Source organism: Novosphingobium sp., from assembly GCF_030696665.1.
In the GTDB taxonomy this organism is placed as follows: Bacteria; Pseudomonadota; Alphaproteobacteria; order Sphingomonadales; family Sphingomonadaceae; genus Novosphingobium.
Window position 1 is genome coordinate 1 of record NZ_JAUYRV010000052.1, and the last position, 223970, is coordinate 223970.

A 223970-nucleotide genomic window follows, 5' to 3' on the forward strand; every position below is an offset into this window, starting at 1 on the left:
GCAGCATCTGGCGAACGATCACCTCGATGTGCTTGTCGTTGATCTTCACGCCCTGCAAGCGATAGACTTCCTGAATTTCGGCAACGAGGTATTCGGCCAGAGCCTCAACGCCCATCACTTCCAGAATGTCATGCGGATCAGGCGAACCCGAGATCAGGTTGTCGCCCTTCTTGACATAGTCGCCTTCCTGCACGTCGATCACGCGGCTCTTCGGCACCAGATACTCGACCGGATCACCCTCTTCCGGGATAATCGCAATCTTGCGCTTGGCCTTGTAGTCCCGCACGAATTCGATGCGGCCAGCGATCTTGGCGATGATCGAATTGTCCTTCGGCTTGCGAGCTTCGAACAGTTCGGCAACGCGCGGCAGACCGCCGGTGATGTCACGGGTCTTTGCAGCTTCACGCGAAGCACGGGCAAGAATGTCACCCGCTTCGACCTTTTGGCCGTCCTCGACCGAAAGCGTCGTGCCCGGCGCCATCAGATAACGTGCAGCTTCGCCCGAATCGTCATCCAACAGGGTCAAGCGAGGACGCAGATCCTCCTTCTTGCCCCGGTTGCCCGCGCGGTTTTCGGTCACGACGCGGCTCGACATGCCGGTGGCTTCGTCGGTCGCTTCGGTCAGGGTCTTGCCGTCGACAAGATCCTGATAGCGCACGATACCCGGCTTTTCGGTGATCACTGGCGTGGTGAACGGATCCCATTCAGCCAGACGTTCGCCCTGAGTAACCGTTGCGCCGTTTTCGTTCAGCAGGTGCGTACCATAAGGCACGCGATGGATCGCACGTTCGCGGCCATCGGTGTCCATAAGGACGATTTCACCGTTGCGGGCGAGCGACAGGCGACGGTTGCGCTTGTCCATGATCGTCGGGATGTCGCGATAGATCACCGTACCGTCGCTGATCGCTTCAAGGTGCGACTGTTCGTTGACCTGCGCTGCACCACCGATGTGGAAGGTACGCATGGTCAGCTGCGTGCCCGGTTCACCGATCGACTGCGCAGCGATAACACCAACAGCTTCACCGATGTTGACCGGCGTACCACGGGCAAGATCGCGTCCGTAGCACTTGCCGCAAACACCCATCGTCGCTTCGCAGACCAGCGGCGAGCGGATGCGTGCCGACTGGAAGCCCGCTGCTTCGATCCGGGTGATCGCTGGTTCGTCAAGCAGATCGCCCTTCGAAGCCACGACTTCGCCGCTCTTGGCTTCGACCATGTCTTCGGCCAGCGTGCGGCCAAGGATGCGTTCGCCCAGCGATGCGATGGTAGCGCCGCCCTGAACGATCGAGCGCATTTCCAGCGCGCGTTCGGTGCCGCAATCTTCCTCGATCACGACGCAGTCCTGCGACACGTCGACAAGGCGGCGAGTCAGGTAACCCGAGTTGGCGGTCTTCAACGCGGTGTCCGCGAGGCCCTTACGAGCGCCGTGGGTTGAGTTGAAGTATTCAAGAACGGTCAGACCTTCCTTGAAGTTCGAGATGATCGGCGTTTCGATGATCTCGCCCGAAGGCTTGGCCATCAGACCGCGCATACCCGCCAACTGCTTCATCTGCGCCGGGGAGCCACGTGCGCCGGAGTGCGACATCATGTAAATCGCGTTGATCGGCTTCTGGCGGCCCGTTTCCGGATCGATGGGCGAGGACTTCAGCTCTTCCATCATGGCATTCGCCACCTGATCGCCGCAACGGCTCCAGGCGTCGATCACCTTGTTGTACTTTTCCTGCTGCGTGATCAGGCCGTCCTGATACTGCTGCTCGTAATCGGCCACCAGTTCCTTGGTTTCGGCAACCAGCGCATCCTTGCTGTCGGGGATGATCATGTCATCCTTGCCGAACGAGATGCCGGCCTTGAACGCGTGGCGGAAACCGAGCGACATGATCGCGTCGGCAAACAGCACGGTGTCCTTCTGGCCGGTGTGACGATAGACTTCGTCGATCACGTCACCGACGTCCTTCTTCGTCAGCAGGCGATTGACGACGTCGAACGGCACCTTGTGGTTCTTGGGCAGGCATTCGCCGATGAGCATGCGGCCCGGCGTCGTTTCGAAACGCTTGAGGTACTGCTTGCCGTTCTCGTCGGTCTGCGGAACGCGAGCGATGATCTTCGAGTGGAGCGTTACCGCCTTCACTTCCAGCGCCTGATGCACTTCGGCCATGTCGGCCAGCATCATGCCCTCGCCGGGTTCGTTGGCAAGGTCCATCGACAGATAATAGATGCCCAGGACCATGTCCTGCGAAGGCACGATGATCGGCTTGCCGTTTGCTGGCGACAGGATGTTGTTGGTCGACATCATCAGCACGCGCGCTTCAAGCTGGGCTTCCAGCGAAAGCGGCACGTGGACGGCCATCTGGTCACCGTCGAAGTCGGCATTGAAGGCCGAGCAGACGAGCGGGTGCAGCTGGATCGCCTTGCCTTCGATCAGAACAGGTTCGAACGCCTGAATGCCAAGACGGTGCAGCGTAGGCGCACGGTTCAGCATCACAGGGTGTTCGCGGATCACTTCGTCCAGGATGTCCCAGACTTCCTTGCGTTCCTTTTCGACCCACTTCTTGGCCTGCTTCAGGGTCATCGAAAGACCCTTGGCATCAAGGCGCGCATAGATGAACGGCTTGAACAGTTCGAGCGCCATCTTCTTGGGCAAACCGCACTGGTGCAGCTTCAATTCAGGGCCGGTCACGATGACCGAACGGCCGGAATAGTCGACGCGCTTGCCCAGAAGGTTCTGGCGGAAGCGGCCCTGCTTGCCCTTGAGCATGTCGGACAGCGACTTCAGCGGACGCTTGTTGGCACCGGTGATCACGCGGCCACGGCGGCCGTTGTCGAACAGCGCGTCAACGGCTTCCTGAAGCATGCGCTTTTCGTTGCGGACGATGATGTCCGGCGCACGCAGTTCGATCAGACGCTTCAGGCGGTTGTTACGATTGATCACGCGGCGGTAGAGGTCGTTCAGATCCGACGTGGCGAAGCGGCCACCGTCCAGCGGCACCAGCGGGCGCAGTTCTGGCGGGATGACCGGCACGACATCGAGGATCATCCATTCCGGGCGGTTGCCTGAATCGATGAACGATTCCACGACCTTGAGGCGCTTGATGATCTTCTTGGGCTTGAGTTCGGACTTGGTGGTCCGCAGCTCTTCCATCAGATCGTCACGCTCTTGAACCAGATCGAGGTTCATCAGCATGTGCTTGACCGCCTGCGCGCCGATATCGGCCGAGAAGGCGTCTTCGCCATACTCGTCCTGCGCGTCGAGCAGTTCGTCTTCGGTCAGCGTCTGGTACTTTTCAAGCGGGGTCAGGCCCGGCTCGGTAACCACATAGCTTTCGAAATACAGAATGCGCTCAAGGATCTTGAGCTGCATGTCGAGCAGCAGGCCGATGCGCGATGGCAGCGACTTGAGGAACCAGATGTGCGCAACCGGCGCGGCCAGTTCGATGTGGCCCATGCGCTCACGGCGCACCTTCGTGACGGTGACTTCGACGCCGCACTTTTCGCAGACGACGCCCTTGTACTTCATGCGCTTGTACTTGCCGCACAGGCACTCGTAGTCCTTCACAGGGCCGAAGATGCGCGCGCAGAACAGGCCATCACGCTCAGGCTTGAACGTGCGGTAGTTGATGGTTTCCGGCTTCTTGATTTCGCCGAAGGACCAGCTGCGAATGCGCTCGGGCGAGGCAAGACCGATCTGGATCTGGTCGAATGTCTCGGGCTTGGCGATCTGGTTGGTGAATTTGGTCAGGTCGTTCATTTGGTGCCGTTCCCTTGCCTCAGTGCGAGGCGTTGGACGTGAATTCCGGTGCGAAGGGGTGGGCGGCAGCGCAGCCGCCGCCCATGATCCTTACTCCGCCGCGATCGCGACGCCGTCATCGTCGGTATCGTCAATCGACGACAGTTCGACGTTGAGGCCCAGCGAGCGCATTTCCTTGACGAGCACGTTGAAGCTCTCGGGAATGCCGGCCTCGAAGGTATCGTCACCCTTGACGATCGCTTCGTAAACCTTGGTGCGGCCGACGACATCGTCCGACTTCACCGTGAGCATTTCCTGCAGCGTGTAGGCCGCGCCATAGGCCTGAAGTGCCCAGACCTCCATTTCGCCGAAGCGCTGACCACCGAACTGCGCCTTACCACCCAGCGGCTGCTGCGTGACGAGCGAGTACGGCCCGATGGAACGTGCGTGGATCTTATCGTCGACAAGGTGGTGCAGCTTGAGCACGTACTTCATGCCCACGGTCACCTTGCGGTCAAAGGCATCGCCCGTGCGGCCATCGAACAGCGTCACCTGACCCGATTCATCCAGCCCGGCCAGACGCAGCATGTCGGTCACGTCCTTTTCCACCGCGCCATCGAACACCGGCGAACCCATTGGCACGCCGAGGCGCACCGACTGGGCGAAGTCGATGATCTGATCGTCGCTGCGCGCGGCGATCTCGGCAGTGTAGTTGCTGCCGTAGATCTCCGAAAGCAGCTCACGCACCGCTTCGGGTGGTTGGCCGGCTTCGGGGTTCGGGTTGGCTTCGCGCCATTCGTCGAGCGCTGCACCGATCCGCTTGCCAAGGCCGCGTGCGGCCCAGCCAAGGTGCGTTTCGAAGATCTGCCCGACGTTCATGCGCGAAGGCACGCCCAGCGGGTTGAGCACGAAGTCGACAGGCGTACCGTCTTCGAGGAACGGCATGTCTTCCTGCGGCAGGATGCGGCTGATGATACCCTTGTTGCCATGACGGCCGGCCATCTTGTCGCCCGGCTGCAGCTTGCGCTTCACCGCCACGAAGACCTTGACCATCTTGAGCACGCCCGGTGCCAGTTCGTCACCACGCTCGAGCTTTTCCTTGCGGTCCTCGAACTTCTCGCTGATCGCCTTCACAGCCGTATCGTACTGCGCCTTGACCGCTTCCAGCTGCTGCTGGCGCGCGTCATCGGCGACGGCGAACTTCCACCATTCATAGCGCTCGACGTCAGACAGGGTCTGCTCGTCGATCTCTTCGCCCTTCTTGATGCCCTTGGGGGCTGCGGCCGAAACCTGGCCGATCAGCATGTCCTTGAGGCGGTTGAAGGTCGCGCGGTTGAGAATGGCGCGTTCGTCCTCACGGTCCTTGGCGAGGCGTTCGATTTCCTCGTTCTGGATCGCGCGGGTACGGTCATCGATCTCGATGCCGTGACGGTTGAACACGCGCACATCGACGATCGTGCCGGCAACGCCCGGCGGCAGGCGAAGCGAAGTGTCACGCACGTCGCTGGCCTTTTCACCGAAGATTGCGCGGAGCAGCTTTTCTTCAGGCGTCATCGGCGATTCACCCTTGGGGGTGATCTTGCCGACGAGGATGTCACCGGGGTGAACTTCTGCGCCGATGTAGACGATGCCCGCTACGTCGAGGTTGCGCAGAGCTTCCTCACCGACGTTGGGAATGTCGCGGGTGATGTCTTCTGGCCCAAGCTTGGTGTCGCGGGCCATGACTTCGAACTCCTCGATGTGGATCGAGGTGAAGACGTCTTCCTTCACGATGCGTTCGCTGATCAGGATGGAGTCTTCATAGTTGTAGCCGTTCCAGGGCATGAACGCGACGAGCACGTTGCGGCCCAACGCCAGTTCGCCGAACTCGGTCGAAGGACCGTCGGCGATGATGTCGCCCTTCTCGATCAGATCACCCACCTTCACCAGCGGACGCTGGTTGATGCAGGTCGACTGGTTCGAGCGTTCGAACTTCTGCAGGCGGTAGATATCGACACCCGACTGGCCGGGTTCGATATCGCCCGAAGCGCGGATCACGATGCGGGTGGCGTCAACCTGATCGACGATGCCCGAACGCAGTGCCGAGATGGCAGCGCCCGAATCGCGTGCGACGGTTTCTTCCATGCCGGTGCCGACGAAAGGCGCATCCGCCTTGATCAGCGGCACGGCCTGACGCTGCATGTTCGATCCCATGAGCGCGCGGTTGGCGTCATCGTTTTCCAGGAACGGAATGAGCGATGCTGCAACCGAAACCAGCTGCTTTGGCGAAACGTCCATCAGCGTAACCTGATCGCGCGGGCTCATCACGAATTCGCCGTTCTGGCGGGCCGAGACGAGTTCTTCGACGAACGAGCCATCTGCCGTCAGTTCGGCCGAAGCCTGCGCGACGGTGTGCTTCTGCTCTTCCATCGCAGACAGATAGATCACGTCACCGGTGACCTTATTGTCGATGACCTTGCGGTACGGCGTTTCGATGAAGCCATACTTGTTGACGCGCGCAAAGGTGCTGAGCGAGTTGATCAGACCGATGTTCGGGCCTTCCGGCGTTTCAATCGGGCAGATGCGGCCATAGTGCGTGGGGTGAACGTCGCGCACTTCGAAGCCTGCACGCTCACGCGTGAGACCGCCCGGCCCGAGGGCCGAAACACGACGCTTGTGCGTCACTTCGGACAGCGGGTTGGTCTGGTCCATGAACTGCGACAGCTGCGAGGAGCCGAAGAATTCACGCACCGCAGCCACGGCGGGCTTGGCGTTGATCAGGTCGTTCGGCATGACGGTGGAGACGTCAACCGAGGACATACGCTCCTTCACGGCGCGTTCCATGCGCAGCAGGCCGACGCGGTACTGGTTTTCCAGCAGTTCGCCCACCGAACGCACGCGGCGGTTGCCGAGGTTGTCGATGTCGTCGATTTCGCCCTTGCCGTCCTTCAGGTTCACCAGTTCCTTGACGACCGCGAGGATATCCTCGGTGCGCAGAGTGGTGACCGTGTCTTCGCATTCCAGCGCCAGACGCATATTGAGCTTGACGCGACCCACGGCCGAAAGGTCGTAACGGTCGCCATCAAAGAACAGGCCGTCGAACAGCGCTTCAGCGGTTTCGCGCGTCGGCGGTTCGCCCGGACGCATGACCCGGTAGATGTCGGCCAGCGCGTGGTCACGATCAGGGGCCTTGTCGGCCTTCAGCGTGTTGCGGATCCACGGACCGGTCGAGATGTGGTCGATGTCGAGCAGTTCGAGCGTATCGATCCCGGCCTTGTCGAGCATGTCGAGGTTTTCCGGCGACACTTCGTCACCAGCTTCGATCCAGATGCGGCCGGTCGATTCATCGATCAGGTCACGCGCCGCATAGCGACCGAAAATTTCGTCGGTCGGGATCAGCAGGGCCTCGAGACCATCCTTGGCCGCCTTGTTGGCAGCGCGCGGCGAAATCTTGGTGCCTGCGGGGAAGATCACTTCGCCCGACTTGGCATCGACGATGTCGAACATCGGCTTCGACCCGCGCCATTGTTCGAGCACGAAAGGCACCTTCCAGCCACCTTCGGCGCGCGCCCACGACACCATATCGTAGAAGTGGTGCAGGATCTGTTCGTCAGCCAGACCCAGCGCGTGCAGCAGCGCGGTGACCGGCAGCTTGCGCTTGCGGTCGATGCGCACGTTGACGATGTCTTTGGCGTCGAATTCGAAATCGAGCCACGAACCACGGTAAGGGATCACGCGCGCGGCAAACAGATACTTGCCCGACGAGTGGGTCTTGCCCCGGTCATGATCGAACAGCACGCCCGGCGAACGGTGCATCTGCGACACGATCACGCGCTCGGTACCGTTGATGAAGAAGGTGCCGTTCTCGGTCATGAGCGGGATATCGCCCATGTAAACGTCCTGCTCCTTGATATCGATGAGCGACTTGGTCTCGGTCTCGGCGTCCACTTCGAACGTGGCGAGCTTGAGCGTGACCTTCATCGGCGCAGCATACGTGATGCCGCGCTGACGGCATTCGTTCACGTCATACTTCGGCGCTTCGAGGACGTAGCCGTCACGCTCCTTGATATCGAGGCTGGCGGTGCCGGCAAAATCCTGGATCGGGAAAACCGAACGCAGTGTCTTTTCCAGACCCGAAACATAGCCCGTCGACGGATCGGAGCGGAGGAACTGCTCATACGATTCGCGCTGGACTTCGATCAGGTTCGGCATCTGCACGACTTCGTGAATGTCACCGAAGATCTTGCGGATCCGCTTCTTCACGCCGGGACGGCCGGGAGTCTTGGTAGACGTCGCCAAGGTAGCCATAAAGGTTACGAGCCTCTTCTCAATAAACTGCCGGAAAACCGGCGAAATTCTGCCACGCGCAGCATGTGGCGCCACCAAACGGGAAAAGGCCGCACAGCGCACAACATTCCGTTCAACGGAAGCCGTGGCCCGCAGCCTTTTGCGTCAGATGGTAAAGCCCTTCGCTTCCTTCCGTGGCCATCCCCCGCGCATGGGACAGCCTTGCTCGAAGCAAAGGACAGGGCTGGCATATAGGTGTGGGCCAGCACGAAGTCAAAGCCTTGTTGGATCGGAGCGCGTGCGAAGCGCCAGACACGATTGGGTGTTGGCAAGTATTTGCGCAAACATGCAAGGTCCATGAACAGTTGTTCAGAAAACTTGCTTCTATTTCGTGATTCAATGGTGCGAATTTCAATTCGAAGGCAAGAAACTCTCGCTTCATCGCCAAGATGGAACCCGAATCGCACTTCATCGCGTTTTCGGTGCATGACACATTTCAACTCGACATCGCCCCGCAACACCATGACGATTGCAGCCATGCTGATGCTTTCTTCCGCAATGGTGCAGGCACAAGAAGTTGTTCTGCCCACAACCCCGGCTCCGGTCCTCAGTTCGACCGTCGATCCGGCTGCCCCGGCCCCGGCCCCGGCTCCGATCCCCATGCCGACAATCGTACTGCCGGAGCCTCGCGCCGTTTCCGCTCCGGCCGGGGTCGCGCCTGTGGTCCCCGCACCCGCTGCGGAAGTGCGCACAGCGACTGTAGCTGCACCGCGCAGCGCATCGTCGCGGGCAACTCCTGCCACACAGACCGCCATTACACAGACTGCGCGGCCAACCCCCGTCGCCGCGGCGGCACAACCTGCACCGGCACCTCCCGTTGTTGAGACGGCCACTGAGCCGGTTGAGGCCGCGCCTGCTTTCGCTCCGCCTGAAAGCGTCACTTCCTCCAGCACCGATACCGCGCCCGACTGGGCCTTGCCGGTCGGCCTCGGCGCGAGCATTCTTGTGCTGGGTGGCGTAGCGATGGCACTGCGTCGTCGCCGTCGCCCTTACGAAGATGACGTTGATTTTGTGCCGCCAGTAGTCGTCTCGCCCGCACGACCGGCCATGCAACGCACCGTCGCTGCCCCGCGCCCCACCGTAGCCTACACGCCGACCGTCGCGGCCATGCCTCCGGTGGCGCCTTCTAGTGCAAGCGAACGCGAGGCCCTACTTGATCGCATGGTTGCCGCCAGCCCGGATGCGGCCAATCCGTTCACGTCGCGCAAGGCCCGCCGCCGCCGCGCTCGTTTGATCCTCCAGTCGATGCCCGCCCAATCGACCCCGGCGCAGGCAAGTGTAGCTTCGTCGATGCGAGTAGCGCCAAGAGTACCCATTGCCGCACCCGCCGAGCGATCGCTCGTCGACGCCTGAACCAAAATCACTTCATCGCCGAATGACTTCACCGACCGCCACGTCGTGGTGAAGGGAAGCGATCCAGTCCGGCAACCCCGGACCGGGTCGCTTCTTTTCGTTGTGGTGCCAACGCCACGGCCTGCCGAAGCGGCACTGCTGACAAGCATTGGTTGACTCTCCAACCCTAATCCTTCATTGGCCCGCATCGATCGGCACACAGCAATGCGCGCCGATCATCCGTCCGAGACAGTTGGTGTGCGGGATCTGCCTGCACTTAATTTCCAGCCTAGGCGGGGAAAAGAGTTTCAGGCCCTTCGCTCCTGTTTGGGATCGCAGCGCCAACCGCGCCACTGGACTTCCGTTTCCGGGCGCACCTCCTTCCCTTGTCAATGGACTCGCCGGTGGTCTTCGGGTCACCGACATACGTAGCCGACTGCACGGGGTTTCCCTGCGCAGTCATTTGTGAAGGAGTTAGGCATGGATCGTTCGCAGAAAGCCGAATCGGTCGCATTCCTTAACGAGGTCTTTTCCGGGGCCGGCGCGGTGGTCATCACCCGCAACCTCGGCATGACGGTGGCTCAGTCCTCCGCCTTGCGCAACAAGATCCGTGAAGCGGGTGCTACCTACAAGGTTGCGAAGAACAGTCTTGCCAAGCTTGCCGTCGCGGGCACCGATTACGAAGGTCTGGGTGATCTGCTCACCGGTCCTACCGCAATCGCGGCGTCCGCCGACCCGGTTGCTGCCGCCAAGGCAGTAGTCGAGTTCGCCAAGACCACCGACAAGATTGAAATTGTCGGCGGTGCAATGGGTTCGCACGTTCTCAACGAAGCCGGTGTCCGGGCGCTCGCGTCCATGCCCAGCCTCGACGAACTGCGCGGCACGCTCATCGGCCTCATCCAGGCTCCGGCCACGAAGATCGCCCAGCTCACGACTGCTCCGGCAGCCAAGCTGGCCCGCGTCTTTGGTGCCTACGCCAAGGAAGCCGCATAAGACTGTTCGATTTCTCGCCGGTGGCCCTGCCACCGGACACAAACAAATCAGGAGTGAATTATCATGGCTGACATCGCCAATCTCGTCGCTGAACTGTCGAAGCTGACCGTTCTTGAAGCCGCTGACCTTGCCAAGGCTCTTGAAGAAGCATGGGGCGTTAGCGCCGCTGCTGCTGTTGCAGTTGCCGGCCCTGCCGCTGCTCCTGCCGAAGCAGTCGAAGAAAAGACCGAATTTGACGTGATCCTCACCGGCGACGGTGGCAAGAAGATCCAGGTCATCAAGGAAGTCCGCGCAATCACCTCGCTCGGCCTGACCGAAGCCAAGGCGCTGGTTGAAGCAGCTCCGAAGGCTGTCAAGGAAGGCGTGTCGAAGGCTGAAGCCGAAGACATCAAGAAGAAGATCGAAGAAGCCGGCGGCACCGTCGAAATCAAGTAATCTTCTCTACAAGTTTCGCGGGTGTCTTGAAGCACTCGTGGATGGGAAAGGCGGGGCTTCGGCTCCGCCTTTTTCGTTTGGCGGCTTGGCCCTGCTGCGACATTGTCGCGCTGCACATGCAGGGGGGAATTCATGGCTGCCGATATCGAGCGCTATCGCCGTTTTGCCGAAAGCAGAGTCGAACAGCTTGAGCATGAAGACCGCAGCCTGCGCCGTTGGCTGATCATGGTGCGCGCCGGAAGCTGGCCGCTTCAGATCGTCAGTATCGTCTTCCCCGTCGCAGCCGGATCGTTTTCGCTGGCCGAACTGCCTGCGGACTCGACACTCGTCCCGATGTTCAGCTTCATCGGCGCGGCGGCAGTCGCGCTCAACCGGGGTCTCAACTGCGACGCCTATCTGAGCGCCTACAAGCGCACGACCCAAGCCGTGCGCAGCATCATCGAGGATTACGAGTGCATTTCCGCGCTGGCTGACGAAAGGGTGGCCGATGCGCTCAAGAAGGCCGAGGCACGGCTGCACGAATTGCGCGCAACCAGCAACGATGTACCGCCACGGCGCCGCAAGGCCCTGCAGCAACGCGATGTGGAACACAGCGCTCCGATGGCCTGAAGGCGGACGTAGCCTAACCCAGCTCAGGCGGAATCGGCACCGTCACTGCAACCCGCAGCCCCCCACCTGCCGCACGCGCAAACGCAAGCCCGCCGCCAAAACGCTGCAACAGGCGATGCGCGGTCGGAATGCCAAGGCCAAAGCCTGCCGTGTCGCGCGCCCGTGCTTCATCGATCCGGTAGAACGGCGCAAGAATGCGTTCGAACTGGTCTTCGGGAATGCCGGGACCGGTGTCTTCGACCGCGATGATCCAGCGCCCATCGGCTTCAGGCAAAATCTGCACGTCGGCAAACCCGCCGTAATGAATGGCGTTTTCGACCAAAGCCTTCAGCGCCAGCACCAGCGGCTCCCGGAAAGTCTGGACGGTCGCGTCCGGCGCGGCCTCAAGCTTTGCCTGTCCTGGAAACTGGCCCCCTAGAAGATCTGCGACAGCTTGCCCCAGATCGACCGCTTCAGGTTCCGCCGCGATATGCTGCGCGCGCAAGTATTGCTGGAGCGACATCAGCATGGCTTCCATCTCGTGCGTGCTATCGCGCACCAGTCCGGCGATCTCTGCATCATCGATCAAGTCAGCCGCAATCGTCACGCGCGAAAGGGGCGTGCGCAGATCATGGCTGATCGCCTCGAACGAGCGCGCCTGATCCTCCATCGTTGCAGCGATGCGGGCCTGCATGGTGTTCATCGACCGTGCAAGGCTGCGCAGATCGTCCGGTCCACTTTCCTGCACCGGCACGACCATGCCCTGCCCGATGGCATCAGCCGCATCGGTCAGTTCACGCAAGGGCCGCGTGATAATTCGTAGTGACCACAGCGCGAGCGCAAAGCCGACCACCGCCGTGATCAGCGTCAGGACCGTGGCACGCAGCGCTATCGGCCAGCCCGATGTCACATCGAGCGAGCGGAAATTGAGCCAGTGTCCATCGGGCAACTGCATCGCGCCAACCAGATTGCCATAGCCAAAGCGTGAAGGCTCCAGCCCGAGAATCAGCCGCTTGCCCGCAAGTGTCGGCTCCCAGTGCAGGATATGGCCGTGGATCTCGCCAACCATCTGTTCGCTGCGGCCAGATATGGCGCGGGGAGCGTCAGCCAGTTCGACTTCGAGATGGCTGGTGCTCATGGTGCGCGCCAGTTCATCGGGTGCAAATTCGTAAAGCCGCTGGCTCACCACCAGCAATTCCGCCACGCGCCGCGCATGGTCCTCGCGCAGCGTTTCCTTGTCGATCACATTGTAGAACGCGAGGCTGGCGATCGCCTGCACGGCGGCCAGTAGAAGCAGAAGCGTCGCCGCACGCACGGCAAGCCGCGACAGATTAGGTCCGTGATGCCAGTGATTCTCGATACGTGAAAACAGGCCACCCCACAGGCCTGATGGCCGCGCGGCGGAATCATCCCTTCGTCCGCGCGCCTTTCGCGCTGGATCAGCGACTCTCTCCATAATGGTCAAGCTGTCACCACGAGACAATACGGTCAACAGGCATGACCGCTCGGACGCGATTTGTGACAGGCGGCCAACCTGCCGGACATTCAGCTTTCCTTGCCGCCACACTCACCCTATGCCCCGCTGCCCATGTTCGAGAATCCGCCTAACAGATGGTCCACCGAACTGCGCGCGATGCTCCGCCTCGCCGCGCCGCTGGTTGGTGCCAATCTGCTGCAGATGGCGGTGTTCGCGGTCGACGTTGTCTTCGTCGCGCGGCTCGGGCCAGAAGCGCTGGCCGCCTCGTCGCTTTCGGTTTCGCTGTTCGGCCTGTTGATCTGGTCGATGACCGGGCTGGTCGGCGCGGCATCCCCGCTGATCGCCGCAGAACTTGGCAGTCGCCGCCACGCCGTGCGCGAAGTGCGCCGCACCGTGCGCATGACGGGATGGGCCGGGCTGCTCGCCGCATTGGTGGCGATGGCCGTATGCCTGTTGGGCGGTCCGCTGATGCGCCTGACCGGGCAAGACCCCGGCGTAATCGCGCGCGCCGTTCCGTTTCTTGCGGTGTTGAGCCTTGCCGCAATTCCGGCGGTCATGGCAGCGCTGCTGCGCACCGTGGTCGCAACGCTTGGTCGCCCCGGAATTGGCACCGCGATCACCGGTATGGCGGTCGTGGTCAATTCGATCGGCAACTGGATGTTCGTGTTCGGCAACCTTGGCGCGCCCGAGCTGGGCCTGCAAGGCTCCGCCATTTCCAGCGTGATCACCACCACCGCGATGCTTCTTGCCTTCGTGCTTGTCATCCGTTTTGACCGCCGCCTGCATCGCTATCGCCTGCTTGGCCGCTGGTGGAAGCCTGAATGGAAGCGCTTTGCAGATGTCCTGCGCATCGGCCTGCCGATCTGCGGCACGATCATTGCCGAAGCCGGCATGTTCAACGGTGCAGCGTTCGTGATGGGCCGCATCGGTGAAGTTGAACTGGCCGCGCACACCGTGGCACTGCAGTTCGCCGCCATCGCGTTTCAGGTACCGTTTGGTGTTGGCCAGGCGGCTACGATCCGCGTCGGCCTCGCCTATGGCGCACGTGACAGTGCTGGAATTGCATTGGCCGGGCGCGTCGCGACGCAGCTGGGCATCGGCTTCATGGCAATTTCTGCCGCGATCATGCTGGCGGTCCCGTACCAGCTCCTGCACCTCTACATCGATCCTGCCGCGCCGCAAAACGCGCGGATGGTTGAGCTGGCGTTGCAATACATGGTCGTCGCCGCGGCGTTTCAGCTGTTTGACGGCGCACAAGCCGTGGGCGCGGGCATGTTGCGCGGGCTGCAGGACACGCGTGTACCGATGCTGATTGCGATTTTTGGCTATTGGGTGCCGGGCGTCTGCACCGCACTGTGGCTGGGCCTGTTCACGCCCATTGGTGGTCTTGGCGTGTGGATTGGTTTGCTTGTCGGGCTGATCTTCGTGGCCGGGCTGCTATTGTGGCGCTGGAGCATGCGCGGGCGTATCGGCCTGCTCCCCGCCTGACATCGGCGCTTCGCCGTCGACATCACGCCACATCGTTCATCGGCGTGAAAAGAATCTGCGCCAAACCCATTGACGCCCCACCGGCATAGACCCATATCCCGCCCGCTGGCACTCTCCCCCTGAGAGTGCCAAGGCCCATTTTTTAATATGGAAGAGGGAGCAAACCCATGTCATTCCGTCCGTTGCACGATCGCGTGCTGGTACGCCGCGTCGAAGCCGAGGAAAAGACCGCAGGCGGGATCATCATTCCCGACAGCGCCAAGGAAAAGCCCGCTGAGGGCGAAATCGTTGCCGTTGGCACCGGTGCCCGCGCTGAAAACGGCACCATCACCCCGATGGACGTCAAGGTCGGTGACCGCGTTCTGTTCGGCAAGTGGTCCGGCACCGAAGTCAAGGTTGGCGGCGAAGACCTGCTGATCATGAAGGAATCGGATGTTCTTGGCGTGATCGGCTGATCACCCGAATTTTCCGACCTACCAATCCAGATATCCAAAGGAAATCAACATGGCAGCCAAGGACGTAAAGTTCGGCCGTGACGCCCGCGAACGCATTCTGCGCGGCGTCGACATTCTCGCTGATGCAGTCAAGGTCACGCTCGGCCCCAAGGGTCGCAACGTGGTCATCGACAAGAGCTTCGGCGCACCGCGCATCACCAAGGACGGCGTCACCGTCGCCAAGGAAATCGAACTCAAGGACAAGTTCGAGAACATGGGCGCCCAGATGCTGCGCGAAGTGGCTTCGAAGGCCAATGATGCAGCCGGTGACGGCACCACCACCGCCACCGTGCTGGCACAGGCCATCGTTCGTGAAGGCATGACCTCGGTCGCTGCCGGCATGAACCCGATGGACCTGAAGCGCGGCATCGATATCGCCGTCCTCAAGGTCGTTGAAAACCTCAAGGCACGTTCGACCCCGGTTACGGGTTCGGCTGAAATCGCACAGGTTGGCATCATCTCGGCCAATGGCGACGTGGAAGTGGGCGAAAAGATCGCCCAGGCCATGGAAAAGGTCGGCAAGGAAGGCGTGATCACCGTGGAAGAGGCCAAGGGCCTCGAATTCGAACTCGATGTCGTTGAAGGCATGCAGTTCGACCGCGGCTACCTGTCGCCCTACTTCATCACCAACCCGGAAAAGATGACGGTCGAACTCGAAAACCCGTACATCCTGATCCACGAGAAGAAGCTGTCGTCGCTGCAGGCGATGCTGCCGATCCTCGAAGCGGTTGTGCAGTCGGGCCGTCCGCTGCTGATCATCGCCGAAGACATCGAAGGCGAAGCGCTTGCTACCCTCGTCGTCAACAAGCTGCGCGGTGGCCTGAAGATCGCTGCCGTCAAGGCACCGGGCTTTGGTGATCGTCGCAAGGCGATGCTGGGCGATATCGCCACGCTGACCGCTGGTGAGATGATCTCCGAAGACCTCGGCATCAAGCTTGAAACCGTAACCCTCGGCATGCTCGGTCAGGCCAAGAAGGTCACGATCGACAAGGACAACACCACGATCGTCGATGGTGCTGGTTCGGCTGACGAAATCAAGGGCCGCGTTGAGCAGATCCGTGCGCAGATCGAAGTCACCACTTCGGACTACGACCGTGAAAAGCTGCAAGAGCGTCTTGCCAAGCTTGCTGGCGGCGTTGCCGTGATCAAGGTCGGCGGCGCTACCGAAGTCGAAGTGAAGGAACGCAAGGATCGCGTCGATGACGCGCTTCACGCAACCCGCGCTGCGGTCGAAGAAGGCATCGTCCCCGGTGGCGGTACCGCTCTGCTCTATGCAACCAAGGCTCTCGAAGGCCTCAAGGGTGCAAACGACGACCAGACCAAGGGCATCGACATCGTCCGTCGTGCAATCCAGACCCCGCTGCGCCAGATCGCAACGAACGCTGGCCACGATGGCGCCGTTGTCGCAGGCAACCTGCTGCGCGAAAATGACGAAAATCAGGGCTTCAACGCCTCGACCGACGTCTATGAAAACCTGAAGGCCGCTGGCGTGATCGATCCTACCAAGGTCGTTCGTACTGCGCTGCAGGATGCAGCTTCGGTCTCGGGCCTGCTGATCACCACGGAAGCGGCGATCAGCGACCGTCCGGATGACAAGCCTGCCATGCCCCCGATGGGTGGCGGCATGGGCGGCATGGGCGGCATGGACTTCTAAGTCCACGCAGCTTTTGCTGACAGAAAAACGGGCTGGGCGGAGAAATCTGCCCGGCCCTTTTTCTGTCCGGGAACCACATGCGTCGAGCAGCGTTTGACGTTGGATGAACTCTGCCGTGTCGTTCCGTGAAAGCAAGCAACCCCTGTGACCGACGGGTTCGTGACGACGCGCACGGTAAGCAAGGCGGCGGCCATTGATCGCGAAATCTATCGTATCCTGTTTGAAAACATGGACGACGGGTTCTGTGTGATCGAGTTTGTCGACGGTCCCCACGGCCCCTTGAGCGACTATGTTCACGTCCTTGTAAATCCCGCTTACGAACGTCACACCGGCATTCCCAACGTGACCGGGCGTTATCTTCGCGAGATGGTGCCTGACGAGGCTGACGATTGGATCGCGTTTTACGGCAAGGTACTGCATACCGGCGAAAGGCTGCGCTTTCGCAACGAACTTGTTGCAACTGGTCGCCACCTTGAAGTCTCGTCTTTCCGCATCGGTGCGTTTGAAGACCGGCTCGTGGCAGTGCTTTTCAAAGATGTGACCGAACGGGTAAACGCCGAACGTGCATTGCACCAGATGAACGAAACGCTTGAACAGCGTGTGGCCGATTCACTTGCCCAGCGTGAGCGTGCCGAGAGTGCTCTGCGGCAGGCCCAGAAGATGGAGGCTGTCGGCCAACTGACCGGCGGCCTCGCACATGATTTCAACAACCTGCTTGCCGGGATCACCGGCGCACTCGAAATGGTTGGGAAGCGCGCAGAGCAAGGCCGCACCGAAGACGTGCCGCGCTATATCGATGCCGGGTTGGGCGCGGCACACCGCGCCGCCGCGCTCACCCATCGGCTGCTGGCCTTTTCACGCCGCCAGACACTGTCACCCCGACCAACAGCGGTCAATTGTCTGGTCGAAGACTTCATCGATCTGGTGCGCCGCACGATGGGGCCTGCAGTTACTGTCGAAATGGAGATAGACCCGGCGCTCTGGCCGACGCTGGTGGATGCCAACCAGCTCGAAAATGCGCTGCTGAATTTGTGCATCAACGCCCGCGACGCCATGCCGGATGGCGGGCGGCTGACTATTTCGACGCTCAACGTGTCGCTTGATGAAGTGGAAGGTGGCAAGCGCGGCCTTGATCCGGGTCAGTACGTGACAATCACCGTAAGCGACACAGGCGTCGGCATCGCTGCGGCAGACATTGACCGGGTGTTCGAACCATTCTTTACCACCAAGCCTACGGGCCAAGGCACCGGCCTTGGCTTGTCTATGGTCTATGGCTTCGCCCGGCAGAGCAATGGTCTGGTCCGCATCCGTTCGCAAGCCGACCCGGATTCACAGACTGGTCAGGGCACGCAAGTTCGGATCTATCTGCCGCGCCATCATGGCGAAGTAGAACCGGCAGCACCCATAGACCCCGTGCGCGTAAACCATGCCCTTTCCGGCGCTACGGTGCTGGTCGTGGATGACGAGCCGACCGTGCGGATGATGATGGTTGATGGCCTTGGTCTGATCGGCGTACGGTGCATAGAAGCTGCCGATGGCGCTTCGGCGCTCGCCATGCTTGATACGCTGCCGGACATTGACCTTTTGATTAGCGATGTTGGGCTGCCCGGTGGGCTGAACGGGCGTCAGGTTGCCGATGAGGCACGGCGGCGGAAGCCCGGGCTCGGAGTGCTGTTCGTTACCGGCTATGCCGATACTGTCGTCCTGCAAAAGGAAACAATGGAACCGGGCATTGATGTTCTGACCAAGCCATTCCCGATTGAAGAGTTGCAACGCCGAGCTGCCTTGCTGCTGGGCGCTACTATCTCTCCGGTCTGACCCGCTCGAACAGATCAACCAGGACGCCATCGTCGAGGCGTTGCTCGTCATAGCGCCGGAACCCCAGCTTGTTTGCAAGTTTCACCGACGCCGCGTTGTCCTGCTCGATCATGCAGGCGATCCGCCCAATTCCCTGCGTCCTGTCAAACCATTCAAGCGACGCGTCCATCGCTTCGTGCGCATAGCCTTTGCCCCAGTGTTCGCGCGCAACGATCCAACCTGCCTCAGCCACATCGTCCATCCCCTTGCCGAACCCGCGCATCGAACGGAACATGCCAAGTTGGCCAACGAATGCGCCACTGCTGCGCTCGAACGCAAGGAACAGGCCGTAGCCATAGAGTTGCCATGATCCGGCCGCACGCATCGCGCGGCTGAACATGTCGGTCGTTGGATCCTGCGGTCGCGGTCCCAGAAAGCGGTGGACTTCGGGATCGGCCACAAGATCGCGCAGGAGCAAGTAGTCCTCAGGCCCGGGAAGCCGCAACGCCAGCCTTTCGGTGTTAATCTTCGGCCAATCGAGGGTCACAGGGCAACGTCCAGTGCGTGCAGCAGTAGGCCGACCAACCCACCAACCAATGTACCGTTGATGCGGATGAACTGGAGGTCACGGCCCACTGCCCCCTCTATCCGGTCGGTCACCGTGCGCGCGTCCCAACGCTTCACCGTTTCCGACACGAGCCGCACGATCTGCGCCCCATAGCGCGTAGCCACGCCCACCATCGTGCGGCGAGCAAACCGGTTGACCATACGCTGCAGACGCGCGTCCTGCTGCAAGGCGCGGCCGAGTTCGGAAAGGCTTGCCCCGAACTGCCCCCCCAGCGCGCCCTGCGGATTGCGCACCATCTGCAGCAGCTTAACGCGTCCGCGCTCCCACAAAGCATCAAGCCAGCGCGCGAAGGCCGGATTGGCGAGCACCTCCTGCTTCATATTCTCGACGCGCGCCCGCATTTCAGCGTCGTGGACCAGATCGTGGGCGAGCGCGGCCAGCCCTTCCTCGATCTTCTGCCGGACCGGATGATCAGGCACGACCAGCGTCTCGGCGAGCAGCTTGTACAGTCCATCAAGAATGCCATTGGCCAGCTTCTCGTCCAGCCCGGTCCAGCGCAGGATGGCATTGGCGCGTTCGTGAATCGTCGCCTGAATCAGTGGCTCATTGGCCTCCAACGTCTCGGCGGTCTTGCGGATAAGGCTTTCGATAACCGGCATGTGCCGTCCATCGGCGATCGCTGCGCCAAGCAACTGACCGAGCAATGGCGACAGTTCGAGCTTTTCAAGCTGGCCGCGCAACGCGCCCTTGGCGAGACCGCCAAGTTCATCGGGATCGAGCGATTCGAGCACATCAGCCACCAGCCCGGCCGCGCCATCGCGCAAACGGCTTTGCCCGGTGCGCGGATCGGACAGGAACGCGCCGATCGCCGCCGCCGCATTTACCGCACCCATGCGCCGCGCGACGACCGGCGCGGTAAGGAAGTTGCTCTGCAGGAACGCCGCCATAGTATCGGCGATGCGGTCCTTGTTTTCAGGAATGATCGCGGTGTGCGGGATCGGCAGGCCAAGCGGGTGGCGGAACAGCGCGGTTACGGCAAACCAGTCAGCCAGCCCGCCGACCATCGCTGCCTCGGCAAATGCACGCACGAAGCCGACCGCCGGGTGCAGCCCCTCATACTGCCGCGTCACCGCATAGATCACCGCCATCGCAAGCAGCAGACACGTGGCCACAACGCGCATCCGCCGCGCGCGGTCTACCGGTAGTGCACCAGAATGCATCGGCAGCGCGCGCCTGAAACGGGGGCGGACAAATTCGCGCGGGGCCGGGGCGGATGCCTCGGCAGGCTTTGGGGTTTCAGCGATCACTCCGCCGGAAATGCCTCGTGCTCCGGTTCGTTCCGCCGGGCAGGGACAATCGATGCAGGATTGGCGGCGGGCGAAGGCTCTGGCTCATGGCCAAGAACGTGCCGTGCCAGCCACGGACCGATGCGCTTTTCCAGACCATCGGCAAGGCTGAATCCGGCTGGTACGATCAACAATGTCAGCGCGGTCGACAGCGTGAGGCCGCCGATCACCACAATGCCCATCGGCGCACGCCAGCCACCATCGCCACCCACCGCAACCGCCGTCGGGATCATGCCGGCAACCATCGCGACTGTGGTCATGATAATCGGCTGCGCACGCTTGTGCCCGGCCTCGGTAATTGCCTCCAACTTATCCTTGCCGGTCGCCATTTCTTCCAGCGCAAAGTCGATCAGCAGGATCGAGTTCTTCGCCACGATGCCGAACAGCATCAGAATGCCGATGAACACCGGCAGTGACAGCGGCTGCCCCAGAACCCAGATCATCAGCAATCCGCCCAGCGGCGCAAGAAACAGCGAACCCATGTTGACCAGCGGCGAAATGAACCGGTGGTAAAGCAGGATCAGCACCGAGAACACCAGCAGAATGCCCGACACGACCGCGATGATGAACCCTTCAAGCATCTCGGCCTGGAACTTGTCCTCGCCCGCCGCTGTGTTTGAAACACCTTGCGGCAGATTCTTCATCACCGGCAGCTTCATGATCGCGGCCATCGCATCGCCCTTGACCACGCCAAGCGGCAAATCTGCCCCCACAAAAACGCGGCGGCTCTGGTTGTAGCGCTGGATCTGGGTCGGCCCTGACCCGAACGTGATTTCGGCAACGCGCGACAGCGGCACCGAACCGCCCGACGCCGTTGGCACAGGCAGGCTCTCGATAGTGGAAAGATCGCGGCGCGATTCCACCGGCAGCTTCACCCTGATCGGCACTTGCCGGTCTGACAGGGAGAATTTGGCGCTGTTCTGGTCAATCTCGCCCTGTGTGGCGATACGGATGACCTGGCTCAGCGTCTGCGTGGTCACGCCAAGATCTGCGGCAAGATCAAGCCTTGGCGTGATGATCACTTCAGGACGACGCAAGTCGGCGCTGATGCGCGGCGCCACAACCATTGGCAGAGCGCTCATCTCGTCAACCAGCGTTTGTGCGGTCTTTTGCAACAGTTCGGGGTTCGATCCGGCCAGCATGATGCTGATAGGTCGGCCCGATCCACCACCCGGCCCACCCGGACCCTGCGTCTGGAAGTTGATGCGAACATCAGGAATCTTCTGCAACTGCGGCGTCAGCTCGCGTTCGAAATCGAGGCTCGTACGTTCACGATCCTTGCGCAAGTTGACATAAATGTTCCCCCGCGCTTCACGTACCGAAGCCAGTTGAGATTCAACTTCCTGTTGCTTGCCCAGCAAAGCAACGATCTCGCCAACCTTCCGCTCGGTCTGCTCAAGCGTGGTGCCAGGCACCATCTCGATCGTAACCGTGCTGGAATCACTGTCACTGTCAGGGAAGAATTGCGAAGGAATCGTCACGAACAATACAAGCGTGAGCATCAGGGCAACAAAGCCTATGCCCATCATCCACAGCCGGTGATCGCGCACGCGCGCGCGAAAACGGCGGCGCGGATGTTCGGCACGATAGGCCTTCGCATTTGCGGTATCGAGCGACCAGGACAGCACCTTCATGTACTTGTCCATCCACGGCCCGCCCCCGTGATCGGCCTCGCCATGCGCTTTCAGAAAATAGGCCGCGATCATCGGCGTGATCATGCGCGCCACCAGCAGCGAGAACAGCACCGAGATAACCACGGTCAGGCCGAAGTTCTTGAAGAACTGCCCCGAAACACCGGGCATCAGCGCCACCGGGAAGAACACCGCCACGATCGAGAACGTGGTCGCCACCACCGCAAGACCAATTTCGTCGGCCGCGTCAATCGCCGCCTGATACGCGCTTTTGCCCATGCGCATGTGTCTGACGATATTCTCGATCTCGACGATAGCGTCATCGACAAGAACACCGGCCACCAGGCCTAGTGCCAACAGCGACATCTGGTTGAGCGTGAAGCCCATCAGATCGAGCACCCAGAACGTCGGGATGGATGACAGCGGAATGGCCACGGCCGACACGATCGTCGCCCGCCAATCGCGCAGGAAGAAAAACACCACGATGACCGCAAGGACCGCGCCTTCGACCATCGCATTCATCGAGGACCGGTACTGGTCCTTGGTGTAAGTGACTGAAGTGAACAGCAGCTCGAAGTGGATCTTGCCGCCCTGCTCCTTCACCAGTTGGTCCATCTCCTTCAACGCGCCTTCATAGACAGACACGTCGGATTCGCCGCGCGCGCGCGACATCGAGAAAGTGACAACCTGCTTGCCATTGAACTTCGAGATCGAGGCCAGTTCACTGTAGGCATCGCGCACATCGGCAACGTCGCCCACGCGGATCGTGCGGTTGCCGCCCAGCGTGATCTCGGTTTGCGACAGATCGAAGGCCGAACGCGCATTGCCCAACACACGCACCGACTGGCGCGATCCAGCCACTTCTGTGCGGCCACCGGCCGCGTTGATATTAACCTGACGCAGCGCTGCGTTGACCTGGCTCGCCGTCACGCCCAGTGCGTTCATCCGCGCCGGATCTAGCGTCACCGCAATCTCGCGGCTTACCCCGCCTGATCGGCTGACTTCAGCCATGCCCGGCACGGCCAGCAATCGCTTGGCGATGGTATCGTCAATGTACCACGATAGCTGCTCGATGGTCATGTCGTCAGCGGCGACGGCGAAGTAAGCGATCGGGTTCGACGACGTTTCGACCTTGAACACCTGCGGCTCAAGAATGCCTTCGGGCAGGTCAGACCGGATCTGGTCAACCTGATTCTTCACCTCGTTAACCGCCGCGTTGATGTCCTGCCCGATCTTGAACTGGACCTGCGTCTGGCTGCTGCCTTCCGATGCAGTAGAGGTCAGCGTATCGACGCCCGCAATGGAGCGGACAGCCGATTCAACACGCTGAGTAATCTGGTTCTCGATCTCGGTCGGAGCCGCCCCCGGCTGCGAGATCTGCACGATCACGATGGGAAATTCGATGTCCGGGTTGTCCTGCACCTTCATCTGCATGAAGGACACGAGGCCCGCCAGCGTCAGTCCGATAAAGAGGACGAGCGGGACGACCGGGTTGCGAATGCACCAGGCCGAGATGTTCTGAAAGTTCATGCCCGGTCCTTACTTCGCAAGCACCGGCTGAACCTTGTCACCCGGATTGAGGAACCCGCCTGCGCGCAGCACGATCCGCTCGTTGCCGGAAAGCCCCTCAATCACCGCAATCCCGCGCGCGTTCACTTCACCGGTCTTCACCGGTCGGCGCTGGGCGACGTTGTCCTTGTCGACGACATAGACAAACGAACCCTTTTCATCGCTGAGGATCGCTGATTCAGGCAGCAACGGCGCAGTAATCGTGCCCGAACGCAGCTTGGCGCTGGCAAATCCGCCGGGCCGTAGCGCCTTGTCATAGGTAAGCGCGATGCGGGCAATGCCTTCGCGCGAGGTCTGGTCGATGGTTGGCGAAAGTTGCCACACTTCTCCGGTAAAGGTGCGAGCCGAGCCGACCGGGATGACTTCAGCAATTGCACCAACCGACAGCTTCGCCAGTTCAAATTCCGCCAGCCGTGCCTGCATTTCCATCTGCCCGTCGCGCGCCAACGAAAACAGCACGCCGCTGCCCGAGCTGACGATCTGACCCGGCTCAGCCGCGCGCGTCAGCACGAGGCCCGCAGCCGGTGCCACGATATTGAGCCGATTTGCCCGCTCCCGCAACTCACCCAGCCCGGCGCGCGCCACACCCACCCGGGCCACAGCGGCATCGCGCGTGGCGGTCAGGCGGTCAACGTCGGCCTTGGAGATGAAGCCACGCTCGACCAGCTTGAGTGCACGATCAAGATTGGCCTGCGCCAGCCGGCCGTCCGCCGCAGCCACTTCAACATTGGCGGCTTGGCTGGCAACCTGCTGTCCCTGCACCGAACGGTCAATCACGGCCAGCACCTGCCCGGCCTGAACCCAGTCACCGGCATCGACCAGCACACGCGTGATCTGGCCACCTTCTCCAGCAACGCCGACCGGCATTTCACGACGCGCGGCAATCGTGCCGCTGGCCGAAATCATGCCGGATATGGTGGTTTGCCCGGGCACGACCACAGTCACGACCTGCGATTGTTCGCTGGCGTCACTCTCGGCTCCGGGCGTGGCGCTGCCATGCATGAAGTACCACGCACCGATCAGCACCGCGATAACGACAGCAGCAATGATCCAGATGCGCCGACGGGACCGCCGCGCGCCACCTTCTCCATCAAAATCGTTCAGAGCCAGATCGTTCACAGCCTGCGCGCCCTCGGCATCAATGGTCGTTTCGTAATTCATGCTTTTCCCTGCCATCGTACCGTCCCGGCAATCTACCACATTGGCATACTACCGTACCGCAGCGAGGACTGGCCCCTTGTTGCTCGAGTTGGTGTGTTACATTCATAACGCACTGGCCGCAAGCATTGCGGCAACGCCCGCCATGACAGGTCAGGCACGTGTATTAGACCCCGATCCGACAAGGCGCAATTCCGTCTCGACGAAGGACTTACGCCAAAACGGATGGCGTGTCTTTCTTGCACCTGTAACTTTCTGTAACGCTTCTTCGTGAAATCACGATGCAAACTTGCCGCCAAGCCAACCAGCGCAACAGATGCCCCAAACAACAACAGCCGCCTCCCGAAAGAGACGGCCGTTGCGAAACGAACTGGCTGGGGCGATCAGTACTTGAGCTGGCGCTCGTAAAGGTCGCGGTAGTGCTGGATGCGAGTCACGCGCAGGCCCTGCATCCCCGAACGGTCAACCGCGCGTTGCCACGAGGCGAACTCTTCGAGCGTGAGGCTGTAGCGCTCGCACACCTCATCGATCGTCAGCAGACCGCCGTTGACGGCGGCCACAACTTCGGCCTTGCGACGCACGACCCATCGCGTCGTGGAGGGCGGCGGCAGGCTATCGACCGTCAGCGGTTCGCCGAGCGGCCCGATCACCTGTGCAGGACGGATTTTCTGGTTCTCGATCATGTCAATCTCGTACTTCAGCGCGGCCCGACCAGACCCCGGTTGTTGCATCAACGGTTCTGGCCAAAAGTGCTTTGCCATTCACTGAAGAGTTTGGGTTAACAGGACATTCATAGGTTACCATCTGCGCCGGAACGCCTGAAAATCCGGTCGTAATGAGTCTGGCGGCAACCGCATCGAAGCTGCCGGTCGCGCCAGCGTCGCCCTGCTCAGGTCCACGCATGAAAGCCCGACGCAGATCCTGCATGGCGGTAATCTGGGCGCAAAGCCCGTGCCATGTCAGCGGACGCAACCCGAAAGCCGTATCATCCAGTGCCCAGGCGGCAGAATTTTCGAAGCTCATATCCATCGCCAACCGATTTAGGCGCGAGATGGCTAAGGTCCGGTAAAGGCCGCCATTACCTTTTGTTCAGGTCGTCGCATTTCTGACACGGAATCGGCCCGGGCTATGGGTTTTGCGCTCAAAAGCTTTTGCGCCTATGGCACGCGCGATGATCGTAGACTCCACAGATACAAACCTTTTCGACCTTTCCGGGCCACTTTCGGCACGGCGAATCGTCGTTGCCATGTCTGGCGGCGTCGATAGTTCAGTTGTTGCCGGAATGGCTGCTGCCACGGGTGCAGAAGTCATCGGCGTCACGCTCCAACTCTATGACTATGGCGCTGCCACCGGACGCAAGGGTGCGTGCTGCGCGGGCGACGATATTCGTGATGCTCGCCAAGTGGCCGACCGGCTCGGCATCGCGCACTACGTGTTCGACCACGAATCGAGCTTCCGCGAAGAGGTCGTCGAGCGCTTTGCCGACGATTACCTGAACGGACGCACGCCGATTCCCTGCGTCCGCTGCAATATGGGGCCGAAGTTCACCGATCTGCTGGCGATGGCGCGCGAACTGGGGGCAGACTGCCTTGCCACTGGCCACTACGTCCGCCGCGTGATGGGGCTGAACGGCCCCGAACTCCACCGCGCCGCAGACCCGGCGCGGGACCAGTCTTATTTCCTTTACGGCACGACCGAAGAACAACTCGCCTTCCTGCGCTTCCCCTTGGGGGGCCTGCCGAAGACCGAAACGCGCCGGATGGCCGAGGCAATGGGCCTGGCCATCGCGGCCAAGCCTGACAGTCAGGACATCTGCTTCGTCCCCGATGGCGATTATGCCAAGATCGTCCGCGCCGTCCGCCCCGAAGGTGATGCGCCGGGCGAAATCGTCCACGCGGCCAGCGGCGAAGTGCTGGGCACCCATCGCGGCATCATTCACTATACCGTGGGCCAGCGTCGCGGCCTCGAAATCGGCGGACAGCCTGAACCGCTCTACGTCGTGGGTCTCGATGCGCCCGCGCGCCGTGTTCTGGTCGGCCCGCGCCCGATGCTGGCGGTCGGCAGCGCGGTGATTACCGAAACCAACCGCATCGGCCCCCTTCCGCAAGGTCCGCTCACGGCAAAGGTCCGTTCGATGGCAAAGCCCGTGCCGGTAATGCTCGAAGGACCGTTCGGCGATAATGCCAGCGCCACAATCCGTTTCGCCCAGCCCGAATACGGCGTCGCCCCCGGACAGGCGGCAGTTATCTATGCGGGTGAGCGCGTGGTCGGCGGTGGGTGGATTGATTCGACCGAGCGGTGGGACGTCCGGTAACCTTCTACTTCCAAGGCTCGAGCACGCAGCCCCAGCCTTCCTTGTACGTCGCCGTCTGGCTGAACATCAGCGCGAATCGGGCGGTCACGCTTTTGGCCTGCGCATCCTCGCTCAGGCTCACCAGTTCCATCCCCGGCTCGAAATCCTTGGCGCAGTCTGAAAGCGTGCGCCCTCCGGCATAGCGGCATGAACAGGCTACGCGCGCGCCATAGCTTGTACCGGTCATCGCGTAGCTGCTGATCGTTGACCAGAACACCGCAAGCGCGACCGTCGCAAGCGCCAGCGCGCCCAGCACCAGACGCAGCCACCAGCGCCGTTTTGGTCCAATCGTCAGCGACGGAGCTGTGGGGGAACTATCGTTGCCGGTTGCCATGACTGCCGATTCTGGTGGATGGACAGGCCCGATGGCCCGTCGTTCGCTCTCCCTTATAATGTCGCTCGCGCTGCTGCCAGCCCTCGGCAGTTGTTCGCAGGGGACGAATGCGCCAGCAGGCCCACCGCCCTTGTCTGACAGGGCGCTGAAGGCTGTGGTAAAGGCCCCGGGAGCAGACCGCGAAAAGCTTGCCCGCGCGATTGAAAACCTCTTCGCCGAAGACATGGGTGAAACCCGCGCGGTGCTCGTTATGAAGGGCGGGCGGATAGTCGCCGAACGCTATGCCCAAGGCTATCACGAGAACACCCGCTTCGTCAGCTGGTCGATGGCCAAGTCGGTCACCGGTGTGATGATTGGCATGTTGGTATCGGATGGCCGGTTGCGGCTTGATGAGACAGCGCCGGTCCCCGCATGGCAGCGCCCCGGCGATCCGCGTGGTGAAATCACCTTGCGCCAGCTGCTCCAGATGCGTTCCGGACTGCGCCATTCCGAGGCGATCGACCCGATCTACGAATCCGACGAAGTGCGAATGCTGTTCCTTGATGGGCGCGAGAACATGGCCCGCTATGCCGAGGACCAGCCGCTGGAAGCCGAACCCGGGCGCAAGTTCGAATATTCCAGCGCCACCAGCGTGATCCTCGCCGATCTTGCCGCGCGCGTCCTGACCCCCGCGCCCGATCCCGAAAGCCGCCGCAATGCCGTGGCCGATTATCTGCGCACCCGCCTGTTCGAACCGGCAGGAATGAAATCGATGCTGCCCGAATTCGACCGTTCCGGCACGCTTGTCGGCGGATCGCTGATCCACGGCACCGCGCGCGACTGGGCGAAGTTCGGTGAATTCCTGCGCAACAAGGGTTCGGTAAAGGGCGCGCAGATCATGCCGCGCCAGTGGATCGACTTCATGGTCACACCCTCCCCGCGCGAGGGACAATACGGCGCACAAATCTGGCTGAACCGCCAGGCCACGAACGGCGATTCCTCACTGTTCCCAGATCGCGGGCCGAAAGACCTGTTCGCCTGCATCGGCCATCTTGGCCAATATGTGCTGGTCAGCCCAAGCCTTGGCCTGACCGTCGTCCGCCTCGGCAAAACGCAGGATGATCAGGGCGACAGAGTTGTCGATGGCCTTGCCGATGTGGTGGCGCTGTACCGCTAGGGCAGCCTGAACAGGCCTTCCACGACGGTCACACAATCGCCGCCCAGCAGCACGCGATCACCCTCCAGCCGGCAAGCGAAGTCCGCCCCGCGCGTTGAAGCCTGATGCGCGGCAAAGGCAGTGCGGCCCAGCTTGTGCGCCCACATCGGGGTCAGCGCGGCATGGGCAGAACCCGTCGCAGCGTCCTCATCAATGCCCCCGCCCGGCACAAACACGCGACTCACAATATCGGCGCCCGACGCATGGCCTGCGCCCGGCGCGGTCGCGATGAACTGGGCATCGCCGTACTGCAGCAATGCCTTGAAATCGGGAGCCAGCGCCAGCACGTCGTGCGCTGAAGCATAAACGAACAGGTTATATCCCTCGCACTGCCACACCTCATCCGGCACCGGAGCGCCAAGCATCGGCACCGCCGCATCGAAACTGCCGGGCGCAGTTGGAACCACCGGCAGCGACAGGACATAGCGGTCACCATCGCGCGCCACTTCCAGGATGCCTGCCTTGAGCGTAGCAAAGGTCACACGCCCGCGCATCGGGTCTTGCCCCAGCACGACATGGCCCGAAGCGAGCGTGGCGTGGCCGCACATCGGCACTTCGACTGCAGGGGTGAACCACCGCAGCTCGAAATCGGCCGCGCCGGTGTGGTCGGGCACCAGAAACGCAGTCTCGGCGAACATATTCTCCGCGCCAATTGCCTGCAGTGTGGCGTCGTCGGGCCATGCCTCAAGCATCATGACCGCCGCCTGATTGCCGCTCAGCGCCCGCGCGGTGAAGGCATCGACATGAAAATAGGGGACTTTCGCATCTCTCATGCGCTGGGTGCTCCTTGCGCCAATATCGCCGGACTGGTGCCATCCACGCCCGATTCAAGCAGGTTTTCCGCGCCCATCAGCCCTTCATCCACCAGCCCTTCGGGATCGGGATGAATGAGGATTTCGACGCCCGGAAACGCCACCATCAGCTTCTCCTCGATCTCGTCCATAACCCGGTGCGCCTCAGTCACGGTCATGCGCCCGTCGATCCAGACGTGGAACTGGACGAAATCACGATCGCCGCTGGTGCGCGTGCGCAAATCGTGCAGGCCCTTCAACTCCGGGTGCTGCGAGACCACTTCAAGAAAGCGCTCGCGCTTTTCCAGCGGCCATTCGTGGTCCATCAACTGGTCCACCGCGGCCTGCGACGCGCCCCACGCCCCCCACGCCAGCCACAGCGCAATGCCGAACGCAAACACCGCGTCCGCCCCGCGAATGCCTGCCCAAGCCTCAAGCAGCAGCGCCGCAATCACTGCAAGGTTGAGAAACAGGTCGGACTTGTAATGCACATTGTCGGTGCTGATCGCGAGGCTTTGCGTCTGGCGGATCACATGACGCTGGTAGGCCAGCAGGGCCAGGGTCGCCGCCATCGCGATGGCTGAGACGACCACGCCCGTTTCGGCCTGCGCCACTTGCGCCTGCCCCAGAAACTGGCCGACCGCGCGAAAGGCAATGCCGATGGCTGAAATAGAGATGAGCACGACCTGAAACATCGCCGCCAGCGCCTCGGCCTTGCCGTGGCCAAAGCGGTGGTTGGCGTCGTCTGGCATGGCGGCAACCCACACGCCAATCAGCGTTGCAACGCTGGCCACAAAATCAAGCGCCGTATCGGCAAGGCTCCCAAGCATTGAAGCAGAGCCGGTAGATAGCACCGCCCACAGCTTCATCCCCACCAGCAGGAGCGCCACCACGATGCTGGCAAGGGCGGCCTTGCGGTTCAGATTGGCATGTTCAGCAGTCATACGCGCTGCCTTAGGGGTAAAGCAGGCTGCTGGTCCAGCCGCCAGCGCCATCGGCAACAAAGCGGCGGCGTTCATGCAGGCGATAATCTCGGTCCTGCCAGAACTCGATGGCGGCTGGCGTCACGCGATAGCCTGACCAGTGCGCCGGGCGCGGCACATCACCATCGGAATACTGCGCCCGCAGCGCGTCGACGCGGTCGAGATAGGTTTGCCGATCAGGCAGCGGGCGCGACTGGTCTGACGCTGCCGAGCCAAGCCGCGATTCGGGATGTCGACTGGCGAAATAGGCATCGGCCTCGTCCGCGCTCACTTGAACGATAGGGCCTTCAATGCGGATCTGGCGACGCAGCGATTTCCAGTGGAACAGCAGCGCGACATGGGGATTGGAGGCCAGTTCCCCGCCCTTGCGGCTGTTGAAGTTGGTGTAGAACACAAAACCGTCTGCACCGTGCCCTTTCAGCAACACCATCCGCACCGAGGGCAAGCCATCGGCCGTGGCGGTGGCGAGCGCCATTGCATTCGGGTCGTTCGGCTCGCTCTGCTGCGCCTGCGCGAACCATGCTTCGAAGATCGCGAGGGGATCGGCGTGAGGGATCGCTTCAGAATTCTGTTCAGACTTCACGGCAGTTTCCTGAAAAGGTTTACGGGGTTTACACGGTCCAAGGGAGAAACTGTCAGGGGCGTTTCTGGCGCTGCCTGAGGCCCCCGCCTTCGCGGTGACGCAACATGCAAACTCTGCTCGAAGCGGCGCGTTTCTCAATGACCGGGATCAATTCCATGAAGCGGACCTACTCCCCAAAGCCAATGTAGGAAAGCCAACCTTGCGGGCAGGCCCTGCGCGCCCTAGCTATGCGGCATGGCCGATCCGTATTCTACTCTGGGAGTTCCGCGCAGCGCGAGCGAGAAGGACATCAAGTCCGCCTATCGCAAGCTGGCCAAGGAATTGCACCCCGACAAAAACAAAGACAACCCCAAGGCCACGGAGCGCTTCTCCGAGGTTACCCGCGCCTATGACCTGCTGACCGACAAGGACAAGCGCGCCCGGTTCGACCGTGGCGAGATTGACGCCGATGGCAACCCGGCAGGCCCGTTCGGCGGAGGCTTTGGCGGCGGCGGGTTTGGGGGCGGCTCTCGTGGCAATCAGGGCGGTTTCCGCCATGACGGCGGGTTTGAAGGCGGTGCTGCCGAAGGCATCGACATTGGCGACATCTTCGAAGGGCTGTTCGGCGGGCGCGGCGGCATGGGCGGCGGTCCGGGCGGAGCGCGGCGCGGCCCACCGCCCAAAGGTGCGAACGTCAGCTATCGTCTGAAAGTGTCGTTCGAGGACGCGGCGACGCGCGCCAACCAGCGCATCACGCTGTCCGATGGCAAGACCATCGACCTCAAGCTTCCTGCAGGTGTGGAAAGCGGCCAGCAGATGCGCCTTGGCGGCAAGGGCGAAGCCGGCCCCGGCGGCAGCGGCGATGCCATCGTCACCATCGAGATCGGCACCCACGCATTCTATGAGCGCGATGGCGACAATATCCGGCTCGACCTGCCGGTCAGTCTGGCAGAAGCGGTCTACGGCGCGAAAGTGAAAGTGCCCACGGTTGACGGCGCGGTCATGCTGACGGTCGCACCCGGAAGTTCCAGCGGACGCACATTGCGGCTCAAGGACCGGGGCTTTTCACGCAAGGACGGCACGCGAGGTGACCAGTTGGTCACACTGCAAATCGACCTTCCTGCAGAAGATGCGGACCTTAAAGCCCGTCTCGATGGTTGGCAGGATATGAGAAACCTTCGCAGCAAACTTGGTGTCTAAATGAGCGCCCCCGGCCAGCCACCGCCGGGTGAAGATCCGGGCGCACCCCTCCCGATGCTGTACATGCCGAACCTCTCGCCCGAGGCACGGCGGCGGGATGCCATGCGTTGGCGCGCAGGCCTTGGCGATGCGCACCGACGGCTTGGCCCGAACAGCCAATTGCGGATCAGCCGCGCTTGGGAAGTCATCAAGCGCGTCTGGGTCGGCGTGTTCAACGACGGATCGATCCACGCCGGCAATCTTGCCTACATGATCGTCATTGCGCTGTTTCCGTTCTTCATCGCCAGCGCCGCGATGTTTTCCCTGATCGGCGAGGCAAGCCAGCGTGCCGCTGCGATTGACGCGGTGTTGATCGCCATGCCCCCCGTGGTCGCCGCCACCATCGAACCTGTCGCGCGCAGTGTGATCGAGGCGCGCAGTGGGTGGCTGCTGTGGATCGGCGGTCTGGTGGGTCTGTGGACGGTGGGCAGCCTGGTTGAAACGATTCGGGATATTCTGCGCCGCGCCTATGGCACGCAGTGGGAGCATGCCTTCTGGCGCTACCGGCTGATGTCAACGGGCATCATCATCGCATCGGTGGTGCTCATCCTGCTGGCGATTTTTGCGCAAGTGATCATCGGCACCGCGCAGGAAGTCATTCAGGCATTCCTGCCGCAGTTCGGCAATCTTGTTGCAGGCCTTGCTTTATCGCGATTCATCCCGGCAGCGGTGCTTTACGGCGCGCTTTGGCTGCTGTTTATCTCGCTGACCCCCGGTGCCTATCGCGGGCGCAGCTACCCCAAATGGCCAGGTGCGCTGTTCGTCACGGCGTGGTGGATCGCCGTCACCAGCGCCCTTCCCGGCCTGTTGCGGACCTTTTTCTCCTACGATTTAACCTATGGCAGCCTTGCCGGCATCATGATCGCCCTTTTCTTTTTCTGGCTGGTCGGCTTAGGGATGGTCGTGGGAGCCGAACTCAACGCCGCACTTGCCGAAACGCCGGAAGAACGCGACATGCTGGGACAAGCCGACAATCGCGCCCACATCAATGACGGGCAGCGGGATCGAGACGATAGAAGCGAGAACGAAAACGCATGACCGGACTTATGCAAGGCAAACGCGGATTGATCATGGGCCTGGCCAATGACAAGTCGCTGGCCTGGGGCATCGCCAAGAAACTGCACGAACACGGCGCAGAACTGGCCTTCTCCTATCAGGGTGAAGCGCTGGAAAAGCGTGTGCGCCCGCTGGCGGAAAGCCTCGGCAGCGATTTCCTGATCGAATGCGACGTGGCCGACATGGACGCGCTGGACCAGACGTTTGAAACGCTGAAAGCCCGCTGGCCCACTATCGACTTCATCGTTCACGCCATCGGCTATTCGGACAAGACCCAGTTGCGCGGCAAGTATTACGATACCACGCTCGACAACTTCCTGATGACGATGAACATTTCGGCCTACAGCCTTGTCGCGGTGACCAAGCGCGCGATGGAGATGATGTCGGCAGGCGGATCGATCGTGACGCTGACCTACTACGGTGCGGAAAAGGTTGTGCCGCACTACAACGTGATGGGCGTGGCCAAGGCGGCGCTGGAAGCCAGCGTGAAATATCTTGCCAACGACTGCGGTCCTGCGGGCGTGCGCGTGAACGCGATCTCGGCCGGGCCGATCAAGACGCTGGCCGCCAGCGGCATCGGCGATTTCCGCTACATCCTGAAGTGGAACGAGCTGAACAGCCCGATGCGCCGCAACGTGACCATCGACGATGTGGGTGGCGCAGGGCTTTACCTGCTGTCTGACCTTGCATCAGGCGTGACGGGTGAGACGCACCATGTCGACGCGGGCTACCACACCGTCGGCATGAAGCAGGAAGACGCTCCCGATATTGCGCTGGGGTGATTGGCTGAACGGCTCGCGCCGAAGCCCACCCCCAGCCCCTCCCGCCTGCGGGAGGGGAGAAAGATAGCGCTGGTTTGCCCTCCCGCAGGCGGGAGGGCCGCGAGACTTACTGAACGCAGTGAAGTCAGTCGCAGCGGGGTGGGCTAGTTGCTCGGCGGAGCTGGCGTTGCAGCAGGCACACCATCACGTTCACGCTTGAGCCGGGCCTCATATTCACGCTCGATCTGCTCGACGCGCGCCTGTTCGGCGGCAGCATCGGTATCAATCGTGCTGAGCCGCTTTTCACGCTCTTCCTCGATCAGCTTGCCGAACTGCACATCGGGGCCGTTCTTCTTTTCGGCATAGGCGCGGTCGATCAGCTTGCTGAGGCAGCCGGTCGCGCCGCCACCGCCCACTGCGGAGCAGGAATTGGTGCCGAATGAACCCACCGTTTCATAGGCCTTGACGCGATCCGTCCATGACCGGTTTGCCGGTGATTCAAGATTGTCGCGGAAAGGTTTCGGAATGCGGAAACGCTCTTCCTCTTCCTTGCGCGCGCAGACGGTGATCGTGTTGCCATCGGACTTGGGGCAGGGATCATCGCCATAGACGATCAACTGGTTCACCCGCTCGCCCGAAGAATCGACCATTCCTTGATCGGCCCCTTGAGCAAACGCAGGGATGGCAAGCGCGCTGGACAGCAGCAGGGCGGCAGGAATCAGGCGCTTCATCAAGGATCTCCGGTCAGGCTATGCCCGATATAGGGCGCGTGCGCTGTGAATGGTAGATGAAGAGCCGAATTGCGCAGGTGGTTCCTTGGCGCTCGATCAAATCCGCTTCGAAACCGCGATAGCGGCGCGGCAGCCCATGCGGATAGCATTGAACAGCAAGGGATAAGCCGGAGCCTGTTCCGCACCTGCCGCCAGCGCAGCATCGCGGTGTTCGCGCTCGTCATCGCGGAATTCGCGGATCATTTCGGCGAGTTCAGGGTCGCTGTCGCCCAGCTCCTCAAGCTGCTCGGTGTAGTGCAGGTCAATCTCGGTCTCAATCGCGGCGGTACAGGCCATCGCCGCTTTCGGCCCGATCAGCGCGGTTGCCGCGCCCAGCGCAAATCCTGCAACCGACCAAATCGGCTGCAACACTGTGGGGCGCACGCCGCGTTTTACCAGCAGGGCATCGAAGCGCTTGCGGTGATCGGCTTCCTGTTCGGCCATCGCGGCAATCTCTGCCGAATGCGGTGCGCGGTTGCCCATGACCGCCAGTTGCCCGGCATAGATCTGCGTCGCGCCGAATTCTCCGGCCTGATCCACACGCAACATTTGAGCGGTTTTTGTCATGGCGTCAGGCTCCCTTGCGGCCTTTTCCGAGCAGCGCGAAGACAAGCACCGCACCGCTCAGCGATATCAGGAAATTGAACCCGGCAAGACTGATTCCGAAGAGGGACCAAGGGGCAACGTCACACCGGATCACGGGCGCGTTCATGATCGCATCAAGCGCATTGCCGCCGCTTTCCGCCACGGTGGCGCAGGCGGTCACACCTTCCCACCAACCATACTCGACGCCCGCGTGAAACCCGCCGATCAGCCCTGAAATGCCAGTGGCGGTGGCGGCAAGGATCACCGCCATGTCGCCCGCGCCTTTGCCCCTCACAGTCAAGGCCAACAGCGCCAGCACAATCGCTGCAATATGCGGATAGCGCTGCCACCAGCACATTTCGCACGGGTAAAGCCCGAACACATATTGCGAGATCAACGCACCCGCCATCAGGCCGCCGGGGATGAGCAAGGCGAGCGCGTAGGCGGCGTTTCGGGATTGTGCGGCAGTCATGCCCGGTGCCCTATTACCGCTTCATCTTTGCGGCAAGAGCGCTCCGTGGGGCGGTGCGACCCAGCGTCTGCACCGCATAGTACATCTGGAAATCCTTGATGTTCTTAGCCTTCAGCTCTTCGGCTGTCATCTTGAAGCGCGGATCGTCGACCTTGTCCTTCTCAAGATCCTTGTCCTCAAGCTTGATCTCGTTGATCAAATGCCCGCGCAGGTCGCTTTCGCGATAGGAGCGCGCCTGCCGTTTGCGCAGGTCCGGGTCGGAAATCTGCGGCACCATGATATCGGGATCAATGCCGCCCTCCTGCACCGAACGGCCCGATGGCGTGAAGTAGCGCGCCGTCGTCAGCTTCACCGCCGTATCGCGGGTGAGCGGGATCAGCGTCTGAACGCTGCCCTTGCCGAAGCTGCGCTGGCCCATCACAACGGCGCGATGTTGGTCCTGCAGCGCGCCAGCCACGATTTCCGAGGCGGAGGCCGAGCCTTCATCAATCAGCACGATCATCGGCGTGCCCTTGGCGATGTCGCCCTTGGTATCAATCTCTGCCGGATAGACTTCGGTATCGCGGGCATAGCGGCCACGCTGCGAAACGATGGTGCCGCGTTCAAGGAACAGGTCTGACAGGGCAATCGCTTCGTCCAGCAGGCCTCCGGGGTTGCCGCGCAGGTCCAGCACAAGGCCGGTGACACGTCCGCCTGCTTTGGCTTTCGCGTCGGCCCAGGCCTTCTTTACCGAGGCCCCTACATCGGCGCTGAAGCTGGAGACCGAGATCACCGCGACATTGCCTTGCAGTTCCCACTCCACCGGCTTCAGCTCGATGATCTTGCGGGTGATGGAAACATCGAATGGTTCGTCGCGGCCCGGGCGGAACACGCTCAGCTTGATCTGCGTGCCGGGAACGCCGCGCATCTGGTCGACCGCTTCGTCCAACGATCCGCCGTAGATCAGCTTGCCATCAAGGTGCGTGATATAGTCGCCCGCCTTGACCCCGGCGAGATCGGCGGGGCTGCCCTTGGTCGGCGCGATAACCTTGACTGCGCCGTCATCGAGCGTGACCGAAAGGCCAAGCCCGCCGTACGATCCTTCAGTCTGCGTGCGCAGATTCTCGAAATCGCGCGCATCAAGATAGGCGCTGTGCGGATCGAGCGACGACAGCATCCCGTCAATCGCGCCTTTCAGCAGCTTTTCATCGTCAATCGGCTCGACATAGTTCGACTTGATCCGCTCATAGACCGCCAGCAGCTTGCCGAATTCCGGCCCCGTGCGCGAATCGACAGCCGCCAAGCCGGATGTGGCAGCAGGAATCAGCGCAACGGCGGTAACCAGCGCGGTGGCGCGCAGCAGATCGGCGAACTTCATTGCCCGTGGGGCCTTTCGCGAAGACGTGTGCATTGAGGCGACTGTATAACCGTCGGTGAATTAACGCCAGATGAGGTTTTGGGGCAGGGTTTGGCCTGTTGATCGACCAAGGACAAACCCAGGTCGTTCAACTTCAGGGCTAACCAGCATTCTGATCCAGCGGATTAACCGGCGCGCCATCGCGACGCAATTCCACGGTCAGCACCGGACGCCCCGGCCCGGCAGTGCCAAGCGGCGAACCTTGCACCACCTTGTCCCCAACGCGCGCCGCAATCCGGCCAAGATTGGTAACCAGCGTGGTCCAGCCGCCATCGTGTTCGACAATCACGATAGTGCCATAGCCGCGGTAAGGCCCGGCAAAAGCCACGCGGCCATCGGCGGGCGAAACCACTTGCGCCCCCGCCGCCGGAGCCAGCGCGACGCCGGTGGTGAGACCAGTTGGCGATTCCGCCCCAAAACCCCAGACGAGCCGCCCGCTGACCGGCATGATCCACGGCAGCCGCTCGGCATTGGTGACAAGCAGCGGCGGTGGTGTATCAACCACTTGCAGCACATCACCCGGGCGGCTTGGTGGCAGCACCGGGCCGGGCAGCGCGGCGAGTTGTTTGCGCAGCGAGCCGTCCTCCTCCAGCCGGTCGAGCAGCGAGGACAAATCGCGCGTCTGTTCGGCCAGCGCCATTGCGCGGTCGGATTCGCGGCTGGCCACCCCTTGTGCTTCGCGTGAGGCAAGGCGCTGGCGGCTTTCCAGCGCAGCCAGTTCGGTCCGCCGCGTCAGGAGGGATTTCTCGCCCTCACGCCGCTCATCTGCCGCCATCTGTGCGTCGGCCTGCAGCTTGCGGCTGCGCTCGATCTCGATGCGCAAGCCAGCGGTGCGGCGGCGCACTTCTGGAAGCATGGTTTCCATCACCGCCCGCAGATGCACGGTATCGCGCAGGCTTTCCGCACGAACGAGGCTGAATGCCAGCGGACGGCGCGCCATCAATTGCAGCGCTGCCGTAAGCCGCACGACCGGCTCCTGCCGCTCGGCCATGCGGTTGCGCAGGCGCTCGCGCTGCTGGTCGATCAGCGCGATTCTGGCTTCGGCCACCTGAATTTCCGCCTCGGACTGCTGGATGCGCGCGGCGACGGTGGCCACTTCCCGCGCGGTGCGGTCAGCCTCGGCGGTCACCTTGCGCGCTGACTGTTCAAGCGCATCGGCGCGGGCGCGTGACTGGGCGAGCGCCTGCCCTGCCCGGCGCAACACTTCGCCCGCCTCACCCGCATCGGCGTATGGGCTGGCCTGCTGCGCGGTTGCCTGCCACGCAGCAACACCGGCCAAAGCCAAACAAGTAGAGATAAACGCAAACCGTGACGTCATGCCGCCGCTTATCCCTCGCGATGATAAGGATGGCCAGCAAGAATGCTGGTGGCACGCCAAAGCTGTTCGGCCAGCATCGCGCGCGCCAGCATGTGCGGCCATGTCGCCTTGCCGAACGCGATCAGCAGGTCGGCAGATTCACGCAAGGGATCATCATGCCCGTCCGCCGCGCCGATCAGAAACCGTGCCTCGCGCACGCCATCATCGCGCCACCGGCCAAGGATCGCGGCAAATTCGCTTGAGGTCAGCTGCTTGCCGCGCTCATCGAGCGCGACGGTGCGGAATGGGGTCTGCGTGGGTGGAGGAATGGTCCCGCCCCGGTCGGGCAGTTCGGAAACTTTCAGGCCCCAGGCAATGCGCTTGGCATACCGCTCCACCAGCTCCGCCTCGGGCGAACGACCGATCTTCCCGCGGGCGATGATGTGCAGCAGCATGGGCGCGGTCTAGCGGGGATTGGCGGGGAAATGAATCCCCGATTGTGCGGTGGCAGCCCACTCCCCCGCCCGGCTACCTTACCGGGTAGGCTCTGGGTGGCCGGGCGGGGGAGTGGGCTGGTGCCGCAAGCCCTCGGCGGATGCCGAGGGCGTACCCAACAGATTACGCAGCGCCAGCGTCTCCGAAATTCCACATGCGTTCGAGGTTGTAGAACGTGCGCACTTCCGGGCGGAACAGGTGGATCACCACGTCCCCTGCATCAACCAGCACCCAATCGGCGGCGGGCAGGCCTTCGATGCGGACGTGGCCAAAGCCGCCGTGCTTGATCCGCTCGGCCAGCTTCTGCGCCATCGTGGCGACTTGGCGAGTCGAGCGGCCAGACGCGATCACCATGTAATCGGCGACGGAGCTTTTGCCTTCGAGCGGGATGGAAACCACTTCCTGCGCCTGATCGTCGTCAAGCGAGAGCAGCACGAGATCGTGCAGCGCGGCAGGGGAGTATGGGGTCTTTTGGGCTGTGTCGGCCTTGGCCGACAGCGGTTGAACGCTGGTCATGTCGCGCGAAATGGCCTCCGTGGCTCAAGAGTCAAGCAATAACGGTTGGAACGCGCAAGAGTTTCGGCGCGCCGCCTGATGGCGGCACCACGCAGAAAGGCTTGCGCAGTCAGGGTTTTCCTCCCCAAACCGGGGCGGATTCGATCCTGCGATGCGTCACTGCATCGCGCAGGCCAGCCGTGGAAATGCGGCTTGCCCAGTGCGGATCAGCAGCACGAATCGCGCTGGCAGACCGTGAATCGGGATCGAAGCGAAGGATGGTCAGCGCCGGAGCGCTCCGCATTGCGCCGGAAACGAACTGTCCGCGCCGCTGACGCCAGCGGCGCAGCCAGGCCGAGGCAGGGCTTGCCAAGGCAGCAGCATCATACCCCGGACGCGCGATCACCGCAATCGGCATCTCACGCGCGATCTGCCGCCAGTGCTTCCACTTGTGGAACTGCGCCAGATTGTCTGCGCCCATGATCCACACGAAGCGCCGCTTGGGATAGCGGCGCTTGATCGCGCGCAACGTGTCGATGGTGAAGCGCGTGCCGAGTTCTCGCTCAATCGCAGTGGCGCGGATCGGCGCGTTGCGGGTCATCGCCTGCGCCGAGGCCAGCCGGGCCGAGAGCGGGGCCATGCCTTCCACCGGTTTCAGCACATTGCCGGGTGAAACCAGCCACCACACTTCGGCTAGCCCCAGTGCATCCCGCGCGAACAGGCTTACCCGGCGATGCCCGCGATGCGCAGGGTTGAAACTGCCGCCGAACAGGCCGGTTAGCGGACCACTCAGGGCCAGATACTCAAGGGCGCACCTGCCCGGAGCCGCGCACCAGCCACTTGTAGGTCGTCAGCCCCTCAAGCGCGACCGGGCCGCGTGCATGCAACCGCCCGGTGGCAATGCCGATTTCCGCGCCAAGGCCAAACTCGCCACCATCGGCAAACTGGCTGGAGGCGTTGTGCATCACGATGGCGCTGTCCACTTCGGTCAGGAAGCGGTCGGCCACGGTCTGATCCTGCGTCACGATTGCATCGGTATGGCCCGATGCGTGGGCGGAGACATGCGCCAGCGCCTCGTCCAGCCCATCGACAATCGCTACGGAAAGAATCGCGTCGAGATACTCGGTATCCCAATCGTTCGCCGCCACAGGAACGATGCGCGGATCGATGGCACGGGCGCGGGCATCGCCGCGCAGTTCGCACCCGGCATCCAGCAGTGGCTCCACCAGCCCGTGCGGATCGGGATAAGTCGCGTCGATCAGCAGCGTTTCCATCGCCCCGCAGATGCCCGTGCGGCGCATCTTGGCGTTGAGCACGATAGCCTTGGCCATCGCCGGATCGGCGGCGGCGTGGACGAACGTATGGTTGATCCCGTCAAGGTGAGCCAGCACCGGCACCCGCGCATCGGCCTGCACCCGCGCAACAAGGCTTTTGCCCCCGCGCGGCACGATCATGTCGATCAGGCCCGCCGCCGCCAGCATCGCCCCCACGGCGGCACGGTCCTGCGTCGGCATAAGCTGCACCGCTTCTGCCGGAACGCCGCCTTCGACCAGCCCTGCTACCAGCGCCTTGTGGATTGCCCGGTTGGAATGGACCGCTTCCGATCCGCCGCGCAGGATCGTGGCATTGCCCGACCGCACGCAAAGCGCGGCGGCGTCTGCCGTCACGTTCGGGCGGCTTTCATAGATAATGCCGATCACGCCCACCGGAATGCGCAGGCGTTGCAGCACCATGCCGTTGGGGCGCGCAGCCTCGGAGATCACCTCGCCCACCGGATCGGCCAGCGAGGCGACCTGCGCCACCGCATCGGCCATTCCGGCAAGGCGTTCTGGCGTCAGCTTCAACCGGTCAAGCATCGCGCCGGTCAGCCCGTTGGCCGCGCCATTGGCCATGTCCTGCGCGTTTGCAGCAAGAATCTCTGCTTCTGCCGCGCGCAATGCAGCGGCGGCAAGCTTCAGCGCATGCTCCTTCGCTGGCGCATCCATCCGCGCCAGAACGCGCTGCGCAGTGCGGGCAGCACGCGCAAGATTCTCGACCATATCGGTCACGGATTCGGCGGAAATTTCAGGCTGCGTAGACATGCCCAGCGCCCTATCACCGAGGGTCGCAATTGTCATCACAGCACACGACTCGACTTGGCCGAAAAGGTCCATGCGTGCCCTGAATCACACTGGTGCAATCGATTCATCCGGGGACTCACACGGTTCAGCGCGGATGGGGGGATTCCGATTCGCCAGCCGGGAACCCAATGGGTAGTGCCCGCGGCGACGGGAAACATAACCAACCAAGCACTACCATCGGGGGTCGCCTGCCAGTGTCATCAGTGAAGCCTGCCCGCTTGCGGATCAGGAATACCACGGCTGCTGCCATCGCGCAGGCACGCGCATGGTTTCCAGAGCGTGAGTTTTTCATGCGCTCGCACGGGCAAGTCCGCTTCATCCGCGTGTCCTCGCGCCTGCAGATGATGGTGGCTGGCGGTATCGCTGCTGCCGTGCTGCTGTGGTTGGGTGCGATGGCTGTCACGCTGGTCTCGCAATTCACCGCTGCCCGCGATCACGCCGCACTGCTTGAACGCGAAGCGGCTATCGCCACTGCCGAGACCCGCATGGACAAGTATCGCGGCGGACTGGAAGGCGTGGCCGATGATCTTAACCGCCGGCAGGACTTCATCGAAAAGGCCATCGAAGGCACACTGGGCGAACTGCCGAAAGACCTTCCGCAGGGCACTGTATCGCACAGCAGCGCCGAAGCGGCCAAAACCGTGCGCAAGATCTCGATGGAACTGCCCGAAGCACGCCGCCTTGCCGAAGCCGAAGCGCGCCAGCTGGCCTTTATCGAACGCCTTACCCGCTTTGCCGATGCCCGCGCCGCGCAGGCTGAAACTGCCATCCGCCGCGTCGGCCTCAACCCCGCCATGCTGCGCGCCGCTGCGCAGGAAGGCACCGGCGGCCCGCTGATCCGCCTGTTCACCGGCGCGGATGACAGCGTCGATCCACGCTTTGCCCGCCTCGGTGCCAGCCTTGAACGCATGGCGGCGCTGCAAAAGGGCCTCGCCCGCATACCCAACACCCTGCCCGCCAGCCTTGAATATATCTCAAGCGGCTTTGGCTATCGCAGCGATCCCTTCACCGGCGGCGCGGCCTTCCACGCCGGTCTTGATTTCCGTGGCCCCATCGGCGCGCCGATCTATTCGGCAGCAGCAGGCACGATCAGCTTTGTCGGGGCCAAGCAGGGCTATGGCAACGTGGTCGAAGTCAGCCACGGCAACGGATTGATGACGCGCTATGCCCATATGTCGCGCACCGGCGCGCAACTGGGCCAGAAGGTCGATGCCGGGGCCGTGATCGGCCAGATCGGCAATACCGGTCGCTCAACCGGTCCCCATCTCCATTTTGAAGTGCGGATCAATGACCGTCCGGTCAATCCGCGCCCGTTCCTTGAGGCAAACAGGCATGTTCAGGAAATCCGCGCCGGAACCGCGCACGACAACGATGAAAAGCACGGGGAGTAACACAGGCATGGCTGCAACATTTTCCGTGCTCGGCGTTGATGTGGCCGTAAAGGGCGATCTTTCCGCCACGGCCGATCTGCACATTGATGGCACTGTCGAAGGCGACATCACCTGCGCATCACTGGTCCAGGGTGAAAAGAGCACTGTCACAGGTGCGATCAAGGCGCAAAACGCACGTCTTTCAGGCACCGTCCACGGATCAATCGAAGCGGGCGAACTGATCATCCTCAAAACCGCACGCATCCACGGCGATGTCAGCTACGATGCGCTTACCATCGAGCAGGGGGCGCAAGTGGATGGCCGCTTTGCGCACCGCGTTGTTGCCAGCGACGAGCCTTCGCTCACGCTGGTGAGCTGAACACACCAAACAAAAACTTGCCGATTCGCCATTCCCGGCTTACATCGGCGAGGTTCAAGGCCGCTCCGCAAGGGGCGGCCCTTATTGTATCCGCTTTTCAGGTCGGGTCCGCGCACTGCTGGACCGTCCTTTCGGGAGATTGTCCGTGAGCAACCAGCCCACGTATCCGCTGATGCCGCACGCCACCGCGTCATGGCTTGTCGACAATACCGCGCTGACGTTTGAGCAGATTTCCGAATTCTGCGGGCTGCACATCCTTGAAGTGCAGGCAATGGCCGATGATCTGGCCGGCCAGAAGTACACCGGCCGCGATCCTTTGCACTCAGGTGAACTGAATCAGGCAGAGATCGACAAGGGTCAGGCCACCCCCGAATACAAGCTCAAGATGCAGCGTGCACCGATCTCGGTCAGCCGCACCAAAGGCCCGCGCTACACCCCGGTATCAAAGCGCCAGGACAAGCCCGATGGCATCGCGTGGATCCTGCGCAACCACCCCGAAGTGTCGGACGCGCAGATTGGCAAGCTGATCGGCACCACCCGCACCACCATCGCCGCGATTCGTGATCGCAGCCACTGGAACATCGCCAACATCAACCCCAAAGACCCCGTCACGCTGGGCCTGTGCTCACAGCGCGAACTCGATGCGCTGGTGGCCAAGGCTGCAAAGAAGGCCGGGATCGAAGACGATGGTCTGGCCGAACAGCGCCTCGGCACTGACCGCGACGCCCTGATCGAGGAACTGCGCGCAGAGCGTACCGCCTCGGTCAAGGCCGCATCGGAAGCCGCGCAGGAAGCCGAAGCCGCCGCATGGCTAGCCGCCCGCCGCGCCGAGGGTATCTCGGACAGCTGAGCTTTGGCGAAGCGCTGATTTGAATGGGCCGCCCTTGCAAAGGGGCGGCCTTTTTCGTTGGCTGGGCGCAAATACCCACCCCGCTGCGACTAACTTCACTGCGTTCAGTAAGTCTCGCGGCCCTCCCGCCTGCGGGAGGGCAAACCACCGCTATCTCTCCCCCCCTCCCGCAAGCGGGAGGGGGGCTAACCTTCCCCCTCCCGCAAGCGGGAGGGGCTGGGGGTGGGCATCGTGCGCAGCACGATCAAACAGCCAGCATGATCTTCCCCACATGCGCACCCTGCTCCATCCGCACGTGCGCTGCCGCCGCCTCGGCCAGCGGGAACGTCTGATCCATGATCGGGCGCAATTCGCCCGTCGCCACCAAGGGCCAGACCGTCTCGCGAATCTCCGATGCCAGCGCCGCTTTGAACGCCTTTGAACGTGGCCGCAGCGTCGATCCGGTCAGCGTCAGCCGCCGCCGCATGACTTCGGCCATGTTGATTTCGGCCTTGAGGCCACCCTGCACAGCAATGGTCACATGCCGCCCATCATCGGCAAGGCACTTGATATTGCGCGCTACGTAGTCTCCGGCGACCATGTCGAGCACCATATCGACGCCGCGGCCGTCGGTGATTCGCGCCACTTCGGCCACAAAATCGCTCACCTTGTAATCAATTGCGTGGGCCGCGCCGATTTTCAGCGCCTGCGCACACTTGTCTGGTCCGCCCGCTGTGACAATCACGGTCACGCCAAACAACTTGCCCAGCAGAATCGCCATTGATCCAATGCCGCTGGTGCCGCCGTGGACGAGGATCGTCTCTTCTGGTGCGGTCATTCCGCGTTCAAACACATTGTGCCACACGGTGAACAGCGTTTCGGGAATGGCGGCAGCTTCTGCCATCGAAAGCCCTGTCGGCACCTGCAGGCACTGCGCAGCTTCGGCAATGCAATATTGCGCATAGCCGCCGCCCGCTACCAGCGCGCACACCATCGTACCGGTAAATGGCCAGGTCACGCCCTCGCCCATCGCAACGATCTGCCCGGAAACTTCCAGTCCCGGCAGCGGCGAAGCGTCGGGCGGCGGCGGATAAAAGCCCTGCCGCTGGATCACGTCAGGCCGGTTTACGCCAGCGAACGCCACTTTGATCAGCACCTGTCCTGGTCCCGGCTGCGGCACTGCCACCGTTTCAGGGCGCAGCACTTCCGGCCCACCCGGCGTATCCCATCCGATCGCGGTCATCGTTGCCGGTAAGCCGGTCATTTAGAAGCCCCTGTAGTCCCGAATACCAATTAGCGCTTGGGTTAGCCACGCAGGGCGTTGACAGCAAGGCATTGCAGCGCACAAAGTGGCCCTCAATGGACCTTGATGAGCGCCCTCGCCCGAAAGGGGATCTGGCCAGCCAACTGGCAACCGAAGCGCTCGACCCCTATTCGCATGACGAGCTGAACGAACGTATCGGCCTGCTCGAACTGGAGATCATGCGCACTGTCGCCCATCGCGACAAGGCCAGCGCGCACCGCGCCGCTGCCGAAGCGCTGTTTGGCAAGCCGCCACCTTCAGGCAGCGATAGATGAGATTGGCCGCCCTTCCTTTTGCCGAAGGGCGTTCCCATATCGCAAGATATACCGATGCCTTTGGGGCATCTGGTTTCACCCTCACACGTGGTTTAGCCTCGGTTAATAACGCGTGTGCACTCTTCCTTTCAGGGAACCCATTGGCGCCAGCCAGAAAGTAGCCGCAACATGCCCAGTTTCGCCCAGAGCCTTGAGAAGACGCTGCACACCGCGCTCGCAAATGCGTCAGAGCGCAGCCACGAGTATGCGACTCTTGAGCATCTCCTGCTGGCCCTCATCGATGATGCGGACGCGGCGCAGGTCATGCAGGCCTGTGGCGTGGACCTTGGCGATCTGGGTGATGTGGTGCGCCAGTACCTCGATCAGGAATACCAGTCGCTGAAAACGCAGGAAAAGGCTGATCCCCAGCCCACCGCCGGGTTCCAGAGGGTGATCCAGCGCGCCATCCTTCACGTGCAGTCCTCGGGCAAGGACACCGTGACAGGGGCCAACGTGCTGGTGGCACTGTTCTCAGAACGCGACAGCTATGCGGTCTATTTCCTGCAGCAGCAGGACATGAGCCGTTTGGACGCGGTCAGCTTCATCAGCCACGGCATCGGCAAGGGTGGCCGTCAGGTGGAAGGCCGCAACCCCAAAGGCGCTGAAGAAGAAGCACCCAAGCAGCAGGAAGAAAAGTCCGATTCGAAGAGCCAGAAGAAGGAAACTGCGCTCGACCAGTTCACCGTCAATCTCAATGAGAAGGCGCTGACCGGAAAGATCGATCCGCTGATCGGGCGTGGCCCCGAAGTGGACCGCACCATCCAGATCCTGTGCCGCCGTTCGAAGAACAACCCGCTTTACGTGGGCGACCCCGGCGTGGGCAAGACGGCGATTGCCGAAGGTCTTGCACGCAAGATCGTTGAAGGCGACGTGCCCGAAGTGCTGGCCGAAGCAGTGATCTATTCGCTCGACATGGGCAGCCTGCTGGCCGGAACCCGCTATCGTGGTGACTTTGAAGAGCGCCTCAAGCAGGTCGTCTCCGAGCTGGAAAAGATGCCGCACGCGGTGCTGTTCATCGATGAAATCCACACCGTGATCGGTGCCGGTGCCACCAGCGGCGGCGCGATGGATGCGTCGAACCTGCTGAAGCCTGCGCTTTCGGGCGGGACGATCCGTTGCATCGGATCGACCACCTACAAGGAGTTCCGCAACCACTTCGAAAAGGACCGCGCCCTGCTGCGCCGGTTCCAGAAGATCGATGTGAACGAGCCGACCATCGAGGATACCATCAAGATCCTGCGCGGGCTGCGCACGGCATTCGAAGACCATCACAAGGTCAAGTACACGCCCGATGCGATCAAGACCGCGGTCGAACTGTCGGCTCGCTACATCAATGACCGCAAGTTGCCCGACAAGGCGATCGACGTGATCGACGAAGTGGGCGCGATGCAGATGCTGGTGCCGCCTTCAAAGCGCAAGAAGACCATCACCGCGCGCGAGATCGAGCAGGTCATCGCCACGATGGCGCGCATCCCGCCCAAATCGGTGTCGAGCGACGACAAGAAGGTGCTGGAGCATCTCGACCGCGATCTGAAGCGTCTGGTGTTCGGTCAGGACAAGGCCATCGAGGTGCTGTCCAGCGCCATGAAGCTCAGCCGCGCAGGTCTGCGCGATGCGGACAAGCCCATCGGCTCGTTCCTGTTCAGCGGCCCCACCGGCGTCGGCAAGACCGAAGTGGCCCGCAGCCTTGCCCAGATCATGGGCATCCCGCTGCAGCGCTTCGACATGTCCGAATACATGGAGCGGCATTCGGTTTCGCGCCTGATCGGTGCGCCTCCGGGCTACGTCGGCTTCGATCAGGGCGGTCTGCTTACCGATGCGATCGATCAGCAGCCGCACTGCGTCCTGCTGCTCGACGAGATCGAGAAGGCCCACCCCGATCTGTTCAACATCCTGCTGCAGGTGATGGACAACGGACGCCTGACCGACCACCACGGCAAGACGGTGGACTTCCGCAACGTGGTCCTGATCATGACCACCAATGCGGGCGCATCGGACATGGCGCGTCAGGGCATCGGCTTTGGCGACGTGTCGAAGGCCGACGCGGGCGATGAAGCGGTGAAGAAGATGTTCACCCCCGAATTCCGCAACCGCCTCGATGCAATCGTGCCGTTCAGCTACCTGCCGACCGAAGTTGTCAGCCGCGTGGTCGACAAGTTCATCCTGCAGCTCGAACTCCAACTGGCCGATCAGAACGTCCACATCCAGTTCGATGCCGATGCACGCAGCTGGCTGGCCAAGAAGGGCTATGACAAGCTCTATGGCGCAAGGCCGATGGCCCGCCTGATTCAAGAGAAGGTCAAGAAGCCGCTGGCCGAAGAACTGCTGTTCGGCAAACTGGCCAATGGCGGCGAAGTCCACGTCAGCCTCAAGGAAGACGCGCTCTCCTTTGAGCTGACTCCGGCGGCGCCGAAGCTGGTCAAGAAGAAGGCGAAAAAGGGCAAGGCCGGTTCCACCGCCACGGAAGAGCCAAGCGCCGACGAAGCCGAATAAGCTTCGGCTTGCTGGCAAAGATCAAGGCCTGCCCCTCGGGGCGGGCCTTTTTCTTGCGCCAAAGTTGCGCCGCGAAGGCTTCACGGCACGAAGGGCACTGGAACCCAAAGGCCGGACCGTCCATTTCATGACGATGGCCTCACCCTTCTCCTGGCTCAAACCCGAACCCTTCGGCCTCCACGTCGTCCCCGCCGACGCGTGGATCGACCCGGCGCGCGCGGTGGATACGGCGCTGGTCACCCACGGCCACGCCGATCACGCGCGCGGCGGCCACGGCCTGACCGTCGCCACGCCCGAAACGCTGGCGATCATGGCGTTGCGCTATGGCGTAGTCGAAACCGGTTCGACGCCCGTGGCCTATGGTGAAACGGTGACGCTGAAAGGCGGCGTGAAAGCCACCTACATCCCCGCAGGCCATGTCCTCGGCTCAGCCCAGATTCTGCTCGAACACGCGGGCGAGCGGGTGATCGTGACGGGCGATTACAAGCGCCGCGCCGATCCCACATGCCAACCATTTCAGGTCACCCCCTGCGACGTCTTCGTCACCGAGGCGACGTTCGGCCTTCCCGTCTTCCGCCATCCACCGATTGCCGATGAAATGGCCAAACTCCTCGCCGCGCGCCAGAACGAGCAGGGCCGCTGCGTCCTCGTCGGCGCATACGCCTTGGGCAAGGCACAGCGGGTGATTGCCGAACTGCGCGCGGCGGGCTTTACCGACACGATCTGGCTCCACGGCGCGATGGAGCGCATGTGCCGTCTGTACGAAGACCACGGCGTCGATCTGGGCGACCTGCAACCCGTCGCCGGCGTGCCCAAGGCCGCGCTGGCCAACAGCATCGTCATCTGCCCGCCCTCTGCCTTGAACGACCGCTGGAGCCGCCGCCTGCCCGATCCGGTCACCGCCATGGCGTCGGGCTGGATGCGCGTGCGCCAGCGTGCCCGCCAGCGCGGCGTCGAACTGCCGCTGATCATCTCGGACCACGCCGACTGGGACGAACTGACCCAGACTATCACCCAAGTGAACCCCACTGAGACCTGGGTCACCCACGGCCGCGAGGAAGCGCTGCTGCGCTGGTGCGAACTCACCCAGCGCAAGGCCCGCGCGCTGGCGCTGGTCGGCTATGAGGACGAGGACGACTGATGGAGCGCTTCGCCGCCCTGCTCGACGCGCTCGTCCTCACCCCATCGCGCAATGCCAAACTGGCGCTGCTGGCGGATCACCTGCGCGAGACGCCCGACCCCGACCGGGGCTGGGCGCTCGCCGCGCTTACCGACGGCCTCGACTTCCCTGCCGTGAAGGCCAGCCTGATCCGCAGCCTGATGGCCGAGCGGGTCGATCCGGTGCTGTGGACATTGAGCCGCGATTACGTGGGCGATACGGCCGAGACCGCCAGCCTGCTGTGGCCCGAACCACTCGGACAGCGCTTCCCCGCCCCCACTGTGGCCGAAGTCGTCGCCACCCTCCACGCCACCACCCGCACTACTGCGCCCACCATTCTGGCCGACCTGCTTGACCGTCTTGACGTCAACGGTCGCTATGCTTTGCTGAAGCTTGCGACCGGTGCCATGCGCATCGGCATCTCCGCGAGGCTTGCCAAAGTCGCCTTCGCGCAGGCCTTCAGCGTCAGCGTGGAGGATGTGGAGGAGTACTGGCACGGCCAGTCCCCGCCTTACACCCCCCTGTTCGATTGGGCGGCGAATGGCGCGCCCCCGCCCCGCACCGATCTGCTCCCGCTATTCCGCCCCTTCATGCTCGCCCACCCGCTCGAAGCCGAATCGCTGGACCTCAGCGAATATGCCGCCGAGTGGAAGTGGGACGGCATCCGCGTGCAGATCGTCCATGTCGCAGGAGAAACCCGCGTCTACTCCCGCAGCGGCGATGACATTTCCGCCACTTTCCCCGAAGTCACCGCCGCGCTCACCACCCCTTGCGTTCTGGACGGCGAGTTGCTGGTGCGCGGCGCGCATCAGGGCGGCGAAACCGGCGGCGCGGCCAGCTTCAACGCGCTGCAGCAGCGCCTTGGCCGCAAGACCGTGTCGAAGGCGATGCTGGCCGAATCCCCCGCTTTCGTCCGCCTTTACGACCTGCTGATCGAGGACAAGGAAGACTTGCGCGAATGGGCATGGGAGCAGCGCCGCCCACGATTGGAAGCGCTCGTCCCGCGTCTTGACGCCACCCGTTTCGACATATCGCAGGTCATCCCCGCCAAGGACTTCGACGACCTGGCAGAAATCCGCAGCCGCGCGCGCGATGAGGCCATCGAGGGTGTCATGCTCAAACGCCGCGATTCGCCCTATGTCGCAGGCCGCCGCACTGGTCTTTGGTACAAATGGAAGCGCGATCCGCTGCTGATCGATTGCGTGCTGATGTATGCCCAGCGCGGCAGCGGAAAGCGCTCGTCCTTCTATTCCGATTTCACCTTCGGCTGCTGGAATGGTGATCCCGATGCGGGCGCGGAGCTGCTACCGGTCGGCAAAGCCTATTTCGGCTTCACCGATGAAGAGCTGAAATTCCTCGACCGCCATGTCCGGCAGCACACCGTCGGCAAGTTCGGCCCGGTGCGCGAAACCGACAAGTCGCTGGTGTTCGAAGTCGCATTCGATTCGGTCCATACCAGCAAGCGCCACAAATCGGGCGTCGCCATGCGCTTCCCCCGCATCAGCCGCATTCGCACCGACAAGCCCGCGCACGAGGCCGACCGGCTCGATGCGCTGAAGGCGTTGATTGCGGATTAAAGCGCTGACGCCAACTCACCCCCGCTCATGCTGAGCGGGGGCCGGGTCGGAACCTCGGCTGACAATCCCCGTTGTGCGGTAAACAACGGGGAGAGAACGATAATGCACAGCATCCTGCTTGCCGTGCCTGCTGTGGCCTTGGGAAAACTGGCTTGGGTTTCACTGCGCACCGGCAAAGAATGGACGCGCTATCGCCAATGGGATGCCGTGGCCACCAACCTTGCGCTTGGTGCAGTGTTTGGCGGCATGGCGGCAAGTCTCGCGGCAAAGGCGCTTCCGACCAGCGATTGACGCCGGTCAATGTCGCTTGGCGCAAATCACGGCACAGCCAAGGCTCCCGATTCCCAGCCGGAGCAAACCCTTGGCCACGCAAGCGCAAGCAGCAGCCCCTTATGACCGCATCGGCGGCAGCGACGTGCTGCGCCGCATAACAGACCGCTTCTATGACCTGATGGACAGCGACCCGGCCTACAAGGCCCTGCGCGCGATGCACGCGGCAGACCTTGCCCCTATGCGCGAATCCTTGCCGGGATTCCTTGCCGGTTGGTGCGGCGGCCCGCGCCAGTGGTTTGAGGCGAACCCCGGCAAGTGCATGATGTCGATGCACAAACCCTTCCCGATAACCCGCAAGACCGCTGATCAATGGGCCGATTGCATGGCGTGCGCGATTGCCGATGCGGCACCTGACGATCGCGAAATTGCCGACGCCATGACGGACGTTCTGGCGCGCATGGCCAAAGGCATGGCGCGGGACTGAAACGCGCACTAGGCTGCGTGCATGATCCAGTACGATCGCCCGCGCCGCCTGTTCGCCATCGCACTTGCCGCAATGGCCGGGTTCATCGACGCAGTGGGGTTTCTCTCGGCGGACGGTTATTTCGTCTCGTTCATGTCGGGCAATTCCACGCGGCTCGGCGTCTCTCTCGGCACAGATCCCGCGCGTGCAGCCATGCCCGCCGTTTTGATTGCAGGATTTCTGGGCGGCGTGACCTTAGGCGCGCTGCTGTCGCGCTGGGCAGGCACCTTGCGCAAGCCGGTGGTGCTGGCGTTTGTGGCGCTCATGCTGGTGGCTGCGGCATCGGGACGTGTGCTGGGCCTGCCCGTGCTGATGCTGGGCGGCATGGTGATGGCGATGGGCGCACTCAACAACACCTTTCAGCGCGGCGGGGAGGTCAGCGTCGGCCTCACCTATATGACGGGCGCGCTGGTCAAACTCGGCCAAGGCCTTGCCAACGCCCTCACTGGCCAGCCGAACAGCGGGTGGACTTCCTGGGCGAGCCTGTGGGGCGGATTGCTCGCAGGCGCGGTGTTGGGCGCTTTCCTTCAGGACCGTCTGCCGATGGGCTGCCTGTGGCTGGCCGCCGCCTATTGCGTCGGCATGGTCGCCGTCGCGTTCAGACTTCCGTCTGATGTCAGTCTTGGGGAATCCTGAACAGCTTTTCACGAGAAGTTGCGCCGCGCAACATTTCGACCTTCGAGGGGGCCACCCCGAGCGCCTGCGCCAGCAATGCCAGCACCGCCGCGCTGGCCTTGCCATCTTCGGGCTTGGTGCGGACTTTCACCAGCACCCGGCCATCGACGATCTCCACACCCTCGCTACGCGCGCCCGGTGTTACGCGCACTGCGAGCCGCCCCTCACCATCGGCCAGTGCCAACAGCGCCGCGGCAGCGGGCAGATCAGCCTTCGGTCGTGCCAAGAACCGCCGCCTTGTGCGCCTGCCCATTGTGGACGTAGTGCTGCACCCCGCGCTGCATATCGATCAGCGCCGCGTCGGTAAGGTCGCGCATATAGGCTGCCGGGCGCCCTCCCCACAGTTGCCGCGCGCCGATGCGCTTGCCCCCGGTCAGCATCGCGCCCGCCGCCAGCATCCCGTCGCTCTCGATCACCGCACCGCTCATCACGATGGCACCAAGCCCCACGAAACCGCGATCCTCGATCACACAGCCATGCACCATCGCCAGATGGCCGATCAGCACATCTTCGCCGATGATCGTGGGAAAGCCATCGGGCTTGCCCGGCGCGGGGCTGTCGACATGGATCACGCTGCCATCCTGCACATTGCTGCGCGCGCCGATGCGGATGTGGTTCACATCGCCGCGCAGCACGCAATTGTACCAGATCGAAACTTCCGGCCCGATCTCCACATCACCGATGATCCGGCACCCCGGCGCGATGAAGGCCGATTCGTGAATGCGTGGGGTCTTGCCGTTCAGGGTGATGATCGAAACGTCGGGACGCATGCTCATGCCCCCATCAAACGCGCAGCATGGGCCGCGTGATAGGTCAGCACACCTGAACAGCCCGCGCGTTTGAACGCCAGCAGGGTTTCCAGCACCATCGCGTCACGGTCAGCCGCGCCCACCGCCACCGCCGCCTCGATCATCGCGTATTCGCCGCTTACCTGATAGGCGAAGACGGGCACGCCGAAGGCCTGCTTCACGCGCACTGCAATGTCGAGATAGGGCAGCCCCGGCTTCACCATCACGCTGTCCGCGCCTTCGGTCAGGTCCATCTCCACCTCGCGCAGCGCTTCCTCGGCATTGCCGGGGTCCATCTGGTAGGTCTTCTTGTTGCCCTTCAGCAAGCCGCTGGAGCCCACAGCATCGCGGAACGGGCCATAGAACGCCGAGGCATATTTCGCCGCATAGGACATGATCTGAACATTGGCGTGGCCAGCATCCTCCAGCGCCTCGCGGATCGCGCCGATGCGGCCGTCCATCATGTCGGAGGGGGCGATCACGTCTGCGCCAGCTGCGGCCTGATTCAGGCTCTGACCGACCAGCACTTCAACCGTCGCATCGTTCAGGACATAGCCCGCGTTATCGATCAACCCGTCCTGCCCGTGGCTGGTGTAGGGATCGAGCGCCACATCGGTCAGCACGCCGATATCGTCCCCGCAGGCGTCCTTGATGGCGCGGATGGCGCGGCACATCAGGTTGTCGGGGTTGAGCGCTTCTTCACCGTTTTCGCTGCGGCGGTCGGGCTGGGTGTTGGGGAATAGCGCGAGGCAGGGAATGCCCAGCGCGACCGCTTCCTTTGCGCGCGCCACGATCCCATCCACCGACCAGCGCGATACGCCGGGAAGCGACGCGATCGGATCCTCCACGCCTTGCCCTTCGGTCACGAACAACGGCCAGATCAGATCGGCGGGCGTGACAAGCACTTCGCGGTGCAGGGCGCGGCTCCATGCAGTGGCACGGGTGCGGCGCAGGCGAGTCAGGGGATAGCTGGACATGGGATCAAGGCCTAGCGAACCGGCCTAGCGGCTGCAATCACCGTATCGTGTTCGCCCGGATCGCGGTTACTTGCGCCAGCTTCGCTTTGAACGCGGCCAGTTGCGCAGGGTCCACCGTGGCGCGCTGCGTGATCGATGTCATCGACAGCGGGTTCACCGTGCGGCCATTGCGGTACATCTCGTAATGCAGGTGCGGGCCGGTGGAGAGGCCGGTGGAGCCGACATAGCCGATCACCTGCCCCCGCCGCACGCTCATGCCTGACGACACTGCGATGCGGCTCATGTGCGCATATCCGGTGCCGATACCGCCGCCGTGGTCGAGCCGCACGTAATTGCCGTGCCCGCCGTGCCATCCGGCAATGCTCACCCGGCCATCTGTTGCGGCATAGATCGGCGCGCCAAAGCCTGCGCCAAAATCCACGCCTGCATGCATCCGCACATAACCAAGGATCGGATGGCGGCGCGCGCCGAAGTTTGAAGTGATGCGTCCATTGACCGGGGCGCCAAGGAAGCCCGTGGTTTCCTGCGATCCCTCCGCCATGCCCTGCGGCGAATAGAACGCGTCGTCCTTGCCCCAGCGCAGCAATTGCAGCACCGGCTTGTTCGCGCGGACCACTCCCGCATAGATCAGGTCGCCCGCCTGCTGCTCACCACTGGCGGCGCGGCGGTTGGCGAAGACGAGGTCGAATTCATCGCCCGGTGCGATTTCCTCGAATGCCATGTGTTCGTCGATCGTGCGTAGATAGTCCTGCACCGCAGACGGCGGCGCACCGGCGGCGCGGGCCGAGCGGTAGAGGCTCCCCCCCACGATTCCGCGAATGCGCAGCGGTGCGGTATCCACCGCGATGGCGTTGGTGGCGAGTGCCAACCCACCGCCGCTGCGTTTCACGTGAAGCGCAAGGTCGAAGCGGGGGCGGAAGGTCAGTTCCTCCAGCGGACGCGGCTGCGACGGCGACGAGCGCGCTCCGAGGCGGATGGCGAAGCGGGTGCCGGGCGGGATAGTGCCCGGCTTGATTTGTCCGCCAACCAGATCAAGCACTTGCACGATATCGCTGCTGGCCAGCCCTGCGCGCTGCAGCATGCGCGGAAAACCATCGCCCGCACCCAGCGTGGCGGTAAGATCAATGCTCGGCCGCTCCGGCGCGGCGGCAAGCGGGATCACGGCTTGGGTGGCGGTCATGCGGCGGCCATTGTCTGCGCCGAGGCTCAGAGGGCGGATTCCCTGCACGCGGAATTCATCGATGGACGATTCGTCGAGCGCGGTGAGCGGTGCGGCCTGAAGCGGGGCGAAGTTTGGCCACATCAGGACGGCGGCCGCACCAAGGGCGAGCATGGTGCCAAAGCCGCGAAACCAGCGCGCGCTGCCGATGTCTTCGGCAAGGTCGGGTGCGAGGTCTTTTGCGGCGCACCAGCGTTCAATTGCGGCAGTTATGGTGCGTGTAGGTGCGCCTAGGTGCATCTTGGTGCTGTTCAGGATTGCATCGGTTTGCGGCGCAGGAGGCGGCGCGGTGCGCAGGCCGAAGCCGCTCCCCCCACTCACCCCGGCGCTCGTCCCAGCGAACGCCATCATCTGATCACGCGGTGTAAACACGTCCCGTCCTGTAACCACTTCGTCACCGGACTGCACGTTCAAGGTTAATGTTCGGTGAAATCGCGCTACCTCAAGGGTGTGGCAGGACCATTACGGCGCGGCTATGCTGCACCGAAACAGGGGGCATCAGCTTGAGCGGGACCGAAACACTTGGCGGCATGGCCGAAGCGCTGGCTGCGGCGCGCGCAGTGGAGCCGACGGCGGGGGACCACGTTGCAGGGGGCCACACCCACGAATCGGCCTGCCTCAACTGCGGCACCGCGCTGGTCGGCAGCCACTGCCATGCCTGCGGACAGGCGGCGCATGTCCATCGCACACTGGGCGCATTCTTCCACGATCTGCTGCACGGCGTGTTCCACTTCGAAGGCAAGATCTGGCGGACGCTGCCGTTGCTGGCGCTTCAACCGGGGAAGCTGACGCGCGAATATATCGACGGGCGGCGCGCCAGCTATGTCTCGCCCATCGCATTATTCCTGTTCTGCGTGTTCCTGATGTTCACCACGATCAATTCGCTGGGCAGCAGCTTCATGCCAACAGCTTCGACCACGGTGGATGCCATCGCACAGCAGCAGCGTGAGGATCTGAAAGCGCTTGAGGCGAGGAAGGCCACAGCCAAAGACCCGGGCGAGAAGGCTGAAATCGAAGGCGATATCGCCGACGCCAAGGCCAGCATCGAGGGGCTGGAAAAGCTCGACACGAACGACCTCAACTTCAATCTGGGCGATGACAACACGGATATCGAAGGGCTGAAATCATCGCCGCTGATCTATGAGGCGGTGAAGATCTGGCGCGATAATCCCAGCCTCGCGCTCTACAAGGTGCAGACTTACAGCTATAAATTGAGCTGGGCGCTGATCCCCATTTCGGTGCCGTTCCTGTGGCTGCTGTTCCCGTTCAGCCGCCGCTTCGGGCTTTATGACCACACCGTATTCGTCACGTATTCCTTGTGTTTCATGACCTTGCTGGCAGTGGTCACCATGCTGGCCGCAACGCTTAATGCGCCTTGGCTAGGCGTGTTTGGCCTGTTGCCGCCGCTGCACATGCTGGTGCAATTGCGCGGGACATATGCGCTTTCGTGGTTCGGTGCGTGGTGGCGGACATGGTTTTTGAGCATGTTCGCGTTCACCGCGCTGATGCTGTTTGCGACACTGATATTGGTTGAGGCTGGGGGCTGAGGTTTCGCGCCAAGACTGCCCGCCCCGCTGCGACCAACTTCACTTCGTTCAGTAAGTCTCGCGGCCCTCCCGCCTGCGGGGCGAAACGTGACGGGAACGACAAAGGGCGGAGGTTGCCCCCCGCCCTTCGCTTAACCCAAATGCAGATCAGGCCGGTTGCGGGCTGGCCGTGCCACCAAACTTCTTCCCTGCGCGGGGCACAGCGGACCCTTGCGCCGTGACTGGTCGTGCAGGGCCGCTGGGCGGTTGCGGGCGGTCCAGCTTGCCGTTTTCGAGCAGATCCTTGATCTCGTCGCCGGTCAGCGTCTCGTATTCGAGCAGGGCCTGAGCGAGGAGATGCAGCTTGTCTTCGTTGGTCTTGAGGATGTCCGTTGCGCGGGCGTGAGCGCCATCGACGAGGCCACGGATTTCACTGTCGATCAGCTTGTTGGTCTCGTCCGAAGCGAACAGGCGCGCAGAGCCGCCCATGCCGAGATAGCCTTCCTGCTGGTCTTCATACTGCAGCGGCCCCAGCTTTTCAGACATGCCCCACTTGGTGATCATCGAGCGCGCCAGCGACGTGGCGTACTGGATGTCGGACGACGCGCCTGACGACACCTTGTCATGCCCGAAGATCAGCTCTTCAGCCACACGCCCGCCCATCGAGACCGAGAGGTTCGCGTGCATCTTGTCGCGGTGGTAGGAATAGCTGTCGCGTTCTGGCAGGCGCATGACCATGCCCAGCGCGCGGCCGCGCGGGATGATCGTGGCCTTGTGGATCGGATCGGACGCGGGTTCCTTGACCGAGACGATGGCATGGCCCGCCTCGTGATAGGCGGTCATCTTCTTCTCATCGTCGGTCATGACCATCGAGCGGCGCTCTGCGCCCATCATGACCTTGTCCTTGGCGTCCTCAAACTCCTGCATGGCGACAAGGCGCTTGTTGCGGCGCGCGGCCAGCAGGGCAGCTTCGTTCACGAGGTTCGCAAGGTCAGCGCCCGAAAAGCCCGGCGTGCCGCGTGCAATGGTGCGCGGGTTCACGTCTGGCGCCAAAGGCACTTTCTTCATGTGAACCGAGAGGATCTTTTCACGGCCTTCGATGTCCGGGATCGGCACCACGACCTGACGGTCAAAGCGGCCCGGACGCAGCAGCGCGGGATCGAGCACATCGGGGCGGTTGGTGGCCGCGATGATGATGATGCCTTCGTTGGCTTCGAAGCCATCCATTTCCACCAGAAGCTGGTTCAGCGTCTGTTCGCGCTCATCATTCGAATTGCCGAGGCCGTGGCCGCGATGGCGACCGACAGCGTCGATTTCGTCGATGAAGACGATGCATGGCGCATTCTTCTTGGCCTGTTCGAACATGTCACGCACGCGGCTTGCGCCCACGCCGACGAACATTTCAACGAAGTCCGAACCGGAGATGGTGAAGAACGGCACGCCTGCTTCACCAGCGATGGCGCGGGCCAGCAGCGTCTTGCCGGTGCCAGGCGAACCGACCAGCAGCGCACCCTTGGGAATCTGGCCGCCGAGTTTGGAAAAGCGCGAGGGATCACGCAGGAATTCAACGATTTCTTCCAGCTCTTCGCGTGCTTCATCGATACCGGCGACGTCATCGAACGTGACCTTGCCCGAGCGTTCGGTCAGCAGCTTGGCCTTCGATTTGCCAAAGCCCATTGCGCCCGAACCGCCGCCCTTCTGCACCTGGCGCAGCGCGAAGAACGCTACGCCGAGGATCAGCAGGAAAGGAAGCGAATTGGCGATGATCCACATCAGCATGTTGGGCTGTTCAGCCGCCTTGCCCGCATACTGCACGCTGTTGTCCTGCAACAGGCGCGGCAAATCGGAATCTCCGGGGACGGGGACTGTGGTGAACTGGCCACCGTTCTTGAGCGTGCCGGTAATGCGATCGGGTGCGATCTCTACCGAGCGGACGCTGCCTTCGGCCACCTGGCTGCGGAAAGCGGAATAGGGAATCGTCGTCGTGTTCTGATCGACGCGCGAGCCGAACATCGAGACCACGAGCAGGAGGGCAAGGAAGATGCCACCCCAGACAAGGAGGCTCTTGATCCACGGGTTACCCTGAGGTTGATCGTCGTTCATCGAAGGTCTTTCCGCATTCGCCAAAGCGGCGCTGTCCCGTTCAATGTAGGGCTGACCGGGTAAATCGCAATATAACGCGATTATGGTTTTTCAACGACCTGCCCTGAAGGCGGATCAGGCTTTATTGTTTCGCCTTGGCGCACGGGTGAAACGCCACGGCGCGCGGCGGGCATCCGCCTTGATTCCGCCGAGCGTGGCGACGCCTCCGCTGCGCAGAGTCGCGAGCCAACGGGCGAGGTCTGGTCCGCGCGGGACACCGCTGCCGGAAGCGGCGAGAATGCGTTCAAGCACACGCAATGCGATGACCGGCGGCAGGCTTGGTGCAGGGTTCCACGTGAAACCCTCATCGGCGTCTTTCACGTCAGACCAAAGCTGATCGACCGCCCATTCGAGCGCATGATCTGCTTCGGCCAAATGCGTCGCGCTGGCGGAAAAGCCATTGGGCGCGAAGGCATCAGATGACGTCAAGGCGGCGCGAATCCGCACCCGCTCGAAAGCCGCATCGCGGTTGGATGGGTCATGTGCGGCGGTGAGTCCGGCCGATTCCACCACCGCAGTCAGATCTGCCCGCCGCCAGCCCAGCAGCGGACGGAGTAGTGGCAAGTCGGGAGTTTCCGGGACGGTTGCGCGTGGACGCATTCCAGCAAGACCGCGCAGACCAGCTCCGCGATTGAGGCGCATGATGATGGTTTCGGCCTGATCGTCGGCATGGTGGGCGGTGACCAAGGCGGCAAGGTGGTTGTCCGCACACCATTGCCCCAGCGCGCCATAGCGGGCGATGCGGGCGCGTTCCTGCACGGCGCTGCCTTTGGCCAGCGCAAGCGTGAGCGTATCGTGGGGAATACCGCGCGCCGCACAGAGCGCGGCGACCATCGCGGCCTCAGCTGCGGCTTCGGGGCGCAATCCGTGATCGACCGTGGCGACGGCAAAGTTGCGCGGCGCAACTTCGTGGAACAGCAGCAGCAGGGCGAGACTGTCTGGCCCGCCGGAGACAGCGAGGCCAACTTTGTCGGGCGGAGCGACCGCCGCCCACTGCGCGGCGAAACGCGCAGCAGCAGCGGTCAGCGTATTCCCGAGGCCATTACTTGCACTTCACCGAAGCGCGAGCGGCATCATACTGGGTTTTCAGGCGGCCGATGGTTTCTTCAGGATAGGTGGCGGCCATTTCTGCAAAGGCACCGCAGGCTTTCTCGGTGTCCTTCAGCTTGACCATCGCGTTGCCGAGATAGAGCAGGCTGTCAGGCGCGCGCAGGCCCTTCTTGTCGGCCAGATAGTTCTGCAGGAAGAACTGCGCGGCGGTGCCGGGCTTGCCATCATCAAGCCATGCACGGCCAAGCAGGTTGCGGCCGTGGCTGATCAGCTTGTGCTTGGGATAGCGGTCCACGAAGATCTGCAATTGCTGCTGCGCTTCGGGATAGAACTTCGCTTCCCACAGGCGGAAGCCGTACATGTACTCGTTCTCGCCAGCATCGGCGGTGGTGGGCTTTTCAATCGCCTGTACGGCGGCAACACGCGCAGCCGCCGGTGTGGCGGGCTTGGCCGCAGCAGGCTTGGCAACGACGGGTGTTACAGCGGCGGGCGTTGCGGGCTTGGGCGTGGTGACCGGTGTGGCCGTGACTGGCGCGGCTGTGCCGGTTGGCGCAACTGCAACGTCAGGCGCGGCGGCGGCTTCAAGCTTTGCCAGACGCTCTTCCACCTTGGCCGAGCGGTTCTGCCCTTCTTCGATCTGCGCGGTCAGCCGTGTGATCTGCGCTTCCATCGCATCCATCCGTGCGAGAATGTCGCTGACGGCAGACGCGGCGGGCGTCCCGGTGATGGCGGTTGGCGTCTGCCCCGGCGTGATTTCGGGAACGAAGGTCTTGCCCGCGCCATCGGGGAAAACCTTGCGCTGGAGCGCGCGCAGTTCCGCCTCGATCCGGCGCAAGCGGGCTTCGGCATCGGCCTGCGTTGTGGACGACGATTGCGCAAATACAGGAGCCGCGACCGGAGCCGCTATACCGAGAAGGAGCGCGGTAAGCGGCAGGGTGCCGCGAAGTTTGAAAGTCATCGTCATTCCCGTTTCACCGGCCCGTTGCCAAGGCGCACACGATCCCTGCGCGCGCCCACTGGCCGTATGGCGTTAACCGTACTGTATCAATGCCGCACAGCAGTCGGCAAGTCGAGATGCGCCTAACGCAATCCGGTGGATGCTGGGGGATTTTCGGCGGCCGGCGCTGGCGCGGAGGCGGGCTGAACTTCACCTGCCAATGGTGCCGATGCCGGGGTTACCGTGCGATTGCCGGTAACGGCGCGACGGGGGCGTGGTGCCCGGTTGGCTGTGGCTCCAGTTGCAGCGGGCGTGGTGGCAGGCGCTGCTGACGCAGCAGGTGCGGGTGCCCCGCGCGCGAGCAATGCTGCGGCGCTGACGGCCACGTCCTTCACAATGCCTTCGCGTTCGGCAATCTTCGGCACGGGCTGTCCACCGATGGTGATGGTCAGCGCATCAGGGCGGCCTGTCCACAACTGCGGGTTCTGCGCAGTTTCGGGCACGGTGAAGCTTTCCCCCATCGCGAGCTGTTTTTGCAGGATCTGCTGGCCCTGCCCGTCATAGAACTTGACCCAGATCGCCTCTTCCGTGGCGGTGAACACCACCGGGCCGGAGGGTGCGGCATTGGGCAGCGGGACAACGGCGACCTGACCCGAAGCAGCGGCGGCAGGTTCCTCTTCCGCGCCGACCAGTGAAGGCAGATCAGCCGAGGGCATGTAGTAGCTGCGCCAGAACACCAGCCCTGCGAGCGCGATCAAGATAGCAAGCCCCAGCGCCAGCCACGTGGTCAGGCGGGTTGGCGTTTTGGCGGGATCGCCGACCTCGAACTGGTTGATCACGCGGGGCGGCGGCGGGGGGGCCTGGGTATCGAGTTCGGCGCGGATGGCATCGGTGACGACCGCTTCGTCAAGGCCAACCGCGCGGGCATAGCTCTTGCCAAAGCCGAGCGCATAAGGCCGGCCCGGAAGCGCGGCATAATCGCCGCTTTCCAGCGCCTCAAGATGGCGACTGGTCACGCGGGTGCGCTGCGACAACTGCTTGATATCAAGGCCCGCAGCTTCGCGTGCGGCACGCAAGGTTTGCCCGACGGAGGCGCGCTTTGGCTCGCCTGCGGGGATCGGGGTATCACTCATACTGGTAATGGCCTGCAGACCGCCGGCTTCGGTCAAAACGCGACTCCCGTCATTTTCACTTAGTGTTTGGCAACCGTTTGTGAAGGCTTCGCTGCAACGCCGCGAAAGTCAACGGTGTTAACCGAAAAACGGCGGATTTCGGCGACGAAATGCCCTTTTGCGCGCCTCAATCGCACTCGATGCCGCGTTCACACGCCCATGCGGCGAGCGTGGCACGCATGTCGTGCGGCGGTTCGGCCAGCCACTGATTCATCGCGGCACCGATCTCGGCCATATCAACCTTGCGCACGAGTTCCTTGACCGGGCCAACGGCCGCAGGCGTGATCGACAGGCGGGTGATGCCAAGGCCAAGCAAGGCCAGCGCTTCGAGCCGCCGCCCGCCCATTTCACCGCACACTGTGACGTCGGTTCCAAAAGGCGCGACGGTGGTTACCACACGGCGCAGGAAGCGCAGGATCGCGGGGCTGAGCCAGTCGTAACGCTCGGCCAGCTTGGGATTGGCACGGTCAGCGGCGAACAGGAACTGCGTGAGGTCGTTGGTGCCGATCGACAGGAACGAAAGGCGCGGTGCCAAGACGTCAAGCCATTCGGCCAGCGCGGGCACTTCAAGCATCGCGCCATAGCGGATCGCTTCGGGCAGCACTTTCTTGCGCTGACGCAGGAAGGCGAGCTGGCCTTCGAACACGGCCTTGGCGGCATCGAATTCCCACGGCTCGGTGACCATCGGGAACATCACGTTGAGTGTTTTGCCGCCCGCAGCTTCGAGCAAGGCGCGGGCCTGCACTTTCAGCAGGCCATCGCGTTCAAGCGCGACGCGCAGCGCGCGCCAGCCCATCGCCGGGTTTTCCTCGGCCTCGCCTTCGTTGTGGCGCAGATAGGGCAACACCTTGTCACCGCCGATGTCGACCGTCCGGAACACCACCGGCTTGTCTCCAGCGGTATCGAGCACATCGCGGTAGAGCCGGGTCTGCCGTTCACGGGAAGGGAGTGTGGCCGAAACAAGGAACTGGAATTCGGTGCGGAACAGGCCGATGCCGTCCGCGCCTGTCAGGTTCAGCATCGGCGTATCATCGCGCAGCCCGGCGTTCATCAGCACGGTGATGCGGGTGCCATCGCGGGTGAACGGCTCCACCTCGCGCATGGTGGCGTAGTGGGCCTGCTTTTCGCGGTTCTTGGCAAAGCGCGCTTCGAATGCTTCGATCAGCGTGGGCGCGGCGCGGACATCGACCACGCCTTGGTCGCCATCAAGGAGCAGGTGATCGCCTTCACGCACCTTGCCGCGCAGCGCGCGCATGCGGCCGACCACAGGAATGCCCATCGCGCGGGCAACGATCACGACGTGCGCGGTGAGCGAGCCTTCTTCGAGGATGACGCCTTTCAGCCGCCGCCGATCATATTCCAGCAATTCCGCCGGGCCGAGGTTGCGGGCGATCAGGATGGCATCGCCTTTCAGACCCATCGTCGCCGCCGTGCCGAGCTGACCCGAGACAATGCGCAGCAGGCGGTTCGACAGATCTTCAAGATCGTGCATGCGGTCCGCCAGCAGCGGATCATCGATCTGGCGCATGCGCATGCGGGTGCGCTGCTGGACGCGTTCTATCGCGGCTTCGGCGGTGAGGCCGGAATCGATTGCCTCGTTGATGCGGCGCGACCAGCCTTCGTCGTAGGCGAACATGCGGTAGGTTTCGAGCACCTCTTCGTGCTCTCCGCCCATGCCGAATTCGGCCTGGCTGGCCATGCGGTCAATCTGTTCGCGCATCTTGTCGAACGCCAGGTAGACGCGTTGGCGCTCTGCCTCGGTATCTTCAGCGACGATGTGTTCGATGGTGACGCGGGGCTGGTGGAACACCGCCACGCCGCTGGCGAGGCCCTTTACCAGCGTGAGACCGGTTAGGCGGTCCGGCCCGGTGAGGTGTGCGGGGACGCCCAGCGTTTCTTCGTCATCGATCAGTTCGGCATTGGCGATGAGTTCGGACAGGACCATCGCCACTGTCTGCAGCGCCTCGATCTCGACCTCTTCATAGCGGCGCGGTTCGACATGCTGGACGGCGACGACGCCCACCGCACGTTCACGCCGGACGATGGGCACGCCTGCAAATGAGTGGAACTTTTCCTCGCCCGTTTCGGGCCGGAAGGCGAAGTCCGGGTGGGCGGCGGCTTCGGCAAGGTTCAGCGTTTCGACATTCCCCGCGATGGTGCCGACCAGACCCTCACCCACGGCAAGGCGCGTAACGTGGACGGCCGCCTGATTCAGCCCGCGTGTGGCGAACAGTTCGAGCATGCCTTCGCGCAGGAGGTAGATAGAACAGACCTCGGAATCGAGGTTTTCCCCGATCACTTCGACGATCTGGTTGAGCTTGGCCTGAGCACCAGCGCGTGAGGCCATGACCTCGTGCAACGAGGTGAGGATCTGACGGGCGGCGGTGACGGCGCTGAGCATGGGCATGTGAATAGCCTAGCGCATGCGATTTGGGAATGTTGCGTGAAATCCGATGCGGTGCGGAAAGTTGCGTGGATAGGTATTCCCACTTTTGCTTCGTCATTCCCGCGCATGCGGGAATCCGGCGACAAAAAGCCCGTCGCCCAGCGACGACTCTTTTGATGGACTGGACTCCCGCCTTCGCGGGGGTGACGAAGTGGGGTGAACGGATGACGAAGTTTGGGGTGCAAGAGTTGAAACGCAAAAGAGCCGCCCAACGCGGGCGGCTCCGTGTGTTGCCTTTGGAAGGCGGCGCGATCAGTGGAGGCCGGTAAGCTCTTCCTTGATCTTCAGCTTCTTTCGTTTGAGCTGAGCCACCAGCGTTTCATCAGGGAGGGGCCGGGACATTTCCATATGGATCTGCTTTTCAAGACCGGCGTGCTTGTTCTGGAGAGCGCTGATGTGCGTCGATTCCATGCGTTTTCCTCCTTAAGGGAAAGCCCCCATCAGATACCCGCACAAGGCCATCCCCCGTGCGGGGCGGCGGCGCCTGATTTGCCTTCGTTGCTGATTGTTTCCGACTCAGTCAGGCGGCGCGTTGTCATGGTCCCACAATCACCGTATCTTGCAAGCCAAACCGCGTCGGGCTGTGCTGCATTACGGGTTCGACCGTAGGGCGCAGGCAAGGCCCGATTCAGCGTATGCGGTCTTGAATCTAGGAGTTGGGCGTACAGTGACCGAAGAGGAAATGCGCAAGAGACTGGCCGCGCTGAGCATTGAACATCGCGATCTTGATGCCGCGATCGACGCGCTCACACTGGCAGGAACGCGCGACCAGTTGCAGATCGCCCGCCTGAAAAAGCGCAAATTGCTGCTCAAGGACCAGATCGCAATGATCGAGGACTATCTCATTCCCGATATTATCGCATGATTTCATTTGGATAGATTGAATTTACCCAAGCCCTGACCTGTCCCGTTAAGATACGTTCAGGAAAGGGACAGTTACAGATCGGTTGCAGTCTTGGCGAACCGCCGCGCCGCAGCCTATGCGCAAGTCATGGCCCTACTGCCCAGCCTCAACCCGCGCATCGTCGAAGCGCTCTATGCCGAAGCTCTCGGCCTTGCCGAAACTGTGCGCCTGCGCTTTGAACGCCTGCGTCAGGACACAGCGCGAGGAGCGGGCGGGGACGATGAGGACTTGCGCCGAGTGCAGGTGAGCTGCGAGGCGCTGCGCACCACAACGCGCGTGATGCATTGCCTTGCCTGGCTGCTCAATCACCGCGCGCATTTTGCCGGAGAGCTTTCGCAACTGCAATTGCGACGCCACGGCCGCCTGATCGCCAACTTTCCGGCGAGCGAGGCAGACGTGGTCGATACGCTGCCTATGGACGTTCAGGTGCTGGTCCACGAGAGTGAGCGGCTTTACCAGCGCATCCAGCGGCTTGAGCAATCCTGGCGCACGCAGGGGATCAGCGAAGACAGCGCGGTGCGGCGGCTGCGCGAGCGGCTTTCACGCGCAGTGGGGGAATAAGCGCCTGATCCTGCGCGGTGAGGCTGACGTCATGACGCCGTCGGCAGCATACTTTCCAGCAGCGCCACTTCCTCTGCACTGAACCACAGACCCAGCTTTGAACGCCGCCACAACACGTCCTGCGCGGTCTGCGCCCATTCGCGGGTGACGAGGTGGTCAAGCTCGGCCTCGGTAAAGCCCTGTCCGACGGCGCGGCCCATGTCGCCGCGCACAAAGCCAAGCGCATCGGTGCCATAGGCGCGGGCGAGGCGGTGAATCGTGGCGCGCGACAGGTTCTGTGCCTGGGCGTGGATTTCCTGTTCAAGCGGGGCAAGGTTGTCCGCCTCGTCCAGCCCGTCGGGCTTGAAGTCGCCGCCGGGCAGCGGTGCAGTGGCTGTCCATCCCGCATTGTCCATCAAGCCAAGGCGTTCGAGCGCTGCCTCGGCCAGAGTGCGGTGTGTAGTGATCTTGCCACCCAGCACCGAAAGCAGCGGTGCGCTGTGGTGATCGCTGCCACGATCCAGTTCGAAACGATAGCCGCGCGTGGCGGCTTCGGGCTTGCCGGTGCCGTCATCGGCCAGCAGGCGCACCCCGGCAAAAGTCCAGACCACATCATCGCGTGAAAGCTGGCGGCGGAAGTGGCGGTTGGCGGCGTCGAGCAGGTAGGCGATTTCAGCTTCACTTGCCTGTGGCGGATCAGCGTCGGCCCCCTCCTCGCTATCGGTCGTGCCGATCAGGGTGAAGGCGTGCTGCCACGGGATGGCAAAGCACATGCGGCCATCTGACAATTGCAGGAACAGCGCGCGCGGATCATCGTGCAGGCGCGGGACGACGATGTGCGAGCCGCGCACCTTGCGCAAGGTGGCGGGCTTTGGCGCGCGGGCGATGCCGAGCAGGTCGCCCACTTGCGGGCCTGCGGCGTTGATCGTCATGGCGGCGTGGAAGGTTTCCCCTCCTGCTTCGATACGCCACAGATGCCCTTCGCGGCGCAGCGCGGTGACCGGGCAGCGGGTGCGCACGTCTGCGCCACGATCCGCAGCATCGCGGGCAAGCAGGACGACAAGCCGCGCATCGTCCACCCAGCAATCGGAATATTCATAGCCGCGCCGGATATCGGATTGCAGCCCCATGCGGCCCTGCAACTTTACGCGCTTTGTCGGCGGCAAAATCTTGCGCCCGCCGATCCGATCATAGAGCCAAAGCCCGGTGCGCAGCATCCACCACGGGCGGCCTTCTGGCACGAAGGGCAGGACGAAGCGCATTGGCCAAACGATGTGCGGGGCCTGTGCCCACAGGATCTCGCGTTCGTGCAGCGCTTCGGCAACGAGCGCAAATTCGCGGTGTTCAAGGTAGCGCAAGCCGCCGTGGATCAGCTTGGTCGAGGCGGACGATGTGCCTTGCGCCAGATCGCCGCGTTCAAGCAGCAGGACCGAAAGGCCGCGCCCCACCGCATCGCGGGCGATGGCCGCGCCGTTCACCCCGCCGCCGATCACGGCGAGATCGTATGGCACGTCGATTGCGCTTTCCATCATGCCACCCTGATACGAGCGGTCACATTGTGCAAGGTTGCACGGGGGCAGGACAATGCCCATACCGGATGCATGGCCCAAATGCCCCCGATACCAGACCGCAGCGAGTGGCCCACGGGCCGCTCCGAACAGCTCGAACCGCTGGTGCGCCGCGTTCTGGCACCCAACCCTTCGCCTTATACTTTCACCGGCACGCAGACGTATATCGTTGGCGCGGGGGCGGAAGTTGCGGTGATCGATCCGGGACCGGATGACACGGGTGTTTCCGGGCATGCCGATACCAACGGTGAAGGCCATGTCGAGGCGATCCTTGCGGCGGTGGGCGCTGCGAAGGTCGTGGCCATCGTCTGCACGCATACCCATCGCGATCACAGCCCCGCTTCACGCCCCCTGCAGGCAGCGACGGGTGCGCCGATCATCGGCTGTGCGGCACTGGCGCTGGTCGACGATGGGCCGCGTGCCGATGCAGCTTTTGACGCCGATTACCTGCCCGACCGCGTGCTGGCCGATGGCGAGCGGGTTTCTGGCGATGGATGGACGCTGGAAGCCGTGGCGACGCCGGGGCATACCAGCAACCATCTGTGCTATTCGGTTCTGGAAAGCGGCGCACTGTTTACCGGCGATCATGTGATGGGCTGGTCAACCTCGGTGGTATCGCCCCCGGATGGCGATATGGCCGCCTATATGGCCAGCCTGCAGAAGCTCTATGACCGCGAGGACCGGGTGCTCTATCCGGCACATGGGCCGCAGATCGACAATCCGCGACAACTGGTGCGCGGCATGCTCGGCCACCGGCGGCAACGCGAGCGCCAGATTGTGCGGCTGCTGGAAGATGGCGGGCCGCACGCCATTCCTGAATTCGTGAGCGCGATGTACAAGGGATTGGATACAAGGCTGCATGGCGCGGCGGGGCGTTCGGTACTGGCGCATCTGATCGATCTGGAACGGCAGGGCCGCGTGGCCGTTGAGGGGGAACGATGGATGATGCTCGCCTGAACAACTCGCCCGCCCCTGCAACAAAGCGTGAAGCTTCGCTGGCACGGGTCTCATTGCTGCCTTGGGCGCTGTTTCTGGTGGCGCTTTCGGCGGCGGTATTCTTCGCGTGGAAATGGTGGCAGCCTGAGGACATCGGCGATCCTCTGGCGACCAGCCTTGTGGCGTTTGAGAAGCAGGACAAGCTGACCGTGTTCAGCGCTGAACTTGCGCCCGTGGTTTCCAGCAACGATTCACGCATGTTCGGGTTGGTGAATTCAAAACAGGTTGCGGTGATCCCGGCGCGGGTGGATTACACCATCGATCTTTCCAAGGTTGGGCGCGAACGGTTGAGCTGGAATGCCGAGACGCAGACGCTGGGCGTGAAACTGCCGCCTTTGACCGTGAGCCGCCCGAATCTGGATGAGGCGCGCGCGCAATATCTGCGTGACGGCATCTGGATCACGCGCGAGGCGCAGGACAAGCTGACGCGCGACAACACCCGTCTGGCCGAGGCGCAGGCGGTGCAACAAGCTGCCAATCCGGTGCTGATGAACCTTGCACGGCAGGCGGCGAAGGAAGCGATCAGCCAGAATGTCTCGATCCCGTTGCAGGTGGCGGGTTATGGCAAGGCGAAGGTTGTGGTCACTTTCGAATAACCAACACTATTGCGAGAGCGCGGACTGCCGCTTAAGTCCGCGCTTCAAACCGGCACGGTTTGCCCGGTGGAGGATGCCTGCGATGACTGCCCAGCCGACCAACCTTTCCGGCCTTGACCTGCGTGCCGAGATCGACCGCCTGCGCAAGGAGCGCAACGTGGTGATCCTTGCGCACTATTACCAGCGCCCGGAGATTCAGGATCTGGCGGATTTCGTGGGCGACAGTCTGGAGCTTTCGCGCAAGGCGGCCGCGACCGACGCCGATGTGATCGCGTTCTGCGGCGTGAAGTTCATGGCCGATACCGCCAAGATCCTGTCACCGAACAAGATTGTGGTGCTGCCCGATATGGACGCCGGGTGCAGTCTTGAGGATTCGTGCCCGCCCGACAAGTTCAAGGCTTTCCGCGAGGCGCACCCCGATCATATCGCGCTGACCTACATCAACTGCTCGACCGAGGTGAAGGCGCTGTCGGACGTGATCGTCACGTCATCGAGCGCCGAGACGATCCTTTCGCAGATCCCGCCCGAACAGAAGATAATCTTCGGGCCAGACCGCCACCTTGGCGGATACCTGAACCGCAAGTTCGGGCGCGACATGCTGCTGTGGCCAGGCGTGTGCATTGTGCACGAGGCGTTTTCGGAAACCGAGTTGCTCAAGCTGATGGCGCAGCACCCCGGCGCGCCGGTGGCAGGCCATCCCGAATGCCCGCCGCACATCATCGATCATTGCGATTATGTGGGATCGACCAGCGGCATCCTGCAATTCGCCAAGACCTTTACCGGTGACACGCTGATCGTGGCGACCGAACCGCACATCATTCACCAGATGGAACTGGCGATCCCGGACAAGACCTTCATCGGCGCTCCCGGGGCTGACGGCAACTGCAACTGCAACATCTGCCCCTACATGGCGCTCAACACGATGGAAAAGCTCTACGTCGCGCTGCGCGATCTGCAGCCGCGTATAGAGATGGACGAAGACTTGCGTCTGGCCGCCAAGAAGAGCCTCGACCGGATGCTCGATATGGCCAGCGGCACGGTGGGCATGGGTGATCTGGGGGCGCGGCCGTTCGAGGGTTAACCTCAGGCCGCCTTGCCCTCACCCAATCGCGCCAGCACCAGCGCCGCGCCGACCAGCGCCATGCCGATAGCATCTGGCAGGGCGAGGACTTCGTTGAAGGCAAGCCAGCCAACCAGAACGGAAACGGCAGGTTGGGTGAGCAGGACGAGGCCGATCACCAGTGGCGGGAAGTGGCGGAGCGAGTAGACCAGCAGGCCCTGTCCCACGATCTGGCTGGCGAACATCAGGCCGATGACCGGCCACCAGTTGGTGGGCCAGATTGGCTCACCCAAGGCCAGCGCGGTGACGAGCATGACCGGGACGCCGGCAAGGCTTGACCAGAACAGCAGACTCCACGATCCGAACCGCCCGCGAATGCCCTGCACCAGCAGAATATAGACCACATAGAACAGCCCCGCGAGGATGCAAAACAGGTCTCCGGCGAGCGTGCGCGCGTCAATTTCCATAGACCGTCCGAGCAGCAGGCCTGCCCCGCCAAGTGCCATCGCCACGGCTGCAAACTCCCGCAGGTGCGGGCGGCGGTGCATCGTCACCAGGCCCCACACCATCAGGATCACGCTGCCCGAATTGCCGAACAGCGTGGCATTGCCCAGTTTGGTCATCTCGATCCCGACATGCCAGCTGGCCAGATCAAGCGCGAAAACGACACCCGCCGCCACGATGATCCACCAGTCCTTGCGCGCATAACCCCACATCGGTTCACGCCCGCGCAGGGCAAACGCCGCCAACAATGGGAGTGCGAGAGCCAGACGCCACAGCCCAGCCGAAACCGGGCCGCTATCGGCAATGCGGACGAACCACGGCCCCAACGCCAGCGCAATGTTTCCTGTCAGCAGCGCAAGGAAATGCTTCGGGCCGGGGCGAAATGACAAGGCTGCGTCACTTGAATTCATCATGGGCGCGCCTTAATCCAGTTGCAAAGCGAAACCCAGTGCGTTTCGCTGATATTCAAACGAAAGGCCTCCTAGCATGCATGACCCGCTGTTCCAGCCCGTGCGTCTCGGCGCAATCGAAGCGCCCAACCGCATTATCATGGCTCCGCTTACCCGTGGCCGCGCCACTGGCGACAGTGTGCCCACGCCGATCATGGTGGAATACTACCGCCAGCGCGCCAGCGCCGGGCTGATCATCACCGAAGCCACCGGCATCAGCCGCGAAGGGCTTGGCTGGCCGAGCGCGCCGGGCATCTGGACCGACGAACAGACCGAGGCCTGGAAGCCGATTGTCGACGCGGTGCATGCTGAAGGTGGGCGCATCATACTGCAGCTTTGGCATATGGGCCGCATCGTGCATCCATACTTCCTTGGCGGGGAGCCACCGGTTTCGGCATCGGCAACGACCGCGCCCGGCCATGCGCATACACCCGAAGGCACCAAGGATTTCGCGACCGCGCGTCCGTTGCGCCTTGATGAAATGCCGCGCCTGATCGACGATTACGGCCGCGCTGCGGAAAACGCGAAAAAGGCTGGGTTCGACGGTGTGCAACTTCATGCCGCCAATGGATACCTTATCGACCAGTTCCTGCGCGATGGCACAAACCTGCGCGATGACGATTACGGCGGTAGCCCGCAGAACCGTGTGCGCCTGATGCGCGAAGTGGTGGAACGGCTCATCTCGGTGTGGGGCAAGGAGAACGTATCGATCCGCCTTTCGCCCAACGGCGATTCACAAGGGACTGACGACAGCAATCCCGCTGAAACCTTTGGTGAGGCGGCGCGCGTGCTGCAGGAACTGGGCGTCAGCTTTGTCGAACTCCGCCAGCCAGGACCGCAAGGCACATTTGGCGCAACCGACGTGCCGCAGCAGGACGGCCTGATCCGTTCGATCTATACCGGGCCGCTGGTGCTAAACAGCGACTACACGCCAGAAGAAGCCGCCGCAGACGTGGCGTCGGGCCGCGCGGATGCGATCAGCTTTGGCCGTCCGTTCATCTCCAACCCCGATCTGGTGGACCGCATCCACAAGGGGGCGCATCTCAATCCCAACGTCGATGTGCCGCAGACGTGGTATTTCCCCGGTGAACATGGCTATACCGACTACCCGACGCTTGCGGAGGAAACCGCAACAGCATGATTTAAGGAGAATACCCGCATGCCGCCACGTTCATGGCTCTTCGTCCCCGGTGACAGCGAAAAGAAGCTGGGCAAGGCCATGACAACTGGCGCGCATGCGGTGATTGTGGATCTGGAAGATGCGGTGGCCCCTGCGGCCAAGCCGCAGGCCCGTATACTGGCGCGCGATTGGCTGGCCATCCACCGCCAGCATGTGACCGAAAATCGCCCCGTGGCGCGCTGGGTGCGGATCAATGCGATCGATACCGGCATGTGGCGCGAGGATTTGCAGGGTGTGATGGCCGGCGCGCCCGATGGCGTGATGCTGCCCAAATGCGAAGGGCCGGACCAGGTCCGCATGCTCGCCGCCGAGATCTATGAACTGGAACAGCGCAACCGCATTCCCAACGGCACCACGCGCATACTGCCACTGGTGAGCGAAACGGCAAGGTCGGCATTGACCATTCCAAGCTATGTCGATTCTGCCATGCCCCGGCTTGCCGGGCTGACATGGGGTGCCGAAGATTTGTCCGCCGTGTTGGGCGCAAGCCGCAAGCGCGATGCGAACGGCGCGTGGACCGATGCTTTCCGCTTCATCCGCGCGCAATGCCTGCTGGTGGCCCATGCCACTGGAATCTGGTCCATCGACACGCTGCACGATGATTTCCGCGACGAGGCAGGCACGCAGCGGGCCGCACAGGCCGCGCGGGCCGACGGCTTTACCGGGATGTTGGCGATTCACCCGTCACAAGTGCCGATCATCAACGCTGCCTTTGCGCCGAGCGCCGACGAACTGGCCGAGGCCGAAGCGATCATCGGGCTGTTTGCGCAAAATCCCGCCGCCGGAACATTACAGTACAATGGCCGGATGATCGACCAGCCGCACCTGCGGATGGCCAAGCAGTTACTCGGTATCGGGTGATTCGCCAGCCGGGGTTTGTGCAGGGGCGTCGGCTTCGGCTTCCTCGCTCTCAGCCTCGGCACCGCCATCCGTCGCCGCCTTTTTCGTCGCGCTGGGCTTGACCGGGGCGAGCGGCGGGGCAGCGGTCGATGTGTCGAGATCGATCATGTCGTCCGAAATCGAGCCGGGCAGAACTTCGCCTACAGCCGCAGCAGCCTTGCCCTGTTCGGCCTGCTGATTGCAGGCGGCGAGCAGAAAGCAGAGCGCAAAAGTGGCAGAACGTTCGATCATGCGGCCTCCGGTGGAGTCGTTGGTACAGGACATGGCGTATCAAGCTTCGCCAGAAACCCGTCAAAATGGGCAAGCAGGGCCTCGTCCCACATCTGCGCGCTGACATCGTGACCCAGCGCAGCAAGGCTGGTGACGCCGAACTCCTCAATTCCGCAAGGGACGATTCCGCCAAAGTGCGACAAGTCTGGTGCAAGATTGACCGAGAAGCCGTGCATCGTGACCCAGCGGCGGATGCGCACGCCGATCGCCCCGATCTTCGCCTCGCGTCCATCCGGCCCCAGCGTCCAGATGCCGACGCGACCATCGGCGCGCCATGATTCGACGCCGAAATCGGTCAGCGTATCGATCACCCAACCTTCGAGTGCATGAACGAAGCCGCGCACATCACGCGCGCGCGTCCGCAGATTGAGCAGGACATAGCCGATGCGCTGCCCCGGACCATGATAGGTGTACCGCCCGCCGCGTCCGGCCGCGACGACTTCAAAACGCGGATCAAGCAGTTCATCCGGCGAGGCACTGGTGCCTGCGGTGTAGACCGGGGGATGTTCGAGCAGCCAAATGAGTTCCTGCGCGGTATCATCGGCAATCGCGGCGTTGCGCACGGTCATTTCGTCGAGCGCGATGCGATAAGGCATTTGCGCCAATTCACGGCGAATTTCGATGGTGTGCTGACCCGGCATGGTTCCCGCATGGCGCAGACAGCCCAGATCATCAAGAGGCTGCAAGAAACACCCTTTACGGGGGTTCGACAGAAGCGGGTTTGCACTGCTAGAGGAGCGCGATGACCCTCCGCCTTGATAGCTCACTTGCCTGGAAGACCGCCACGCGCCTTGTCGCCACCAACCGCGATGTGCTGATCGCGATTGCGGGGGTGTTCTTCCTAGTGCCCAGCCTTGCGTTTTCAGTGTTCGTGCCCGAACCGCAAATGGCACCGGGCACGCCGCCGGGCGAGATGATGGAAAAGATTGCCGATATGTGGACGGCCTCGATGCCGCTGCTGATCGTCGTCACGCTGCTGCAGATGGCGGGCACCGTGACCATGCTGATCGTGATGACCGACCGCAACCGCCCGATGGTGGGACAGGCGATTCGCCGAGGCTTTATGGCCCTGGGGCCTTATGTGCTGGCGCAAATCATGGTCGGCGCGGCGCTGGGCATGGGCTTCCTTGTGCTGGTAAGCGCAGCGGCGCTGACCGGTCAGCAGGCGATTGGTGCCGTGGTGATCATCGGCGCTTTCATCGCGATGATCTGGTGCAGCCTGCGCATGGCGCTTGTCGCCCCCGTGCTGGCGATCGAGGCAGAACGCAACCCGGTGCAGGCGCTCAAGCGATCGTGGGCGCTGACCAAGGGCAATTCGGGCCGGTTGCTGGCGTTCTTCATGCTGGCAGGGCTACTGTTTGCGGTGGTCTATGGCCTTGCCATGATGCTGGTGGGCGTGGTGCTGGTGCTGACCACGGGCGGCGGCGTGCAGCAGGTGCTGACCGCCGCGGTTTCCAGCACGCTGACAGCGGGCGCGCTGGTCTATTTCGTGGCGATTCTGGCAGCGGTCTATCGTCAGCTGGCCGGAGACACTGCAGACGAGATCGGCAACATTTTCAGCTGAAGCGAAAGGCCGAAAGCCTATTCCTTCCAGCCCCAGCTGATCACGCAGGGTGGCACGTTGACCGGTTCGAAACCCTTGTCGATGCGGCGGAAGAACTGTCCCATCAGATCGCGCGCGCGCGCCGTATACTGATAGACGAGGAACGCGCCGCCGGGCCGCAGCACGCGATGCGTGGCCCCCATGATCGCCGGTCCCACGCCTTCGGGCAGGTTCGAGAAGGGCAGGCCCGAGAGCACATAATCAGCGTGATCGAAGCCGTTTGCCCGGACGATTTCTTCCACGTCAGACGCCGAACCGTTCACCGCGATGAAGCGGCTGTCACCGATGGTCTTCTGCAGATATTCGATGAAATCGGGGTTGGTATCAATCACGATCAACCGGCCATCACGGCGCAGCTTTTCCAGCACGGGGCGGCAGAACGTGCCCACGCCGGGTCCGTATTCCACGAAAAGACGGCATTCTTCCCAATCGACGACCGACAGAACGCGCTCAATCGTGCGGTTCGATGACGGGACAATCGCGCCGACCATCGCCGGGTGCTTGAGAAAGCCCTTGAAGAAGATTCCGGCTGGGCCGAGCAGGCGTTCCGCCTTGCGCTTTGCCCGCTGGAGAAGGGGCTGGCGCGCAACCTGGGTCGAAGTCATTGCAGGAAGATGTCCTCTGCCGGTCAGAATAGCTGCAGCGAGTCGCAAATTTGTCACGGCATTGCAAGCACGGACCGCCACGGCTACCCCGAAGATGAAGAACCAATCGTGGAAAATGCTGCAGGACCGGACATGAACGAAGGCCCAATACGTCTGCCGAAGGAGCGCATGGCGCTGCTTTTTGCAGTCATGCTGGTAACAGCGGCAGGCAACACGGCGATGCAATCTGTCATGCCTTCTATCGGCACGCGGCTTGGTATTGCAGACGTTTGGGTAAGCCTTGCCTATTCATGGTCGGCACTGCTGTGGATGCTGCTGGCCCCGTTCTGGGCACGGCGATCCGACCGGCGGGGGCGCAAGGCGATGATGGCGCTGGGGGTGATCGGCTTCATCCTCTCGTTCACATTATGCGGGTTAATTCTCCATTTCGGTCTCAATGGCTGGTTCAGCGCAGTGATGACGATGAGCCTGTTTGCCCTGGCAAGATCATTCTACGGGCTGCTTGGTTCGGCAGCGCCACCTGCGGTTCAGGCCTATGTTGCAAGCCGCACAGGACGCGCGGATCGCACAAGGGCGCTGTCGCTCGTCGCCTCCAGCTTTGGCCTTGGTACAGTGCTTGGTCCCGCGCTGGCACCGCTGATGATCCTGCCGGGCTTGGGGCTGGTAGGACCGTTCGCCATCTTTGCAGTGATGGGTGTGATCGTACTGGTGCTGCTACGCACGCGCCTGCCCGATGACGACCCACGCTTTGCCGCGCGGGGCGAAGTTATGGCAGCCCCGTTCAGCGCATCGTCCAATCCGCGCATGCCGGAAAACGAAGAGAACGGACATCCGGATGGCTCCCCCGGCGAACTGCCCGCAGCCGAACCGCAACATACCGGGGCCGACCGCCTGCGCTGGTCGGATCGCCGCCTGCGTCCGTGGCTGATGGCGGGGCTGATCGGTGGGCACTCGCAAGCAATGGTGCTGGGCGTGATCGGCTTTCTGCTGCTGGACCGTCTGGGCCTGCGCGGTGATCCCGATGCGGCGGCTGGGCCGGTCGGGCTGGTGCTGATGGCGGGCGCTGCGGCGACGCTGCTGGCGCAATGGGGGCTGATCCCGATGCTGAGCATGGGGCCGCGCACTTCCACGCTGTGGGGCATGGGGCTGGCCGCGTTCGGCATCCTGCCCATCGCGGTGGGTGAGGATCTGCACACTATCGCGGTTGGGTTCGCCATAGCCTCGCTTGGCTTCGGACTGTTCCGCCCCGGCTTTACATCGGGGGCAAGCCTTGCTGTAAGCCCGCGCGAACAGGGGCAGGCGGCCGGGGTGGTCACGTCGGTCAACGGCGCGGCCTATATTGCGGCCCCGGCCATCGGTGTGTGGCTGTATAACCATTCGCAGTGGTTGGCGTGGGGCGTGATGGAAGCGCTGGCGATTTCGGTGGTAGTGCTTTGTGCGCTGACACTGCGCAAAGACCCGGTGTGATGCTTGCAAACCCCGGGGTTTAGCGCCAAGCGGCGCGCGCGATGGTGCAACAATCCAGCTCCCAGAAGGTCATTGCGCGCGGGGCCGGCTCCAACGCGCTGAGCTTCGTGATCCGCTTCGCGGCGCGTGCCGGGTTCCTCTATGTCGGCGCGCGGCTCTATGGCGCAGCGAATTATGGCGTGTTCACGATGGCGAGCGCGATGGTGGAACTGGCGGTGCCGGTCGCCAGCCTTGGCCTGAAGCGCATGATTTTCCCGTGGCTGGAAGAGGAAACCGCAACGGGCAAACTGGCTACGCACGTCCTGCTCGATGCCCTGCTGCTCGCAATGGTTGCGGGGCTGCTGGTTTCGCTGGTCATGATCGGCGGCGTGTTGCTGGTGCCACAGGGCGCTGTTTCGGACGCGCTGCGGCTTGCCATCGTGCTGCTTGCCCCGTCCGTGCTTGGCCAGATCACTGGTGACATCGCGCTTGCCGCCACGCGCTGGACGCACAAGATGCGTTATGAGGTGATCGGGCGAGGCTTGGTTGAGCCTTATGCGCTGACCGGTGTAGCGCTCGCCGCATGGCACTTCGGCTTGCAGGATACCGGCATGCTGATCGGCTATTGGGCCGGGTCAATTGCGCTGGCGGCGTTTTCGGTTTGGAGCGCGCGGCATTGCCTTGGTTCGCTGCATCTGCGGCGCTGGCGACCAAGCCCTGCGGCGCTGTTGCGGCGGGCACGCGCGCTAATCCCCGCCAGTGGCAGCGATTTCCTGACGACGCTGGCGCAGCGCATCGACCTCTACCTCGTCGGCTTCCTGCTCGGCGATGCGCCGGCGGGCGTTTACGGCGTGTTGCGCCAGTTGCGCACCCCCATCCTGCAAGTGCGGCAGGCCTTTGACGGCATCCTCACCCCACTGACTGCCCGCACCATGCGCAGCGATGGCGATGTGGTGACAGGGGAGGCCACCGCCGCTGCCACCCGCGTCGTGCTGACACTACAACTTGGCGTGGTGCTGCTGATGGCGGCGACCGGCGACCTGCTGCTTGGTCTGTTCGGCGTGCGCCAGCCGGGGGCCTATGCTGCACTGTTGGCGATGGTGCTGGCAGAGACGGTCAACGGCGCATTCGGCGTGTCGGAACTGATTCTCTATTACCGCCGCCCTGCGCTGGCCCTGCAAGTGAACTTCGTCCTGATTGCGATTGCTGCACTTGCCATTCCGCTGCTGACACCCGACTATGGCATCGTCGGCGCGACAATTGCCATGTTGGTTGCGGCCCTGTTTGCGGCGGGCCTGCGCCGTCACTGGCTGGTTGGGCTGGGCGTCAGGCCTCCCCTGCTCCATGCCTCTGTACCGATTGCGGCGGCGAGCATCGCGGTACTGATGGGCCTTCAGGGCGCAACCGTGCTGCCAACAACATGGCCTGCCGCCCTACGCAACGCTGCACCGGCGCTCATCGCGCTCGCACTCTACGCGCTGTTCGTGGCAATGTGGCGCAAGGCGCGGCCCGGCGTGCTTTCGCTAAACCGTTACAGGATCAGCTGAACGCAGCCGATGCTGGCGGCGGCGGACCATCCAGCCGCGATGCCGTGGCCATCGCCGCGCGGTTATGCAGCTGGACCGAGATCGCCAGCAAGACGTTGAGCACGACCGCCTGATAGAAGAAATACCACACCGGACTGCCCGCGATCATCGCCAGCCCCAGCACGATAGCGCGGGGATTGGGGCCGAGCAGCTTGAGGAAGCTGAGCAGCGGTTTTTGTTCACGCGCCACTTCGGCCCGGATTGCCATAAGCCGCGCATCATCGCCCGATGCCATTGCCGCGCTCACTGCCGCGTCGATCTGGCGGGCGTGGGGCGTCATCCCGGCGGCAAGGTGAAGGTAGGCGCGCGCAATCGGTTCAAACACACGGGCAAACACGCCGCCCGAACCAAACAGCCCGGACCCATTGTCCTTGGAATTGTTCAGCCACGGCACGCCATAAGTCCAGTACTGGTAGAACCGGCGCTGCACTTCGACATGGTTGGACTGCACGATGTGCGAAAGCCCCGCTGCCACGGTCCACGCCCAGGCCGGCCCTGCACCGATCTGCCGCGTGAGCACGAAGGCAAGCAGCACATAGAGCACGATGTGGCTGGCGTAGTCGCAAATGCCATCAACCATTTCGCCAATCGGGCTGGACCGCCCGGTAATGCGCGCCAGATCGCCGTCAGCGCCATCGACCACGTGCCAGCTCATGTGCAGCACCAGCCCCAGCATCGCGCCCCACGGCCAGCCCAGCGCCCACGTGCCGCCTGCGGCGTCCATGTTGAAATAGACGACGCCCGCAGCAACCACCAGCAAGCCACCGAACACCGACACCATGTTGGGCGTCAACGGGGTGTGTGCCAGCGCACGCGCAAGCCGCCATGCGAGCGGATGATAGAGGTGGAAATTCAGGCCATCCTGCATTTCGCGCGGGCGTTTCGGACGTTCGATCGCCCCTGCCCGTTTTGCCACGTTCACCCTTGCGATCCCTTTGCGATTGCCGTCTTGGCGCAACCGGTAGCCGTGTCTATAGCCCGTGGGAAGGGCTGGCGACGCACAGTAAAGGGCACAGGCGCTTGATACCTCCGTTTTTCGTCGCAATTCCGGCAAGTTCGTATCTAAGACGCCGGATCGGCGGCCTGACCGGGATCGCGCGCGGCGTGATCCTTGCAGACCTTGTGGGCGCGCAGCACGTGTTCATCATTGCCGATCAGCCTGTTGCAGAGGACTGGCACAAGAGCTTTGCTCTGCGCATACGCCCCCTGCCGCAAGTCACTGTGGTGGCCAAGCCTGCAGAACTCCCGCCCGGTACGGCCCTGCTGCCTGCAGACGCGCTGCCGACCAAGACCGCGCTTGAGGCTCTGGCTGAAGACCCGGCGCTGGTGCTTGTTAGCGGTGACCCGAGCCTGATCCGCGAGGAGAGCGATCACGCCACTGTCATGGCGCTCTTGCGCGCCACGCTGAAACCCACCGAAGGCCCGGTCGGGCGCTGGATCAACCGGCCCATCTCGTTCCGAATGTCCGCACTGGCGCTCAGGCTTGGCATCGGCCCGGATCCGATTACCTGGTTCACGCTGGCGCTGGCGATGGTCATGGCGGTGGTCCTCGGGCAGGGCGGGGTTGAATGGCTCGCGCTTGGCGGATTACTGTTCCAGATCGTTTCGGTCACCGATTGCGTCGATGGCGATATCGCGCGCGTTTCGTGGGCGATGAGCCGGCGCGGCGCGTTGCTCGATACCGCGTGCGACACCGTGGCCAATCTCGGCTTCGTGATCGGGCTTATGACCGGCGTGATGCGGACTTATGGTCTGCAATATGCCTGGATCGCGCTGGCCTGCGTCGTGCTGCTGGTTTGCGGAATCGTGGCGATGAGCATTCTGGTGCGCATCGGCCCAAAGCGCGGAAGCTTTGACGTGCTGCGCGCCGCGCTTACCCAAAGGCTGGACGGGCGGCCCATGCTGCAAACCGTAACGCTGACAATCGAGCGCCTGTTCAAGCGGGATGTCTATGTGCTGGTGGCGTGCGGCTTTTGTCTGTCGGGCCTCGCCTGGGTGCTGCCGGGAATGTTGCTGGTGGGGCTGTGCATCTGGCTTGGCGCAGTGGCATGGTGCGCGCCCCTGATCGTAGCCGATACCGAGGGTCTGCTGCTGCCGCCGCACATGCGCCAGTTGTAAACCATCGCTGTAAGATTGCCGTAACAGCAAGGCATCATGGTTGTTCCCCCCTTGCAGGATGCCAAGGGTTCCCCCAAATTGACGGTGATTTGATCCGCAACCGGGAACCGAGGCAACGAATGATAGGCGTGATCCTGGCTGCGGGCCGTGGAAGCAGGCTCGGCGATGCGACCGAGTCCCTACCAAAGCCGCTGATGGCCGTAGCAGGGCGTACCTGCCTCGATTTTGCGATAGAGGCCCTGCTCGCGGTGGCAGAGCGTGTGGTAGTGGTGACCGGCTATCGCGCCGAACTGATCGAGCACCACATCGCCCGCGAATGGGGACAAGCGCCAGTGCGCACGGTGCGCAACACCCAGCTGGAAGCAGGCAATCTAACCTCGCTCGGCGCTGCGCGCGAACTGATCGGCGTCGAATCGTTCGTGCTGACCAACGCTGATCACCTGTTCCCAAGTGACATGTACACCCGCCACTTCGCCCTTTCGGAACACGGCATCGGCATCGCCTGCGAACGTGAACGGCCGGTCCTGCCCGATGAGATGAAGGTGATCGAGAAGGACGGACTGCTCATCGCAATATCAAAGACCCTGCCGAAGTACGACGGGGCCTACATCGGAACGACTTTCGTTTCTCAAGGCAGCCTTGCCGCATATTGGGAGGCCTTCGAGCGCGTCTACCACAACCATGACATCGCGTCCGCTTCGGTCGAGATGGTGCTCGACGAACTTGCACTCACCGCTGCGCCACAGATTCACTGGCTATCGGGCCTCAAATGGTTCGAGGTGGACACGCCTGAAGACCTTGCCGTGGCGCGCGAAAGCCTGATCGTATGACAATCGAGGCGGACGAGGCAGTCGGCGCAGACGTCAAAGTGCTGGTGTTCGATCTCGACGGCACGCTGGTGCCGACGATGGAAGACTATGCCAACCGCGCAGCACAACTGATGGAAGAGGCCTTCGGCACACCCTTTGCGCAGGCGCGCCACTCGTACTTCGCCACCTCTGGCCTGCCTTTCGAACGCCAGTTGCGCCAGCTCTACCCCGGCCACGAGACAGACCCTGTTGCCGAACGGTTCGAAGCGTGGAAGGACGGCTACCTTGCGGGAATCACAATTTCACCGACCGTTGCAGGCTTGCTTGAAGGCTGGCGTCGTCAGGGCTTGCTTGTGGCGATCTCGTCGAACAATCTTGAAGTCTATGTTGACCGGCTAGCGCAGGACTGGCCGGTCGATTGCGCATTCGGGTATCGCGCCGCCCGCGACGACGACCCCGGCTTTGCCAAGGGCGAGCCGCACTTCGCGGCTCTCGAACAGCGCTTCGGCGTTTCCCGCTCTGCATTCCTGTTCACCGGAGATTCACCGAACGACGCGCAAATCGCCGCAGCGGCCGGGGTGCGGTTTCGCGCACTGCTGACCGATGCGTTCTGTGCGGACGATTTCGAGAAGGTTGTGCCGGGGACCGAAACCCTGACCTCGCTTACCGAGCTTAGCGGACTGGCCGAGCTTGGTGGCGTTTTTGCCACAGTTATGGCAAACGGGTAACAGCATGCGAATGACTTGCGGAAACGCACTATCGCATGCGGCATTTTTCGGTTAAGGGCCGCGTCCCATCGGAAGATGTTGTCTCTTGCGCGCCTGCATGTGAGTGCTGCGCAGGGCACAGGATGCGGATGAGGGGCGCGGAAAACGGGATCGGCAATGCCGGTCTCTCTTGCGTTTCCTCATGACCAACTGAGGAATCGGCTTGCATTCGATGGCATTTCGGTATTTTGAGGCAGTTTGATTACAGCCGCTTTAATGCGCCTGTCTGATAGGGATCGTTATTCATGAAGCCAATCAAGGTCGCCGTGATCGGCGTGGGCAACTGCGCTAGCTCGCTGGTGCAGGGTGTAGCCTACTATCGCAACAACAATTCGTCGCAAGGGCTCATCCACGACCGTATTGGCGGGTATGGCGCCGGTGACGTCGATTTCGTGCTCGGCGTCGATGTCGATGCGCGCAAGGTCGGCAAGGATATTGCCGAAGCCATCTTCGCAGCACCAAACAACACCACGGTGTTTCAGGCCAATGTGCCGATGACTGGTGCCAAGGTCATCATGGGCCGCGTGTCTGACGGTGTTGCCGCGCACATGACCACGGTGGGCGAAAAGGGCTTCATCGTTGCTGACGAAGCCGAAGCGACGCAGGAAAGCATCGTCAAGGCTCTGAAGGAAACGGGCGCCGAAGTGCTGCTCAACTTCCTCCCCGTCGGGTCGCAGGAAGCTACCGAATTCTACATGGAATGTGCGCTTGAAGCCGGCGTTGCCGTCGTCAACTGCATGCCTGTATTCATCGCTTCGACCCCTGAATGGGAAGCGAAGTTCCGCGACAAGCGCATCCCGATCGTCGGTGACGACATCAAGGCCCAGGTTGGCGCGACGATCGTTCACCGCGTCCTGTCCAGCCTGTTTGCGGCACGCGGCGTCAATGTTGAGCGCACGTATCAGCTCAACACCGGCGGCAACACCGATTTCATGAACATGCTCGACCGTCAGCGTCTGGGCAGCAAGAAGGAATCGAAGACCGAAGCCGTGCAGGCGATGCTTGCCACGCGTCTGGCCGACGAAAACATCCACGTTGGCCCTTCGGACTATGTTCCTTGGCAGAAGGACAACAAGCTGTGCTTCATCCGCATGGAAGGCCAGCAGTGGGGCAATGTTCCCATGAACCTCGAACTTCGCCTTTCGGTCGAAGACAGCCCGAACTCGGCAGCTTGCGTGATGGACGCGATCCGTTGCTGCAAGGTTGCGCTTGATCGTGGTGAAGGTGGTGCGCTGATCGGCCCGTCGGCCTACTTCTGCAAGCACCCGCCGCAGCAGTTCAACGATGATGTCGCCGCCCAGATGGTCGAGGAATATGCCTCGGTCGAAAAGCTGGCCGCCGAATAAGCATCGGCGCTTCGCGCAGAAATTGGGGCCGACCGGACAGATGTCTGGTCGGCCCTTTTCATTTGGTGACGAAGTCGTTAGGCGGAGTGCCGTCATGGATGCCCTGATCATCGCCGCAGGTTTCGGCAGCCGTCTGGCTGACCTTTCGCCATCAAAGCCGCTCACGCCGGTCGCGGGGGTGCCGCTGATCGAGATTGGCGTGCGCCAGGCAATGCTGGCGGGAATCACCCGCGTCGTGGTGGTCACTGGCCATCATGCCGACATGCTCGAAACATTCCTTGCCGATTTGTCATTGCGCGCGGGGATTGAAATTGTGCCGGTGCGGCTGACCAACTGGTCCACGCCCAATGGCCATTCTGTGATGGCCGGTGCCACGCGCTGCGACGGCAATTACCTGCTGATGATGGCAGACCACATGTTCGATGCCGATATTCTTGCCCGGCTGATGCTGGAAGGCAGGCCGGATCGCGGCGTCACGCTGGCGGTGGATCGCCGGATCGACAACCCGCTGGTCGATCCCGACGATGCAACATGGGTGAAGATGGACGACGACGGCCGCATCACCGCCATCGGCAAAACCATCGCGCCCTACGATGCGGTCGATTGCGGCGCGTTTCTGGCCACGCCCGAACTTGCGCTGGCTATCCGCGATGCGATTGCGGAAGGGAAATCAGGCAGCCTTTCAGACGGGATGCAGCGTCTGGCCGATGCCGGGCGCGCCGCCACAATGGACATAGAGGACGCATGGTGGATGGACGTGGACGACCCACGCGCCCACGCCCTTGCCGAAGAACTCGCGCCTTGGCAGCTTGCCCGGACATTCGCAGAAATCGGCGTTCCGGCCGGCGGCCAGTAGACCTTACGGATACTTAAGGTGAATGCGGGTCGACAGGCCCGACTTGGCGATGTTCAACCGTACCGACCGGAACGAGGGAATGCTCGCGATTGTCGGCGGGTTGTTTGAAAAGCCGAAGCCTTCCTCGGGAATGCCCAGCACACCGCTGCGCTTGATGTTCGTGCTCGAATCCTCGTCATGGTACACCGCCAGCGCATAAACACCGGGCTTCGGTACATAGAGGCACATGCGCGTTTCCGGCGCACTCGCATCAACCCGGCCCACGTAGAGCGAACCCTTCTTGGCAAGGAACTTGCGCGGCTCATCGGCATAGAGCGTAACCGCCATCAGTCCGTTCCCGTTGCGGACGCCGTCAACGGTTACATTGATCCAGGTGTCGCTTACAGGCCCTGCACATTTCGGTGCTGCAGCATTTGCTGCGCCGCTTATGGCAGTCAGCGGAACGACGGCAGCAGCAAAGGCAATGGCCGTGGCGTACCAACGTCTCGGCATGGTCATGATCAAAAAGCCCCGATTTCGATGTGTCTGTCTGGTCGATGCGCTGCAGGTTTTGCCTTTGATCGCGGCGGTAAACCGCGATTGTTACGCCTTCGTTCCGTCTGTTTTCGCCGGCGTCATACCGGCATATTTCTGGATCGTTAAGTAAGATTCGCGCCGTGAACGCCCCCTGAACCCTGCCGCAACGCAGCGTTCAGCGTCAAACCGCCTCCGTTCCGGGACATTCCGTGTGGATAAGCCTGTGCAAACCGCTTGTTACCCCGATTCGCCAAAGCTAAGCGCAGAACAGTGGGGTGGCCATTTTCGGCGCCGGTGCGTGTTCGAATGACCCTGCCTCCGCATGCAGGATAATGCCGCCCAATGACCCCGCTGATTTCCCCTTCGATACTTTCCGCTGATTTCGCCCGCCTTGGCGAAGAAGTGCGCGCAATTGACGAAGCTGGTGCCGACTGGATTCATGTCGATGTGATGGACGGCCACTTCGTGCCCAACATCACGATCGGCCCGATGGTGGTAAAGGCGCTGCGCCCGCACACGGCAAAGCCTTTCGACGTTCATCTGATGATCTCTCCGGTTGACGGCTATCTGCAGGCCTTTGCCGATGCCGGGGCCGATATCATCACCGTCCACCCCGAATCCGGCCCGCACATCCACCGCACGGTGCAGGCGATCAAGGGCCTGGGCAAGAAGGCGGGCGTCTCGCTCAATCCGGGAACGCCGGCCAAGATGCTGGATTACCTGATCGACGACGTGGACCTGGTGCTGATCATGAGCGTGAACCCCGGCTTTGGCGGGCAAAGCTTCATCACCAGCCAGCTGCGCAAGATCGAGGCAGTGCGCAAGATGATCGACAAGACGGGCCGCCAGATCCATCTCGAAGTCGATGGGGGCGTCGATACCAACACCATCCGCTCCTGCGTGGATGCCGGGGCCGATGTGCTGGTTGCCGGAACCGCCTCGTTCAAGGGCGGGCCATCACACTATGCGGCAAACATCGCCGCGCTGAAGGCTCTGGGCTGATATGGTAGACAGCGGCTTCCCCCTCACCGGAAGCCGCCCTGCGGCCGCCATTGCCCGCCGCGCCATACCACTCGATGCAACGCAGGAGGAACCGCTGGCAGAGCCGTCCGACAGCCCGCTTCCTACCCGCACCGACCATGCGGCTGCTCCGATAGCGTCCGATACGGCTGCGGTTGAACCGGGTGTGGTCGAGCCGGGCCGCGCTCTCGCACTCACCGATTTTGCGCCACCGTCGGTTGGCGCGGGCGACAGGCTGGTGCGCTTTGCCTATAGCCTAGGCCTGCCTGCCAGCGCGATCCACCCTTTCCGCAAGCGGGCAAAGACGCGGTTGACCGCCACGGTCCAGCCGCCACTACCCGGCGATGCCGCTGCCGGAAAGGCCCTGCGCGCCGGACACTTCCTGATCCACGGCTTCAAGTCTGCCATTGCAGACACGGCCTTTTCCGGCCCGCGCCTGCCTCCGCCGTTCGAACGCATGATCCACGGCTTTCGCTGGCTGCGCGATCTGGAATCCGGGGGCACCCGCGCGCAGTGCGCACAAGTGGCCGAACGTGTCCTTACAGCCTGGATCACCGCCAATCCCAAACCCGATCCCACACCCGCGTGGGACATAGGCAATGTCGGCCACCGCCTGCTCAACTGGATGGTCCACGCCCCGCTGGTCCTCTCAGGGCAGGACCGCGCCTTCCGCGCCAAAGTCCTTGGCACCATTGAGGACACCGCGCGCTGGCTCGACCGACGCGTTACCGGGGCTGACAATCGGCTGAGCGAAGTGGCAGGTTGGTGCGGCCTTGTTGCCACGGGCCTGATCATGGCCGATTCCAAGCCGCGCCGCCTCTATGCCGAAGCGGGGCTGGTGAAGGCACTGGGCGAACTTGTCAGCGACGATGGCGGCGTGCTTTCGCGCAGCCCGATCTGCCAGATCGAGGCCATCGAACTGCTGATCGCCCTGCGCGCCTGCTACGAAGCGGTGCGCGAAGATCCGCTGCCCCAGATCCAGACCATGCTGACCCTGCTGGTGCCGCCGCTGCTGGCGTTGCTGCACGGCGATGGTGGCCTCGGCAACTGGCAAGGCTCCGGCGCGATTTCTGCCGATGCCATCGACACACTGATCAAGGCCAGCGGCGTCCGCACTCGCCCGCTGCGCGATGCGCGGCAGTGGGGATACCAGCGCGCCACGGCAGGCAAAACAGTGCTGCAGTTCGATGCCGGGCCGCCGCCAGTCGCCCGCCATGCGCGCGATGGTTGCGCCTCTACGCTGGCGTTCGAATTCAGCCACGGTATGGACCGCCTGATCGTCAACTGTGGCGGCGCTGCCTTCGCAGGGGGCCTGATCCCGCTGCGGCTTGAACAAGGCCTGCGCGCCACTGCCGCGCACTCCACGCTGACAATCGACGATTTCAACTCCACGGCCGTGCTCATCAACGGTCGCATTGGATCGGGTGTGTCCGAGGTGGAGGTGGACCGCCGCACGCTTTCAGCAGACGCCAGCGGCCCCACCGGCGCAGGTGGCGGTGCCACGCGGATCGAGGCCAGCCACAACGGCTATGTCAGCCGCTATGGCCTCATCCACCGGCGCATCCTGATCCTGCGCGATGACGGGACAGAGCTGCGCGGCGAAGACCTGCTCCTGCCATCCGGGCGCAAGGGTAAGCGCGGCACCATCGGTGTTGCCTTGCGCTTCCATCTCGGCCCGCATATCGAACTCGCCGCCAGCACGGATGGGAAAGGCATTTCGCTTGCCCTGCCCGATGGCAGCCTGTGGCAGTTCCGGTCGGGCCGCGATCCCGTCTCGGTTGAGGAAAGCCTCTGGGCAGACGGTCAGGGACGGCCCATCGGCACCCGCCAGCTGGTCGTCACCGCCAAAGTTCCCCGCAGCGGAGAGAGCTTCTCCTGGCTGCTCAAGAAGATGCGATAGAACAGGAATTTCCACGTGAGCGAAGTTACGATCAAGCGGGCGCTGCTTTCGGTGTCCGACAAATCCGGCCTTGTCGATCTGGGCAAGGCCTTGGCCGCGCGCGGCGTTGAACTGCTCTCGACCGGCGGCACCGCCAAGGCACTGCGCGATGCAGGCCTGACGGTGAAGGACGTGTCGGAGCACACCGGCTTTCCCGAAATGATGGATGGCCGCGTTAAGACGCTGCACCCCACGATCCACGGCGGACTGCTGGCCGTGCGCGACAATCCCGAACATGCCGCTGCGATGGCCGAACACAACATCGGCGCAATCGATCTCGTCGTGGTCAATCTTTACCCCTTCGAAGCGACCGTCGCCAAGGGCGCTGCGCGTGACGAAGTGATCGAGAACATCGACATCGGCGGCCCTTCGATGGTGCGCTCTGCTGCCAAGAACCACGATTACGTCACGATCCTCACAGATCCGGCGGACTACGCTGGCCTGCTGGCGGAACTGGAAACCAGCAACGGCGCAACCAGCCTTGCCTTCCGCCGTCTGATGGCCGCGCGGGCATTTGCCGCCACCGCCACGTATGACAGCATGATCAGCCAGTGGTTCGCCTTTGCCGATCAGCAGCAGATGTTCCCCGAAACACTGGCCGTGATCGGCAAGCGCGTCGAGGAGCTGCGCTATGGCGAGAATCCGCACCAGAAGGCTGCGCTCTACGTGCCCCGCGGCCCCTTCGCCACGGGCATCGCCCAGGCAGAACAGGTGCAGGGCAAGGAACTGTCCTACAACAACTACAACGATGCCGACGCTGCTTTTGAACTCGCTGCCGAATTTCGCGGGCAGGAACCAGCCGTGATCATCGTCAAGCACGCCAACCCTTGCGGCGTGGCGCAGGCATCCAACCTGCTCGAAGCGTGGCACGGTGCGCTCGCTTGCGACGATGTTTCGGCTTTCGGGGGCATCGTCGCCACCAACGTGCCGCTGGATGGCCCTACGGCCAACGCGATCTGCGAGATCTTCACCGAAGTGGTGATCGCACCTGCGGCCGACGATGCGGCCAAGGAAGCCTTCGCCCGCAAGAAAAACCTGCGCCTGCTGCTGACGGGCGATCTGCCTGATCCGCGCCGTGGCGGGCTGATGGTCAAGCCTATCACCGGCGGGTTGCTGGTTCAGAGCCGCGACAACGGCGTGGTCTCACTTGATGACCTCAAGGTCGTGACAAAGCGCCAGCCGACCGAGCAGGAACTCAAGGACTGCCTCTTTGCCTGGACCGTGGCGCGCCATGTGAAGTCCAACGCCATCGTCTATGCCAAGGACGGAATCACTGCAGGCATCGGCGCAGGCCAAATGAACCGTCGTGATTCCAGCCGTATTGCCGCGATGAAAGCTGCCGAAGCCGCCGAAAAGTTTGGCTGGCTCCATTCGCGCACGGTCGGGTCGGCTGTCGCCTCGGATGCATTCTTCCCGTTCGCCGATGGCCTTATGGCCGCAGTCGAAGCGGGCGCAACCTGCGTCATCCAGCCCGGCGGATCGATCCGTGACGAAGACGTGATCAAGGCTGCCGATGAAGCGGGGCTTGCAATGGTGTTCACCGGCATGCGCCACTTCCGCCACTGAGGGGACAACCAGCGCAAACGAAAAGGGCCGGCCCCACGCGGGGACCGGCCCTTTTTCATGTCACCGCCGAACGGCGCTCAACGATAGAAGACGTGTCCGTCCACCTTGGCCATGCGGGTCTTGCCCCAACGCGGCGAAACATAAGTGGCGTGGAAGAACATTGCGCCCTCGACCGGGCTTTTCCACAAGCCCTCGTCAGCAATCCGCGCGATGCGCATGGCAGTTTGCCACGCGCGGCTGTCACGGTTGATCGCAGGCATCGAGCCACCCCGAACAAACGAGAACTGCGAGCGCTGGAACACTACGCCGCAGTACGACGCGGGGAAGCGGCCAGAATTGGAACGCGCCACGATCACACGGCCGACAGCAAGCTGCCCGGCCAACGATTCGCTCTTGGCTTCAAAAAACACGGCGCCGGCAAGGCACTCAAGTTCTTTTGAAAGCGTGGCGGGAATATCGGTTTCTGCAACCAGTTCGGCAAGCGAGGAAGCGTTCGCTTCGCTGCGGTCTACCTCGGCGTCCTGCTGCACATCGGCAAGCGGCTGCACCACGGGCTGGGAAATGAAGGTCGCGGCGATGGCGACCGGAGCGTTAAGGCTCTGTGCGGCAGCTTGGGAACCGCCTGTGCTGAGAAGCGTAGTGATAAATGTCGCAGCCAGACTTAGCGTTGCTGCGTATTGGAATTTCTTGCTCATGCTTCATCGTCATTGGGCGGTGAGCTTCCGGTCATGGCGCGATATCGGGCCGGTCAGGCGGAATATTCCGCGTTACGGCGCGACATCGAAGGGCCATGTCGGTTGCCCCCCGTCTGCGTGCCAGCGCGATCGGCCCTCATGCCTCCCGTCACCGCCTGCGCAAAAATCGGTAGCGCGCCTTTAAACGGCGGTTCCCGAGAGTCAACCCGCGTTCAGGCGGCGGTCAGGTTGTCCCGGACGAAGCGTTCGCGATCCGCGACAGTCAGTTCAACTATCCACACATCCGGATCCTGCCCGCTGCGCCGGTCCAGATAGTCGTCAAAATCTGATTTATTGTCAGATACTTGGACCTTTACCTGGCTCCACTTTCGCGTTCCATCAAGCTGCGGCATACGTTCATACAAAACGCCAAGACCCTGATTTTCAACCATAACAATCAGGATGGTGCCACCGTCCCGCTCGCCCTTATGCAATACCATGCCAAAGCCGCCAACAGCCTGCGCGGCGCGGACGAATCCGTTCACTTCAAGGTGCGCGGGCAGCCGTGTGTCCACTCAGACCCTATCCGCGCTAGCAAGTACCGCGCGCAGGCCAGCATTATACCCATCAAGGCTGGAAAGCGGAATGCGCGAACGCTGGAACGTGCCTGTGCCTCGTCCCACTTCCTCACCATCCTCATCAATCAGCCGTGCTTCGGCTACCAGCACGCGGCGGCGGCCTGAAATCCAGCGACCTTCGGCGATCACGCGCCCGCCGTGAATGGGCTTGGTGAACAGCAGGTTGAACGATGTCGTCAGGAGGAAGCGATCAGTCACATGGGTGTTGGCCGCATAGAAAGCCGCATCGTCGAGCATCTTGAAATAGATCGTGCCATGCGCCGCCCCGGCGGCATGGAAGCAGGCCGGGGTCACATCGAAATGGATGCGCGAGAGGCCTTCGCCAATGATTTCAAGGCGGGATTCGAACATGTGGTTGATCGGAGCCGAACCGTAAAGGCCTTCAAGCGCGCGCCAATGGAGACTGGCGCTGTCGCCACCCCCAGCAGCGTCAACTTCAGGCTGCATCGCGATCAATAACGTTGACGAGCAGGCCGTAGAGTGCCTCGGCATCAGGGGCGGCGACCAGTCGTTCGTGCATGCGTTCATCGCGCATGAGGCGCGAGATCGCAGCCAGTGCCTGAAGATGCGACGCACCTGCCTGCGAGGGCGAGAGCAGGCCGAATACACAATCCACCGGCATCCCATCGGCGGATGTAAATTCAACCGGCTGGGCCAAGCGGAAAAACGCCGCGACAGGACGTTCAAGCCCGTCGATCCGGGCGTGGGGAATGGCCACGCCCCGTCCAAAGCCGGTACTGCCCAGCTTTTCACGCTCCTCTATCCCATCGATCACCGTTTCGGCATCAAGCGCATAGACCGACGCAAAGCACGCCGCGAGATCGGCAAGAATCTGCTGCTTGGTGTCCGCTCGCATCACACGCACGGCCTGAGGATCAAGGGTAAAAAGTGCCGTCATAACGGTAAGCATGTATCACAAGAGTGCAAATGCACGGTGAACCGGGCCGCGCAATGCGCCCGAATGTTTGTCAAAGCAAGCGCAAAGCCTTTGGTCACACTTTGAAAAAAGCCGCCGAACCGGGGGTTTGTCCTATCCCCCGGTACGGCAACGACCTTACTTTGGTTCCACCCAACCGATCGACCCATCGCCCCGGCGATAGACCATGTTGTGCAGCCCGGTGCCCGCATTCTTGAACAACAACGCATTGGTGTTGCGCAAATCGAGCATCATCACCGCGTCCGACACCGACGCTGTCGGCACATCGACGCGGGTTTCTGCGATGACCAGCGGTGCATCGTCAGGCGCATCGTCGCTCGCCTCGTCGTGGGCAAACACCGTGTATGCCGCGTCCTGCACTTCAAAGTTTGCTTCATCGGACTTGCGTGCGTGGTCTGCACCCTCATGCCGGTCCTTGATCCGGCGGCGATAGCGGCGCAGTTGCTTCTCGATTTTTTCGGCCGACTGGTCGAGCGCGATATGTGCGTCCTGCGCCACTGCGCTGCCCTTGAGGATCAGACCCTGCGTCACGTGCGTTACGATGTCACAGCGGAAACCGCCGTGCGGTGCCTTCCCCATTGTGACGTGCGAGGAAAGCGCTCGGGAAAAATGCTTGTCGACGATGGCGCCAAGGCGCTCTTCGGCATGAGTCTGCAACGCAGCGCCGGTATCGACCTGATGTCCCGAAACGCGAATATCCATAAGTCACTTCTCCTGTCACTCGGGCGAGCCGCCCCGATAGCCCAGATCAGCCAGCGCCTTTCAGCGCGACCAGATCGGCTCGCTAAATCCCGCCATGAATGCATCATGGCGGGCAAGCTCCTCCGCGCTCGCGGCATGCGGGCGCGGGGAACGGAAAGTGCGGGTAACGCTGCCTGAAACCATCACGGTCTCCTGCATCGCTACAGCCTCGGCCCTCGCAGCGACGTCTGCCGCAAGTTCAAGGCCGATCTGCCTGCCGCCCATCAGCTCAACATAGAGCTGCGCGAGCAGTTCCGCATCCAGTAGCGCCCCGTGCTTTGTCCGGTGGCTGCGGTCTATGCCGTAGCGCGAGCAGAGGGCATCGAGGCTGAGCTTGGCACCGGGATGTTTGCGGCGCGCAATCGCCACCGTATCGATCATCCGGTCCCGGCTGACGGGTTCCAGCCCGCACATTTCCAGCTCGTTGTTCATGAAGCCGAAGTCGAATCCGGCATTGTGCGCGACGAGCGGTGAGTCGCCGATGAAATCAAGGAACTCGCCGGTCTTTTCGGCAAACTTCGGCTTGTCGGAAAGGAACGTGATCGACAGTCCGTGGACCGCCTCAGCCTCAGCCGGCATGTCACGCTCAGGGTTGAAGTAACAATGGAAAACCGAACCCGTGGGCACCCGGTTGACCATTTCGATGCAACCAATCTCCACCAGCCGATCCCCGCTTCTGGGGTCCAGCCCGGTCGTCTCTGTATCGAAAACGATCTCACGCATTGAAGGATATGTGGACCCGCAATGGGGGGCTGGCAAGGGGCGCTAGGGCAACTTGCGGGGGTTTTTTTCCCGGATGGCTGCAACCAGTGCGGCGACTTGTGCCTCAGTCTCGGCCAGTGTCACACCGGTATCGATCACATGGTCCGCCCGCGCGCGTTTTTCGGCATCGGGCACTTGCAATGAAAGGATGTGCGCGAACTTTTCCGCCGTCATCCCGGGCCGCGCCAGCACGCGCTTGCGCTGCACTTCGGCAGGGGCCGACACGACCATGACCGCATCAAGATCCTTGCCATGCCCCTTTTCAAACAACAGCGGAATGTCGAACACGATCAGCGGCTCGCCGATATGCTCGATCATGAACGCCTCGCGCATCCGCGCGACCGCCGGGTGGACGATGGCCTCAAGCCGCTTGAGCGCGGCTGCATCGCCAAAAACCTTAGCGCCCAGTTCCTGCCGCTTCACGCCTTCCGGCCCGGTCGTGCCCGGAAACGCCGCCTCGATCGCCGGCACCAACGCGCCGCGCGGCCCTTGCAGATGATGCACCGCTGCATCGGCATCGAAAACCGGCACGCCAATCTCGCGCAGCATCAGGGCCACCGCTGATTTGCCCATGCCGATGGAACCGGTCAGCCCCATGACGAACGGCCTGCTCATGCCAGCAGCCTTTCACGCAGTTCCACGTCCGCCGCTCCGCGCGGCGGCACTGCACCAAAGAAGCGCCGGAACGCATGATCTGCCTGCCCGATCAGCATGGAAAGCCCATCCACCGTGCGGAACCCCGCCGCCCGCGCAGCTTTCAGAAACTCGGTCTCCAATGGCGAGGTGACGATGTCATAGAACACCGACCCCGGTGGTGCATGGCTCATATCAAAGGCCAAAGGCGGCTGCCCGCTCATCCCCAGCGATGAAGCATTGACCACCAGATCAAAGCACCCCTCGCGGTCGTCAAAAACGAAGTCAGTCGCATCGGCAAAGTGATCGAGCGGTGCCACGTGATGCTCACCCTGCGGGTCCAGCTCATCAAGCAGCCTTCTCGCCTTCTCCACATCACGCCCCGACAGCACGATCACCGCGTGCTCATCGGCCAGCGCCGCCACAATCGCCCGCGCCGCGCCGCCCGTGCCCAGCACGCGGGCCATGCGGAAATAGTGCGTCTGCGCCAGGTCTGCGCGCAATGGCTCCAGAAACCCCGGCGCATCGGTGTTGTACCCGACCAGCGCCCCATCTTCAGGCACGATAGTGTTCACCGCCCCGATCCGCTCGGCCAGCGGATCAAGCCGGCCCAGCAAGGGGATAACCGCCTGCTTGTGCGGCATCGTCACATTGCAGCCGCGCCAAGCGGGATCGCTCCGTCGCGCTGCCAGATAATCCGCCAACCCATCCGCCGTCACATGCGCACGATCATAGCGCCCTTCCAGCCCCAGCTTCTCCAGCCAGAACCCGTGAATGACCGGCGATTTGGATTGCGCAATCGGATCCCCGATCACTTCGGCATAAGGCACATTCAAGACGGCAATTCTCCCTGCGCGCGCAATGCGCCCAGCAGCGCCAATAGCGGCATTCCCAAAACGGTGAAGTGGCTGCCGTCGATCTGTTCGAACAGCTGCACGCCCAACGCCTCGATCCGGAACACCCCGACGCAGCCCGCAACGGCAGGCCATTCCCTGTCGATATAACTCTGGATAAATCCGGGAGAAAGCGTGCGAACCTGCAGTTTTGCGGTCTCGCAGGTTTTCCACACCACCGCGCCATCACGCATCAGCACGGCGGCGGAATGAAGGTGCATTTCCTTGCCCGAGAAGAACTCCAGATGCTCGACCGCATTGTCACGGCTCACCGGCTTGTCGAACTGACGCCCGCACACCTCAACCAGCGAATCCCCGCCCAGCACCAGTCGCCCCGGCGCAGCCAACGAAACCCCCACCGCCTTGGCTTCGGCCAGCACGCCTGCGATCTGGCATCCCGGAACGCCGATAAGCTCGCGCTTGATCGCCCCTTCGTCCACATCCGATCCGCGCGCCTCGAATGGCACGCCTGCATCCTGAAGCATCGCCTTGCGCGACGCGCTCTGGCTCGCAAGGATCAAGGTCATATCGGCTTCACTCCATCGCCACCGCCGCCACCGGCCGCACGTTCATTGTACAGGTTGATCACCGCCGCAGCTGTCTCTTCGATAGAGCGGCGCGAAACATCGATCACGGCCCAGCCGTTATCGGCAAACATGCGCCGTGCATATTGCACTTCGCGCGTGACCTGATCGTTGTCGACATAGGCGGTTTCAGGTGCCTGATTCAGTGACAGCAACCGGTTGCGCCGCACCGCGATCAGCCTTTCCGGGCTGGTCGTCAGCCCCACCACCAAGGGGCGGCGCAGTGAAAACAGCATCGACGGCGGCGGACTTTCCACCACAATCGGGATATTCGCCACCTTGTACCCGCGATTGGCGAGGTAGATCGACGTCGGCGTCTTCGAACTGCGCGAAACGCCCGCCAGCACGATGTCGGCCTCCTCCCAGTTCTCCCAGTTCACGCCGTCATCATGGGCAATCGTGAACTGGATCGCATCGACACGCGCGAAGTAGGCCTCGTCCATCATGTGCTGACGGCCCGGTCTGCCTTTGGCCTGCACACCCAGTTGCTGCTGCAAGGCGTCGGTCACGGTATCAAGCGCCGCCACGCTCGGCAGACCCAGCGCCATGCAGCGCTGCTCCAGCCGCTCGCGGGTTTCGGGATTGACCAGCGTGTAAAGCACCAGCCCGGGATTGGCTGCAATCTCGCCCATGATGCGGTCCAGATGTTGCATTGATCGCACCATCGGCCAGAAGTGGCGGACCACGTCAGCCCCATCGAACTGCGCCAGTGCCGCCTTGGCAATCATTTCCAGCGTTTCGCCGGTGGAATCCGACAGAAGGTGCAGGTGCAGGCGCTGCATGAACGGGCTTTCTGGTGCGGTTTTTCCCGGCTGAGCGATGGGTCGGGATGAACCTGTGGACAGTGGCCTGATAAACCACGGGACAGTTCCGGGGACAAGTTTGACCCGCAGATTCACCCTCCCTTCGAGTCATTCCCACACCCGGTTGTGGACAGGTGGACAGTCTTTTCCCCAGCCTGTGGAGAGCGATGATAACTTCGCCTTGACCTGACTCTGTCCAGAGTCGGAGACAGGGAAAAGTGTGGAAGCGGACTCACAAATCGGGCAGACCGCTGCAATCCCCGGTATCCACAGGGTCAACTAACACCATCAACCTGATTCTAAGAATCTATAGTAAGTAGAATGGACGAAGCACGATGCCGGAAACGACGCTCCAGACCGCGCCAGAAGCAGGCCCTCTTCTACGGACTCTTCGCGGCGAGAATCTGCCCAGCCGTCCGATCTGGCTGATGCGTCAGGCGGGGCGCTATCTGCCCGAATACCGCGAATTGCGCGCCGAAAGGGGCGGCTTCCTTGCGCTGGTCTATGATACCGATGCTGCGGCAGAGGTCACCGTGCAGCCGATCCGCCGCTTCGGCTTCGATGGCGCGATCCTGTTTTCCGACATCCTGATCGTGCCTTACGCGATGGGCCAGAACCTCCAGTTCCTCGCCGGTGAAGGCCCGCACCTCTCGCCACGCCTGCTCGATGCCACGCTGGAAAGCCTCACAGCCGTGCCTGAGCGCCTTGCCCCGATCTATGAGACGGTGGCCAAGGTGAAGGCGCAGATATCGCCTGAGACGACGCTGCTCGGCTTTGCGGGCAGCCCGTGGACCGTCGCCACCTACATGGTCGCAGGCGAAGGCAGCCGCGACCATCACGACACGCGTGCCCTTGCCTATCGTGATCCGTCCGCGTTTCAGGCGATCATCGATGCCATCGCCGATGTGACCATCGAATATCTCTCCGGCCAGGTCGATGCCGGTGCGCAAGGCTTGCAGCTGTTCGATTCATGGGCAGGCAGCCTGTCGCCTGCGCAATTCGAACGCTGGGTCATTGCCCCCAATGCAAAGATCGCCGCCGAAATGCAGCGTCGCTATCCACACGTTCCAGTCATCGGCTTCCCCAAGGGCGCGGGTGAAAAGCTGGCCGCCTATGCCCGCGAAACCGGCGTGAACGCAGTGGGTGTGGACGAAACCATCGACCCGCTCTGGGCTGCGCGCGAACTGCCCGCTGGCATGCCAGTGCAGGGCAATCTCGATCCGCTGCTGCTGCTATCAGGCGGGCCGGATCTGGAAAAGCAGACGATCCGCGTGCTCGAAGCCTTCGCCGACCGCCCGCACGTGTTCAACCTTGGCCACGGCATCGGGCAATTCACGCCTATTGAAAACGTCGAGGCACTGTTGAAGATCGTGCGAGGTTGGTCACACTGATCCTCACCTCACCCCTTACGAACGTCTTGCAATCAAGCGTCTGCGGCCCGAAATAGCCCCCACAGGGGCGCAGACGGCAGGCGAGAGCGCAAAACATGCAGCAGGTATTGGCGATGCTCTATCTCTGGCTGAAAGCCGGCCATGTCATCTTCGTGATCTTCTGGATGGCGGGCCTGTTCATGCTGCCGCGCTTCTTCGTCTATCATCAGGAAGCGCCTGAAGGCTCGCCCGAAAACGCCGTGTGGGTGGACCGTGAGGCCAAGCTGATGAAGATCATCATGTGGCCCGCGCTGGTCATTGTCTGGGGTTTCGGCCTTGTGCTGGCGGTTGAGATCGGGGCATTCCAGCAAGCCTGGTTCCACCTCAAGCTCGCTTTCGTTCTGGTACTCACGGCCTACCATTTCTGGCTGGCGAGCTATGCCCAGGGCCTTGCTGCAGGTGTCCGCAAACTCTCCGGCAAGAAGTTGCGGATGCTCAACGAGATCCCCGGCGTGGCGGCGGCTGTCATCGTGATCGCGGTGATCGTGAAGCCGTTCTGAATTCTGCGGCCTGCGCGCCTTGGGTGCGAAATCCGCATGCCCGGACTCGCCAATTGACTAACGCGTTCCGCGCGCATATTCCGCAGCGGACCGGAAACTGATGCGCTGCGCCTGATGCAGCCGCCCTCTTGCTTTCTCCAAGCCTTTCAGAGGCTTCCGGCCATCGACCTACCTTTTAGAATTCCCATTGGAATCACACGAAAATGCACCTGAAAGAACTCAAGAAAAAAACCCCTGCCGAGCTGGTCCAGATGGCCGAAGAGCTCGAGGTCGAAGGCGCAAGCACGATGCGCCGTCAGGATCTGATGTTCGCGATCCTCAAGGAAATGGCCGAAGACGGCGAGGAAATCCTCGGCATCGGCACGATCGAGGTTCTGCCCGATGGCTTCGGCTTCCTGCGCAGCCCCGAAGCGAACTACCTTGCCGGGCCTGACGACATTTACGTTTCGCCCAACCAGGTCCGCAAATGGGGCCTGCGCACGGGTGATACCGTTGAAGGTGAAGTCCGCGCGCCCAAGGATGGCGAGCGCTATTTTGCCATCACCCGCCTGATCAAGGTCAACTTTGACGAGCCGGACGCCGTCCGCCACCGCGTCAACTTCGACAACCTGACCCCGCTCTATCCGAACGAGCGCCTGAAGCTTGATACGCTTGACCCCACGGTCAAGGACAAGTCGGCGCGCGTGATCGATCTGGTCAGCCCGCAGGGCAAGGGCCAGCGCGCCCTGATCGTTGCCCCGCCACGCACCGGCAAGACCGTGCTGCTGCAGAACATGGCCAAGGCCATCACCGACAATCATCCCGAAGTGTTCCTGATTGTCCTTCTGGTCGATGAACGCCCCGAAGAAGTCACCGACATGCAGCGCAGCGTTAAGGGTGAGGTCATCTCCTCCACCTTCGACGAGCCGGCCACCCGCCACGTGCAAGTGGCCGAAATGGTCATCGAAAAGGCCAAGCGCCTGGTCGAACACAAGCGCGATGTCGTGATCCTGCTCGATTCGATCACGCGCCTTGGCCGCGCGTACAACACCGTCGTGCCTTCGTCGGGCAAGGTGCTGACCGGCGGTGTCGATGCCAACGCCCTGCAGCGCCCCAAGCGCTTCTTCGGTGCAGCCCGCAACATTGAGGAAGGCGGCTCGCTTTCCATCATTGCCACTGCGCTGATCGATACCGGCAGCCGCATGGACGAAGTGATCTTTGAAGAGTTCAAGGGCACCGGCAACTCGGAAATCGTGCTGGACCGCAAGGTTGCCGACAAGCGCATCTTCCCCGCACTCGACGTGGGCAAGAGCGGCACCCGCAAGGAAGAACTGCTCGTGCCGAAGGATCAGCTTTCGAAGATGTGGGTGCTGCGCCGTATCCTCATGCAGATGGGCACGATCGACGCGATGGAATTCCTGCTCGACAAGATCAAGGATTCCAAGACCAACGAAGATTTCTTCGCGACCATGAATCAATAAAATTCTGCGACAAGATGACTATTGAGGGCGGGGATAAATTCCCCGCCCTTTCTTGTTTCTGCAAGGCTTGCCCGCCACATTGCCCTGCATGGCCAATCGCACGCCTGCACAACCGCGCAAGTCGAGCCATACAGGCGTGGTCAAGGCCGTGCTTGGCCCCACCAACACCGGCAAGACTCACCTCGCCATAGAACGCCTTTGCGCGCACTCTTCCGGCGCCATCGGCTTCCCGCTGCGCCTGCTTGCCCGCGAGGTCTATGACCGCGTCTGCGCGATCAAGGGCGCGGAAAACGTGGCGCTCATCACCGGCGAAGAGCGCATCGAACCCAAAGGCGCGCGCTGGCACCTCTGCACGGTCGAGGCCATGCCTTCCCGCCCCGATCTTGCGTTCGTGGCGCTGGATGAAGCGCAACTCTCCGCCGATCCCGAACGCGGCCACGTGTTTACCGACCGCCTGCTCCACACTCGCGGGCGCGAGGAGACCATGCTGCTCGGTTCCTCCACGCTCGAACCGATGGTCAAGGCGCTGGTCCCCGAAGCCGAGATCGTCACTCGCCCCCGCTTCTCCACGCTGACGCACGTCGGCGCCAAGAAACTCTCACGCATCCCCCCACGCAGCGCCATCGTCGCCTTCAGTGCCGAGCAGGTCTATGTCATGGCCGAAATGCTCCGCCGCTTCCGTGGCGGTGCGGCGGTGGTCATGGGCGCGCTCAGCCCGCAGACGCGCAACGCCCAGGTGGCGATGTATCAAGCGGGCGAGGTCGACTATCTCGTCGCCACCGACGCGGTCGGCATGGGTCTCAATCTCGATGTCCACCATGTCGCCTTTGCAGGCCTGTCAAAGTACGACGGCCACCGCCAGCGCCGCCTGACCACTGCCGAAATGGCCCAGATCGCTGGCCGCGCCGGCCGCCACCAGCGCGATGGCACGTTTGGCACGCTGGCCGGAACCGGCGGCAATGACCCCGCCTTTACCGACGATGAAGTCTACGCAATCGAGGAGCACCGTTTCGCCCCTCTTACCCGCCTGTTCTGGCGCGAGGCCGATCCCCGGTTCGACGCTATTGCCACCCTGATCGACGATCTCGAAAGCCTGCCCCCTCTTCCCCAACTGGTCACCCCGCCACAGGCGATAGATCTCGCCGTGCTCAAGTTTCTGGCCGAAGACCCCGAAGTTGCTTCCAGCGTGCGCGGCAAGGCGTCGGTCCAACGCTTCTGGAATGTCTGCCGCCTCCCCGATTTCCGCCAGCAGGGCTATGAAACCCACGGTCGCTTCGTTGCCCGCCTGTGGCAGGACTTGCGCCACGGCTATCTCGGCGCAGATTTCGTCGCACAGGCCATCGCCCAACTCGACAATCCGGCGGGCGACATCGACACGCTGCAAGCCCGCATCGCCGCGATCCGCTCATGGTCCTACATTGCCCAGCGCCCCGATTGGGTGCTGGCCAAGGAAGAGATGTCCGCCCGCGCCCGCGCGGTTGAGGCGCGCCTTTCCGATGCGCTTCACGCGCGCCTGACCGAACGCTTCGTCAACCGCCGCACCACCGTGCTGATGCGCAAAGCCGGGGCCGACGCGGGCCTGCTCCCCGTCCGCCTCTCAGCTGAAGGCGCGCTGCTGGTCGACGATGAACCCATCGGCCACATCGAAGGCTTCCGCTTCGTCGTCGATCCCCTCGCCCGCGCCGAAGACCGCAAGCTCCTCCTCGCCGCCGCCGAACGCCACCTTCCCGGCCTGCTCGCCGCCCGCGCCGATGCACTGGTTCAGGCCGCCGCGGAACCGCAAGGTCTTGAATTCGAAGATACGGCTATCGTCTGGGACGGCCATGTCGTCGCACGGCTCGAACGCGGCCGCCGCCTGCTCGATCCGCGCCTGCGCCCCGATCCTGCGCTGGATCGCCTCTCCGCGCTCGACAAAGCCCGCGTGATCACCGCGCTCGAATGTTGGCTCGAAGCACACCACGCCCGCACCCTGGCCCCGCTCATCGCACTCGATCAGGCCAGCCGTGATCCTGCCTCCGGCCCGGAACTGCGCGCAGTGCTGCTCCACCTTGTCGAATCTGGCGGAGTGCTGCCGCGTGAGCAATCCGGCCTTGACCGGCTCGACCCTGCACAGCGCAACCGTCTGAAAAAGCTCGGCGTTCGTATCGGCTCTATGGACTTGTTTCAGCCGGCTGCGCTTCGTCCCGCTGCGATCCAGTCATGGCACCGCCTTGCCCGCCTTTGCGCAAAGCCCGCTCCACTTCCGCCCGAAGCCATGCAACCGGTGGTCCACACGCGCATTGCTCCTGCCGGATACCGCCGCCTTGGCAATGAGGCATTGCGCGTCGATCTGGCGGAAAAGCTGCTTCATTCCGCCCACGCCACGCGCACCGCCGCCAAGGCCCGCCGCGTATTCCTTGATCCTGCGGTCGCCCGTTCGATGAACCTGTCCACCGCCGCCTATGCTGCTTTACTGCGTGCAAGTGGTTTCCGTGTCCACATGGGCCGGCCCCTGCCCGAAAAGGCATACGGGCCGCCGCAGCCGCCGTTGTGGGACTGGCGACCATCGCGGCCTGCACCTGCACCTGAAGCTGTTCCACCCCGCTCCGTCAGCGGTGCGTTTGCGGCGCTGGCCGAACTGGTCGCAAGATAAGAGGGGAGAGGCCGCACTTGCGGATCGACAAGTTCCTGTGGTTCACCCGTTTTGCCGGCAGCCGCAGCCTCGCGCAGGATTGGGTCATGGCGGGGCACATGCGCCTCAATGGCCGCCGTATTGAACGCTGTAGCGTGGGGGTGAAAACAGGCGATGTGCTTGTCTTGCCAATGCGCAACCGGGTTGCTGTAATCGAGGTTCTTGCACTGCCCTTGCGGCGTGGTCCTGCCGCCGAAGCAGCAGCATGTTATCACCAGCTTGCAGATGCGCTTGACGCACCGGGTAAAACGCCTCTAGCACGGCCTCAAACAGACACCTGAGGGATCACTTTCGCCATGACCTATGTCGTCACCGACGCCTGCATCCGCTGCAAATTCATGGACTGCGTCGAGGTCTGCCCCGTGGATTGTTTCTACGAGGGTGAGAACATGCTGGTGATCAATCCCAGCGAATGCATCGACTGCGGCGTGTGTGAGCCTGAATGCCCGGCCGAAGCGATTCTGCCCGATACCGAATCCGGCCTTGAACAGTGGCTTGAACTCAACACCAAGTTTTCGGCGGAATGGCCGAACATCACCGCCAAGAAGGATGCTCCGGCTGACGCTGATGAGCATAAGGGCGAAGACGGAAAGTTCGACAAGTACTTCTCGGCTGAACCTGGCGAAGGCGACTGATTTTCGTCGTTTCTCGCGCACTTCCACCAGTGTGCGGCGTGCGGTCCTGCCCAGTCTGAAACGTCTGTTGTCTCCGTTGTGGAGGCAGCAAACGATTTCCGCTGCACTGCCGCACGTTCAGGGGTGGTAATTTTGTTGCTGAACTGCTATATCATTGGCCAAGCGCCGGTGGGCTTCTGCCCGTCCGGCGTCTTTTCACCACGAAAACGGCAGGACAATACAGGCAATCGGATCGCAAGCCCTGCATGACCGTCCACGTGGCGATCCATGCTTTTTCGCTTATTTGGCCTTTTCCCCCAAAGGCTTGCTTGCATCCTTTTCGTCCGCCCTGCCCGCGTCGAAAGGAATACCAATGGCAGTCAAGGCTCTCGCCTTCGATGTTGGGGACTACGTCGTTTATCCAAAGCATGGTGTCGGCCGGGTGGTCGAACTTCAGGACGAAGAAATTGCCGGCATGAAGCTGCAGCTCTATGTGCTGCGCTTCGAAAAGGAACGCATGACGCTGCGCGTTCCGGTCAACAAGGTCGAAGCCATCGGCATGCGCAAGCTGTCTTCGGACAAGACGCTGCGTGAAGCGCTTGATACGCTCAAGGGCAAGCCCAAGGTAAAGCGCACCATGTGGTCGCGCCGCGCTCAGGAATACGAAGCAAAGATCAACTCGGGCGATCTGGTGTCCATCGCCGAAGTCACGCGCGATCTGTTCCGCGCCGACGATCAGCCTGAGCAGTCCTATTCCGAACGTCAGATTTTCGAAGCTGCCTCTTCGCGCCTCGCGCGCGAACTCGCAGCGATGGAAAAGACGGATGAGCCTGCTGCGCTCAAGAAGATCCTCGAGATCCTCAACGAACACGCGCCCAAGTACTACGAAACGGCCTGATCCGTTTTCGCTTTACTGGCGTTCGCAAAAAGGCCTCCGGGAAACCGGGGGCCTTTTTCGTAACCCGACCAACGTCATGGCGAAATCCACCAACGACGTGGCCGAAGCCGCTTCACCGTGTTATACCGGCAATACAGTTGGGAGAGACCGGATCATGCTGCAAAACTTCGTTCGTGCCATCGCTGGCGTTGCCGCGTTTGGCCTCGCCACCGCGCTTGGCGGTTGCAACGCGTCGGGCATTTCGTTCAACGGCGAAAAGGGCGTGCCGCTGGCCGATCTTGATACGAGCGGCCCCGTCCCCACCGCAATTGCCTTGCTCGGACCTGACAATGTCCGCGTGACGCGCGGCGACAAGCTGGCGATTACCGTCGATGGCGATGATGCCGGAAAGTTGCGTTTTGCCCTGTCCGAAGGCCAACTGGGCATTGCGCGCGAAGGTTGGAAGCTTGGCCAGTCAACCAAATCGGCCACGGTCAACGTCACCCTGCCGATGCTCAGCGATGTTGTTCTGGCAGGATCGGGCAACTTGACCACCGACCAGTTGGGTGGTGCCGAAGCGAAGATCGTGATTGCCGGAAGCGGCATGGTCGATGCCCGCGCCATCGATGCGCAGAGCCTGAAAGTTGACGTCGTCGGTTCGGGCAAGTTGCGCGCGGCGGGCAAGGCCAAGGACATGAAGATGACCGTGGCGGGCAGCGGCGATGCCGAAATGGACGGGTTGAACGTCGATACCGCCAAAGTCGATGTCGCAGGCTCGGGCAATGCGCGCTTCGCGTCCAACGGCCAGGTCAGTGCAAACATCATGGGATCGGGCGAAGTCCGCATTTTCGGCCGCGCTACATGCAAGGTCAGCGCAATGGGTTCGGGCAAGCTCGTCTGCGAAAACGGCGTAACCCCGCAAAGCGACGACACCGAAGCCGCAGCTGGGCAATAACGCCGCCCTTACTCCCCTCCCGCAGGCGGGAGGGGTCGGGGGAGGGCATGTTTATCCTCCTGCCCCTGCTCCTTTCCCCCGAACCGGCGCATCTCCCGCTTGCCAAGTCTCTTGCACAATGGGACTTTCAGGCTTGATGGAGAATCCCATGCGTCTCGCTGCCATTCTGCTCCCAGCCGCCGCACTCATGTTGCCCGGCTGTGTGGCAAAGTCTGCCTTCGATCTGGTCACCATGCCGGTCCGCGCCGGGGCGCAGGCGGTCAACACCACCGCCGGGGTCTATGATCGCGTCACCGTCAGCCAGTCAGAACGTGACCAGAAGCTCGGCCGCCAGATTCGCCAACGCGAAGAGCGCTACGGCCGCCTCGCGCGGGATTATGACCGCGCCCGTGCCGATTGCCGCGATGGCGAGGATGACGCCTGCGACGATGCCCGCCGCATCTATGGCGAGATGAACGCACTGCGCGCGTCCGTCCCTTACCAACCGGAGTAACGCCTCAGGCTGCTGCCCGCCGCAGCCTGTCGTTGATCGCGGCCCCAATGCCCTCATCGGGCACCGGGGCCACCGCAATCAGCGTCTCGGGCGCGTCGGCCCCAAGATGCAGGCAGGCATAAAGCCGCGCCGCCGCTTCGGCCAGATCGCCTGACGCAGACAGCGAGACTTGTCCGCTAACGGCTCCGAATCCGATGAGGAACTCCCCTGCCCGCGCTGCCTCAGCATTCAGCCGCACCGGTTTGCCCGGCGCGTAGTGGCTGGCGAGCTGCCCCGGTGCTTCGATCTGCTTCGAATGGACTGCCGTGCTCCCCGCGCCCAGCACCGCCGCAATTTCGGCTTCGGCAATCGGTCCCGGCCGCAGCAAGGCCCAAGTGCCGTCTTCGCGCAGCCCGACGATGGTCGATTCAATCCCGCGCTGGGTCTCGCCGCCGTCAAGAATCACGTCCACCCGGTCACCCAGTGAAGCCGCAACATGCGCCGCACTTGTCGGACTCACGCCGCCACTGCGATTCGCCGATGGTGCGGCCAGTGGTAATCCACAGGTTTTCAGCAGGGCCTGCATCACCGGATGGGCGGGGCACCGCAGTGCCACCGTCGGCAGGCCTGCACTCACCGCTGCTGCCAGATTCGCGTCGCTCCGGCGCGGCAAAACCATCGTGAGCGCGCCGGGCCAGAACGCCTTTGCCAGCGCCAACGCCCGGTGGTCGAACACGGCATAGGCCTGCGCTGCCGTAACGTCGGGCACATGCACGATCAGCGGGTTGAAGTCCGGACGCCCCTTGGCGCGATAGATACCCGCAACCGCGTCGTCCTGATCCGCCCGTGCGGCAAGGCCATACACGGTTTCGGTCGGCACGGCCACGGTCCCACCCTGCGCGATAACTTGCGCCGCATACTGAAGTCCCCGATTGTCGGGCAAGTGCACCTTGGAAGGCTTTGTCGGCGTCATAAGCCTTCGCTATAGGGGGCCGCCAGCCCTGCGCCAAGCGCTGCGCGATACAGGAGAGGACTATGACCTTCACCCCGCCCACTGCCGACCAGATCCTTGCGATCAGGGTCAGCGCCGGTATCGACGAGCTGGCCAAACACGAACGCTTTTCTGACGTTACGCCCGATCTGGTCGAGGCCGTGGTCGAAGGTGTCGGCGCGTTTGCGGCGGGCGAATGGGCACCGCTGAACCGCGCGGGCGACCAGATTGGCGCAAAGTGTGCAGACGGCGTCGTCACCCTGCCGCCGGGCTACGTTGACGCCTACAAGGCCTTCGTCGAGCAAGGCTGGAACTCCATCGCCGGGTCTGCGAACTTTGGCGGACAGGGCCTGCCCTTCACGCTTGCCACCGTCGCGCTGGAGACGCTGGGCGCGGCCAACATGGGTTTCACCCTCCTCCCCATGCTCACCGTCGGCGCAATCGAAGCGATCGAACATCACGGCAGCGATGAGCAGAAGGCGCTCTACCTGCCACGTCTGATCTCCGGTGAATGGTCGGGCACGATGAACCTGACCGAATCGCAGGCCGGGTCCGACGTCGGCGCGCTGCGCACCACCGCCGTGCCGATCAGCGATGGTCCCCACGCCGGCAAGTACCGCATCAACGGCACCAAGATCTTCATCACCTTTGGCGAGCATGACGCTGCGGCCAACGTGGTCCACCTCGTCCTTGCCCGCACCCCCGGCGCGCCCGAAGGCTCGCGCGGGATTTCGCTGTTCATCGTGCCCAAGTTCCACGTGGAACACGACGGCACCCTTGGCGCCCGCAACGACGTTCGCTGCGTGTCGATCGAGCACAAGCTCGGCATCCACGCCTCGCCCACTTGCGTCATGTCCTATGGCGACAACGGTGAATGCATCGGCGAGATGGTCGGCCACGAAAACGGCGGGTTGCGCGCCATGTTCACGATGATGAACTCGGCGCGTATCAATGTCGGCAGCCAAGGCGTCCAGATCGCCGAACGCGCCTTGCAACAGGCCGCCGCCTATGCCCGCGACCGCGTCCAGTCCGCCCGCGCCGGATCGCCCGACAAGACCCCCGTCGCCATCATCGAACACCCCGACGTCCGCCGCATGCTGATGCGGATGCGTGCGCTGACCGAGGGCAGCCGCGCCCTGCTCTACTACACCGCCGGGCAAGTTGATCGCGGCAGCCTTGGCGATGACGCCGCGCAGAAGCGTGCCGAACTGCTCGTACCCATGCTCAAGGCCTGGGGCACTGACATCGGCTGCGAAGTCGCCAGTCTGGGCGTGCAGGTCCACGGCGGCATGGGCTTCATCGAAGAAACCGGCGCGGCCCAACACCTGCGTGACGCCCGCATCGCTCCGATTTACGAGGGCACCAATGGCATTCAGGCCGCCGACCTCGTCACCCGCAAGCTCGGCTACGAAAACGGCGGCGTCCTCCAGTCGCTGATGGCCGAAATCGCGTCCGAGATGGAAGACGTCCCCGAAGTCGCCGCCTTGGCCAAGGACGCCGCTGCCATCGGCCAGTGGATGAGCACCACCGCCAGTCTCGATGACAAGCTGGCAGGCTCGGCCCCCTTCACCACGATGTGCGCCGTCGCAGTCGCCGGATGGCAGCTCGCCCGCCAGTCCCGCGCGTCCGGCCTCCACGCCAAGATTGCGGTGACCAAGTTCTTCAACCGCGTCGTCGTCCCCGAAGCGCGCGGCCTCGGCTCGTCGGCAATGGCCGGTGCCGCCCTGCTCTACGATCTGGATAGCGAGACCCTTGCCGGATGAGCGAAGCCCTCCTCACCCGCATCGCGCAGGCGCTCGAACGCCTCGCCCCGGCCCAGCTTGAAAGCGCGGACTGGCACGCCTTCCCCGCCTATGTCTGGGATGGCAAAGCCGCGCGCGGGATCACCCCGCTCGATGCTCCCGCGCTCGGCCTCATGCAGGGCATCGACAAGCAGAAGGCCGCCGTCGTCGAAAACGTCTCGCGCCTCTCACGCGGGGCGGCCGCGCACGACATGCTGCTCTGGGGGGCGCGCGGCATGGGCAAATCCGCCCTGCTCCGCGCCGCCACCCTTGCCGCCCAGCAGGCCAGCCCCGGTTCCATCGCGCTGGTTCAGGCCAGTCCCGACGCAGGGCTTGCCGATCTTTTCAGCACATTGCGCAAGGTCGACCGCCGCTTCCTCGTGTTCCTCGACGATCTGGGCTTTGACGCAGGCGATTCCGATGGCGCGCGCAAGCTGCGCTCATGGCTCGAAGGTGGCGTCGAAGCCCGGCCTGCCAACGTCCGCCTCGCAGTCACGTCCAACCGACGCGCGATTGTTGAGCGGCACCTGTCCGAACAGGACGACCCGATCAACCCGCGCGATGTGATTGATGATCGCCTCGCGCTGGCCGACCGTTTCGGCCTCAGCCTCGGCTTCCACAACTGCACGCAGGACGATTACCTCGCGATCATCGCAGGCTACGCTGAAAGCTTCGGCCTCACCTACGATGAGTCCGACGCGCTCGAATGGTCAAAGCGCCGTGGCGGCCGCTCGGGCCGCGTTGCGTGGCAGTATGTGAACGAACTGGCAGGGCGGGTTGGACGGGCCATCTGACAGCCCGTCCTCACTGGCTTACTGCTCCGGCTTCATCAGATCCGAATCTGCATTGGGCTTCATGATGAACCTGCCCGTGCCCTTGCCCTGTGGCGGAGCAACCCGCTTGGGCAGCGCTGCAATCGCAGGCGCAGGCGCAGCGCCGGGAGCCACGACGCGCCAGATCACTCCGCCGGTATCATCGCTCACCAGCAGCGCGCCATCCTTGGCAAAGGCCACCCACGTTGGCCGTCCGCGCGCAGCCTCGTCGTCGTTGAGGAACCCGGTCAGCACTGGCACCGGCGGCTGTGGCAGGGCATTGCCGCGGTCATCAAACTTCACGAAAACCACGTCATAGCCCGCCAGCGGACGGCGGTTCCAAGACCCATGCCGCGCCACAAATGCGCCCGCTTTGAACGCCTCGCCCATCAGGTTACCACCCTTGGCAAAGGCCAGTCCCAGCGGTGCGACGTGCGATCCCAGCGCGTATTCCGGCTTGCGCACGTAATCCAGCATATACTCCGGCATCGGGGCCTTCACGCGCCAGTCCAGATTCTGCTTCCAGTACACCCACGGCCAACCATAGTTCGATCCGAACGGCACGTTGGTCAGGTAATCGGGCACCAGATCGGGGCCGAGCATGTCGCGCTCGTTGACGGTGGTCCACAGTTCCTCGCTATGCGGGTTGAAATCCAGACCGTTGGGATTGCGCAGACCTCCGGCATATTCGACCGACTTCTTCGTTGTGAAGTTGTATTCGTGGATCGCCGCGCGGCCCGCCTCTGCTTCGATCCCGCCCTCGGCAATGTTCGAAGCCGAACCGACCGTTACGTAAAGCTTTGCCCCATCGGGCGAAACCAGCAGGTTGCGCACCCAGTGATTGCCGCCGCCAGGCAGGTCCATCAGCTTGTCGGGCGTGCCGGAAAGCGTCGTCTGGCCCAATTCGTAGGGGAATGACAGCACTGCATTGTGGTTGGCAATCAGCAGCCGCCCTTCGCGGAACGCCATGCCCGCAGGCGAAGCGAGCGCCGCATTCTCCATCACAAAGCGCTGTTCAGCCGTGCCGTTGCCGTCGGCATCACGCAGCAGCACGATCTTGTTGGGTGAAGGTCCACCTGCACCCACCTTCTTGAACAGGAAGCCCATCACCATGCCGGTGATCCCGCCCGCCTCGCGCGGCGGGGAATTGGTTTCGGCCACCAGCACGTCGCCGTTGGGCATGGTGAACATGGTGCGGGGATGATCAAGCTTGTCGGCAAAGCGCGTCACCGTCAGGCCCTTTGCCGCAACCGGCATTTCGCCGTCCTTCCAGCCCACCGGATCGGCGGTCTTGATCGAAGGGACGGTCTGTTCGTCCGGCTCGGCCAGCTTGGGCCTTGGGCCGGTCGTTTCGCTCAGCGCAAATTCTGCGGCAGGCCCACGGATCGACCAGGCAACCCATGCCCCGACGATGGCGATGATGACGACCAGCATCGTCAGAATAGATTTGATAAAGTTCATGGGTCAAATCTAGGACGCGCAAGGCCATAGGGCAATGCTTGGTATGCACCCCGCGACAAGGCGCTTACGCTGCGCTAAACCACCAGCATGTTTACATTCGCCCCCACCGAAGGCCAATCGAAGGCCGAACTTCACACAGACCTGCTCGAAGCGGCGCGTGCGCTTATCCAGGATGAGCCTGATGCCGTTGCCAACATGGCCAATCTCGCCGCCTTGCTGTGGCAGTTTCTGCCCGATCTGAACTGGGCAGGGTTCTATCGGATGATCGATGGCGAACTGGTGCTCGGCCCTTTCATCGGCAAACCCGCCTGCATCCGCATTCCGCTGGGCAGAGGCGTGTGCGGAACGGCGGCCTCCACCGGAGCGACCCAGCTCGTTCCCGATGTCCACGCCTTCCCCGGTCACATCGCCTGCGACGCTGCAAGCCGGTCTGAACTTGTCGTGCCGGTGATTCGCAATGGCGCAGTGATTGCGGTGATCGATCTCGACAGCCCCTCCCCGGCATGTTTCGATGCCGAAGATGCGCATGGGGTCGAGGCACTGGCGGCGGCAATCGCGTCCCGAATCTAATACGTTTGAAGCAATTTGAGCGGGAACTGGCCCGATTCGGGACAGGCGGGACTCTGCCTGCGCGGAACCCTTGGTTTCCTGCGGGCCATGATGGTAAGTTTGCGGTTAACGCCATTCCCAATAGGGGGGAACCCGCATGCTTGCCCGTCTCACCATCGCCGCGCTCGCGCTCAGCGCTGCCGCCGCACCTGCCCTTGCCGGTGAACATCGCCAGCCCAATGGTGCGGGCGTTTCGTACGGTTCCGGCCCGGTTGGCGGTCCCGTCTATTACCCGCCGATGGCTGGCCCGCCTTACCCCACCGTGGTGATGGCGCAGCCGGTAAACGGCCCCATGCCGCAACATGCCTATCCGCAGCAGGCCTATCCGCAAAACTGGCAGGGCTATCCGCCAGTTGCGCAGCAAGGCTATCCCGCTCCCGATCCGCGCTGGGCCGAAATGAATGATCGCTGCGCCAAGGTCTATGGCGATCGCCATGTCGGCGGCACCGCATTGGGTGGTGTTGTGGGCGGCGTGGCCGGCAATCGCATCGCTGGACGAGGCAATCGCGTGCTGGGCACCGTTGTTGGTGGTGTCGTTGGCGCAATCGCGGGCAACATGATCGACAAGGGTGAAGACAAGAACCTGCGCCGCGAATGCGACGATTACTTCGCCTCGCTCCCGCCACAGGGCGCCGCCAACAATGGTTATCCGGGTGCTTATCCCGGGGCCTATCCCGGCTACCCGGCAGCGCCTTATGGTTACATGTGGGTTCCGGTCGTGGCCGGTCCCCAGCAGCCTTGCGTTGAAACCACGGTCGTCACCGAAAAGTGGGTCAGCGCCCCTGCGCGCCACCGCGTGATCCACAAGCGTCCAAAAGTGATCCGCGAAAAGCGCGTAAAGGAAAAGCGCGTCTACACCGGCTGATCCGCCCCGCCTTGGACCAAAGCAAAAGCGGCCCGCTCTCCAAACGGAAGGCGGGCCGTTTCAGTTTTTTCACCCCTCCCGCAGGCGGGAGGGGTCGGGGGTGGGCTTCTTCACCCTCCCAACGAAAAGGCCCGCCGTTTCCAGCGGGCCTTCCTGAAATCAGCCTGCGGCCAGCTGCTTTTCCAGCTCACCCAGCACCCGGTAGCAATCGAGCACCTTGGCGACCGAGCTGTTCGGCTCACGCCCTTCGCGGATCGCGGCGATGAATTCGCGGTCCTGCAGTTCGATGCCGTTCATGCTGACATCAACCTTCGAAACGTCGATCGGCTCTTCCTTGCCGTTCACCAGATCGTCGTAACGCGCGATATAGGTTGCGGTATCGCCGATATAGCGGAAGAACGTGCCCAGCGGCCCATCGTTGTTGAACGACAGCGACAGCGTGCAGATCGCGCCGCTCTCGCTCTTCAGCTGGATCGACATATCCATCGCAATGCCGAGTTCGGGGTGGATCGGACCTTCAACCGCATTGGCCTTGACGATCTTGCCCGCCTGATAGGCGAACAGGTCCACCGTGTGCGCGGCGTGGTGCCACAGCAGGTGATCGGTCCATGACCGGGCTTCACCCTTGGCGTTCATGTTCTTGCGGCGGAAGAAGTAGGTCTGGACATCCATCTGCTGGATGTTAAATTCTCCCGCAGTGATCTTGTTATGAACATATTGGTGCGAAGGATTGAAGCGGCGGGTGTGGCCGACCATGCAGACCTTGCCGGTCTCTTCCGCCACGCGCTGCACTTCCAGCGAATCCGCCCAGCTATCGGCCAGCGGGATTTCCACCTGCACATGCTTGCCCGCTTTCATGCAGGCGATCGCCTGCTGCGCATGCATCTGCGTGGGGGTGCACAGGATCACCGCGTCCACATCGTCACGCGCCAACGCGTCTTCGAGTTCGGTGGAGGAGTGCTTCGCGCCATACTTTTCGGCCACGGCAGCCGCCTGATCGGCGCGGCGGCTGATGATCGAGGTGATTTCCACGCCATCGATGTTCTTTAGGCCATCGAGGTGCTTTTCGCCGAAGGCTCCGGCGCCTGCCAGTGCGATACGCATGTCTTGTCCCTTTCTGGAAAAAGGACCGGGCGGCTGGTGAGCCGCCCGGCAAGGGTGGATGGGGTTGAAACTCAGTCTACCGGTTCGAGCACAATGTGCCCGATCGCGGTGTTGCTGCACGGAATGTGGTAGTGGCGGTTCAAGGTCTTCACCTTCTTGCCCAGCGCGCCGCGCATGATCAGCCACATGACCATCTCGATGCCTTCAGAGCCGGTCTCGCGCAGATATTCGATGTGCGGGATGTGGCGCGCGGCGTCGCCTTCGGACTCCAGCAGATCAAGGAACTTGTTGTCCCATTCGCGGTTCAGCAGACCGGCGCGCGGTCCCTGAAGCTGGTGGCTCATGCCGCCGGTGCCCCAGATCTGCACGTTGAGGTCTTCGGGGAAGCTTTCCACCGCGCGGGCAATCGCCTCGCCCAGCGCCCAGCAGCGGTTGCCGGAGGGGACAGGGTAGGTGACCACGTTCACCGCCAGCGGCACGACCTTGCAGGGCCACTTTTCAGGCTGGCCGAACATCATCGACAGCGGCACAGTGAGACCGTGGTCCACGTCCATCTCGTTGATGATGGTCATGTCGAAATCGTCGAGGATCAGGCTCTGCGCGATGTGCCATGCAAGATCTGCGTGGCCTTCCACGTCGGGCACAGGGCGCGGGCCCCAGCCTTCGTCGGCAGACTTGTAATGCTCGCCGCAGCCGATAGCGAAGGTCGGGATGATGTTCGCGTCAAACGCCGATGCGTGGTCATTATAGACGAGAATGACGACGTCAGGCTTTTCGGCTTTCTCCCATTCGCGGGTCCAGTCATAGCCTGCGAAGATCGGGCCAAAGTAATCGTCGCGGCTTTTGCCCTGATCGACAGCAACACCCAGCAGCGGAACGTGGCTGGAGCCAACGCCAGCGGTAATCTTGGCCATCTCAGTAGCCTCCCTTAATGGAGCGGTTGCCCTGAGGCGCGCGGCCACCATCGAGCATCATCTGGCGGTATTCAGGCCAGGTCATGTCGGTCATCGTGCTGACCGCTTCGGCAAACGGAATGCCGTCGGACGAGAACAGCTTCGACAGGAAATAGACGTTGCCGCCCAGATCAAGCAGTGTGTTGTAATCGCGCGCCATCAAGGCAACCTTGGCCTCCTCCGAGATGCTCCACTCATCCAGATAGGCGCGCTCGTCAGCCTTGAAACGGGCGCGATTGTCGGCCTTCATCAGGCTCATGGCGAACTGGTTGATCCAGTAGCCCTTGCGCGCGCGGGCAGCGGTGTAGATGCGCGTGCCGGGGATGTCGTCCAGCTCGGCAAGGTATTCGTGGATGTTCTGGCGGGCTTCAGTCACAGGCCCCTCTCCTTCAGCTTGGCATCGAGGCGCGGGAACACGCGGCGTGCGTTGCCCTCGAAGATCGCGTGGCGTTCAGCATCGCTGATGTCGAGCGCATCGACATAGCGCTTGGTGTCGTCGAAATAAAAGCCGGTGGTGGGATCGATCCCGCGCACCGCGCCGACCATTTCGCTGCCGAACAGGATGTTCTTGTTCTCGATCACATCCGCCAGAAGATCGACGCCGGGCTGGTGATAGACGCAGGTATCGAAATAGACGTTGTTCATCAGATGGCCGGAAAGATCGGGCTTCTTCAGCATATCTGCCAGACCGCGATAGCGCCCCCAGTGATACGGCACCGCGCCGCCACCATGCGGAATGATGAAACGCAGCGTCGGGAACCTGCTGAACAGATCGCCTTCGAGCAATTGCATGAAAGCGATGGTGTCTGCCGCGATATAATACCCGCCCGTGGCATGCATCGCCGGGTTGCACGATCCCGAAACGTGGATCATCGCCGGAACGTCCAGCTCGCACATCTTCTCGTAGAACGGGAACCAGTATGCGTCGGTCAGCGGCGGATGGGTGAAGTGCCCGCCGCCCGGATCGGGATTGAGATTGCAGCCGATAAAGCCGAGGTCGTTCACGCAGCGCTCCAGCTCGGCAATCGAGCTGGTCATGTCCGCTTCGGGCGACTGCGGCAGCATGCACACGCCTGCAAAAATGTCAGGGTAAAGCCCGACGACGCGCGCGATCAGATCGTTGCAGACTTGCGCCCACTTCACCGCCACTGATTGATCCCCCACGTGCGGGGCCATCGCGCTGGCGCGCGGCGAAAAGATCGTCATGTCCGCGCCGCGCTCTTTCAGCAGGCGCAGCTGGTTCGATTCAATTGTTTCGCGGATGTCGTCGTCCGAGATGTCTGGATAGGCGGGGCACTCGGTCCCGGCCTTGAATGCGGCCTTCTGCTTCTCGCGCCACTCGTCGTGCGCTTTTGGCAGCACGGTGTAGTGGCCGTGGCAGTCGATGATCATGGTCATGCGACTTCGGTCCTCTCTGGGGTGAATTGTATGGTTTTTCCGGCCTGCTCGCGCTGGCGGCGAACTGTAGCGTTTGTCATCAGAGGCTCCACGCCCAGCGCTTCCAGCGTCTTGGCAGACTCTTCCATCTCGGCCGCGCGACGCAGCCCGTGTGTCGTCATACGCTCGACATTGTATTCGGCGCGCTCGAACCAGCTCTGTGTCTTCTCGCTGGCGTCGAGCGAGGACAGCACCTCGTCAACCACGCCGGCCTTGGTCGCGGCCAGCATCATCTCGGCGGTCAGCGCTTCGATGCCCTTGACCATGACCGATCGGATCATCTTGATCGCGCTGGCGCGGCCGATTTCATCACCCACGACGCGGGTCTTGGCAAAACCAGCAGCTTGGAGCAGCGCTTCAGCCTCAACCGCGTGCGCGCCCGAAATCAGCAGCGGCACGTTCATCCGCGCCGGGTTCACCGGGGCCAGCACCGCCACGTCGACATAACGTCCGCCTTCAGCCTCAATCGCCTTGGCAGCTGCACGCTTGGTATCGGGCGCTACCGAATTCATGTCACACCAGATTGCGCCCGGCTTCAGCAACGCGGCATAATCCTGCGCGGCAGGCAGCGCCGAATCCGCAGTGACCAGCGAGAACACCACGTCCGCGTCTGACAGCGCGCATTCTGCCGTAGCGCAGGCCACCACGCCCGCCTCTTCCATCACCGCGCGCCGCGCCGGGTTGATGTCAAAGGCCAGCGCCGCAGACTCCCAGCCTGCCGCCTTGGCAAAAGTGGACCCGGCCTCACCGAAGCCGATCAGGGCAATTGTGCTCTCCATGCCGCCGGTCCTGCGCGGGTGCGCGCAAAGGGACAAATGCAAACATCGCAGGCGGTATAAATTTATGCAAAGCCTTCTGCCGCCACTTCACGCAACAGCGTCACAAAAGCACTCTGCGGCGCGGTTGGCCGCCAACCTGCGCGGGTGGTAATGCCAATGGTGCGTAGCACCGGCACTGGCGGTGGCAATGTGGCCAGCACGCCCGCCTGCAATTCCACCGCCAGTTGCGCCGGAGAAAGCAGCGTCAGCGCATCAGACCCCAACAGCAATTGCCGCACAGTCAGCACCGATCCGCACTCGATCCCCACATGCGGCGGCTCAGCCCCAGCAGAGCGCATCATGCCTTCCCAATAGTGCCGCAGCGGCGTGTCACTGGCTGGGAGAATCCACGGAAACTGCGCCAACGCTGCACCATCGACGGGCGACGACAACAGCGGATGGCCCGCCCGCATTACCAGCGCGGGCTGGTCCTCGAACACCGCTTCCTGCCGCAGATCATCAAGCAAGACCCCGTCGCGCAGCGCCCCCAGCATCAGGTCAACTTCGCCATCGCGCAAAGGCCCGGAAAGCTCTGCATGGCTTCCTTCGACCACCGCCACATCCACCCCCGGATGGCGCACGGCAAACCGCAAAATCGTCTCGGGCAACCACCGCGCACGGCTGAGCGGCATAGCCCCCACCACGATCCGTCCCGCCGCCTTCCCCTGCCACGCCGCCACTTCGGCAAGGCCGGAGCGCAGTTCCGCCATCGCCAGACCAAACCCGCGCGCGCGCCGTTCCCCCGCAGGCGTCAGCATCACCGACCGCCCGCGCCGGTCCACCAAACGTTGTCCCAACGCCACCGAAAGGTCCGCCACCGCGCGATGCAGGGAGGCGGACGACAGCCCGGTCGCGTCTGCTGCCACGGCATAGCTGCCTGCCCGCGCCAGCGCGAGAAACGCCCGCACTTGCGTCCCCGTCACGCGCGGAGAGCCGACATGCGCAATCGCCGCCTCGGCACGCGGGGCCAGCAGCAACGCAGGCTCCGTCGGCGTCATCCCCGCAGGCCCGCGCTCGAACAGCGCGCATCCCAGATCAGCCTCCAGCCGCGCAATGGCTTGCGTCAAGGCAGGCTGCGTCAGGTTCACCGCCCGCGCCGCCCGCGTCACGCTGCCATGTCGCACCGTGGCGGCGAAGGCAGCGATGTGCCGGATGTTGATTGCGTGCAAAGCCATGCCCACTCGCTTAGCATTTCCTTATAGGCTGGAGCAAACAATGCATTGGTTCACATCGCCCCGCAGTCGCATGGAACGCGCGAAGAGTTTCATTGGGAGCCGGAAATGTCGGGTATCGTCGTCCAGAACATCGAGCGTGCCGATCCAGCCGTGATCGATGGCCTTGCCGCTTGCGGCGTTGCCACCGTCCACGAGGCGCAAGGCCGCACCGGCCTGCTCGCCAGCTACATGCGCCCGATCTATCGCGGCGCGCGCATCGCCGGGTCCGCCCTCACGATCAGCGCCGCGCCGGGCGATAACTGGATGGTGCACGTGGCTATCGAACAGCTTCAGGCCGGAGACATCCTGCTGCTCGCCCCCACTTCCCCGTGCGAAGACGGCTACTTCGGCGATCTCCTTGCCACCAGCGCGCAGGCGCGCGGTTGCCGCGGTCTGGTGATCGACGCTGGCGTCCGCGATGTGCGCGATCTGACCGAAATGAACTTCCCCGTCTGGTCCAAGGCGATCTACGCGCAGGGCACGGTCAAGAACACGCTCGGCAGCGTCAACGTCCCCGTCGTCTGCGCCAACGCGCTGGTGAACCCCGGCGATGTGATCGTGGCGGATGATGACGGCGTCTGCGTCGTCCCCCGCGAAAAGGCCGCCGAAGTGCTCGCCGCCGCACAGGCCCGCGAAGCCAACGAAGGCGAAAAGCGCGAGAAGCTGGCCGCCGGCGTCCTCGGCCTCGACATGTACAAGATGCGCGAACGGCTTGAGAAGGAAGGTTTGAAGTATGTGTAAATCCTCCCCGATCCGGGGAGGGGGACCGCGTAGCGGTGGAGGGGGCTATCCATTGCCCGCCGCCTCTCGCCGTGGCGCTGATGCGATAGCCCCCTCCACCACGCTTCGCGCGGTCCCCCTCCCCGTGCCGGGGAGGATTGCGTGACGTCAGCCCCCTGCATGTGGATGCGCGGCGGGACGTCCAAGGGCGGATACTTCCTCAAGGACGATCTGCCTGCCGACACAGCCAGCCGCGACGCCTTCCTCCTTGCCATGATGGGCAGCCCCGATCCCGTGCAGATCGATGGCATGGGCGGCGCCGATCCTCTGACCAGCAAAGTCGCGGTCGTCAGCAAATCGACCCGTGAAGGCATCGACGTGGACTACCTGTTCCTGCAGGTCTTCGTCGATCAGGCCATCGTCACCGACGCGCAGAACTGCGGCAATATCCTTGCAGGCGTCGGCCCCTTCGCCATCGAGCGCGGTCTTGTTTCGGCAACCGGCGACGAAACCCGCGTTGCGATCTACATGGAAAACACCGGGCAGGTCGCCGTTGCCACGATCAACACGCCGGGCGGAATGGTCACTTACACGGGCGAGGCCAAGATCGATGGCGTCCCCGGCTCCCACGCGCCGGTTCCGCTTGAATTCCGCGACACTGCCGGGTCTTCATGCGGCGCCCTCTTGCCCACCGGCAACGCGGTCGATGTGGTCAACGGCGTTGCCGTCACGCTGATCGACAACGGCATGCCCTGCGTGGTGATGAAAGCGCAAGACCTTGGCATCACCGGCTATGAAGACCGCGACTGGCTCGACAATGCGACCGACCTGAAAGCGAAGATCGAAGCCATCCGCCTCGCCGTCGGCGAACGCATGAACCTTGGCGACGTGAAGGAAAAGTCCGTCCCCAAGATGATGCTCGTCGCCCCGCCAAAGCATGGCGGCGCGGTGACAGTGCGCAGCTTCATCCCCCACCGGGCGCATGCCACCATCGGCGTGCTGGGCGCGGTCAGCGTGGCCACCGCCTGCCTCATCCCCGGCTCGCCTGCCGCAGACGTGGCACAGATCCCCGAAGGCCCGCGCAAGCTGCTCTCGGTCGAACACCCCACCGGCGAAATGAGCTGCGTGCTGGAAGTGGACGACGCGGGCGACGTCCGCACCGCAGCCCTGCTGCGCACCGCGCGAAAGCTGATGGACGGGGTAGTGTTTGGTTAAAAACTTGCAGCGCCAGCCCCCACCTTCGTCATTCCCGCGCAGGCGGGAATCCAGAAGCGGCAAAGCGCAGCGCATGAACCACTGGATCCCCGCCTGCGCGGGGATGACGATGATCAGGAAGGCAAAAGAATGAGCGACCGCATCATCAGCTGGCACGCCAACCCCAGCAAGCCGCGCTACACCCCTCCGCCGGGCGCAGTGGACGCGCATTGCCACGTCTTCGGCCCGATGGCGCAGTTCCCGTTCAGCGCCAAGGCCAAGTACCTGCCGCAAGACGCTGGCCCGGACATGCTCTTCGCGCTGCGCGATCATCTCGGTTTCGACAAGAACGTGATCGTACAGGCTAGCTGCCACGGCACTGACAACGCCGCCACGCTGGACGCCATCGCCAAATCGAACGGCAAGGCGCGCGGCGTCGCCGTCGTCGATCCGGCGATCTCTGAAGCCGAACTCCACGCGCTGCACGATGGCGGTATCCGCGGCATCCGCTTCAATTTCCTCAAGCGGCTGGTCGACAATGCGCCCAAGGACAAATTCCTCGAAGTTGCCCAGCGCCTGCCAAAAGGGTGGCACGTGGTGATCTATTTCGAGGCCGACATCCTTGAAGAACTGCGCCCCTTCATGGACGCCATCCCCGTCCCGCTGGTGATCGACCACATGGGCCGCCCCGATGTGCGCCAGGGACCGGACGGTGCCGACATGAGGGCCTTCCGCGCTTTCCTGAACAGCCGCGACGACATCTGGTTCAAGGCCACTTGCCCCGACCGCTTGGACGCGATCAAGGAAGGCGGCGCAGGCGATCCGTGGAATGCCTTTGCCGATGCGGTAGCGCCGCTCGTCGCCGATTATCAGGACCGCGTGCTGTGGGGCACCGATTGGCCGCACCCCAACATGGACACTGAAATCCCGGATGACGGCCACCTCGTCGATATGATTCCCCGCATCGCGCCAACCGAAGATCTGCAACGCAAGCTGCTGATCGACAACCCGATGCGCCTCTATTGGGCAGACTGATCGGCTGCGAAGGTGCGCCCCCGCGAAGGCGGGGGCCTCAGGCCGTTTACGCGAACATTCCGGCGGAACACCGAGACCCCCACCTACACAGAGGTGCCGCAGCGCGTTAACCACACAACGCCGCGCTTTTCCGCGCCCTGATCCGGCCAGCCCACGCCGCCATCGCAATACAGCTGAGCGAAATCCTTACCCACCTCTGCGCAGCACTACGGGGCCGCGCCCTTACCGAAACTTGCCCTTCTCCGCGTAGCACCGGTCCCCATGCCGAGTGCCTTTGCGGGGACCAAGATGCTCAAGTTCAATATTACTGCCAAATTCATCGCTGCCTTTGCGCTGCTGCTGGCGGCCACTGCTGCGATGGGGCTGTTCGCCGTTGCAAAGCTTGGCGAAGTCAACGCCATCGCCGCCGAACAGCGCACAGTCTGGCTTCCCGGCGCGGAAACGCTGGGCGATATCCACGCCTACACCTCGCAGTACCGCCTCAAGCAGGACGAAATGTTCAGTGCGCCATCGCCTGACGCGATTGCACGCAGCCAGAAACTCTTGCGTAACGCTCGCAATGCAATCGACGGCGGTCTTGCTGATTACGCAAAGCTAGTCGTCTCGCCTGAGCAGAAAAGCGCCGTAGCCGCGATGAAGCAAGCATGGGCCGCCCTCCTAACGCAGGACGAGACGCTCCAGTCGATGGCACTCGCCGGGAACGGAGCAGGCGCACAGGCAATTCACGACAGTGAAGGCCTCGACACCTTCTACGCGCTTGAAGACGCGATCCTCACGGCGATCGATGCCAACAAGAAGGCAGCCGACGCGGTCGCCACCCATGCGGAGGAAATCCAGGCCTCGGCCCGCACCTTCAGTTTCGCTGCGATGGGACTCACCCTGCTTGCCGCGCTGATCATGCTTGCCCTCCTGATCCGCAGCATCGCCCGCCCCGTCGTGAAGATGTCCGAAGCCTTATCACGGCTTGTTGCAGGCGATCACGCCGTCACCATACCCGGCCTTACCCGTGGTGATGAACTCGGCCAGCTCGCACGCGCGCTTGACCAGTTTCGCGATGTCTTCGCCTCCGATCACGCCCGCGCCGAATCCGAAAAGGCTCAGGCCCGCGAAACGCAGGTCACTATCGATGCGATTGGCGATGGCCTCACCGCCCTTGCCGAAGGTAACCTGACCTTCCGCGTCAAGGAAAACGGCACGGGCGCGCTGGCCAAGCTCCACTCCGACTATAACGCCGCTGTCGCCTCGCTCGAAGGCGTGCTGGCAAAGATCGTCGATGGCTGCAACACCATCAAACTTGGCACTGACGAGATCGCCAGCGCATCGAACGATCTTGCCATGCGCACCGAACAACAGGCCACCTCGCTTGCTGAAACTTCGCGCACGCTCAACGAATTTACCACATCGGTAAAAACGACCGCTGAAAACGCCAAGCAGACCAGCTCACGCCTCATCACCGCACGCTCGACCGCGGCTGGCGTAGGCGACACCGCCACCCGCGCCATTGCAGCCATGCGCAGCATCGAGTCCAGTTCCAAGGAAATGGCCGAAATCGTCGGCGTGATTGATGGCATAGCCTTCCAGACCAACCTTCTCGCGCTCAACGCCGGGGTCGAAGCGGCCCGCGCAGGCGATGCCGGAAAGGGCTTCGCCGTTGTCGCCACCGAAGTGCGCGCGCTCGCCCAGCGGTCCGCAGATGCGGCAAAATCGATCCGCGATCTGATTGGCAAAAGCACCGAAGAGGTCAGCGGCGGCGTCGCTCTGGTGGAATCGAGCGGTGAAGCCCTGCGTCAGATCGTCAGCGAAGTCAGCGCAGTGTCCAGCCTTGTCGATGCCATTGCCGAGGCTGCGGGCCAGCAGGCGGCAGGCATTGCCGACATCTCGGGCATGGTCGGATCGATGGATTCGTTCACGCAGCAGAACGCCGCAATGGTTGAGGAAAGCTCGGCGGGCACCCGCAACCTTGCCACAGAAACACTTGCCCTGGTCGACCAGCTCGCACGCTTCCGTCTCGGCAACAACGGCGGGGCAAGCCTGGCGGCTGCGGCATCTGTTCGGGCACCGGACGCATGGGCCGCCCCTGCCACGTTGCCCACACCCCGCATGGCTCCTGCATCCCGCCCCGCCCCGACCATCGGCAACACCGCGCTCAAGCCCCGCGAAGACGACTGGTCAGAGTTCTAAGCCTCAAGCTCCTCACACACCTCCACCTCAGCGCAAGGATAAACACATGAAAATGATCGAAAAGTTCGCCTTCGGCCTTTTTGCCTTGGCGCTTACCGCAACCCCAACTTTCGCCCAATCGGCCGATTGGCAGAAGCAAGTAGCCCGCATCATCGGGTCGAAGCAGACTTATCCCCGCACGGCGCAGATGCGGGGCGAGGAAGGTACAGCCCGCGTGAAGGTGTACGTCGGCGCGGGCGGCAAAATCGAGCGCGCCGAACTGGTTGCGCCATCAGGATCATCGACGCTCGACAAGGAAGCCATTGCCATGCCGACCCGTGCAGGAGCAGTCCCACCACCCCCCGGCGGGCCGACGGCTATCGTCGTCCCGGTAACGTGGAAACTCCTCTGATCAAAGCCTTCGCCTTGGCATCGGCCCCGCTTCCCCCCTGCTGCGGCCGGCTGATGCCCTGACCTGCCGGATACCCCTCCCGGCACATGCATGGGGGCGGTCCCACCCGGACCGCCCCCTTTTTGCGTCGCTGCGCAACTGGCGACGCAGAATGGCCGAAAGCTCAGCTTACGACAAAGCTAAGCGCCCCGTCGCCCTCATCGATCGTCACCGTGCTGCCATCGGGCACTTCACCGCCCAGTAGCTTCTCCGCCAGGGGATCCTGCAGATAACGCTGCACAGCGCGCTTCAGCGGCCTTGCGCCATAGACCGGATCATACCCGACGCGCCCGAGCCAGCGCTTGGCCGCATCGCTCAGCTCCAGCACGATCTTGCGATCTTTCAACAGCTTGGCCACCCGCGCCACCTGGATCTCCACGATCGGTGCCATGTGCTCATGCCCCAGCCGGTGGAACAGGATGATCTCGTCCAGCCGGTTGAGGAATTCAGGCCGGAAGTGTCCACGTACCACGTCCATCACCTGCGGCTCCACCGCGCTCACGTCCTGCCCCTCTTCCAGATTGGCGAGGTACTGGCTGCCAAGGTTGCTGGTCAGGATGATCAGCGTGTTGGTAAAGTCTACCACGCGGCCCTGCCCATCGGTCAGACGACCATCGTCCAGAACCTGCAACAGCACGTTGAACACGTCGCCGTGCGCCTTCTCCACCTCGTCGAACAGCACGACCTGATAGGGTCGCCTGCGAACCGCTTCGGTAAGAACGCCACCCTCATCGTAACCAACATAGCCCGGAGGCGCACCGATCAACCGGCTCACGGAATGCTTTTCCATGAACTCGCTCATATCGATACGAACCATTGCGGTGTCATCATCGAACAGAAATCCGGCCAGCGCCTTGGTCAGCTCGGTCTTGCCCACGCCCGTCGGGCCGAGGAACAGGAAGCTGCCCAGCGGACGGTTCGGGTCCTGCAATCCGGCGCGCGCACGGCGCACCGCCTTGGAAACGGCGATCACCGCGTCCTTCTGCCCGATCACGCGCTTGCCGATGACTTCTTCCATCTTGAGCAGCTTCTCGCGCTCGCCCTGCAACATCCGGTCCACAGGCACGCCGGTCCACTTGCTGACGACGGCGGCGATGTCGTCGGCGGTCACTTCCTCACGCAGCATTGCGTTGACGCTCACGCCCTCTGCTTCCGCCAGCTGCCTCTCCAGTTCGGGAATGCGACCATAGGCAAGCTCGCCTGCCTTCGCCAGATCGCCATTGCGCTGCGCCACGTCCAGTTCACTGCGCGCAGCGTCCAGCGCTTCCTTGATCTTGCCCTCGGCGGCAATCTTGTCGCGTTCGTTCTGCCAGCGCGTGGTCAGTTCGGCTGACTGCTGCTCATGGTTCGCCAGTTCCTCACGTAAGGTAGCCAGCCGATCCTTGCTCGCCTGATCGGTCTCCTTCGATAGCGCCATCTCCTCGATCTTCATCTGGATGATGCGCCGGTCGAGCTTCTCGATCTCCTCGGGCTTGCTCTCCACTTCCATGCGGATGCGGCTCGCCGCCTCGTCCATCAGGTCGATGGCCTTGTCGGGCAGGAAGCGGTCGGAAATGTAGCGGTTGGACAGCGTAGCCGCCGCCACAATCGCATTGTCGGCAATGCGCACACCGTGGTGCAGTTCGTACTTGTCCTTGATCCCGCGCAGGATGGATATGGTGTCCTCCACGGTCGGTTCACCCACGAACACCGGCTGGAACCGCCGCTGCAAGGCGGGATCCTTCTCCACGTACTTCTGGTATTCATCCAGCGTGGTCGCGCCGATGCAGTGCAACTCACCGCGTGCCAGTGCAGGCTTGAGCAGGTTGGAAGCGTCCATCGCCCCCTCGCCCTTGCCCGCACCGATCAGTGTGTGCATCTCGTCGATGAACAGGATGATCTCGCCCTCGGCGCCTTTCACTTCGTCGAGCACGGCTTTCAACCGCTCCTCGAACTCGCCGCGATACTTCGCGCCCGCAATCAGGCTGCCCATGTCGAGCGACATCAGGCGGCGGTCCTTGAGGCTGTCGGGCACGTCGCCATTGGCAATGCGCAGCGCCAACCCTTCGGCAATCGCGGTCTTGCCCACGCCCGGTTCGCCGATCAGCGCCGGGTTGTTCTTGGTGCGCCGGGCAAGAATCTGCACGGTGCGGCGGATTTCCTCGTCGCGCCCGATCACCGGATCGAGCTTCCCTTCGCGCGCTGCCTGCGTCAGATCGCGGGCGTAGCGCTTCATCGCGTCATAGGCGTTCTCTGCGCTCGCGCTGTCGGCATTGCGCCCGCCGCGCAGCGCGGTAATCGCCGCTTCCACCGCCTGCGCGGTAACATTCGCCGCCTTCAACGCCTGCCCGGCCGATGTCGCCGCCGCCAGCGTCAACGCCACCAGCATCCGCTCCACGGTTACGAAACTGTCGCCAGACTTCGCCGCAATCTGCTCGGCAGAGTCCAGAACGCGCACGGCATCGTTGTCCAGCCCCGGCGTCTGCTGCGCGCCAGATCCTGAAACGGCGGCGATCTTCCCCAGTGCCTTGTCCACTTCGGCCTGCGCCAGCGCCGCATTGCCGCCCGCGCGCTGGATAAGCCCGCTGGCCATGCCCTCGCTGTCTTCCAGCAGAGCCTTCAGAATATGATCCGGCGTGATCCGCTGATGATTCATGCGGATCGCCACGGTCTGCGCGGCTTGCAGAAAGCCCTTGGCGCGGTCGGTGAATTTTTCGAGGTTCATGGTGTTGAACTTCCTCCTGTTGCGCTGAACATGGTGTGGCTTTTGCGCAACACAAGGGCCGCGCCGACGAAAATGCTACGCGGTTCGACCAGGGTGGTCGTTGATGAAGCGCAAGTTGGAATGCCCACCCCCAACCCCTTCCGCCTGCGGGAGGGGAGTCGAGCGCGCGGTTTCGCCCTCCGGCAAGCGGGAGGGCCGCGAGACTTACTGAGCCAAAGGCGAAGTTAGTCGCCGCAGGGTGGGCACCTCCTCCACGTCACTTCCCCGGATCAGCCGCCTTCGCCGCCCCCGGCGCAAATTCCTTGCCGAAGAAGCTGCCCGCATACCACTTCGGCCGCTCGGCCCCGTTCGCCAGGCCCAGCACCGTGTAATAGTTCACCTTGGCAAACAGCGCGCCTGCCTCCCAGTCGAACGGCAGCTTCATGTCGTCGCTCGGCTTGTGATAGTGGTCCTTCAGGAAATCGCGGAACGCCTTTTCGCCCGGCCCGGCAAAGCCCGTCATCATGAACACCGCAGGCACGCCCTGCTGCACGAAGCGGTAGTGGTCCGACCGCGTGAACAGGCCCTCTTCCGGCATCGGATCGGGCGAGAGTGTGACTCCCGCCTTCCTGGCAGCCTCGGCCACCACCGGCCCCATCGTCGAATTCTCCGCACCGAAGGCCACGACATCGGTGAACTTGTAGGTCAGCACCGGCATGTCGAAGTTGACGAGGCCCACGACCTCGCCCTTCACAACAGGATTGCGCGCCAGATAGTCGGACCCGATCAGCCCGCCCTCCTCGCCAGTCAGCGCGGCGAACATTACCGAACGGCGGGGCCTATCCTGCGCTACGGCGCGGGCGACCTCGAGCATCGTCGCCACGCCCGAGGCATTGTCCATCGCGCCGTTAAACAGCTTGTCCTCGCCCTTCCCATGATCGCCGATGTGATCAAGATGCGCGGTCATGCCCACGAACTCGCCCGCCACTTTCGGATCGCTCCCCGGCAGCATGGCTACGACGTTTTCGCTCACCACGTCTTTCCACGTGTTGGCGAAAGTCAGGCTGGCCTTGGCTTTCAGGTCAAAGCCTTTGGGTCGCCCACCCTTGCGCTCCGCCTCGGCGAAGATCTTCGCCAGCGGCTTGCCTGCTGCTGCAAACAGCGGCGCGGCGGCATCGGGGTTGAGCGTCGCCGAACCCCTGATCGCGCTTGTGCGGCTGAAAGCCTTGCCATCGATGCCGACCCAGCCCTTGGCCGGACCATCGGAAATCTCCACCCGGCGCTCCCACGGGCGGCGTGCGGTGTCCTCGATGGTCGGGACCGAGATGACCGCCACCGCCCCGCGCTTCATCGCCATCACGGCCTTTTCGGAATTGAGATGCGCGCCAAGCTCACTCGGCGTGCCCTTGGGAAAGCCGGTGAGCACGACCACGATCTTGCCCTTGACGTTCAGGCCCCTGTAGTCGTCAAAGCCCAGATCGGGCCGATCGAACCCGAAACCTGCAAACACCAGCGGCGCGTCTGTCGCCACCGCCTTGTCGGTCAGGCTTGGCCGCACAAGCACTTGCGCGGTATCGGACAGCACGGTCTCCTTGCCGCCAAAGGTCAGCGCCAGCTTGGGTGCGCCATCGAGCCGCGCTTCGCGCACGGTCAGTTTCTGGAAGAACGAACCGTCCGGCCCGGCAGGTTTCAGCCCCATCGCGATGAACTGCGACGCGACGTAGTTGGCGGCAATGTCGTAGCCCTTTGACCCGGTATCACGCCCCTCCAGCAGATCATCCGCCAGAAAAGTCACATGCGCACGCACGGCTTCGGGATTGAACACCGGCTCTTCCGCAAGTGCCGGAAAGGCAACGGAAACCAGCAGGGCGGTGGAAAGCAGCAGCTTGACGTTCATCGGTTTCTCTTTGTCATTCGTCGAAAGGGACTGCGCGGCGCATAGCCAAAGCAAACGCAGCACTTGCGCGCGCGATCATGGGCATTAGAAAGTTACCAATCAAACCAAATCTGGAGCAATCGCATTCCGGCTTCGTTCAGCCCGGACTTGCTTCTGGACCAACAGCACATCGGCAGCCACGCTGCCCCAACGACAACATCGGGAAACCCATGCAGCGCAAACTCACCACCAGCTTTTTTGCTATCGCAGCCGCAACCGCGCTGTCTGCCCCCGCCGCCGCGCAGGACGCCAAGGCAGCGCCGCTGGCCGACCTCGTATCGAAGGTCCAGATCCCTTACGAAAGCTTCAAGCTGGACAACGGCCTGACCGTGTTGGTCCATACCGACCGCAAGGCCCCGGTGGTCGCGGTTTCAATCTGGTACGGCGTGGGTTCGAAGAACGAGCCGAAGGGCAAGACCGGCTTTGCCCACCTGTTCGAACACCTGATGTTCAACGGCACCGAAAACGTGCCCGGCGATTTCTTCGCGCCATTGCAGCAGGTCGGCGCGACCGATCTTAACGGCACGACGTGGTTTGACCGCACGAACTATTTCCAGACCGTGCCCACCGCCGCGCTCGACATGGTGCTGATGATGGAATCGGACCGCATGGGCCACCTGCTCGGCGCGGTGACGCAAAAGGTGCTCGATAACCAGCGCGCCGTGGTGCAGAACGAAAAGCGGCAGGGGGACAACAATCCTTACGGCATGGTTGAATACGAGCAGCTTGAGAACCTCTACCCGACCGGCCACCCCTATCACCACTCCACCATCGGTTCGATGGCAGACCTTGATTCGGCCAGTCTTGACGATGTGAAGGGCTGGTTCCGCGACAACTACGGCCCCAACAACTCGATCCTCGTGCTGGCGGGCGATATCGACGCTGCATCTGCCAAAACCAAGGTGGCCAAGTGGTTTGGCGATATCAAGCCCGGCCCAGCGGTAAAGCCCGTCAGCGCGCCGGTGCCCACCCTGCCCGCCCCGCTGGCCAAGACGATCAAGGATCAGGTCGCCACCACGCGCATTTATCGCATGTGGGCCGTGCCCGGGTTGGACAACCCGGACTACCTGCCGCTCGATCTTGGTGCCTCGGTGCTGGGCGGGCTTGCCTCGTCACGGCTGGACGATGCGCTGGTGCGTCAGCAAAAGCTGGCCGTTTCGGTTTCGGCTGAGGCTGAAATCTTTGCGCAGGCCTCGCAGTTTGTGGTCAAGGCTGACGTCACACCGGGCCAAGACCCGGCCAAGGTTGCCGCCGCGCTCGATGCCGAAATTGCGAAGTTCATCAAGGAAGGCCCCAGCGCCGACGAACTGCAGCGCGCCGCTACAACGGCCACAGCCAACGAGATTCGCGGGCTGGAACGCACTGGCGGCTTCAACGGCAAAGCGCCGACGCTGGCCGAAGGCCTGCTCTATAACGGCGACCCGGCGCACTACCGCACAGAGCTGGAACGCATCGCGGCGATGAAGCCCGCCGATGTGCAGGCTGCGATGGCCAAGTGGCTGAAGCGCCCGGCCTTCTCGCTCACCGTCGAACCGGGCGAACGCGTTGAGGGCGGCGAAGGGCGCGGCGGGTTCTACACCGACAGTGCCACCGGCATGCGCCCGGCGTTCTATGCCGATCCCGCGCTGCCGATGAAGGGCGCGCCTGCGTCCACCGTTGGTGCGGCGGACCGTTCGAAGCTGCCCGCCGTGGGTGAACTGGCCCCGCTCGATTTCCCCACGATCCAGCGCGCCACGTTGAAGAACGGGATCCCGGTCTATTTTGCCAAGCGCAGCGAAGTGCCAACCGTCTCGGTCCGCGTCAGCTTCGATGCGGGCTATGCCGCTGATCCGAAGTCCGCGCTGGGCACGCAATCGCTGCTGCTCAGCCTGATGAATGAGGGCACAGAGAAGCTCGACAGTTCGGCCCTGGCACGTGAGCGTGAACGCCTGGGTGCGCAGATCTCGCTTTCAGCAACGAGCGATCTCACCTCGTTCCAGGTCGATGCACTTTCGCTCAACCTTGCCCCGTCGCTCGGCCTGCTGGCCGATGTCGTGCGTCGCCCGGCGCTCAGCCCCACAGAGCTTGAGCGTGTGCGCACCCAGCAGCTTACCGCCATTTCAGCCGAGATGAAGAACCCGCAGGCGCTGGCCGCCCGCGTGCTTGTGCCCACGCTCTATGGCAGCCACCCCTATGCCTTCCCATCGAGCGGGCTGGGTGATCCGGTGGCGGTAAAGGCCATGAGCCGCGACGACCTGAAGGCCTTCCACACGCGCTGGTTCCGCCCCGATACCGCGAAGATCTTCGTGGTGGGTGATACCTCGCTGGATGCGGTGGTGAAGATGCTGGACGATAGCTTCGGCAACTGGCCATCCAACCGCATGGCGCGCCCGGTGAAGGACTTTTCCGCCGCCGTTCCGGCGCAGAAAAGCCGCGTGATCCTCGTCAACCGTCCGGGATCGCCACAATCGTTCATCATGGCGGGCAAGGTGATCGACGCCAAGGGCACCGACGACAATCTTGCTCTTGGCACGGCCAACGACATCCTTGGCGGCAACTTCCTTGGCCGCATCAACATGAACCTGCGCGAGGCCAAGGGCTGGACCTATGGCGCCTACAACGGCGTGACCGAGCCGCTCGACAAGGTGCGTTTTCAGGTGATAGCCCCGGTCCAGACCGACAAGACTGGCGATGCAATTGCCGAGATCAAGCGCGAGATCGACGAATTCGACACGACCAAGGGCGTCACGCCTGAAGAACTGGACTGGTCGACCAAGGGCAGCGCACGCGAACTGCCGGGTGCTTTTGAAAGCGGCGCAGCGGTGCTGGAAGGCATGGCCAAGATCGTCAATTACCAACGCCCGGACGATTTCTACGAAACGCTGTCGGCCCGATACGGCAAGATGACTGCCGCCGAGGCGGACAAGGCTTTCCGGTCAAAGATCAACACCGACGGTATGGTCTGGGTGGTAATCGGCGATGCCGCCAAGGTGAAGCCGCAACTCGACAAGCTGGGTCTGCCGGTGGAAGAGATGGCTGCGCCGGAGTGAGCTTCCTCCCCCTCCTTTTAATGGGAGGGGGCCATTCTTTCCTTCGTCATTCCCGCGCAGGCGGGAATCCCGCGCGCAACCGTTGAAGCTGGATTCCCGCCTGCGCGGGAATGACGAAGGTTAGGTGTCGCCTGTCTTGCTATTGACACTTTTGTAGGTAAACTGACCCACAGAACACCATAATGGGAGAGCATCCATGTCCGTAGCCGGCAGCTACAATTGCGTGACCCACACCCCGATGGGCGATCAGACCAGCACTTTCACCGTCAATGTCGATGGCGACAGCTTCACCGGCACCAACAGCGGCCAGATGGGTTCGATGGAGGTCGAGAACGGCAAGGTCGATGGCAACACGTTGACTTGGCAGATGAAAATGACGGTGCCGATGCCGATGACGCTGGATTGCACTGCCACCGTGGAAGGTGACACGCTGGACGGCAAGGTTACTGCCGGGATGTTCGGCACTTTCCCGATGGAAGGCACGCGGGCCTGACCGGAAAACCAAGGGCGCAACGGAAAACCGCTGCGCCCCTTATTCGTATCAGGACAACTTCTTCTTCAGCAGTTCATTGACCATGCCGGGGTTGGCCTTGCCCTGCATGGCCTTCATCGTCTGACCGACGAAGAAGCCAAACAGCGCTTCCTTGCCGCCCTTGTACTGCTCGACCTTGTCGGCATTGGCGGCAAGGATGGCGTCGATCGCGGCTTCGATGGCGCCGGTGTCGGAGGTCTGCTTGAGGCCTTCGCGCTCAACGATCACGCCCGCACCGTCACCGGTTTCGAGCATCTTTTCCAGCACCTGCTTGGCGATGGAGCCGGAGATCGTGCCATCGGCGATCAGCGCCAACAGTTCCGCGCCTGCCGCCGGGGAGACCGGCGAGGTTTCAAGAGCAGCGCCCAGCTTGTTCAACGCGCCGAACAGTTCCGAGATCAGCCAGTTGGCGGCCTGCTTGGCCACATCGGCTTCGGGCTTCTTGGCCCGCGCCGCTGTCTCGGCCAGCAACACTTCGAACCAGCGCGCGGTTTCGACGTCTGCGGTCAGCACGCTGGCGTTGTAGGCCGACAGGCCGAGCGCGGTTTCATAGCGTTCACGCTTGGCATCGGGCAGTTCGGGCAAGGACGCACGGCATTCCTCAAGGAACGCATCGTCCAGTTCAATCGGCAGCAGATCGGGGTCGGGGAAGTAGCGGTAATCGTGCGCGTCTTCCTTTGACCGCATCGAGCGCGTCTCGTTGCGATCAGGATCGTAAAGGCGCGTTTCCTGCACCACGGTGCCGCCGTCTTCGATCAGCGCGACCTGACGCCTGGCTTCCTGTTCGACCACGGCCATCACGAAGCGGACCGAGTTGACGTTCTTGGTTTCGGTGCGCGTGCCCAGTTCATCCCCCGGCTTGCGGACCGAGACGTTGACGTCGGCGCGCATCGAGCCCTGATCCATGTTGCCATCGCAACTGCCGACAAAGCGCAGGATCGTGCGCAGCTTCGACAGATACGCCCCGGCCTCTGCCGGAGAGCCCATGTCCGGGCGGCTGACAATTTCCATCAGCGCCACGCCCGAACGGTTGAGGTCGACGTAGGACATCGTCGGGTGCTGATCGTGCATCAGCTTGCCCGCGTCCTGCTCCACATGGATACGTTCGACCCCGATGGTCTTCTTGGTATCGGGGTTCTTGTCATCCAGCTGAATCTCGATCGCGCCTTCGCCCACGATGGGGTGATAGAGCTGGCTGATCTGATAGCCCTGCGGCAAATCGGCGTAGAAGTAGTTCTTGCGGTCAAACCGCGACCACTTGTTGATCTGCGCATTGATGGCCATGCCGGTGCGCACGGCCTGCCGGATGCATTCGAAGTTGGGCACGGGCAGCATGCCCGGCATCGCCGCATCCACCAGGCTGACCTGCGTGTTCGGCTCCGCGCCAAAGGCCGTCGCCGCGCCGGAGAACAGCTTGGCGTTGGTGGTAATCTGCGCATGAACTTCGAGGCCGATCACGACCTCCCATTCACCGGTGTCGCCCTGAATACGATAATCGCTCATCTTACCACCACTTTGCCGGACGGGCTGTAAACTGCGCGCGCTGTTCAAGCGCGAGGCTGGCGTTGAGGACGCCTTGCTCGTCAAACGCCTTGCCGATGACCTGCAGGCCGAGCGGCAAGCCGCTGCGGTCCAGCCCGGCCGGGACGGACATGGCGGGCAGACCGGCGAGGCTGGCGGGCACCGAGAACACGTCGTTCAGGTACATCTCCAGCGGATCGGCGCTCTTTTCACCCAGCGCAAAGGCCGATGACGGCGCAGTGGGGACGAGGATTACGTCCACCTGCTGAAAGGCTTCGGTAAAGTCCCGCGCAATCAGCGTGCGGACCTTCTGCGCCTGCGTGTAGTAGGCATCATAGAAGCCTGCCGACAGCACATAAGTGCCGATCATGATGCGGCGCTTGACCTCAGGGCCGAACCCGGCAGCGCGGGTGGCGGCGTACATGTCCTGAAGCCCTGCACCGTCCGGCAGATCACGCAGACCATAGCGCACGCCATCGTAGCGGGCGAGGTTCGACGAGGCTTCAGCAGGGGCGATGATGTAGTACGTGGGCAGCGCGTACTTGGTGTGCGGCAGGCTGATCTCGACGATCTCAGCGCCCGCATCCTTTAGCCACGCGATGCCATCATCCCATGACTTGGCGACATCGGGGTCCATGCCATCGAGCCGGTATTCGCGCGGGATGCCGACCTTCTTGCCCTTCATGTCGGCGTTCAGGCCAGCGGTCCATTCGGGCACCGGCAGGTTGAGGCTGGTCGAATCCTTCGGATCGAACCCGGCCATCGCTTCAAGCATGATCGCGCAATCGGTCACATCACGCGCCATCGCGCCTGCCTGATCGAGCGACGAGGCGAATGCAACCACACCCCAGCGCGAGCAGCGGCCGTAGGTCGGCTTGATGCCCGAAATGCCAGTGAAAGCGGCGGGCTGGCGGATCGAGCCGCCGGTGTCGGTGCCGGTAGCGGCGGGCGCGATGCGCGCGGCCACGGCGGAGGACGAACCGCCCGATGAACCGCCGGGAGCCAGCGGCGCGGTGTCGCTCGGCCTGCGCCACGGCGAGATCACATTGCCGAAGGCGCTGGTTTCGTTCGACGAACCCATCGCGAACTGATCGAGGTTCAGCTTGCCCAGCATCCCCGCGCCCGCATCCCACAGTTTCTGCGAAACAGTGGACTCGTACTGCGGGGTGAAGCCTTCGAGGATCTTCGAGGCGGCGGTGGTCTGCGTGCCCTTGGTGGCGAACAAGTCCTTCATGCCGATGGGGACGCCCGCCATCGTGCCGAGTGCCTTGCCCGCAGCGCGATCGGCATCGACCTTGGCTGCGGATTCCAGCGCCTTATCAGGCGTAGTGACGATGAAGGCGTTCAGCGCGGGCTGCGCCGCTTCCACCGCTGCGTTGAAGGCGGTGGCGACTTCGGTGGCGGTGAAATCACCCTTGGCCACGCCATCGCGGAGGGCGGCAATGCCGAGATTGGTAAGGTCGGTCATTTCAGGACTTCCAGCTGCGTCCCCGCGAAGGCGGGGACCTCAGGCAGTATAACGAGACGGTCAGCCATGCGGCCTGAGGCCCCCGCCTTCGCGGGGGCGCGGAGGGGGTGAACCATCATTCAATCACCTTGGGCACGCCAAAGAAGCCATGTTCGGGCGCGGGCGCATTGGCCAGCACCGCGTCGCGCATGTCGCCGCCGGTCAGCGGATCGGCGTTCACCACGTCATCGCGCAGGCGCTGCGTGTTGGGGATCACGGCGGTCATCGGCTCTACGCCGGTCACATCAACTTCGCCGAGTTGTTCAACCCAGGCGAGGATGCCGTTCAGTTCGGGGACCATCGCGCCGATTTCGGCCTCGGTCACCTTGATGCGGGCCAGCGAGGCGATCTTGGCCACGGTGGCGGTATCTACGGACATGGCGGATACTCTTGACGGGAGAAAAAGGAACGCCGCGCGCTACCAGAGCGCACGGCGTGCTTCAAGCCGAGGCCGCCCCGTAAGGGCGCCCGGCGCAGATCAAGGTTGTGGAGCGCCTGCAGGACCACCGGGCATCGGCGGCATCGGCATGCCGCCCGGCGCACCACCGGGAGCGCCAGCCCCACCGGCACCGCCCTGCATCTGCTGCATCTGTTCGAGCATCATGCGCTGCTGTTCCAGTTCAGCCGCGCTCTTGTAATCGATCAGTTCGATTTCGAAGACGAGGTCTGAATTGGCGGGGATCACCACTTCGCCAGTCTGCGGGTTGCGCTTTTCTTCTGCGCCGTAACCCTTCTCAGCCGGGATTTCGAGGACGTACTTGCCGCCCTTCTGCATCTTGCCAAGGCCTTCGGAAAAGCCGGGAATCACGGTTTCGAGCGGAAGCACCGCGCGTTCACCCCGGTCAAATTCCTTGCCGCTGGCAAGACGACCGACATAGTTGATCAGCGCAACGTCAGACTTGGTGGGCGAAGCACCGGCACCGGCCTTGATCGTTTCGATCTCGATGCCCTGATAGCGGGTGGCATAGGCCACGCCCGAACCAAGCACGACCGCAGCCGCTACGCCGAGCCAGATCTTTGTCAGCGAGCCTTTGGCGACAGGCTGGAGCGGAACACGGGTGATTTCCGACATGCTTTTCCCCTCAAACGCGATTCGCCCGAATCGCGCCGGATGATTCGAATGGCCATTCCCGACACACGAAAAAGGGCGCCGGAGTTCGGCGCCCTCTTGGCCCATGCAGGCTCAAACGGCAAGTAGCCAGATAGGGCGTTTCCGCCCCACCTTACTTACTTTCCGCCGTCGCGTTCCATGCGCTTACGCTCAAGCTTGCGAGCGCGGCGGACAGCAGCAGCCTTTTCACGGGCGCGCTTTTCCGACGGCTTCTCGAAGTGGCGACGAAGCTTCATTTCGCGATAGACGCCTTCACGCTGCAGCTTCTTCTTCAATGCGCGAAGAGCTTGGTCAACGTTGTTATCGCGAACGAGAATCTGCATAAACGCCTACACCTCAAACTGTCAGCAAGAGCCCGCGAAACCGGCGGGAGTTGCCCTGATTCTGGAAATACCAAACGTGCCGAATCCGTACAGGACCGGCCCGAACGGGAGCGCCACTAGCCAAATCGGGCAGCAAAGGCAAGCAAAGTCGTGCAATTCCCGGCCCAAGCGTTTAAGGGGCGGCAGATGAACTCACCCAATACCCTGACGGCAACCGCCATCGTCGCCCTGGGCGGCGGCATTGGCGCAATGCTGCGTTATCATGCCGGGCGCGCGGTTACGACCGTTGCTGGCCCCAACATGGTGTTCCCCTGGGGCACTTTCCTTATCAATGTGTCCGGCAGTCTGCTGATGGGCATACTGGCCGGATGGCTGGCACGCGAAGGCGGCAGCGAATCGCTGCGACTGTTGCTCGGCGTCGGCGTGCTGGGCGGCTTTACCACCTTCTCCGCGTTCAGCCTTGAAACCGCCCTGCTGATGCAGCGCGGGCTTTATGGCATGGCCGGGACGTATGTGCTGGGATCAATTCTCGCGGGTATCGCCGGACTGTTTCTTGGCCTCTCGTTGATGCGAGGTGCAGCATGAGCGCCGCAAAGAAGGGCCAAGGCGCCCTTTCAGACGTCAACGTCCGCCAGTTCACCATCGGCAAGGACGATGAAGGCGCGCGGCTCGACCGCTGGTTCAAGCGGCACCTGCCGCAAGTGGGCTTTGCCACCGTATCGCGCTGGGCGCGCACCGGGCAGATCCGGCTGGATGGCAAGCGCGCCGATGTGGACACGCGAATCGAGGCGGGGCAGATCCTGCGCGTGCCGCCGGGCAACGCCACGCCGGTCGGCACCCCCGGAAAGGGTGAGCGTCCACGCGCGCCGTTGACCGACGCGCAGATCGAACTGGCCGAATCGATGGTGCTGGAAAAGGACCGCGCCGCGATTGTGCTGAACAAGCCGCCGGGCCTTGCCACGCAAGGCGGCAGCGGGACGTATGAGCATGTCGACGGACTGCTGGATGCCTATGCCGCCGAAGGCGCACCGCGACCGCGTCTGGTCCACCGGTTGGACAAGGACACATCGGGCGTCCTGCTGATCGCGCGCACGCCGGGCAGCGCGGCGTTCTTTTCCAAACGCTTTTCGGGCCGCACCGCGCGCAAGATCTATTGGGCGCTGGTCGTGGGCGTGCCCGATGTGAAGGACGGGCTGATCGAACTGCCCATCGCCAAGCAGCCGGGCACCGGCGGTGAAAAGATGATGGTGGACGAAAGCGGCCAGGGCCAGTCTGCGCGCAGCCGCTATCGCGTGATCAGCCGCGCGGGCAATGCCGCCGCGTGGGTGGAACTGCAGCCGCTGACGGGGCGCACGCACCAGTTGCGCGTTCACATGGCAGCCATCGGCCATCCCATCGTGGGTGATGGCAAGTACGGCGGGCAAACCGCGTTCCTGACCGGCACGATCAGCCGCAAGATGCACCTGCACGCACGCCGGTTGCGCATAGAACATCCCGAAGGCGATCTGCTCGACGTGACCGCGCCCCTGCCCTCGCACTTCGAAGCGAGCATGGCGCAACTGGGCTTCCATGAGGAAGACGGCGATCTGGCCATCGATCCGATCAAGCCGATCCCCGAAAAGACCATGCAGAAGCGCGCGGCCAAGGCCCATGCCAAGGAATACCGCAAGGAACGCCGGGGCGAACGCCGCAAGCGCGCCGATGACGAAAAGGGCGCTGGCAGCGCCGGCCGCACGCCCACGGGCAAGCGCGCCGGAGCCAAGCCTGTTGGCAAAGCCGGTGCCAAGGCCGGGCCGAAGACTGCCGGCCCCAAGGTTGCCGGGGCAAAATCTGCGGGCCGTGGCGATGCGAAGGCGGCGGCAAGACCCGCTGCCAAGCCTGCCGGGGTGAAGTTCGGCGCGGCACGAGCATCGGTGGCAAAGGCCGCCGATGCCAAGGCGGCCGGCACGCGGCCAGCTTCGCGCAAGCCTGCGGGCGGAGCACCTAGGGGCAAGGCGCGCTGATCGAGGGGACAGGCTGTGAAACTGGCGATCTTCGATTGTGATGGCACACTGGTGGACAGCCAGGCCGACATCTGCGCGGCAATGGATGCGGCCTTCACCGCCGCCGGATTGATCCCGCCCGAGCGCCATGCCACGCGGCGCGTGGTGGGGCTGTCGTTGCACGAGGCGATGCGGCAGTTGCATCCTGAGGGCGAACATCACGATCACGCCAGCCTGACCGAACTCTACAAGGACGCCTTCCGCGCGCGCCGTGCGGCAGGCGCGGTGGGTGAGCCGTTGTATGAAGGCATCGCCAGCTTGATCGTGGAACTGGCCGGGCAAGGCTGGCAACTGGCTGTGGCGACGGGAAAGTCGGACAAGGGGCTGGCCCATTGCCTCGCCGCGCACGGACTGACGGGGCACTTCGTTTCTTTGCAGACGGCGGACCGGCACCCATCCAAGCCTGATCCTTCGATGATCGAACAATGCATTGCCGATGCAGGCGCGGACCGGCTGCGCACGGCGATGATCGGCGATACCGTCTATGACATCCACATGGCGGTCAACGCGGGCGTCAAGGGCATCGGCGTGGACTGGGGCTATCACGAGACCGAGGAACTGATCGAAGCCGGGGCGCAGGCCGTGGCGACGAGCGTGGACCATCTGCGTGACCTGCTGAGGGCTATCGCATGAGCGATCCTGCAATGGGCAAGTATTTCGCACTGCAGGCCGTGCGGCTTTCGGGCGCGGTCATGGTGCTGCTGGGCGTGATGATCGGGACGGGGCGCGCGCCTTCGTTCCTGGCCGGCCTGCCGCAAGAGGTGGGCTATGTGCTGGCCGTGCTGGGCATGGCCGAATTCTTCTGGATACCACGCCTGATCGCGCGAAAGTGGAAGACACCGGACGGACAATGAAGCGGTTTTACAAGGATGTAACGGTCGAGGCGGCAAAAGGCGGCTTCGGGGTGCGGCTCGATGGGCGGGCGATCAAATCGGTGGGCGGCAGGCCGCAGGTCGTGCCGACGCGTGCGCTGGCAGAGGCGCTGGCGGCGGAATGGGCCGGACAGGGCGAGGAGATCGATCCGGCACGCTTCCTCTACCGCGATATGACCGACTATGCGCTGGATGTGGTGACCGGTGACCCGGCAGCGGTTGCATCTGAAATCCTGCCTTATGCCGAGACCGACACGCTGTGCTATCGCGCCGAGCCGGACGAAGCCTTTGCCGCACGGCAAAGGTTGATGTGGGAGCCGCTGCTGCTGGATGCTGAAACGCGGCTGGGCATCACGTTCGTGCGGGTTTCAGGCATCATCCACAAGCCGCAGCCAGTGGAAACTCTGGCGCGGCTGCAGGCGGAGTTGGATCGGCTGAACCCGTTCGAACTGGCCGCCTTGCGCAACACCGCAAGCCTTGCCGCCTCGCTGGTGATCGGGCTGACAGCGCTCATGCCGGGAGTAGACCTCGACGCGCTGTGGGATGCGGCCGATCTGGAAGAGGACTGGCAGGCCGAGCTTTGGGGCAAGGACGAAGAGGCGCTGGAACGGCGTGAACGGCGCTCTGCGGCGTTCGCGGCGGCGGCACGGTTCGCGGGGATGGCGCGTTAGAGGCAGCCCTCGACGTAGCGGATCGATTCCCCGCCGCCTGCCATGAACTTCACCCTGCCCGCTTCTACGTGGAACACCAACCCGCGATCCTTCGATTGCCAGACGAAAAAGTCCTGCCCGGCGTAGGGATTTTCTTCGGCGGCAAGCTGGTTGCCGTAGGCCTCCTGCAAAGCTGCAAGGCTGGAACCGATACCGATGCCGTCGGCGGTGCGAATGCCGCCCTCACGCACCTCAATTCGCGTGATCGTGCCATCCTCGACCATTGCGGAAAGCTTGCCGTCCAAGCGGTCATAGACGTCACACGTGCCGCCCACTTCTGCGTAGGCGCCCTTGATCTCGAAAGCGGCAGCTACGTCTTTCCACGACGACCCAACTGGCGCGCCTGTCACGCCTTGTGCGCTCAGCACATCTGCAGCGTCTGGTTGCGCGGCGTCCGGAGCCGCTGTTGCCACTTCGGACGGCTGCGGGGCAATCGCTGCATCGGCGGCCGCAGCAGTGTGCGCCTCATCCCCAACTCCGGCCTGCTCACAACCTTCAAGCAACAGCGCGATGGCGAGGATGACGACCGCGAGCTTCAACCGACCCAGTCCGCCACCTGCTTTGCCACCGCATTGGCCGCTTCATTCAACGCAGGGCCGACGTATGGCGCTTCTGCCTCAGCCACCGGGACCGTGCTTTCAAAGCGCTTTGTCTCGATCCTGCCGCCGGACTCCTTCACCGCATCGAAGCGCACCACCGCCATGCGGCTGCGCGCGTCATAGCCCATGTCGAGCAGGCGGCCCGAAAGGTGCTGGCTGCTCGCGCCCGGCTCTCCTTCGATCACCAGACGGCTGCCGCGCGCGCGGATCGTTTCGGCGAGCAGGCGCTGGAACAAGCGTGAGGGGCGTTCCACCCACATCGTCTTCTTCAGATAGGCGACATTTGCATCGTCGATCTGCACCGGCACGCGCGTGACAGCAAGGCGCGCTTCGGCTTCAGGTTCTATCACCACCAGCGCATTGCCTATGGTCCCGCTGGTCCCGCTGCCCACCGCCGCCGTGGCCGTGGGCGTGAGGGCGAGCAGCGTTTCGGGTGCCTTGGGGCCGAGGCTGACGCAACCGGAAAGGCTGGCGAAACAGGCGGCGGCGAGCAGAGTGTTGCGGATGATCATGTTCGCCTCCTCAATCCTTGTAGTCGGGCAGCTTGGGACCGCCGACGAAGCCGCCGATACCCTTGTCGTTCAGCTTGTCGGTCACTTCGCGCAAGGATCGCGTCGTCGCCTGAAGATCGCGGATGGCGGCTTCGGCAGCGGGCAGCGTGCGCTCGTTCAATTGCTTGGCAGCGGGGCGTGCATCGCTGAGCGTGCCTTGCAGTTCGTCCGCTGCGCCTTGTGCCGATTTCAGCGTCTGGCGCAATTGCTTGGCAAGGCCATTGCCTTCATCATTCAGCATCGAATCGGCCGAATTGGTCAGCTTTTCAAAGCTTGCCAGCGTGTAGTTGGCCTGCCGCAGGGTTGCCTGCAGTTCTGCCATCGTCCGCTTCACATCGGGCGTAACATCGGCAAGATTGCCGCTGAGGCGGTCGGTGTTGGCCAGAATGTTCTCGAACGACTTCTGGTTCTTGTCGGAAAGCACCATCGTCAACCGTTCGGTCAGCGTGGCCAGCCGTTCGAGCAGGAGCGGCGCATTCGACAGGATTTCGCCAAGACCCGAACGCCGGGTGGGGATTACGGGTACGCCTTCCGGGCAAGTCAGGCGCTTGTTTTCCTTGGGGCATTTGATCGCAGGCGCGCCTTTGTGGGCGCCGGTCAACTGGATCGTGGAAACGCCGGTGAAGCTGCCCTGCACGCTGGCAGTAGTGCCTTCAAGGATGGGCACTTTCTTGTCGACCGTGATGCGCACGCGCACGAATTCGGGATCGCGCTCCCACAATTCAATGTCCTTGACCTGACCTGACGGAACACCCGAAAACGATACCTCCGAACCCTTGGCCAGACCATCGACCGACTGTTTGAAGAAAATATCGTACTGCGAGGATTCGCTCCGGCTGATCCCGGCGATCCACATGGTGAGCACGGCCGTGCCCAGCAGCAGCAGCAGGGTGACAATGCCGACCCAGATGTGGTTTGCGCGCGTTTCCATAGGCTTGTCCTTATGCCTCACCCTGTCCGGCCCGCGAAGGCGCATCATGTGAAATCTTTGCCTCTTTCGCATCGTGGCGCACTTGCGCATCTTGCGCCGCACGCCCGCGAGGGCCGTTGAAATATTCCTGGATCCACGGATGATCGAGCGCCAGCAGTTCAGGGATCGATCCCACGGCAATGACCTTACGGTCAGCAATCACCGCCACCCGATCGCAAATCTCATACAGCGTATCGAGATCATGGGTGATCAGGAACACGGTAAGCCCAAGCGTCTGCTGCAGCTTGAGAATCAGCTGGTCGAACGCAGCCGCACCGATCGGATCAAGGCCAGCGGTAGGTTCATCAAGGAACAGCAGTTCTGGATCAAGCGCCAGGGCGCGCGCCAGACCTGCGCGCTTGCGCATCCCGCCGGAAAGTTCGGCCGGGTACTTGCTCGTCGCTTCAGCTGGCAAGCCCGAGAGCAGCACCTTGTAGCGCGCAATTTCATGGCGCAATTCATCGGTGATTTCGGGGTAGAATTCGCGCAACGGAACTTCGACGTTTTCCGCCACGGTCAGCGTGGAGAACAGCGCGCCGCCCTGAAACAGCACGCCCCAGCGGCTGCGGATATCGATGTCGGCATCGTCCTGCGCATCGGTGATGGTATCGCCCAGCACGTCAACTTCGCCCGCATCAGGTATCTGCAACCCGATGATCGTGCGCATCAGCACCGATTTTCCAGTGCCTGAGCCGCCCACCACGCCCAGAATCTCGCCCTTGCGGACATCGAGATCGAGGCCTTCATGAATGACATGGTCACCGAACACATTGCGCAGGCCGCGCACGCGGATGGGGAACTGCTCCTGTTCCATCAGCCCCACCCGATGTTGGTGAAGAACACCGCGAAGAACGCATCGAGCACGATCACCGTGAAAATCGCCATGACAACCGCAGCCGTCGTGCGCGCGCCCACTTCCTCGGCGTTATTCTTGACCTGCATGCCCTGATAACAGCCTGCAAGCGCCACGATCAGGCCGAACATCGGGGCTTTGACGATCCCCACCCACACATCGTGCAGCGGCACAACTTCCTGAATGCGCGTCAGGAAGGTGAAAAACGGAATGCCCAGCGTGATGCTCGACAGGAACGCACCGCCGACAATGCCGACGACGGCAGAATAAAAGCCGAGCAGCGGCATCATGATCATCGTGGCCAGAATGCGCGGCAGGACCAGCGCTTCCATCGGCGAGACGCCGATGGTGCGCATCGCATCAACCTCTTCGGTCAGCTTCATCGTGCCAATCTGCGCGGCAAAGGCCGAACCGGAGCGGCCCGCGACCATGATCGCGGTCATCAGCACACCCAGTTCGCGCAGAGTGAGGCGACCGACGAGGTTGACCGTGTAGATTTCGGCCCCAAACTGGCGCAGCTGCACCGCCCCCTGTTGTGCAATAACGATGCCGACAAGGAAGCTCATCAAGCCGATGATGGCGAGCGAATTGACGCCCACCAGTTCCATCTGGTGGACCAGCGCTTTCATGCGCATGCGGCCGGGATGGCGGATCAGCGACCCTGCGCTCAGCATGATCTGGCCAAGGAAGCCGACGACCTGCAGCATGCCCCGGCCCAGCCCGATGATCACTTCGCCGACGTGCGCAGGCACGCGGGTGAGCAGCGGCATGCGGTGTGCGCGCACATTTTCCGCATTGGAATCAGCCTTGCTGATCGCATCGACCAGCTTCTGCGCCTCGTCACTGCAGCCAGTAATCTTCGCATCGTGATCGCGTGACAGCCGCCAGACGGTCCACGCCCCGACTGTGTCGATGCGGGTGACGGCGGAAATGTCAATTGTGGCGAAGGATTCGCCCAAGGATCGCAGCCGCGTGTCTGCCTGGCCGAGCGAGGACACGGTCATCGGCCCGCTGAAAGCGAGCGTTGCGGCACCCTGCTGATCGGCGGGCACAAGCTTGAAATCGGTCAGTTCCCGCATCTTGCCCGCTTCATGGGGGATTTAGTCCAAGGCGACAAGTGCAACACATGAGCCGTAACGAAGGAACAGGGTTTGCGGTTCCCCTGCAATGCTTGCAGGCGAGCGTTCGGGATGGCAAGGCGCTGCCCCATGAACGATCAAACGCGCGACACGACTTCAGCTGAACTGGCCAAGACTTTCGAACCCGCCGGGATCGAGGCCAAGTGGTATGGCCATTGGGAATCGAACGGCCTGTTCCGGCCCGAACGGCCCGACGCCCAGCCCTATACCATCGTGAATCCGCCGCCGAACGTAACCGGCAGCCTCCACATCGGCCATGCGCTCGACAACACGCTGCAGGACGTGGTGATCCGCTATGAACGCCTGCGCGGCAAGGATGCGCTGTGGGTGGTGGGCACCGACCATGCCGGCATTGCCACGCAGATGGTGGTCGAACGCCAGATGGAGGCGAAACAGGACAAGCGCACCAACTACACGCGCGAACAGTTCGTGGACAAGGTGTGGGAGTGGAAGCACGAAAGCGGCGGCACGATCACCGGCCAACTGCGCCGGTTGGGTTGCTCGATGGACTGGTCCAGAGAGCAGTTCACGATGGACCCGCACTTCACCCGCGCTGTCGTGAAGGTCTTCGTCGATCTCCATAAACAAGGCCTGATCTACCGCGACAAGCGGCTGGTAAACTGGGATCCGAAGCTGAAGACCGCGATTTCCGACCTTGAGGTGGAAACGCGCGAGACGCAGGGCGGCTTCTGGCACTTCAAGTATCCGCTGGCCGACGGTGTGACCCGCGACGACGGGCTGGACTACATCGAGGTCGCCACCACGCGCCCCGAAACGATGCTGGCCGATATGTGCGTGGCGGTGCATCCTGACGATACTCGCTACGCCAGCGTGATCGGCAAGGAGATCCTGCAACCGCTGACCGGTCGCCGGTTCAAGGTGGTGGCCGATGAACACGCCGATCCCGAACTGGGTTCGGGCGCGGTGAAGATCACGCCGGGGCACGATTTCAACGACTTCGAAGTGGGCAAGCGCGCCGGAATCAAGGCGGGCGACATGCTCAACATGTTCGATGCCGAGGCAAAGGTCGTGCAGACAGCGGACGGTCTGGTGCCTGCCGAATTCATCGGCATGGACCGCTTCGATGCGCGCAAGCTGGTGGTCGAGCGGATGAAGGAAGCTGGCTTCCTGATTCCGCACATGACGAAGGACAAGGAAGGCAACGAAGTCGCTGCCGACTTTGAGCCGCGCACGATCCAGACGCCGTTCGGTGATCGTGGCGGCGTGGTGATCGAACCTTGGCTGACCGACCAGTGGTACGTCGATGCCGAAACTTTGGCCCAGCCTGCGATTGCGGCGGTGAAGTCTGGCGACATCGAGATCGTGCCCAAGACATGGGAGAAGACATTCTTCAACTGGATGGAAAACATCCAGCCTTGGTGTGTGAGCCGCCAACTGTGGTGGGGGCACCGGATTCCGGCTTGGTATGGCTCTGACGGGCTGTGCTACGTGGCCGAGACTGAAGAAGAAGCGCAGGCAAAGGCCGGGGCCAGCGTCACTCTGTCCCGCGACGAAGACGTCCTCGACACATGGTTCTCCTCCGCGCTGTGGCCCTTCGCCACGCTCGGCTGGCCCGAAGACCATCCTCCCCAGCATGGGGAGGGGGACCATGCGCAGCATGGTGGAGGGGCCTCTCCGCACGCACAGCCTTTGGAGGATAGCCCCCTCCACCGCCCTGCGGGCGGTCCCCCTCCCCGTTCCGGGGAGGATCGCTCCCTCCTCGCCAAGCATTACCCCAACGATCTGCTCGTTTCGGGCTTCGACATCCTGTTCTTCTGGGATGCGCGCATGGCGATGCAGGGGCTGCACTTCATGAAAGAAGTGCCGTGGAAGAAGCTTTACCTCCACGGCCTCGTCCGCGCCGCCGATGGCGCGAAGATGAGCAAGTCGAAGGGCAACGTGGTCGATCCGCTGCTGCTGATCGACAAGTACGGTGCCGATGCGCTGCGCTTCTTTATGTGCGCGATGGAGAGCCAGGGCCGCGACGTGAAGATGGATGAGCGCCGCGTCGAAGGCTATCGCAACTTCGCTACGAAGCTGTGGAACGCCGCGCGCTTCTGCCAGAGCAACGGCATCACCGGAAGCACGTCAGTGGCGGCTCCGGCGGCAACATCGGCGGTCAACAAGTGGATCATCGGTGAAGTGGTGGAAACCGTCGCCGCGCTCGATCAGGCGATGGCAGACCTGCGCTTCGATGCGGCGGCGAACACCGTCTATCACTTCGTGTGGGACCAGTTCTGCGACTGGTACATCGAACTGGTGAAGGGCAACTTCGACGCCGAAACCCGCGCTGTGGCAGGTTGGGTGCTCGACCAGATTCTAGTGATGCTCCATCCGTTCATGCCGTTTGTGACCGAAGAACTGTGGCATTCGCTTGGGAAGCGTGACGGCGAACTGATCGTGGCCGCTTGGCCCGATCCGCAGGCGTCGGTCGATCCGGCGGCCAAGCGTGAGGTCGAATGGCTGATCGCGCTCGTTTCAAACCTGCGCACCGCCAAGAACGAACTCGGCATCGCGCCGGGGGCGAAGCTGGACGCCTATCTGCCCGGTCCTTCGGCACAGACGCGCGGCATCATCGAAGCCAACCCGGCCGTGATCGAACGCCTCGCCCGCCTCAACGGAATCCGCTTTGAAGCAGCGCCTGCGGGCGCGGCGATGCAGGTGGGGGCCGGGGACGCAAACATCGTCGTGCCGCTGGAAGGCGTGATCGATATTGCCGCCGAAAAGGCCCGTCTGGAAAAGGCGCTGGCGGTTTCGCAGAAGGAAGCCAAGTCGCTCGAAGGGCGGCTGGGCAATCCCTCGTTCGTCGAGAAAGCCAAGCCCGAAGCAGTCGAAAAGGCCCGCGCCGATCATGCGATGCATGCCGCCGAGGCCGAGCGGTTGGCGGCGGCGCTGGCGCGGTTGGGGTGAGCAAGCGCAACGCCCATCCTCCCCGTAGCGGGGAGGACAGCATGCTAACCCTCGCCACCGTAAACCCCGGCGAGCCGGAGGTGTTTTCCTCGCTGCAAGGCGAAGGCCCTTCGATGGGCAGGCCTTCCGTGTTCATGCGCCTGAGCCGCTGCAATCTGGCCTGCCGCTGGTGCGATACGGCCTATACCTGGCGCTTTTCCGGCGACAATCGCCCGCACCGCGATGAAGTGGCGTTCGAGCGCGTCGATAACCAACTGACCATGACCGAGGACGACGCGACCGCGCTGATCCTTGCGCACCCGGAAGACCGGCTGGTCATCACCGGCGGCGAACCTCTGCTGCAAGGAGCAGCGCTGGCGCGGATGGTGGGGCTGCTGAAGGCGGCACGCCCTGCCCTTCACGTGGAGATCGAGACCAACGGGACAGTAGCGGTGCATTCAGCGCTTGATCCAATGGTGGACCAGTTCAACGTCAGCCCCAAGCTGGCGCATTCGGGCAATGACGCAAGTCTGGCGCTGCTGCCGGAGCGGTTGGCGCAGTGGGCGCGTGACCCGCGCGCATGGTTCAAGTTCGTGGTGGCAACGCCTGCCGACCTGTCCGAGATTTCAGCGCTGCAAGATCGGTTCGGGATTGCGGCGGATCACTTGTTCGTGATGCCGGAAGGCACAGCCAGCTCCGTGCTGCGCGAGCGGTCGCGCTGGCTGGCAGAGGAAGCGCTGGAGCGTGGCTGGCGGTTTACCGACCGGCTGCATATTCATCTGTATGGAGATACGCGGGGGACTTGAACGCCCGCATCGTGCCAACCGAAAACACTTGTGCTCCCCCGCGAAGGCGGGGGCCTCAGGCGTTTTACGCAAGCCTTCCGTAACAACACCGAGGCCCCCGCCTTCCGGCTTCGCCGGAAGTTTAGCCCGAGCTTGTCGAGGGGCGGGGGCGCAGTGCTTTTGGATGGCTCTAGAACGGGATGTCATCATCCAGATCGTCGCCGTAGCCGCCGCTGCTGCTGCCCCCGGCGCTACCGCCGCCCTGGTTCCAGCCGCCGCCTGCGGCTGCGCCACCACCGCGCGAACCGCCGCCTGACGAGCCACCTTCATTCCAGCCGCCACCGGACGAGCGACCGCCTCCGCCACCGCCCATGCCGCCGCCACCAGCACCGGGTGCGCCGTCAAGCATGGTCAGCACGCCGCCCATGCCACCGACCGACACTTCCGTGCTGTAGCGGTCATTGCCTGACTGGTCCTGCCACTTGCGGGTGCGCAGCTGCCCTTCGATATAGACCTTGCTGCCCTTTTTCAGGTAGCGTTCGGCCACGCCGACGAGGCCATCGGAATTGAGCACGACTGTGTGCCATTCCGTGCGCTCCTTCTTCTCGCCGGTCGCCTTGTCCTTCCAGTTTTCGGACGTGGCGATGCGCAAGTTGGCAATGCGCCCGCCGTTCTGGAAGCTCTTCACCTCGGGGTCTGCCCCCAGATTGCCGACGAGGATGACCTTGTTGACGCTGCCTGCCATCGAATCGTGTTCCTTCTGATCTGGCGAAGTGCCTAGCGCATGACCGCTTTGATTTGGGAGTCAGCACGGCGCTTTTCCCACAGCGTAGCGCTACAGGCCCGCCCCGCTGCGACTAACTTCACTGCGTTCAGCAAGTCTCGCGGTCCTCCCGCCTGCGGGAGGGCAAAAATCAGCGCTCGCACTCCCCTCCCGCAAGCGGGAGGGGTCGGGGGTCGGTAGGCCTCAGCCCAGCCCCGCCGCCGTAGCGGTCCAGAAGGTAATGCCCGCCGCCGCGTACGCCAGCGCAAACAGGTAGGCGAGCATGAACGCCGGCCATTTCCAGCCGTTGGTCTCGCGCCGGGCGACTGCGATGGTGGCAAGGCACTGCGGCGCAAAGACGAACCATGCGAGGAACGACAGCGCCATCGGCAGGGTCCAGTTGGCCTTGAGTCGGTCGCCCAGTTCCATCGCCGCCTCGTCCTCGTCGCTGGCGCTGACGGCATACGTGGTGGCAAGCGAGCTGACGGCGACTTCGCGCGCGGCCATTGCCGGGATCACCGCAAGGCTCATGTCGCGGTTGAAACCGATGGGGTTCAGCACCACGGCCAGCCCATTGGCCATGTGCCCGGCGATCGAGGCATCGACCTGATCCTCACCCGGCGCGGCACGCGGGAAGCTGAGCAGGATCCACAGCACCACGGTGACCGTAAAGATCATCGTGCCGGCGCGGCGCAGGAAAATCCACGCGCGCTGCCACAGGCCGATGGCAAGATCCTTGATCGTGGGCAGCTGGTACTTGGGCAGTTCCATGATGAAGCCCGAAGCCGCGCCCTTGGTCACCGAGCGGCGCAGCACCAGCGCCACCACCATCGCGCCGATGATGCCAGCCACGTAGAGGCAGAACAGCACGAGGCCCTGCAATCCAATGCCGGGGCCGACCGCCCGGTTGGGGATGAACGCTGCGATGATCACCGCATAGACCGGCAGGCGGGCCGAGCAGGTCATCATCGGGGCAATCAGGATCGTGGTCAGCCGGTCCTTGGGATCGGTGATGCTGCGCGTGGCCATGATGCCAGGAATCGCGCAGGCAAAGCTGGAGAGCAGCGGGATGAAGCTGCGGCCCGAAAGGCCAACGCCTGCCATCAGCCGGTCCATCAGGAAAGCGGCACGGGCCATATAGCCGGTCGCCTCCATGATCAGGATGAAGAAGAACAGGATCACGATCTGCGGCAGGAACACGATGACCGAGCCGACGCCCGCAATCACGCCTTCGGTGAGGAGATCGCGCAACAGGCTTTCGGGCAGGACCGCCTTGGCGAAATCACCCAGCGCGCCGACCACGGCTTCGATGCCATCCGCAAAGGGCGTGGCCCACGAAAACACCGCCTGGAACACCACGAACAGCAGCGCAAACAGGATCGGTGGACCGGCCCACGGATGCAGCAGAACCTTGTCCAGCCGCGCGTGGATGCGGTGCTTGGCGGTTTCCGAGAGGATCGTTGCGGTTGCCATCTGGTGCGCCAGCATGCGCCGTTCGGGCAGGGTGACATGCGGGCGCGGCGCAGCTTCATTGGCCTGCGAACGGTCCCGCGCCTCGGCAATGGCTGCGGCAAGTTCGGTAAGACCACGGCGGCGCACGGCAACGGTGGGGACCACCGGCACGCCCAGCGCCGATTGCAGCGCGGCGGGATCAAGCGTCAGGCCATCACGCTCTGCCAGATCGACCATGTTGAGCGCGACCACGGTGGGGCGGCCCAATTCAATCACTTCCTGTGCAAAAACAAGGTGCTGTTCGAGGTTGGAGCTGTCCAGCACGAGCACGATGACGTCGGGCTTGGCCTGCCCTTCCTGCTCGCCCATGATGACCTTGCGGGTCACTTCCTCGTCAGGGCTGGTGGCGTCCAGAGCATAGGAGCCGGGCAGATCGACCAGTTCCACCGGCTCGCCCGATGGCAGCAGCAGGCGGCCTGCCTTGCGCTCCACAGTGACGCCCGGATAGTTGGCGATCTTCTGCCTCGCCCCGGTAAGCGCGTTGAACAGCGCGCTCTTGCCCGCGTTCGGATTGCCGACCAGCGCGGCAACTGTAGGCATTTTGCTCATTACAGGGCTTCGACCGTCATCGCGCGCGCATGAACGCGGCGCAGGGCGATGGTCATGCGGCCGATTTCCACCGCCAGCGGATCACGCCCGGCGAACACGCCGCGATAAGCGAGGCTGACGCGCGCGCCTTCATCAAGCCCCAGCGCTTGCAGGCGCTGCGCCTCTTCCGCGACCAGCGCAGACCAATCGACTGCAGCGATTCGCGCAGGCGTGTTCAAGGGGAGTTGATCGAGCGTCACCAGTTCCCGCTGCCATAGCGCGAGCGCGTTTGCAAGTCATTCGCAATAGAATTGCGCTGGATCAAGAAAAGGGCAGAAAATGCCTTAAGTCGCCGGATACCGCAGCCGCCCCAGCATCCGCATCAGCGAGAAGTTTTCATCGCGCGGCTTGAGCAGCTTGGCCTTGGCCTTTTCGAACTGCATCACGTTCTCGATCCGGCGATCAAGGAATGCGCGCGTATCGTCATGCCCATCGCTGGTGTCCTGCGCAAAATAGGCGAGCGTTGCTGCATAGATCGAACCGAGCGTCATGCGCTTGGTATAGTGGTTGTAATCGGTTGCCGTATCGCCCGCGAGCCGCCACATCGCGTCTGCGCTCGACCAGCCCAGCCGGGTGGCAGCGGGCACATTCTGCGGCATGGCCATGATGGCCAGCGCACGGCGCAGCGCTTCTTCCTTGCCCACCAGCGCATCAAGCCGGAATTGCACAAGGCGGCGGATGCGTTCGCGGATGGGCAGATTGCCGATCTGGCTGGCGGGCAGCGCCTCTGCCATATCGGCATCGATGCGCGCAATCCATGCGGAGATCATCTGCATCGCCCCGCCTTCAAACGCAAAGGCAGCCAGCGCCGGATCGACGCCTTCCATTTCGGCGGCGGCGGCAACGGCTTCAGCCTTCCAGCCATCGAAGGCGGCCGCCTCGGCAATGGCCGGGGCAAGACGGAGGCGCAGGGCTTCGAGCGAGGTGTCATCGGTCATGTTGCTACAATGCCCGGCTTAGAACGAAGGTCCATAGGTCTTCTTGGGCGCAGTGCCCTTTGCCTCTTTCGAGGACCGTTCGATTTCGCCCAGCACGGCGCTGCTCTTGCCTTCAAGCGTGGCATAATCGCGGGCAGAGCGGCCCGAATTGTCCGGCCGGTCCACATTTGCGCCAGCCTTGATCAGCAGGCGCACCAGCGCCAGATCCTTGCGGTGCACGGCGCTGATCAGCGGGGTTTCGCCGGTGTTGTTCGCTTCATCGATGCGCGCGCCGGACTGGATCAGTTCGTCCGCACCTTCGATAAAGCCCATTTCCGTGGCCAGAACCAGCGGGGTGACGCCGCGATTGTCACGCGCATTCACATTCGCACCCTTGGCGATCAGGAACTGCACCCATGTAAGGTCGCGCCGCGCGGTGACGATGTGCAGCCCGGTCTGCCCGGTGGAGTAATCCTTGGTGTTCACGATCTGGGTGCCCGGCTCGTTCAGAGCCTCGGTCACCTTGTCGCCTTCCTTCTTGCGGATGGCTTCGAGGAACTTGTAGCCTTCGGAAAACTGGGCCTGCGCGGGCATGGCAATGGCGGCGGCCAGCAGGATCGCCAATGCGGCGAGAGGCCTGCGGAAAATCGAAAACATCACTTCCTCCTGTTGCGCACCCACCCGGACATTCTGCCCCTATGGACTCGCCTCTTGCAAGGGCACGGTTAGCAGAGCATGAACCGCCGCGCCATGACCCACGTTTTCAGATCCTTGCTCGCCGCTCTTGCCGCAACCTGCACTTTCGCGCTCTCCTCGTGCGGAGGCGCGGTGGCTGAAAGCCCGCCGCTTGAAGGCGCGACCATCGGCGGCGATTTCACGCTGACCGGCAAGGACGGGAAGCCCGTGCGGTGGAGCGACTTCGCTGGAAAGTACCCAATTGTCTATTTCGGCTACACATTCTGCCCGGATGTTTGCCCGGTAGACATGCAGAACATCGGCCTGGGTGTGCGCCAGTTCGAACAAGAGCACCGCGATCTTGCGGGCAAGGTGGTGCCGCTGTTCATCACCATAGATCCGCAGCGTGATACGCCGGAAGTCGTGGGCGCTTTTGCGGCGAATTTCGGACCGAACGTCGTTGGACTTACCGGCACGCCAAAGCGGATTGCCGATGCGGCGAAGAAGTGGGCGGTGTACTACTCCAAGCGTGAAGGCGGCACACCCGACGCCTACCTGATGGACCACAGCCGGGGTGTATTCCTGATGGGTCCGAAGGGTGAGCCGATTGCCCTGCTACCTGCCGACAAGGACGCCAAGTCGGTAGCCGCTGAACTTGCAAAGTGGGTGCATTGAGTTCCGACCGCTTCTGGGAAAAGCCGGTAGAGGCTCTCAACCGCGAACAGTGGGAAGCGCTGTGCGACGGCTGCGGCAAATGCTGCCTGCACAAGCTGGAAGATGATGCCACGGGCGATGTCTACCACACCAACGTCGCGTGCAAACTGCTCGACCTGAAGACCGGGCGCTGCAGCGATTACAAGCACCGCCGCGCCTATGTGCCCGATTGCCTGCGCTTGACGCCCAAGCTGGCGCGCGATCTGCCGTGGCTGCCCGATACCTGCGCCTATCGCCTGCGCGCCGACGGCGATCCCCTGCCCGATTGGCACTACCTGATTTCGGGTGACCGCGATGCGGTGCATCGTGCGGGCCAATCGATCATCGGCAAGGCGGTCAGCGAGACATTGGCGGGACCGCTGGAAGAGCATATCGTGCCATCGGACTACTTCGATGGGTGAAAGGCGAGGCATGCTCGATTGGCTCAGGCGGGCTGATCCCAAGGCGAAAGAAGCGCCTTCCCCCCGTGCAATAGCGCGCCGCACAATCGTGGTGGCCGATCGCGAACTGCCGCTGGTGATCCGCAAGCTGGGCCATGCGCGGCGAATGACTCTGCGCCTCGCACCAGATGGTAGCGAAGCGCGCGTGTCGATCCCCGCTTGGGGCCGTGTGGGCGATGCAGAGGCCTTTGCGCGCGACCGGGCCGATTGGCTCGCGGGGCAACTCGCACGCGTGCCCGAAGCAGCGGCGATTGCCCCCGATGCCACCGTGTGCTTCCGGGGTGAGACCTTACGCATAGACTGGCAGCCCAGCGCACGGCGCAAACCCATGTTTGCCGAGGGGCGTGTTGTGGTGGGAGGCCCTGCGGAGGGCCTTGCCACACGGTTGCAGCGCTGGCTTGAGGCCGAAGCACTTGCGCTCTGCACCGAGGATCTGGCGCACTATTGTGCCCGCGCCGGAGAACCCGTGCCGCGCCTCTCGCTCTCGCGCGCGCAACGGCGCTGGGGCAGCTGTGCATCGGACGGGACGATCCGCATGAACTGGCGGCTGATCATGGCGCCCGATTTCGTGCGCCGCTCGGTCGTGGCGCACGAGGTCGCGCATATCCGGCACTTCGATCACAGCCCGGCCTTCCACGCCCATCTTGATGGCCTGTTCGAAGGCGAGATCGACGCCGCCAACCGCTGGCTCAAGCGGTTCGGACGCACGCTTTATGCGCCGTTCGGCTGATGGCTGGTAGAATGTCCAACAAGCGCCTATCTATGCGCGCATGAAGGCCTTTTTCCGCAAAGTCTCCCCGCGCCGCGCAGTTGTCGATCTGTGGGAAGTGCTTGGCTCGCCAAGCGAATACCGCTTCATCGGCTTGATGATGGCCGCCGCAGTAACCGGCGGCATATTCTATGTAATGACCCAGCAGGGCGGCCGGGGCCTGCCGCGCCCGCCGCAGATCGTCTATTTTCCCAGCTTCCTTGAAGGCCGCACCGACGCCGAAATCCTTGCCGAAAACCGTGAGGCAACGGCCAAGGCCCGCGCCATCGAGGCCGAGGAAGAGGCTAGCGCCGAGCGCGTGCGCCAGATGTATCGCGCCGTCGGCAACGCCACCGGGGTCGATACGAAAAAGGCCTACGAAGAAGGCAATGCCGAACGCGCCGCGATGAAGGCCAAGATCGATGCCGAGCGCAAGGCGATCCTCGACCGCAATCTGGTGAAGAACCCCGTGTTCGAGGCCGAGCAGAAGAAGCTGCAGTCGCCAGACGAATGAGCGGAGCCGACGACCAGCGCTGGCTGAATGCAGCCGCGGCGCTGGCCGGGCGCGGGCGTCCATTAAGCAGGCCCAACCCTTCGGTAGGCGCGGTGATCGTGCGCGATGGTAAAGTCGTCGGTCGCGGGTGGACGCAGGCAGGCGGACGGCCCCATGCCGAGGCGGGCGCGCTGGCTCAGGCGGGCGCGGCAGCGCAGGGCGCGACGCTTTACGTCACCTTGGAACCATGCGCACATGCCAGCGCGCGCGGGCCTTCCTGCACCTCGCTGGTGATGCAAAGCGGGCTGGCGCGCGTGGTGATCGGCGTGGAAGACCCGGACCCGCGCACGGCAGGCAGCGGGATCGCAGCGATGCGTGCAGCAGGGATTGCGGCGGAACTGGTGCCCTGCCCTGCGGCGCGGGAATCGCTGGCAGGCTATCTGACGCGGACAGCGCTGGGGCGGCCACATGTGACGCTGAAACTGGCGACCTCGCTCGACGGGCGGATTGCGCTGGCCGATGGGTCCAGCCAGTGGATCACCGGGCCTGAGGCGCGCGCACACTGCCACGTGGAGCGGGCGCGGGCTGATGTCATTCTTGTTGGCGGCGGGACGTTCCGGGCCGACGCGCCAAGGCTCGACGTGCGCCTGCCGGGGCTGGAGGCGCGCAGTCCGCAGCGCATGGTGCTGACACGCGGGGCGGTGCCTGAGGGCTGGACGGCTGTGGCTGAAATTGCTGCGCCGGGCGCATTCGGCGATGCGCAGTATCTTTTTGTCGAAGGCGGAGCGCAGGCAGCGGCGGCCTTTCTGGCGGCAGACATGGTGGACCGGCTGCTGCTCTATCGCGCGCCGATTATCGTGGGCGCGGGCCTGCCCTGCATCGCGGACATCGGGCTTGGCTCGCTGGCGCAAGCGCACGGGCGGTGGCGCAATGTGGACCGCCGGACGCTTGGCAGCGATGCGCTGGACGTCTACGAGCGGGTCCGTTGAAGGAGATTTGAATGTTCACCGGGATCGTCACCGAAGTCGGCAATATCCTCGCGATCGAGGACAAGGGTGATCGCCGCATCACCATTTCCTGCGCGATGGACCCGGCGAAAATCGCCATTGGCGCGTCGATTGCCTGCTCTGGCGTCTGCCTGACCGTGGTCGACAAAGGCGGCGTGGCCGGTGAAGGCTGGTTTGCGGTCGACGTTTCGGGCGAGACGGTGAGCTGCACAGCGCCGGAACAGTGGCAGGCGGGCGCACCGCTCAACCTCGAACCGGCGCTGAAGCTGGGTGATGAACTGGGCGGGCATATCGTGACCGGCCATGTCGATACGGTGGGCGAAGTCGTCAGCGTGACGCAGGTCGGGGCATCGTGGCAATACATCGTCGCCGCCCCCAAGGAGCTGGCAGCTTATATCGCGGCCAAGGGTTCCATCACTGTCGACGGGGTTTCACTGACCGTCAACGAAGTGGCGGATCAGGCCGATGGCGCGTGCCACTTCATGCTCAACATCATCCCGCACACCGCGCAAGTGACGACGCTGGGCACGCTTGTGGCGGGGCGGAAAGTCAATCTGGAGATCGACGTTCTGGCGCGCTATCTGAAGCGGATGCAGAGCCTCGCTGCGCAAGCCTGAAGGGCGTTTTCCGAAGTGCACCTAGATGCACCTAGCAGCACCTAGGTGTCCCCAAGGCTACCACAACGCCCTCAAATCAGGCGCAATTCAGCACTACTTGCAGCAACTGTCCGGGCTGATCGCGCATCACGTCGTGACTGGCTTCAGCCTCGTGATATTCCCACGCAGGATCGTTCTGAACCTGATCGCGGAACTTGGCGAAGGGTGTCGGCTGCCAGCCATTGGCGAACACATAAATGCGGCGCGGGATCTTCGCCTCCTCACCGCTGAAGCGCACCGCCTCGACCAAAGTCAGCAGCGGATGATCGGACAGCACCGGACTTTCCAAGCCGGGCAGCGGGGATACCGCGCCGGGCTTGTGCTTCTGGCTGCCGATGTAGTGGTCATGCTCCCACTCTCCCGTCAGATCCCAAAGCGACTGGCCATCCTGCGGCAGGAACGCGTCGACATAGACGATGGCATCGATCCGGGCACCCAGCCGCGTGGCGACGCCGGTTATCACCATGCCGCCCCACGAATGGCCGACCAGCACGAAACGGTCGAAGCCCGCGTCGGCGATCTGTGCGCAGACATCGTCGATGTGGGTGGTCAGCGTGATACCGGGGTGGAACTCGGCCTTGCGCTTGCCCAGACCGGTAAGGTCGGCGGCGAGGACGCGGTGCCCGGCGGCGCGCAGGTCCGCTGCGAGGCGATCCCACGCGAAGCTGCCGCCCCACGCGCCGTGGACCAGCACGAAGTCCGTCACTGATTTATGCCGTGCTTCTTGTTGTAGCCGTGCAGCCATTCCAGCGTCTTGGTCAGACCGCCGAACGGGTAGAAGTGCAGGCGGACTTTGCCGTGTTCAGGCCCGAGGCCCTTGGCGAAAGCATCGACCAGCTTGTCCGGCCCGGCTGTGCCGAGCAGGTTCGTGACGGAAATGCCGTATTTCTTGAGGACCGAGGTGGAGGCCCCAACGCCGCAACGTGCGGCAAAGGACAGCAAGCGCTTGATCCCGGCGGGACCGGGCACGCCGATGCGCACCGGCGCATCGATGCCGCGTGCGCGCAGTTCCTTGAGCCAGGCGAGGAAGGCGTCGGGATCGAAGCCGAACTGGGTGACGATCAGCGGGGCCATGCCGCGCGCTGAAATATCAGCGACCTTCTTTTCGAGGACGGCCCAGCATTCGGCCTCGGACATGTTGGGGTGCCCTTCCGGGTGCCCGCCGATGCCGATGGCCTTGATGCCCGAGCGTTCGAACGCGCCTGTGGCGATCAGGGCTGATGTATCGAAGTAAGGGCCGACCGGTTCGGGCGGATCGCCAGCGACGATGAAGCATCTGGAAACGCCTGCTTTTTCAACCACTGCGCGCAGGTAGCCTTCGAAATCGTCTTCCGATGTGATCCGGCGAGCGGAGAAGTGGGGCATCGGCTCAAAGCCGAGTTCGCGCACGGCGACCGTGGCGGCAACGCGGGCGGCAACATCTTCACCGGGGAGGAATGTAATGGCGACGGGCGTTTCAGCCGGGATGAGCGGGGCGGCATCGCGCAGCGACGCTTCGTCCTTTGCCGTCATCTCGAGGCTGAAGCCATCGGTGATCCCGTCGGGCACCTTGTCCCAGTTGGGATGGATTTGGGGTGTTGCCATTGCGGGATCCTCTTGGGTCTGGAGGCAAGCCGCCCGGTTGCCTTTGCAGCAATCCGGGCGGTGCCAGTTAGGTTTGGCTCAGCGAGCGGTGCGCCAGCCGTCTGCGTAGGTTTCGCGCGCAACGCGGCTGTAGGGAACCGGCGAGACGATCACGCGGACGTTCAGCTGCTTGTGCGGCTCGACGGTGGTCTTCTTGGTGCCGCCGTTTTCTTCGCCCCACACCACGTGCAGTTCAGTGCCGAACGGGATTTCGGGGTCGATGGTGGCCAGCGAAAGCGCCTGCTTTTCGTTGTACGAGAAGCCGGTGAACATCGAGAGGCCCACGGTCTTGCCATCGGCATCGACGACGCGGTCGTAGTTCGACGAGGCGTAGTTCGCGAGCGGCACGTCGAAGAACTTGTAGGCTTCACCGTCCGGATTGAACATCGAAGCCATGATCTTGGCCATGTCTTCGGGGTGCCATGCCAGCGTCACCTTCTTGCGCTGTTCAGCCGGGTTCAGGGCCTCAAGCGCTTCACGACCGTGGAAGTCATGGTCGAACTTCACGAAGTTGCCGTAACCCAGTTCCCACGGGTTGAGGTAGTAGTCTTCGATGTTTTCCGAAACGAACGAGCCGCCGATGGAGCCGGTGGCTTCATAGCTGTCAGCCGCCAGCCATTCACGGAAGCCCTTGAGCTTTTCGCCGGTGTAGATGGCGGGCAGTGGCGACGGGATCCAGCCCGATTCCAGCGTGTTCGAAGGATAGGCGCGGCTGCCGCATGCGATCAGGCCGAATTCCTTGCCGGCTTCCAGAATGGCAGCGCGGATTTCTTCCTGCTCGGCATATGGACCCCAGATTTCAAGGCCCGGTGCGCCCGACATGCCGTGGCGCAGCGTCTTCACGGTCTTGCCGGCAATGTTCATCGTGGACATGTTGAAGAACTTGAGCTGTTCCAGCGGGCCACCGTGCAGCTTTTCGATCACGGCCCATGCGTTCGGACCCTGGATCTGGAAGCGCCATTCCTTGCGGGTGACGGGCTTGCCCATCGGACGCATCGGCGAACGGTCGTCGAGCTCGATTTCAACGTCGTAGCCACCGGTTGCAGCGTGATAGCGCAGCCAGTTGGACGCAGGTGCGCGGCCGACGTAAGTGAAGCTCTGCTCTTCTTCCCAGAAGATGATGCCATCGCCGATCACGTGGCCATAAGGCGTGGTGGGAACGTACTGCTTGGCCTTGTTGACCGACCAGCCCTTGGAGCTGTTGATCATGGTATCGGACAGCAGCTTGTGCGCATCCTTGCCGCGAATGTAGAGGTTCACCATGTGGTGCGACTGGTCGAACAGGACGGCGCTGTGCTGCCATGCCCACTGTTCAGAACGCCAGTTCGAAAATTCCGGTGCGACGACCGGGTACACGTAGGCACCCAGCTGCGAATTGCGCAGCATTTCGACCACGTTACCGTTTGCGTTGATTACCTCTTCAAGGTTCTTTGCCATCTGAAACTCTCCCGACTCGAAAAAATTTGGCCCGACTTGAAAAATGGCCACGTTTGAAAACACACGTTGAAAAACTTGTATGCAACACATACAATCTTGCCAGAGATTCGCAATGGGAAATGTTGCGCCCTATGAGCGCAACACCGATGGGAGAGATTTTGATGAGCGCATCGCTGATTTTGACGCTGTCTTGCGAGGACAAGCCGGGGATCGTTGCCCGCGTGACCGGCAACCTGTTCGAAGCAGGGGGCAACATTCGCGAAGCACAGCAGTTTGACGATTCGCTGAGCGGCAACTTTTTCATGCGCGTCGTGTTCGATCCGGGCGAAGGTTCGGTCGATCACTTCCGCGCAGCATTTGCGCCCGTGGCGCAGCAATATGCGATGGAATGGAACCTGCGTGACACCACGGTGAAGCGCAAGGTGATCCTGATGGTCAGCAAGTTCGACCACTGCCTGGGCGATCTGCTTTACCGCACACGGTTGGGTGAACTGCCGATGGACGTGGTGGCGATTCTGGGCAACCACCCCAAGGAAGCACTGAACATCTCATTGATCGGTGACATACCCTATCACCACCTGCCGATCACCAAGGACACCAAGCCGCAGCAGGAAGCCGAAGTGAAGCGCATCGTCACCGAGACGGGCGCGGAACTGGTGGTGCTGGCGCGTTACATGCAGATCCTGTCTGACGATCTGGCCTCGTTCCTCAACGGCCGGTGCATCAACATCCACCATTCCTTCCTGCCCAGCTTCAAGGGCGCAAAGCCATACCATCAGGCACATGCGCGCGGCGTGAAGATGATCGGTGCGACCGGGCACTACGTGACAACCGACCTCGATGAAGGTCCGATCATCCATCAGGACGTGGAAACGGTGACCCATGCCGATGGCCCGGATGATCTGGTGCGCAAGGGCCGCGATGTGGAACGCCGCGTGCTGGCCGAAGCGGTGCGCCTGCATCTGGAAGATCGGGCGCTGCTGAACGGCACCAAGACGGTGGTGTTCAAAAGCTAACGTTATGATTCGTTGAATTTCAGCGGCGGCGGGAGCACCATGCTTTCGCCGCCGTTTTCGTTTGCGGGAGAGAACAGACATGCACGTCAACGCGCTGGATCACGTCAACATCATTACAGACCGGCTGGACGAGACGGCGGAGTTCTACCGCGCGCTGCTGAGTTTGGAACGGCGCGATGGGCCGCCTCCCCTTACACCGCAGAACGCGCAGTGGATGTATGATGCAGGGGGCAAGGCGATCATCCATATCAATGCCGTCGATTGCCCGCGCGCCTATGACCGCGAGGTGCAGCCGGGATCACTGACCGGGGCAATTCATCATGTGGCGCTGAATTGTTCAGGGTATGATGAAACGCTGCAACGGATTGGTGCGATGGGTCTGGCTTCCCAGACCAACCTGGTTGAGGCCATCGGGCTGCGTCAGATCTTTACCGCCGACCCAAACAATCTGCTGCTGGAGTTGAATTTCTTCGGGGATTGAGAGGCGTTTCAACCCTATCTCCCGTTCTTCAAGCCGGAATCGCACCTTCCAGCGCGTCTGCCAGTTCCTGCGGCTTTGACAGATACGGGCTGTGATCGGCCTCAAGTGTCACGATGCTCGCGCCCGGTGAACGGGCAATCATCTTACGCTGGCTGTCGATCGGGATGGTCCGGTCGAGCGTGCATTCAACATATGTACGCGGCAGGGTGCCCCAGCGTTCGGGGGTCACGATGATTTTCTCAGACCGGGGGGCGTGAGGTTCGGCCATCAGCCTTGCCATCGCGGCTTCGACCAGATCCGGCGGCGATATTTGTGCGAAGACTTCTGCAGCATTTTCGCTGTCGATCTCGGTCGCAATGCCGCCGTGGACCTTGCGAATGATTCCGTCGAACGCCGGGTTCGGGCCTTCGAGTCCCTTGAACTCGGCGCGGCTCATGCCATTGGGCAGCATCATCGCGCAGATGTAGACCAGCGCGTCCATCGCCGATGGATCACGCTGCGCCGCAGTGGAGATAACGAGGCCACCGCGCGAGTGCCCGGCGAGAACCACCGGGCCAACGCCTTGCGCTTTCAGCTCGCGGCAATGCTGCGCAGCAAATTCGCCCCAGCTTGCCAGCGTGACCGCCGCCATTTCTTCTGCCGTGCCGCCCATGCCCGGGAGCGTGGGCGCCACGACAGTGTGGCCCCGTGCGCGCAGGATGTCGGCGACCAGATCGAAACACCAGCCGCCGTGCCAAGAACCGTGGATCAGGACGAAGCCTGCCATCAGCGCACTTCACCCGACCAGACGCGCAGGCCCGGTGCGGTGCGATCCTCGCCCTTCAAAGCTTCGGCAACGGCGGGACGTGCGGCCACACGATCACGCCATTCAATCAGGCGCGGCGCACGCGCGGCAATTTCCATTTCGGGGAACATGCGTTCCACCATCGCGCCGCAGTGCGCATAGAAGTTGATGTCTGCCAGTGTGTAGGTGTCACCCGCCAGCCACCTTGTGTTGGCCAGCTGCGCCTCTACCTTGCTCACCGCATATTCGATCTTGGCCGTGGCGTTGGCAAGGTCCGCTTCGGTAAAGCCCGAACGCGCAGTTGCCCACTTCTTGCGCTGGTCCGGCAGCGGGATGCTTTCCAGCAACTTTTCAAAATCGCCGTTCTCGATGTTGCGCGCGATCACGCCGACCATGCGGTGCCAGCCATGCATGGAAACGAAGTTCATCACGTGTTCGTCGATGAACTTGTTCCAATACCGCATCTGCGCTGCGCCCGCCGGATCGCGGGGACGCAAGGGGGCATCGGCGGGCTGGGCATCGGGGAATGCGTCTTCGAGGTATTCGTTGATCACCGTGGTGTGGGTGATGATCTTGCCGTCATGCTCCAGCACGGGCACCTGACCCTCAGGGTTGATCGCGGTGAACCACGGCTGGTGCTGTTCGAACTTGTGCAGATCGACGTAGATACTTTCGTACGCGAGGCCCTTTTCCTTGAGCGGGACCATCGATTTGAGCGAATTCGCCAGCGGTTCGGCATGATAGTATTTGAGGGTCATCGTTTCACACTCTCATTGTGCCGAGCATGCCACCATCCACAGCGAGCGCTTGTGCGGTGACGTGGCTGGCCGCGTCGGAAAGAAGGAAGGCGGCAACTTGCGCCACTTCATCGGATGAACCGGTGCGGCCTTGGGGCACGGCCTTGGCCATCTGCAAGGCAGCTCCGGGAGGCAGGCCATCAAGCATCGGGGTTTCGATCAGGCCGGGCAGGATGCAGTTGCAGCGCACGCCGAACTCCGCCGCTTCATTGGCGACGGCGCGCGAGAGGCCAAGGACGGCGTGCTTGCTGGCAACGTATCCAGCATTCATTGGCAGGCCGCGTTCGCTGGCAAGGCTGCCGGTGACGAGGATCGCGCCTGTGCCGCGCTGCTTCATGGCGGGCAGGACGTGCTGGATCGCCCAGAATACGGATTTGACGTTGACCGCCATGACCGCGTCGAAGGCTTCGTCGGTGTAATCCTCAATTGCGGCGAACATGCCGCCGATGCCAGCGTTGAGGAACAGGCCATCGATGGCGCCATGTGTGGCCACGGCATGATCGAGCGCGGCGGTGAGCGTTGCCTGGTCGGCCACGTCGGCGGCGGCGAAGGCAGTGGTGCCGCCAAGGTCATGTGCGGCCTGTTCAAGCAGGTCGGCACGGCGGGCGATCAGGGTGAGCTTTGCGCCTGCTTTGGCGCATGCCGAGGCTGTGGCCCTGCCAATGCCGGTGGAGGCACCGGTGATGACCACGTGCTTGCCCGAAAGATCGGTCATCAGGCGTTCCTTGCGATGAAGTCTGCCCAAACCTGGGCTTCCTTGCCGTCATGGCCATCAGGTGACCACTGGCGCTCCATGATCGCGCGGGCTTCCGGTTCAGGCAGCCCGCGACGATCACGGTTATAGCGATAGAAGAACGCCGAGACGCGCCAGTTCATGATGCAATGGACGTGGACCGGGTTTGGCCCGTGCTCAAGCGCGGCGACAAACGCGGCGAAGTGTTCATCGCCCGGCGCATCGAACGGCACGGGGATATGCGTGTAGGCGATACCCTGCGCGTTGAGCTTTTCCCCTTCACCGGCCAGCGCTTCGGGGTGGGTTTCGAGCGCGAGGTTGATAACGTGGCGCACGCCAAGATCGGCGAGGCGCGCCACGTCCCTGTCCTCAATCCGGCCCGATGTGGTGGTCCCCGCATCAAGCCGCTGCCATGCGCGTATATCGTCCGGGTCTGCCACCGCCCTGCCGGTCAGCCGAGGCCGAGCACGCGGACGGCGTTGTCTTTCATGATGCCGGGCAGGACTTCATCCTTGAAGCCAACCTGCCGCGCCGCATCAAGCCACTTCTGCGGGTGGATCAGCGGGAAGTCCGAGCCGAACAGCATCTTCTTGCGCAGTTGCGTGTTGGCATACTGGATGATCTGCGGTGCAAAGTATTTCGGCGACCAGCCCGACAGATCGATGAACACGTTGTCCTTGTGCAGCGCCATCGACAGGCTTTCATCCACCCACGGCCACGAAGGGTGCGCGAGGATGATCTTCATGTCAGGGAAATCGACCGCGACATCGTCGACCAGCATGGGCTGGCCGTACTTGAGGCGAACCCCGCCGCCGCCGCGCATGCCGGTGCCCATGCCGGAATGGCCGGTGTGGAAGATGGCGGGCAGCTTGTATTCGTTGATCACTTCATAGATCGGATAGCCGATCTGCGATGCAGGTTCGATGTTCTGCATGATGTGATGGAACTTGAAGCCCTTCACGCCGTGGTTCTCGATCAGGTCACGCGCTTCACGTGCGCCCAGCTTGCCCTTGTGCGGGTCGATCGAGGCGAAGGGGATGCAGATGTCGTCGTTCTTGTTGGCGATTTCGGCCACTTCGTAGTTCGACACGCGCTTTGCGCCGATGCCGCTCTCGCAATCGACGGTGAACATGCAGAAGGCGATCTGCTGTTCGCGGTAGATCTCGATGATCTCGGGCATCTTGGGCCGTTCACGCGGGGCCTTGAAATAGGCAGACGCCGCGTCGAAATACTTGCCCATCACCGGATCTTCGGGATCATGACACGACACTTCGGCATGAACGTGGACGTCGATGGCCTTGATCTTCGAAAGGTCGATGGGCACTGGGGTATCCTTTGCAAGCGCAATTTCTAAAGGCAACCCCGACAACCAATGGTTGCCGGGGCTGCCAAGGTATCAATCAGCAATCAGACCAGCGCGTCTTTCTTGACGGTGATGACCTGGCTGTAGGTGAACTCCTTCAGGCCTTCGATGCCGTATTCTGCGCCGAAGCCGGACTGCTTGTGGCCACCGAACGGCGCGAAGGGCGAGAGGTGGAGGAATTCGTTGATCCACACCGTGCCGGTTTCCAGCTGCTCGGCAATCGCCACGCCGCGGTCGGTGTCCTTGGTCCACACCGCGCCAGCAAGGCCATATTCCGAGTTGTTGGCGCGCGCGATGACTTCATCGTCGGACGAGAACTTCATCAGCGGCATTACCGGGCCGAACTGCTCTTCAGCCACGATGCGCGCGTCTTCGGGTGGATTGTCGAGAATGGTGATTGGCACATAATAGCCCGAACCCGAAGGATCGACATTGCCGCCGACAAGGAACTTGTAGCCATTGGCCTTGGCATCCTCGATCAGTTCGCACACGCGGTCAAACTGCTTCTTGTTCTGGATCGGGCCGACGCCGGTTCCCTGATTGGCCCCATCGCCGACGGTGACGGTCTTGGCGTAGTCGGCAATCGCGGCGCTCATTTCGTCGTAGATATCCTCATGGATATACACGCGCTTGGCGGCGACGCAGATCTGGCCTGCGTTGGTGAAGCTGGACCAGAACAGCTGTTCGGCAACTTTTGCCACATCGGCATCGGGCAACACGATCGAGGCGTCATTGCCGCCGAGTTCGAGCGTGATGCGCTTCAGATCCTTCGAAGCGCCTTCCATGATGCGCTTGCCGGTCGCGGTCGATCCGGTGAAGGTGATCTTGTCGATATCGGGGTGCGAGGTCATCAGCGGCCCGAGCGAATCTTCGCCGGTGATGATGTTGACGACGCCTGCCGGCACGATGTCCTTGATCAGTTCGGCAAAGCGCAGCGTGGTCAGCGGCGTGAAAGGCGAGGGCTTAAGCACGATGGTGCAGCCCGAGAGGATGGCTGGCGCAATCTTCTGCACGGCCATCAGCACGGGGAAGTTCCACGGCACGATCCCGGCAACCACACCCACCGGCACGCGACGCGTGCGGCTGAGGCGTTCGGCGCTGTCTTCGTTGATCGTCTCTTCAAGCGTCAGCGTCGACTGCGCGTTCATCATCGCAGAGCAGCCACCGATTTCATACTGCGCCTGCTGGTGCGGCTTACCCTGCTCGCTGGTGAGCAGGCGGTAGAGTTCCTCGAAGTTCGCATCAATCGCGGCGGCCATGTTGCGGATCACGGCGCGGCGATCATCGACCGGTGTCTTCGACCAGGTTTTGAATGCAGCGCGTGCAGCGGCAACCGCGCGGTCCAGTTCGGCAGCGCCGCAGGCAGGCACGCTGCCGATGACCTGCTCGTTCGCCGGGTTCACGACATCGAGCGAGGTTTCGGTCGTGACCAGTTCGCCATTGATCAGATTCGGATAAAGATGCGTCATGAATCTCTCCACTTCGTTATGATTGCTCTGTGATATAGCAATCTCTCAGCGCGTTTCCAGCGCCTTGTCCTCGTTGGCACGCTTGATGACGTAGTGGCGGATCGATTCGATCTGCTCCTTGGTCATGTACTTGGCCCAGCCGATCATGCCGTTGTCCACCAGCGCACCGTCATGCACAACTGTTTGCCATGCTGCGGCATCAGTGTTCATCGCGCTGTGCCGCAGATCGGGCAGCAGGCCGCCGATGGCCGCATCGCCGTGGCAAACCGTGCAGTATTTGCCATAGAGGTAGTTGCCCTGTGCAATCGTGGCCGGTGTGCCGACGGGTGCAGGCGGATTGAGTGGTCGCTCTTCAAATGGCGGCGCATCGGGCAACTTGCCCTTTCCGCCCAGCTTGAACACCAGCAGGCGGCTAATATTGCGCACCGGGCCGGACTTGTCTGCCAGCACGCCCGTGGCCAAAGGCCACACGCCGCCCCAGCCTGCGAGAACCGCAACGTACTGGTCATTGCCGACCTTGAACGTGATTGGCGCGGCGACCACACCGGTCTGCGCCGGGAACGACCACAGTTCCTTCCCATTCTTTGAGGAATAAGCAGCGAACGTGCCCGTGGCGTTGCCCTGGAACAGCAGTCCCCCAGCGGTTGCCAACATGCCGCCATTCCACGGCCCGGCAAACGGAATGCGCCAGCGCTCCTTCTTCGCCACAGGATCCCACGCCACAACCGCGCCGGTGGTGGCAGCCCGCGCCGCCTCGCGCGCTTCCCTGTTTGCAGGCATCGCGCCTGCCGAACTATCCAGACCAATGTTGAAGCCTACGGCCTGGGGCTTCCAGTCCTTTTCGGGGAAGTAGGGGTATGCCGCGAACTGGGCCGGAATATAGACCAGCCCTTCGTTCGGGTCATAGGCCATCGGGTGCCACGAATGTGCGCCCCCTGCACCGGGCGTGCTGATGAACGGCTTGCCCGTAACATCATAGCGCGCTTCGGGGTTTTCGATCGGACGGCCAGTGACGGGATCAAGCCCCTTGGCCCAGTTCACGGGGGCATAGGCAGTGCCCGAAATGAACTTCCCGTTGGTGCGGTCCAGCACGTAGAAGAAGCCGTTCTTGGGCGCCTGCATCAGCACCTTGCGCGGCTTTCCGTCAATCTCAAGATCCGCAAGCATGATATGCTGCGTGGCCGTGAAATCCCACGTTTCGCCCGGCGTTTCCTGATAGTGCCAGACGTATTCGCCGGTCTTGGCCTTGATCGCCACGATGGACGAGAGGTACAGGTTGTCGCCACCACCGGGTGAACGATAGGCCTGATTCCAAGGGCTGCCGTTGCCTACGCCGATGTAGAGCAGGTCCAGTTCGGGGTCATAGGCCATTGCATCCCAAACGGTGCCGCCGCCGCCCAGCTTCCACCATTCACCCTTCCAGGTGGCTTCGGCTTTCTTGAGGTATTCCTCGTCGTTCTTGCCCGGCATGTCGGGCACGGTGTAGAACCGCCAGACCTGCTTGCCGGTTTCCGCATCATAGGCGGTGACATAGCCGCGCACGCCCATTTCCGCGCCGCCATTGCCGATGATGATAAGCCCGTTCATCGCGCGCGGTGCGCCGGTGATGGTATAGGGCTTGGACTGATCGACCGTGACGGTGGACCACACCTGCTTGCCGGTATTGCGATCCAGCGCGATCAGGCGGCCGTCGAGCGTGCCGAAGTAGAGCTTGTCACCCCAAGCGGCCATCCCACGGTTGACCACATCGCAGCAGGCCTTGACCGCTGTTTCGCCCGGCACCTCGGGATCGAATTCCCACAGCACCTTGCCGGTCAGCGCGTCATAAGCCTTGGCCTTGGACCATGCGGTGGTGAGGTAGATCTTGCCGTCGATCACCAGTGGAGTGGCTTCCTGACCGCGCGCAGTGTCCATATCGGCCGACCACGCAAGGCCAAGCTGGCCGACGTTTTCTGCCGTGATCTGGGTCAGCGGGCTATGGCGCTGTTCGTCATAGGTCCGGCCATAGGACAGCCAGTTGGCCCCATCGGCGGCGATGATGCTTTGCGCAGTTACCCCCTCGCCGCCATTGGCCGCCCCAAGCTCGTCCTTCCCCGCCATCGTGCAGGCAGCCAGCGGAAGAGCCAGCGCCAGCGTTCCGGCGAGCATCACGTGCAACTTGCGATCAAAACGCATCTTCAACCCTCTCCACCTGTCCGGCTTGCTACCGGATCAATTGACCATGCGGTCACTGTTACCCCAATACGGTGCCCGCAGCGCCTTCTTGTCCATCTTGCCCGCTGCAGTGCGCGGAATCGAGTCTACAAACGTGACAGATTTTGGCGCTTTCACGCTGCCCAGCCGCTCCTTGGTATGGGCGATGATCTCGGCCTCGGTCATGCCATCGGCCACGACCACCGCGTGGACCTGTTCACCCCACTTTTCGTGCGGAATGCCAAAGACGCACGCTTCACGAACCGCAGCAATTTCCGTCACCGCCGCTTCAACCTCGGCGGTGAACACGTTGAACCCGCCTGACACGACCATGTCCTTCTTGCGGTCAACGATATAGAGGTAACCGTCCGTGTCAAACTTGCCGACATCGCCGGTGTGGTGCCAGCCGAACTTGCGGATTTCGGCAGTTTCTTCGGGCTTTTCAAAGTAGGAATGCGTCACCAGCGCGCCGCGGACGCAGATCTCGCCCGCTTCACCCAGCGGCACTTCCTTGCCATCATCGTCCAGCAGCGCCACCGTGATCGAGCGCGTCGGCTTGCCGCACGACGCAAGCTTTTCGGGCGCGGATACCGCAAACTTCGCCACGTCCTCGGGCGGGAACCACGCCACGATCATCGGGCATTCGACCTGGCCGTAGGACTGGCACATGGCAGGGCCGAACGCCTCGACCGCCTGCCGCAGCTTTTCCGGGCTGCACGGCGAACCGACGAGGATGAAGATGCGCAAGCTGGAGTAGTCGTGGCTGCCCAGTTCCGGCGAGGCGAGCAACTGATAGAGCGCAGTTGGCGGCAGGTACATGTGCGTGACCTTGTACTTCGCAATGGTGCGCAGCACGACTTCGGCGTCGAACCCCGGCAGGATCACTTGCGTTGCGCCAAGGCTCATCGTTGAAAGTGCAACCGGCCCTGCCGCGTGCGTGATCGGCGCGGACACCAGCGCCACCGGATCATCGGTGCGCCCACCCATGCCATCGGCGGAGGTTTCAATCATCGTGCCCCAACCAAGGTTGGTGACATTTGCGCCCTTGGATGGGCCGGTGGTGCCGCCGGTGGGGAAGATGCCAACCATGTCCATCAGATTGCCGAAAGCGTCGACTTCCGGCTCAACGAAGTCCGCTTCGGAAACGCCTGCCATGAATTCGTCAAGGCTGGGATCATCGCCGATGCGCTTGTCGAGGCAGACGAAGTGCTGAAGCGTGGGGCACAGCGCCTTGAGCTGTTCAACTTCGTCGGCCTTGGACGAATGATAGACCATCCATTTCAGGCGCACGTAATTGATATAGGCGGCATTGGCATCGATCGCGTTTCGCGTGTTGACCGGAACCCACTTGCCGTTGGCACGCCACATGGCCAGCAGCGCAACCAGCAGCATGCCATCGTTCGGCCCATAAAGGCCAAGCAGATCCTGGTTTTCGAAGCCGCCCTTTTGCAGCGCCGCGGCGATGCGCACGGAAAGCGCCTTCGTCTCGGCAAAGGTCAGCGAAAGGCCGGTGTCTGTGTCGACAATCGCAAGCCGCTGCGGGTTACGATCATGGCCACGGTCAAAGTAATCGATAGCGCGCACTATTTATCCCCAACGGTTGATTTCTGGCCCCGGCGCCCATGCGCGGAGCGGTTCTGGAACGGTAGCTTTGGCCAATGCCGCCTGCACGGACGGGCGTGCGGCAACGCGGGCCAGCCATGCTTGCGTATGCGAAGCATCGGCAAAAGCGGCGGCCTGAAGCGTCTGCATTCCGGCCAACCAAGAGTACGTGACAAGATCGGCGATGGAAAAGCTGCCCATCAGCCAATCGCGACCGTCCGCCAGCTGCTTCTCACAACGCTCGACCGCAGCCGCGACCTTCGCCTCGCTATCGGCAATCTGCGCGGCATCGATTTTGCCGTCATGCAAGTCCTGCCAGCGCTCACGCAGGTCATCTGAAACGATGCTGCTGGCCAGCGCTCCAAAAGCGTCAGCCGGAATTGCCGCGATAGCATCTTGTGCGTTTGCCATGTTGCCCAGCAACGCAGCAGCCGGTGACAGCCGCTCGGTGATCTGGCGGCACCACATCATCATTTCCCAGCGCGCATAGGCATCGGCGGGCTGCAACCCGGCACCGCCAGCGGCCTCGTCAAAGTATTGCGCGAGGAACACAGACTCGGTCATCGCCTCACCATCGACCATCAGCACCGGGCCTTCGCCCTCGATACCAAGGTCCAGTGCGATGGACTCGGTCACGCCAGACAACGCATGGCGCTCGCCCGCCAGCAGATCGATGTGGCGGCATTCAATGGTAACGCCGGATTCAGCCAGCGCGGCAAGGACAGTCAGCGAAGCGCCGTTCGGCTCGCCGTGATAGAGAACAGCGCTCATTCTTCGATCTCCGCCATGATGAGGCCATAGCGGCTGGCAAGGTCCGTCTTGCCCATCGCCCAGGTCTTTTTCACTGCATCGCGCGCATAGACCCGCTTGAGCCAGCGCATGATGTTTGGCGTCTTGTCCTTGCCCGCAAGATCGGGCTGCGACAGGGGGAGCGAATAGGTGCTGTTGAAGATGTTGATATCGGCCAGCGTGTACTGGTCGGATCCGACGTAGGGCCGCTTGCCCAGTTCCTCTTCCAGCTTGGCAATGCCCAGACCGACACGGCGGCGGCTTTCAGCCATCTCAGTTTCCGAAAACGCGCCGCTGATCGCCTTGCGCCACGCCACCCGGCGTTCGGGCAAGGGAATGCGTTCGATCGCAGCATCAAGTTCGGCCGGATCGCGCTGGCGGACCATTGGCCCGACGAACACGCTCCAACCGATCATCGAGAAGCTGGGGCCAAGCCACTGGTCCATGAACTTCATCCACCAGCGCACGCGCCAGCTGTCCTGCGCATCAGCGGGCATGAGATCAGGCCCATCGAAGCGGTCATTGACGTATTCCATGATCGCAGTGCTCTCAGTGAGCACCAGACCATTGTGCGTCATTGCCGGGATTGTGCCTTGCGGATTGATCGCAAGGTATTCCGGCTTGTGCTGATCGAACAGCAACATATCGGTATAACGGCTGACAAAGGGCACGCCCTTTTCCATCAGCGCCAGCATGGGCTTGCCCGAATTTGCGTTCGGCTCCCAGTGATAGAGGGTTACCTCGTCCATCGCCTCGCTTTGCCTCTCTCCCGATTCCGCCTTGTGACGGAATTTTGTTAGTAACACATACTAAATCAGCGGGAGCGCGGGTCAAGCCCGCATACCTTTAATTTTCGTATCCCCGCTATGGCCGTTGCGTGGCCAAGTGCATCACGCAGATTCGGAGCGTTTCACTCGGTGCAACGCTGATGCACAGCAAAAAGGGCACGCCCCGCAAAGGACGTGCCCCTTTCGTTTCCAGACACCTGTCGCGAGGGATCAGCGCGCGGTCATTGTCCAGCGGAAGAGATGCGTGCGGCCTGAGAGCGGCGATGCAACACGCATTTCTTCCTCGAGTCGCAAGCCCTGCTCCTCAAGTTGTCCTCTTAGCGCAGTCCAGTCGCTCCAGCGTGTGAGGCCGGTCACGCTTTGCGGGGAACCCAGCACACGCCATGCTTTTTCAAGCCCCTGCGCCAGATCGATCGGCGCTGCACCGCCCGTTGTCGCAACAAAGGCCAGAGATTCCGGGATGCGGCTGTCAAACACCACCAGCGGTGCCTCGCCAAGGCTGGCGGCGACCGCTGGCGCGGCGATGGCAGAACCTGCCAACGCGCTGCCTTTGAGCATGGAGCGACGGGACAGGCGCATCAGCCTGCCTTTCCGAGGTAGGCCGCCACAGCGTCAAGCTCAGCGTCGGTCAGGTCCACCTTGGTCTGCTGCGGCATCGCGCCCTTGCCCATCCGCACGACCGCTTTCACATAGTCAGCGGTCAGATCGTCACGGTTGGAAAGCAAGCCCTTTGCCGGCGGGTTGCCCGCCATCATCTGCTGCTTGGTCAACAGATTGGTGCCCATGCCGCCAACGAGGTGACAATAGCCGCACTGCGCTTCGAACACGGTCTTGCCATCGCGGCCCGGCTTCAACCGGTCACCTTCAGGCGCAACCGGCCGCAGCATATAGGGCGGCATTGGTGGTGGGCCTCCGGCAGGGGGCGCAGCATAAGCAGCCGCACCAATCGCCACCAATGCAGCGGCAATAACGATACGCTTCATATCAGTTGCCCCCCTTGTAAGCAGAGCCGCGCTTGTCGGCATAGGCGGCGGGCCAGACGCCCTGCTTGCCCGGCGCGATGATGCCGTTGGGGTCGAGCGCGGACTTCACTTTCTCGTCGAACCGGCGCAGCGCGTGGTTGTTGAAATCGAAGGTTTCCATCACCGGGTCCATCCACCCCAGATGCGTGCGGTATTCGGCATAGCCCGCCTTGGCCGTCTGGACGATCAGCGCGTCGAACAGCTTGCGCATCTTGGCGACTTCATCCGCATTGTCCCGGTCATACATCAGCATGTTGACGTTATTGGCAAAGCGTCCGCCGATGGTGAAGCTGGCGTAGAAATCGACGTCGAAATCGGCGATGATCTTGCGGCTCAGCGCCATCTGATCAAGCACATGCTTGCCCGTGGCCGGAACCACCGGCGAAAAGCCCATGTGCGCCCCGCGCCCGCCGATCCAGTCCGACATCTGCAACGGCACGGCGGACGGCACGCCCATCGTCGTTTCATACTGCCCGATGGGATCGCCCTGCCGCCACCAATGTTCCTGCGGCGCAGCATCAAGGTTGCGCTTCATCGCCGCCTTGACCACTTCGGCCCGCGCCTTGACCACCGGCTCTTCGCCATAGAGCCGCAGCGCGACCTGCCAGTAGCCCAGCTTGTGCTCCTTGAGCAGTTCGTCCACGCGCCAGTCCGGAATGGCCGATGGCTTGTCCCAGAAATCCTTGCGCTGGCCTTTCAGCACCATCTTGCCCAGCCACGAAGGGATGAACACGTTCTGGTCGATCAGGCCCGAAATCTTGAGCGGCGTGATCGTATCGATCACCCAGCCGATGTCCTCAACCTTGGGAATGTCCCACACGATCTCCAGCGAGGTTTCGGGCGCTGGCTGCAACCACACGCCCGCCCGCGTCACGATACCAAGGTTCGATTGCGAGAACGCCAGATCCCACGTCGGGCCATAGCTCATAGGGAAAAGGTGGAACGCCGGGTTGCCCGCCATCGCGCCCATGCCGGTGCGCACCAGATCGCCGTCGGGTAGCACCGCCTCGATCCCGCAAAGGTTGCGCGCGTGCAGGCCATAGGAGGTGTAGCCGATGCCGTGTTCAAGCGCATTGCCCAGCACTGAACCCCAGGCATTGCCGGGGACCGAAAGCCATAGCGGTGCCTTCTCACGCTGGATCTGGTCGTAAAGATCAAAGAACCCCACGCCCGGTTCAACCACGCAGTAGGCCAGCTTGTGATCCAGCTCGAGCACCTTGTTCATGCGCCCGAGGTCCATCACCACGGTGCCTTCCATGCGCGGCGCAGCGGTGCCGTACCCCAGATTCTTGCCGCGTGCGACAGGCCACAACGGCACCTTATGCTCGTTCGCCAGCCGCACGATCGCGCGCACTTCGTCCACGCTGGCAGGCGCGACGGCGGCCGATGCAGGCCACTCCTCGGTGCTGCCGGGAGCGTATGTATCGGCATAGGCATCGCGGTCGGCGTCGGTGTCCATCAGCCATTCCTTGCCGACGACACCGGCAAAGGCGGTCATCGCAGACTGGAACTGCTTCGGGCTGACGCGGGGCGGAAGGTGAAGCTTCACCGGCTGGATTCTCCCATGTGTTTTTCTAACAATTGTTATTGTTATGCGACTTTGCGACCGCTTGGTCAAGCCGTCACGTCAGCGCGTAATACTTCACGTAATTGCCGTCCGGTTTGCGCTCGCCCACGCCAATGAAGACGTGCCGCGTCAGCCAATCGTGCTTGCCCCGGCTGGTCTCGAACGTCGGCTGTGCCCGCAGGTAGTATTCGGCATGGGGCACCGGCTCACCCCCGGCGAAGGCCCAGGCGCGCAACCGGTCCATCGTCCCCGGCTCACGCCCCCACAGAAAGCCCTTGTTCTGCATATAGATCAGCGTGCCGTCATCCTCCTCCAGCACATATCGCGCATCGAACGCTGCCGTATCGTCAGGCCGGAAGAAGGCATAGTCGCCGCCCGAATTGGGCACAGCCCTGCCTTTCAGGCGCGGCCCTTCGAACTCACCCTCGTCAACGTAGACCGCACTGCGCATGCCGCCCGATGGCAGGTCGGGCACCATCTGCACGCGGGTGAAGCGCAAGCGGCAGGCAAACGCGAATTCGAGGCGGGGATTGTCGAGTGTGGAGAAGTCCATTCAGCAAATCCTTTCAAGCCACGCCACATCCCGCACCACACTTCTCGTCGTCCCGGACTTGATCCGGGACTTGGCTTTTCTTTCCAACGCCGAAAGAAAAAAGCCCTGCCCCGGATCAAGTCCGGGGCGACGGTGTGTGTTGGCGGTGGTGGCGTCGTGCATCAATAGTTCGACAAAATCGTCAGGCTCGGCCCGTCGAGCGGCTTTCCGGCCTTCTGTTTTTCCAGCTCATCCTTGCGAGTCTGCGACTGCAGATCGATCAGGTAAGCGTGGATCGCATCGGCATCCTCGGTGGAGAGAATATCGTTCCAACGCGGCATCCCGTTCGGCACCAGCAGGCCCTCCATCACGATCTCGCGGAACATCTCATGGCTGGCAGGCTGCATCCGGCGCAGGTCCGGGGTGATCGAGCGTGGCTGGTTGGCGTGGCAGATGGCACAGTTGCCGAAGAACAGCCCTTGCCCGCGCGCGATGGTCGCTGCGGCAACGCCCGTGGCCTGCGCAGGCGGTGCTGGCGCAACTTCCAGCGCGGGCCGCATATCCGGCATAGGCACGTTGCCGCCGCCCAGCTTGAACACCAGCAACCGGTTCATGTTGCTGCGGCTATAGGCCGCCGAATAGCGCGGCACGAACGGATAGCCGCCCCCGCCCCAACCGGCCATGACCGCGATGTACTGCACGCCGCCCACCTCATAAGTCATGGGCGCGGCCATGATCGCGGTGCCGGTGTCGATTTCGTGCAGCAGCTTGCCGGTCTTCGTCTCGCGCACGAACAGCTTGCCGGTCACACCGCCGTGGATCGTCAGCCCGCTGGCAGTGGTCAGCACCCCGCCCCGGTCCTGCCAGCCAGCGGTATCGGCGGCCCACACCGTCTTGCCGGTAAGCGGATCGATGGCGCGGATTTGCGCGCTGGCTGGGTTCTTCAGCGCTTCGGCATAGGCGGGCGTCTTGCGCACTGCATCGCCGAATGCAGGCGGAAAGCCCGCCAGCGCTTCCTTCACGTCGGGCGTGAAGATCAGCGCCGCATCGTTGTTCAGCCCGCGCGCCTTGTGGGGCTTTTGCCCCTCGGTCATGAAGATCAGGTTCCCCATATCCAGCACCGCGCCGATATACAGCCCGGTTGCCGGGTCATAGCTGGCCGGATGCCAGTTGCGCGCCCCCGTGGTGGCGGGGAACACGATCTTTGGGCCAGTGGTATAATCGGCGGCTTCGGGATCGAGGATCGGGCGGCCGGTCTTTGGATCGATGCCCTTGGCCCAGTTGGTCCGCACGATGGGATTGGCGCGCAGCAGCTTTCCGTCGCGCCGATCAAGAATGTAGAGGAACCCGTTCTTGGGCGCATGCAGCACCACCGGGCGGTCTTCGCCATCCACTTTCATGCGGGTGAAGATCATCGGCTGCGTGGCGGTGAAATCCCAGTTGTCGCCGGGGGTTTCCTGATAGTGCCACCTCATCCGCCCGGTCTTGGGATCAAGCGCGACAAGGCTGGCAAGATAAAGGTTATCGCCGCCTGCGGGTGACCGCTTGGACGTGGCATAGGGCCCGCCGTTGCCGGTGCCGACGATGACCAGCCCGGTTTCCGGATCGAAGGCAATTGCATCCCACGGAGAGCCGCCGCCGCCGATATCCCAGCGGCTGTTCGGATCCCACGTCTTCAGTGCGGCTTCGAGTTCCGGCGTTTCCTGCGGACCCAGCTTGGGATCATGCGGCACCACGTGCCAGCGCCAGCGCAATTTGCCCGTTTCCAGATCAAGCGCGGTGACATAGCCGCGCACATCGTATTCGGCCCCGCTCATGCCCACGACCACAACGTCGCCCGCAATTTCTGGCGCGCCGGTGGAATTGTCACCGCGCTTGCGATCCTCGATGAAGTCGGTCTTCCACACCACCGCGCCGGTTTTGGAATCCAGCGCATACATCCAGCCATCGAGAGCCGCGACGAAGACCTTGCCGCGCGCCACGGCCACCCCGCGATTGACCATATCGCAGCAGACGGTGCGGTTGACCTGCATGTCCACCTCAGGCTCGAACCGCCAGAGTTCCTTGCCCGTTGCCGCATCGAAGGCATAGGCACGGCCCGTGGTGCCAGACGTGTAAAGCACGCCATCCATCACCACCGGCGTCGCTTCCTGCCCGCGCAGGGTGCCGAGTCCGGCCTTCCATGCAAGGCCAAGCTGGCTCACGTTTTCGGCGGTGATCGCGGTCAGGCGCGAATGGTGCGTCTTGCCCATGTCGCCGCCGGGGCTGGTCCAATCGCTTCCGGCACCCACTTGCGGCGGCGAGGCGGCGATGGTGCAGGCTGCCAGCACCAGCGCTCCTGCTGCCAATATCCCCTTTTTGGCAAACCGCATCACAGGGAATCCCACGGGCTGGGCATGCGATAGGGCACGGTGATGAAGTTCGCCTCGATCTGCTCGATCATGCCGTGATCGATCTTGAACAGTTCGGAGATGTAGAAGCTGTGCGGCCGCAGCACCGGGCTTTTCACGGTGCGCCCATCGGTCAGTTGGAATTCGCGCAACCGGCCCGAATGGTCGATGAAGCCGAAGGCCAGCACCAGCCCGCGCTCTTCATCCACCAGCGGAAAGCGGCGCGCGCGCAGATCGTCGTCATAGCGGTAGTTGCCCATGCGGAACTGCTCTTCGCAGCCCAGCGCCGATACTGGCACGATCTTGGCAAAGTCCGGGTTGCGCGTGGTCTGGACGCCGTTTTCCACGCGGTTGCAATCGGGGTGGAACTTCGTGTGGATTGTGCCGTCGTTGCGCTGGAGCGTATCGAAATAGCCATCGGACAGGCGCACCATCTCTTCGCGGGAAACCGGCGCTTCCGGTTCACGGTGCAGGATCGGCTTGTCCCAATAGCGGCAGTTTTCGAACTTGATGCCGCTGTCGGACTGGCGAACGATCAGCATTTCACACTCGGCAATCTGGCCTGCCTCATTCAGGCCGAGGCGCAGCGTGAAGGCGGATTCCTCGATGGGTTCGATGACCGTACCGAAATAGCCCACCTGCCGCGTCTTCACATCAGCAAAGCGCAACTGGTAATCGCCCAGCCGGTCAATCGTGCCCCAAACGCCATCGCCGATTTCCAGCATGACGTTGTTCTCACTGTGATTCGCTTGCCTCGCCCAGTCGAGCGAATGGGGATCGCGGGCGTTCAGCGCGGCCAGAAAGCGGTCCAGAACGGCGTAAAGCTCGGCGCGGGTCATCACTTCTCCCAAAGGCAGCATTGAGGCTTTGACGGCCTTCTCATCACAAGGCATACTCTACCAAATGTTATAAATAAAGGGGAGAGAAGCCATGCCGCGCAACGCGCAGGAACAGGCCAATCACGATCTGGTGCTGGAGATGTACCACAAGGTTCTGATCGCGATGGATAGCAGCGCGGTGGACCGCTATATCGCACCGGAATACGTGCAGCATTCCTCGCTGGCCGAACCTTCGGTGGCAGCATTGAAGAGCTTTCTCGATCGCGTGCGTGCAGAATCCCCCGATGCCACGCAGACCATCCACCGCAGTTTCGTCGACGGCGATCATGTCATCACGCACACCCACGTGGTGCGCTGGCCGGGCGACGCCGGGCTGGCCGTGGTCGATATCTTCCGCGTGGCCGATGGTCTGATCGTGGAACACTGGGACGTGATCCAGGATGTGCCGGAAAATCCGGTAAACCCCAACAGCATGTTTTGAAGGGAAAGATTCGATGCGCCTTTTCACCACCGCAATTGCGTTTGCGCTGATCGCCACCGCCGCGCAGGCTGAGGAATGCAAGCTGACGCCCAAGGAAGTTGTCAGCCAGTTCATGGACGAATTCTACATGCAGAAGAAGGTCCGCTCCTCATTCGAAAAGTGGGTCGATCCGGGCTATATCCAGCACAATCCCTTTGCTGCCACCGGGCGCGATGCGGCGATTGCCTTTCTCGAACCGTTCGTGGCCAACAACCCTACGCAGAAGACCAAGATTCATCGCGTGATCGCCGATGGCAATATCGTGGCGGTGCACAGCCACGGATGGAACGAAACGGGCGATGCTGCGGCCAAGCGCGGGTTTGCGGTGGTCGACATCTTCCGCGTCGAAGGCTGCAAGGTGATGGAGCATTGGGATGTCCTCTCCCCCGTTCCCGAAACCGCCGCCAACACCAACACGATGTTCTGAGGCGGTGTTGCGGTTCGATAACAAGTGCGTGCTGATCCTTGGCGGAACCGCCGGGATCGGCCTTGCCGCCGCGCGGATGTTCGCGGCCGAGGGTGCGAAGCTGGCGGTCACCGGGCGAAACACCGATGCTCTGCGCGCAATTGCCGAGGAGCTGGACGCCCTGTGCATCCGTTCCGACATGGCAATCCTGAACGACACCGAGAAGGCCCTGAACGACACCGAGGAGGCTCTGGGCGGCATCGACGTGCTGTTCGTGAACGCCGGAGTGGGCGGTTTTGCGATGGTGCCCGATGTCACGCCGGAGTTCTGGGATCAGATCCACACCGTCAACTTGCGCGGCGCGTTCTTCGCCGTCCAGAAGGCCCTGCCGCTGATGCGCGATGGCGGCTCCATCGTCATTACCGGTTCCATCGGATCGATGGCGGCGGTGCCCGGAAACGTGGCCTATGCCGCCGCCAAGGCCGGTTTGCGGGCGATGGCGCGGATCGTGGGCAAGGAACTCCTGCCCCGCCGCATCCGCGTCAACATGGTCAGCCCCGGCCCTACCGACACCGAGATTTTCAAACGCGATGCCAGCGAGGCGGAAATTCAGGGAATGCGCGACATGCTCTCGTCCGTCGTCCCCATCGGCCGCATGGGCACGAGTGAAGAAGTGGCACGCGCGGTGCTGTTCCTCGCCAGCGAAGAAGCGAGCTTTATCAATGGCGTAGACTTGTGCGTCGATGGCGGGTGCATCGAATTGGGGTAGGCCCACCCCCGGCCCCTCCCGCCTGCGCGAGGGGAGATGGGGCTATTGCGGCCCGCCCTGCTTGGCAGCTTCGGCCAGCGTGCTGCCGGTCTTGTCGGGCAGGGTCCAGATGATCAGGTTCATCACCATCACGCCTGCCAGCGTGAGCATCAGGACGGAACGCTTGCGCTCCCCCCGCCGCAGAAGGAACACTGCGCCACCCACGAGGGCGACGGCGGCGAGCATCAGCAGGGAAAGCGCAGTGTCGAGCATCCGGCTCCGTTAGCTGCCGAAGATGCCCTTGGCCATACCAGCAAGATCATTGATCGGATTGCCGTCGCCGTCCTTGTCAAGAAAACCGGTGACTTTGCTCAGGGCTTCAGGGCTTTGGCCAAGCATCGAAGCGAAGCTGGCGAGCGAGCCTTCGCCGCCGATGTGGCCGACGATTTCCTGCAGTTTCGACGCATCCAGCCCGGAGCTGGCGGCGGCGGTTTCGATCGTGTCGTTCTTCGACTGGTGCCCGGCAGCCAGCGCGGCGATGGCGTTTTCAGCCATGGCGGGATCGAGACCGACTTTGGCGGCAAGGTTCTTGATGTCGACGTTTTGCGTCACTTGACCAAGGATCGAATCAAACAGGCTCATTGCATTACCCTCCACAGCGGAAGCCGGGAACCATAGTGGCCTTGCGGGAACTTGCCAGCGGTGGATGGGTTCAATCCGGTTCGCAAATCGCCTTCAACTGGTCGGCACAAACCCCCCAGCCCTCTTCGAAGCCCATGTCGGCGTGGCGCTTCATGTCATCTTCGGTCCAATGGCGCGCGCGGGCAGTATAGCGCGTGCCTTCGCCTTCGGGTTCAACTTCCCAAATGCCGATCATGAACGGGCCGGATGGCATGAAGTCCCCCGTCACCGCGTCCGTCGTGACAAAACGTCGCCCCTCGTCCCAGGCCAGAAACAGGCCGTTGTGCGGCATTTCCTCGCCATCGGGACCATGCATGACCATTTCCGAACGCCCACCGGCCCGGCGCTCCTGCGCCACCATCGTGATGTACCAAGGCTTGGGACACCACCATTCCTCCTGCCGGTTTACCATGACGTCCCAGACCTGTGCTGGCGGGGCGGCGATGTGACGGGTGACGGAAAGTTCGTGCATATCGGGTTCTCCTTTGCGCTCAGTCGCGGTCCGGTGCGCCAAGCGGGAAGTAGCTGCGATAAGGGCGCGCATCATCGATACAGCGGGCAACGGCGGGCATGGCCAGCAACTGCGCGCGCCAGCCTTGCAGACGCTGGCAATCGTCCGGGATGCGCGTGACCCAATCTGCGTAGAAAAGCGACGGTGCCGCCGCACACTCGATCAGGCTGACGGCGTCTGGCCGGGAGTACTCCGCCAGCCAAGCATCAATCCAGCGATATGCACGCTGCAGACGTTCATCGACCCGCGCCTGCACTTCAGTTGAAACCGAACCGTTGCGGATCGCGTCGTCCACGCTTTCCTGCGCGGCGTTCATCACATAGCTGTCAAACACGCGGTCAATCATGCGCACCCGGATCGCAACATCCGCTTCCGCCGGCATCAGGGGCGCTGGTCCGGGATGGTGCAGGGCAAGGTATTCGATGATCGAGGTCGCTTCGAATACCTCTCGGCTGCCATCGAGCAGCAGTGGGAACTTGCCCATCGGACTGGCCAGCTGAACGCGTGCGCCATGCTCGGGAAAGTCTGGTCCAAGCACTTTGAAGGTAAACGGTGTTTCGTTGGCATAGAGCGCGATCAGCGCCTTCCAAGTGTAAGACGAGAACGGATGGCCATACAGTTCCAGCATCGATTTGCCCCTTGCAGTCCCATCACTTGCTGTCCCGACCACTTGCCGCAGCGCAGTTTACGCACTTGCCCCCAACGACAGAAAAGTACTGAAACCGCCCACGATCATGCGCGCGCCGTCAAATGGCATGTCCATAGGTGCGGCCATTTCGGACATCAGCTTTTCCATCGCTGCATGAGCAGCATCGCGTGTAGCCTTGTCCGGCCATTCGGCCCAGCTGAACACGATGATCTCGTCGGCAGTCGCCTCGGTCGCACGGTAGAAATCGGTGCGTTTGCCGTGTTTGACATCGTCTCCCCAGGCTTCGACCACGCGCAGGGCACCGTGTTCGATCATGATGGCATCGAACTGGCGGGCAACTTGTTCGTACTTTTCGCGGTTGGCGGTGGGCACCGCCAGCACAAACCCATCGACATAGGACATGACGTCTCTCCCGTGGTTTACCGATTTATCGCCCGGTTGAGCGTTTCAGGCAAGATGATCGACCGTCAGAACACCCCGCCTGAACACCTTCACATCGCCATGATCCGCGCCGCGATCGGCGCTTCCTTTTCGGCCACGGCGGCCCATGCCGGTCGCGCGGCAACACGCGCATGCCATGCGGCGGTTTTCGGGCGTACGGCAGCGTCCACGCCGTGGCCGACATAGGCAAGCGTGCGGAAGGTGGAGGCAACCGCAATGTCGCCAAGGGTGAACATTTCACCCAGCAACCAGCCTTCTTCGGGCACCTGTGATTCGAACCAGTCCACCCAACGCGGCAGTTCCGCCTCGCCCTGCAACGCCAGCGATTCGTCACCACCAACATTGAGCAGCTTTGGCCCCACCAGCCGGTTGAACAGGATCTTGAGGCCCGATGCGCCCAGCACCGTATCGGCGAACTCGTCCCAGAACACCGCCTTGCCGCGCAGCTTCGGGTCATCCGGGATCAGCTTGGGGTCGGGATATTGGCCATCCAGATAAAATGCGATGGCGGTCGAATCGGCCAGTGTGAAGCCATCGTCATCAATCGCGGGGATCTTGCCCAAAGGGCTGCAAGCAAGGAAATCCGGGTCGGTGCTGCCCGGCCCACCGCGCGCCATATCCCACGAAACGCCCTTTTCCGTAGCGATAACCGCCACCTTGCGCACGAACGGTGAAAGCATCGCGCCATAAAGCTTCATCGAAATTCTCCCATTCTATCGGACAGGTTCCTTGAAACCTTATTGCAGCGGCGCGCCCGCGCGTATAGGCGAAGCGGTGATGAGCGAACTTCCGAACAGCCACGCGACGACGCTGCTTGCCGCGCCCGACACACAAATCGATGTCCGTGAGACTTTCGGTATCGATATCGACATGAAAGTCCCCGCGTTTTCGCGGGCTGACGAGCGCGTGCCCGATGTCGACACGACTTATGTGTTCGACCCGGACACCACCTTGGCGATCCTTGCAGGCTTTGCCTACAACCGCCGCGTTATGGTGCAGGGCTATCATGGCACCGGCAAATCGACGCACATCGAACAGGTTGCCGCGCGCCTCAACTGGCCGTGCATCCGCATCAACCTTGATGCGCACATCAGCCGTATCGATCTTGTCGGGCGTGACGCGATTGTGCTGCGCGATGGTTTGCAGGTTACCGAATTCCGCGAAGGCCTGCTGCCTTGGGCATTGCAGACGCCGACCGCGCTGGTGTTCGACGAATACGACGCTGGCCGCCCTGACGTGATGTTCGTGATCCAGCGCGTGCTGGAAACCGAAGGCAAGCTGACGCTGCTCGATCAGAACCGCGTGATCCGGCCGAATCCTTACTTCCGCCTGTTCGCCACGGCCAACACGGTGGGTCTGGGTGACACCAGCGGGCTGTATCACGGCACGCAGGCAATCAACCAGGGCCAGATGGACCGCTGGAACCTTGTCGTCGCGCTCAACTATCTGTCGCAGGAGACCGAGGTCGAGATCGTCACCAAGAAGGTGACCGATCTGAACCCGCAGATCGTGGCCGACATGGTGCGCGTGGCGAACTTCTCGCGTCAGGGCTTCATCAATGGCGACATTTCGACGGTGATGAGCCCGCGCACGGTGATTTCGTGGGCGCAGAACAGCCAGATCTTCAACGACGTCGGTTTCGCTTTCCGCCTCTCGTTCCTCAACAAGTGCGACGAGACCGAGCGCGTGCTGGTGGCGGAATACTACCAGCGGGTGTTCGGCAAGGACTTGCCCGAGAGCGTTGCACACCGGGGCTGATTGCTTCCAGCGTTGAAATTGAAAAGGCCCCCGCGATTGCGAGGGCCTTTTTCGTTGCGGACGTTCATGCCCACCCCGCCTCAAATCACCCGTTCGGCACGATCAGATACTTTTCGCCCGTGCGCCGCGCGTTGTATTCCAGCGCCGCTTCACGGCTGAGCGCCTGCTCCAGCGTTACGCGCGCCTTGTAGTTGCTGGCAAAAGTCGTGGTCAGTTCCGCCATCACGCGGCGGCGCATCTTGTCCACCACTTCGGCACCCAGCTTGCCCATCCACGGCGTGAGCAGCCAGCCCGAGATGTCCCAGCTGAAGCCGAAGTTGCGCGTCAGCACGGTGGGCGACAGGTCAAGCGCGCCATAGATGAAGGCGTGCTTCGGGCTGTTCGAGCCATAGCGGCTATAGGCCGCGCCCGAATTGGCCACCTGTTCCATCACCGTCATGATCTGGCTGACCAGCTTGCCGCCGCCGATGGCGTCGAAGGCCATCGTCGCCTTGGTCGCGGCCACGGCAGCGGTCAGGTCTTCGAGGAAAGTATCCTTCGAGCTGTCGACCACATGTTCTGCGCCGATGTCCTTGAGGATCGCCACTTGCGCATCGTTGCGCACCACGTTGACGAGCGGGATGCCATCGGCCTGGCAGATCTTCACCAGCATCTGGCCAAGGTTCGATGCGGCGGCGGTATGCACCAGCGCGCTGTGGCCAAGGTGGCGCATCGTTTCGGTAAAGCTGAGCGCGGTCAGCGGGTTGACGAAGGCAGACGCGCCCTGCTCGGCCGTAATGCCTTCTGCCAGTTCAAGGCACATCCGGGCGTCGGCCACCGCCAGCGTGGCATACATGCCGCCGGGGAAACTGGTGACGCGCTTGCCCAACAGGGCCTGCGCTTCGGGCGCATCGCCTGCCGCGATGACGGTTCCGGCGCCTTCGTTGCCCACCGGCATAGCCGCGCCGTGCCGCGCAGCCATCGCCCGCACCGCCGGATCGGGCATGCGCGCCACGATCTTGCCGTCGGAAAAGTCGGCGTTGGCAATGTCCGCCGGGCCAAACAGCAGGCCAAGGTCCGAAGGATTGATCGGTGTCGCCTCCACCCGGATCACCACTTCGCTGCCCGTGGGCGCGGAAACCGTGAACTGCTCGAGCGCAACGCTCAGCGTACCGTCGGAATCGAGTTTGGAAACAAGGCGCTGGCCGTTCAGGTCGGTCATTTTCTACTCTCCGGGATATAGTGCCCGGACGAAGTATAGACCTTCCGACGGCGCGTTAAGTCCTAATTTGCTACGGTCTTTTGCGGCGAGCGCTTCACCCACTTGCGCCACGCTCCATTGCCCTTGACCGACCAGCGCCAGACAGCCGACCATCGAGCGCACCTGATGGTGCAGAAAACTGCGGGCGGCAGCCTCCACGATCACGCGGTCGCCCTCACGCCGCACGTCGAGCCGGTCCAGCGTCTTTACCGGGCTGGCCGATTGACAGTGGACCGAACGGAACGTGGTGAAATCGTGCAGACCGACCAGCAGTTGTGCGGCCTCATGCATCGCGCGTTCGTCCAGCGGCTTGGCGATCCGCCATGCTTGGCCAAGGTCGAGCGTCAACGGCGCGCGCCGGTTGATGATGCGGTATTCATAAGCGCGGCCCGTGCAGGAAAAGCGTGCGTGCCAATCGTCAGCCACCTCGATGCAATCAAGTACTGCAACCGCGTGTTTCGCCTTGCGTAGATGCGCGTTCAGGGCTTCGAACATACGGAAGGGATCGAAGCTGCGCGAAAGATCGAAGTGCGCGCGCATGCCGAGCGCGTGAACGCCAGTATCAGTGCGACCGGCAGCATGGACCGCCACCGTCTCTGCGGTAACGGAATAAACCGCGTCTTCCAGCGCCTGCTGGACGCTGGGGCCATGCGACTGGCGCTGGTAGCCCTGATAGGCCGCACCGTTCCATTCGAGGGTTAGGGCAAAGCGCATCAGCCGAGCCGCGTCCCCGCCACAATCGCCCGCCCACGCAGCAGTGACGCTGCGTCCATCGCCGGACGCCCGGCCCGCTGGACCAACACAGGCCGGATCGCGCCCTGCCCGCAGGCGATGGTTAGCGCATCGTCAAGCGTCTCACCCGCATCACCCTCAACGTCGGCAACTTCCGCAGCGAGCACCCGATACCGCTCGCCCTCAAGCTCGAAAAACGCCCCCGGTGCGGGCGCAAAGGCGCGGACCTGTCGTTCGACGTTCACAGCATCACCGGTAAAATCGAGCCGGCTTTCGGCCTTTTCGATCTTGTGGGCATAAGTAACGCCCTCCTCAGGCTGCACGACCGGCTGATAAGCGCCAAGGTCTGCCAGCACCCGAACCATCAACCCCGCGCCCTTCTCCGCCAATTCGGCCGTAAGATCGCCCGCCGTCTTGCTATCGACCGGCGTTTCCACTGTCGCCAGCATCGGCCCGGTGTCCAACCCGCGCTCCATCTGCATGATCGTGACGCCGGTCATGGCATCGCCTGCAAGGATCGCGCGCTGCACCGGCGCGGCACCGCGCCAGCGCGGCAGCAGCGAGCCGTGGACATTGAGGCAACCCCGCTTTGGCGCATCCAGCACCGCCTGGGGCAGAATCAAACCATAGGCGGCCACCACCGCAATGTCGGCCTCCAGCGCCGCAAAGGCCGCCTGCTCGTCAGCACCTTTCAGCGAAACCGGTGTGCGCACCTCGATGCCGTGCGCCTCTGCCGCCAGATGAACGGCTGAAGGTTGCAGCTTCTTGCCTCGCCCCGCAGCGCGCGGCGGCTGGCTGTAGGCGGCCACCACATCGTGCCCTGCGGCCATCAGCGCTTCCAACGTCGGCACCGCAAATTGGGGCGTTCCCATGAAGATGATGCGCATAAGCTGTAAACAAGGCCTTCCGTTTGTCGCCCCCGGCCCTATCTGTGCTGTCATGGCATCGCAAGAGATCGAGGCGCTTTCCGGCGCATTGGCGCGGTTACCGGGGCTTGGGCCAAGGTCGGCCCGGCGCGCGGTGCTCTGGCTGATCAAGCGGCGAGAGACGGCGCTGCCGCAATTGCTGGCCGCGCTCACCCAAGTGCAAGACCTGCTGGTCGAATGCGATCTGTGCGGGAACGTCGACACCACCAACCCCTGCGGCATCTGCACCGATCCCCGGCGCGACCAGCGCTCGATCTGCGTGGTTGAGGAAGTGGCCGACCTGTGGGCGCTTGATCGCGCGCGGCTGTTCACCGGCAAATACCACGTGCTGGGCGGCAGGCTATCTGCATTGGAAGGCGTGCGGCCCGAAGACCTGACCATCGGCCAGTTGCTTGATCGCGTGGCGCAGGGCGGGATCGACGAGGTCGTCCTTGCCATGAATGCCACGCTGGAGGGCCAGACCACCGCGCATTACATTGCCGAACGGCTCGAAGGCGCGGCAGTGCGGGTGACCCAACTGGCGCACGGACTGCCTGTGGGCGGCGAGTTGGACTACCTCGACGAGGGCACGCTGGCACAAGCGCTGCGGGCGCGGCGGCCGGTAAGTTAAAAGCTGCTGCTCCCCCGCGCAGGCGGGGGCCTCAGGCGGTTTGTTGCAGGGTGGCGTCGCAACCCTGAGGCCCCCGCCTGCGCGGGGGCGCATGGCCCGCTGCGTGACAGCCTTGCGACTCCGCTCCGCATTCCCTATCTGCGCCCAATGGCCATTCTCGAAATCCTAGAAGTCCCCGACCAGCGCCTGAAGCAGGTCTCCGTCCCCGTCGAAAAGTTCGATGACGAACTGCGCACGCTCGTGTCCGACATGTTCGAGACGATGTACGATGCCCCTGGCATTGGCCTTGCCGCCATTCAGGTGGGCGTGCCGCTGCGCGTGCTGGTGATCGACCTGCAGCCTGACGACCCGGATGCAGAGCCGGTGGCGTGCGATCACGATGGCCACCACCATCACCACACCCCCACCAAGCGCGAACCGCGCGTGTTCATCAATCCCGAAATTCTCGATCCGTCGGAGGATCTGCGCCTCTATCAGGAAGGCTGCCTTTCGGTGCCCGAGATCTATGCCGAGGTCGAACGCCCCGCCCGCATCCGCGCGCGCTGGCAGGATCTGGATGGCAAGGTCCACGAAGAAGAGATGGACGACCTGATGGCCACGTGCCTGCAGCACGAGATGGACCACCTCGAAGGCATCCTGTTCATCGACCACCTCTCGCGCCTGAAGCGTGGTATTGCGCTCAAGAAGCTGGAAAAGCTGCGCAAATACGCTTGAGGATAGTCGGGACAGGCCAGTTGCCATCGGTAGTGACCTAAGTTAGGTTCATGCTTCGTTCTATACTGGAGCAAGCGTGGACCCCGTTCTGATTCTCGTCGTGATCCTTGTCCTTCTGGCTGGCCTTGCGGTTGGCTGGTTCCTTGGCTCGCGCCCTGTGGCCGAATGGCGCGCACGGGCCGACAGCCGCGATGCCGAAGCCAAGGCGCACGAAGGCACGGTCAAGGCGATGACGGTGGACCTTGCGGCGATGAGCGAACGGGCCAAGGCGCTGGAAGCAGGCCTTGCCGAATTGCAGGACGTGCGCCGCCACCGCGATGAACTGGCCCCGGCGCTGGCTGCCGCCCGCCAGAGCGCCGCCGATGCAGAAGTGGTGCGCGCCGAACTCGTCCGCATTCGCGACGAACGCGACAGCTTCCGCACGGCGGTCGAGCGGATGAAGGCCGATGCCGAAAACTTTGCCGAACAGAAACGCCTGCTGATTGCGGCGCAGGAAGCGCTGCGCAAGGAGTTCGAGAACGCCGGCAACAAAGTGCTGGAAAAGGCGCAGGAGACGTTCCTCGCCCGCGCGCAATCGCGGTTTGAGGAAAGCGAGAAGACCAGCGCGGAGCGGCTGAAATCGCTGCTCGCCCCGGTCGATCAGCGCCTACGCAGCTATGAAGAGCAGGTCGGCAAGCTGGAGAAAGAGCGCGTTGACGCCTTCGGCAATCTGACCGGCCTGATCCAGTCGATGCGCGATGGTCAGGAAGCCGTGCGCGCCGCTGCGGCGCAGCTTGGCAACTCCCTGCGCAACGGCCCCAAAACGCGCGGGCGCTGGGGCGAGTTGCAGCTGCGCAATGTGCTGGAACAATGCGGCCTTGCCGAACACACTGATTTCGTCACCGAACATTCGGTCGATACCGACGAAGGCCGCCTGCGCCCCGATGCCATCGTGCGCGTGCCGGGCAACAAGCTGCTGGTGATCGACGCCAAGGTCTCGCTCAACGCCTATCAGGATGCGTTCGAGGCCGAGGATGACGATACCCGCAAGATCGCGCTGAACGCCCACGTCCAGTCGATGCGCAACCACATCCAGACGCTGGGAGCCAAATCCTACCAATCGCAGTTCGAGGAAGCGCCGGACTACGTGCTGATGTTCGTGCCGGGTGAGCACTTCATCGCTGCTGCGCTGGAACGTGATCCGGGCCTGTGGGACTTCGCTTTCGAACGGCGCGTGCTGCTCGCCAGCCCCACCAATCTCGTCGCCATTGCGCGCACCGTGGCGCAGGTCTGGCGGCAGGATGGCTTGGCCCGCGAGGCCCGCGAAATCGGCAAAATGGGCGGTGAATTGTATGATCGTCTCGCCGTGGCCGCCGAACACCTCAAGCGCGTGGGCAACGGGCTGGACAGTGCGGTCAGCAATTACAACAAGTTCGTCGGCAGCTTTGAACGCAATGTGCTGTCAGCCGGGCGTCGCCTGAAAGACAAGCATATCGAAATCGGCAAGCGTGAGTTAGAAGAAGTGCCGCTGGTCGAAGCCGCACCGCGCTATGCCGATGCGGAACCGGCGGCACTGGCAGCAGTTGCCAACGATGAAGGAGACGTGGCGGCGGAATGAACGTGGGGCATCGGACTTGCATCGTCACTTTGGCCGCCGCGATGGCGCTGGCGGGGTGCAACAGCGAGCCTAATCCGGTAGCCACAGAAGTGGACGTGAAGCCATCAGCGGTCGCCACTGGCCCGGCAGATCCAGCGCCAAGTCTTGCCCCGCTGCCAGATCCTGCTGCCAGCACCTCTGCTGCCGCTTTGCCGGACGAGCCTGTCGCCCTTGCCGGTGTGCGTTACGCGCCGCGTGATGATTGTTCGGCAAAACCGGGATGGGCCGCCTTCCGCAAAGCGCTCACCACCGCGGTCCGCGCCCGCGACGCCGATGCTCTGGCCGCGCTGGCAGCACCCGACATCGCGCTCGATTATGGTGGGGGCAGCGGCTCCGACGAGTTGAAAAAGCGTCTTGCCGATCCCGAACGCGGGCTGTGGCAGGAGCTTTCTGCGATCATGCCATTGGGCTGCGCTGTGGAAGCGGGCCTCGCCGCGATGCCCTGGGTGTTCTGGAACGCGCCCGAATCCATCGACAGCGGCACGGCCGTGCTGGTGCTGGGCGAAGAAACGCCGCTGCGCGAAAAGCCCGGCGGCAAGGACATCAGCCCTGCCGGATGGTTCATTGTCAGCATCGATCCGATGACGTTCGACCCTAAGGCCAAAGCTACGCGCGTCACGCTCGACAACGGCCAGAAGGGCTGGATCGAAACGGCAAAGCTGCGCAGCCTGCTCGATTATCGCCTGATTGCTGAACCGCAGGACGGAACGTGGCGGATCACCGCGTTCATCGCTGGCGATTGATCAGTTTGCGGCAAGTTCAAGATCGAGCGCGTGTCCGCCCGAAACCAGTCTCATGGTCTTGCCACTGCGCTGCATTTCCGGCGCGGCGGAAAGCAGCGCGTTAACCGCCTCTTCCTGCTGCCAGACCGGCCCTTCGCAGTACATGCGGGTCGCCATCAGCGGACCAGCAAGCAGCCGCCCACCTTCGACGCGATAGTCGCCGCCGATGCCGTTGCAGCCAACGTTCGCGCCCACGCGCACGTCATCGAAGCGCATCGTCGCCTTTTCCGGCGCAACCGGCGGGGCTCCGTCGATGCGTACGATTGTCCAACGCGTGCCGGAAAGGGCCGTGGTTCCCGAAGGCGCAGCCGCACAGCTGCTGAGGAGTGCAGCGGGGACAAGAATCGAGGCGAGAGCCAAGCGCATGCCTAGTCCATACGCCCATGCGACTGAGCGAAGGATTAACCGGACAGTACGTGGGTGTTCAGACTTCGAGCTTTGCCAGCACTTCGTACGCCAGCACAGCGCCTGCCACCGCAGCATTCAGGCTGTCCGCCCGCCCCTTCATCGGCATGGTCACGCGCAAATCGCAGGCCATCTCATAGTCCTCGGGCAGCCCACGCGATTCGTTGCCGACCATCACGAAGCACGGGGCGGTATAGGCCGCCTCGCGATAGGGCGACGCTTCACGCAGGCTGGCCGCCACCAGTTGCCCTTGGCCTTCGCGCAACCATGCGTGAAATTCATCCCAACGCGCCTGCGCCAACTGCTCGGTAAAGATCGCGCCCATGCTGGCCCGCACTGCCTCTACCGAGAACGGATCGACGCAATCATCAATCAGGATCAGCCCGCCTGCACCCACCGCATCGGCAGTGCGCAGCATCGTGCCAAGATTGCCCGGATCGCGCAGCGCATGTGCCACCAGCCAGATCGGCGCTGTGCTGCGGTCAATCAGCTGGATCGAGGTGTCCCATTCAGCAAATACCCCGGCAACCGCCTGCGGGTTCTCCTTGCCGGTAACTTTTGACAGAATATCCAGCGGCAGTTCAATCACTTCGCCGCCTGCGGCATCCACTGCCGCTTCAAGGTCATCGAGCAACGGATGCCCTTCGCGCCCCTGCGCCATCAGCAGGATTTCCGGCAGCCGCCCGCCTTCGCGCGCATCGGTGAGCAGGCGCAAACCCTCAGCGAGGAACTTGCGTTCGCGCCGCCGGTGCTTCTTTTCCCGCAAGCTGCGGACGAATTTTACCGTGGGATTGGAATATCCAGTGATGATCTTGCGCGTCATCGTGCCCCAATGCGCGAGTCAGCGCGCTGCGGCAACTGCTAGTCTTCGCCGAAGCCGTCCTTGATCAGCCCGGTCAGCTTCATCAGGATCGCGTCCGCCTCGCCTTCAGGCCCGGCAACTGCAACGTCCACCGTATCGCCCTTGGCGGCGCCCAGCATCATCAACCCGAGGATGGACCCGCCGGCGGCATCAGTGCCGTCCTTGGCCACCGTAACGTCAAACCCGGCAGGCAGCTTGGCCACCGCGTTCACAAACTTGGCACTGGCACGGGCATGCAGGCCGCGCTGGTTGACGATCGTTACCGTTTCGCGGGTGACATAGCCCTGATCCGACATCTCATGCATCCTGTCCGAGAAATTCGGAAGCGATCGTTATGTAATTGCGTCCGGCATCGCGTGCCGCCGCAGTCGCTTCCTTTACGCCCATGCAGCCGCGCGCCTTGGCAAGGCGGATCAGCATGGGCAGATTGATTCCAGCAATCACTTCGACCCGGCCCGCCTGCATCAATGAGATCGCAAGGTTCGACGGCGTGCCGCCAAACAGGTCGGTCAGGATGATCACACCCTCTCCGCTGTCGACACGTTTGATCGCGTCGGCAATTTCCTTGCGGCGTTTTTCCATGTCATCGTTGGGGCCGATGCACACGCCGATGACATCGCTTTGTCGGCCGACGACATGCTCCATCGCGTGGATGAATTCGTCGGCGAGCGCGCCGTGGGTAACCAGGATAAGACCGATCATGAAAGGGGCAGGCTCCGAAGTGCAGCCGGGCATTCTGCCGTGTGTGCGATGAACGCAAGCTTGGCGAAAATGCGGGACGCGCAAGACGACTGGGAATTGAAATACATGGCTTCCAGTGCTGCCCCACCCATACGTCTTTTCCCTCGCGCTCTACGGGCAGCCTGCGTCAAAGTTTTTGACCTTCAAGCAGATCTGCCGCCCGCGACGCGAGGTTGCGATGCAGCAATGTGGGTGAAAATCCCGCCGCGCGCAAGGCGGAAGCGATCTGCTCTGCCATGAACACCGAACGGTGCTTCCCCCCGGTGCAGCCGAAAGCCACGTGGACATAGGCCTTGCCTTGTTCCTGATAGCGCGGAAGCAACAGCAGAAGAAGATCGCGAATGCGTTCAAACGCCTCGGAAAATGCGGGATCTTGGCGGATATAGTTACCCACCGCAGCGTCCTGTCCGGTCTGCGGGCGCAGCACATCGACCCAGTGCGGATTGGCCAGAAAGCGCATGTCGAAAACCAGATCGGCCAGTGGCGGTGTCCCCCGCGAAAAGCCGAAACTGCTGATCGTCAGCGTCGGCTGCGATGGCGTTTCGGCCCCGAATTGCGCGCGAATCGCTGCCTGCAGATCGTTGCTGGTGAAGCTGGTGGTGGTGATCACCACATCGGCCCAGCGGCGCAGCGGTTCGAGCAGTTCACGCTCGGCCATGATCCCGGTGGCGGCGGGCTTGTCCTCGCTCATCGGATGGCGGCGGCGCGTCTCGTTGTAGCGGCGCTCAAGTTCGGCCCCGGCGCAATCGAGGAACAGTGTGGTGACCTGCAAATCCTTGCGCTGCGACAGCTTCTTGACCAGATCAATGGTCCGCGCCGGATCGAAGCCGCGCGTGCGCGTATCAAAGCCGATGGCCATTGGCCCGCTCGATTCCATCCGGGCAGACCCCGGCTCAGTTTCAAGCAGGCGGTCCAGCAGGCGTATCGGGAAATTGTCGATCGCTTCCCAGCCAATATCTTCAAGCGTGCGCAGCGCGGTCGTCTTGCCCGCGCCCAGCAGGCCAGTGACAAGCAGTATGCGCTGCGGTGAAGAGTCGTCCGTCATCGTTCCCTAGCCATGCGCGCTAGCGCCTCACTTGGAAAGTCCGCAATATCGGCCTGTCCCCAATCAGGAAATCGGTAACCCGTGGACGTTCAGCGCAATCTCGGCCCGCAAGGCCAGCACCGGGCTGTGTGGCCAAAGCTCCACCAGCGGCAGATCCACGCCTTCAACCGTGATGCGCCCGGCTTCTGCAATGAAACGGGGCGCTGCTGCATCCAGCCGCAGCACCAGCGCAACCGGCACAGGTGGAGAAACCGGAAAGTCGATCAGGCCCACATTGCGGACTTCCAGCTTGCCAGCGATCTGCGGATGCGGCGCGGCGATGAGTCTTCCCGCTTGCACGTCAAGCATTACGCCATCATCGCCCACCAGCGTGGCCCCGCGATCGATCAACGCCAAAGCAAGGCTCGATTTGCCAGCCCCGGGCGCACCTTCGATCAGGACGCCGCGCCCGCCGATCGCCACACACCCAAATTGCAGCGCGCGGCTCATTCACCGTCCTCCGCTTCGAGCGGCACGCTCAGCACCAGCCATGCGCCGGGCTTGCCATCCGGCCTGTCACCGATAGTCAGCGTGCCGTCATGCGCCTCGGCTATGGTGCGCGCGATGGCAAGGCCAAGGCCGCTGTGTGCGCCAAAGGCTTCCTCGGTGGGGCGCACCGAATGGAACCGCTCGAACACTTTCCGGCGCTCACCCTCGGGAATGCCCGGGCCGCTGTCAGACACCGCGACATGCGCAGCATCGCCATCACCCCACACCACCACTTCAACTGTGCCGCCAGCAGGCGAAAAGGACACGGCGTTGTCGAGCAGGTTTTCCAGCACGCGCTCCAGCCGCGCGGCATCGCCGGGCACCACGGTGTCGCCACCCTCGCGGCGCAGGCGGATGGGGATGGAGCCGCGCGTCCGTACATCGCGCGCGCCGACCACTTGTGAAGCCAGCGCGGCAAGATCGACGGCCATGAAGGTCGCGCGGCTCAGTTCGGCATCGATCCGGCTGGCATCGGCAATCTCGGTGATCAGCCGGTCGATCCGCTGCACATCATGTGCGGCAATGTCGGCCAGCTGGCGGCGCAGCGCGGGGTCTTCCACCCGCTCCATCGTCTCCAGCGCGCTGGAAAGCGAAGCCAGCGGGTTCTTTAGTTCGTGCGCAACATCGGCGGCAAAGGTCTCCACCGCGTCGATGCGCTGGCGCAGCGCGGTGGTCATGTCCGACACCGCACGGGCGAGCAGGCCGATTTCATCCCCACGGTCCGGCAGGCGCGGCACCACCACCTCGCGCTCACGCCCCAGCCGGACCCGCACTGCCGCCCGCACCAGCGCACGCAACGGCTGGACGATGGTCCGCGCCAGATAGAGCGAGAGTTGCACCGACAGCAGCAGCGCCAGCCCAATGATAATCACCAGCGTCTGGCGCGCATCGCGCACTGCCTGCGTCACGTCCAGCGCGTTGCGCAGGGACAGCAGTACTTCGCGCTTGTCGCCCACCGGGGTCGCTGCAGTGATAACTGGCGTGCGATCGGGTGCGTAGCGAAGATAGACCTCGGTCCGCCCGGATGCGCGCGCAGCCTGTATCTCGGGCCAGCTACCCGCCGGACGTTCGGCGGTATCGCTGTAGCGCTCAATCGTCGGCGCGTTCACGATGAAGTCCACCCCCCGGTCCAGCCAACGCGCGGCCTGCTGATACCACGGCTCGCTTTCGGGATCGATCAGCTTGAATGAAGGCGACGCTTCCAGAAAGCTGTCCGCCAGCAACTGGCTCTCGCCATCATAAAGGCGCAACCGCAACACTTGCTCGGTGCCAATCCGCGCCAGCAGGGCTTTGCGCTGTTCCATGTCCATCCCGATCAGGCCATCGGCGGCAATCTCCACTTCGGCGCGCGCCAACTTGAACCGCTCTTCGATCAACTGTTTGCGATAGCTGTCGAGATAGAAGAACCCACCCGCCAGCAGTGCCAGCGCGATGACATTGACGAACAGGATACGCGTGGTGAGCGACACGCCGCGAATCCGCCAAAGATTGCGCAACCGCCGCCCGCGTGTTCCGTGTCGGGGGTTCAATTCATTCGTCGGCAAAGCTGTAGCCTGCGCCGTACAGCGTCTCGATCGCACCAAAGCTGCCATCAACGGCCCGGAATTTGCGGCGCAGGCGCTTGATATGGCTATCGATCGTCCGATCATCGACGAACACATCATCGTGATAGGCGGCGTCCATCAATGCGTTGCGCGTCTTGACCACCCCGGGCCGCATGGCCAACGCTTCAAGGATCAGGAACTCGGTGACGGTCAACGAAACCGCCGCATCATCCCATGTCACCGCATGGCGCGCCGGGTCCATCACCAGCCGCCCGCGCCGGATCGGATCGGGCAAAGGCTCTGCGTCTTGAGACTCTTCCGCCTCCGCTTCGCGTCGCACAATGTCACTGCGGCGCAGGATCGCCTTGATCCGCGCCACCAGCAACCGGTGGCTGAACGGCTTGGCGATATAATCATCCGCGCCCATCGAAAGGCCCAGCGCCTCGTCAGCCTCGTCATCCTTGCTGGTCAGGAAAATCACCGGCAAGTCGCTTTTTTCGCGCAAGCGGCGCAGCAATTCGAGGCCATCCATGCGCGGCATCTTGATATCGCAAACGGCAAGATCCGGCGGATTGTCCAGCAGCGCCTTCAGCGCGGTATCACCATCGTTGTAAAGCCGCGTTGCAAAGCCTTCGGTCTGCAAGGCTATCGACACCGTTGTCAGGATATTGCGGTCATCATCGACCAGCGCAATTGTGCGCGGAGCATCGGGTGCATCGGCACGGGCAGGAAGCTGGCTGGCCATTGCCAATAGCGTCTACCGGCAGGGCGCGCGCCTTGCAACTTCCCGGTAAAATGCGCCGCAATGCAGCATTTTCACAGTTGCATGACGCGCAACTTGCTGCGCAAAAAACTTCGTTGTCGCGTGTCATTTGACGCAGCAAAGGCAGGTGACTATGCGCAGATCAAGAATCAGTGCATTCGTATTCGCACCCATGCGAATGCGGTCTTGTACGTAGCCTTGCGCCGGGCGGCACCATTCCGCTTTCGGCGCCACCAACGGGAGGCCAGAAGTGTCCGATACCAGCCTGAACGTGTCCCTCGCCAGCCAGGGTTATCCTGAACCGGCAGAGCTGTTCGCAAACCTCGGCACTGCGCCTCTGGTCGAACATGCCGTGCGCAATGCAGAAGGCCTGCTTTGCGTCGATGGGCCTCTGGTCGTCGAAACTGGCAAGCACACTGGCCGTAGCGCCAAGGACAAGTTCATCGTCCGCGACGCAGAAACCGAAAACACCGTGTGGTGGGGCAAGACCAACGTCGCGATGACGCCTGAGCATTTCGCTGCGCTGAAGGCCGATTTCATCGCCGCCCTCGCCACCAAGGACCGCCTTTACGTGGCCGATCTGTTCGGTGGCTCGCAGCCCGAACACCGTGTCAACGTGCGCGTGGTCAACGAATTTGCATGGCACAACCTGTTCATCCGCACCCTGCTGGTCCGCCCGACCACGGATGAACTCGCCTCGTTCGCACCTGAATACACGATCATCGATCTGCCCAGCTTCCGCGCCGATCCAGCCCGCCACGGCTGCCGCAGCGAAACCGTGGTTGCGGTCAACTTCACCGAAAAACTGATCCTGATTGGCGGCACCGCCTATGCGGGTGAAATGAAGAAGTCGGTCTTTGGCATCCTCAACTACCTGCTGCCGGTGAAGGGCGTCATGCCCATGCACTGCTCGGCGAATGTTGGCGCAGATGGCAAGACCGCCGTGTTCTTCGGCCTTTCGGGCACCGGCAAGACCACGCTTTCCGCTGACGCGTCACGCACGCTCATCGGTGACGATGAACATGGCTGGTCCGATACCGCCGTGTTCAACTTCGAAGGCGGCTGCTACGCCAAGATGATCCGCCTTTCGGCCGAGGCTGAGCCGGAAATCTTCGCCACGACCAAGCGATTCGGCACCGTGCTGGAAAACGTGGTGATCGATCCCGTCACCCGCACGATTGATCTGGATGACAACTCGCTGGCCGAAAACAGCCGTGGCTCCTACCCGATCGATTTCATCCCGAACTGCTCGGAAAAGAACCTCGGCCCGGTCCCGGCGAACCTCATCTTCCTCACCGCCGATGCTTACGGCGTTCTGCCTCCCATCGCGCGCCTCACGCCTGATCAGGCGATGTATCACTTCCTGTCCGGCTACACCGCGCGCGTTGCCGGCACCGAAATCGGCGTGACCGAGCCGGAAGCCACCTTCTCCACCTGCTTTGGCGCACCGTTCATGCCGCGCCACCCTTCGGTCTATGGCAATCTGCTGAAAGAGCGCATCGCCAAGGGCGGCGTGAAGTGCTGGCTGGTCAACACCGGCTGGTCGGGCGGCAAGGCCACGCAGGAAGGCATCAAGCGCATGCCGATCAAGGCCACCCGCGCCCTGCTCAATGCTGCGCTCGACGGCAGCCTGAACAACGCCACCTTCAAGAAAGACCCCAACTTCGGCTTCGAAGTTCCGGTCGAAGTGGCTGGTGTTGATACAAAGCTGCTCGATCCCCGCGGTGCATGGGCCGATGGTGAGGAATACGACAAGACCGCACAGGAACTGGTCCGCAAGTTCGTCGACAACTTCCACCAGTTTGCTGAACACGTTGACCAGTCGGTGCGCGATGCGGCTCCTGTAACCGCCTGATCACCACCACTATCGCCAAACGTTTCGAGGCCCCTTCGCGGGGCCTCGTTTCGTTTCAGGTCAGGCTTGCATCAATTCAGGCCGCCAGAAACGCCTGAAGAAACTGCCCCACACCGCCAAAGTTCATCGGCAGCGCGGCAACCGGGCGTTCGTACCCCTTCAATTCCACATCAAGCATCGTGTGCGGCTGAAACCGCACATCGCCCAGCGCGCCGAACACATCGGCCGAAACGAGGATGTCGCAGCCGCATTCCTTGGTCGCCGTTTCCAGCCGGAACGCTGTGTTCACAGCCTCGCCCATCGCGGTAAAGTCTGCCGCCGCGCCACTGCCGATATTGCCGACCGACGCCGTCCCCGCATTGTATCCGCAGCCAAAGCGCAGCAGCGCGGGCGGCTTGTGCTTCTTCTCGGCCAGTCGGAAAATCTCCTGATAGCCGCTGATCACGTCCAGCACGGTCACCACATCGCGCCGCGACAGCGCATTGGCCGGGTGCAGCCAGATTGCCATGATTGCATCGCCGATGAACTTGACCGACCACGCACCCGCCGCATCAAGCAATTGCCCCGCCTCGCGGTTGATATCGGCCATCATCGCCGCAATCGCCCGTTCGCCCATTGCTGCGGACAACTGGGTAAAGCCCCGAATGTCTATCACCACGGCGCTGACCAGTTGCTGGTCCATGAAGAACTGCGTGCGCCCCGCCATCGGGTCGGGCAATTCTACTGGCGCTGCTTCCTGCACGAATTCGAACGTCTGGCGGCCAATCTGGATACGGTCGCCCGATTTCAGCTGGGTCGGGGCCTGCACCGGTCGGCCGTTCAGCCAGGTGCCATTGGTGCTGCCAAGGTCGTTCAGGGTGCAGTGGCCGCTGGCGTTGCGGCGGATCATGGCGTGTTCACGCGACGCAAGACTATCCTCCAACACCACCGTGTTGGAAGGCGCGCGGCCAAAGCCGCAAATGCCCAGCCGGGCTACCGGGATCTCGCGCAAGGAGCCACCGGCATCCATGCGCAGGTACGTATCGCAATCGTCGGTCGCCACAGCCCCCTCCGCAGATCGACATAGTTTGTAACGATCCCGCAAGGCTTGGAATGTGCCGTATGGCACGCCTTTACCATTTTTGTGTCAATCCGGGATGGCAGGACAGGGGCGTTTCTGCAAGTCTGCATACAGGCATTTGCGCAGACAAGTCCCGTTTTCTGCCACTTTCAGGCGAAGATCGCGCTCGCTTTCAACAGATTGTAGGCCTCGACAACTTCCTGCAGCCGCCCTTCATACCCACGATCCCCGCCGTTTCGGTCGGGATGATACTTGCGCACAAGCTCGGAATAGCGCCCTCGCAACTTGCGCCGGTCTGCATCATAACCCAGCGCCAGCGTATCAAAAGCCTTGCGTTCGTCAGGGCTTATCCCTCGCCTCGCTGCCTCCGCCGCGCGCAAGTGATCGTCGCGCCGCGCCCGCGCCCGTTGCGCAATCGCCTCAAGCGGATCGTCGAAATCGGCCCAGCGCGGTGGCGAATCGATTCCCGCATCAGGCCGGAACGCCCGCGTCTCCCGCTCCCACCCTGAAAGTGGCGATTGCGCCTTCAGAATCTCCTCAGGCGTCATCCCGGCAAAGAAATCATAGCCCGAATTGAACTGCCGCACGTGTTCAAGGCAGAACCAGCGATAATCCCCCGGCCCATCGAACCCCGGCCTACGCACGCCCGGCGCGCGGAATTCGCCTGCCTCGTCGCAGCCGGGCGCATTGCAAAGCTGCCCGGTGCCCTGAATCCTGCCGTGAAATTTATCGGTCGTCATGCGGCTTCCACATGGCGATGAAGCCGCTAGAAGAAAAGCCATGACCGGACCAATCGCACAGGAAATCGAACGGCTTCTGACCGAAGCCCTCACCCCCACCCGCCTTGCCGTTATCAACGACAGTGCCAGCCACGCAGGCCACATGGGCGATGATGGCACCGGCGAATCGCACTTCACCGTAGAGATCGAAAGCCCCACCTTCACCGGCCAGTCGCGCGTCAACCGCCAGCGCATGGTCAACAAGGCGCTGGGCGACCTCCCCGGCCAGCGCGTCCACGCTCTGGCGATCAAGGCCACAGCGCCGGGTGAATGATGCCCCTGTGAGTGAGCGCCGCATCCGCCGCGCGGCGCGCATCCTGCTGATGGACGAGCATGACCGCCTGCTGCTCATCAGCTACGTCGCCACAGACCGGCCTCCGTTCTGGTGCGGCGTCGGCGGCGAGTGTGACCCCGGCGAGGATTTCCCCGCCGCCGCCACACGCGAACTGTTCGAGGAAACCGGCCTGCGTGTCGAAACCTGCGGCCCTGAAGTCGCCCGCTGCGCCGATGATTTCACAACGCTGGCAGGCGAACCCGTCACCGCAGACGAACGGTTCTTCCGCGTCAGTACCCAAAACTTCACGCCAGACACCAGCGGCCACACGCAGACAGAGCGCGAAATGATCAAGGAATTCCGTTGGTTCACCCGCGCCGATCTGGCAAACTGGCATGAACCGGTGTTCCCTGTGAACATCCTCGACCTGCTCGATCTTGAGGCGACACGATGAGCGTTTCCAGCGATATTGGCCCAATCATCCAGACCATCACCCCCGTCGCCCACGATCTCGGCGCGTTCGAAGTCCGCCGCGCCATCCCATCGCGCCAGCGCACGATGGTCGGCCCATTCATCTTCGTCGACCAGTTCGGCCCCGCGCACTTGCCCGCAGGCACCGCAATGGACGTGCGCCCCCACCCGCACATTAACCTCGCCACCGTCACCTGGCTGTTCGAAGGTGCGATCGACCACCGCGACAGCCTCGGCTCCTTCGCCACCATCCGCCCAGGACAGGTCAACCTGATGACCGCAGGCAGCGGCATCGTCCATTCCGAACGCTCGCCCGAAACCGAACGCCCCGGCGGCCCCCACCTCTACGGCATGCAAACCTGGCTCGCCCTGCCCGATGGCAAGGAGGAAATCGCCCCCGCCTTCGAACAGATCACCAAGCTGCCAGTAGTCGAAGACGTCTGCGCCACCGCCACCGTCATCATGGGCACCCTCTGGGGCAAGACCGCGCCGACAACCCAACACGCCGCCACCATCTACGCCGACATAGTCCTAGCCGCCGGCGGCGCGCTCCCCATCGACGCCGAAGCCGACGAACGCGCCGTCATGCTCGTAGGCGGCCAAGCCAGCATCGCCGGCCACGCCCTTGCGCTCTACGACCTCGTCGTCCTCGCCCCCGGAGCAGTCCTGAAACTGCAATCCGAAACCGGCGGCCGCGTGATGCTGATGGGCGGCGAAGCCTTCCCCACCAAACGCCACGTCTGGTGGAACTTCGTCAGCTCCAGCAGGGCGCGGATCAATCAGGCGAAGGAAGACTGGCAGGCAGGGCGGTTTCCCACGGTGCCGGGGGATGAGGTAGAGTTCATCCCACTGCCGAAGGTGGCGACTACGGTGAGTTATCCTTGATGAACAAAGGCGTCTCAAATCGTTCTGCAGCAGCGTAGAACAAAGCGACTTCGCTCTTCAGAACGGAATGTCATCATCCAAATCGTGCAACTGATCCTGATTGACGAAGTTCAGAATACTCATACACCACGGTCCTCCATGCATGAGATTATCACTAGACCGGTGACAGGGAAGCCGCGACACGAGTTGAGATGCGGACTGCTTAAGTTTATCTGGCCATCGCCAGCATAGTTCAGTCGCCAGTACTAAGCAGCCCTTACCATCACCCCTACCGGCAAATACAAAGTCCGACTCTCCCCCGGACACTCCACAAACTCCGCACAGCGCAGATAGAACCGCTTCGCCGCCTCGTCCTTCGCCTGCACCAGCACAGCCGCTATGCCGATGCTCTGCACAGCCAAAGCGATCCGCCGCAGGGCGTCGGCCAGAATGTCCGCGCCAAGGCCCTGCCCCGCACAAGTGCGGTCCACCGCCAGCCGTCCGATCACCGAAACCGGAATGCTGTCGGGCGCATTGCGGCGCAGCTTGCTGGGGGCCGCCATGCGCTCCACCGCGCCTGCCGCGATGCAGTAGTAGGCGACAACGCAATTACCCCGGCACACCACATACGTCCGCGAAAACCGGCTTTCGTTCTTCAGCGCGCGATGGCGCAGCCAGTCGTTCAGCACCGGATCGCCGCAATCGAAGGCGGAAAGATCGTGGGCGGCATTGAGCGGAACGGGCGACGATAGGCGCGGGCTTCCCGCCTCTATTTCTCCCACGCAGGCACCCGCTGCATGAGTGCGCGCAGCTTTGGCCCCGGTGCGGGCGGATTGTCGAGCGCGTCCACGAAGGCATCGAACCGTTCCGGGTCAAGCGCAAACAGCCGCTGGTCCAGCAACACATCAATCGCCTCGCGCCGCGCGCTCTCCACCATGAATTCGGTGCGCGACTTGCCCAGCACCGCCGCCGCTTCGTCAATCAACTGCCGCACGCCTGCATCGATGCGCAAATTGATGCTGCCTTTGGCCTCGGTGTTACCCGGCACGATATTACTGACATGACCCATGCGGGAAAGATGCTCCTGCGTATCCACAATGTCAATACACTCTTGCCCTAACCCATCGCCGTCATGCTGAACTTGTTTCAGCATCCATTCCTCAGCAAACACTGTCCGTACGAGAGGAGAAATGGCCCCTGAACCGCAAGCCAGCGCAGCTAAACGAGTTCGGGGCGACGGAACAGGAGGCTGCGTTGCACACCTTCACAAACACCCCCTTCCCTCCCCCGCCAATCCCTGACACCATGTCCTTAATGGGTCGGTTAAGACTCACCCAAGGGAGAGCGTGGGAATGGTATTTGCACGGCAGGCGGTGTGGATCACCGGGGCGTCATCCGGCATTGGCGCGGCGATGGCGCGGGCCTTGGCGGCGCAGGGCGCGCGGCTGATCCTTTCGGGGCGCAACGAAGCCGCGCTGAACGATCTGGCCGCGCAATGCGCCAACGCGCTGGTCCTGCCGTTCGAGGCGACCGACTATCCCGCCGCCGCCCGCGCTGCCGATATGGCGTGGCAACACTCCGGCGGCATCGACATGCTGGTCAACAACGCCGGCATCTCGCAACGCTCGCTCGCCGTGGACACCGCGTTTGAAGTTTACGACCGCATCGTCGCGGTCGATCTGCTCGCCCCCATCGCGCTGACGCAGGCCCTGCTGCCCCGCATGGCCGCACGCAAACGTGGCCGCATCGTCATGGTTTCCAGCGTTGCGGGCAAAGTCGGCTCGCCCATGCGCACGGCCTATAGCGCGGCCAAGTTCGGCCTGTTCGGCTATGCCGATGCCCTGCGCGCCGAAGTGGCCGGGCTGGGCCTGAAGGTCCACGTGATCGCGCCGGGATCGATCCGCACGAATGTTTCGCGCAATGCGCTGATGGCCGATGGATCGGCGCGCGGCACCAGCGACAAGGCCATCGAGAACGGCATCGATCCCGATGCCGCCGTCCGCCAGATGCTCAATGGCATTGCCAATGACGAACGCGAGATCATCGTGGCCGAGGGCATGGAAAAGCAGATCGGCGAACTGCGCCGCACGCCCGATGCCCTGCACGATCAGATGGCCGCCGTCGTCGCGGCAGGCTATGCCCAGAAGATGGAAGAGGGAGCGACCCAATGACCGACCTGACACGCGTAACACTCGCCAGCGGCATAGAACTTGATGTGCTTGATGCCGGGCCGAAAGACGCCCCCGTCCTCATCTTCCTCCACGGCTTCCCCGAAAGCCACCGCACCTGGCGCCACCAGATCGCGCACCTCTCCCCCCGTTTCCGCTGTATCGCGCCCGACCAGCGCGGCTATCGCGGATCGTCCAAGCCTGAGGGCGTGGAGAACTACACGCCCGACAAACTCGTCGGCGACATTTTCCAGCTCGCCGATGCGCTGGGCGTCGGCCAGTTCACGATCCTCGGCCACGATTGGGGCGGCGCGCTCGCATGGGGCGTGGCTTTGCTCGGCCAAGGCACGCGCGTGACGCGCGCGGTGATCGCCAATGCGCCGCACCCCGTCCTCTTCCCCCGCCTGCTCTGGACCGATCCGCAGCAGCGCGCCGCCAGCCAATACATGCGCGCTTTCCGCGATACCGCCAACGATGCGCTGGTGCGCGAACACGGCCTCGGCGCCTTGCTGATGAAGGCGCTGAACTGGGAACGCTCACCCACGCTGGAGGATGCAGAGCGCGACGCCCTGATGCAGGACTGGTCCAACCCCGATGCCGCCATCGCCATGCTCAACTGGTATCGCGCCAGCCCGATGGCCGTGCCGCCAATGGACGCGCCCTTCGCCCTGCCCGAAGGCTATCAGGACGCCCCGCTGCCCCCGCTGCAAATCCCCACGCTGGTGATCTGGGCAATGGACGACATGGCCCTGCCCCCCTGCAACCTCGAAGGCATGGACAAGCTGGTCACCAACCTGACGGTAGAGCCGGTCCACGATTGCGGCCACTTCGTCCCGTGGGAAGCGCCCGACAAAGTCAACGCCGCGCTGGATCGCTTTCTGGCCTGAACTTCACCGACACGTCGCCCATCCCCCGGCCCGCTGCGCCTGATCGAGGTGCAGGTGGTCGGCATGAGCGGCGTTGTATTCGGGCGAAAGCACTGTCGCGAAACTCTCGCATGCCGCATCACGGGCGGCGCGCAGGAATGCGGCCCTCTTGCCCTCATCGGCGTCGCCTCCGTCGCCCCAGTCCTTCAACACGCCAATCCGCCGACCATCTTCCAGCACGAAAGCGGCAATATCGATAGCATTGCCCGTCGCATGCTCGCTCCAACTGCCCGCTGAACCGCCCCCAATCCGCCGGCAATTGTTCGTGCCGAAATGCTCGATCCGCGCCACCTGGCTCCCCAGAAGCCGCTGCGCTGCCGGTTGCACCCCATGCCGCAGCCACAGCGCCAGCCCGGCATCCACCGCACACGTCGCCTGCGCCCCACGCGGAGCCAGCGCCACATCAGCCTGCGCTGCGCTTGTCAGCACTTGCCGGTCATCGCGCAAACACTGCCCCTCGCCCGCAGGCGGCAAAGCCTCGGCCGCTATCAGGCTGCGATCCAGAAAGGCGCGGCATTCCGCCCGATCTCCGCGCAGCGCTTGCACCTTCACCCCGCTCGCCCAACCCGGAGGATCGCCTAGCATCAGCGGTGCCCACGGATCATGCTCCGGGTGGTCCTTCAACCACACATAGCCCGCCGCCCCCACCGACGCCGCGCACAGCAAGCCCACGATGGAGCGGATGATCGATCGACGCATCAAGGGGTAATCCGGCAGCGCTGAATTCGTTTCAGCCGAACCACTCCACCCAGGCCCCATGTGCATGGGCAGCGCACAGCAGTGCTGGTTCCGCACCATCTGTCTGCCCTTTGGCGGGCCAATAGCGCACCATCAGTTCATGCCGGAACGTCTCGCGGTTCGTCTCCAGCATCACCCACGCCAGCCGCCGCCGCGCATCGGCCTTCGCCCCCGCCTGCGCCATAGCGGCCTCGATCCGCGCGCGCGTTTCGGGCGGCAGATATTGCCAGACGATGGAATGGAACACCACGCGTGTAGTGTCATCCTCCTGCGGCGCTGCCAGCCGCGCGTCCACAAAGTCCGCCGCGTCCATCTGCACCACATCGGGTGCCTTTTGCCCCGCCAGCGCAATCGCCGCATCGATCCGCCGGATCCGCTCGGTCACCTCAGCCCAGACATAGGACTTCAGCCGCAGCGCCTGTGCGGGATCGGCCAGATTCACCGGCGCGCGATCACACCCTTGTATGCCCACAATCTCCACCGCCCCCTCCGGCGGAGGTGGCCCGCGCCATTCCGGCACGATCCGCATGGGCGATCCCTCCGGCCCCACCTTGGTCCCGCCAAGGTCGAACCAGAACCGCTCCATCATCGTGTTCACGCCGGCGCTCGAGCCCAGTTCGTTCAGCTCGAACCTTGGCCCCAACCGCTGCGCCAGCCACAGCAACCCCGCCATGATCGAGGCTGATCGCCCCGCCTCATTGGTCTGCGGCGGCCCGTCGAGCCACGGCAGCAGCGCCGCGTCATGCTCGCGCGTCACCGCCAGCACCAGCGCATCGACCTCGGCCTGATCGGTCACTTCCCCGCGATAGACCGCCCCCAGCCGCGTATCCGCGCCCGTCAGCACCAGATGGTGAAATCCGCCAGCCAGCCGCAGCGGCAGCGCATCTTCCAGCGGCTTGCCCGGCCACGCAGCGATTCGCCTGCCAACCTCAGTCGCACCGTCCAGCAGCGCCAATTGCCCCCTCACAACCCGCCCCGTGCACGGCGCTCCGTTGTTCGTGGCATGGTCCGCCTGCCATTCGATGGCTTTTGCGACCTCATCGATCTCCATGATCGGGTTCATTCGGTTGCCCTTTGCGCTGCTGTGCCATAAGGGCGGCGGGTTATGACCACCGCCGCACCGCTCGTCTTCGCCCTGCCCAAGGGCCGCATTCTCGAAGAGGCTCTGCCCCTGCTCGAGAAAGCCGGTATCGTGCCAGAGGCCGATTTCTTCAACAAGGCCTCGCGCGCCCTGTCCTTCGCCACCAACCGGCCCGATGTAAAGATCATCCGCGTCCGCGCCTTCGATGTGGCAACATTCGTGGCCCACGGCGCAGCGCACGCTGGCGTAGTCGGGTCTGACGTGATCGACGAATTCGACTACGCTGATCTTTACGCGCCCGTAGACCTCAACATCGGCCACTGCCGCCTGTCGGTGGCAGAGCCGGTCGCGATGGTCGAATCGGGCGCCAATGCCCGCGAAAGCCACGCCCGCGTCGCCACCAAATATCCCAACCTCACCCGCCGCCACTTCGAAAAGCTGGGCGTGCAGGCAGAGGTGGTGAAGCTGAACGGCGCGATGGAGCTTGCCCCGTCGTTGGGCCTCGCCAGCCGCATCGTCGATCTCGTCTCCACCGGCCGCACGCTGAAGGAAAACGGGTTGGTCGAAACCAGCCAGATCCTGCCCGTCTCGGCCCGTCTGATCGTCAACCGCGCCGCGCTCAAGACCGACAGCGCCCGCCTCGGCGCGCTGGTCGATGCCTTCCGCGCACTGGTTGCGGAAAAGGAAGCCGCCTGATGCTCCGCCTCAAGTCCAGCGATCCCGATTTCGCGCGCGCTTTCGCCCGTCTGGTGAAGGACCGCCGCGAAAGTGACGAAGGTGTCGCCCGCGATGTCCAGACCATCATCGAAGACGTGCGCCTGCGCGGCGATGAAGCCTTGGCCGAATACACCGCCAAGTTCGATGGCCACAGCCCCGCCGAAGACGCTTGGCGCATCAGCCCCGAAGACTGCCGCGAAGCCTTCGACGCGCTGAAGCCCGATCTGCGCGCCGCGCTCGAACTCGCCGCCCAGCGCATCCGCGATTACCACCGCGCACAATTGCCTGAGAACCGCGACTACACCGACGAAACCGGCATGCGCCTCGGCGCACGGTGGACCGCAGTGGACGGCGCAGGCCTCTATGTCCCCGGTGGCCGCGCGTCCTATCCCTCCTCGCTGCTGATGAACGCCATCCCCGCCAAGGTCGCGGGCGTGGAACGCCTCGTCGTCGTCACCCCCACGCCCAAGGGCGAAGCCAACCCCCTCGTCCTTGCCGCCGCGCATCTTGCAGGCGCTGACGAGGTGTGGCGCGTCGGCGGCGCACAGGCCGTGGCCGCGCTTGCCTATGGTACCGCCCGCATCAAGCCTGTCGATGTCATCACAGGCCCCGGCAACGCTTGGGTTGCAGAAGCCAAGCGCCAGCTGTTCGGCGTGGTTGGCATAGACATGGTTGCTGGCCCTTCCGAAATTCTCGTAATTGCCGACGCCAAGAACGATCCGCAGTGGATCGCCGCAGACCTGCTCAGCCAGGCCGAGCATGATCCCGTCGCGCAATCCATCCTCATCACCGATGATGCGGCCTTTGCCGATCAGGTGGCGGACATGATCGGTGTGGAAATCGCCCTCCTGCCCACCGCGCGCGTCGCCAAGGCCAGCTGGGACAATCACGGCGTCATCATCGTGGTCGATTCGCTCGACGAGGCTCCCGCTCTCGCCAATGCGCTGGCCGCCGAACACGTGGAAATCGCCACCGACGATCCGCAAAGCCTGTTTGACCGCATCCGCCACGCCGGGTCGGTCTTCCTTGGCCGCATGACACCCGAAGCCGTCGGCGATTACGTCGCCGGGCCAAACCACGTCCTGCCCACCGGGCGCCGCGCGCGCTTCTCCTCGGGCCTTTCCGTTCTGGATTTCATGAAACGCACCAGCTTTATCGCGGCCTCTGACGCGGCGCTCGCCGCCGTCGGCCCCGCCGCCATCGCCCTTGCCGAGGCTGAAGGCCTCGCCGCCCACGCCCGCTCCATCGAATTGAGGCTCGGGCTATGACCCAGATTTCCGGCAAAGCCCGCGCCGCGTCGCGCCTCTCCGCCGTGCAGGCGCTCTATCAGATCGACATGGAGCAGACCCAGTTGCACCTGCTGCTCGATGAATTCCACCAGCACCGTCTGGGCGCAGAGATCGAGGACGTCGAATACCTCAAGGCCGACGTTCCCTTCTTCGACGATCTGGTGAAGGGCGTCGATGCCCGCCGCAACGAGATTGACCTGATGCTCTCGGCCAAGCTGGCCAAGGGCTGGTCGCTCGCACGCCTCGACAAGACCATGCTACAAATCCTGCGCGCAGGCAGCTACGAACTGATGGCCCGCAAGGACGTGCCCATCGCCACCGTCATCACTGAATATGTCGACGTCGCCCACGCCTTCTTTGAAGAGCGTGAAGCCAAATTCGTCAACGGCGTGCTGGATGCGGTGTCTAAGGACGTGCGCTAACCACCCAAAATCCTCCCCATTTTCGCGCAGCGCAAATGGGGAGGTGGCATTCGCGCCAGCGAATGACGGAGGGGCTTTGTACCCCTCCACCACCAGTTCCGCTGGCGGACCCCGTCTCCTCTCACTTTCGTCACCCCCGCGCAGGCGGGGGTCCAGCCTGCAAAAACGTCGTCGCATGGCGACGGCCTTCAGGGCACTGGATTCCCGCCTGCGCGGGAATGACGAGGAAAATCTACAACCGCTCCGCATGCCAGCGGATATGGTCTTCCATAAACGTCGAGATGAAATTGTAGCTGTGGTCATACCCCGGCTGCAACCGCAGCGTCAGGTCAACGCCCGCTGCCTTGCACGCCGCATCCAGCAGTTCTGGCCGCAGTTGTTCCGCAAGGAAACCATCCGCTTCACCCTGATCCACCAGCACCGCGCCCGCAGGCAGCTTGCCGTCCTCGAGCAGCGCCACCGCATCATGCTTCCGCCATGCCGCGCGGTCATCGCCCAGATAGCCGCCCAGCGCCTTGTGGCCCCACGGCACCTGCCCCGGCGCAACAATCGGCGCAAAGGCCGACAGCGACTTGAACTTCTCAGGGTAGGTCAGCCCCAGCGTCAGCGCGCCGTGTCCGCCCATCGAATGGCCGGTAATACCCATGCGATCCAGATCGACCGGGAAGTTCGCCCCCAGCAGTGCGGGCAATTCGTCGGCAATGTAATCCCACATGCGGTAATGCTGCGCGAATGGCTCCTGCGTGGCGTTGACATAGAACCCTGCGCCCAGCCCGAAATCATAGGCTGCGTCAGGATCATCGGCCACACCCTCGCCGCGCGGTGACGTATCGGGCGCAACGAACACGATTCCCAGTTCCGCACATGCCCGGCGATATTCGCCCTTGTCGGTCACATTGGCATGAGTGCAGGTCAGCCCTGAAAGATAGACCAACACCGGCAACTTGGCGTCCGCGTCCGCCGCCTGTGGGGGCAGGAAGACCGAAAAGGTCATTCCCGTCCCCGTCGACGCGGACTCATGCTTGTAGACACCCAGCGTTCCGCCGTGCGCCTTGCTTGTCGAGACCGTTTCAAGTGTCATCAGGCGATAATGTCCAACGCACACAGCTTGTTACCAGCCGGATCGCGCAGATAGGCAAGGTAATAGGGCGAACCTTCACGCGGTCCCGGCGGATCTTCGCAAGCGATCCCGCCAGCGGCAAGGCCGGCCTCGTGCCAGGCGTTGGCTTGCTCGGGCGACATGCGGAAACCGATTGTGCCACCGTTCGCACCGCAAGCCGGCGCACCGTCAATCGGCTTGGTTACGATGAACAGCCCGCCATTGTGCTGATAGATCAGCCGCCCCTTGGGATCGGTGATCGCTTCCGGGCCGCCAAAGGCCTTGAACGTGGCGTCATAGAACGTCTTGGCAGCGTCGATATCGTCGGCGCCCACCATCACATGGCTGAACATTCGCACTCTCCCAAACAGGTTGCAGTGGTTAGAGAGCTAAGCGAAAGCCGTGTCCGGTCAAGCGTCCATGCGGGAATTCTTTGTTGCCATTTGGACTCAAGCGGCAGGATCAAGCACGCCCAGCACGGCAACAACAAGCACCACGCCCAGCCCCGCCGCCAGCTCCAGCAGCAACGAACGCCGCAGCCGCGCTTCCGCCCCCACCTCGCCCCGCTCCAGCGCAGGCACGATCCGCCAGCGATTGCCCGCCGCCAGCGCCAGCATCAGCGCGAACAGCGCGATCTTCACACCGAGCAAGCCCATCCACCGGCTCTGCCAAACCGGCGGAAAACCGGCGATTGCCAACGTGTTGATCGCTCCGGTCAGCACCAGCACCGCCACCACCACGCTGCCGGTCCGTGCAAAGCGGGCCAGCGCCTGCACATCAGCCTTGCGCAACAGCGCATTGCCCACAAACGTCACCAGCGCCCCGATCCACAGCGCCGCCGCAATCAGGTGCAGCCCATCGGCCCAACGATGCAGCGCCCACTCACTCGCCCCGGCATGGCCGGTCAGAGCCATCGAGCACAGCGCCACCGCGCCCGCCAGCGCCATGACCGGCAACCGCAGCACTTTCAGCGGCACCACCGCCGCCATCGCCACGCAGGCCAGGGCGGTCAGCCGCCATTCCATCACCGCGCCCAGCGGCGTTGCCGCCAGCACCGCCTCGGCGGTTGGCTGGTCGAGGTCGGCCAACGGCAAACCCGCCATCGCCGCCACGCTTTCCAGCGCCCACCAGACCGACGCCGCCCCGGCGATCAGCGCCAGAACAACGAGCGCGGCGCGCATCCGGCCAGAAAGCGCGCGGCCAGCGGCAAGCGCCTGCAAAGGCAGCCCGGCGACCAGCAGCAGCGCAACATACGCCCCTGCCCGCGCCGCGATAAGTGCCCCCGTTTCCAAAGGCTTAGCGAACGGTGAAGGCGTACTGCCCTTCGATCCGGTGCTGGTCCCCTGCCACCGCGTGCCATTTCAGGTTATAGGTTCCGGCAGGCAGCGCGCGCGGCAGGGTGACGGTCAGAACCTTGCCCTTGGCCTCGCTTTTGAACCCCTTGATCGGCATGGGCGCGTGGTTGGCCATGCCGGGCATCCCGGTCATCACCAGCTCGATGCCCGAAAGCGGGCCGACAAGGTTTTCCGAAAACGTCAGCGTCAGCTTGGTGGGCTTCGCCACCGCCGTGTTCGCCGCCGGGCTGGCCGAAACCAGCTTGGGATGCGCAAAGGCCGCGCCGGGCAGAGCGAGCAATGCAAGGACCGGGGCGGCGAGGAGAGCGAGACGGCGCATGGATAGTCCTTTCGGCTTGGGATCTTGCCGGGTTTACGCACAGTGTGGGCCGATCCCTCACTCTTGGGGCGAAATAGTGCCCACCCCCAACCCCTCCCGCTCATCCTGAGCCTGTCGAAGGGGGGGAGGGGAGTGCAAGCGGCTGTTTTTGCCCTCCCGCAGGCGGGAGGGCCGCGAGACTTAGCGAGCCGGAGGCGAAGTTAGTCGCAGCGGGGTGGGCAGCGCGCACAAAAAACCTTGAGGGATTGCGGCATCACGCGCGTAATACATTTGCCCGCAACCTAAGGACCAAGCCCGCGATGGCCGACATCGACGATCTTCTCGGCGCTCTCGCCGCAAAAACCCCGCCTGCGCTTGTCGCGCTGGAAAGCCAGGTATTCCAAGGCCTTGCCCAGCGGCGTGAGCAAGCCGCCGCGCGGCGCGGCATGGTGCTGGCTGTCGCTGCTGCTGCCGTGGTGGGCATTGTTGGTTCGGTCGCCCCTTCGGCCCCGGCGCAGGCCGAGCCGCTGTTCGGCGTGCCGCAAGACGCGCCCTCACACTTGCTGGCCGACTGATGGCTCCTGCGCTGCGATACGTTCTGGTGGCCGTGCTTTCCGCCGCCATTGCCCTTGCCGCCAGCCACTTTGCGCGCGGGCTTCTGCCCACAAAGCACGGCAGCGAATTGCACCAGCTTATGCATGATCGGCTGGACCTGACGGCGGCGCAGCAAGCGAAAATCGACCAGTTGGAGGAGGACTTTTCCAACACGCGCACGGCGCTTGACGCACAGCTTCGGGAATCCAACATGGCGCTTGCCCGCGCGATCGAGGCGGAGCAGAAAATCGGCCCGAAAGTGAGCGCGGCGGTCGATGCATCGCACATGGCGATGGGGGATTTGCAGAAAGCGACCCTGGCCCACGTGTTTGCCATGAGAAGCGTGCTAACCCCTTCACAACAAGCAGTTTTTGACCGGGAAATAGCGCGCGCGCTGACAAGTCCGAACAACACCTAGATGCACCTAGCAGCACCTAGACGCATATGAACGACACCAAAGCGCCCGCAACTGACCGCGATCTGGTCCTGCGCGCGCTTGGGCAACACCAGCCTTCGTACAGCGAATTGATGGCGCGCCATCGCGAGGCCGTGTTCCGCATTGCCCGCCATCACACCGGCGATGAGGGCGAGGCGATGGACGTTTGCCAGGAGACGTTCATCTCTGCCTTCGCTTCGCTGAACAGGTTCGATCCCGACCGCCCCTTTCGCGCGTGGCTGGTGCGTATTGCGCTGAACAAGTGCCGCGATTGGGCGCGGCGGCGCGCGGTGCGCCGCCTGTTCCGCATGGCCAAGCCGCTGGACGAGGCGATCCATGTTGCGGATGAGGGCCAAGACCCTGAATCCGCAGCGATTTCCGCGCGTGAACTGGCGCGCATTTCCGCTGCCGTGGCCGCCCTGCCCGCTAATCTCAAAGACCCGCTGATCCTCTGCCGCCTTGAAGGCATGAGCATGGCCGAGGCGGGACAAGTGCTGGGCCTTTCAGAAAAGGCCGTGGAAACAAGAATATACCGCGCACGGCAGAAATTGTCCGCAATTCTTGAGGGATAGCGCCAATCCTTGCGTATCAGCAGGCAATGGACAACATGCTTATTCTCAACCGCCGCCGCCTCCTGATCGGAGCGGGAGCGCTGGCTGCAACGCCGCTTGTACCGGCATGGGCGCAATCGGGGCATGGTGGTCATTCGCGCGACGGCGGACCGCTGGCAGGGCGCAATTCCGGCAGCACTTTATCGGGCGAAAACATTGCCTTGAGCATTGGCGCGGCGAAGTTTGGCGTGGGCGAACGGTCTGCCACCGCCGTGGCAGTGAACGGATCGATCCCTGCCCCGCTCATCCGCTTGCGCGAAGGGCAGCGGGTGCGGATTGCGGTGACCAACACATTGAAAGAAGAGAGTTCCATCCATTGGCACGGGCTGCTGGTGCCGTTCCAGATGGATGGCGTGCCCGGCCTGTCCTTCCCCGGCATCGATCCGGGAGAGACGTTTACCTATGAGTTCCCGATCCTCCATTCGGGCACGTTCTGGTATCATTCGCATTCGGGAATGCAGGAAGCGGTGGGGCTTTACGGACCTATCGTGATTGACCCGGCGGAACTGGACACTGCCGCGCCATTTGACCGCGAATATGTGCTGGTGCTGGCCGACTGGAGTCCGGTCGATCCGCACAAACAATTGAGCAATCTAAAGACGATGGGCGGCTATTACAACTGGCAGCGGCAGACCGCGGGCGGGTTGCTGAAGGGCAAGGACCAGTCGTTCAAGGACCGGCTCGAATGGGCCAAGATGCGCATGGATGCGACCGACATTTCGGACGTGACCGGCGCAACATATTCCTATGTTATCAATGGGCATGACAGCATGGCTAACTGGACCGCGCTGTTCCGCGCCGGCGAGCGGGTGAAGCTGCGGATCATCAACGCATCGTCGATGACCAACTTCAACCTGCGCATTCCCGGCCTGCCGATGACGGTGGTGGCCGCCGATGGCTGCGATGTGCAGCCGGTGGAGACCGACGAGTTCCAGATCGGCATTGCCGAGACTTATGACGTGATCGTGCAACCTGCTGAAAATGCGGCATTCGGGATCATTGCCGAGGCCATCGACAGGTCGGGCATGGTCCGCGCTACCTTGGCGCCGCAAATCGGCATGGCCGGTGCCATCCCGCCACGCCGCGCCCGCCCGATCCTCAACATGCGCGACATGGGCATGGATATGAGCGGGATGGATATGGGCAGCGGGGGCGAGATCGACCTTTCGAAGCCCGCCAACGAAAGCATGGAGGGGCACTCCATGAAAATGCGAGACCTCTCGCTGGCTCCGGGCGTGAAGCCGGGGCCGGGGGTGGCGACGATTTCTCCGATGCCCGCTGACCGGCTGGCCGACAAGCCGACCGGGCTTGAGGATGTGGACCACCGCGTGCTGACTTATGCGCAGTTGCGGTCCCGCACGCCGAACCCCGATCCGCGCACGCCGACCCGCCAGCTGGATGTGAACCTGACCGCGAACATGGAACGCTATATGTGGTCCATCGATGGCGAGACGATTTCGGGCGGGGCGGAGCCAATCCCGTTCCGCACGGGCGAGCGGGTGCGGGTGAACTTGATCAACCACACGATGATGCCCCATCCCATCCACCTGCACGGCCACTTCTTTGAACTGGTGACCGGTGAGCCGGGCAATCGTCCGCGCAAGCACACGGTGAACGTGCTGCCGGGCGGAAAGGCGAGCTTTGACCTGACCGCCGATGCCGAGGGCGACTGGGCGTTTCACTGCCACATGCTGCTGCACATGCATGCCGGGATGATGCGCGTGGTTACGGTTCGCGCCGGGGAGAATGCGGCGTGAGGCGCACGATTTTCGCCGGGGCGCTGCTGGTGGCGGTGCCTGCCGTGGCGCAGGACGTTGATCCGCACGCTGGGCATGACATGGGGCAGATGGATCAAACCGTGGACCATTCGGCACACCAGATGCCGCCAGCCGCGCCGCCGATGGACCATTCCGCACATACGGGCCATGCCATGCCGTCAACGCCGGACAGCGAAGTGGGTGATGCCCCGCCGCCGCCGGTGCCGACCGACCACCCCGCCGACGCATTCTGGAACCCGCAGCGCATGGCAACAGCCCGCGACGCCTTGGCCAAGGAAGGCGCGTTTTTTGGCAATGCGCTGATTGCAGACCGGCTGGAATACCGGCCCCGCAATGGCAAGGATGGCTATGCCTGGCAGATCATGGGCTGGGTTGGCGGTGATATTGACCGGCTCTCGTTCGAAACTGAGGGCGAAGGCGCGTTTGGGGAATCGCTGGAAACCGGCGAAGTGCGGGCGGCTTGGCGGCGTGCGCTTGACCCGTGGTGGAACTTTGAACTGGGCGCGCGGCAGGACTTTGGCCACGGGCCGGACCGCACATATGGCGTGATCGGCGTGGAGGGTCTGGCCCCCTACTGGTTCGAAGTGGGCGCGCATGCCTTTGTTTCAAACAAGGGCGATGTGCATTTCCGGCTTGAGGCAGAGCATGACATGCGGCTGACCCAACGCCTGATCCTGCAGCCTTCGGTGGAAATCGATGCAGCGGCGCAGGACGTGCCCGAACTGGGCATTGGTGCCGGGATCGAGAAGATCGAACTGGGCGCGCGCATGCGGTACGAATTTGACCGAGAATTTGCGCCTTATGTGGGCGTGCATTGGGAGCGCAAGCTGGGCGAGACGGCGCGGCTGGCGCAGGCCGACGGGGAAGCCCCGTCGCAGGTCAGCGCGGTGGTGGGGCTGCGGATGTGGTTCTGAGATGATCCACACCCTTCAGCAACAGGGCGGCGCTACAGATACTTGAGCCACCAGATGTCCTTGCGACGCTGCTTGACGCCCGCAAACCAGCGGGTTGGCAGATAAAGCGGCACGACCAGCAACAGTACCCAGAACCACACGGTGGAGAGGTTATCGACGCCGAACACGGTGCCTTTGACCGGCCCATAAAGCATCAGCGCAACGTGGTAGATGCCTTTCAGCGCATAGAGGTGGAGGATGTAGAAAAACATCGGCGCTCCACCAAGAAACGCCAGATGCGGCAGTGCCGGGCTATCCTGAAACTTTTCGAACAGGGCGAGCAGCAGCACACCGGTGCCGACCGTTGGCAGCAGGAACAGCAGCGAGGGCGGATACTTGGTGAGCGCGAGGAAGCTCATCACCGTGCGCAGCGGCGTTTCGCCTGTAAACCAAGGCTTGTCGCCATAGACATTGACATAGCGGATCACCACGAATGCCGCGATCATCCCCAGCCCCAGCATGACCAGCCGACGCAGCCGCAGTGCGGGATCGCTACCCTTGGCGAACCACGGCCCGCAGGCATAGCCGAGCACGATCACGCCGATCCACGGCAGGATGGGATAAGTGGTCTTTGCAGTCAGCCCCAGCCCGAGATCGATTACCGTGCGCTGGTGCAGCACCGCCCAGATCGCATAGCCGCTGTCCTGCGGGGTGAGCACGATGCCATCCAGCAGGTTGTGCAGACAGACGATGGCAAGGCCGAGAGCGAACTGCGCGATACGCGGCAGGTGGATCAGCGCCGCCAGCGCCACCATCGAAATGCCGATGGCCCAGATCACCTGCAGCCAGAACCGCGCGGGGGGAAATTCGAAGCTTTGCGTTGGCCATGCAAGGCAGACCACGGTGAGTTCGAGGAATATCAGGAACAGCCCGCGTTTAAGCAGGAATTCGCTGACCTCCATCTTCGTGCGCGATTGGCCATAGAGCCATGCCGAAAGACCGGTCAACGCAACGAAGGTGGGCGCACAGAAGGTGGACAGCAGGCGCGTGAAGAACAGGCCCGGATCGGTCGTGTTGGCATCGACCGGATCGGAAACCTGCACGTGCAGGAAAAACGTTTCACGCACATGATCGACCAGCATGAACAACATGACCAGGCCACGCAGCGCATCGATGGCCAGCAGGCGAGTGCGCGCCACGGCCGGATTGGCGGGCGCAGCGGGGGAATGAGCCACACTTAGCGTGTTTGCAGTAATGCCTGTCATGCCCTGTTCCTCCTGCCCGGCTTATACCTGTGCAGCTTATGGAGACCATGCGGCGTATTGTATCGAAGTTGGATGCGCGCCAGTGCAAATCTGTTGTGATGGGGCGGACGGGCATGCAATTCTAGCGAAGACGTATGCTGAAGGATCGCGCTTGCCGCCGTGCGGCGCGCCGTGGCAAGGCATTGCACCATGATTGACGGAAACACCGGCGTGATTGCACAGACCATCCAGCTGGCGCTGGCTCCTGTCTTTGTGCTCGTGGCCATCGGCAACATCATGAACATCCTGACGACGCGGCTGGGCCGGATCGTCGATCGTTCGCGCACATTGCAGGGGCATCACGCGGCGACCACGGGGCGCGAGCATGACGTGGTGGTGATCGAGCTGCGCTATGTTGACCGGCGCATCCACCTGATCGGGCGGGCATTGTTGCTGCTGGTGCTGTCTGGTCTGGCGATCGGGGTGACGGTCGGCTCGCTTTTCGTGGGCGAGATGACGGGCATGGAACTGCGCAACATGACCGGAATCATCTTCTCGCTGGCCATCGGTCTGCTGATGATGGCGCTGGTCTATCTGCTGCTGGAAACCCGCATTGCCGCCAATTCGCTGCGTTTGCCGCAGGAATTGCTGGAGCTTGAACGCAAGGATATTTGAGCGGGCGTAGCGACGGCGGAAATATGAGCCTCGTCACCCTGAACTTGTTTCAGGGTCCGTACCTCGGCTTACGCGGATAGGTGGATCCTGAAACAAGTTCAGGATGACGGCAATTCAAACGATCACATTACGAGAGCAGCTTCCCGCTCTTTTCGCGGATCACGCCTTCGATCATGCGCTTGGCAAAACCGAGGCTGGCGGGGAGGTCTACTTCGACGACCAGCTCCTTTTCCGCCAGTTCCACGCCGCAATCGATGGTGTAGCCCATTGACGTGACGCTCATCACCATGTGGTCGTCATCGGTGAAAGTGGTGGTGACGCTGGCCATGCCATCGGCCTTTTCGGCAGCGCGGGCGGCTTTGTCACGAAGGCGTTTGCGGGCCTCGTCGCGGTCAAGCGAGTGGGGAATGGCAATGCGCATCAGGGGGCCTTTGGAGCTTCAAGTTGGGGAGCAGCGTCCAGACCTTCGCCATAGCGGTAATCCAGAAAGCGCCCGCGCACGGCCAGCGCATCGATATCGCCCGAGGCGAGCTGGCGAGTGATCGTGTCGATTTCGGTGCTGATCTTGCCCAGGCCATCGGCCAGTTGCTGATCGGCATTGCGCCCGCCCCGCTCTTCGCGCCGCAAGTGCTGCGGGATCTTGCGATAGCTTTCCACCATGCCGGGCAGATGTTCGCCCACCAGCTTGCGCACTTCGGCAACGGCAGGTTCTGACGGGTCGATGCCTTCAAGCTGCACGCCCAGCCCATCAAGCTGCACGCCAATCTGATCGACCAGTTGGACGGCAGGCGCGGGGAGCGCGGGCCGCTGCGCCTCAAGCCACAGTTCGGTGCGGCCAACCATCGTGCGCACATCGCCGGTGTTGAGCGCGGACAGGGCGGGCACTTTCATCTTTGGAAACGTGGCGAAGAACCACAGTGCAGCCACGATAGACAGCGCCAGCACCATCACGCCGGTAAAGCCGATGCCATTCAGCACCAGCCCTGCCGTCATTGCCGCAACCATGATGACGCCCACCGCCATCGCCATGCGCGCGGCTTTCTTGCCGATGTGCTGGCGTTTCAGTTCAGCCGAGCGTTTGCCAATGCTGCGCCGTCCGCCTGCGCGGTTGTTGGCCAGCGATTGGCTGGCCGAGGCGAGGATGCGGTCGCTTTGGTGTGCCGGGGAATTGGCCATCGGCGGCTCAGCCCTCCAGCGTCAGCAGGGGCGAAGTTTCCGGCCCGGCCATTTTGGCCTGCGATGCGCCTTCGGCCCGCGCGATGTAGCCCTTGGACTTTTCGACCTCGCTGGAAAGCGTGGTGACGGTCTGCTTCATCGAATCGAGCGCCTTCAGCTTGAACGTGTCGATCGTGTCCATCGTGTCATAGATGTTCTGGAACGCGCGCTGCAGCGTTTCGAGCGGGATCGTGCTGGATGCGGCCATCTCGTGAATCTTGCCGGTCTGTTCGCGCAGCAGCTTTCCGGTGGAATCGATCATGTTGGCGGTGGTGGTGTTGAGCGCGGTGATCTGTTGCAGCACAAGGCGCTGGTTGGTCATCGCCTGCGCCACGGTCACCGCCGTGCGCAGCGCGGCGACGGTGGTGGTGCTGGCGCGGTCCACGCCCTTGACCAGTTCGACATTGTTCTTCTTGACCAGATCGAGCGCGAGATAGCCCTGCACCGTCACCGCCATCTGCGTGAGCAAATCCTGCGTGCGCTGGCGGGTGTAGAACAGCGCGCTCTCCCGCACGGCCTTGGCCTTGACCGGATCGGTGTGGTCAAGATCGGCGGCGGCTTCTTCCAGCTTGGCGTCGAGCGTGTTGGAAATGTGGATCATCTGCTCCAGATTGCCCATCGCTTCCCACAGCTTGCCACGCTCAACATCGATGGCGGCGTTGTCCATCAGCAGTTCGTCCTTGCCGGACGCCAGCCGTTCCAGAATCGACTTGATGTGGCCCTGCGCCGAGACATAGCCGTCGAAATACTTCTTCATGCTGTTGCCGAAGGGGATGATGCCCAGGATCTTGCGCCCGGTGGAAAGCTTGCCCTGCTTGCCCGGATCGAGTTCCTCCACCGTGCGGCGCAGCGCGGCCAGATCGGAGCCGACGCCGCTGTCCTTGTCCATCGCGCGGATCGGGCGATCAAGGAAGCGGTTGGCCATGCCCGCAGCCTGCGAGATTTCCTTGCGCCCCATGTTGGTCAACTGATCGACCTTCTTGCCGAATTCAGGGCTTTGCGCATCGACCGCGATCAGATCGGCGACGAAGGCATCGACCTTGGCCTCAAGCTTGGATCGGTTTTCGTCGGACACCGGCACCAGCCCGGCGGCCTGCGCGGGTGCGACCACTGGCACCGGATCAGGCGGGGTCAGCGTGATCGGGGTCATCGTCGCAGTCTCGGGAGTCAGTGCCATCTCAGTCCAGCTTTCGTGTTGGGGCGCTGAACAACATGGTATGTCGCGCGCCCTCGTGCAAGCTGCCTTATGCCTGCAATACAGCGCAGTGCCTTGGGGCATATCGACGGACGGCGTTTGGCGCTCCATGAACGACGGCATGACTGATCCTTTGAGATGCGCCGTGTTCGGTGCCAGTGGCGGCATTGGTGCGGCGATTGCCAGCCAGCTTGCAGCGCGTGATGATGTGGGCGAGGTGCATGTGCTGGCGCGCAAGGCACTTCCACCAGCGTCGAAGTCCGTGGCGCATCGCTTTGATCTGACTGACGATGGGTCGATTGCAGAAGCATGTGCCGCCATCGGCGCGCCGCTAGATCTGGTGATTGTCGCGACCGGGCGGCTGGTGCGTTCGGACGGCACCGGGCCGGAGAAATCGTGGCGCGCGCTGGATGCTGGCGGCATGGCCGAGATGTTTGCGGTGAACGCCATCGGACCCGCGCTGATCGCCAAGCACACGCTGCCGTTGCTGCGCAAGGAGGGACGCCCGGTGTTTGCCGCCATCTCCGCCCGCGTCGGTTCGATCAGCGACAATCGCATGGGCGGCTGGCACAGCTACCGCGCATCCAAGGCCGCGCTGAACATGCTGGTGCGCAACTTTGCGATAGAACTTGGCCGGACGAACCCCGGTGCCGTGGCGGTGACGCTGCACCCCGGCACGGTGGACACGCCACTTTCGGCTCCGTTCCAACGCGGCGTGCCTGACGACCGGCTGTTCACACCCGAACGCTCGGCACGGCACCTGATCGACGTGATCGACGGACTGACCCCGGCAGACAGCGGCAAACTGCTGGCATGGGATGGCAGCCAGGTTCCGTTCTGACCTGCAGCGAAGAAGCATAGCGCAGACCCGCAAAAAACCCCCGCTCCTTTCGGAACGGGGGCCTTTGGATTGCCGGTTTCCCGGTCGTCAGTGTCGTTTTGGCAGGATCAGAACGCGACGGTGGCCGAAACCACTACGCGCGAGCCTGCGATGTTCGAACCATCCTTGGTGGAGGAGAAGTTCGGCGTCAGGTAGTTGTAGTCAGCCGGGCTGAGGTCGGTATCGACATAGGCGACGCCGAGCGTGACATTGCCCAGCGCGTAGTCAGCGCCGATCAGCCAGTCGAGGTATTCGCCGGTAGGCGAAACCGACGTTCCTTGAGGTCCAAGGCCCTTGTTGCCGCCCTTGGTGTAACCAAGGTGGCCCTTCAGCGTCAGGCCAGTGTCGGGGATCGAGGTCGAAGCATCACCCCAGATGTAGAAGTTGTCGGCCTTGGCACCGGGATTGTCATAGATGCCGGTCGAAGCCGAGGCGCCCGAATTGTACCACTGGCCAAGCGCTTCCTGCTTGGGCGCATAGGCAACGCCGACGAGCAGGTTGGCGGGGCCAGCAGCGCCCGAAACCTTGATGTAGGGTTCTGCAAAGTCGGTGTTATCAAGACCGCCCGGATACATGTACCAGGTCAGGCCAACGTCAACCGCCACGCCACCCAGATCAGCCTTGTAGCCGCCGATGATGTCGAGTTCCATGTTGGAACCAGCGAAAGTGCCCCAACCGGCGAGGTTCGAACCCCAGGTGCCGACATAGAAGCCGCTTTCATGGGCGACGGTAACGCCAGCCTGAACAGCCATTTCCTTGTCGGTCATCGAAACGCCGCGGAAGCGGTAGTCAGAGGCGAGCGCAGCGCTGCCCGAAACGGTGATGGGGCTGGATTCTTCATCCTGCGCGAATGCCGGAGTCGCAAGCAAAGCGAGGGCGACGGGGGCCACTGCGGCGGCCAGACGGGTCTTCATACGGAACGCTCCCTGAATAGGATTATCACGTTCCACCTGCGTCCACCGCGCAAATGCCTCTCTGGGGGCATCCATCGTGGTAGAGCCAAATGCTTATCATCGGGATTTGCTGCACTGCAAGATAATTTTTATCCGAGACCTCTTCACGCATGATTAGTGCTGCCATTTGGCAACAGGCGCGTCTTGCGGGTTCGTGGCGAGCGCTGAGCGCCAACACCGGCTTGGTGAAAACAAAACTGGCCGGGGACTGAGATCCCCGGCCAGCAGATGTTTGCTTTAAGGCGCGAGCCTCAGGCGGCGTGGGCCAGCGATTTCAAGATCGGTGCCGGGCCGGTCACCTTCACGTCATTGCCACGCAAGCGGCGGCGCGAAAGCCATTCGGTAAGCATTTCAGCGGTCGTGTGGTCGATCGCATGAACCTTGTCCATGTCCACATGAACCGCGTGGCTATGCGGAACCTGCTCAAGCGCATTGGTCAGGCGAGACAGGCCGATGAATGTGGCCGCACCCTCAAGCTTGAGATGCACGGTTTCACCAATCGACGATTCGCCAACCTTGAACTTCAGGTTCCTGGCATGGGGCACGAGTTCGAGAGCGGACAGCGCAAGGCCTACCAGCACACCGGTGAGCAGATCGGTTGCCACCACCAGCACAAATGTGGCGGTCCAGATCAACGCGGGCAGGTAGCCGTGCACCTTGAACAGGTGCTGCACATGCTTGAGGCTGACGAGCTTCCACCCGGTTACCACCAATACCCCGCCCAGCGCCGCCATCGGCACTTCGCGCAGGATGAAGGGGAGCAGCGCCACAAAACCGAGAATCCACACGCCGTGCATCACAGCAGACATGCGGGTCATCGCGCCTGCCTGCACGTTGGCAGAACTGCGCACGATCACGCCGGTCATCGGCAGCGCGTTGAACACGCCGCACAGCAGATTGCCTACGCCCTGCGCGCGCAGTTCCTTGTTGTAATCGGTGCGCACACCATCGTGCATCCGGTCAACCGCAGCCGCCGAAAGCAGCGTTTCCGCGCTGGCGATAAAGGCGATGGCGATGGCCGAAACGATCATCGAGCCTTGCGTCAGCGTGGAGAAAATGCCCGCTTCAGGCAGGGCGAATGCCGCTGCGATGGAATCGGGCACAGAAATCCGCGCCACGTTCAGCCCAAGGCCCCACGCAACCATCGTTGCTGCAAGTACGCCAAGCAGCGCGCCCGGGAGCAGGCCGAGCTTTGCAGGCTTGACCTTTTCCCACACCAGCATGGTGCCAATGGTCAGCAGGCCGAGCATCAGTGCCAATTCGGTGTTCTGAAGATTGAACGGCGTAAGGCCCAGCACGCGGGCGGGCATCATCGCCAGATTGTCAATCCCGTTGGACAATGGCTTTTCATCGAACAAGATGTGGAACTGGCCAATGACGATCAGAGCGCCAATCCCGGCAAGCATGCCGTGAACGACAGCGGGCGAGATTGCGCGGAACACGCCGCCAAGCTTGGCGATGCCTGCAATCACCTGCAACGCACCTGCCAACACCAGAACCGGGCCAAGCGCGGACAAGCCATTATCACGTACGAATTCGAACACGATCACGGCAAGGCCAGCGGCCGGGCCGCTGACCTGCAACGGCGAACCAGCCAGCAGCCCAACGACGATGCCGCCGATGATGCCGGTCACCAAGCCCTTTTCAGGCGGGACGCCCGAGGCAATGGCGATGCCCATGCACAACGGCATGGCCACCAGAAACACCACGATTGACGCGGTGAAATCCTGAACGAAATAGCGGGAAAAGCCGCCGCGTTCGCCCTCTGCGGTAGCAGATGTCATTCTGCAGCCTCAGCAGTGGCCCAAGCGTCGATCACTGCACGCGCACGTGCAGGAACAGCCACTGGCAGCGGCGTGTCTTCGCGAAGAGGCGTAAATTCCCCCGTCTCGCCATCAAGGCCAAGCACCAGGCCCGCGCTGATATCCACGAACCAGCCGTGCAGCGACATTTCGCCGCGCGCGATGGCCGTTGCCACCGAAGGATGCGTGCGCAGATGGTCAATCTGGACGATCACGTTCTGCAGGCTGACCGCGCGGACGCGCTCATCAGTGCCGAGTTTAGGCGAGCAGCTCGACACGACGCTTTCTGCCGCAGCGCCGTGGCGCAGCCAGGCCACCACATTGGGCATGCCTTCGGGCAGTGCAGGAGCCGACAGCGCCTTCATTGCGCCGCAATCGGAATGGCCACAGACGATGATGTCCCGCACGCCCAGTGCCAACACGGCATATTCGACGGTCGAGGTAACGCCGCCATTCATGGTGGCATAGGGCGGAACCATGTTGCCAGCATTGCGGCACACGAACAGTTCGCCGGGCTGGGCCTGCATGATCTGTTCGGGCACGATGCGCGAATCGGCGCAGGAGATCATCAGCGCCTTGGGCGACTGCCCTTCGCTGACGAGCTTGCCGAACAGTTCGCGGCTATCAGGAAACGTGGTCTTCTCGAAGCTGAAGACGCGGCCGATGAGTTCGTTCACGGCTGAATACCTTTGCTAGTGGGCCGAGCGCCGGGAACGGCTTTCGGGACACTGCACAAGGTATGTGCCCAGCCTTTCCACATTCCATCGCTTTTGTAACGAATTGTTGCGGCGCACGCGCCTTGACCGACGCCGAAGGCCTGCTGGCGTTTACCCGGCCGTCGCCAGAGGAAAGCGCATGGTCACTTCCAGCCCGCCCTCTGGCCGGTTGCGCAATTTCAACTCGCCATTGTCCAGCTGGACCGCGCGGCGGACGATAGCCAGCCCGAGTCCCATACCTGGCGTATCGCGTGATCGGGCAGTATCAAGCCGAACAAACGGCTGTAAAACATCGCTTATCCGATCTTCAGGAATGCCCGG

Annotated in this window: 231 protein-coding genes (1 of these 231 running past the window's edge); 101 read left to right on the top strand and 130 right to left on the bottom strand. The window is 62.9% G+C overall.

What is annotated here, in order from left to right:
* The 3 genes from rpoC to Q8R81_RS16385 form a co-directional block, all read right to left on the bottom strand.
* Positions 1-3745: DNA-directed RNA polymerase subunit beta' (rpoC, locus tag Q8R81_RS16375; RefSeq protein ID WP_305619594.1), on the bottom strand; the 3745-nt coding region annotated here is incomplete at its 3' end.
* A 90-nt stretch (positions 3746-3835) separates the two neighbouring features.
* The gene (rpoB, locus tag Q8R81_RS16380; RefSeq protein ID WP_305619595.1) at positions 3836-8011 is read right to left on the bottom strand and encodes a DNA-directed RNA polymerase subunit beta; all 4176 of its coding nucleotides are present in this window, start codon (positions 8009-8011) and stop codon (positions 3836-3838) included.
* A gap of 5 nt (positions 8012-8016) precedes the next feature.
* On the bottom strand, positions 8017-8529 hold the full coding sequence (locus tag Q8R81_RS16385) for a hypothetical protein (protein ID WP_305619596.1): 513 nt from the start codon (positions 8527-8529) through the stop codon (positions 8017-8019).
* Here Q8R81_RS16385 and Q8R81_RS16390 point away from each other — a divergent pair.
* The 4 genes from Q8R81_RS16390 to Q8R81_RS16405 all read left to right on the top strand — a co-directional run bounded on the left by Q8R81_RS16390 (position 8513) and on the right by Q8R81_RS16405 (position 11419).
* The gene (locus Q8R81_RS16390; RefSeq protein WP_305619597.1) at positions 8513-9403 is read left to right on the top strand and encodes a hypothetical protein; all 891 of its coding nucleotides are present in this window, start codon (positions 8513-8515) and stop codon (positions 9401-9403) included. The genes Q8R81_RS16385 and Q8R81_RS16390 overlap by 17 nt on opposite strands.
* A 459-nt stretch (positions 9404-9862) precedes the next feature.
* Positions 9863-10375, top strand: coding sequence for a 50S ribosomal protein L10 (rplJ, locus tag Q8R81_RS16395; protein WP_305619598.1), 513 nt, complete (start codon positions 9863-9865; stop codon positions 10373-10375).
* Positions 10376-10438: 63 nt separating this feature from the next.
* A complete protein-coding gene (rplL, locus tag Q8R81_RS16400; protein ID WP_305619599.1) occupies positions 10439-10810 on the top strand; it encodes a 50S ribosomal protein L7/L12 in 372 nt (123 codons plus the stop codon).
* 132 nt (positions 10811-10942) lie between these two features.
* Positions 10943-11419, top strand: a complete 477-nt coding sequence (locus tag Q8R81_RS16405; protein ID WP_305619600.1) for a hypothetical protein — start codon at positions 10943-10945, stop codon at positions 11417-11419.
* 13 nt (positions 11420-11432) lie between these two features.
* Here the strand turns inward: Q8R81_RS16405 and Q8R81_RS16410 are convergent, their stop codons facing one another.
* Positions 11433-12854 (bottom strand): ATP-binding protein, encoded by a 1422-nt coding sequence (locus tag Q8R81_RS16410; RefSeq protein ID WP_305619601.1) that lies wholly within the window; start codon positions 12852-12854, stop codon positions 11433-11435.
* 132 nt (positions 12855-12986) lie between these two features.
* On the opposite strand from Q8R81_RS16410, the gene Q8R81_RS16415 reads away from it, so the two are divergent.
* From Q8R81_RS16415 to Q8R81_RS16430, 4 genes are all read left to right on the top strand, one after another.
* Complete coding sequence (locus Q8R81_RS16415) at positions 12987-14363, top strand: MATE family efflux transporter (RefSeq protein ID WP_305619602.1); 1377 nt, start codon at positions 12987-12989, stop codon at positions 14361-14363.
* 167 nt (positions 14364-14530) lie between these two features.
* On the top strand, positions 14531-14818 hold the full coding sequence (gene groES, locus Q8R81_RS16420) for a co-chaperone GroES (protein ID WP_231466322.1): 288 nt from the start codon (positions 14531-14533) through the stop codon (positions 14816-14818).
* 49 nt (positions 14819-14867) lie between these two features.
* A complete protein-coding gene (groL, locus tag Q8R81_RS16425; protein WP_305619603.1) occupies positions 14868-16511 on the top strand; it encodes a chaperonin GroEL in 1644 nt (547 codons plus the stop codon).
* A gap of 144 nt (positions 16512-16655) precedes the next feature.
* Positions 16656-18329 carry an ATP-binding protein gene (locus Q8R81_RS16430; RefSeq protein ID WP_305619604.1) on the top strand — a complete coding sequence of 558 codons (1674 nt, stop codon included), beginning with the start codon at positions 16656-16658 and terminating at the stop codon, positions 18327-18329.
* Here the strand turns inward: Q8R81_RS16430 and Q8R81_RS16435 are convergent.
* The 6 genes from Q8R81_RS16435 to Q8R81_RS16460 all read right to left on the bottom strand — a co-directional run bounded on the left by Q8R81_RS16435 (position 18313) and on the right by Q8R81_RS16460 (position 25609).
* On the bottom strand, positions 18313-18855 hold the full coding sequence (locus Q8R81_RS16435; RefSeq protein WP_305619605.1) for a GNAT family N-acetyltransferase: 543 nt from the start codon (positions 18853-18855) through the stop codon (positions 18313-18315). The genes Q8R81_RS16430 and Q8R81_RS16435 overlap by 17 nt on opposite strands.
* Positions 18852-20057, bottom strand: coding sequence for a DUF445 domain-containing protein (locus tag Q8R81_RS16440; RefSeq protein WP_305619808.1), 1206 nt, complete (start codon positions 20055-20057; stop codon positions 18852-18854). The genes Q8R81_RS16435 and Q8R81_RS16440 overlap by 4 nt, the downstream gene beginning before the upstream one ends.
* A 122-nt stretch (positions 20058-20179) precedes the next feature.
* Positions 20180-23383, bottom strand: coding sequence for an efflux RND transporter permease subunit (locus Q8R81_RS16445; protein ID WP_305619606.1), 3204 nt, complete (start codon positions 23381-23383; stop codon positions 20180-20182).
* Positions 23384-23392: 9 nt separating this feature from the next.
* Entirely contained in the window at positions 23393-24583 is a 1191-nt protein-coding gene (locus Q8R81_RS16450) for an efflux RND transporter periplasmic adaptor subunit (protein ID WP_305619607.1), read from the bottom strand.
* Positions 24584-24963: 380 nt separating this feature from the next.
* Positions 24964-25263, bottom strand: a complete 300-nt coding sequence (locus Q8R81_RS16455) for a DUF1153 domain-containing protein (protein ID WP_054106994.1) — start codon at positions 25261-25263, stop codon at positions 24964-24966.
* A 1-nt stretch (position 25264) separates the two neighbouring features.
* Positions 25265-25609, bottom strand: a complete 345-nt coding sequence (locus tag Q8R81_RS16460; RefSeq protein ID WP_305619608.1) for a hypothetical protein — start codon at positions 25607-25609, stop codon at positions 25265-25267.
* 142 nt (positions 25610-25751) lie between these two features.
* On the opposite strand from Q8R81_RS16460, the gene mnmA reads away from it, so the two are divergent.
* Positions 25752-26894, top strand: coding sequence for a tRNA 2-thiouridine(34) synthase MnmA (gene mnmA / locus Q8R81_RS16465; RefSeq protein ID WP_305619609.1), 1143 nt, complete (start codon positions 25752-25754; stop codon positions 26892-26894).
* 4 nt (positions 26895-26898) lie between these two features.
* On the opposite strand, the gene Q8R81_RS16470 is transcribed toward mnmA, so the two are convergent.
* Positions 26899-27267, bottom strand: coding sequence for a hypothetical protein (locus Q8R81_RS16470; protein WP_305619610.1), 369 nt, complete (start codon positions 27265-27267; stop codon positions 26899-26901).
* A 31-nt stretch (positions 27268-27298) separates the two neighbouring features.
* Between Q8R81_RS16470 and Q8R81_RS16475 the strand changes: the two genes are divergently transcribed.
* Positions 27299-28423: a serine hydrolase gene (locus tag Q8R81_RS16475; RefSeq protein ID WP_305619611.1), complete on the top strand. Its 1125-nt coding sequence runs from the start codon at positions 27299-27301 to the stop codon at positions 28421-28423.
* On the opposite strand, the gene Q8R81_RS16480 is transcribed toward Q8R81_RS16475, so the two are convergent.
* Genes Q8R81_RS16480 through pdxH form a run of 3 tightly spaced genes read right to left on the bottom strand, consistent with a single transcriptional unit; the run spans position 28420 to position 30819 of the window.
* Positions 28420-29235: a PhzF family phenazine biosynthesis protein gene (locus Q8R81_RS16480; RefSeq protein WP_305619612.1), complete on the bottom strand. Its 816-nt coding sequence runs from the start codon at positions 29233-29235 to the stop codon at positions 28420-28422. The genes Q8R81_RS16475 and Q8R81_RS16480 overlap by 4 nt on opposite strands.
* The gene (locus Q8R81_RS16485) at positions 29232-30197 is read right to left on the bottom strand and encodes a cation diffusion facilitator family transporter (protein ID WP_305619613.1); all 966 of its coding nucleotides are present in this window, start codon (positions 30195-30197) and stop codon (positions 29232-29234) included. Before Q8R81_RS16485 ends, Q8R81_RS16480 begins: the two co-directional genes overlap by 4 nt.
* A gap of 10 nt (positions 30198-30207) precedes the next feature.
* Positions 30208-30819, bottom strand: coding sequence for a pyridoxamine 5'-phosphate oxidase (gene pdxH, locus Q8R81_RS16490; RefSeq protein ID WP_305619614.1), 612 nt, complete (start codon positions 30817-30819; stop codon positions 30208-30210).
* Positions 30820-31053: 234 nt separating this feature from the next.
* Between pdxH and Q8R81_RS16495 the strand changes: the two genes are divergently transcribed.
* From Q8R81_RS16495 to fabI, 3 genes are all read left to right on the top strand, one after another.
* Positions 31054-31998: a DnaJ C-terminal domain-containing protein gene (locus Q8R81_RS16495; RefSeq protein ID WP_305619615.1), complete on the top strand. Its 945-nt coding sequence runs from the start codon at positions 31054-31056 to the stop codon at positions 31996-31998.
* A 63-nt stretch (positions 31999-32061) separates the two neighbouring features.
* Positions 32062-33075, top strand: coding sequence for a YihY/virulence factor BrkB family protein (locus Q8R81_RS16500; RefSeq protein ID WP_305619809.1), 1014 nt, complete (start codon positions 32062-32064; stop codon positions 33073-33075).
* Positions 33072-33875: an enoyl-ACP reductase FabI gene (fabI, locus tag Q8R81_RS16505; RefSeq protein WP_305619616.1), complete on the top strand. Its 804-nt coding sequence runs from the start codon at positions 33072-33074 to the stop codon at positions 33873-33875. The genes Q8R81_RS16500 and fabI overlap by 4 nt, the downstream gene beginning before the upstream one ends.
* Positions 33876-34018: 143 nt before the next feature.
* Here the strand turns inward: fabI and Q8R81_RS16510 are convergent, their stop codons facing one another.
* The 9 genes from Q8R81_RS16510 to Q8R81_RS16550 all read right to left on the bottom strand — a co-directional run bounded on the left by Q8R81_RS16510 (position 34019) and on the right by Q8R81_RS16550 (position 41445).
* Positions 34019-34585: a hypothetical protein gene (locus Q8R81_RS16510; RefSeq protein WP_305619617.1), complete on the bottom strand. Its 567-nt coding sequence runs from the start codon at positions 34583-34585 to the stop codon at positions 34019-34021.
* 96 nt (positions 34586-34681) lie between these two features.
* Entirely contained in the window at positions 34682-35191 is a 510-nt protein-coding gene (locus Q8R81_RS16515; RefSeq protein WP_305619618.1) for a demethoxyubiquinone hydroxylase family protein, read from the bottom strand.
* 4 nt (positions 35192-35195) lie between these two features.
* A complete protein-coding gene (locus tag Q8R81_RS16520) occupies positions 35196-35681 on the bottom strand; it encodes a disulfide bond formation protein B (RefSeq protein ID WP_305619619.1) in 486 nt (161 codons plus the stop codon).
* A 13-nt stretch (positions 35682-35694) separates the two neighbouring features.
* The gene (locus tag Q8R81_RS16525) at positions 35695-37038 is read right to left on the bottom strand and encodes a S41 family peptidase (RefSeq protein ID WP_305619620.1); all 1344 of its coding nucleotides are present in this window, start codon (positions 37036-37038) and stop codon (positions 35695-35697) included.
* Positions 37039-37177: 139 nt separating this feature from the next.
* Entirely contained in the window at positions 37178-38395 is a 1218-nt protein-coding gene (locus Q8R81_RS16530) for a murein hydrolase activator EnvC (RefSeq protein ID WP_305619621.1), read from the bottom strand.
* 8 nt (positions 38396-38403) lie between these two features.
* On the bottom strand, positions 38404-38829 hold the full coding sequence (locus tag Q8R81_RS16535; RefSeq protein ID WP_305619622.1) for a 23S rRNA (pseudouridine(1915)-N(3))-methyltransferase RlmH: 426 nt from the start codon (positions 38827-38829) through the stop codon (positions 38404-38406).
* A 163-nt stretch (positions 38830-38992) separates the two neighbouring features.
* Positions 38993-39385: a ribosome silencing factor gene (gene rsfS, locus Q8R81_RS16540; protein WP_305619623.1), complete on the bottom strand. Its 393-nt coding sequence runs from the start codon at positions 39383-39385 to the stop codon at positions 38993-38995.
* A 109-nt stretch (positions 39386-39494) separates the two neighbouring features.
* Positions 39495-40163, bottom strand: a complete 669-nt coding sequence (locus Q8R81_RS16545; protein WP_305619810.1) for a nicotinate-nucleotide adenylyltransferase — start codon at positions 40161-40163, stop codon at positions 39495-39497.
* A 4-nt stretch (positions 40164-40167) separates the two neighbouring features.
* Positions 40168-41445, bottom strand: a complete 1278-nt coding sequence (locus Q8R81_RS16550; RefSeq protein WP_305619624.1) for a glutamate-5-semialdehyde dehydrogenase — start codon at positions 41443-41445, stop codon at positions 40168-40170.
* A gap of 242 nt (positions 41446-41687) precedes the next feature.
* Here Q8R81_RS16550 and Q8R81_RS16555 point away from each other — a divergent pair, with 242 nt between their 5' ends.
* The 3 genes from Q8R81_RS16555 (at position 41688) to Q8R81_RS16565 (ending at position 44083) form a co-directional block, all read left to right on the top strand.
* Positions 41688-42875 carry a M23 family metallopeptidase gene (locus Q8R81_RS16555; protein WP_305619625.1) on the top strand — a complete coding sequence of 396 codons (1188 nt, stop codon included), beginning with the start codon at positions 41688-41690 and terminating at the stop codon, positions 42873-42875.
* Positions 42876-42882: 7 nt separating this feature from the next.
* Positions 42883-43233, top strand: coding sequence for a polymer-forming cytoskeletal protein (locus tag Q8R81_RS16560; protein WP_305619626.1), 351 nt, complete (start codon positions 42883-42885; stop codon positions 43231-43233).
* 145 nt (positions 43234-43378) lie between these two features.
* Positions 43379-44083: a DUF1013 domain-containing protein gene (locus tag Q8R81_RS16565; RefSeq protein WP_305619627.1), complete on the top strand. Its 705-nt coding sequence runs from the start codon at positions 43379-43381 to the stop codon at positions 44081-44083.
* Between the two features lie 244 nt (positions 44084-44327).
* Here Q8R81_RS16565 and Q8R81_RS16570 read toward each other — a convergent pair whose 3' ends face one another.
* Positions 44328-45326, bottom strand: a complete 999-nt coding sequence (locus Q8R81_RS16570) for an NAD(P)H-quinone oxidoreductase (protein WP_305619628.1) — start codon at positions 45324-45326, stop codon at positions 44328-44330.
* 95 nt (positions 45327-45421) lie between these two features.
* On the opposite strand from Q8R81_RS16570, the gene Q8R81_RS16575 reads away from it, so the two are divergent.
* The 7 genes from Q8R81_RS16575 to Q8R81_RS16605 all read left to right on the top strand — a co-directional run bounded on the left by Q8R81_RS16575 (position 45422) and on the right by Q8R81_RS16605 (position 52340).
* Positions 45422-45640 carry a DUF1192 family protein gene (locus tag Q8R81_RS16575; RefSeq protein WP_305619629.1) on the top strand — a complete coding sequence of 73 codons (219 nt, stop codon included), beginning with the start codon at positions 45422-45424 and terminating at the stop codon, positions 45638-45640.
* A gap of 168 nt (positions 45641-45808) precedes the next feature.
* Complete coding sequence (clpA, locus tag Q8R81_RS16580) at positions 45809-48172, top strand: ATP-dependent Clp protease ATP-binding subunit ClpA (protein ID WP_305619630.1); 2364 nt, start codon at positions 45809-45811, stop codon at positions 48170-48172.
* Between the two features lie 133 nt (positions 48173-48305).
* On the top strand, positions 48306-49313 hold the full coding sequence (locus Q8R81_RS16585) for a ligase-associated DNA damage response exonuclease (RefSeq protein ID WP_305619811.1): 1008 nt from the start codon (positions 48306-48308) through the stop codon (positions 49311-49313).
* A complete protein-coding gene (locus Q8R81_RS16590) occupies positions 49313-50908 on the top strand; it encodes a cisplatin damage response ATP-dependent DNA ligase (protein WP_305619631.1) in 1596 nt (531 codons plus the stop codon). Before Q8R81_RS16585 ends, Q8R81_RS16590 begins: the two co-directional genes overlap by 1 nt.
* Before the next feature lie 102 nt (positions 50909-51010).
* Positions 51011-51199 (top strand): hypothetical protein, encoded by a 189-nt coding sequence (locus Q8R81_RS16595; RefSeq protein ID WP_305619632.1) that lies wholly within the window; start codon positions 51011-51013, stop codon positions 51197-51199.
* Positions 51200-51269: 70 nt separating this feature from the next.
* Positions 51270-51665: a group II truncated hemoglobin gene (locus Q8R81_RS16600; RefSeq protein ID WP_305619633.1), complete on the top strand. Its 396-nt coding sequence runs from the start codon at positions 51270-51272 to the stop codon at positions 51663-51665.
* 21 nt (positions 51666-51686) lie between these two features.
* Positions 51687-52340, top strand: coding sequence for a YoaK family protein (locus Q8R81_RS16605; RefSeq protein ID WP_305619634.1), 654 nt, complete (start codon positions 51687-51689; stop codon positions 52338-52340).
* On the opposite strand, the gene Q8R81_RS16610 is transcribed toward Q8R81_RS16605, so the two are convergent.
* The 4 genes from Q8R81_RS16610 to Q8R81_RS16625 are packed head-to-tail and all read right to left on the bottom strand — an operon-like array spanning position 52321 to position 55771.
* Entirely contained in the window at positions 52321-52605 is a 285-nt protein-coding gene (locus Q8R81_RS16610; RefSeq protein WP_305619635.1) for a DUF167 family protein, read from the bottom strand. The two genes, Q8R81_RS16605 and Q8R81_RS16610, sit on opposite strands and share 20 nt — an antisense overlap.
* The gene (locus Q8R81_RS16615) at positions 52586-53155 is read right to left on the bottom strand and encodes a gamma carbonic anhydrase family protein (RefSeq protein ID WP_305619636.1); all 570 of its coding nucleotides are present in this window, start codon (positions 53153-53155) and stop codon (positions 52586-52588) included. The genes Q8R81_RS16610 and Q8R81_RS16615 overlap by 20 nt, the downstream gene beginning before the upstream one ends.
* Positions 53152-54144 carry a porphobilinogen synthase gene (gene hemB, locus Q8R81_RS16620; protein WP_305619637.1) on the bottom strand — a complete coding sequence of 331 codons (993 nt, stop codon included), beginning with the start codon at positions 54142-54144 and terminating at the stop codon, positions 53152-53154. The genes Q8R81_RS16615 and hemB overlap by 4 nt, the downstream gene beginning before the upstream one ends.
* A 37-nt stretch (positions 54145-54181) precedes the next feature.
* Positions 54182-55771: a M23 family metallopeptidase gene (locus Q8R81_RS16625; protein WP_305619638.1), complete on the bottom strand. Its 1590-nt coding sequence runs from the start codon at positions 55769-55771 to the stop codon at positions 54182-54184.
* 95 nt (positions 55772-55866) lie between these two features.
* Here Q8R81_RS16625 and Q8R81_RS16630 point away from each other — a divergent pair, with 95 nt between their 5' ends.
* A complete protein-coding gene (locus Q8R81_RS16630) occupies positions 55867-56910 on the top strand; it encodes a DUF3667 domain-containing protein (protein ID WP_305619639.1) in 1044 nt (347 codons plus the stop codon).
* Positions 56911-57057: 147 nt separating this feature from the next.
* Here Q8R81_RS16630 and ftsH read toward each other — a convergent pair whose 3' ends face one another.
* From ftsH to Q8R81_RS16660, 6 genes are all read right to left on the bottom strand, one after another.
* A complete protein-coding gene (gene ftsH, locus Q8R81_RS16635; RefSeq protein WP_305619640.1) occupies positions 57058-58992 on the bottom strand; it encodes an ATP-dependent zinc metalloprotease FtsH in 1935 nt (644 codons plus the stop codon).
* A gap of 114 nt (positions 58993-59106) precedes the next feature.
* The gene (gene tilS / locus Q8R81_RS16640) at positions 59107-60057 is read right to left on the bottom strand and encodes a tRNA lysidine(34) synthetase TilS (protein ID WP_305619812.1); all 951 of its coding nucleotides are present in this window, start codon (positions 60055-60057) and stop codon (positions 59107-59109) included.
* Between the two features lie 16 nt (positions 60058-60073).
* The gene (locus tag Q8R81_RS16645) at positions 60074-61039 is read right to left on the bottom strand and encodes a tetratricopeptide repeat protein (protein WP_305619641.1); all 966 of its coding nucleotides are present in this window, start codon (positions 61037-61039) and stop codon (positions 60074-60076) included.
* A 122-nt stretch (positions 61040-61161) separates the two neighbouring features.
* Positions 61162-62151, bottom strand: coding sequence for a helix-turn-helix domain-containing protein (locus Q8R81_RS16650; RefSeq protein ID WP_305619642.1), 990 nt, complete (start codon positions 62149-62151; stop codon positions 61162-61164).
* Between the two features lie 166 nt (positions 62152-62317).
* A complete protein-coding gene (ptsP, locus tag Q8R81_RS16655) occupies positions 62318-64597 on the bottom strand; it encodes a phosphoenolpyruvate--protein phosphotransferase (RefSeq protein ID WP_305619643.1) in 2280 nt (759 codons plus the stop codon).
* 291 nt (positions 64598-64888) lie between these two features.
* Positions 64889-65047, bottom strand: coding sequence for a YdcH family protein (locus Q8R81_RS16660; protein ID WP_305619644.1), 159 nt, complete (start codon positions 65045-65047; stop codon positions 64889-64891).
* 256 nt (positions 65048-65303) lie between these two features.
* Here Q8R81_RS16660 and Q8R81_RS16665 point away from each other — a divergent pair, with 256 nt between their 5' ends.
* Together Q8R81_RS16665 and Q8R81_RS16670 are read left to right on the top strand one after the other, a co-directional pair.
* Positions 65304-65501, top strand: a complete 198-nt coding sequence (locus Q8R81_RS16665; RefSeq protein WP_305619645.1) for a YdcH family protein — start codon at positions 65304-65306, stop codon at positions 65499-65501.
* Between the two features lie 126 nt (positions 65502-65627).
* Positions 65628-66101 carry a DUF1465 family protein gene (locus tag Q8R81_RS16670; protein ID WP_305619646.1) on the top strand — a complete coding sequence of 158 codons (474 nt, stop codon included), beginning with the start codon at positions 65628-65630 and terminating at the stop codon, positions 66099-66101.
* 29 nt (positions 66102-66130) lie between these two features.
* Here Q8R81_RS16670 and Q8R81_RS16675 read toward each other — a convergent pair whose 3' ends face one another.
* Positions 66131-67609 (bottom strand): glycerol-3-phosphate dehydrogenase, encoded by a 1479-nt coding sequence (locus Q8R81_RS16675; protein WP_305619647.1) that lies wholly within the window; start codon positions 67607-67609, stop codon positions 66131-66133.
* 72 nt (positions 67610-67681) lie between these two features.
* Between Q8R81_RS16675 and Q8R81_RS16680 the strand changes: the two genes are divergently transcribed.
* From Q8R81_RS16680 to nadA, 3 genes are all read left to right on the top strand, one after another.
* Positions 67682-68605: an MBL fold metallo-hydrolase gene (locus Q8R81_RS16680; RefSeq protein ID WP_371135392.1), complete on the top strand. Its 924-nt coding sequence runs from the start codon at positions 67682-67684 to the stop codon at positions 68603-68605.
* Positions 68587-69240, top strand: a complete 654-nt coding sequence (locus tag Q8R81_RS16685) for a DUF4230 domain-containing protein (protein WP_305619648.1) — start codon at positions 68587-68589, stop codon at positions 69238-69240. Before Q8R81_RS16680 ends, Q8R81_RS16685 begins: the two co-directional genes overlap by 19 nt.
* Before the next feature lie 82 nt (positions 69241-69322).
* A complete protein-coding gene (gene nadA, locus Q8R81_RS16690) occupies positions 69323-70321 on the top strand; it encodes a quinolinate synthase NadA (RefSeq protein ID WP_305619649.1) in 999 nt (332 codons plus the stop codon).
* 2 nt (positions 70322-70323) lie between these two features.
* Here the strand turns inward: nadA and Q8R81_RS16695 are convergent, their stop codons facing one another.
* On the bottom strand, positions 70324-71214 hold the full coding sequence (locus Q8R81_RS16695; protein ID WP_305619650.1) for a DMT family transporter: 891 nt from the start codon (positions 71212-71214) through the stop codon (positions 70324-70326).
* Positions 71215-71290: 76 nt separating this feature from the next.
* Here Q8R81_RS16695 and Q8R81_RS16700 point away from each other — a divergent pair, with 76 nt between their 5' ends.
* Together Q8R81_RS16700 and Q8R81_RS16705 are read left to right on the top strand one after the other, a co-directional pair.
* Positions 71291-72394 (top strand): alkene reductase, encoded by a 1104-nt coding sequence (locus Q8R81_RS16700; protein WP_305619651.1) that lies wholly within the window; start codon positions 71291-71293, stop codon positions 72392-72394.
* Between the two features lie 18 nt (positions 72395-72412).
* Positions 72413-73294, top strand: a complete 882-nt coding sequence (locus Q8R81_RS16705) for a CoA ester lyase (protein WP_305619652.1) — start codon at positions 72413-72415, stop codon at positions 73292-73294.
* Here the strand turns inward: Q8R81_RS16705 and Q8R81_RS16710 are convergent.
* Complete coding sequence (locus Q8R81_RS16710; RefSeq protein WP_305619653.1) at positions 73277-73564, bottom strand: hypothetical protein; 288 nt, start codon at positions 73562-73564, stop codon at positions 73277-73279. The genes Q8R81_RS16705 and Q8R81_RS16710 overlap by 18 nt on opposite strands.
* Complete coding sequence (gene lipB, locus Q8R81_RS16715) at positions 73561-74244, bottom strand: lipoyl(octanoyl) transferase LipB (protein ID WP_305619814.1); 684 nt, start codon at positions 74242-74244, stop codon at positions 73561-73563. Before lipB ends, Q8R81_RS16710 begins: the two co-directional genes overlap by 4 nt.
* A gap of 101 nt (positions 74245-74345) precedes the next feature.
* Between lipB and Q8R81_RS16720 the strand changes: the two genes are divergently transcribed.
* On the top strand, positions 74346-75167 hold the full coding sequence (locus Q8R81_RS16720; RefSeq protein WP_305619654.1) for a glycerophosphoryl diester phosphodiesterase membrane domain-containing protein: 822 nt from the start codon (positions 74346-74348) through the stop codon (positions 75165-75167).
* Positions 75168-75184: 17 nt separating this feature from the next.
* Here the strand turns inward: Q8R81_RS16720 and Q8R81_RS16725 are convergent, their stop codons facing one another.
* A complete protein-coding gene (locus Q8R81_RS16725; protein ID WP_305619655.1) occupies positions 75185-75811 on the bottom strand; it encodes a class I SAM-dependent methyltransferase in 627 nt (208 codons plus the stop codon).
* 168 nt (positions 75812-75979) lie between these two features.
* Here Q8R81_RS16725 and Q8R81_RS16730 point away from each other — a divergent pair, with 168 nt between their 5' ends.
* Together Q8R81_RS16730 and Q8R81_RS16735 are read left to right on the top strand one after the other, a co-directional pair.
* On the top strand, positions 75980-77278 hold the full coding sequence (locus Q8R81_RS16730; protein WP_371135393.1) for an MFS transporter: 1299 nt from the start codon (positions 75980-75982) through the stop codon (positions 77276-77278).
* Positions 77279-77319: 41 nt separating this feature from the next.
* Entirely contained in the window at positions 77320-78804 is a 1485-nt protein-coding gene (locus tag Q8R81_RS16735) for a lipopolysaccharide biosynthesis protein (protein WP_305619657.1), read from the top strand.
* Here the strand turns inward: Q8R81_RS16735 and Q8R81_RS16740 are convergent.
* Positions 78797-79765, bottom strand: coding sequence for a CDP-alcohol phosphatidyltransferase family protein (locus Q8R81_RS16740; protein WP_305619658.1), 969 nt, complete (start codon positions 79763-79765; stop codon positions 78797-78799). The genes Q8R81_RS16735 and Q8R81_RS16740 overlap by 8 nt on opposite strands.
* 98 nt (positions 79766-79863) lie before the next feature.
* Here Q8R81_RS16740 and Q8R81_RS16745 point away from each other — a divergent pair, with 98 nt between their 5' ends.
* The 5 genes from Q8R81_RS16745 (at position 79864) to Q8R81_RS16765 (ending at position 84739) form a co-directional block, all read left to right on the top strand.
* Entirely contained in the window at positions 79864-80961 is a 1098-nt protein-coding gene (locus tag Q8R81_RS16745; RefSeq protein WP_305619659.1) for a CDP-alcohol phosphatidyltransferase family protein, read from the top strand.
* Positions 80962-81080: 119 nt separating this feature from the next.
* The gene (locus Q8R81_RS16750; RefSeq protein ID WP_305619660.1) at positions 81081-81791 is read left to right on the top strand and encodes an NTP transferase domain-containing protein; all 711 of its coding nucleotides are present in this window, start codon (positions 81081-81083) and stop codon (positions 81789-81791) included.
* The gene (locus Q8R81_RS16755) at positions 81788-82498 is read left to right on the top strand and encodes an HAD family hydrolase (RefSeq protein WP_305619661.1); all 711 of its coding nucleotides are present in this window, start codon (positions 81788-81790) and stop codon (positions 82496-82498) included. The genes Q8R81_RS16750 and Q8R81_RS16755 overlap by 4 nt, the downstream gene beginning before the upstream one ends.
* A gap of 284 nt (positions 82499-82782) precedes the next feature.
* Positions 82783-83883, top strand: coding sequence for an inositol-3-phosphate synthase (locus tag Q8R81_RS16760; RefSeq protein WP_305619662.1), 1101 nt, complete (start codon positions 82783-82785; stop codon positions 83881-83883).
* Positions 83884-83977: 94 nt separating this feature from the next.
* Positions 83978-84739 carry an NTP transferase domain-containing protein gene (locus Q8R81_RS16765; protein WP_305619663.1) on the top strand — a complete coding sequence of 254 codons (762 nt, stop codon included), beginning with the start codon at positions 83978-83980 and terminating at the stop codon, positions 84737-84739.
* A 3-nt stretch (positions 84740-84742) separates the two neighbouring features.
* Here Q8R81_RS16765 and Q8R81_RS16770 read toward each other — a convergent pair whose 3' ends face one another.
* Positions 84743-85237: a DUF2141 domain-containing protein gene (locus Q8R81_RS16770; RefSeq protein ID WP_305619664.1), complete on the bottom strand. Its 495-nt coding sequence runs from the start codon at positions 85235-85237 to the stop codon at positions 84743-84745.
* Positions 85238-85597: 360 nt separating this feature from the next.
* On the opposite strand from Q8R81_RS16770, the gene rpe reads away from it, so the two are divergent.
* The 3 genes from rpe to purH are packed head-to-tail and all read left to right on the top strand — an operon-like array spanning position 85598 to position 89780.
* Complete coding sequence (gene rpe / locus Q8R81_RS16775) at positions 85598-86257, top strand: ribulose-phosphate 3-epimerase (RefSeq protein ID WP_305619665.1); 660 nt, start codon at positions 85598-85600, stop codon at positions 86255-86257.
* 1 nt (position 86258) lies between these two features.
* Positions 86259-88175 (top strand): heparinase II/III family protein, encoded by a 1917-nt coding sequence (locus Q8R81_RS16780; RefSeq protein ID WP_305619666.1) that lies wholly within the window; start codon positions 86259-86261, stop codon positions 88173-88175.
* A gap of 15 nt (positions 88176-88190) precedes the next feature.
* The gene (purH, locus tag Q8R81_RS16785) at positions 88191-89780 is read left to right on the top strand and encodes a bifunctional phosphoribosylaminoimidazolecarboxamide formyltransferase/IMP cyclohydrolase (RefSeq protein ID WP_305619667.1); all 1590 of its coding nucleotides are present in this window, start codon (positions 88191-88193) and stop codon (positions 89778-89780) included.
* Positions 89781-89857: 77 nt separating this feature from the next.
* On the opposite strand, the gene Q8R81_RS16790 is transcribed toward purH, so the two are convergent.
* The 10 genes from Q8R81_RS16790 to Q8R81_RS16835 form a co-directional block, all read right to left on the bottom strand.
* On the bottom strand, positions 89858-90475 hold the full coding sequence (locus Q8R81_RS16790; protein ID WP_305619668.1) for a cell wall hydrolase: 618 nt from the start codon (positions 90473-90475) through the stop codon (positions 89858-89860).
* Positions 90476-90687: 212 nt separating this feature from the next.
* Complete coding sequence (locus tag Q8R81_RS16795; protein WP_305619669.1) at positions 90688-91029, bottom strand: DUF1491 family protein; 342 nt, start codon at positions 91027-91029, stop codon at positions 90688-90690.
* Positions 91030-91539 carry a PaaI family thioesterase gene (locus Q8R81_RS16800; protein WP_305619670.1) on the bottom strand — a complete coding sequence of 170 codons (510 nt, stop codon included), beginning with the start codon at positions 91537-91539 and terminating at the stop codon, positions 91030-91032. It lies immediately after the preceding gene.
* A complete protein-coding gene (locus Q8R81_RS16805; protein ID WP_305619671.1) occupies positions 91529-91990 on the bottom strand; it encodes a PTS sugar transporter subunit IIA in 462 nt (153 codons plus the stop codon). Before Q8R81_RS16805 ends, Q8R81_RS16800 begins: the two co-directional genes overlap by 11 nt.
* A gap of 156 nt (positions 91991-92146) precedes the next feature.
* On the bottom strand, positions 92147-92731 hold the full coding sequence (gene hpf, locus Q8R81_RS16810) for a ribosome hibernation-promoting factor, HPF/YfiA family (RefSeq protein ID WP_305619672.1): 585 nt from the start codon (positions 92729-92731) through the stop codon (positions 92147-92149).
* Between the two features lie 60 nt (positions 92732-92791).
* The gene (gene dnaQ, locus Q8R81_RS16815) at positions 92792-93493 is read right to left on the bottom strand and encodes a DNA polymerase III subunit epsilon (RefSeq protein WP_305619673.1); all 702 of its coding nucleotides are present in this window, start codon (positions 93491-93493) and stop codon (positions 92792-92794) included.
* A 42-nt stretch (positions 93494-93535) separates the two neighbouring features.
* Positions 93536-94147, bottom strand: a complete 612-nt coding sequence (gene coaE / locus Q8R81_RS16820) for a dephospho-CoA kinase (RefSeq protein ID WP_305619674.1) — start codon at positions 94145-94147, stop codon at positions 93536-93538.
* Positions 94144-95001, bottom strand: coding sequence for a shikimate dehydrogenase (aroE, locus tag Q8R81_RS16825; protein ID WP_305619675.1), 858 nt, complete (start codon positions 94999-95001; stop codon positions 94144-94146). The genes coaE and aroE overlap by 4 nt, the downstream gene beginning before the upstream one ends.
* Positions 94998-95585 (bottom strand): nucleoside triphosphate pyrophosphatase, encoded by a 588-nt coding sequence (locus Q8R81_RS16830; RefSeq protein WP_305619676.1) that lies wholly within the window; start codon positions 95583-95585, stop codon positions 94998-95000. The genes aroE and Q8R81_RS16830 overlap by 4 nt, the downstream gene beginning before the upstream one ends.
* Positions 95582-96424 carry a pyruvate, water dikinase regulatory protein gene (locus tag Q8R81_RS16835; protein WP_305619677.1) on the bottom strand — a complete coding sequence of 281 codons (843 nt, stop codon included), beginning with the start codon at positions 96422-96424 and terminating at the stop codon, positions 95582-95584. Before Q8R81_RS16835 ends, Q8R81_RS16830 begins: the two co-directional genes overlap by 4 nt.
* A gap of 356 nt (positions 96425-96780) precedes the next feature.
* Here Q8R81_RS16835 and hemE point away from each other — a divergent pair, with 356 nt between their 5' ends.
* From hemE to Q8R81_RS16880, 9 genes are all read left to right on the top strand, one after another.
* Positions 96781-97836, top strand: a complete 1056-nt coding sequence (hemE, locus tag Q8R81_RS16840) for a uroporphyrinogen decarboxylase (RefSeq protein WP_305619678.1) — start codon at positions 96781-96783, stop codon at positions 97834-97836.
* A gap of 95 nt (positions 97837-97931) precedes the next feature.
* Positions 97932-98375, top strand: coding sequence for a CopD family protein (locus Q8R81_RS16845; protein ID WP_305619679.1), 444 nt, complete (start codon positions 97932-97934; stop codon positions 98373-98375).
* Between the two features lie 203 nt (positions 98376-98578).
* Positions 98579-99835 carry a transcription termination factor Rho gene (gene rho / locus Q8R81_RS16850; protein WP_305619680.1) on the top strand — a complete coding sequence of 419 codons (1257 nt, stop codon included), beginning with the start codon at positions 98579-98581 and terminating at the stop codon, positions 99833-99835.
* A gap of 88 nt (positions 99836-99923) precedes the next feature.
* Entirely contained in the window at positions 99924-102467 is a 2544-nt protein-coding gene (locus tag Q8R81_RS16855) for a helicase-related protein (protein ID WP_305619681.1), read from the top strand.
* Positions 102468-102484: 17 nt separating this feature from the next.
* The gene (locus Q8R81_RS16860; RefSeq protein ID WP_305619682.1) at positions 102485-102787 is read left to right on the top strand and encodes an RNA-binding S4 domain-containing protein; all 303 of its coding nucleotides are present in this window, start codon (positions 102485-102487) and stop codon (positions 102785-102787) included.
* Between the two features lie 15 nt (positions 102788-102802).
* Positions 102803-103141, top strand: coding sequence for a ferredoxin FdxA (fdxA, locus tag Q8R81_RS16865; protein ID WP_305619683.1), 339 nt, complete (start codon positions 102803-102805; stop codon positions 103139-103141).
* A 352-nt stretch (positions 103142-103493) separates the two neighbouring features.
* On the top strand, positions 103494-104018 hold the full coding sequence (locus Q8R81_RS16870) for a CarD family transcriptional regulator (protein ID WP_292629591.1): 525 nt from the start codon (positions 103494-103496) through the stop codon (positions 104016-104018).
* 76 nt (positions 104019-104094) lie between these two features.
* Positions 104095-104952 (top strand): head GIN domain-containing protein, encoded by an 858-nt coding sequence (locus Q8R81_RS16875; RefSeq protein WP_305619684.1) that lies wholly within the window; start codon positions 104095-104097, stop codon positions 104950-104952.
* 148 nt (positions 104953-105100) lie between these two features.
* Positions 105101-105445, top strand: coding sequence for a hypothetical protein (locus tag Q8R81_RS16880; RefSeq protein ID WP_305619685.1), 345 nt, complete (start codon positions 105101-105103; stop codon positions 105443-105445).
* A 4-nt stretch (positions 105446-105449) separates the two neighbouring features.
* Here Q8R81_RS16880 and Q8R81_RS16885 read toward each other — a convergent pair whose 3' ends face one another.
* The gene (locus Q8R81_RS16885) at positions 105450-106397 is read right to left on the bottom strand and encodes an L-threonylcarbamoyladenylate synthase (RefSeq protein ID WP_305619686.1); all 948 of its coding nucleotides are present in this window, start codon (positions 106395-106397) and stop codon (positions 105450-105452) included.
* 62 nt (positions 106398-106459) lie between these two features.
* Between Q8R81_RS16885 and Q8R81_RS16890 the strand changes: the two genes are divergently transcribed.
* Together Q8R81_RS16890 and Q8R81_RS16895 are read left to right on the top strand one after the other, a co-directional pair.
* The gene (locus Q8R81_RS16890) at positions 106460-108178 is read left to right on the top strand and encodes an acyl-CoA dehydrogenase (RefSeq protein WP_305619687.1); all 1719 of its coding nucleotides are present in this window, start codon (positions 106460-106462) and stop codon (positions 108176-108178) included.
* A complete protein-coding gene (locus Q8R81_RS16895) occupies positions 108175-108990 on the top strand; it encodes a DUF815 domain-containing protein (RefSeq protein WP_305619688.1) in 816 nt (271 codons plus the stop codon). Before Q8R81_RS16890 ends, Q8R81_RS16895 begins: the two co-directional genes overlap by 4 nt.
* Before the next feature lie 18 nt (positions 108991-109008).
* Here the strand turns inward: Q8R81_RS16895 and Q8R81_RS16900 are convergent, their stop codons facing one another.
* Entirely contained in the window at positions 109009-110469 is a 1461-nt protein-coding gene (locus Q8R81_RS16900; RefSeq protein ID WP_305619689.1) for a sorbosone dehydrogenase family protein, read from the bottom strand.
* A gap of 87 nt (positions 110470-110556) precedes the next feature.
* Here Q8R81_RS16900 and Q8R81_RS16905 point away from each other — a divergent pair, with 87 nt between their 5' ends.
* Positions 110557-111039, top strand: coding sequence for a GAF domain-containing protein (locus tag Q8R81_RS16905; protein ID WP_305619690.1), 483 nt, complete (start codon positions 110557-110559; stop codon positions 111037-111039).
* A 136-nt stretch (positions 111040-111175) separates the two neighbouring features.
* On the top strand, positions 111176-111943 hold the full coding sequence (locus tag Q8R81_RS16910) for a glycine zipper 2TM domain-containing protein (protein WP_305619691.1): 768 nt from the start codon (positions 111176-111178) through the stop codon (positions 111941-111943).
* A gap of 159 nt (positions 111944-112102) precedes the next feature.
* Here Q8R81_RS16910 and Q8R81_RS16915 read toward each other — a convergent pair whose 3' ends face one another.
* From Q8R81_RS16915 to Q8R81_RS16940, 6 genes are all read right to left on the bottom strand, one after another.
* Positions 112103-113047, bottom strand: a complete 945-nt coding sequence (locus Q8R81_RS16915) for a Gfo/Idh/MocA family oxidoreductase (RefSeq protein WP_305619692.1) — start codon at positions 113045-113047, stop codon at positions 112103-112105.
* A gap of 71 nt (positions 113048-113118) precedes the next feature.
* Complete coding sequence (locus Q8R81_RS16920) at positions 113119-113961, bottom strand: class III extradiol dioxygenase subunit beta (protein WP_305619693.1); 843 nt, start codon at positions 113959-113961, stop codon at positions 113119-113121.
* A gap of 1 nt (position 113962) precedes the next feature.
* Entirely contained in the window at positions 113963-114376 is a 414-nt protein-coding gene (ligA, locus tag Q8R81_RS16925) for a protocatechuate 4,5-dioxygenase subunit alpha (RefSeq protein ID WP_305619694.1), read from the bottom strand.
* Complete coding sequence (locus tag Q8R81_RS16930; RefSeq protein ID WP_305619695.1) at positions 114373-115398, bottom strand: amidohydrolase family protein; 1026 nt, start codon at positions 115396-115398, stop codon at positions 114373-114375. The genes ligA and Q8R81_RS16930 overlap by 4 nt, the downstream gene beginning before the upstream one ends.
* Positions 115395-116216, bottom strand: a complete 822-nt coding sequence (locus tag Q8R81_RS16935) for an NAD(P)-dependent oxidoreductase (RefSeq protein ID WP_305619696.1) — start codon at positions 116214-116216, stop codon at positions 115395-115397. The genes Q8R81_RS16930 and Q8R81_RS16935 overlap by 4 nt, the downstream gene beginning before the upstream one ends.
* A gap of 62 nt (positions 116217-116278) precedes the next feature.
* Positions 116279-117430, bottom strand: coding sequence for a LysR family transcriptional regulator (locus Q8R81_RS16940; protein ID WP_305619697.1), 1152 nt, complete (start codon positions 117428-117430; stop codon positions 116279-116281).
* 105 nt (positions 117431-117535) lie between these two features.
* Between Q8R81_RS16940 and ligK the strand changes: the two genes are divergently transcribed.
* The 5 genes from ligK (at position 117536) to Q8R81_RS16965 (ending at position 122990) form a co-directional block, all read left to right on the top strand.
* Complete coding sequence (gene ligK, locus Q8R81_RS16945) at positions 117536-118210, top strand: 4-carboxy-4-hydroxy-2-oxoadipate aldolase/oxaloacetate decarboxylase (protein WP_292622713.1); 675 nt, start codon at positions 117536-117538, stop codon at positions 118208-118210.
* 159 nt (positions 118211-118369) lie between these two features.
* Positions 118370-119404 carry a 4-oxalomesaconate tautomerase gene (locus Q8R81_RS16950; RefSeq protein ID WP_305619815.1) on the top strand — a complete coding sequence of 345 codons (1035 nt, stop codon included), beginning with the start codon at positions 118370-118372 and terminating at the stop codon, positions 119402-119404.
* Between the two features lie 129 nt (positions 119405-119533).
* Positions 119534-120418, top strand: a complete 885-nt coding sequence (locus tag Q8R81_RS16955) for an amidohydrolase family protein (RefSeq protein ID WP_305619698.1) — start codon at positions 119534-119536, stop codon at positions 120416-120418.
* 261 nt (positions 120419-120679) lie between these two features.
* Positions 120680-122599, top strand: a complete 1920-nt coding sequence (locus tag Q8R81_RS16960; protein WP_305619699.1) for a methyl-accepting chemotaxis protein — start codon at positions 120680-120682, stop codon at positions 122597-122599.
* 46 nt (positions 122600-122645) lie between these two features.
* Complete coding sequence (locus Q8R81_RS16965) at positions 122646-122990, top strand: TonB family protein (RefSeq protein ID WP_305619700.1); 345 nt, start codon at positions 122646-122648, stop codon at positions 122988-122990.
* Between the two features lie 163 nt (positions 122991-123153).
* Here Q8R81_RS16965 and clpB read toward each other — a convergent pair whose 3' ends face one another.
* Both clpB and Q8R81_RS16975 read right to left on the bottom strand, forming a co-directional pair.
* Positions 123154-125733, bottom strand: a complete 2580-nt coding sequence (gene clpB / locus Q8R81_RS16970) for an ATP-dependent chaperone ClpB (RefSeq protein ID WP_305619701.1) — start codon at positions 125731-125733, stop codon at positions 123154-123156.
* 256 nt (positions 125734-125989) lie between these two features.
* Positions 125990-127609 (bottom strand): M28 family metallopeptidase, encoded by a 1620-nt coding sequence (locus tag Q8R81_RS16975; protein WP_305619702.1) that lies wholly within the window; start codon positions 127607-127609, stop codon positions 125990-125992.
* A 209-nt stretch (positions 127610-127818) separates the two neighbouring features.
* Here Q8R81_RS16975 and Q8R81_RS16980 point away from each other — a divergent pair, with 209 nt between their 5' ends.
* Positions 127819-130677 (top strand): pitrilysin family protein, encoded by a 2859-nt coding sequence (locus tag Q8R81_RS16980; RefSeq protein WP_305619703.1) that lies wholly within the window; start codon positions 127819-127821, stop codon positions 130675-130677.
* Positions 130678-130873: 196 nt separating this feature from the next.
* Positions 130874-131170 carry a hypothetical protein gene (locus tag Q8R81_RS16985; protein WP_305619704.1) on the top strand — a complete coding sequence of 99 codons (297 nt, stop codon included), beginning with the start codon at positions 130874-130876 and terminating at the stop codon, positions 131168-131170.
* 48 nt (positions 131171-131218) lie between these two features.
* On the opposite strand, the gene gatB is transcribed toward Q8R81_RS16985, so the two are convergent.
* From gatB to rpsU, 5 genes are all read right to left on the bottom strand, one after another.
* Positions 131219-132712, bottom strand: a complete 1494-nt coding sequence (gatB, locus tag Q8R81_RS16990) for an Asp-tRNA(Asn)/Glu-tRNA(Gln) amidotransferase subunit GatB (RefSeq protein ID WP_305619705.1) — start codon at positions 132710-132712, stop codon at positions 131219-131221.
* A 1-nt stretch (position 132713) separates the two neighbouring features.
* Positions 132714-134198: an Asp-tRNA(Asn)/Glu-tRNA(Gln) amidotransferase subunit GatA gene (gene gatA, locus Q8R81_RS16995; RefSeq protein ID WP_305619706.1), complete on the bottom strand. Its 1485-nt coding sequence runs from the start codon at positions 134196-134198 to the stop codon at positions 132714-132716.
* A 115-nt stretch (positions 134199-134313) separates the two neighbouring features.
* Complete coding sequence (gene gatC / locus Q8R81_RS17000) at positions 134314-134616, bottom strand: Asp-tRNA(Asn)/Glu-tRNA(Gln) amidotransferase subunit GatC (protein ID WP_292630905.1); 303 nt, start codon at positions 134614-134616, stop codon at positions 134314-134316.
* A 99-nt stretch (positions 134617-134715) separates the two neighbouring features.
* Positions 134716-135309, bottom strand: a complete 594-nt coding sequence (locus Q8R81_RS17005) for an FKBP-type peptidyl-prolyl cis-trans isomerase (protein WP_305619707.1) — start codon at positions 135307-135309, stop codon at positions 134716-134718.
* Between the two features lie 155 nt (positions 135310-135464).
* On the bottom strand, positions 135465-135671 hold the full coding sequence (rpsU, locus tag Q8R81_RS17010; RefSeq protein WP_305619708.1) for a 30S ribosomal protein S21: 207 nt from the start codon (positions 135669-135671) through the stop codon (positions 135465-135467).
* Between the two features lie 186 nt (positions 135672-135857).
* On the opposite strand from rpsU, the gene crcB reads away from it, so the two are divergent.
* Genes crcB through Q8R81_RS17035 form a run of 5 tightly spaced genes read left to right on the top strand, consistent with a single transcriptional unit; the run spans position 135858 to position 139256 of the window.
* A complete protein-coding gene (crcB, locus tag Q8R81_RS17015; RefSeq protein ID WP_305619709.1) occupies positions 135858-136256 on the top strand; it encodes a fluoride efflux transporter CrcB in 399 nt (132 codons plus the stop codon).
* Entirely contained in the window at positions 136253-137674 is a 1422-nt protein-coding gene (locus tag Q8R81_RS17020) for an RluA family pseudouridine synthase (protein WP_305619710.1), read from the top strand. Before crcB ends, Q8R81_RS17020 begins: the two co-directional genes overlap by 4 nt.
* 15 nt (positions 137675-137689) lie before the next feature.
* The gene (locus Q8R81_RS17025; RefSeq protein WP_305619711.1) at positions 137690-138346 is read left to right on the top strand and encodes an HAD-IA family hydrolase; all 657 of its coding nucleotides are present in this window, start codon (positions 137690-137692) and stop codon (positions 138344-138346) included.
* Positions 138343-138567, top strand: a complete 225-nt coding sequence (locus tag Q8R81_RS17030) for a hypothetical protein (RefSeq protein ID WP_305619712.1) — start codon at positions 138343-138345, stop codon at positions 138565-138567. Before Q8R81_RS17025 ends, Q8R81_RS17030 begins: the two co-directional genes overlap by 4 nt.
* The gene (locus Q8R81_RS17035) at positions 138564-139256 is read left to right on the top strand and encodes an ATP12 family chaperone protein (protein WP_305619713.1); all 693 of its coding nucleotides are present in this window, start codon (positions 138564-138566) and stop codon (positions 139254-139256) included. Before Q8R81_RS17030 ends, Q8R81_RS17035 begins: the two co-directional genes overlap by 4 nt.
* Here the strand turns inward: Q8R81_RS17035 and Q8R81_RS17040 are convergent.
* The 5 genes from Q8R81_RS17040 to Q8R81_RS17060 are packed head-to-tail and all read right to left on the bottom strand — an operon-like array spanning position 139253 to position 143347.
* Positions 139253-139834 carry a hypothetical protein gene (locus Q8R81_RS17040; RefSeq protein ID WP_305619714.1) on the bottom strand — a complete coding sequence of 194 codons (582 nt, stop codon included), beginning with the start codon at positions 139832-139834 and terminating at the stop codon, positions 139253-139255. The genes Q8R81_RS17035 and Q8R81_RS17040 overlap by 4 nt on opposite strands.
* Entirely contained in the window at positions 139831-140406 is a 576-nt protein-coding gene (locus Q8R81_RS17045; protein ID WP_305619715.1) for an ABC-type transport auxiliary lipoprotein family protein, read from the bottom strand. The genes Q8R81_RS17040 and Q8R81_RS17045 overlap by 4 nt, the downstream gene beginning before the upstream one ends.
* A 10-nt stretch (positions 140407-140416) precedes the next feature.
* Positions 140417-141376, bottom strand: a complete 960-nt coding sequence (locus Q8R81_RS17050; protein ID WP_305619716.1) for an MlaD family protein — start codon at positions 141374-141376, stop codon at positions 140417-140419.
* 10 nt (positions 141377-141386) lie between these two features.
* Complete coding sequence (locus Q8R81_RS17055) at positions 141387-142229, bottom strand: ABC transporter ATP-binding protein (protein WP_305619717.1); 843 nt, start codon at positions 142227-142229, stop codon at positions 141387-141389.
* Entirely contained in the window at positions 142229-143347 is a 1119-nt protein-coding gene (locus tag Q8R81_RS17060; protein ID WP_305619718.1) for an ABC transporter permease, read from the bottom strand. Before Q8R81_RS17060 ends, Q8R81_RS17055 begins: the two co-directional genes overlap by 1 nt.
* A 129-nt stretch (positions 143348-143476) precedes the next feature.
* On the opposite strand from Q8R81_RS17060, the gene Q8R81_RS17065 reads away from it, so the two are divergent.
* Entirely contained in the window at positions 143477-146317 is a 2841-nt protein-coding gene (locus Q8R81_RS17065) for a valine--tRNA ligase (RefSeq protein WP_305619719.1), read from the top strand.
* 41 nt (positions 146318-146358) lie between these two features.
* On the top strand, positions 146359-147102 hold the full coding sequence (locus Q8R81_RS17070) for a 7-carboxy-7-deazaguanine synthase QueE (protein ID WP_305619720.1): 744 nt from the start codon (positions 146359-146361) through the stop codon (positions 147100-147102).
* 169 nt (positions 147103-147271) lie between these two features.
* Here the strand turns inward: Q8R81_RS17070 and ssb are convergent, their stop codons facing one another.
* The 5 genes from ssb to Q8R81_RS17095 form a co-directional block, all read right to left on the bottom strand.
* Entirely contained in the window at positions 147272-147826 is a 555-nt protein-coding gene (gene ssb / locus Q8R81_RS17075; protein ID WP_305619721.1) for a single-stranded DNA-binding protein, read from the bottom strand.
* A gap of 222 nt (positions 147827-148048) precedes the next feature.
* Positions 148049-149905: a ferrous iron transporter B gene (locus Q8R81_RS17080; RefSeq protein WP_305619722.1), complete on the bottom strand. Its 1857-nt coding sequence runs from the start codon at positions 149903-149905 to the stop codon at positions 148049-148051.
* Entirely contained in the window at positions 149905-150144 is a 240-nt protein-coding gene (locus Q8R81_RS17085) for a FeoA family protein (RefSeq protein WP_305619723.1), read from the bottom strand. The genes Q8R81_RS17080 and Q8R81_RS17085 overlap by 1 nt, the downstream gene beginning before the upstream one ends.
* A gap of 84 nt (positions 150145-150228) precedes the next feature.
* Positions 150229-150882, bottom strand: a complete 654-nt coding sequence (locus tag Q8R81_RS17090) for a COQ9 family protein (RefSeq protein WP_305619724.1) — start codon at positions 150880-150882, stop codon at positions 150229-150231.
* Between the two features lie 18 nt (positions 150883-150900).
* The gene (locus Q8R81_RS17095; RefSeq protein ID WP_305619816.1) at positions 150901-151518 is read right to left on the bottom strand and encodes an ankyrin repeat domain-containing protein; all 618 of its coding nucleotides are present in this window, start codon (positions 151516-151518) and stop codon (positions 150901-150903) included.
* A 93-nt stretch (positions 151519-151611) separates the two neighbouring features.
* Here Q8R81_RS17095 and Q8R81_RS17100 point away from each other — a divergent pair, with 93 nt between their 5' ends.
* The 6 genes from Q8R81_RS17100 to Q8R81_RS17125 are packed head-to-tail and all read left to right on the top strand — an operon-like array spanning position 151612 to position 155555.
* The gene (locus Q8R81_RS17100; RefSeq protein ID WP_305619725.1) at positions 151612-152211 is read left to right on the top strand and encodes an SCO family protein; all 600 of its coding nucleotides are present in this window, start codon (positions 151612-151614) and stop codon (positions 152209-152211) included.
* Positions 152208-152651 carry a YcgN family cysteine cluster protein gene (locus tag Q8R81_RS17105; RefSeq protein WP_305619726.1) on the top strand — a complete coding sequence of 148 codons (444 nt, stop codon included), beginning with the start codon at positions 152208-152210 and terminating at the stop codon, positions 152649-152651. The genes Q8R81_RS17100 and Q8R81_RS17105 overlap by 4 nt, the downstream gene beginning before the upstream one ends.
* Positions 152652-152661: 10 nt before the next feature.
* Positions 152662-153420 (top strand): M48 family metallopeptidase, encoded by a 759-nt coding sequence (locus Q8R81_RS17110; RefSeq protein ID WP_305619727.1) that lies wholly within the window; start codon positions 152662-152664, stop codon positions 153418-153420.
* 40 nt (positions 153421-153460) lie between these two features.
* On the top strand, positions 153461-153952 hold the full coding sequence (locus Q8R81_RS17115; protein ID WP_305619728.1) for a hypothetical protein: 492 nt from the start codon (positions 153461-153463) through the stop codon (positions 153950-153952).
* On the top strand, positions 153949-154920 hold the full coding sequence (gene ribD / locus Q8R81_RS17120; protein WP_305619729.1) for a bifunctional diaminohydroxyphosphoribosylaminopyrimidine deaminase/5-amino-6-(5-phosphoribosylamino)uracil reductase RibD: 972 nt from the start codon (positions 153949-153951) through the stop codon (positions 154918-154920). The genes Q8R81_RS17115 and ribD overlap by 4 nt, the downstream gene beginning before the upstream one ends.
* An 11-nt stretch (positions 154921-154931) precedes the next feature.
* On the top strand, positions 154932-155555 hold the full coding sequence (locus tag Q8R81_RS17125) for a riboflavin synthase (RefSeq protein WP_305619730.1): 624 nt from the start codon (positions 154932-154934) through the stop codon (positions 155553-155555).
* Between the two features lie 76 nt (positions 155556-155631).
* On the opposite strand, the gene Q8R81_RS17130 is transcribed toward Q8R81_RS17125, so the two are convergent.
* The 3 genes from Q8R81_RS17130 to Q8R81_RS17140 form a co-directional block, all read right to left on the bottom strand.
* Entirely contained in the window at positions 155632-156300 is a 669-nt protein-coding gene (locus tag Q8R81_RS17130) for an alpha/beta hydrolase (protein ID WP_305619731.1), read from the bottom strand.
* Entirely contained in the window at positions 156297-157178 is an 882-nt protein-coding gene (locus tag Q8R81_RS17135) for a methylenetetrahydrofolate reductase (RefSeq protein WP_305619732.1), read from the bottom strand. The genes Q8R81_RS17130 and Q8R81_RS17135 overlap by 4 nt, the downstream gene beginning before the upstream one ends.
* A 78-nt stretch (positions 157179-157256) precedes the next feature.
* A complete protein-coding gene (locus Q8R81_RS17140) occupies positions 157257-158654 on the bottom strand; it encodes an aminomethyl transferase family protein (RefSeq protein ID WP_305619733.1) in 1398 nt (465 codons plus the stop codon).
* Between the two features lie 161 nt (positions 158655-158815).
* Here Q8R81_RS17140 and purU point away from each other — a divergent pair, with 161 nt between their 5' ends.
* Together purU and Q8R81_RS17150 are read left to right on the top strand one after the other, a co-directional pair.
* Positions 158816-159670 (top strand): formyltetrahydrofolate deformylase, encoded by an 855-nt coding sequence (gene purU, locus Q8R81_RS17145; protein ID WP_305619817.1) that lies wholly within the window; start codon positions 158816-158818, stop codon positions 159668-159670.
* 79 nt (positions 159671-159749) lie between these two features.
* The gene (locus Q8R81_RS17150; RefSeq protein WP_305619734.1) at positions 159750-160151 is read left to right on the top strand and encodes a VOC family protein; all 402 of its coding nucleotides are present in this window, start codon (positions 159750-159752) and stop codon (positions 160149-160151) included.
* Between the two features lie 28 nt (positions 160152-160179).
* Here Q8R81_RS17150 and Q8R81_RS17155 read toward each other — a convergent pair whose 3' ends face one another.
* The 16 genes from Q8R81_RS17155 to Q8R81_RS17230 all read right to left on the bottom strand — a co-directional run bounded on the left by Q8R81_RS17155 (position 160180) and on the right by Q8R81_RS17230 (position 177019).
* On the bottom strand, positions 160180-160917 hold the full coding sequence (locus tag Q8R81_RS17155; protein ID WP_305619735.1) for an alpha/beta fold hydrolase: 738 nt from the start codon (positions 160915-160917) through the stop codon (positions 160180-160182).
* Entirely contained in the window at positions 160917-161693 is a 777-nt protein-coding gene (locus Q8R81_RS17160; RefSeq protein WP_305619736.1) for a glutathione S-transferase family protein, read from the bottom strand. Before Q8R81_RS17160 ends, Q8R81_RS17155 begins: the two co-directional genes overlap by 1 nt.
* A gap of 4 nt (positions 161694-161697) precedes the next feature.
* On the bottom strand, positions 161698-162447 hold the full coding sequence (locus Q8R81_RS17165; protein ID WP_305619737.1) for an SDR family NAD(P)-dependent oxidoreductase: 750 nt from the start codon (positions 162445-162447) through the stop codon (positions 161698-161700).
* Complete coding sequence (locus tag Q8R81_RS17170) at positions 162447-162905, bottom strand: protein tyrosine phosphatase family protein (protein WP_305619738.1); 459 nt, start codon at positions 162903-162905, stop codon at positions 162447-162449. Before Q8R81_RS17170 ends, Q8R81_RS17165 begins: the two co-directional genes overlap by 1 nt.
* Positions 162906-162916: 11 nt before the next feature.
* A complete protein-coding gene (locus Q8R81_RS17175) occupies positions 162917-163789 on the bottom strand; it encodes an amidohydrolase family protein (RefSeq protein WP_305619739.1) in 873 nt (290 codons plus the stop codon).
* Positions 163790-163872: 83 nt separating this feature from the next.
* Positions 163873-165297 (bottom strand): aldehyde dehydrogenase family protein, encoded by a 1425-nt coding sequence (locus tag Q8R81_RS17180; protein ID WP_305619740.1) that lies wholly within the window; start codon positions 165295-165297, stop codon positions 163873-163875.
* Positions 165298-165342: 45 nt separating this feature from the next.
* Positions 165343-167472: a PQQ-dependent dehydrogenase, methanol/ethanol family gene (locus Q8R81_RS17185; protein WP_305619741.1), complete on the bottom strand. Its 2130-nt coding sequence runs from the start codon at positions 167470-167472 to the stop codon at positions 165343-165345.
* 36 nt (positions 167473-167508) lie between these two features.
* Positions 167509-169074 carry a class I adenylate-forming enzyme family protein gene (locus Q8R81_RS17190; RefSeq protein ID WP_305619742.1) on the bottom strand — a complete coding sequence of 522 codons (1566 nt, stop codon included), beginning with the start codon at positions 169072-169074 and terminating at the stop codon, positions 167509-167511.
* 3 nt (positions 169075-169077) lie between these two features.
* Positions 169078-169863: a glutathione S-transferase family protein gene (locus Q8R81_RS17195; RefSeq protein WP_305619743.1), complete on the bottom strand. Its 786-nt coding sequence runs from the start codon at positions 169861-169863 to the stop codon at positions 169078-169080.
* Positions 169860-170630, bottom strand: coding sequence for a glutathione S-transferase family protein (locus tag Q8R81_RS17200; protein ID WP_305619744.1), 771 nt, complete (start codon positions 170628-170630; stop codon positions 169860-169862). The genes Q8R81_RS17195 and Q8R81_RS17200 overlap by 4 nt, the downstream gene beginning before the upstream one ends.
* A gap of 249 nt (positions 170631-170879) precedes the next feature.
* On the bottom strand, positions 170880-171248 hold the full coding sequence (locus Q8R81_RS17205) for a hypothetical protein (protein ID WP_305619745.1): 369 nt from the start codon (positions 171246-171248) through the stop codon (positions 170880-170882).
* Positions 171248-171652, bottom strand: coding sequence for a cytochrome c (locus Q8R81_RS17210; protein ID WP_305619746.1), 405 nt, complete (start codon positions 171650-171652; stop codon positions 171248-171250). Before Q8R81_RS17210 ends, Q8R81_RS17205 begins: the two co-directional genes overlap by 1 nt.
* Before the next feature lies 1 nt (position 171653).
* Positions 171654-173240, bottom strand: coding sequence for an FAD-binding oxidoreductase (locus tag Q8R81_RS17215; protein ID WP_305619747.1), 1587 nt, complete (start codon positions 173238-173240; stop codon positions 171654-171656).
* 73 nt (positions 173241-173313) lie between these two features.
* Positions 173314-173811, bottom strand: a complete 498-nt coding sequence (locus tag Q8R81_RS17220; RefSeq protein ID WP_305619748.1) for a DUF3237 domain-containing protein — start codon at positions 173809-173811, stop codon at positions 173314-173316.
* A 161-nt stretch (positions 173812-173972) separates the two neighbouring features.
* On the bottom strand, positions 173973-176162 hold the full coding sequence (locus tag Q8R81_RS17225; RefSeq protein WP_305619749.1) for a PQQ-dependent dehydrogenase, methanol/ethanol family: 2190 nt from the start codon (positions 176160-176162) through the stop codon (positions 173973-173975).
* A complete protein-coding gene (locus Q8R81_RS17230; protein ID WP_305619750.1) occupies positions 176162-177019 on the bottom strand; it encodes a hypothetical protein in 858 nt (285 codons plus the stop codon). The genes Q8R81_RS17225 and Q8R81_RS17230 overlap by 1 nt, the downstream gene beginning before the upstream one ends.
* A 91-nt stretch (positions 177020-177110) precedes the next feature.
* Between Q8R81_RS17230 and Q8R81_RS17235 the strand changes: the two genes are divergently transcribed.
* Genes Q8R81_RS17235 through Q8R81_RS17245 form a run of 3 tightly spaced genes read left to right on the top strand, consistent with a single transcriptional unit; the run spans position 177111 to position 178714 of the window.
* Complete coding sequence (locus Q8R81_RS17235; RefSeq protein ID WP_305619751.1) at positions 177111-177500, top strand: nuclear transport factor 2 family protein; 390 nt, start codon at positions 177111-177113, stop codon at positions 177498-177500.
* A gap of 13 nt (positions 177501-177513) precedes the next feature.
* The gene (locus tag Q8R81_RS17240) at positions 177514-177966 is read left to right on the top strand and encodes a nuclear transport factor 2 family protein (RefSeq protein WP_305619752.1); all 453 of its coding nucleotides are present in this window, start codon (positions 177514-177516) and stop codon (positions 177964-177966) included.
* A gap of 4 nt (positions 177967-177970) precedes the next feature.
* Positions 177971-178714 carry an SDR family oxidoreductase gene (locus Q8R81_RS17245; RefSeq protein WP_305619753.1) on the top strand — a complete coding sequence of 248 codons (744 nt, stop codon included), beginning with the start codon at positions 177971-177973 and terminating at the stop codon, positions 178712-178714.
* A 42-nt stretch (positions 178715-178756) separates the two neighbouring features.
* Here Q8R81_RS17245 and Q8R81_RS17250 read toward each other — a convergent pair whose 3' ends face one another.
* The 6 genes from Q8R81_RS17250 to Q8R81_RS17275 all read right to left on the bottom strand — a co-directional run bounded on the left by Q8R81_RS17250 (position 178757) and on the right by Q8R81_RS17275 (position 181673).
* Positions 178757-178966 (bottom strand): hypothetical protein, encoded by a 210-nt coding sequence (locus Q8R81_RS17250; RefSeq protein ID WP_305619754.1) that lies wholly within the window; start codon positions 178964-178966, stop codon positions 178757-178759.
* A 9-nt stretch (positions 178967-178975) separates the two neighbouring features.
* A complete protein-coding gene (locus Q8R81_RS17255) occupies positions 178976-179335 on the bottom strand; it encodes a hypothetical protein (RefSeq protein WP_305619755.1) in 360 nt (119 codons plus the stop codon).
* A 70-nt stretch (positions 179336-179405) separates the two neighbouring features.
* A complete protein-coding gene (locus Q8R81_RS17260) occupies positions 179406-179846 on the bottom strand; it encodes an SRPBCC family protein (protein ID WP_305619756.1) in 441 nt (146 codons plus the stop codon).
* A 19-nt stretch (positions 179847-179865) separates the two neighbouring features.
* Complete coding sequence (locus Q8R81_RS17265; protein ID WP_305619757.1) at positions 179866-180513, bottom strand: glutathione S-transferase family protein; 648 nt, start codon at positions 180511-180513, stop codon at positions 179866-179868.
* A 57-nt stretch (positions 180514-180570) separates the two neighbouring features.
* Entirely contained in the window at positions 180571-180936 is a 366-nt protein-coding gene (locus Q8R81_RS17270) for a DUF1428 domain-containing protein (RefSeq protein WP_305619758.1), read from the bottom strand.
* An 89-nt stretch (positions 180937-181025) separates the two neighbouring features.
* Positions 181026-181673: a glutathione S-transferase family protein gene (locus Q8R81_RS17275; RefSeq protein ID WP_305619759.1), complete on the bottom strand. Its 648-nt coding sequence runs from the start codon at positions 181671-181673 to the stop codon at positions 181026-181028.
* A gap of 79 nt (positions 181674-181752) precedes the next feature.
* On the opposite strand from Q8R81_RS17275, the gene cobS reads away from it, so the two are divergent.
* Positions 181753-182733, top strand: coding sequence for a cobaltochelatase subunit CobS (gene cobS, locus Q8R81_RS17280; protein ID WP_305619760.1), 981 nt, complete (start codon positions 181753-181755; stop codon positions 182731-182733).
* An 85-nt stretch (positions 182734-182818) separates the two neighbouring features.
* On the opposite strand, the gene Q8R81_RS17285 is transcribed toward cobS, so the two are convergent.
* From Q8R81_RS17285 to fmt, 3 genes are read right to left on the bottom strand one after another with little or no spacing between them, the layout of a single operon-like run.
* The gene (locus Q8R81_RS17285; RefSeq protein ID WP_305619761.1) at positions 182819-183934 is read right to left on the bottom strand and encodes a zinc-binding dehydrogenase; all 1116 of its coding nucleotides are present in this window, start codon (positions 183932-183934) and stop codon (positions 182819-182821) included.
* A gap of 3 nt (positions 183935-183937) precedes the next feature.
* Entirely contained in the window at positions 183938-184690 is a 753-nt protein-coding gene (truA, locus tag Q8R81_RS17290; protein WP_305619818.1) for a tRNA pseudouridine(38-40) synthase TruA, read from the bottom strand.
* On the bottom strand, positions 184687-185592 hold the full coding sequence (gene fmt / locus Q8R81_RS17295; RefSeq protein ID WP_305619762.1) for a methionyl-tRNA formyltransferase: 906 nt from the start codon (positions 185590-185592) through the stop codon (positions 184687-184689). Before fmt ends, truA begins: the two co-directional genes overlap by 4 nt.
* 52 nt (positions 185593-185644) lie before the next feature.
* Here fmt and recR point away from each other — a divergent pair, with 52 nt between their 5' ends.
* The 4 genes from recR (at position 185645) to Q8R81_RS17315 (ending at position 189334) form a co-directional block, all read left to right on the top strand.
* Positions 185645-186241, top strand: a complete 597-nt coding sequence (recR, locus tag Q8R81_RS17300) for a recombination mediator RecR (RefSeq protein WP_305619763.1) — start codon at positions 185645-185647, stop codon at positions 186239-186241.
* A 147-nt stretch (positions 186242-186388) separates the two neighbouring features.
* Complete coding sequence (gene def / locus Q8R81_RS17305) at positions 186389-186955, top strand: peptide deformylase (protein WP_305619764.1); 567 nt, start codon at positions 186389-186391, stop codon at positions 186953-186955.
* 76 nt (positions 186956-187031) lie between these two features.
* Complete coding sequence (rmuC, locus tag Q8R81_RS17310; RefSeq protein ID WP_305619765.1) at positions 187032-188552, top strand: DNA recombination protein RmuC; 1521 nt, start codon at positions 187032-187034, stop codon at positions 188550-188552.
* A 2-nt stretch (positions 188553-188554) separates the two neighbouring features.
* Positions 188555-189334, top strand: coding sequence for a hypothetical protein (locus Q8R81_RS17315; RefSeq protein WP_305619766.1), 780 nt, complete (start codon positions 188555-188557; stop codon positions 189332-189334).
* On the opposite strand, the gene Q8R81_RS17320 is transcribed toward Q8R81_RS17315, so the two are convergent.
* The 8 genes from Q8R81_RS17320 to Q8R81_RS17355 form a co-directional block, all read right to left on the bottom strand.
* Complete coding sequence (locus Q8R81_RS17320) at positions 189335-189739, bottom strand: META domain-containing protein (RefSeq protein ID WP_305619767.1); 405 nt, start codon at positions 189737-189739, stop codon at positions 189335-189337. It abuts the gene before it with no gap.
* A 58-nt stretch (positions 189740-189797) separates the two neighbouring features.
* Positions 189798-190601: an RNA methyltransferase gene (locus tag Q8R81_RS17325; RefSeq protein WP_305619768.1), complete on the bottom strand. Its 804-nt coding sequence runs from the start codon at positions 190599-190601 to the stop codon at positions 189798-189800.
* 38 nt (positions 190602-190639) lie between these two features.
* The gene (locus tag Q8R81_RS17330; protein WP_305619769.1) at positions 190640-190936 is read right to left on the bottom strand and encodes an HPr family phosphocarrier protein; all 297 of its coding nucleotides are present in this window, start codon (positions 190934-190936) and stop codon (positions 190640-190642) included.
* Between the two features lies 1 nt (position 190937).
* Positions 190938-191342 (bottom strand): PTS sugar transporter subunit IIA, encoded by a 405-nt coding sequence (locus tag Q8R81_RS17335; RefSeq protein ID WP_168853661.1) that lies wholly within the window; start codon positions 191340-191342, stop codon positions 190938-190940.
* Between the two features lie 166 nt (positions 191343-191508).
* Positions 191509-192426 (bottom strand): RNase adapter RapZ, encoded by a 918-nt coding sequence (rapZ, locus tag Q8R81_RS17340; RefSeq protein WP_305619770.1) that lies wholly within the window; start codon positions 192424-192426, stop codon positions 191509-191511.
* A 63-nt stretch (positions 192427-192489) separates the two neighbouring features.
* The gene (locus Q8R81_RS17345) at positions 192490-192915 is read right to left on the bottom strand and encodes an HPr kinase/phosphorylase (RefSeq protein ID WP_305619771.1); all 426 of its coding nucleotides are present in this window, start codon (positions 192913-192915) and stop codon (positions 192490-192492) included.
* Complete coding sequence (locus Q8R81_RS17350; RefSeq protein ID WP_371135394.1) at positions 192912-194546, bottom strand: ATP-binding protein; 1635 nt, start codon at positions 194544-194546, stop codon at positions 192912-192914. Before Q8R81_RS17350 ends, Q8R81_RS17345 begins: the two co-directional genes overlap by 4 nt.
* Positions 194485-195243 carry a response regulator transcription factor gene (locus Q8R81_RS17355; RefSeq protein ID WP_305619773.1) on the bottom strand — a complete coding sequence of 253 codons (759 nt, stop codon included), beginning with the start codon at positions 195241-195243 and terminating at the stop codon, positions 194485-194487. The genes Q8R81_RS17350 and Q8R81_RS17355 overlap by 62 nt, the downstream gene beginning before the upstream one ends.
* Before the next feature lie 268 nt (positions 195244-195511).
* On the opposite strand from Q8R81_RS17355, the gene Q8R81_RS17360 reads away from it, so the two are divergent.
* Positions 195512-197116 (top strand): phosphoenolpyruvate carboxykinase, encoded by a 1605-nt coding sequence (locus Q8R81_RS17360; RefSeq protein ID WP_305619774.1) that lies wholly within the window; start codon positions 195512-195514, stop codon positions 197114-197116.
* Positions 197117-197192: 76 nt separating this feature from the next.
* Here the strand turns inward: Q8R81_RS17360 and Q8R81_RS17365 are convergent, their stop codons facing one another.
* Together Q8R81_RS17365 and Q8R81_RS17370 are read right to left on the bottom strand one after the other, a co-directional pair.
* Positions 197193-198158 carry an adenylate/guanylate cyclase domain-containing protein gene (locus Q8R81_RS17365; protein WP_305619775.1) on the bottom strand — a complete coding sequence of 322 codons (966 nt, stop codon included), beginning with the start codon at positions 198156-198158 and terminating at the stop codon, positions 197193-197195.
* Positions 198159-198325: 167 nt separating this feature from the next.
* On the bottom strand, positions 198326-198916 hold the full coding sequence (locus tag Q8R81_RS17370) for a J domain-containing protein (RefSeq protein WP_305619776.1): 591 nt from the start codon (positions 198914-198916) through the stop codon (positions 198326-198328).
* 40 nt (positions 198917-198956) lie between these two features.
* Between Q8R81_RS17370 and Q8R81_RS17375 the strand changes: the two genes are divergently transcribed.
* From Q8R81_RS17375 to Q8R81_RS17385, 3 genes are read left to right on the top strand one after another with little or no spacing between them, the layout of a single operon-like run.
* Positions 198957-199229, top strand: coding sequence for a BolA family transcriptional regulator (locus Q8R81_RS17375; protein ID WP_305619777.1), 273 nt, complete (start codon positions 198957-198959; stop codon positions 199227-199229).
* Between the two features lie 7 nt (positions 199230-199236).
* Positions 199237-199683 carry an NUDIX hydrolase gene (locus Q8R81_RS17380; protein WP_305619778.1) on the top strand — a complete coding sequence of 149 codons (447 nt, stop codon included), beginning with the start codon at positions 199237-199239 and terminating at the stop codon, positions 199681-199683.
* On the top strand, positions 199680-200585 hold the full coding sequence (locus Q8R81_RS17385; protein WP_305619779.1) for a pirin family protein: 906 nt from the start codon (positions 199680-199682) through the stop codon (positions 200583-200585). The genes Q8R81_RS17380 and Q8R81_RS17385 overlap by 4 nt, the downstream gene beginning before the upstream one ends.
* 245 nt (positions 200586-200830) lie before the next feature.
* Here the strand turns inward: Q8R81_RS17385 and Q8R81_RS17390 are convergent, their stop codons facing one another.
* Together Q8R81_RS17390 and Q8R81_RS17395 are read right to left on the bottom strand one after the other, a co-directional pair.
* Complete coding sequence (locus tag Q8R81_RS17390; protein ID WP_305619780.1) at positions 200831-201346, bottom strand: GNAT family N-acetyltransferase; 516 nt, start codon at positions 201344-201346, stop codon at positions 200831-200833.
* Positions 201334-201633, bottom strand: a complete 300-nt coding sequence (locus Q8R81_RS17395) for a DUF1778 domain-containing protein (protein WP_305619781.1) — start codon at positions 201631-201633, stop codon at positions 201334-201336. Before Q8R81_RS17395 ends, Q8R81_RS17390 begins: the two co-directional genes overlap by 13 nt.
* A gap of 283 nt (positions 201634-201916) precedes the next feature.
* Here Q8R81_RS17395 and Q8R81_RS17400 point away from each other — a divergent pair, with 283 nt between their 5' ends.
* Together Q8R81_RS17400 and Q8R81_RS17405 are read left to right on the top strand one after the other, a co-directional pair.
* Positions 201917-202735, top strand: coding sequence for an SDR family NAD(P)-dependent oxidoreductase (locus Q8R81_RS17400; protein ID WP_305619782.1), 819 nt, complete (start codon positions 201917-201919; stop codon positions 202733-202735).
* Positions 202732-203619, top strand: coding sequence for an alpha/beta fold hydrolase (locus Q8R81_RS17405; RefSeq protein WP_305619783.1), 888 nt, complete (start codon positions 202732-202734; stop codon positions 203617-203619). Before Q8R81_RS17400 ends, Q8R81_RS17405 begins: the two co-directional genes overlap by 4 nt.
* A 3-nt stretch (positions 203620-203622) precedes the next feature.
* Here the strand turns inward: Q8R81_RS17405 and Q8R81_RS17410 are convergent, their stop codons facing one another.
* Both Q8R81_RS17410 and Q8R81_RS17415 read right to left on the bottom strand, forming a co-directional pair.
* Complete coding sequence (locus Q8R81_RS17410) at positions 203623-204357, bottom strand: extensin family protein (protein ID WP_305619784.1); 735 nt, start codon at positions 204355-204357, stop codon at positions 203623-203625.
* A gap of 31 nt (positions 204358-204388) precedes the next feature.
* Positions 204389-205459, bottom strand: coding sequence for a DUF2332 domain-containing protein (locus tag Q8R81_RS17415; protein WP_305619785.1), 1071 nt, complete (start codon positions 205457-205459; stop codon positions 204389-204391).
* Between the two features lie 42 nt (positions 205460-205501).
* Between Q8R81_RS17415 and hisG the strand changes: the two genes are divergently transcribed.
* From hisG to nusB, 3 genes are read left to right on the top strand one after another with little or no spacing between them, the layout of a single operon-like run.
* Positions 205502-206173 (top strand): ATP phosphoribosyltransferase, encoded by a 672-nt coding sequence (hisG, locus tag Q8R81_RS17420; protein ID WP_292624889.1) that lies wholly within the window; start codon positions 205502-205504, stop codon positions 206171-206173.
* Positions 206173-207462 (top strand): histidinol dehydrogenase, encoded by a 1290-nt coding sequence (hisD, locus tag Q8R81_RS17425; RefSeq protein ID WP_305619786.1) that lies wholly within the window; start codon positions 206173-206175, stop codon positions 207460-207462. The genes hisG and hisD overlap by 1 nt, the downstream gene beginning before the upstream one ends.
* Positions 207459-207905, top strand: coding sequence for a transcription antitermination factor NusB (gene nusB, locus Q8R81_RS17430; protein ID WP_305619787.1), 447 nt, complete (start codon positions 207459-207461; stop codon positions 207903-207905). Before hisD ends, nusB begins: the two co-directional genes overlap by 4 nt.
* A gap of 232 nt (positions 207906-208137) precedes the next feature.
* On the opposite strand, the gene fghA is transcribed toward nusB, so the two are convergent.
* From fghA to copC, 4 genes are all read right to left on the bottom strand, one after another.
* Positions 208138-208986, bottom strand: coding sequence for an S-formylglutathione hydrolase (fghA, locus tag Q8R81_RS17435; RefSeq protein WP_305619788.1), 849 nt, complete (start codon positions 208984-208986; stop codon positions 208138-208140).
* Entirely contained in the window at positions 208986-209357 is a 372-nt protein-coding gene (locus Q8R81_RS17440) for a VOC family protein (protein ID WP_305619789.1), read from the bottom strand. The genes fghA and Q8R81_RS17440 overlap by 1 nt, the downstream gene beginning before the upstream one ends.
* 96 nt (positions 209358-209453) lie before the next feature.
* Positions 209454-210296, bottom strand: a complete 843-nt coding sequence (locus Q8R81_RS17445; RefSeq protein WP_305619790.1) for a CopD family protein — start codon at positions 210294-210296, stop codon at positions 209454-209456.
* A gap of 4 nt (positions 210297-210300) precedes the next feature.
* Entirely contained in the window at positions 210301-210678 is a 378-nt protein-coding gene (gene copC, locus Q8R81_RS17450; RefSeq protein ID WP_305619791.1) for a copper homeostasis periplasmic binding protein CopC, read from the bottom strand.
* Positions 210679-210977: 299 nt separating this feature from the next.
* Here copC and Q8R81_RS17455 point away from each other — a divergent pair, with 299 nt between their 5' ends.
* From Q8R81_RS17455 to Q8R81_RS17475, 5 genes are read left to right on the top strand one after another with little or no spacing between them, the layout of a single operon-like run.
* The gene (locus Q8R81_RS17455; protein WP_305619792.1) at positions 210978-211232 is read left to right on the top strand and encodes a hypothetical protein; all 255 of its coding nucleotides are present in this window, start codon (positions 210978-210980) and stop codon (positions 211230-211232) included.
* 32 nt (positions 211233-211264) lie between these two features.
* On the top strand, positions 211265-211669 hold the full coding sequence (locus tag Q8R81_RS17460; protein ID WP_371135395.1) for a Spy/CpxP family protein refolding chaperone: 405 nt from the start codon (positions 211265-211267) through the stop codon (positions 211667-211669).
* A gap of 26 nt (positions 211670-211695) precedes the next feature.
* Positions 211696-212259 carry an RNA polymerase sigma factor gene (locus Q8R81_RS17465; RefSeq protein ID WP_305619794.1) on the top strand — a complete coding sequence of 188 codons (564 nt, stop codon included), beginning with the start codon at positions 211696-211698 and terminating at the stop codon, positions 212257-212259.
* A 26-nt stretch (positions 212260-212285) separates the two neighbouring features.
* Positions 212286-214055: a copper resistance system multicopper oxidase gene (locus tag Q8R81_RS17470; protein ID WP_305619795.1), complete on the top strand. Its 1770-nt coding sequence runs from the start codon at positions 212286-212288 to the stop codon at positions 214053-214055.
* Positions 214052-214990: a copper resistance protein B gene (locus Q8R81_RS17475; protein WP_305619796.1), complete on the top strand. Its 939-nt coding sequence runs from the start codon at positions 214052-214054 to the stop codon at positions 214988-214990. The genes Q8R81_RS17470 and Q8R81_RS17475 overlap by 4 nt, the downstream gene beginning before the upstream one ends.
* A gap of 32 nt (positions 214991-215022) precedes the next feature.
* Here Q8R81_RS17475 and Q8R81_RS17480 read toward each other — a convergent pair whose 3' ends face one another.
* Complete coding sequence (locus tag Q8R81_RS17480; RefSeq protein WP_305619797.1) at positions 215023-216234, bottom strand: DUF1624 domain-containing protein; 1212 nt, start codon at positions 216232-216234, stop codon at positions 215023-215025.
* A gap of 189 nt (positions 216235-216423) precedes the next feature.
* Here Q8R81_RS17480 and Q8R81_RS17485 point away from each other — a divergent pair, with 189 nt between their 5' ends.
* A complete protein-coding gene (locus tag Q8R81_RS17485; protein WP_305619798.1) occupies positions 216424-216888 on the top strand; it encodes a DUF2721 domain-containing protein in 465 nt (154 codons plus the stop codon).
* 127 nt (positions 216889-217015) lie between these two features.
* Here Q8R81_RS17485 and Q8R81_RS17490 read toward each other — a convergent pair whose 3' ends face one another.
* Genes Q8R81_RS17490 through Q8R81_RS17500 form a run of 3 tightly spaced genes read right to left on the bottom strand, consistent with a single transcriptional unit; the run spans position 217016 to position 219280 of the window.
* Positions 217016-217309, bottom strand: coding sequence for a polyhydroxyalkanoic acid system family protein (locus Q8R81_RS17490; protein ID WP_305619799.1), 294 nt, complete (start codon positions 217307-217309; stop codon positions 217016-217018).
* Positions 217309-218064 carry a hypothetical protein gene (locus tag Q8R81_RS17495; RefSeq protein ID WP_305619800.1) on the bottom strand — a complete coding sequence of 252 codons (756 nt, stop codon included), beginning with the start codon at positions 218062-218064 and terminating at the stop codon, positions 217309-217311. Before Q8R81_RS17495 ends, Q8R81_RS17490 begins: the two co-directional genes overlap by 1 nt.
* Positions 218065-218071: 7 nt before the next feature.
* Entirely contained in the window at positions 218072-219280 is a 1209-nt protein-coding gene (locus Q8R81_RS17500) for a toxic anion resistance protein (RefSeq protein WP_305619801.1), read from the bottom strand.
* Positions 219281-219419: 139 nt separating this feature from the next.
* Between Q8R81_RS17500 and Q8R81_RS17505 the strand changes: the two genes are divergently transcribed.
* Positions 219420-220139 carry an SDR family NAD(P)-dependent oxidoreductase gene (locus Q8R81_RS17505; RefSeq protein ID WP_305619802.1) on the top strand — a complete coding sequence of 240 codons (720 nt, stop codon included), beginning with the start codon at positions 219420-219422 and terminating at the stop codon, positions 220137-220139.
* Positions 220140-220246: 107 nt separating this feature from the next.
* Here Q8R81_RS17505 and Q8R81_RS17510 read toward each other — a convergent pair whose 3' ends face one another.
* The 4 genes from Q8R81_RS17510 to Q8R81_RS17525 all read right to left on the bottom strand — a co-directional run.
* Positions 220247-221092 (bottom strand): TorF family putative porin, encoded by an 846-nt coding sequence (locus Q8R81_RS17510; protein WP_292624934.1) that lies wholly within the window; start codon positions 221090-221092, stop codon positions 220247-220249.
* 290 nt (positions 221093-221382) lie between these two features.
* On the bottom strand, positions 221383-222915 hold the full coding sequence (locus Q8R81_RS17515) for a SulP family inorganic anion transporter (RefSeq protein ID WP_305619803.1): 1533 nt from the start codon (positions 222913-222915) through the stop codon (positions 221383-221385).
* Complete coding sequence (locus Q8R81_RS17520; protein ID WP_305619804.1) at positions 222912-223610, bottom strand: carbonic anhydrase; 699 nt, start codon at positions 223608-223610, stop codon at positions 222912-222914. The genes Q8R81_RS17515 and Q8R81_RS17520 overlap by 4 nt, the downstream gene beginning before the upstream one ends.
* A 150-nt stretch (positions 223611-223760) precedes the next feature.
* Positions 223761-223970, bottom strand: the final stretch of a protein-coding gene (locus Q8R81_RS17525; protein ID WP_305619805.1) for an ATP-binding protein. Its footprint extends 1098 nt past the window's final position; the window shows 210 of its 1308 coding nt (coding positions 1099-1308); the start codon falls outside the window, past its right edge; its stop codon occupies positions 223761-223763.

Excerpts from the sequence above, each read along its gene's own strand:
- rpoB (WP_305619595.1), bottom strand. The coding sequence starts at position 8,011 with ATGGCTACCTTGGCGACGTCTACCAAGACTCCCGGCCGTCCCGGCGTG.
- Q8R81_RS16390 (WP_305619597.1), top strand. The coding sequence starts at position 8,513 with ATGACGATTGCAGCCATGCTGATGCTTTCTTCCGCAATGGTGCAGGCA.
- Q8R81_RS16385 (WP_305619596.1), bottom strand. The coding sequence starts at position 8,529 with ATGGCTGCAATCGTCATGGTGTTGCGGGGCGATGTCGAGTTGAAATGT.
- rplJ (WP_305619598.1), top strand. The coding sequence starts at position 9,863 with ATGGATCGTTCGCAGAAAGCCGAATCGGTCGCATTCCTTAACGAGGTC.
- rplL (WP_305619599.1), top strand. The coding sequence starts at position 10,439 with ATGGCTGACATCGCCAATCTCGTCGCTGAACTGTCGAAGCTGACCGTT.
- Q8R81_RS16405 (WP_305619600.1), top strand. The coding sequence starts at position 10,943 with ATGGCTGCCGATATCGAGCGCTATCGCCGTTTTGCCGAAAGCAGAGTC.
- Q8R81_RS16410 (WP_305619601.1), bottom strand. The coding sequence starts at position 12,854 with ATGGAGAGAGTCGCTGATCCAGCGCGAAAGGCGCGCGGACGAAGGGAT.
- Q8R81_RS16415 (WP_305619602.1), top strand. The coding sequence starts at position 12,987 with ATGTTCGAGAATCCGCCTAACAGATGGTCCACCGAACTGCGCGCGATG.
- groES (WP_231466322.1), top strand. The coding sequence starts at position 14,531 with ATGTCATTCCGTCCGTTGCACGATCGCGTGCTGGTACGCCGCGTCGAA.
- groL (WP_305619603.1), top strand. The coding sequence starts at position 14,868 with ATGGCAGCCAAGGACGTAAAGTTCGGCCGTGACGCCCGCGAACGCATT.
- Q8R81_RS16440 (WP_305619808.1), bottom strand. The coding sequence starts at position 20,057 with ATGCGCGTTGTGGCCACGTGTCTGCTGCTTGCGATGGCGGTGATCTAT.
- Q8R81_RS16445 (WP_305619606.1), bottom strand. The coding sequence starts at position 23,383 with ATGAACTTTCAGAACATCTCGGCCTGGTGCATTCGCAACCCGGTCGTC.
- Q8R81_RS16450 (WP_305619607.1), bottom strand. The coding sequence starts at position 24,583 with ATGAATTACGAAACGACCATTGATGCCGAGGGCGCGCAGGCTGTGAAC.
- Q8R81_RS16455 (WP_054106994.1), bottom strand. The coding sequence starts at position 25,263 with ATGATCGAGAACCAGAAAATCCGTCCTGCACAGGTGATCGGGCCGCTC.
- Q8R81_RS16460 (WP_305619608.1), bottom strand. The coding sequence starts at position 25,609 with ATGGATATGAGCTTCGAAAATTCTGCCGCCTGGGCACTGGATGATACG.
- mnmA (WP_305619609.1), top strand. The coding sequence starts at position 25,752 with ATGATCGTAGACTCCACAGATACAAACCTTTTCGACCTTTCCGGGCCA.
- Q8R81_RS16470 (WP_305619610.1), bottom strand. The coding sequence starts at position 27,267 with ATGGCAACCGGCAACGATAGTTCCCCCACAGCTCCGTCGCTGACGATT.
- Q8R81_RS16475 (WP_305619611.1), top strand. The coding sequence starts at position 27,299 with ATGGCCCGTCGTTCGCTCTCCCTTATAATGTCGCTCGCGCTGCTGCCA.
- Q8R81_RS16480 (WP_305619612.1), bottom strand. The coding sequence starts at position 29,235 with ATGAGAGATGCGAAAGTCCCCTATTTTCATGTCGATGCCTTCACCGCG.
- Q8R81_RS16485 (WP_305619613.1), bottom strand. The coding sequence starts at position 30,197 with ATGACTGCTGAACATGCCAATCTGAACCGCAAGGCCGCCCTTGCCAGC.
- Q8R81_RS16495 (WP_305619615.1), top strand. The coding sequence starts at position 31,054 with ATGGCCGATCCGTATTCTACTCTGGGAGTTCCGCGCAGCGCGAGCGAG.
- Q8R81_RS16500 (WP_305619809.1), top strand. The coding sequence starts at position 32,062 with ATGCCGAACCTCTCGCCCGAGGCACGGCGGCGGGATGCCATGCGTTGG.
- fabI (WP_305619616.1), top strand. The coding sequence starts at position 33,072 with ATGACCGGACTTATGCAAGGCAAACGCGGATTGATCATGGGCCTGGCC.
- Q8R81_RS16510 (WP_305619617.1), bottom strand. The coding sequence starts at position 34,585 with ATGAAGCGCCTGATTCCTGCCGCCCTGCTGCTGTCCAGCGCGCTTGCC.
- Q8R81_RS16515 (WP_305619618.1), bottom strand. The coding sequence starts at position 35,191 with ATGACAAAAACCGCTCAAATGTTGCGTGTGGATCAGGCCGGAGAATTC.
- Q8R81_RS16520 (WP_305619619.1), bottom strand. The coding sequence starts at position 35,681 with ATGACTGCCGCACAATCCCGAAACGCCGCCTACGCGCTCGCCTTGCTC.
- Q8R81_RS16525 (WP_305619620.1), bottom strand. The coding sequence starts at position 37,038 with ATGAAGTTCGCCGATCTGCTGCGCGCCACCGCGCTGGTTACCGCCGTT.
- Q8R81_RS16530 (WP_305619621.1), bottom strand. The coding sequence starts at position 38,395 with ATGACGTCACGGTTTGCGTTTATCTCTACTTGTTTGGCTTTGGCCGGT.
- Q8R81_RS16535 (WP_305619622.1), bottom strand. The coding sequence starts at position 38,829 with ATGCTGCTGCACATCATCGCCCGCGGGAAGATCGGTCGTTCGCCCGAG.
- rsfS (WP_305619623.1), bottom strand. The coding sequence starts at position 39,385 with ATGACCAGCGTTCAACCGCTGTCGGCCAAGGCCGACACAGCCCAAAAG.
- Q8R81_RS16550 (WP_305619624.1), bottom strand. The coding sequence starts at position 41,445 with ATGTCTACGCAGCCTGAAATTTCCGCCGAATCCGTGACCGATATGGTC.
- Q8R81_RS16560 (WP_305619626.1), top strand. The coding sequence starts at position 42,883 with ATGGCTGCAACATTTTCCGTGCTCGGCGTTGATGTGGCCGTAAAGGGC.
- Q8R81_RS16570 (WP_305619628.1), bottom strand. The coding sequence starts at position 45,326 with ATGACCGGCTTACCGGCAACGATGACCGCGATCGGATGGGATACGCCG.
- Q8R81_RS16575 (WP_305619629.1), top strand. The coding sequence starts at position 45,422 with ATGGACCTTGATGAGCGCCCTCGCCCGAAAGGGGATCTGGCCAGCCAA.
- clpA (WP_305619630.1), top strand. The coding sequence starts at position 45,809 with ATGCCCAGTTTCGCCCAGAGCCTTGAGAAGACGCTGCACACCGCGCTC.
- Q8R81_RS16585 (WP_305619811.1), top strand. The coding sequence starts at position 48,306 with ATGGCCTCACCCTTCTCCTGGCTCAAACCCGAACCCTTCGGCCTCCAC.
- Q8R81_RS16590 (WP_305619631.1), top strand. The coding sequence starts at position 49,313 with ATGGAGCGCTTCGCCGCCCTGCTCGACGCGCTCGTCCTCACCCCATCG.
- Q8R81_RS16595 (WP_305619632.1), top strand. The coding sequence starts at position 51,011 with ATGCACAGCATCCTGCTTGCCGTGCCTGCTGTGGCCTTGGGAAAACTG.
- Q8R81_RS16605 (WP_305619634.1), top strand. The coding sequence starts at position 51,687 with ATGATCCAGTACGATCGCCCGCGCCGCCTGTTCGCCATCGCACTTGCC.
- Q8R81_RS16615 (WP_305619636.1), bottom strand. The coding sequence starts at position 53,155 with ATGAGCATGCGTCCCGACGTTTCGATCATCACCCTGAACGGCAAGACC.
- hemB (WP_305619637.1), bottom strand. The coding sequence starts at position 54,144 with ATGTCCAGCTATCCCCTGACTCGCCTGCGCCGCACCCGTGCCACTGCA.
- ftsH (WP_305619640.1), bottom strand. The coding sequence starts at position 58,992 with ATGAACGACGATCAACCTCAGGGTAACCCGTGGATCAAGAGCCTCCTT.
- Q8R81_RS16645 (WP_305619641.1), bottom strand. The coding sequence starts at position 61,039 with ATGACTTTCAAACTTCGCGGCACCCTGCCGCTTACCGCGCTCCTTCTC.
- Q8R81_RS16650 (WP_305619642.1), bottom strand. The coding sequence starts at position 62,151 with ATGAGTGATACCCCGATCCCCGCAGGCGAGCCAAAGCGCGCCTCCGTC.
- ptsP (WP_305619643.1), bottom strand. The coding sequence starts at position 64,597 with ATGCCCATGCTCAGCGCCGTCACCGCCGCCCGTCAGATCCTCACCTCG.
- Q8R81_RS16660 (WP_305619644.1), bottom strand. The coding sequence starts at position 65,047 with ATGGAATCGACGCACATCAGCGCTCTCCAGAACAAGCACGCCGGTCTT.
- Q8R81_RS16670 (WP_305619646.1), top strand. The coding sequence starts at position 65,628 with ATGGCCCTACTGCCCAGCCTCAACCCGCGCATCGTCGAAGCGCTCTAT.
- Q8R81_RS16675 (WP_305619647.1), bottom strand. The coding sequence starts at position 67,609 with ATGGAAAGCGCAATCGACGTGCCATACGATCTCGCCGTGATCGGCGGC.
- Q8R81_RS16680 (WP_371135392.1), top strand. The coding sequence starts at position 67,682 with ATGGCCCAAATGCCCCCGATACCAGACCGCAGCGAGTGGCCCACGGGC.
- Q8R81_RS16685 (WP_305619648.1), top strand. The coding sequence starts at position 68,587 with ATGGATGATGCTCGCCTGAACAACTCGCCCGCCCCTGCAACAAAGCGT.
- nadA (WP_305619649.1), top strand. The coding sequence starts at position 69,323 with ATGACTGCCCAGCCGACCAACCTTTCCGGCCTTGACCTGCGTGCCGAG.
- Q8R81_RS16695 (WP_305619650.1), bottom strand. The coding sequence starts at position 71,214 with ATGAATTCAAGTGACGCAGCCTTGTCATTTCGCCCCGGCCCGAAGCAT.
- Q8R81_RS16700 (WP_305619651.1), top strand. The coding sequence starts at position 71,291 with ATGCATGACCCGCTGTTCCAGCCCGTGCGTCTCGGCGCAATCGAAGCG.
- Q8R81_RS16705 (WP_305619652.1), top strand. The coding sequence starts at position 72,413 with ATGCCGCCACGTTCATGGCTCTTCGTCCCCGGTGACAGCGAAAAGAAG.
- Q8R81_RS16710 (WP_305619653.1), bottom strand. The coding sequence starts at position 73,564 with ATGATCGAACGTTCTGCCACTTTTGCGCTCTGCTTTCTGCTCGCCGCC.
- lipB (WP_305619814.1), bottom strand. The coding sequence starts at position 74,244 with ATGCCGGGTCAGCACACCATCGAAATTCGCCGTGAATTGGCGCAAATG.
- Q8R81_RS16720 (WP_305619654.1), top strand. The coding sequence starts at position 74,346 with ATGACCCTCCGCCTTGATAGCTCACTTGCCTGGAAGACCGCCACGCGC.
- Q8R81_RS16725 (WP_305619655.1), bottom strand. The coding sequence starts at position 75,811 with ATGACTTCGACCCAGGTTGCGCGCCAGCCCCTTCTCCAGCGGGCAAAG.
- Q8R81_RS16730 (WP_371135393.1), top strand. The coding sequence starts at position 75,980 with ATGGCGCTGCTTTTTGCAGTCATGCTGGTAACAGCGGCAGGCAACACG.
- Q8R81_RS16735 (WP_305619657.1), top strand. The coding sequence starts at position 77,320 with ATGGTGCAACAATCCAGCTCCCAGAAGGTCATTGCGCGCGGGGCCGGC.
- Q8R81_RS16750 (WP_305619660.1), top strand. The coding sequence starts at position 81,081 with ATGATAGGCGTGATCCTGGCTGCGGGCCGTGGAAGCAGGCTCGGCGAT.
- Q8R81_RS16755 (WP_305619661.1), top strand. The coding sequence starts at position 81,788 with ATGACAATCGAGGCGGACGAGGCAGTCGGCGCAGACGTCAAAGTGCTG.
- Q8R81_RS16760 (WP_305619662.1), top strand. The coding sequence starts at position 82,783 with ATGAAGCCAATCAAGGTCGCCGTGATCGGCGTGGGCAACTGCGCTAGC.
- Q8R81_RS16765 (WP_305619663.1), top strand. The coding sequence starts at position 83,978 with ATGGATGCCCTGATCATCGCCGCAGGTTTCGGCAGCCGTCTGGCTGAC.
- Q8R81_RS16770 (WP_305619664.1), bottom strand. The coding sequence starts at position 85,237 with ATGACCATGCCGAGACGTTGGTACGCCACGGCCATTGCCTTTGCTGCT.
- rpe (WP_305619665.1), top strand. The coding sequence starts at position 85,598 with ATGACCCCGCTGATTTCCCCTTCGATACTTTCCGCTGATTTCGCCCGC.
- Q8R81_RS16780 (WP_305619666.1), top strand. The coding sequence starts at position 86,259 with ATGGTAGACAGCGGCTTCCCCCTCACCGGAAGCCGCCCTGCGGCCGCC.
- Q8R81_RS16790 (WP_305619668.1), bottom strand. The coding sequence starts at position 90,475 with ATGAGCAAGAAATTCCAATACGCAGCAACGCTAAGTCTGGCTGCGACA.
- Q8R81_RS16800 (WP_305619670.1), bottom strand. The coding sequence starts at position 91,539 with ATGCAGCCTGAAGTTGACGCTGCTGGGGGTGGCGACAGCGCCAGTCTC.
- Q8R81_RS16805 (WP_305619671.1), bottom strand. The coding sequence starts at position 91,990 with ATGACGGCACTTTTTACCCTTGATCCTCAGGCCGTGCGTGTGATGCGA.
- hpf (WP_305619672.1), bottom strand. The coding sequence starts at position 92,731 with ATGGATATTCGCGTTTCGGGACATCAGGTCGATACCGGCGCTGCGTTG.
- dnaQ (WP_305619673.1), bottom strand. The coding sequence starts at position 93,493 with ATGCGTGAGATCGTTTTCGATACAGAGACGACCGGGCTGGACCCCAGA.
- coaE (WP_305619674.1), bottom strand. The coding sequence starts at position 94,147 with ATGAGCAGGCCGTTCGTCATGGGGCTGACCGGTTCCATCGGCATGGGC.
- Q8R81_RS16830 (WP_305619676.1), bottom strand. The coding sequence starts at position 95,585 with ATGACCTTGATCCTTGCGAGCCAGAGCGCGTCGCGCAAGGCGATGCTT.
- Q8R81_RS16835 (WP_305619677.1), bottom strand. The coding sequence starts at position 96,424 with ATGCAGCGCCTGCACCTGCACCTTCTGTCGGATTCCACCGGCGAAACG.
- hemE (WP_305619678.1), top strand. The coding sequence starts at position 96,781 with ATGCCGGAAACGACGCTCCAGACCGCGCCAGAAGCAGGCCCTCTTCTA.
- Q8R81_RS16845 (WP_305619679.1), top strand. The coding sequence starts at position 97,932 with ATGCAGCAGGTATTGGCGATGCTCTATCTCTGGCTGAAAGCCGGCCAT.
- rho (WP_305619680.1), top strand. The coding sequence starts at position 98,579 with ATGCACCTGAAAGAACTCAAGAAAAAAACCCCTGCCGAGCTGGTCCAG.
- Q8R81_RS16855 (WP_305619681.1), top strand. The coding sequence starts at position 99,924 with ATGGCCAATCGCACGCCTGCACAACCGCGCAAGTCGAGCCATACAGGC.
- fdxA (WP_305619683.1), top strand. The coding sequence starts at position 102,803 with ATGACCTATGTCGTCACCGACGCCTGCATCCGCTGCAAATTCATGGAC.
- Q8R81_RS16870 (WP_292629591.1), top strand. The coding sequence starts at position 103,494 with ATGGCAGTCAAGGCTCTCGCCTTCGATGTTGGGGACTACGTCGTTTAT.
- Q8R81_RS16875 (WP_305619684.1), top strand. The coding sequence starts at position 104,095 with ATGGCGAAATCCACCAACGACGTGGCCGAAGCCGCTTCACCGTGTTAT.
- Q8R81_RS16880 (WP_305619685.1), top strand. The coding sequence starts at position 105,101 with ATGCGTCTCGCTGCCATTCTGCTCCCAGCCGCCGCACTCATGTTGCCC.
- Q8R81_RS16885 (WP_305619686.1), bottom strand. The coding sequence starts at position 106,397 with ATGACGCCGACAAAGCCTTCCAAGGTGCACTTGCCCGACAATCGGGGA.
- Q8R81_RS16890 (WP_305619687.1), top strand. The coding sequence starts at position 106,460 with ATGACCTTCACCCCGCCCACTGCCGACCAGATCCTTGCGATCAGGGTC.
- Q8R81_RS16895 (WP_305619688.1), top strand. The coding sequence starts at position 108,175 with ATGAGCGAAGCCCTCCTCACCCGCATCGCGCAGGCGCTCGAACGCCTC.
- Q8R81_RS16900 (WP_305619689.1), bottom strand. The coding sequence starts at position 110,469 with ATGAACTTTATCAAATCTATTCTGACGATGCTGGTCGTCATCATCGCC.
- Q8R81_RS16905 (WP_305619690.1), top strand. The coding sequence starts at position 110,557 with ATGTTTACATTCGCCCCCACCGAAGGCCAATCGAAGGCCGAACTTCAC.
- Q8R81_RS16910 (WP_305619691.1), top strand. The coding sequence starts at position 111,176 with ATGCTTGCCCGTCTCACCATCGCCGCGCTCGCGCTCAGCGCTGCCGCC.
- Q8R81_RS16915 (WP_305619692.1), bottom strand. The coding sequence starts at position 113,047 with ATGCGTATCGCACTGGCAGGCGCCGGAGCCTTCGGCGAAAAGCACCTC.
- Q8R81_RS16920 (WP_305619693.1), bottom strand. The coding sequence starts at position 113,961 with ATGGCCAAGATTACCGCTGGCGTTGGCTCCAGCCACGTTCCGCTGCTG.
- Q8R81_RS16930 (WP_305619695.1), bottom strand. The coding sequence starts at position 115,398 with ATGACCATGATCATCGACTGCCACGGCCACTACACCGTGCTGCCAAAA.
- Q8R81_RS16935 (WP_305619696.1), bottom strand. The coding sequence starts at position 116,216 with ATGGAGAGCACAATTGCCCTGATCGGCTTCGGTGAGGCCGGGTCCACT.
- Q8R81_RS16940 (WP_305619697.1), bottom strand. The coding sequence starts at position 117,430 with ATGGCTTTGCACGCAATCAACATCCGGCACATCGCTGCCTTCGCCGCC.
- ligK (WP_292622713.1), top strand. The coding sequence starts at position 117,536 with ATGTCGGGTATCGTCGTCCAGAACATCGAGCGTGCCGATCCAGCCGTG.
- Q8R81_RS16950 (WP_305619815.1), top strand. The coding sequence starts at position 118,370 with ATGTGGATGCGCGGCGGGACGTCCAAGGGCGGATACTTCCTCAAGGAC.
- Q8R81_RS16955 (WP_305619698.1), top strand. The coding sequence starts at position 119,534 with ATGAGCGACCGCATCATCAGCTGGCACGCCAACCCCAGCAAGCCGCGC.
- Q8R81_RS16960 (WP_305619699.1), top strand. The coding sequence starts at position 120,680 with ATGCCGAGTGCCTTTGCGGGGACCAAGATGCTCAAGTTCAATATTACT.
- Q8R81_RS16965 (WP_305619700.1), top strand. The coding sequence starts at position 122,646 with ATGAAAATGATCGAAAAGTTCGCCTTCGGCCTTTTTGCCTTGGCGCTT.
- clpB (WP_305619701.1), bottom strand. The coding sequence starts at position 125,733 with ATGAACCTCGAAAAATTCACCGACCGCGCCAAGGGCTTTCTGCAAGCC.
- Q8R81_RS16975 (WP_305619702.1), bottom strand. The coding sequence starts at position 127,609 with ATGAACGTCAAGCTGCTGCTTTCCACCGCCCTGCTGGTTTCCGTTGCC.
- Q8R81_RS16980 (WP_305619703.1), top strand. The coding sequence starts at position 127,819 with ATGCAGCGCAAACTCACCACCAGCTTTTTTGCTATCGCAGCCGCAACC.
- Q8R81_RS16985 (WP_305619704.1), top strand. The coding sequence starts at position 130,874 with ATGTCCGTAGCCGGCAGCTACAATTGCGTGACCCACACCCCGATGGGC.
- gatB (WP_305619705.1), bottom strand. The coding sequence starts at position 132,712 with ATGAGCGATTATCGTATTCAGGGCGACACCGGTGAATGGGAGGTCGTG.
- gatA (WP_305619706.1), bottom strand. The coding sequence starts at position 134,198 with ATGACCGACCTTACCAATCTCGGCATTGCCGCCCTCCGCGATGGCGTG.
- gatC (WP_292630905.1), bottom strand. The coding sequence starts at position 134,616 with ATGTCCGTAGATACCGCCACCGTGGCCAAGATCGCCTCGCTGGCCCGC.
- Q8R81_RS17005 (WP_305619707.1), bottom strand. The coding sequence starts at position 135,309 with ATGTCGGAAATCACCCGTGTTCCGCTCCAGCCTGTCGCCAAAGGCTCG.
- rpsU (WP_305619708.1), bottom strand. The coding sequence starts at position 135,671 with ATGCAGATTCTCGTTCGCGATAACAACGTTGACCAAGCTCTTCGCGCA.
- crcB (WP_305619709.1), top strand. The coding sequence starts at position 135,858 with ATGAACTCACCCAATACCCTGACGGCAACCGCCATCGTCGCCCTGGGC.
- Q8R81_RS17020 (WP_305619710.1), top strand. The coding sequence starts at position 136,253 with ATGAGCGCCGCAAAGAAGGGCCAAGGCGCCCTTTCAGACGTCAACGTC.
- Q8R81_RS17030 (WP_305619712.1), top strand. The coding sequence starts at position 138,343 with ATGAGCGATCCTGCAATGGGCAAGTATTTCGCACTGCAGGCCGTGCGG.
- Q8R81_RS17035 (WP_305619713.1), top strand. The coding sequence starts at position 138,564 with ATGAAGCGGTTTTACAAGGATGTAACGGTCGAGGCGGCAAAAGGCGGC.
- Q8R81_RS17045 (WP_305619715.1), bottom strand. The coding sequence starts at position 140,406 with ATGATCATCCGCAACACTCTGCTCGCCGCCGCCTGTTTCGCCAGCCTT.
- Q8R81_RS17050 (WP_305619716.1), bottom strand. The coding sequence starts at position 141,376 with ATGGAAACGCGCGCAAACCACATCTGGGTCGGCATTGTCACCCTGCTG.
- Q8R81_RS17055 (WP_305619717.1), bottom strand. The coding sequence starts at position 142,229 with ATGGAACAGGAGCAGTTCCCCATCCGCGTGCGCGGCCTGCGCAATGTG.
- Q8R81_RS17060 (WP_305619718.1), bottom strand. The coding sequence starts at position 143,347 with ATGCGGGAACTGACCGATTTCAAGCTTGTGCCCGCCGATCAGCAGGGT.
- Q8R81_RS17065 (WP_305619719.1), top strand. The coding sequence starts at position 143,477 with ATGAACGATCAAACGCGCGACACGACTTCAGCTGAACTGGCCAAGACT.
- Q8R81_RS17070 (WP_305619720.1), top strand. The coding sequence starts at position 146,359 with ATGCTAACCCTCGCCACCGTAAACCCCGGCGAGCCGGAGGTGTTTTCC.
- ssb (WP_305619721.1), bottom strand. The coding sequence starts at position 147,826 with ATGGCAGGCAGCGTCAACAAGGTCATCCTCGTCGGCAATCTGGGGGCA.
- Q8R81_RS17080 (WP_305619722.1), bottom strand. The coding sequence starts at position 149,905 with ATGAGCAAAATGCCTACAGTTGCCGCGCTGGTCGGCAATCCGAACGCG.
- Q8R81_RS17090 (WP_305619724.1), bottom strand. The coding sequence starts at position 150,882 with ATGACCGATGACACCTCGCTCGAAGCCCTGCGCCTCCGTCTTGCCCCG.
- Q8R81_RS17095 (WP_305619816.1), bottom strand. The coding sequence starts at position 151,518 with ATGTTTTCGATTTTCCGCAGGCCTCTCGCCGCATTGGCGATCCTGCTG.
- Q8R81_RS17100 (WP_305619725.1), top strand. The coding sequence starts at position 151,612 with ATGACCCACGTTTTCAGATCCTTGCTCGCCGCTCTTGCCGCAACCTGC.
- Q8R81_RS17110 (WP_305619727.1), top strand. The coding sequence starts at position 152,662 with ATGCTCGATTGGCTCAGGCGGGCTGATCCCAAGGCGAAAGAAGCGCCT.
- Q8R81_RS17115 (WP_305619728.1), top strand. The coding sequence starts at position 153,461 with ATGAAGGCCTTTTTCCGCAAAGTCTCCCCGCGCCGCGCAGTTGTCGAT.
- ribD (WP_305619729.1), top strand. The coding sequence starts at position 153,949 with ATGAGCGGAGCCGACGACCAGCGCTGGCTGAATGCAGCCGCGGCGCTG.
- Q8R81_RS17125 (WP_305619730.1), top strand. The coding sequence starts at position 154,932 with ATGTTCACCGGGATCGTCACCGAAGTCGGCAATATCCTCGCGATCGAG.
- Q8R81_RS17135 (WP_305619732.1), bottom strand. The coding sequence starts at position 157,178 with ATGGCAACACCCCAAATCCATCCCAACTGGGACAAGGTGCCCGACGGG.
- Q8R81_RS17140 (WP_305619733.1), bottom strand. The coding sequence starts at position 158,654 with ATGGCAAAGAACCTTGAAGAGGTAATCAACGCAAACGGTAACGTGGTC.
- purU (WP_305619817.1), top strand. The coding sequence starts at position 158,816 with ATGAGCGCATCGCTGATTTTGACGCTGTCTTGCGAGGACAAGCCGGGG.
- Q8R81_RS17150 (WP_305619734.1), top strand. The coding sequence starts at position 159,750 with ATGCACGTCAACGCGCTGGATCACGTCAACATCATTACAGACCGGCTG.
- Q8R81_RS17155 (WP_305619735.1), bottom strand. The coding sequence starts at position 160,917 with ATGGCAGGCTTCGTCCTGATCCACGGTTCTTGGCACGGCGGCTGGTGT.
- Q8R81_RS17160 (WP_305619736.1), bottom strand. The coding sequence starts at position 161,693 with ATGACCCTCAAATACTATCATGCCGAACCGCTGGCGAATTCGCTCAAA.
- Q8R81_RS17165 (WP_305619737.1), bottom strand. The coding sequence starts at position 162,447 with ATGACCGATCTTTCGGGCAAGCACGTGGTCATCACCGGTGCCTCCACC.
- Q8R81_RS17180 (WP_305619740.1), bottom strand. The coding sequence starts at position 165,297 with ATGACGCATCTTTATCCGAATCTGATCAATGGCGAACTGGTCACGACC.
- Q8R81_RS17185 (WP_305619741.1), bottom strand. The coding sequence starts at position 167,472 with ATGCGTTTTGATCGCAAGTTGCACGTGATGCTCGCCGGAACGCTGGCG.
- Q8R81_RS17195 (WP_305619743.1), bottom strand. The coding sequence starts at position 169,863 with ATGAGCGCTGTTCTCTATCACGGCGAGCCGAACGGCGCTTCGCTGACT.
- Q8R81_RS17200 (WP_305619744.1), bottom strand. The coding sequence starts at position 170,630 with ATGGACGAGGTAACCCTCTATCACTGGGAGCCGAACGCAAATTCGGGC.
- Q8R81_RS17205 (WP_305619745.1), bottom strand. The coding sequence starts at position 171,248 with ATGCGCCTGTCCCGTCGCTCCATGCTCAAAGGCAGCGCGTTGGCAGGT.
- Q8R81_RS17210 (WP_305619746.1), bottom strand. The coding sequence starts at position 171,652 with ATGAAGCGTATCGTTATTGCCGCTGCATTGGTGGCGATTGGTGCGGCT.
- Q8R81_RS17220 (WP_305619748.1), bottom strand. The coding sequence starts at position 173,811 with ATGGACTTCTCCACACTCGACAATCCCCGCCTCGAATTCGCGTTTGCC.
- Q8R81_RS17225 (WP_305619749.1), bottom strand. The coding sequence starts at position 176,162 with ATGCGGTTTGCCAAAAAGGGGATATTGGCAGCAGGAGCGCTGGTGCTG.
- Q8R81_RS17230 (WP_305619750.1), bottom strand. The coding sequence starts at position 177,019 with ATGACCCGCGCCGAGCTTTACGCCGTTCTGGACCGCTTTCTGGCCGCG.
- Q8R81_RS17235 (WP_305619751.1), top strand. The coding sequence starts at position 177,111 with ATGCCGCGCAACGCGCAGGAACAGGCCAATCACGATCTGGTGCTGGAG.
- Q8R81_RS17240 (WP_305619752.1), top strand. The coding sequence starts at position 177,514 with ATGCGCCTTTTCACCACCGCAATTGCGTTTGCGCTGATCGCCACCGCC.
- Q8R81_RS17250 (WP_305619754.1), bottom strand. The coding sequence starts at position 178,966 with ATGCTCGACACTGCGCTTTCCCTGCTGATGCTCGCCGCCGTCGCCCTC.
- Q8R81_RS17255 (WP_305619755.1), bottom strand. The coding sequence starts at position 179,335 with ATGAGCCTGTTTGATTCGATCCTTGGTCAAGTGACGCAAAACGTCGAC.
- Q8R81_RS17260 (WP_305619756.1), bottom strand. The coding sequence starts at position 179,846 with ATGCACGAACTTTCCGTCACCCGTCACATCGCCGCCCCGCCAGCACAG.
- Q8R81_RS17265 (WP_305619757.1), bottom strand. The coding sequence starts at position 180,513 with ATGCTGGAACTGTATGGCCATCCGTTCTCGTCTTACACTTGGAAGGCG.
- Q8R81_RS17270 (WP_305619758.1), bottom strand. The coding sequence starts at position 180,936 with ATGTCCTATGTCGATGGGTTTGTGCTGGCGGTGCCCACCGCCAACCGC.
- Q8R81_RS17275 (WP_305619759.1), bottom strand. The coding sequence starts at position 181,673 with ATGAAGCTTTATGGCGCGATGCTTTCACCGTTCGTGCGCAAGGTGGCG.
- cobS (WP_305619760.1), top strand. The coding sequence starts at position 181,753 with ATGAGCGAACTTCCGAACAGCCACGCGACGACGCTGCTTGCCGCGCCC.
- Q8R81_RS17285 (WP_305619761.1), bottom strand. The coding sequence starts at position 183,934 with ATGACCGACCTGAACGGCCAGCGCCTTGTTTCCAAACTCGATTCCGAC.
- fmt (WP_305619762.1), bottom strand. The coding sequence starts at position 185,592 with ATGCGCATCATCTTCATGGGAACGCCCCAATTTGCGGTGCCGACGTTG.
- recR (WP_305619763.1), top strand. The coding sequence starts at position 185,645 with ATGGCATCGCAAGAGATCGAGGCGCTTTCCGGCGCATTGGCGCGGTTA.
- def (WP_305619764.1), top strand. The coding sequence starts at position 186,389 with ATGGCCATTCTCGAAATCCTAGAAGTCCCCGACCAGCGCCTGAAGCAG.
- Q8R81_RS17320 (WP_305619767.1), bottom strand. The coding sequence starts at position 189,739 with ATGCGCTTGGCTCTCGCCTCGATTCTTGTCCCCGCTGCACTCCTCAGC.
- Q8R81_RS17325 (WP_305619768.1), bottom strand. The coding sequence starts at position 190,601 with ATGACGCGCAAGATCATCACTGGATATTCCAATCCCACGGTAAAATTC.
- Q8R81_RS17330 (WP_305619769.1), bottom strand. The coding sequence starts at position 190,936 with ATGTCGGATCAGGGCTATGTCACCCGCGAAACGGTAACGATCGTCAAC.
- Q8R81_RS17335 (WP_168853661.1), bottom strand. The coding sequence starts at position 191,342 with ATGATCGGTCTTATCCTGGTTACCCACGGCGCGCTCGCCGACGAATTC.
- rapZ (WP_305619770.1), bottom strand. The coding sequence starts at position 192,426 with ATGACGGACGACTCTTCACCGCAGCGCATACTGCTTGTCACTGGCCTG.
- Q8R81_RS17345 (WP_305619771.1), bottom strand. The coding sequence starts at position 192,915 with ATGAGCCGCGCGCTGCAATTTGGGTGTGTGGCGATCGGCGGGCGCGGC.
- Q8R81_RS17350 (WP_371135394.1), bottom strand. The coding sequence starts at position 194,546 with ATGGCAGCTTTGGTGCGATCGAGACGCTGTACGGCGCAGGCTACAGCT.
- Q8R81_RS17355 (WP_305619773.1), bottom strand. The coding sequence starts at position 195,243 with ATGGCCAGCCAGCTTCCTGCCCGTGCCGATGCACCCGATGCTCCGCGC.
- Q8R81_RS17370 (WP_305619776.1), bottom strand. The coding sequence starts at position 198,916 with ATGACGACCGATAAATTTCACGGCAGGATTCAGGGCACCGGGCAGCTT.
- Q8R81_RS17375 (WP_305619777.1), top strand. The coding sequence starts at position 198,957 with ATGACCGGACCAATCGCACAGGAAATCGAACGGCTTCTGACCGAAGCC.
- Q8R81_RS17385 (WP_305619779.1), top strand. The coding sequence starts at position 199,680 with ATGAGCGTTTCCAGCGATATTGGCCCAATCATCCAGACCATCACCCCC.
- Q8R81_RS17395 (WP_305619781.1), bottom strand. The coding sequence starts at position 201,633 with ATGGGTCATGTCAGTAATATCGTGCCGGGTAACACCGAGGCCAAAGGC.
- Q8R81_RS17400 (WP_305619782.1), top strand. The coding sequence starts at position 201,917 with ATGGTATTTGCACGGCAGGCGGTGTGGATCACCGGGGCGTCATCCGGC.
- Q8R81_RS17405 (WP_305619783.1), top strand. The coding sequence starts at position 202,732 with ATGACCGACCTGACACGCGTAACACTCGCCAGCGGCATAGAACTTGAT.
- Q8R81_RS17410 (WP_305619784.1), bottom strand. The coding sequence starts at position 204,357 with ATGCGTCGATCGATCATCCGCTCCATCGTGGGCTTGCTGTGCGCGGCG.
- Q8R81_RS17415 (WP_305619785.1), bottom strand. The coding sequence starts at position 205,459 with ATGAACCCGATCATGGAGATCGATGAGGTCGCAAAAGCCATCGAATGG.
- hisG (WP_292624889.1), top strand. The coding sequence starts at position 205,502 with ATGACCACCGCCGCACCGCTCGTCTTCGCCCTGCCCAAGGGCCGCATT.
- hisD (WP_305619786.1), top strand. The coding sequence starts at position 206,173 with ATGCTCCGCCTCAAGTCCAGCGATCCCGATTTCGCGCGCGCTTTCGCC.
- nusB (WP_305619787.1), top strand. The coding sequence starts at position 207,459 with ATGACCCAGATTTCCGGCAAAGCCCGCGCCGCGTCGCGCCTCTCCGCC.
- fghA (WP_305619788.1), bottom strand. The coding sequence starts at position 208,986 with ATGACACTTGAAACGGTCTCGACAAGCAAGGCGCACGGCGGAACGCTG.
- Q8R81_RS17440 (WP_305619789.1), bottom strand. The coding sequence starts at position 209,357 with ATGTTCAGCCATGTGATGGTGGGCGCCGACGATATCGACGCTGCCAAG.
- copC (WP_305619791.1), bottom strand. The coding sequence starts at position 210,678 with ATGCGCCGTCTCGCTCTCCTCGCCGCCCCGGTCCTTGCATTGCTCGCT.
- Q8R81_RS17455 (WP_305619792.1), top strand. The coding sequence starts at position 210,978 with ATGGCCGACATCGACGATCTTCTCGGCGCTCTCGCCGCAAAAACCCCG.
- Q8R81_RS17465 (WP_305619794.1), top strand. The coding sequence starts at position 211,696 with ATGAACGACACCAAAGCGCCCGCAACTGACCGCGATCTGGTCCTGCGC.
- Q8R81_RS17470 (WP_305619795.1), top strand. The coding sequence starts at position 212,286 with ATGGACAACATGCTTATTCTCAACCGCCGCCGCCTCCTGATCGGAGCG.
- Q8R81_RS17480 (WP_305619797.1), bottom strand. The coding sequence starts at position 216,234 with ATGACAGGCATTACTGCAAACACGCTAAGTGTGGCTCATTCCCCCGCT.
- Q8R81_RS17485 (WP_305619798.1), top strand. The coding sequence starts at position 216,424 with ATGATTGACGGAAACACCGGCGTGATTGCACAGACCATCCAGCTGGCG.
- Q8R81_RS17490 (WP_305619799.1), bottom strand. The coding sequence starts at position 217,309 with ATGCGCATTGCCATTCCCCACTCGCTTGACCGCGACGAGGCCCGCAAA.
- Q8R81_RS17495 (WP_305619800.1), bottom strand. The coding sequence starts at position 218,064 with ATGGCCAATTCCCCGGCACACCAAAGCGACCGCATCCTCGCCTCGGCC.
- Q8R81_RS17500 (WP_305619801.1), bottom strand. The coding sequence starts at position 219,280 with ATGGCACTGACTCCCGAGACTGCGACGATGACCCCGATCACGCTGACC.
- Q8R81_RS17505 (WP_305619802.1), top strand. The coding sequence starts at position 219,420 with ATGACTGATCCTTTGAGATGCGCCGTGTTCGGTGCCAGTGGCGGCATT.
- Q8R81_RS17510 (WP_292624934.1), bottom strand. The coding sequence starts at position 221,092 with ATGAAGACCCGTCTGGCCGCCGCAGTGGCCCCCGTCGCCCTCGCTTTG.
- Q8R81_RS17515 (WP_305619803.1), bottom strand. The coding sequence starts at position 222,915 with ATGACATCTGCTACCGCAGAGGGCGAACGCGGCGGCTTTTCCCGCTAT.